Consider the following 230,686-nt stretch of genomic DNA (forward strand, 5'->3'; position numbering starts at 1 on the left):
ACGCGATCTTTATGACGTCGTCACGGAACTCTTTGGGGTAGCGAGGGGGCATAGGTTCATCCTTCCAGGCCAGCAGAAACTAGCCATGTTGAATGTCACCTAAACGTGCATCAGACCCCATGGATCGAGCGGACCTACCACCGCCGACGCCGGCAACGACGCCTCGGAAGACTCACGCCCATCGAGTTCGAGATAATCAACACAGAGGCCGCTCACGCGGCCTGAAACCCCAAACAAGACGAGTCAACCAAACCGTCAGCAGTCCCGGCCAACAGGTTGGTCCACGTTGGTTGGTGGATCCTGCACGGAGGAAAGAACCAGGTGAAACAGGACTGGAGAGGGAGCGCCGACTGCTCTTGAAAACAAGCACTGGGTAACCCCCAGTCAGGGGTTCAAATCCCCTACCCTCCGCCACCAGGGTCCGTCGCCGAGCGACGGGCCCTTCGTGTTTCTGCGCGCGACCGCGGCTCAGACGCGCGCCGTGTACGCCAGATCGGCGGCGCGCCGACTCTCGGCGAGCGCTTCCGCGAGGCTGCGGCGACCGCCCCGGCGCTCGAGCATCAGCGCAATCGCGTCGCGCAACTCGGGCACCGACGCCTCGTTCGGTGCGAGCGCCGAGCCGAGCCCGGCCTGCTCGAGCGCCTCGGCGCCGGCGAACTGGTCGGTGGAGAACGGCAGCACCACGAGCGGAACGCCGAACGAGAGTGCCTCGGTCACACTGTTGTTGCCGCCGTGCGTCACGGCAGCTGCCGCGCGTTCGAGCAGTGTCACCTGCGGCAAGAACTCCTGCACCAGCCAGTCGGTGGGCAGCTCGCCGAGCGACGCGATATCCGACGAACCGTGGGCGATCGCCGCGCGCACGCCCAGCAGGCGCAGCGCCTCGACAATCTTTCGCAGCACGTCGTCGCGCACCGACAGGAAGCTGCCGAAGCTCACGTACACGAACGGCTCGGCGCTCGCGTCGAGCCAGCGCTGCACGTCGGAGTCGGGCTGCTCAGGCCGCAGGGATGAGCCGATGAAGGTGTGCGGGGGCAGGATCTCCCGGCGCTCCTCGGGCACGAGCTCTGCCGGGTAGTTGAAGACCAAGAAGTCGCCGTGCTCCGCGAAGGCGTCGAGTGAGGGCGGCTGCGCGGGATCCAACTCGGTGAGCGCGTGGTTCCACTCCGCGGTGAACGACGCGCTCACCCGCGCGCAGAGCTCGCGAAGCGCTTCGAGTTCGTGCGCGCTCGGCGAGAACGCCCGAGGCCACGCAGCGGGGTATCCGTAGAGCTCGCCGGCCGCAGGCAGCGGCAGCGCAGTCGGGTGCCCCAGCACCATGTCGATGTGGTCGATGTCGGCCGACCGTAAAGCGAGTCGCGCGCTGAAGGCGAGGTGATCCACCACGATCTCGTCGGGCCGCACCTGCTCGATGATGTCGAGCACGCGGCGCGCCGTCTCGACGGGCTGCCACATGAGGTCGTGCAGTCGCGCCCGAGCCTGAAACGCCAGCGTCTCGATCATGCCCGCCCGGGTCGCGTCGAAGAATCCGCGCAGCACGTCGTCTTCACCCTTCGGCTGCTCCTCCGCGCGAATCGTACCCGGGTTCGACCCCTTGCCGAGGCTGAGCAGCGCGTGCTCGTAGCCGAATGACTGCACGATGGGCGCGGTCGCGGGCCCGGTCGCCACGACGACGCGGTGCCCGCGATCCCGCCATGCCTGACCGATAGCCGCCAGCGGGTAGAGATGGGAGGCGTAGTCGGGGCTGATGATGAGCAGCGTCATGCGTGCGAGTCCGAATCTGTGTGGGATGCCGAATCGCGGCGCTGATGAGCGGCCGCATAGATTCCGGCGAGCGTATTGGCCATGGTGTGGATCGAGAATCGTTCGGATACGAGTGCGCGCGACGCGATGGCGCGGTCGTTCGCGGCGCGCGGAGCCGCGGCGAGGCCCTCCACAATCGCTTCCCGCAGCCGTTCGGAGTTCGACGTGTCGACCAGCAGCCCCGTGCGCCCCTGCTCCACATAGGTGGCCGGGCCGCCGCGAAGCGGGGCGATGACGAAGAGCCCAGCTGCCATGGCCTCGAGGATCGCCAGGCCGAACTCCTCTTTCATGCTGCCGCAGACGTAGACGCCATGCGGGGCGGCCAGGCCGGGGATGCCGAAGCGCGCAGCGGCGATCCACCGGGCCGCGGTCTCGTTCGGGCGGTGGCCCACCAGAAGGAGCCCGTGCGCTGCGCGCTCGGTGGGATCCACCGTCGCGTCGATGTGCGCGAGCTGCTCGGCTTCATCCGCCGAGGGCCGAGCGAGGTTGCCGCCCACGATCAGCAGGTTGCAGCGGGCGTGCAGCGCGGGGTCTTCCCACGCCTCCACGATCGTCGACATGCCCTTGACCCGGTGCAGGCGCCCCACGCTGATGAGGAGCGGGAGGTCGCGGCGGTGGGGCGGCAGCTGTTGCAGCAGCTCGCGGAGCTCGTGCAGCTCGGGGCCGGCCGTTGCCCCCGAGGCGAGCCCGCGGGCGTCGGTGACGGCTTCGTCGATGACTGCAACGTCGATCCCCTCGGCCACCGCGGTGTACTGCGCGGGGTCGCCGACCTCGATGCCGACGAGACGGTGCAGGTCGTCGCGAAGGTTCTCGCGGGGCATGAGCACGGTGTGGTCGGCCGCGCGGGCGAGGTCGCGCACCAGTTGGGCCCTCAACCAGTATCGATCGCGCGCATCGTGATCTCCGAAGTTCTGCCGCGTCAGTGCGCCGGTGTGCTCCAGTGACTCGATGAGCGCGTGCGGGTCGGGCGCGGCGGTGAAGATCACCGGGATCCCCGCCGAGCGCGCAACATCCCATGCCGCGAGCGTGCCGACATCGGCCATGCGCAGGTGGATCGCATGAACAGGCCCATGGTCTGCAAGTGCGCGGGCGATGCCGCGTCGCGCGGCGACGAAGTTCGACCACGTGTCTTCCGCGCGGGTGGCGGTGATGGGCAGCCGGATCTGGGCGTACTCGTGTCGAGTACGGTCATCGCCCGCAATGGGTGCAGACGGCGCGTCGCCGCCGCGCGAGAGCGTGAGCACGCGGCCGACGGGGGCAGCAGGTTCACTCGCCGCGTGATCGTCTCGCCGGCCGCCGTTGACGAGTGCATCACCGAGTCGCACGAGCAGAGTGGCGATCCCGCCATTGTTGCCGCTGCCGACCGTGCGAAGGCCGGCATCGATGTCTGCGCCCAGAAAGAGCTGGGCGACGGTCAGTTCTTGGGGTGCTTTCGAAGCCCCGCGGGTGGCTGCGGCATGGGGGGAGTCGCGCCGTTGTGCGTCGTCGAGCGCTTCACGCGCGGCCTCTCGCACTTCGCCGGCTTCGCGCCCGTCACCTTCGATGCGGTTCAGCGCCGCCGTCGCCCGAGGGCCGACGATGAGTCCGAGGGTCTCGGTCACGCGCCGTCGTACCGAAGCGTCTGCGTGCTGTTCCAGCGCCAGCTCGAGACCTTCGATGAGTAACTCGCCGGCATCGTCGCCCCACGCCTCCAGTGTGCGCTGCGCCAGCATGCCGCCCATGCCACCTCCGACCAGCAGCGCGATGAGCGGGTCGATGGATGCCGCGTCGGGCCGGCGTCGCCCTGAGGCCCATGCTGCGTGCTCGCGTATGAACGGCCGAGGATCGCGCAGCGCGCCTACGAGCGCCGCGTCGGCCATGCTGCCCGCGCCGGTGGCGTCGTTCTCGATATGCGAGACGGCGTGCAACGCGGCGATGGCCACGATCTGATCCTCGCCGAAGATTGCCGCGGCGAGGGCTTCGACGGCCTCCGGTTCGAGGCGTGCCGCCTCCGAGAGTCGTTCGGACTGGATGAGCACCTGCGTGAGACTGCCCGCTTCGAGCAACTCCCGCAGCAGCGATTCAACTGCCATACGGCACCTACGATCTCATCGGTATTACTTACTTTTTAAGCATAGATGTGTTTTACACAAATTCTAAGCTATTGTCGCAGCAGGTCACCATCAGAAGTAGTCGTCATCGAGAGTTGAGTCATCGGCCGTGAATTCCAGAACCGCCCACAGCGCTCCTCGACCCGAAGACGAGCGCCTCCACTGGACCAAGAACCTCGCCCACGGCATGCAGCACGTGCTGAGCATGTACGGGGGCATCATCGCCCCACCGCTCATCATCGGCACCGCCGCGGGCCTGTCGAGCACGGAGATCGGTGTGCTCATCGCGAGTTGCCTCTTCGTCGGAGGGCTCGCGACGATCCTGCAGACCGTTGGGCTCCCGTTCTTCGGCAGCCAGCTTCCCCTCGTGCAGGGCACCTCCTTCGCCTCCGTTGCGACTCTCGTCGCCATCGTTGGCGGCGGTGGGGGCATGCCCGCCGTGTTCGGAGCGGTGCTCGGAGCAGCTCTGATCGGATTGCTCATCGCGCCCTTCTTCGCGAGAATCGTTCGGTTCTTCCCGCCAGTGGTCACCGGCGTCGTCATCACCACGATCGGCATCTCCCTCATCCCCGTTGCGGCCCGCTGGGCGATGGGCGGAACGGCGACCGCAGACGACTACGGCAGTGTGAGCAACATAGCGCTCGCCGGAGCGACCCTGCTCATCGCACTCGTGCTCTCGCGGGTGCACGTGTACGGCATCAACCGCATGGCGATCCTGCTCGCCCTCGTGCTGGGCACCGTCATCGCCTTCATCGCGGGCAAAACCGACTTCTCCTCGCTGGGTGATGGCGCCGTTTTCGCGATTCCACAGCCTTTCGCCTTCGGTCTGCCGGTCTTCGAGATCAGCGGAATCATCTCGATGGTCATCGTCGTGCTCGTCATTCTCACCGAGACGACAGCCGACATGCTCGCCGTCGGGCAGATCACCGGATCGAAGGTCGACTCGCGAAGGATCGCCGACGGTCTTCGAGCCGACATGCTGTCGAGCGTGGTCGCCCCGGTCTTCAACACCTTCACGCAGAGCGCATTCGCCCAGAACGTCGGGCTCGTCGCCATCTCGGGTGTGAAGAGTCGATTCGTCGTCGCGACCGGCGGGGCGATCCTCGTACTTCTCGGGCTGCTGCCCGTGCTCGGTCGCGTAATCGCCACCCTGCCCATGGCGGTGCTGGGCGGAGCCGGCATTCTGCTCTTCGGAACCGTGGCCGCGTCGGGCATTCGCACGCTCAGTAAAGTGCACTACGAGAACAACTTCAACTTCTTGATCGTCGCGGCATCGCTGGCCGTCGGGTGCATCCCGGTCGTCGCGCCCGACTTCTTCGATCGGTTTCCCACGTGGTTCAGTACCATCTTCCACTCGGGCATCAGCTCGGCCGCGATCACGGCGGTGCTGCTGAACCTGCTGTTCAATGAGATCGGGCGCAAGCGCAAGCGCCGGCCCGCCGAAGCCGACCCGGCGTCGGCGACCGTCTGAACCCCCCCCCCGCCGCGCCGGTGGCACTCGCACTCAGAAGTCGCCCTTCTTGTAGTACCTGCGGATCGTGAGGTCGTGATCGCGCACGCGCTCAAGGTGCGTGCTGAGTCGCTCGAGCACGGCGGCGAGCACGATCGGTGAGACGAGTGCCCGCACGCGTGGGCTGAGCCCGGCGAGTTCGAAATCGAGGGTGTCGATCACTCTGACGCGGTCGGTCACCGTGCGCGCGAAGCGTTCGACGCGGTCGGTGAGCGGTCGCTGCTCATCCTCTCCCTTGAAAATGAATACGCTCGTGTCGGGTTCCAAAAGCTCGAGGGTGCCGTGGAAGAAATCGGAGGCGTGCACGGGGCGGGTCCAGATCCACTGCATCTCTTCGAGAATGCACATGCCGTAGTACATCGCCTCGAACCATGAACCGCCGGCGCTCGTGACGATGTGGTGCTGCTCGTCGGCGATCTCGATCGCGAGCGATTCGGCGCGCGCCTCGAACGCCTGCTTCGCAGCGACCAGAAGATCGGGGAGTCGGCGCAGCTCTGAAATGACGGCATCGTAGTCGTCGATCTCGCCTCGGGCATCCATGACCGCGAGCGCGATCAGCAGCGACTGCAGGGTGAAGTTCTCGCTCGAGGTGGGATCGGCGCATTCGTTGGAGAGGGCGATGTCAGCGAGCTCCGCGATGGGGGTGGCAGGGTGCGCGGTGAGACTCAGAACCGTCGCGCCCCGCGACTTCGCGAAGCGGAGGGCTGCTACCGCCTCCTTCGTCGTGCCGGAGACCGAGGGGAAGACGGCGAGCGACCCCGGCCCGAGGTGCACACTGTCGGAGTGGATGATCTCGGCACTCATCTCGATGTGCACCGGGAGGGTGGATCGGGTCTGCAGCAGTCGCGCGGCCGGAAGCATGAGAAAGTTCACCCCTCCGGCGCCCATGAAGAAGAGGTTCTCGCCTCCCGTGGAGAGCCATTCTCGCACTGCCGACCGTATGGCGGGCTCCAGGTCGATAGCCCCGCGCTGCACGGCGAGGTAGGCCTCTGGTTCGAACTTGAGCATCATCGCTCCTGTCTGTTGATGTTCAATGTTGTCAGACAACAAGTCTAAATGTCACACAAGCCCGTATGCAAGGTGTACATGGGCACCGTGGCTGCGCCGTTGCGACACCGGGATGCCGCTTGGCTAAGCTGAACCTTGAGTCACCCGAAGAAAGGTTGAGCCTTGTCTGACGAACCTGCCCGTACCGCGACGCGGGAGAGCGCTGTCGACCGTGCCCGAGATCAGATCACGGCGCTCATCGCCCAGCTCGGCCTGCGTGCGGGTGACCGCTTTCCCACTGAGGCCGCATTGACCGACCGCTTGAGCACCTCCCGTTCAACGGTTCGCGAGGCATTTCGTCAGCTCGAGCAGAGCGGCCTCGTGGTCGCGGTGCAGGGTCAGGGGCGATTTCTCTCGGCCTCCGGCGGCCTCCGGGTCGAGCGGCCGGTGACGAAGTACGAGAGCATCACCGAGGTGCTCACCGCACGCGGGTACGCGGTGTCGAGCGCGGTGCTCAGTGTCTCAGAGGCGGCCGCTGATTCGGAAGAGGCGACCGCCCTCGAGATCGAGGTCGGCGCTCCGGTGATTCGACTCGTGAGAATCCGCTTCGGAGACGACCGCCCGCTTGTCGTGAGTCAGAACACCGTGCCGCGTGAGCTCCTCCCGGGGCCCGTCGAGTATCGGGACTGGGGCGGTTCGTTGACCGCCGCGCTCGCCGCGCACGGCGAATACGTGCAGACCGCTCTCGCCACCGTTTCAGCGGTTGACCTGCCCGCCGACTGGGAGCAGCAGTTCAATCTGACGGGAATGGGGCCGTGGCTGCTCGTGACCGAAGTCGGTCTCAGTGTGTCAGGGCGCCGTGTACTGCACGCGAAGGATTACCATCGCGGCAGCGAGATCTCGTTCACGGTGCTCCGCCAGCGATAGTCTGCGGCTCACCTCGCGATTGGTCAGTCGCGGACCGACGTGGCCGCCGCGACGGAGTCTCGTCGAAAGAATTCTGCCTCGAGCTCACGTTGCACCGGAGGCGAGGTGTCATCCGCGGGGGCATCGATGCGGCTGAGCAGCAGCTCGGCAGCCTGGCGACCGAGTTCGAGCATCGGTTGCCGAACCATGGTCAGCGGCGGATTCATCACGGCCGCCCATGAGCTGTCATCGAAGCCGATGATGGAGACCTGGCTCGGGATCGCGAGCCCCGCATCCCGGAGTGCGTGCAGCGTCCCGGTGAGCGCATCGGTCTCGGTGCAGAAGAATGCCGTGGGTGCCGAATCGAGCGAGAGCATCCGCGTGACTGCCTCATACGCTCGCGCCTCAGTCTTCTCGCCGAGCATGATGTGGTCAAGATCGAGGGGGATCGAGGCGTCGTCAAGCGCATCGAGATAGCCGGTGAGTCGCTCGCCGTCGGACCACAGATTGCGGCCCGCGGCCTCGACGAGTTCGCGTCGGTACTTGATGCGGCCGGGTACCGGCGGGCCCCAGATGAAGCCGATGCGGGAGTGGCCAGCGTTGATGAGCTCAGTGGTCGCGAGACGGGCGGCGGCGCGGTTGTTGATGACGACGGCGTCGACATCGAGTCCGGGGATCAAACGGTCGAGGAGCACGAGTGGGATGCCGTGCTCGTGCGGAAGTTGCAGGTGCGAGGTTGAGTCAGCGGCGCACGCGGCCGACGAGAGGATGATCCCGTCGACTCGCTTGTCAACGAGCACGTTGACCGCGTTGATCTCCTCGTCGAGGTGCTCCGCGGTGCTCAGCACCAATGCGTCGAATCCGCGCGCGCTTGCAACCTCCGATATGCCGAGCGCTACCCCGCCGAAGAACGGGTTCGAGATGTCGGCGACGACCACGCCGATCGTGTGGCTGACGCCGGTCGACACGCTGCGCGCGAGCTGGTTGGTGCGGTAGCCGAGCTCTTCGGCTGCAGCGAGTACGCGGTCTCGCATCTCGGCGCTGACGTAGCCGTACTCCCCGAGTGTGCGGGCAGCTGTGGCCCGCCCGACGCCGGCGGCCGCCGCGACCTCTGAGATGGTTGGCGCGGAAGGGCGAGGCTTGCCCACGGTCTACCTCCTCGATGCCGGAAGCTCCAGTTTAGAGCCCACCGTGCGCTGCGGCCCGAGCGGATTCGTACTGCTGCAGATCCTCGATCGGGATCGCACGCCCCCCACCGAATGCCGATTCGACGAAGCACTGCTCACGCGATGACGCGTTGCCCGCATCGAGGCCGGCGACCAGGTCATCCCGGCTCGGTGGGCGGTGGCGGTTCCAACCGCGTCGAAGCAGCTCAACCATGAATCCCGCCACAAAGGCATCGCCGCATCCCATGGTGTCTACGATGGTGGCGGGGTCGTCGATGACGGGCGTGGGGGCCGAGACGCGATGCGTTCCGTCAGTCACGATCGCCCCGTCGGTTCCTCTGGTGGCGAGGGCGATACCCGCTCCAGCACGGATCACCGTGTCGAGCAGTCGATGCGTCTGTTCAACGCTCTGATCGGAGCATGAGAGGAGTGCAAGATCGATGTGCGGTGCGACGCGCGAGATGTAGGCATCGCTGCGAAACTCCGGCTCCGAAGAGAAGTCGAAACTCACGAGCGCGCGCGTCTCGCGCAGTCGTGGAAGCTGGGGCTCGGTGCGCGAGTACACGCTGGAGTGCACGAGGTCGAAGCCTGCCGCGTACTCCGACCGGCCGTCATCCAGATCGATGGGCTCCCGCACGGTGACGCCGCCGTCGTTCCATTCGAGGAAGACGCGCTCGCCGTCGATCACATTCAAGGTGGAGATGCCGGTCTCGCCGTGACGCACGATGGAGCGGGAATGGTCTACGCCCGCGTTCGAGAGCGCGGACTGCAGAAAGCGTGCGAGGGGATCGTCGCCGAAGACTCCGAGGTACCCGGCGTCTGCGCCCAGGCGACGAGCGTACACGGCGACGTTGACGGCGTTGCCGCCGGGGTAATCGCGACGGCGATCGAGAAAGCGGTCGACGATGTTGTCGCCGAATCCGAGGATCTTCACTGAGCGTTCCTCTCAAGCGCGATAGTCGTGCGGAACGGGCGTCGCGCACGGAGGGGAGGGGTGACCCGGGCCCGCGTGGACGGCGAGGTCCGCGCGGGCCCGGGTCGGGGTCCGGGTCAGTAGTCCATGACGCGGTAGTAGCGGCGCAGATCGAGCGAGTGGTCGCGCACCCGCTCGAGGTGCTTGCTGAATCGTCCGACCGCGATGTCGAGCACGATCGGGGCGATGAGTGCACGGTTCTCCGGGCTGAAGCCGGCGAGCTCATAGTCGCGATTGTCGAGCACGGTGACGTCGTTCGAGATCCGCTTTGCGAAGGCTTCTGCACGATCGGTGAGGGGGCGTGTCTCGTCTTCTCCCTGGAAGATCAGCACGGGTGTGTCTGCTTCGAGCAGCTCGAGTGAGCCGTGGAAGAACTCGGCAGCGTTCACGCGGGTGGTGTGGAGCCACTGCATCTCTTCGAGTACGCACATGGAGTACAGGTAGGTCAGGCCCCACAGCGGGCCACCTCCGATGAGGAAGTAGTAGTCGGAGTCCTTGTGGGCTTCGGCGAATGCCTTGGCCTTGTCTTCGGTGGCCTTCGCCGCCTCGATCACGGCGTCGGGCAGGTGTACGAGTTCGTCTGCGAGCGACGGGTATCCGTCGAATTCGCCGCGCACGTTCATGATGCGCCCCACGAGCAGCAGCAGCTGCGGATCGAACGGCCAGGTCTTGGGCGCGCAGACGAGCGCGTGATCGACGTTCTGAGCGATCGGCGAATCGCCGATGCCGGTGAATGCGACGGTGGTCGCGCCTTTGCTCTTCACGTAATCGATTGCCAGCAGTACATCTTCGGTGGTTCCCGATGCCGAGGCGAAGACCGCGAGCGTGCCCGTGCCGAGCCAGGCGTCACCCGATTCGATGAGCTCACGGGAGATGGCTGCGCGAACGGGGAGCTTGGAGTGGCGGCGGGCCAGGTACTCGTAGGGCCACATCTGGGCGTAGGTGCCTCCGGAGCCGATGAGGAGCACGTTGTCGATGTTCTGCAGCTGATCGACGAGTGATTCGATCTGCGGGCGGAGGGCGACCGCACTGCTGAGCTGCTCACGCAGTTCTTCCTCGTTGAAACCGAGCATGGTGACGTTCCTTTCGTGACGCTTCCTTGACCCGGTCTGATACCGGTATCACGTTCGAGTATCGTGCCACGGCGAACCGATCTGCGTCAACACCGCATCGAGCGAAACATTTGCTCGCGCATGCGAATACGGAGAAGTAGACGGACAGGGCTTGCGGTGGCGCTGGCATTCGGTCACAATACTTTTCAGGCAGGTGGGACCGGTATCAGGTGCTCAGAGACAGACTTGCCGACGCCGTTGAACAAACCGGGCGGGCCGTCGCGTACCAGCGGCGCTCTCAAAGAGGAGGGCATGAATATGCATCGAAAGACAACCTCGGCCATCGTGATGGCCGCAGCGGCAACCATTGCGCTGAGCGGATGCGCGGGCGGCGGTGGTGTCGCAGAAGCCGTCGACGTCACTGCCGAACCCGAGTACGCGGGCACGCTCAGCATCCTCACCAAATTCGCCGGGGAACCGCTTGAACCCTACTTTCTCGACGTGGCGGAGGACTACCAGGAGCTGCACCCGGAAGTGGAGTTCGAGTTCATCCAAGAGACGGATCAGTCGGTCAAGGACAAGACGAAAACGCTCACAGCGTCAGGCGCGCTGCCCGACATCTACTTCACCTGGGCTGGCACCTGGGCTCAGAACTTCGTGGAAGGCGGGCTCGCCGCGGATCTCAGTGAGGTCATCGCTCCGGGCACCGAGTGGGGCGGGCAGTTCGGCGAAGCTTCGCTCGACGCCTTCAAGTTCGACGACAAATACTTCGGCGTCCCGCTGTACAACAACGGCAAGTTCATGGGCTACAACATTGCGGCCTTTGAGGAAGCCGGCGTCGAGGTGCCGACGACGTTCGAGGAGCTCATCGACACCTGCGCACCATTGCGAGAGGCCGGCTACGAGCCGATCGCCTTCGGCAACAAAGATGGGTGGCCCGCGCTGCACTACCTGCAGCAGCTCTTCGGATACAACGTGCCATCCGAAACGCTGCACGCCGATTTTGACCCAGCTACGGCGGAATGGAACGACCCGGGCTACGTCGAGTCGCTCGAACAGTTCGATGAGCTCGTGACGGAGTGCACGGACTCGGGCCGCGGAACCAATGGCGTGCTCTACACCACTGCCCAGGAGGCACTCTCCGGCGGGCGCGCCGCAATGTACTACCAGGAGATCCTCGAATTCGACACCGTTACCGCGGAGGGTGCGGAGCTCACTCCTGAGAACTTCGGCATCTTCAAGTTGCCGGTGCCCGAGGGCGCCCAGGGCGATGCCGACGCCATTCAGGGCTCGCCCGAGGGATACCTCATCAATGCGAAGTCTCCTCGCGCCCCGCTCGCCGTTGATTTCATGAAGTTCGCAACGGAGCAGGAGAATGCGCAGACGCTTTCATCTCCGCCCTACGGGCAGCCGAGCACGGTGGTCGGAGCGGTGACCGAAGACACCTCGAGTGCTGCGGTCTTCAGTGGAATCGAGCAGGTCAACGACGCATCGCAGCTGGTCGTCTGGCTCGACACGGTGACCGTTCCCGAAGTGGCCGATGCCTGGCTGGCGGGTGGTGAAGCGCTCATCAGCGGTGACACGTCGCCCGATGAGATCCTCGCGAGCGTGCAGAACGCGAATTCGATGGCGCAGTGATCCGAGGCGGGGGCGGCTGAGCGCCGTAGCTCGGCCGCCCCCGCCGATCCTGAACGAAAAAGGTACTGACATGCACTCGCGCCGCGCTTCGCTCACGGGGCTCCTCTGGTTGGCCCCCGCGATCGTCATTCTGATCGCATTCGTCTATCTCCCCCTCGTGCAGAACTTCGGGTTCGCCACGAGCGAGTGGGACATCTATTCGGGAACGCAGGAGTTCGTCGGAGCGAAGAACTTCGAGAAGCTGCTGCATGATCCGATCTTCTGGCGCTCGCTCGGCAACAATCTGCTCTATGCGGTGATGTCGATCGTCTTCCAGGTCGGAGGTGCGCTGGTCATCGCCTCCATGGTGGAGAGCGTCAGAAACGCCCGGGTGCGCAACTCGCTGCGCGTGATCTACTTCATCCCGTCAGCCATCTCGATCACCGTCTCGGGTCTGCTCTTCTACTTCATCTATGAGCCGAACATCGGCATGCTCAACAGCGCCCTCGGCTTCTTCGGGCTCGATGCCCTCGCACAGCCGTGGCTGGGGCAGGAGAGCACGGCAATGCTCGGGATCATCGCGATGAGTCAGTGGCAGGGGTTCGGCTACTCGGCGCTGCTCTTCACCGTTGCGATCCAACGCATTCCGACCGAGCTCTACGAGGCGGCGCAGCTCGACGGCGTCGGCCCGTTTCGCCGGTTCTTCACGATCACGCTTCCCCTCGTGCGAGAGATGTCTGGGCTCATGATGATCGTCACCATCTCGGGTGCCTTCCAGGTCTTCAACGAAGTGATGGTGATGACCAGCGGCGGCCCGAACAACTCCACTCAGGTGCTCGGCACGTGGCTCTACCGCAATGGCTTCGTGCGAAACGACTTCGGGTACGCGGCTGCGATCGCCGTCGTCATCTTCGTGCTCTCACTCGGCATCGGTCTCGCACAGCTGTGGTACACACGGAAACGGAGGGTCGAGGTATGAGTACCGAGACAGCAGTACTACTGACGGTGCGCCCCCAGCGGCCGCGCATCGGCAAGGTGACGTTCCTCGGGATCATCGGGCGCGTGTTCGCGTGGTCGTTCTTGATCGGGCTCGCTGTGATTGTGATCTATCCGCTGCTGTGGATGATCTTCAACGGCTTCAAGACGAACGCCGAGCTCTTCGGCAATCCGTTCGCGCTGCCGCAGCAGTGGAACTGGGAGAACTACTCGAACGCGTGGAATCGGGGAGTCAGCGACTTCCTCACGACGAGCCTGCTCGTCACGGTCGTGTCGACGATCACCACGGTGCTCGTGAGCGCCTGGGCGGCGTACGGGCTCACGCGCGTGAAGATTCCGTTCAGCGCGCTCTGGTCGTCCATCATTCTGGGTGGCCTGATGCTCGCCCCCGCGGTCGCACTGGTGCCTCTCGTCAGAATGTTTCAGGCCCTGGGTCTGTACAACACGTTCTGGGCGCTCATGGTGCTCTACACCGCCTTCCGCATTCCGTTCACGACCTTCTTGATCCGCTCGTACATGATCGACCTGCCCATGGAGGTCGACGAGGCTGCGCAGATCGACGGCGCGAGCCGCTGGACCACCTTCTGGCGCATAATCCTGCCCATGTGCAAGCCGATTCTCGTCTCGACGGTGCTGCTGCAGGTGCTGTTCGCCTGGAACGAATACCTCTTCGCGATGGTGTTCACGAGCAGTATCGGCGCGCAGACGCTTCCGGTCGGGTTGACGAGCCTGATGAGCAAGCACGGCACCGATTACCCCGTGGTGTTCGCAGGAATGGTCATCGCCGCTGTGCCGGTGGTCGTGCTGTTTCTCGCCTGCCAGCGGTACTTCGTCAAAGGCCTCGCCGACGGCGTCGGCAAGTAGGGAGGGGAAGCCATGTCGCTCACGCTCGCACACGTCAGCGGGTCCAACTTCTCCTATCAGCACCACCCGCTCGAGCGGTGCTTCGATGATCTCGCAGCACTCGGGCGCACTGCGGTGGAACTCTGGGGGATCGCTCCTCACTTGCATGTGCCGTGGTGCAGTGACGCTGACGCTCGGGGCGTGCGTCGAGCAGCGGAATCTCGCGGTCTTGACATCATCTGTTTCACTCCCGAGCAGGTGATGTATCCGGTGAACATCGCGTCGCCCGACCGGCGGCTGCGCGCCGAGAGCATTGCGATGTTCAGGCGCGCCGCCGAGCTGGCTGTCGCACTCGGGTCGCCGAAGCTCTTTCTCACCCCCGGCCGCGGCTTCGAGACCGAGTCGCAGGGCACGGCATGGCGGCGGTCGATCGACGCGCTGGGAGAGATCACCGCGTACGCTCAAACGCTCGGGGTCGAGTGCCTGCTCGAACCGCTGCAGCGGGTGGAATCGGATCTGGTGAACACCGCACGCCAGGTCGCTCATGCACTGGACGAGGTGGGCGCCCCGAATCTTGGGGTCGCGCTCGACACCGTGGCGATGGCGGCCGCGGGCGAAAGCGTGGCCGACTACTTCGAGATGCTCGGGGATCGGGTGCGTCATGTGCATCTCATCGATGGGACGCCGACCGGTCATCTCGCGTGGGGAGACGGCGAGCTGCCGCTCGAGCGCATCCTTACGACACTCGATCAGCACGACTACTCAGGTTGGATGACCGTCGAACTCTTCGGTGACGGAACCTATGCGCTCGACCCTCGAACCGCGCTCGCCCGCTCGTTGTCGGCGATCGAGGAGGCGCTGCCGGCGTCCATGCGCTGACACCGATCGTTCTGGTCGACTTTGAAAGTTCTTGTCGACTCCGAGGGTTCCAGCTGTGATCTTCGGTGCAGGGTCGACCGGAACACTCGGGGTCAAAGAAGGGGAGGGGTCACGCGAGCGGGTGCGCCACCATTCCGCCCGAGCCCGGGTGCTCATCCAAGTACTCGTCTTCTTCGGGCTTCGGGTCGCGGGCGTCTGCGTAGGCGAAGGCGAGCGACGCGATGGCGAGCGCGAAGGCCAGGATGCCGAGCGGATTGCAGAGCGCGAGCGACATCTCCACTGAAAGCGAGGAACCCGCGGCGAGGCTCAGAATGGAGACGAGGTCGTCGCCAACGCGATCCGGAACCGTCAACCCGAAGCCGATCGCGCAAAGCCAGGCGAGGATCAGCGTGACGATCGTGCTCCGAGTCGTGCGACGCCCGCGAGACGCGGTGACGCGCAGCCGCCGCGCCTGCCAAACCTGCAACCAGATGAACACCAACCCGATCGTCGGCAGGTACCACCAGGTCAGGCTGCCGCCGATGCCGAACAGCCAGCGGCCGACCGCCATCCACAGCGCCAGCACCACTCCGACGATGACGATCACCGAGCTCCGCACACCTGCTCCTCACCTGTTGTCAGCACTCTCGGCGGAAGACCCGCCCGGGTGCGCAGTACTAGCCAACCAGATTTCACTTTGGGCCGCGAACAGTGCTATTCTCTAACGGTTGTCATCGCAAGGTGGCCACGCCCCGATAGCTCAGTGGTAGAGCACTTCCATGGTAAGGAAGGGGTCCCGGGTTCAAATCCCGGTCGGGGCTCTGACTCTCTGGCTCGCACTTGTGCGGGCCAGTTTGGCTGAGTAGCTCAGCTGGTTAGAGCGCACGACTCATAATCGTGAGGTCGCGGGATCGAGCCCCGCCTCAGCTACAGAGAGTCTCTAAGAAACCCCCTCTTCGGAGGGGGTTTCTTGGTTTCCGGGCGAGTCGACCGGTGCTACTCCAGCTGTGCCGTGCATGCGCCATGTTGAGAGTCCGCGATGGGTCGCCGCGCTTTTACTCCGGAGTCGAAAAGAGCCCGCGAAAACAGGGCGATCCGGCCATTGCATCGAACGGCGTAGGGATCATTTGAGCTGTCTCGCCAAGTCGAAGTTCCCACCATCCACCTCGGCTGTTCGATTCGCGAAATTGAACGTAGATGTCTGCTCCAGCATTATCGTCCCTTGATGCGGGAATATTGACGCTGCGTTCATCCCCGGCTGCAATGGCATCGAGTTTTGTGACAACTTGGCCTGTCGCTTGGTCGGGACATGCTTCTATCGCCACGTTGGGGTCAAAGTGAAGCTGGGGTGAGTTTATGTCGGAGGTGTCAGTTTCGTTGAAAGAGGGTCCCGGACGTTCCACATAGCTATAGACGACTCGCGGTTCAACAAGTGGTGTATGTCCATGGTTCTGAATAACGAGCGACTGCAGGCCGTCTGTTAAGTTCCGCGACAATGTCAAGACTGTTGAATGCGCGTTTGCATCAATGGCTGCGTTCTTTGCGCGCTCCGCGGCCTAAAGTTCTTCCCTGCGTATCTTTTCGTCCTCGATTTCCGTGAGAAACACCGTGGCAGTCGTAGCGACTCCGAGCACGAGAGTAAGCGCCGCAAGAATGACCCCCGCTCTGGTCCACCACCTGTCAGGTGCGGGTTTCTTGGACACATTGACCTACTTCACATCGTGTGAAAAAGTGAGTTTCGTGAAACTCGACGGTGGCGATCACTTCGAATCGGCAGGCGCGGCCGACTCCATCTCAGCGAGTCGACTATCGACGTTTTCGAGACGGTAGAGCACGTGGTCGTTCGTGGCAGCGATCGACTTCACGACGTTCGAGAGCTCGGTGTTCTGCTTCGACAGCAGCTTGATGCCGGCGGTCACGCCGAACGCTACGGCGCCGAAGCATCCCAGCCACGGTACCCAGTACACGGCAGCGGCGATGACAGCAGTCAAGAATGTACTCCTCAAGAAAAAGCAAGACACGAGCAACCGAATGGGCGGGGAGCGTTTGCCCCGAGCCTCGGTGCGCGCGCCACTATGCGGTGGGAGTGGTGAAGCGGTCGAAGCCGGTGACGGCGATGCACTCTGGGCGAGAAGTGGCGACGCCGAGCATCGGAATCCCGGGGCGGCGGCTGTGCAGCAGCCGGTGCAGTGACGCATCGAACTCCGTGCAAAACGGAAGCATTACCGGCTCGAGGTCGACGAAAATGAAGCGACCACGTGCGTTCGAGTCGCGTCCGTCGGCAAGCGAATCCATTACCTCGAGAGCAGCTGAACCGTAGAGGGTTTCGTAGTAGTTCTCGTAATGGTCGAGCTGGATGTCGTCGGGCAGCAGCACCAGCGGCTCGAGGGCGCAGGCATCTACGACGGTTTCGAGAATTGATCGGCAACGCTGCTCCCACAAACGGTCGAACGCGCCGTTGAAAAGAATGCGTGTGCCCTTGGTCCACTCGGGCACGCACGTTTCATCCTCTGCGTTTGCGTTCGCATCGGCAGGAGGAACGGATTCCCGGTCGGGAGACTTCTTCAACAGCATTTGCGAACACACTCTCGATATGCACGTGGATGGTACGAATTCTGGGTGGGCGAGCGCCAGGTTCAGAACTCCCGGACACGTGGTGTCACAACGAGACTCGGGCTCGACTCGTCCGCCTAAAACGGCAGTTGGACGAATAGTGAGGGCGCCGACAAGTACACCAGTCGCGAATGCACAGGAAGACGTCGCGGCGCGCGGTTAGGTGCTGCCGAGCAGGAATGCCGTATCGGTGGGTGTCTCTTTGCGCGTCGAGAATGTCACAGTGCGCAATTTCATGCTGCGGGCTGGGAGAAAGACCCCGAAGCTCAGTTACGCGTCAACGTGCCGATCTCGGCGCCGGGATCGTCGAAGATGGTCAGCGTGGTGCCGCTGAGTGTTGCCGTGTCGAGTCGCGAGAGCCAGGGCGTGAAGTCGAGGCACGCCCTCTGCGTGAGTGCGACGTCTTCGAACTCGATCTCGACCTCGTCGGCTTCCCAACGTCCGGTGAGGGTGTTGCAGCCGTCGGTGCCTGAGAACGTGCCGTCGTCGACAAAGGTCAGTTCGGCGGGTTCGCCGCCCGAGACGTCACCAGAAGTGTCGCCGGTCCAGGTGCCGACGATTTCGGCAGCAAGGGCAGCCTCGGCAGCATCATCGCGGTCCTCCGGGGCGTTCATCATCGGCATGCATCCCGTGATGGCGAGCGCGACACCTGCGATTGCGGCTGCTCCACTCAACGATCGAACGGCGTGATTGCGTTGCGACATTTGGCCCCCTCGCTCATGCTGCATCCCTGTGCTGCACAGCGTAGGTCGAAAGCGTCGCTGACTCAAGAAGTGATCCCGGCTCCGGATCGCAGATCCCGTCAGATTTCTGCGATCCGGCCGGAGGTTCACAGTGCTCGGTCAGTCGTCGATCTCCACGACGTTGCCGGTGAGTGCATCAACGTCGACCTCTCGATCCGAGGTCGAAAAATCAAACTGAAACACGAGCCGACCGTCCGAGAAACCGAGTGTCCAACTGTCGACGGGTGCATCGACTTCAGCAGTTGCGCTCGACATCGCATCCGCAACGTCGATGACGTCCGACAATGAGATTGCCGGGTCGGAGGCGTCGTCGCGGTCCATGGGTTCGCTTCGCGTATCGAGCACCGAGCCGTCGGTAGCGTCCACGGTGATGTCGACTTCATCCTCGCTCGTGGCGAGTTCGATCCGGTAGACCAGGTCGCCGCGCATTTCCGTGAGTTCGACCGACCGCAGGTCGCCCGCCGATGACTTCTGGGCCGAAGCTACAGCCTCCTGCAGCGATATGCCGGGAGCTTCAGTTCGCAGGTCGATGCGCGAGGAGGAACCGCCCTGCGGCGCATCCGCCGAGGTCGAGGGTTTCGGCGGCGCGACTCCCTGATCGCCGGTGCTTGGGCCGCAGCCCGTGAGCAAGAGCGCCGCGACGAGAGCTGCGGGGGTGGCAAGAGAGATCAATCGATGTTGCATGTGTGTTCCTTTGTGGTGGTGTCGGTAAATGTTGGGGCAGCAGCGCACGTTCGTTCGATGAAATCGAACGGAGGGCACTGTCACATGAGATCAGGGTTCTTTTTGAAGTACTTCGCAGCATCTTCCTCAGTGATCGCCACGAGGCCGCGAGGGGTGTGAGAGAGGGCCTTCAGCGCGACCGCCCAAGGCTTGCTCAACGCGGGCTCTCGGCTCCCGGAGAAGCAGAAGGTCATCGGTATATGGGGCGAAAGCCAGATGGCGGTGTTGCCGGCGCCCTGGCCGCCAGGCGCCTCCCAGCTCAGAAAGAAGCACTCCTGCGTCTTCAGCTTTTGCCCGATGACGAATTTCAGGTGAGCCAACAACCGGTCTTCGAACTCGTATTCAGTTCCGCCGATTATCAGTTTTCCCATGGCATGAAGTCCTTTCGGTCCTTCCACCCCCAGTTTCGAGCATACAATCGCGGGTCGTCGGCGAGCCGCGGGCGGGCTGAGCGCCGCTCGCCTGCTCAGGATGCAAGGAGTGTCAGCGTCGCGAGCGACGGATGAGCCACCACAGGAGCAAGGTTCCTGCCAGCACGAGTGTGCCGAGTGCAGTGAAGAGGTACGCGGGCAGACCCGCATTCGCGCCGCCCTCGATGAGTTCGGGAGCTTCTTGGAGGTGGGTCGTGAGCGAATGCCACGCAGGAAGGTGAGTCATGACGTTTCTGGCTCCGTTTCGTTCGAGGAAGTGTTCATGGCGGGATGCCCTTCGCGTCTGGCGCGGCGTCGAGCGCGTATGCCGAAGGCCACGTACGTCACGCTGATGGCCGAGCTCGATCCGAGGATGACTGCCCACCATGGAAAGCCGGGCAGCTCCGGGCTTTTCGCGGGATCCGCTGCCACGGGAGCGGGGGTCATGCGTTCGGCGTGCACGAGCAGGCGGTGAGAGTTGATGCCGACGGGTGTGCACGTCACGAGGGTGACGAGATCCTTGCCCGGCTCGATTGCGAGCGACTCGGTCTCGGTGGGCAGCACTGACTCGACTTCTGCGACGCGATACGCCAGCGTCTCGCCATAGACGTCGATGTAGAACTGGTCACCCGTCTCCAGTTTGTGCAGGTCGGTGAAGAGCGCTGCCTTCGCGAGCCCAGAATGCCCGGTGAGCACGCTGTGGGTGCTGGGCCCGCCAACGGGCAGAGCCGTTCCGAACAGGTGACCGATGCCCTGCAGCAAGACACTGTCGGTGGTGCCATGCATGATGGGGAGATCTACATCGATTTCGGGAATGCGAATTCGCGCCATCACGCCTGTCGGCAGCCCTTCGAGCTGCTGCGCATAGGTGCGGTAGGCGTCTGATTCGATGTCATTGACCGACATCGTGAAGGGATCGTAGGCTCCGCTGTAGCCGAGGTGCTCGTTGTACTCGTGTGCGGATCGGAGCGATTCCTCGCGAGCCTGCTCGGTGAGCCCTTCGACGGTGTGGGAGTAGTCGGTACCGACCGCGGACTGATTTCCCTGCGAGAACCAGCCTGCAATCTGGGGATAGAGCAAGAGCAGCAATCCGAGATGCACGAGAACGACCAAGACCACGCGGGAGCCGGTCGGGATCGCCGCACGCTTGTTCTTCGTCGTGGTGGTGCGCTGCTTCTGCATGCTGAAAGGTCCATGTCTGGTGAGGGGTGTACACGCGTCAGTGGGCGATCAGAAGTCGTGCTTCCGATCGCCCACTGATGTGAATGAGGCTGCTACGCCGTTGCCTTGCGCTTCATACGAGTTGCGACGAAGACGGTGCCGCCGAGCACGAGCAGACCCGCGAGCGTCAGCATCGCAGTTCCGGCCCCACCGGTAATGGGAAGGTTCGGAAGAATTGTCTTCTGGTTCTCGACGACCTGGACAGTCGGAGTCGCGGTGCCCGAGGTCTGCACCGTGACTTCGATGGGGTCAGCAAGCAAGACGTAGCCCTGGGGCGCCTCGATCTCCGCGATCCAGTAGGTGCGCTCGTGCGTTGCCGAATCGGTGGCGAGGCTCGGGATGAGGGTCGAACCGTTGTCATCGGTGACGAAGACCGTATCGCCTGCATCGTTCGCGAGCGCGTTCGTCTTGTTGCGCGCGTCAGACTCGCTCGCGTAGACACTGAACTTGGCGCCGGCAAGTGCCTGGCCGTTTGCCCCATCGGCCTTGTCGATGCGGATGCTGCCGAACTCGCTCACTGCAGGATCGGAATCGATCAGATTCTCGATGTCGTTGAGGTTGGTGTAGTACTCGACATCGTTCGTGATGACGCCGTCGTCGCCGAGGTCGACGACCTTGGTGTGAATCGTGTAGGCGAGTGGCTGGCCCGAGTTGTCGGCTACGCGCGCAAGTCCAGCCGCGGTGAGCGACAGTGTGACCTTCTGACCCTGCGCCTCGACCGTGTAGTCGGTGCCTTCGATGAGCGCAGCGCCTGCGTAGGTCACGTCGGCGATCGACTCGAAGCTCAGTCGGGCGTCCAGCGTGTCAGAGAGTGCGAGTGCCTTGAGCACATCGCCCTGGCCGAGTTTCGGCGCCGTCGCAGTGATTCCCCACGCGCGGTGCGTCTTGGCGTAATCAGGCGTTCCGGGGTCGATGAGCTGCTTCTCAACGGCGTTGGTTGAGTTCTTCGGGTAGGTGTGCACGTCGTACACCCACTGATCGTTGATCACGGTGGGCAGGGCCACGAGGTAGGCAGCCGCGGGGGCGGTGATGTTCGCCGGTTCGCCATCGATCAGGCCGCCGGTGATGTCCGTCTCTTCGACGATGTAGAGGCCGACAGGGAGGCCCGCAAAGGTGTACGACCCGTCCGCCGCGGTGGTGGCGGACGTCGCGGATCCGGTGCCGAGCGCGCGAGCGGCGTCGACCGTGAGTTCGCCGATCCCTTCCCAGTTCGCGGGGACGCTGAGGTCGAGGCCGGTGACCGGCGTGACCGAGAATTCGACGCCCTCAATGGGGAGGGCACCTGCCGGAAGGATGTCGAGCTTGCTCCCGTCCCCAGGCACTGAGCCGGGGTTGTCGGGCTGCGTGAACTTGTTCACGGTGATGGAGCCGATGCGGTCGGGGTCGATGTTGCCCGGGGCTGCGTTCGCCGTGGCGGCGCCGAGACCCAGGGTCGAGACTGCGACCAGCGCAGCAGCGACGCCGAGGAGGCTTCGCTTGAGGTGTGATCCTCGCATGGTCATGTTACCTTTCCTTCTTCGTTGGGGCATATATAGGGGAGTGGGACAAATGGTCGAGAGGATCATTCGCTCCGTCTGCGCGCGCGGGTCATCCACCACGCTGCGCCGAACAGGGCGACCACGGCGGTAGCGCCGACGACGAGCACAGCCGTTTCTGCGCTCGCTCCGGTCAAGGGGAGCGTGGGCTGGAACGAGGAAGTGTTCGGCGGAACTTCGAGTTCGGCGGAGTCTTCGGGGGAAATGACCTCGGGCGGGCCCGAGGGGCTCGTCGAAGCGTTCGCGACCGCCGTATTCGTGACACTGCCTGCGAACGCGTCGTCCATCGTGATCTGATAGGTCGCTGTACAGCGCTGTGATTCTCCGGGCCAGAAACCACCTGACGGGCATGAAATCTTGCTCATTTCGCCGCTTCCGGTGAAGTCAGTTTCGGTGATTTGGGTGTTCCACAGTGGAACGTTTCCGGTGTTCGTCACAGTGAAGGTGTAATTGACGGTGTCGCCCACGGCGGCCTCTGGACGGTCGACCTGCTTGACGAGTTCAATCGCCGGTTGCGCGGCTTGCAACTGAGTTTCCGTGCTCGACTCGTTCGATGTGATGTTGTCAGGCACCCCCTGGGGCATGGCTATCGCCACTGCGGTATTGATGACGCGACCTACATCCTGATCCGCTTTGCTTACGGGGTACCCCTCAAATGCGATGCACCGTAGCTGCTCCCCCGGCTGAAGTACGTAATTGCTGCAGGACACCTCGATACCTGCCTCAGACAACATCGGGTCGTCGATGCGTACGTTCGAGAGCGGGATCTCACCGGTATTCGTGACGACGAACGAATACTCGATAAGATCGCCGGAGTCCTGGAGCCCATTCGTGTTCACGTCTCTGACACGGTCGGCTGACTTCTTGAGTGACATGCCCGTAGGTTTAGTCGTGTTCGTGATGGTGCATGACACCAGATCCCCGAGACCGACATGGATCGTTTGTTCATATCCAGCACCGGCGCCGGTCGGCAGCGTCGAATCTTCTAGTCCATTGCGGGTGCAAGCCCACGATGCGGTGTAGTTCTCGAGGCGACCCGTAGAAGTTTCGGAGAACTTCGACGGAGATCCGCCCAGCTGGACAGGGATGTTCTGGCGCCCGGTGGTCGCATAGCTCCCGCCGGGCTCCGTTGTCGCGGATGCGGGGACGCTGTTGCCGTCAGCATTGCTGACGTTGATGGTGAAGCTGTCGTCGGCGTAGACCGATGTGACCTGCTTCGTCAGTTCGACCTGCGAGATCAGGAAACCGAAGGCGCCGGCCTCGACGCCGCGCTCGGCGTACAGCGTCTGCGTCATGCGTTCGGAAGCGGCTGATGCCACGATGGCGGCGCCCGTGCGCGCCTCGACTTCCGTGTTCGCCCCGTCGCAAATCACCCGGTTCGTGCCGACGCCGATGAGGACCCCATTGCACGCATTGCCGAGCGCATCACCATCACCAGAGATGGCGTAGATGGGGTCGCTCGACTCCCACGTGATCATCTCCTTTTTCTGACTCATCGGTTCCCAGTCCGTGGTCTCTGCATCCGCGCTTACGAGGGAGTAGCCCTCAACTGGTTGGCCGGTCGCGTCTTTGACCACGACCCCTTCGATCGCGATGGCTGATTCGAGCGGCTTATTCGGGCCGGTGTCTTGCAGAAGCGCCGCGGAGCCGGCCACGCCCGTGTAATTCTCATTTCCGAAGTACGCGTTGATATCGGCCGGAAACGGGGTCGCGTGCAACGGGTGTCCCGTGGTCTTCAGAATGAACGACGCGCTCCACCCGCCGGGCAGGGGAAGCGTCATCGGCTGCCCCTCGGAACTGACGGCCTGGTAGTGGTCGTACCCGGAGAAGTCGATCCAGCACAGCGTTTCGGCGTACTTGCCAGAGCCGGGGTCTGCCGTCGAGCAGCTGGTCATCGTCTCTGCCGCATGCGCTGGGGGCGGAGGCAGCAGCACTGGGAGACTGAGTGCCGCGACCACGGCCGCTACCCCGAGCTGTAGGAGGCGCTTGCCGCGGCCGGCGAACGTCTTCATTGCGGGTCCACGCTTGGACAGCGGACGCCGCCTGATTGTCTGATCGCTGATTTGATGCACAATCAACAAGGATGCTGTGACGCATGGTCCACATCGACGCTTTGTGAGCGCACGTCGAGCTCTTCAGTGCGCCCCGCACTGAATTGCGTAGAGGTCTGGATGCTTTAGGTAGGCGGTGTCTCGTCTTGGCGCTGCGATCGAGCTCTCAGGACCGCTGATTCATCCGATGTTCAGTAGTTGAGTGAGTAGAACTGCGGTTGTCGAGATCGACCACTGCTGCGCCTCAGTGTCGAGCTCGGCCCCATTCAATGGCTACTGAATGAGGAGGGATCGACTACTTATTGCGCGTTGATTCGATGCTGAACGCAGGCAGGGACTCACCCAACACCGATTCACCTGCTTACTGTTACGGGGTGAAATTCGCCCTAGCAACGGGTGAGATCGCTATCTACACTGGGCGCCACACGGTGTCACGCAGCCTGAATCGCACGATGCGCTCACCAGCGTCCGCGTCAGTTCGGCTCGACACCCCCAGTTGAGATTGGGCGGTACTCCATGGTCGGACGCTTTGACGTCAGGGTTTTCGGTGCGCCCACACCGCAAACAGGCCAGATCTCACCCGTCTCACCGGCGATCGCCTCACGAGCGCGCATCAACGGTGACCCGACCTTCTCCCACGCAGGCCAGCGACCGAGAAGCGACACAGTAATCGCAGGATTGTCGCGCGTTTCTCATTGACGAACACCCATGGAAACGGAGCATCGAGACATGTCACAGCGGCCCACCCCTCAGAAGTTCTCACGCATCACCGCGTTGACTGCCGCGATAGCAACGGTAATGCTCGGACTCATCGGAATCGGCACCGCCCCGGCCGCCGCGCTCAACGTGCCCGAAGATCGGCCACGCGTCACCGAGACACCTCAACAGGCAGAACCCGACACGAGCGCACCTCAAGCTGAGCCCGAATCAATCGAACCGCAAGAGATGGCTCCGCTCGACGAGGTCGTGCCGTTCGCCAACGAGACCCTCGAGATCGCTCTGCAGAGCAAGACGGGCGTCGACGATGCCGTGAATGATCCCCTCGACGGGAGTACCACGAATGACCTCATTCGCACCAATGACATCTGGACGGTCACCGCAAAAGCCACGCAGCGCGGTACCGATGCGCAAACAAATGTGGTCGTCCGGATCGACGCACCGCAGGGTGCGGAGTTCGTCTCCCTGCCGCAGTACTGCGACGCGTCGGGCAGCTCGCTCGATCCTCAGACGCTCCCAGAGCCCGCGGCACCGATCACCTCGTCGTCATGGACATCGCTGCCGGCCCAGACCCTCACCTGCAAGCTCACTCCCGAGTTCGTCGGCCCCGAAACCACGTTCGACTTCCCCTTCGAAATCCGCGTGCGCCCCGAAGTGCCCGCCGGTACATCTCTCACGACCGTCGCCGCAATCCGTTCCGACCAGGTCGCCGAGGTCACGGCTGAGGCGACCGCGAGCGTCGTCACCGCACCTCGATACGACATTTCTAAGAACGCGTACCGTACGACTCCCAACACGAGCACCGTTTCCGCAGGGCGATATCCCTGCACCTGGGACCAGACCATCGGGTGCCGCCTGTTCGCCTTCCCCATCAACGTCTCCCTGCCCTTCGCGGGCGCGGGTGTCAGCCCTGCCACGCAGATCACGCTCGTCGACGACGTCTCCCCGGAGTCGCTCTACGGCGTCTCCGTCGACGACCTCGAGAAATACGGCGCGCGGCTGCGCGACTGCTATGCCCCCACCGTCGCGTACGACGACACTCCCTGGGCCAGAATCGGTACGGGCGACCGTGAAGGAGAACCCCACAACTCCGTGCGCAACAGCGGCACGATGAGCTGCACGCAGGCAGCCGGCCCGGGCACCGACATCGCCGTCACCTTCGACAACCCCGACACGACCGCTTGGACGTATCCGTCAGAAGGCATCCGAGGGATCGCCATCCCGGCAGACCGCGCCGCCGTGGCGTCTGGCATTCTGCGCTTCGAGGTGCCGAACTCCGTGATTCGGGACTACGGTACGCAGACCGGCGCCAGTGCTTGGAGGTTGAACGTCACCAACACGTTCACCGACTTCGACATCCGCGACATTGTCGGGAACCAAAACGATGCAGCGTGGGACGACCAGGCGAACAACACGCGCACGGTCGAGCTCAGCATTACGGCAGGGGTTGGGCAGGAGAAGTACTTCGCAGGAGTGCCGGGTGCCGCAGGCAACATGCCGGCTGCCGACTATCGACCCTATTTCTTCCAGGGCCCTCCGGGGACCACGGGTCGAGACAACGGTGACGGGCAGCTCTTCCCGGGGGCGACACCATCAGCATGAATTTCTACTCCCCGGCACCGATCGTTGACCAGGAGTCGGAGCGGCTCATGGCCGGCTGTGATTACTGGGACGGAACGAAGCTGCACCTCAAAGCGCGGAACTGGCCGGGGAGTCAGGCAACGCCCGAGGGCGGATACGCTCAGACCATTCCGTCGAACGGTGCAGCCGTATGGGTGAGCGGCGCCGATGCCGGCGATGGTTGGTTGCCCCCGGGCGCCAGCGCGATACCCGAGCTCACGGCGCAGTACTCAAACGGCTCCACGGGCACCGCCGGCGGCAACTGCGGTCAGGGCGAGTGGTTCGCCGATCCTGCGGATGTGCCTCGCAATGACCCCGAGAAGGCCGCCGAGGGCGTCTACACCGCCGTGAATCAGGTGCGGTGGATGGCGGTGATGCCGCTCGATCACGCCGTCACCACTCGGTATGGCGTATCCATCGGGCTGACCGCCGCTGACGATCTCGAACCCGGCGATATCGTTCCGAACTTCGTCGACTGGTACTCCACGACAAACGTCACCGGCAACGAAACGCTCGAGCAGATCTCTCAGCGCTCGTGGGCGACGAGCACCTACGATCCGGTGACGAACAGCGGGGATCGAGGCGACCGGCTCATCGTGTCGAGCCTGAATTCCTCGATCAACAAAGAGATTCTGGGCAACGACGGCAACTGGACCTCGGGCAACACCGAGACCACGGCGGGACAAGAACGACGGTTCCGGATCCAGCCCTACATTCTCGCGGGTGAAACCATCGGCAGCACCAGCAACCTCTGGGTGGAAGACTGCATGCCGGAATCGCAGATTCTGCTCGACTCGAATTACTCCTACACGACCACGCCCGTCGACGGGGCCCTGGAGTGCGCGCCCGAAGAGAACTACGTGCGCTGGGATCTCGGCCCCCGCAGCACCGACGAAACGATCGAGCCCGTCGAGTACACGGTTCGCATCAGCAGTCTCTCCGCATCCGGAGAGTACGTGAATCGGGCGCGAATCTCCGCCGTCGGCGACAATTCCGATGAGAGTCTGCGCACGGACAGCCAGACGATTCGCATCATCAACCCGGCCGGGGTGAAGATCGAGAAGACTCCCGCGACTCCCCAGGTGCAGGTCAACAACACCGGCGCCACGAATACGGAGGACATCTCGTGGACGATCGGCGGAGCCAACATCGGGCCCGAGGCGAACGTCTTCAACCTCGACCTCGTCGACATCCTTCCCGCCAGTGGCGTCGACACCGAGCCCGAAGACGGGCAGTCCGCATCTGACTTCTCCGGCACGCTCGACCTGCGATCCGTCGAGATCCCTGCCGGCGTGACGGTCTACTACTCGACCACCCCGGCGAATGAACTCTCCATTCACCCCGACCACGCGAGCAACACCGTCGGCGGCACGAACCCCGACGGCACACCGCACGTGGTGAACACCGACAACTGGACGGAGTGGGGCGACAGCGGACCCGCCGATCTGAGCGCCGTGACCGCACTCAGATGGAAGGTCGACGGCGAATTCACCGGCGCATCGAACTTCTCCTCGACCGTTGTCATGACCCCGATCGGCAACGCGCCTGGTGACCGTTACGTCAATGTGCTTCGCGGCGAAGCCGTGCTCAAGACCGATGCCGGGGCGGTGGGGTCGATTCGCGAGCTCGGCCCGATCTTCGCGACGACCAACGTCATCGGATCCACCATCGGAGATTACTTCTGGTTCGACGCCAACGGCAACGGTATCCAGGACGAGGATGAAACCGGTGTCCCGGACGCAGAGGTCTCGCTGACCGGTACCGATGACCTCGGAAATCCCGTCAGCGCGACGACATCGACCGACGCCGACGGGTGGTACGAGTTCGCGAGTCTCCGCTCGTCTGACGCCGAGGGGTACGCGGTCACCTTCGATATTCCCGACGCCCTCGAAGAGAACGGATATGAATTCACGGTCACCGAAGCCGGTGACGACCCCGCGCTCGATTCGAACGCCGACGGTGATGGCGTGACGGCGCCGGTGATCATCACTCCGGGGATGCCCGACGCGACGATCGACGCGGGCGTCTCCCGCTCGGACATCGAACTCGTCAAGACGGCGGACCCGCAGAACGATGTGGACGCTGACGAGATCGTCACGTACACCTTCACTGCAACGAACACGGGTGAGACCATGCTCGACGGAATCGCGCTGCAGGAGGATTCCTTCACGAACCCGCAGGGCGACGACATTACCCTCAACGGTCCTCCGGTGATCGATGAGGATCAGTCCACCGGCACCCCCGAGGCGCTCGAGCCCGGCCAGCGCGTGGTCTGGACCGCGCCATACACCGTCACTGCTGCAGACCTCAGCGATGACGGCGGCCTCCTCGCGAACACGGCGAGCGTCAGCGGTGAAAGCCCGCGGGGCAATACCGTCACCGATGAAGACTCGGAGAATGTGGCACCGGTCGGCGTCGGCGCCTTCACCTACGCGAAGACCTCCGACCCCGAGTCGGGTTCGAGTGTTCTGGTCGGAGACACCGTCACGTACACCCTCACGGTGCGGCACAACGGAGCCGGTGACGTGCGCAATGCCACGATCACCGACGATCTCTCCGACGTGCTCGACGACGCCGAGTACAACGACGACGTCGAACCCTCGGCAGGGAGCATCACGTACGTCGATGGGGTGCTGACGTGGGCTGGCAACCTCAGTGATGGGGCGGAAGTCACAATTACCTATTCTGTGACGGTCAAAGATGGTGGCGACGGCATCGTGCGCAATGCGGCGACTCCGGATAGTCGCGGGCAGTGCGACGACAGTGTCGGGTGCGAGTCCACGCTCGACATCCTCCCCGGCGCCTACACGTTCTCGAAGACCAGCGATCCCGAATCGGGGGTCGAGGTCGCGGTGGATGATCGCATCGCCTACACGCTGACGGTGCAGCACAACGGCGGCGCAGCGGTCGCGGGTGCCGGTATCGTCGACGACCTGGCTGCCGTGCTCGACGACGCCGAATACAACGAGGACGCAGTCGCAACCGCTGGTGACGTGAGCGTCGAAGACGGCGTGCTGAGATGGAACGGCGATCTCGCAAGCGGTGAACAGGTGGACATCACGTACTCCGTCACCGTCACGGGCGGGGGCGATGACGTCATACGGAACACCGTCGCCGCGACCGACGGCCGCGGCGCATGCGCAACGGACACCGGCTGCCAAACCGTACTCACGCTCGGGGCTGGAATGTTCGTCTACTCCAAGTCGTCGGACCCGGCCTCTGGTACGGAGGTTCGGCCGGGCTCGCCCGTCACCTATACCCTCGCCATCGAACATCGGGGAGAGGGGACGGTGCGCGACGCGACCGTGAGCGACGATCTGGCCGACGTGCTCGACGACGCGAGCTACAACGATGACGCGACCGCCAGCAGCGGAACGGTCGATGTTGCGGACGGCGTGCTGCACTGGACCGGAGATCTCGCACCCGAGGATCGCGTCACCGTGTCGTACAGCGTCACCCCTCACGAGCGAGGCAACGGCACACTTGCCAACTCGGTGACCAGTGTCGACGTGCGCGCAGCCTGCGATCCTGAGCAGGAGTGCGCGACCGAACACCCTGTCGCAGCGGAGGGTGCCGAAGATCCGGGCGATGGATCGTGGCTGTCCGCCACCGGCGGGCCCCTGCCCTGGGTCGGCGTCGCTCTTGCGGCGGTGCTCGTGATCGGAGGCGGCGTACTCCTCGCCGTTCGTCGAAGGCAGCAGCGCGTGGAATGAGCGGCAATTCGAGGCACGGTGCGATTACCCAACGCGCCGGGCCTCGACTGCTGTATCTCCGATGAGCCTGTGCGCGGAATCGCCTTCCACCTACCGCAATTCGTGTCGTGACCTGCGGGTTTGGCCTCGGATCACCCGGGTCGTCGTTCCTGACGAATTAGCGTGATTCCAGCGCGTGCGGGTTACTGTGCCCGTTTCTGATCGCGCAGAAGACTCTTTCGGAACTACGACAGGCCGTGACGATACTCGTGAACCCACCCCTCAACTCTGCGCCCGAGAACGACACCGCGCCCGAGCGCGCATCCGCGTGTGAAAACGCCTCTGCTCCTGAGAAAGCGAGCCGAACCCCGGGGCGGGTCACCCGGTTCGCGCCGTATCTGCTGCTTCTCGCGGTCTTCCTCTGCGCGCTCTACTCCGTGGTCGCGATGGTCATCGATGAGGAATCGGGATTCGAGCGAGCGTTCGATTCCGTGCTCGCGGTGGCGGTGTTCACCGGATTGGTCTGGATCGACACGCTGATCGGCAAGCGGCGCCCGCTGTGGTTCAGAACCATCTCCTACGGCAGCAGTGTCTTTCTGCTCGCGTTCTGGGTAACGGATATCTGGGCCGAAGACATCGGCGGCCCCCTCATTGTCTGGTTCGCCCACCCCGCAATCCTCATCTTCATCCGACTGGCGCTTCTGTATGTCGACCTCATTCGAGTGATGCTCCGCACATGGAACGTCCCGCTGACGGTCTTCACCGGAGCCCTCACCGGTGTCACAGGAGTCGCTGCCGCAGTGCTTCTGACGATTTCGCTGCACACGTGGGGGAAGCACTTGCTTGAGATTGAGATCTACGGGCGGATCTGGGCGGCAACCGCGCTGCTCTCAGCGTTCGGTATGGTCGCGCTGCTCCTCGCCGGAGTCATGATGAGGTCGCGCGCGCCCCGGATCGCGGTCCCGGAGACCCAACCAGTTTCGCCATACAGACCGCCACTCATGTGGCCCACGCTGCACGATGGGACGCCGTTGCGCGCGACGCCGAGCGGCGCCCCCGACTTCGCCTCACTCCCCGTAAACGCTGTGCTCGCCTGGCCGAGATATATCGACGGCACGCCCGTTCCTCCACGGCCAACTGGCGCCCGAGACCTGCAGCACACCGAAATCTCAGAACATCAGAAAGCATCGATATGACTTCCCCAGCCCCCAGTGACCCCGTCAATTCCCAGCCGCTGGGTGACGTCGCCGCATCAACTGATCAGCCGGGTTTCGCCCCGCAAGATCACAACACCCCCTTCAACACGCTAGCAATCGTCGCATTTGTCTCGTCGTTCTTCGTGTCGGTGGCCGGCATCGTATGCGGGCACATCGCCCTGGCGCAGCTGAAGCGACAGCCGGCACGCGGGCGTGGATTCGCCATCGCTGGCACGATCATCGGCTACGTCGGCTTCGTCTGCACCGTCGCTTGGCTCGTACTGGTGCTCGTCGTCGTCAACAACTCAGTACTTGGCAACGTCAATTCGAGCGAGCGGGATAACACTCCCTCGGTCGGCGAGTACTCAGAACAAGACGCGGTCGACACTCCCGATCCTGACGACCTCGACGACTTTGCCAGTGACGGCACCGGTGCCGGTGCGTCGAGTGGCGAAGCAGTGTGCGACGCCATCGACGAGCTTCTCGAAACCAGCTTCGAGGCGGAACATCTCGAACCAGAGGCGCTCGGGGCTTTACGGGTGCTCAGTCGATCCGAGAGCGCCAATGCCGCCACGTACGCAGCAGTCTTGGAGCTTCTCGATTCCGGGGACTCAGCTCAGAGCGATCGGCCAGAGCTCGCGGATGAATTCACGCTCGCACTGACGGACGACTACGTCATGTGTACCGCCTATGGCGATGACGTTCTCTGACCCAGCGGCATCTCCCCTGAAATTTCACCGAACTAAGGAACACGCATGAAGAAGCACACTCTCCGTCCCATCGCGCTCGCTGCGGCAAGCGTTGGACTCGCCCTCACGCTCGCCGCCTGCGCGCCTGCGCAGAACGCCGCGCCCGAGAAGAACGAAACGACGAAGTCAGAAGATACGAAGCAGAACAAGGTCGAGGCCGAACCGCCCGCACCCAGTGAAGCGGAGAACCCGGACTCTGCTGTGACGCCGGCGGGCTGGTCAAAGCCCATCAACACCGACGGTGAACTGATCACGACTTACGAGAACGAAAGTGTGCGAGTGGATCTCTACGCCACCGCATTTGGTGAGGCCCCGGAAGATGAGGGCGTCGAGGACCCCGACACCGGAGAATCGCTGGTGCCGGCAGGCTCCCCGGTCGTGGTGCTCAATGCAGTGATTACGAACATCACTGATGAAACCCTGCCGATCGGCGAATCATCGCACCGTTTCTCCATCGACAATGAGGGCTGGCCATTCATGGGTCTGCACGAGGTTGAAAGCGCAGTGGACTGGCGTGACAGCCTGGGGGCCTTCTACAGCTCCATCGATTGGAACTCCGGCTCCGATATCAGTGAGCTGGAGGCGGGTCATTCCTTCTCCAACGCACGCGTGGTGCCCTACCTGGAAACACCCTACGAGGTGGAAATCACTCTGACCCCGGAGACCGATGACGGCCTCGACCACGACAACCCGGTGCTCGAAGAAAGCCAGACGTTCACCATCAGCCGCTAATTCCGTCTGCGGAGGGGCGGAGGGGCGGAGGGCCGGGGCCGAATCGATTCCGGATCGGCTTCACTCCTCTGCGGCTCAGCTCAGCCCCATCTGCATCCGCCCAGGCGCCCACATGACGTACCCGGCCATCCCGCCGTATCCGCACGACCACGAGCAGCGCATCTACGCCCCGCCGCTCGATGCGACACACACTGATCCATCGCCGGGCACCCACAGTTTTATAGACACCTACGGAGATGATCCCGCGATCGACCGCCTATGGAACCAGTGCGACAGAGGCGACGAAGATCGAGCTGCGACACCGTGCCCTGCTGATCGATAGCGAGTGCAAGCGCAATGAGCATCGTTGGAAGCACCGAGACAGCTGTACAACAGGAGTTCACATGACATATCCCGCCCCGCCGCCGAACCAGTACGAGAATAACGAGCCGCACACGTATGCACCGCCACCGTCGCCCGGCTGCACCGCGCCACGCACGAATACGATGTCGATCATCGCGTTCGTCGGTTCCTTCCTGCTGTCCTTCAGCGGAATCATCCTCGGGGCAATCGCCCTGCATCAGATCAAGCGGACGCGAGAGCAGGGACGCGGTCTCGCCATTGCGGCCATCATCATCGGGTCCGTAGGCGCTGCGATCGCGGTCATCTGGAGCGCGTTCATGATGGTGCTGATGTTCTCAGATGTCCTGGCTCCCTCAAACGACCCGACATGGGATTCCCCGCCCAGCATCAGCAGCGATCCCTACAGCTACGGAGACGATGTACACCTCGACCGCTTATGGGACGAATGCGAAGCAGGCGATGACGACGCGTGCTGGGACCTGTTCATCGAGTCCCCGTGGGGGTCTGAATACGAGCAATTCGGTCGCAACGACGGGCGCCTCGACAGCACCGATTGAGCGAGCGTTCAGCCACTACTGCTCGATGATGCGCTTGAGCGCAGCGAGCGTCACCGGAATGTCTTCCCGCGCCGCCGCTGTTCGGGCTGCGATCTGCGCGGCAGCGTGCTCGCCGAAACGCTCGGCGAAGTACGCCTGCCCCTCCGGCGTGAACTCCCATGATTCGCTGAGCAGGGTCCCGTCCCCTGAGGGCTCCATGCGATACGTCCAGACGACGCGGCCGGGCCCCACGCTCCACCCGAAAGCCGCACCGGGATCGGCGACGACCACCTGACTGCGGGTTTTCCACTCGCGTTCAGCCGTCACGTTGCGCCCGGTGAACCAAGCACCGGCACGCGGGCCCTGGCCCTCGTCCCACCAGCACTCCTGGCACGTCGGCGACCACTCACCGGTGCGGGTCACGTCTGACACGACGGCGTAGACACTGGCGGGGTCAGCGTCGACGTGAATGGAATCGGCGAACGTCAGCGGTGCAGACATGCTGGCAAGTATAGAACTCACGGCATGCCCGGAGAGGGGTGCGGAAGCACGCTCGGCTACTGCGACTCCTCGCTGCTGGAGTGATGCGGCATGCCCACCGGCTTCGATTCGCTCGAACCCCGCTGACGCAAGTAGATAGAGAAGGCCACCATCGCGCCCACGGCCAAGAACTCCGACTGCCAGTTCTGCAGCGTTCGGTTCCAGAACTCGGCAGAGACCACGTAAGCGCCCCATGTCTCAGGAGGCATGCCGTGCTGCGCATTCTCCTCGTTGCTCACGATGTGACCGGCGAGTGACTGGGCGAACCAGGAGAGCAGGAATATGCCGCCCATGACGAGGAGCAGCGAGTTCGAGTAGATCCACAGCCGCATCCCTCGTACTCTCGCCCAGCGCGGGGAATCGGGCCGCGAGTGGGGCCCCACGAGCTGATCCTCGTCAGATCCCACTCCTTCGTCGCCGGGCTTCTTGGATTCGGGCGAACCTTTCTGAATGAACCAGATCGTGGCCAGGATGAAGAGGAAGAACTGCAGAAACTCCGACTGCCAGTTCTCGGCCACGTCGACGATGAAGGCCGAGGTCGTCACGAACTCGACGTAATCGATGCTGGGCTGCCCATGCTGCACCAGCTCTTCGTTGTTGTAGATGAAGCCCACGAACGACTGCCCGAGGAGCGTACCGACGAAGATGATGATGAAGACGAGGCTGAGCCTGGTGTTCCGCAAGAACTCGCGCACCGGTCATCACCGGCCCGTCAGCGGGAGGGCGATCATCACGCCGAGCCCCACGACGACGATGGTCATCCAGGCCCAGAACGGCAATGCCTGAGAGATCCTTCTGCTTCGATGCTGCTGCACGGGGCCTCCTCGCTCTTTCATCACAGCTTGGCGCAGTGATCCTCGGTTCGCAGGGGGATTGACGCGGTCGTTGCTTCAGTGGGAACGGAGACTCACGAGGCCTACGCAATCAAGGCGGCTGAGCACAAGCCGGTGGCTCAGGGGATGCGCGTTTCAGTACCCTCGTGGGATAGGCGGTGCAGTCTGAAGAGGGGAAGTCTGAACGATGGTGGTGATCGGGTACCACGCGTCCCACGAACAGCACGCTCCTCGTGAGCTTCTCACGGCAGTCAGACTCGCCGAGCAAGCGGGATTCAATGCCGCGATGTGCTCAGACCACCTCGCTCCCTGGACTCGGCAGCAGGGCGAATCGGGATTCGCATGGGCTTGGCTCGGCGCTGCGATGGCCACGACGAACATGAGCTTCGGTGTGGTGACTGCGCCCGGGCAGCGGTATCACCCGGTCATCGTCGCTCAAGCGATCGCAACGCTCGCTGAGATGTTCCCGAATCGTTTCTGGGCGGCGCTCGGCAGCGGGGAGGCGCTGAACGAACACGTCACGGGCGACGCGTGGCTCGAGAAGCCAGCGCGCCAGCAGCGGCTGGTCGAGTGCTACGACGTGATGCGCCGCCTGCTCGACGGCGAGCAGGTGAGCGCGCGAGGCACCCACACGCTCGTGCACAACGCGCGGCTCTGGAGTCGGCCAGCCGAGAGCGTGCCGTTGCTCGGTGCGGCCGCGAGCGCTGAGACCGCCGAGTGGATCGGCGATTGGGCCGAGGGGCTGATCACGGTCGCATCGACCGTGGCCGAGACCCAGGGCATCCTCGAGCGCTACCGTGCGGGAGCCGGCAGAGGAAGCGCGCGACTCCAGGTGCATGTCAGCCTCGGCGCGTCGGCTGAGCAGGCGCGTCGCGACGCCGAGGATCAGTGGGCGCACAGCACCGTTCCGAAGGATCTTATGTGGGAGCTCGAAGATCCAGAGGACTACGAAGCGGTCGCGCGCCTGTCGGAGGGGTCGCTCGAAGCAGCGGTCGTGATCTCGGACTCGGCGGGAGACATGGCCGATCGCATCGCGCAGCTCGCTGAGGGCTTCGATCATGTCTACCTGCATCACGTTGGACCCGACCAGGGAACGTTCTTGCGGCGGTGCGAAACCGAACTGCTGCCCGAGCTGCGGAGGATTCTATGACAGCACCCCGGTTCGAGGTGGACCCGTGGAGCCTGAGTACTGGTGCCTTCGATGCGCAGAGTCTCGCCCACGAAGAGTCGGTGTTCGGCCTGTCGAACGGTCACATCGGGTGGCGCGGCAATCTCGATGAGGGCGATCCGCGCGGCGTGGCGGGCAGCTATCTCAATGGCGTGTTCGAGGAGCACCCGATGCCGTACGCGGAAGACGGCTACGGGTACCCGGACTCGGGTCAGAGCGTCATCAACGTGCCGAACGGTCAAATCATTCGGCTTCTGGTGAACGATGAAGCGTTCGACGTGCGGCATGGGACGGTCGACGACCACGTGCGCCGCCTCGACTTCCGCCATGGCACCCTGAACCGCAGTCTCACGTGGACGACACCGACCGGAAGCGCCGTGGAGATACGATCCACCCGGCTCGTGTCGTTCGCGCATCGGTCCATCGCTGCCGTGCGCTACTCCGTTCGTGCGCTCGACGAGCCCGCCGAAATTACCGTGCTGTCTGAAGTGCTCGCGAACGAGCCGCTTCCGACTGAGCACGCCGATCCACGCGTGCGCGAAACCCTGGCCCAGCCGCTGGTCGGCTTAGCCAGCGAGGTCTCGGGCACAGCGGCGACGATGGTGCACCGCACCCGGGAGAGCGGACTGACCGTCGCGACCGGCATGGACCACGTGATCTGCGACGATGGATCGCCCGACGGCCCGTCCGCGAGCATTCAGACGCATGCCGAGGGCGATGTCGCCCGCTCGACGATTCGAGCGTCGCTGCGGGCAGGCGAAACGCTCGAGTTCGTGAAATTCGTGGGCCATGAGTGGTCCGCTCGTGCGTCGGACACCACGCTGCAGGAACAGGTGGCGCACGCCGTCGCCGATGCCGTGCAGGAGGGCTGGGAGGCGATCCTCGACAGTCAGCGACGTCGCCTCTCCGACTTCTGGAGCAGCGCAGACGTGCTGATCGACGGGGAGCCCCGGTTGCAGCAAGCGGTGCGCTTCGCACTGTTTCAGGTATTCCAGGCATCGGTGCGTCTCGAGATGCGCTCGGTACCGGGCAAAGCTCTCACCGGCTCGGGGTACGAAGGGCACACGTTCTGGGACTTCGAAGCATTCGTGCTGCCGGTGCTCAATTCAGCAATGCCCCACGCCGCAGAGCAGGCCCTGCGCTGGCGGCACTCGACGCTGGCTCACGCCCGAGACCGCGCGAAGCTGCTGCGGCTCGACGGTGCTTCATTTGCGTGGCGCACGATCGACGGGCGCGAGAGCTCGGGCTACTGGCCGGCGAGCACGGCGGCATTCCACATCAACGCCGATATTGCGGCAGCGATCGTGCAGTACGTTCGCACCACGGGTGACACCGCGTTCGAACGGGAATGCGGTGTCGAGATGCTCATGGAGACCGCGCGCTTCTGGCTGTCTCTCGGGCGCCGGGATGCGCAGGGCGTCTTTCACATCGATGGAGTGACCGGGCCAGACGAGTACTCCGCGATCATGAACGACAACGTCTACACGAACCTGATGGCGCAAATGAATCTGCGCGCCGCCGTGGCGGCCGCTCGCACACACCCAGACGTGGCGCGCACGCTCGGCATCGCCTCCGAAGAACTCGCCGACTGGGAGGCCGCGGCGGCGGCCGTGCACGTTCCGTACGATGCGGAACGCGAGGTGCACCCTCAAGCAGCGGGCTACACCGACCTCGAACGGTGGGATTTCGCGGCGACGCACCCCGAGCAGTATTCGCTGCACAGCCACTTCCCCTATTTCGATCTGTACCGGAAGCAAGTGGTGAAGCAGGCGGACCTCGTACTCGCGCTCTTCTTCGCGCATGAGGCGTTCACACCTGAGGCGAAGGATCGCGCCTTCGCGTATTACGAGGCTCTTACCGTGCGCGACTCCTCGCTTTCAGCCGCAGCGCAAGCAGTCATCGCCGCCGAAGTCGGCCATCTCGAGCTCGCCTACGACTATCTCGCGGAGGTCGCGACGCTCGACCTCGACGATCTGCACGGCAACACGCACGAGGGTGTGCACCTCGCCGCGCTCGCGGGAGTGTGGACGGCGCTCGTCTGCGGATTCGGGGGCTTGCGAGATTCAGCCTCCGGCCCGATCCTCCGGCCCCGCCTGCCCGCCCGCTTGAGTCGCGTGCGATTCGGAGTCCGCTTGCACGGTTCGGTGATCGACCTCGATATCGCGCCGACAGAGGCAACCTATCGTGTTCGTTCGGGCCCGCCACTGCGCATTCGACATTTCGATGAATCGGTGCTTCTCGAATCAGGCCGCGAGATCCGCCTGGCGATCCCCGCTGCGCCGGAGCCGGCAGCGCCCCCCGAGCAACCCCGCGGCCGAGCGCCGATTCCCGCGAGCCGTGCCTTTGGCGAGCACTGACGAGGCTACGCGAGGTCGGTTTCGGGGAGCACCTCCTGCCCGCCGGCCTCTTCGTCGTCATCCGAGCGATCGGAGTCCTGCTGGGCGGAGGTGTGCTCTTCGGCGTTCTCCAGATCGTCTTCGGCCTGATTCGCGCTCTCGCGGATCACTTCTGGGTTCTGATCTTCCATCGGTTTCCCTTTCTCTCGTTCAGGTGATCGAGTGTTCGGGTGATCGAGCACCGTATTCGCGAGTGTAGGTGGCTCACCGCGATGCTTCAAGGCCATCGCGAAGTCGCCACTCAGACCCCAGGTTAGAGGTGCAGCTCCGAAGCCGGAGCGCCCGAACGACTGAGGGGAGCGCACGCAATGACCGTAGGAAAAGATCTTCGCGAAGCAGTACAGACTCCGGGACCGTGGACCACGTTGTACACCGATGGCACGAGCGACGAGCCGCAAGCGGTAGAGGAGGCGCGAGAAGAGCGCACGCTCCGGCAGTTGGCTGATGCGGGTGCCCCAGCGGCCGACCTCGACGCCATCCGTGAGATCGTGCGGGATCGCACAGGCGCCGCAGATCCGTCCACCCTGTTCGTGCTGGTGCGCGACGGCGAGGTCGCCGTGCGAGAGCAGCTCGCCGGTCGGCGTCATGGGCCGGAAGTGTTCGCGCATGATCCGCTGCCCGTCGTCGTGCCGCTTCTGCGGCATCGAGGAACGATGCTGCGGTATCTCGTGGTTGAAACTGCGCGCGACGGCGCCGATGTGCGGCTCGAGACTGCCGGTCACGGCGGGGTGGAGACGGCGGAAAGCGTGGAAGGCCGTACCGATTCGCTTCCGAAGGTGCAGGCGGGCGGTTGGTCGCAGCCGCGCTGGCAGCGTCACTCGGAGGAGATCTGGAAGCAGACGCAATCGGAAGTGGCAGAGGTGGTCGAGCGGTTGACGCGACAGGCGTCTCCGGCCTTCATCGCGCTCGCCGGTGACGTTCGCGCGCGCCAGTTGCTGCGCGACCAGCTGTCTCCCGACAGCTCAGCGCTCGTGGTCGAAGTCGACGCGAACACCCGGGCCGACGGTGCCGACGACGGCGCACTCGTGCACGCCATCGAGTCGGCGCTCGACAGCACCATCCAACGGGAAATGGCGACGGCGATCGACGCTTCGCACGCGGAAGACGGCCGTCTCAGGGCGGACGGTGTCGAAGCGGTGGTTGCATCACTGCAGCAGGCGCAGGTCGCTCAGCTGTTCATCGATGCGCGCTTGCTCGAAGCACCGACGGGCGACGCGACCGATACCCTCAGCGCCCTGGACGCCGAGCCCTGGGTAGCGCACTCGACTGACGCCATCGAAGGGGCGAGCGAAATCGCGCGGCTCCCGCTCGCCGAGGCGCTCGCACGGGCGGCGCTGCTCACCGATGCGCAGGTTCGCATCATCGAAGAGGATTACGAGGCCGACGAATCAGTGCGGGAGGAGCGGGATCCTCGCCCGCCGTTCGCCCTCCTGCGCTGGTAGCAGCGCGAACTCGCCGTCGTCCACGTACACCGAATGAGGAGGTCACACCAGTGGCGCAATCACAGCAGCGAAGCACCGTGGCGGACGCGATCGTCGACCGCCTCTCCGCCTGGGGAATCGAGCGCTTGTACGGGTACTCGGGCGACGGCAATAACCCGTTGCTCGGGGCGCTCAACCGTGGCACGCGCGCGCCGCGCTTCATCCAGGCGAGACATGAGGAGAGCGCTGCGTTCATGGCGGTCGGTGACGCGAAGTACACCGGTGGTGTCGGCGTCGTCACCTCGACGCAGGGGCCGGGCGCGATCCATCTGCTCAACGGGCTCTACGACGCGAAGCTCGACAGCGTTCCGGTCGTCGCGCTGGTCGCGCAGCAGCACCGCAGTGTACTCGGCTCCGACTACCAGCAGGAGGTCGACCTGCAGACGCTGTTCCACGACGTCGCTGCACCCTTCGTGCAGCTCGTGAGTTCACCCGAGCAGATCTATCTGGCGCTCGATCGAGCCTTTCGATCCGCCCTGGCCCGGAAGCAGCCGACGGTCGTCATTCTTCCGCACGACGTGCAGGAGGCCGATGCGCCTGAACTCGGCCAGGAGCACGGCCACGTGGTCACCGCACCGCTCTCCACACGCGGAGTGCCACGGCCGCTCGCGGAGGATCTGGACGCCGCAGTGGACGTGCTCGCGGCGGGAGAGCGCATCACGATCCTCGCGGGTCGCGGGGTGGCGCATGCACGGCCCGAGGTGCAGCGTCTCGCAGACCATCTGGGTGCGGCCCTCACCACCAGCCTGCTCGGAAAGCCGTATATCGACGAACGGCTGCCGCTCGCAGCCGGAACCATGGGGCACCTCGGCACCGACGCGTCGGAGTTCGCGCTGCAGGAGTGCGACACCCTGCTGATCGTCGGCTCGAACGACCCGTGGACGGAGTTCTACCCCGCGCCCGGCCAGGCTCGCGCAGTGCAGATCGACATCGACGCCGCGGTGATCGCGAATCGGTACCCGGTCGAGGTCGGTCTCGTCGGCGATGCTCGAGACACGGTTGTCGCGCTGCTCTCACGACTGGAGCCGCGCGGAAGCACGCCGTGGCGCGAGAGCGTCGAACGCAGCGTGCAAGAGTGGCGGGAGACGGCGCGGCTGCGCTCCGAGGTCGCGGCGCCGCCCCTCAACCCCGAGTTCATGGTGCGCGAATTCGGAGCGAGACTCACGCCCGAGATGCGCCTCTCGAGCGATGTGGGCAGCTGCGTGTACCACTACGCGCGCCAGATTCGCCTGCCCGGCTCGATGCAGGCGCACCTCTCGAGCACCCTCGCGAGCATGGGCTGCGGCGTGCCGTACGGCATCGCCGCGAAGGAGACCGGTTCGGCACGCCCCGTCGTGGTGCTGGCCGGAGACGGCGCGATGCAGATGCTCGGCAACGCAGAGCTCATCACCGTTGCGCAGCGGTGGAGCAGCTGGGAGAACCCGCAGTTCGTGGTGCTGGTGCTGCAGAATCGCGATCTGGCCGAGGTGAGCTGGGAGCAGCGGGAGATGGGGGCGCAGCCGCGCTTCGTCCCCTCGCAGGAACTGCCCCAGTTCGCCTACGCCGACTACGCGAAGCTGCTCGGATTGCACGGGATCCGCGTCGACGCGCCTGACCAGGTGCCCGCGGCGTTGGACGAAGCTTTTCGCGCGGACCGGCCAGTCGTCATCGAGGCGATGGTCTCGCCGCATGTGCCGCTGCTTCCGCCCTTCGCCGCTGCGCGGGAGAAACTGCGGCCGATGCGTGAGGGCTTGCGCGCAGAAGGTGAACGAGGCGGCGAGGCGCTTCGGCTGTTGGAGGAGTACGAGCGGATCAGTACCGAGAGAAAGGGCGCACGTGCGCACGAGTGAGACCATTGCGACCACCACGGAAACACTGCACATCACGAACCCGAGCGACGGGTCGCACGTGGGGAGCATGACCACGAGCAGCGACGAAGAGATACGCGAGGCGATCCAGGAGGCTCGCGATGCCTTCGCCGCGTGGAGGAGCACGCCGGCCGCTCAGCGCGGTCAGGCGTTGCGGGCGGCGGCGCACGCCCTCGCAGAGCGTGAGGCTGAGGTCGCAGAATTGCACCACCGCGAGACGGGTCGTGACGTGGAGAGCGCGTTGGGAGGCGTGCGGGCAGCGGTCGATACGCTGCTGCAGTACTCGGAGCTCGCGCCGGTGCACCGTGGCCGGAGTCTGCTGGGGGCTGGCACGGCTCTCGACGCCATGCGTCCCGAACCTCGTGGGGTCGCCGCCATCGTGACGCCGTGGAACGATCCGATCGCGGTGAGCGCGGGCCTGCTCGGCGCGGCACTCGCCATGGGCAACACCGTCGTCCACAAACCGAGCGAGCGGTGCCCGCACCTCGGCGCGCTCCTCGGTGCGATTCTCAGCGAGCACCTGCCCTCTGGGGCGCTCGCGACCGTGACGGGTGGAGCTCGTGAGGGGGAGCTGCTGGTCGGGTCGCCGGAGGTCGACGTCGTTGCCCACGTCGGATCGACGCATGCAGGCGAGAGGATCGCGCGCAGCGTCGCGCTCACGGGAGCGCATCTGGTGCGCGAGAACGGCGGAAACGACGCGCTCATCGTCGACGCGGGCGTGCCGGTGCAGTGGGCTGCCGAGCAGGCCGCGATCGGTGCGTTCACCAACAGTGGTCAAATTTGCACGTCGGTTGAGCGCGTGTTCGTGCATCAGGAGATCGCAGACGCGTTTCTCGAAGCGCTCGTCGCCGAGACGGAGCGGTGGAACAGAGAGGGTCGCGTGGGGCCACTCGTCGACGACCGTATGCGCGACTCGGTGCACGAACAGGTGCAAGCGGCGGTGGATCGCGGCGCGCGCCTGCGCGTCGGGGGCGTCGTGCCCGACGGTGCCGGTAGTCGGTACCCGGCCTCCGTGCTCACCGACTGCACACCCGACATGATGGTGATGCGCGAGGAGACCTTCGGGCCGGTGGCGCCGGTGATGGTCGTCGCGGATTTTGCGGAAGCACTCGAGCGCGCGTCGGCTGACGAGTACGGGCTCTCTGGCTCGGTGCTGACTTCGCACATGGGTCACGCTCATGAGGCGATCGATCGTCTGCGGGTCGGAACCGTGAAGATCAACAACGTGTTCGGGGGTGCTCCGGGAGGGGCAGCTCAGCCCCGTGGCCGGAGCGGCGCGGGGTTCGGGTACGGCCCCGAGCTGCTCGACGAGATGTCGACCGTGAAGGTCGTGCACCTCGAGCCGGTGCCTGAGTAGTGCCGCTCGGGGGAGCCCGAGACGCGACAGAGGCGCGAAGCTCACGCTTCGCGCCTCTGTCGGTTCGGCACCACCTGCGTAACTCCAGGTGTGCGCTATCGCAGAACGGCGATTACTTCAGTGCGTCCTTTGCCTTCTCAGCAGCCTGCTTCACGTCGGCCTTCGCCTGATCCGCGCGTCCCTCTGCCTCGAGCTTTTCGTTGTTGGTCGCCTTGCCAGCCGCCTCTTTCGCCTTGCCGGCGAAGTCTTCGGCTGCGTTCTTGATCTTGTCGTCGAGTCCCATGCAAAGCACCTTTCGTCGGTTGGACCAGATCGGCACTGCGAGCGCCGCCTCACTGCGATGGGATCACCGCGAATCCAACGGTTACTTTCTAACACATAATCTTTGTAATTTACAGAATGTCGGAGATTCCCAGTTGCGATGCTGTCTCGGGCGGGAGGCTGGGAGGGGCGTTGATAGATCAGATCTATGCTGAATGGAGCAGGACTGACGGGAGGATCCGAAATGGACAGTAGTGACGCATTGTTGGGCGGGAGCGGGACTGAAAGCGAGAGTGCTGCGGGGCCTTCGGCGTACCGACCGACGGGTCGGCGAGAGACCAAGCCGCCCGCCGCGACGACGGTGCACCTCGCTCCGGGCGCCCGTGTACCGAGTGCCACTTCGGCCACGAAGGATGGGCCGGAGCACACCTCGGTGCCCTTCGCCTACGATGCGATCCTCCTCTCGGGGTTCGGCGGGCCGGAGGGTCAGGACGACGTGCTGCCCTTCCTGCGCAACGTGACGCGCGGGCGCGGGATCCCCGATGAGCGACTCGAAGAGGTGGCGCATCACTACCGGCACTTCGGCGGTGTGAGCCCGATCAACGATCACAATCGCGAGTTGCTTGCGTCGCTCCGCGTAGCGCTGGAGCGGGCGGGTCTCGATCTCCCGGTGTACTGGGGCAATCGCAACTGGGCTCCCTACCTCGACGAGGCGCTTGCAGAAGCGGCGAGCGACGGGGTGCGTACGATGCTTGCGATCCCTACGAGCGCCTACTCGTCGTACTCGTCGTGCCGTCAGTACCGCGAGGACTGGGCCGACGCGCTCGAGAGCACGGGTCTGCAAGAGTCGCTGAGCATCGACAAGGTGCGCCAGTTCTTCTCGCACCCGGGGTTCTTGCAGCCCTTCATCGAGGGTGTCCGTGCGGGCGTCGAGCAGGCGCTCTCGGCCGGCAACGACGCCGACAAGATCGAGATCATGTTCGCGACGCACAGCATACCGACCACCGACGCCGAACTCTCGGGCGCCGGTCTCTTCACGGACACCGACGGCGGAGGGTATGCGGCACAGCATTTGGCTGCCGCGGCAGAGATCATCAAGCGGGCCGCGCCAGAGAGCTCGTGGCAGCTGGTGTACCAGTCGCGGTCCGGCCCTCCGTCGCAGCCCTGGCTCGAGCCCGACATCAACGACGCGATCACCGAGCTCACCGGCCGCACCGCGGTGGTGATCGTGCCACTCGGATTCGTGAGCGACCACATGGAGGTGATGTGGGATCTCGACGAAGAGGCGACGGAGACCGCGACTGAGCGCGGCCTCTGGGTGACGCGCGTGCCCACGCCTGGCGTTCACCCCGCGTTCGTCGACGCACTGGTCGATCTCGTGCAGGAGCGCGTGGAGGGGCGGCCGGTGGAGCAGCGCGCAAGCGCGACCTCCATCGGGCCCTGGTTCGATGTCTGCCGGCCAGGATGCTGCGAGAACCCGCGACTCGGGTTCAAGCCCGCGATCGCGGGCTTGCAGCCCTAGGCTGCCGACCGACAAGCGCCGTCCTGCTCACGTTCGCGAGGCGGCGGCGCCTCTGTCTGTGCTCGAAACTTGGATGTGGTTTAAGAAAGAATTAAAGTCAACTTCTTACCTTTCACGGCGCGTCGCGTGACGTGGCGAAGAACTCCTGGCACGCTACCGGAGGAGTCGGTGACGGCGACTTTGATCCGCGGACCACTAGGGAGGTGCGCGGCGACCCATCAATGGCGCACCGGCAGGGCTTCACCTAACGGTGTGCCCGAAAGGAGACGTTCGTTGCAATACCCGATGAGTCCCAGTGAGCTTGCCGAAGAACTCGGCCACACCCCCGGCGTGCATCCCGGGCACCGAGTGCGCAAGTTTCTGCGCCTGCGGTATCCCGATCACCCGAGCCACCAGCCGTGGGTGCTCGATGAAGACATGGCGAACGCCGTGCGCGCGCACTTCGAAGTGCGCAATCACTTCGACCGACGTGCAGGTCGTCGCCCGCGATTGCTCGATCGCTAGTTCGACCGCGTCTCGTTCACGCTACGTCGTTCAGTGCTGCGGTGAGATCTGCGAGAACGCGAATCGTTGTCTGAGCATCTGCGGCAGTGATGCCGTTCGCGGCTGAGATCAATGCGGCGTGATGCTCTTCGAATGCGGCGTCGACCTCGTTGACCGCGACGCCCGTGGGCTTCAAGAAACGTGCGCGTCGATCGGTCGGGTGCGGGTCGCGTGTCACCAGCGACTTCTTCACGAGGCGATCGATCACGTTCGTGACGTTCGCGCTCGAGGTCTTCAGTATGGTGATGAGGTCTTTGGGGCTGATCGGCTGGTCGTTGCGGTCGGCCTGCACGATGTATCGCAGGGCTCGTAGATCCTGACTGTGCAATCCCGAGTGATCGAGCGACCGCGCCTCTTGTCGCTGCTGGGCCGCTCGGAGCTGCTGCATCGCGGTGATGAGCGCGCGCCCGGAGTCCGTGATGGGCTCAGAGGAGTAGAGATGCTCCGCTTCGCTGCTGACGATGCTCTTCACGACACTTCCTTACTGCACGTATTCTTGGTCCCTTGACCATTTTAAGACAGATTTTAATACAGAACACGACTAGTACAGGCGGAACGAACTTTCTGCGGTGCGAGCCGCACTGTCCCGTGTCAGCGAGCCGAGCGCACCTTGAACCAGAAGGCGAGCTCACGAGCGGCCTGCGCGGTGATCACGTCATCCGCGCCCTGCGCGAGATCGGTGAAGGTGTCACGGAAACCCTGGGGAGCCGGACCGTCGGGCGTGCGCATGCGGTGGTACCCCATGGTCCAGCTGGAGAACTGACGCTCGGAGATCTGCTCATCGATGAGGATGCGAATGTCTCGATGCCTCGGGTCGGCCTCGATGTCAGACATCAGCTCGGCGAGATGCGCCTCGCTGCCCTCGAGGAACTGGACGAAGCTGCCGTTGCGATACGACAGCATGCCGGTCACCCCCAGAGCGTCGTTGCGGGATCGCGCCTGCAGCAGCAGCGCGTCGAGCTCCGCGTCGCTGAACGGGTGCACGGCAACGCTCGAATACACCAGTGACTGCAACGTCTCGGTGCGGGTGGGGGAAGAAGCGACATCGCTCTGCATATCAGGCGGCTCCTGTCTGGTCGAGTGCGTCTGCGGACGCGGCGTTCAATGCCGTCATCGCGCCATCGAGTTCGTCGTACTGCCCGATCGGGCGGGAGAATTGGTCGCAGACAACATACCGCCCCGATTCTTCAACATCGATGAACCCGAGAAACTCCCCGTCGCGGCTGCCCACGAAGAAATCGTCTTCGATTCTCGCCCACGTGATCGCGTGCGCGGGGCGGTTCAACATGACACTCATTGCTTACCTTTCAAAATGCCATCGACATGAAGTCGCACAGAACACGATGGGTGACAGCGAGGGGACGGCGTGCAGCATCCGTTGTCATCTTAACGCCGCTGCTGCTCGCGCGGGCCTGTGTTTTCGCCACCTTGTGGACCCTGCCGAGAGCGCGCTACCGTCGCTCACAAGCAGGACAGCGTTGGCACGGGAAACGTCACAACATCGCGTGAAAGACACTTCGGAGGATGCGACGAACGCGAACGCGAATGCAGGGGCGCTGCGGCGCCTGGCCTGGTGGCTTGCCGATTACGCCTACGCCCTGCGGTGGCAGGCCCGTGCGCTCTGGGATCCTTCGGGTCCTCGTGACTTTCTGAGCGGCTCGGGATCGCCGGTCGTGGTGATTCCCGGCGTGTACGAGCCGTGGCGGTTCATGCTGCCGCTGATTCGGCAGTTGCATCGAGACGGTCACCCAGTGCACGTGCTGGATCCGCTGCGCAACAACCGGGTTCCGGTGAGCGACGGCGCGCAGATCGTTGACGACTACCTCGCGGCCGCCGGGCTGGCCGACGCGGTGCTCGTCGCCCACAGCAAGGGCGGGCTCATCGGCAAGCATGTGATGGCGTTCGGGCAGCACGCGGATCGCGTGCGCAAGATGGTGGCCATTGCTGCGCCGTTCGGCGGCTCCCGATACGCGCGATACCTGCTCGGCCGCACTCTGCGCGCCTTCTCGCCGGTCGACCCGACCATCGTGCTGCTCGCCGAGGCCCCGCAGGTGAACACGAGGATCGTTTCGGTCTACGCGCGTTTCGATCCGCATATTCCCGAGGGCAGCGGGCTCGCGGGTGCGCGCAACGTGCTCGTCGAGACGGGCGGGCACTTTCGCATTCTCGAAGCTGTCAAGACCGTCGCGGTGGTGCGCGCTGCCGCGGATGATGGTGACGAGGCCCGAGAGCGCGCAGCGTCGGGCAAGGAAGCGGGGGACCGGATGAAGGGGGATCAGTTGATCGAGGATCGGGTGAAGGGCAGTGCACAGCATGCGGGTGGCGACGAGAGCCTGAGTGCCCCGACCGGCCAGGAGGCGGCGCTTCGTGCGATTCCGCGACCCGACGGGGAAGCTCCGCGAGTACTCGTACTCGGCGCGACCGGCTACCTCGGTGGTCGGCTCATGCCGCGACTGCTGAATGCGGGGTATCGCGTGCGCACGCTCTCGCGCTCGGAACAGCGAATTCGGGCGTACCCGTGGGCGGAGGAGACCGAGATCGAGGTGGGGGACGCCGGCGACGCCGAGGCGATGACGCGTGCGGTGCGCGACATCGACATCATCGTGTACCTGGTGCATTCGATGTCGAGCGGTCCGAGATTCGCCGAGCAGGATCGCGAGATCGCCGAGAATGTGGCGGCCCGAGCGCGAGAGGCCGGGGTGTCGCGCATCGTGTATCTCGGAGGTCTGCACCCTGAAGGTGTGCGTCTGTCGCCGCATCTCGCCTCGCGGAAGGAGGTGGGGGAGATCCTGCTCGCCTCTGGGGTGCCGACGCTCGAACTGCAAGCGGGGGTGGTGATCGGCTCGGGTTCTGCGTCGTTCGAGATGGTGCGCCACCTCACCGAGGTGCTGCCGTACATGCCGGCCCCGAAGTGGGTGCGCAATTTCATCCAGCCGATCGCCGTGCGCGATGTGCTGCATTACCTGCTCGCCGCCGCACGCGTCGAGGGCGACGTGAACCGGGCGCTCGACATCGGCGGGCCCGATGTGCTGCGATACGGGCAGATGATGAACGGCTATGCCGTCGAAGCCGGGCTGCCCCAGCGCGGGATCGCCTCCCTGCCGGTGCTCACCCCGAGGCTCGCCTCCCACTGGGTGGGGCTCGTCACCCCCGTGCCGACATCGATCGCGCGCCCGCTCGTCGAATCGCTGCAGCACCGCTGCGTTATGCAGAATCACGACGTCGATGCGATTCTGCCCCAGCCTGAGCAGGGTCTGACGTCGTACCGAGAAGCCGTGCGGCTCGCGCTCGGGCGCATTGAAGTCGACGGCGTGGAGACGAGTTGGGTCGACGCCCGTGTCTCCGCCCCGAGTGAGCCGTTGCCGAGCGACCCCGAATGGGCGGGGCGAACCGTCTTCACCGATCGCCGCGAGCGCGAGTCCTCGGCCCGGCCCGGCGCCGTTTGGTCAGTGATCGCGCAGATCGGCGGCGAGACCGGATGGTACTCGTCGCCGCGGCTCTGGGCGTTGCGGGGCTGGTACGACCGCATCACCGGCGGCGTCGGGCTGCAGCGGGGGCGACGCTCGAAAACGCGGCTGGTCGTCGGTGACGCGGTCGACGTGTGGCGCGTCGAGACCGTCGATCCGGGTCGGCTGCTTCGGTTGCGCGCGGAGATGCGAGTGCCGGGACTCGCTTGGCTCGAGCTGGGAGTCGAGCCGACGGCGAGCGGCTCGATCTACCGGCAGCGCGCGGTGTTCTTTCCGCGAGGGCTCACGGGGCGGCTCTACTGGCTCGCCATGCTGCCGTTCCACGGGCTCATCTTCAGCGGAATGGTGGCGCGAATCGTCGGCCTTGCGGAGGAGGAACTGGCGCGCGACGAGGCGAGTTGATGCCACAGGAGTGCTTCAGCCGCTGAATTGCACATGGATTGTGTAATATATGGAGCATCGCCCGGCATGGCATGGCGTGACGAGGGAGGGAAGACGATGCCGCAGAACATCATGCGCAACGAATCCGAGCATCTGTACGCACCGGAACCGGCGTCGGAGCCGGGGAGGGAGCTCTCGGCCGCGCTGCTCCGCATGCGTCGAGCGGAGCAGCGGCAGGAGGCCCGAGCGCTCGGTCTCTCGGGTCTTTCCGGCATCGACCTCCGTGCGCTGCGGTACATCGTGCAGGCGTCGCGAGACGGCCGCAATCTCGGACCGAAAGACCTGATCGGCATGCTCGGTACCTCGAGTGCCAACGTGACGAACGTGGTCGATCGTCTCGTGAAGCGGCGGCTCGTCTCCCGCGTCGGGCATCCGACCGATCGCCGGGCGCATTATCTGCAGCCGACGGAAGCGGCGTTCGCTGAAGTCGACGCCATCTTCATGCATCATCATGCGGCGCTCGTCACCGAAATCGATGCCATCGATCCTGCAGACGCCGCCGCGGCAGCGCGGGTGCTCGAGCGACTCACGCGGGCGCTCGATACCCTCGGCTGATCTGTTTCGCAGCGCACCCGCTCCTCAGCCTGCTCCTCAACCCAAGACTCAGACCATCATTCACGGTCTCGCATTCGCCTTCGACAGATGCGAAATCCGAAGGAGGACCGAATGCCCACCGCTCCCGACTCGAACGGCGCCGGAGCCTTCTGGCGCGCCTGGCTCTCACGTTTCTCCCCGAAGCGCCGCGAACCCCGACGTCTCACGGTCGACGACGTGCATGTGGTCGACCGCCCCATGCTGAAACGCGCCATCGCAGGAACCGTCGTCGGCAACCTCATGGAGTGGTACGACATCGGCATCTACGGCTACCTCGCGGTCATCATCGGACGGGTATTTCTGCCCGACGCATCGGCCGGGGCGCAATCGATCTTCTCCCTCGGGGTCTTCGCGGTCACGTTCGTCGCGAGGCCACTCGGCGGCATCGTGCTCGGCCAGCTCGGCGACCGAATGGGGCGGCAGAAAGTGCTGGCCTTCACACTCATCATGATGGCGGCTGCGACCTTCTTGATCGGCGTGCTCCCCGACTTCTCCGTGATCGGAGTCTTCGCCCCGATTCTCCTCATTGTGCTGAAACTCGCACAGGGCTTCTCCACGGGCGGCGAATACGCGGGAGCCACGACGTTCATCACCGAGTACGCGCCCGACCGCAAGCGCGGGTTCTACGCCTCGCTCCTCGACATGGGGTCGTACCTGGGATTCGCCATCGGCGCCGCGTTCGTCTCGATTCTGCAGCTGACCGTGTCGGCCGAGACGATGGAGGGGTTCGCCTGGCGCATTCCGTTCTTGGTCGCGCTGCCCCTCGGGCTCATCGCGATCTACTTTCGACTCAAGATCGAAGACACCCCGGCCTTCCGCGAAGCGCGTGACGCGGCGGATCGCGCCGCTGACGCAGCAGAAGCCTCGGTCGAGGCGCCGAAGGGGGTGATCGCCCTGGTGCGTGCGTACTGGCGAGAACTGCTCACCGCCTTCGTGCTCGTCGCCGCCGCGAACACGGTCGGATACGCGCTCACCTCGTACATGCCGACGTACCTCACGCAGACGCTCGGGTACGACGACGTGCACGGCACGCTGCTGACGCTGCCGGTGCTCGTCGGCATGGCCCTCTGCATTCCGCTCACGGGCAGGCTCTCCGACCGCATCGGACGCCGCAAGGTGCTCTTCATCGGCGCGATCACCGCGATCGTCCTCGCCGTTCCGGCGTTCCTCGCCATGATGCACGGTGAGACCTGGTCGACACTGCTCGGGCTCGTACTGCTCGCCGTGCCGGTCGCGTTCTACGTCGCGAATCTCGCGTCCTCGCTCCCCGCCCTCTTCCCGACCTCGTCTCGATACGGCGGCATGGGAATCTCCTACAACCTCTCGGTCGCGCTGTTCGCGGGCACGGCTCCCGTGATCATGGAATCACTCGTGCAGCTCAGCGGATCGGCTCTCGCGCCGGCGTTCTACGTGATCGGCACTTCGATCGCCGGCTTCATCGCCATAGTCCTCCTGAAAGAATCGGCGCGACGGCCGCTGCCCGGAGCCATGCCGAGCGTTGAAACTCCGGCAGAGGCGGCCGCACTCGTCGAGGGTCAAGACACGAACCCCGATCTCGACCTCGACGAGCTGTTCCCCGAGCGCACTGCGGATCAGGCGTAGCCGTGCACACCGAACGCGATCCTGCACCGCCCTCATGACCGCACCTGAGCGTCCCGGCCCCGAGCGTCCCGGCCCCGAACGCACCTCAGATGGCCGCTACATCATCGTGGGCGGCCGTCGCTGGCGCGCTATGGACCCGGAACTTCCCGACCGTTTGGCCGAGCCGTTGAAGTCAGCGCTCGGGAGCGCCCGCTCTCGCATTCGCACTGCGCCGGACAATGCTGCACGTGAGACACTCAGGGATCGGGTGCAGCTCGCCAAGGAGGGGCTCGGTGAGCGCGGCACCGCATGGTGGGAGCTCGACCGCGATGCCCGCCTGGCGCGGGCGGAGGATCGGCTGCGGCGCCTCGATGACGTGTGATCGCAGTGCTCCGGTAGCACGTTCGGGAGGCTATCCCAAGGGCCTGTCTCGAAATCGCTTGGACCAGGCATTCTTTTTACGTGGTGAATGGTGAACAGGTCGAGACGTCACGCGTAGCGATCACGTTGCGGCGCGGGCTGAATATCGCCAAGCCGGTCTTCACGCGCTTTCGGCTCCTGCTCGCGCTCAAAGCCGCGATCGGCGTGACCGCGGCATGGCTGATCGGGCGGGTGCTTCCCGGCGAACTCAACGAGTACGCCTACTACGCGCCGCTGGGTGCCCTGCTCGGCGTCGCACCGACGATCGTGAGCTCCGTGCGTACGAGCGTCGAACTCATCACGGGCATCGTCATCGGCCTCGGGATCGGCTGGGTGCTCGTGGCGACCGGCACGCCCTGGTATGTTCGCGCGCCGGTCGCCGCAGGCACCGGCATGCTCATCGCTGGTGTGCGCAAGCTCGGCGAGGGCCGGGCCTACGTGCCCATCGCCGCGGTGTTCGTAGTGATCATCGGCGCGGGCGACCCGGATTCGTACGTCGCCGGGTATGTCGCACAGTTCGGCATCGGCCTGCTGGTCGGAACGCTCGTCAACCTTGTCTTCATCCCGCCGCTCACCTACCGATATGCCCGCGCGCGGATCGCCGATCTGAAAAGCGATTTCGCCGCCGCCACCGATGACCTCGCGACGGTCCTCACCACGGCTTGGCCGCCGGATCGCGCCGACTGGCTCGAGGACGCCCGCAAACGGCAGCGTTCGGTCGACGACGCCGAGGAGCTGGTGCGAGAGGCCAAGGAGAGCGGGCGCGGCAATCCTCGCGCACTCTGGCGTCGGTACGATGCGTCGAGCGATGACGCCGACATCGAGGCGCTGCGGTATATCGGGCTCAGGCTCGCCGACATCTCGGATGCGCTGGGCGGTGCCATCTGGCATGAGCCGGTTGCGGTGACGATTCCCGACGAGGCGATCGAGTCGCTCGGGCGGGCGCTCGGCGAACTGGCCGAGTACATTCGAGCCTGGAACACCGGGGTCGATCTCGATGAGGCACGAGAAGAGTGCGCTTCGGCGGTGCGCGATGTGGGCGAGGTCTTTGCAGAGGCCGAGACCGAATCGGGCTTCGGCACCATCGTGTTCGCGCTTCGGAGCATGCTCGGGCGCATCAACGAGCGGATCGCGAACGCGCGCGCCGAGGAGGAGTGACGGGGCGGCGGTGCGGGGCCGTTCGCTACCGCTGAGCCGATCCACCGCCGGTCGGCCCGACCGCTGCCTGATGGGCCCACCGCCAATCGACCCGACCGCCGCTTGATGGGCCCGCCCCAACTGCGAGCGGGGTCACTTTCGGAGGGTGTCGCTCCGCTGAGATGGCGCAACACCCTCCGAAAGTGACCCGGCTCGCAGTTGGGGCGGGCCAGGCGGGCGGAGGGGCCAGGCGGCGGTGAGCGGCGAGGCGGGGCTACCCGGCGGCGGCGATGCGCACCGACTCGAGCTGCTCGGCGCGCGTCGGCGCGATGTGCACGGTGACGAGTTCGTCGACATCGGCGAATTTCGCGAACGCCTCGAGCTCCTCGCGCACGCGCTTCGCTCCGCCGATGGCGGTGTACTGCATCATGCCGCGGATCTCGCGACCGGCCGGGGTGTCGATGAGCTGCGACGCCTCATCGGCGGTGAGCTCCTGCTCCCGACCACGTGACAAGAAGCGGCGCACCCGGTCGACTTCGGCGCGTGCGAACAGCGTCTCGGCTGCGGCGTCCGTGTCAGCGGCCACCACGTTGATTCCGGCGCTCGCGTAGGGCTCGGGGTGGGCCTCGCTCGGCACGTACTGGGAACGGTAGTGATCGATGGCCGCTTTCAGCGCCTGCGGCGCGAAGTGCGACGCGAACGAGTAGGGAAGGCCGTACTGGGCGGCAAGGCTCGCACCGAACAGACTCGAACCGAGGATCGTCAACGGTACGCGCGTGCCGCGCCCCGGGTACGCGTTCACCGCCGTGCGCGGCAGTTCGTCGGAGAGGTAGCGCTGCAGCTCGGCGACGTCGTTGGGGAAGCCCTCCGCCGCCTCGTATGTGCGGCGAAGTGCTCGGAAGGTCGCGCCATCGGTTCCGGGCGCGCGGCCCAGGCCGAGATGAATGCGCCCCGGGTGCAGTTCGGCGAGCGTGCCGAACTGCTCGGCGATGACGAGGGGAGCGTGATTCGGCAGCATGACGCCGCCCGCGCCGAGGCCGATCGACGCGGTCTGCGAGGCGATATGCGCGATGAGCACCGAAGTCGCGCTCGAAGCGATCGACGGCATGTTGTGGTGCTCGGCGTACCAGATGCGGCGATACCCGCTCGCCTCAGCCAACCGTGCGACGTCGACCGAGTGTTGAAACGCGTCGGCGATGGTGCCGTCCGCTTCGACGGTGGCCAGATCCAGAATCGAAAGCGGGGTTGCAGTCATGGTGAGTGCAACCCCGCGTATTCGGCCACTATTCCTCAGCGCACGGCACAGCCGTACGCCGACAGCTGAATCAGGCCGGGTCGATGATTCAGGCCGCGTCGATGATCGACAGCAGCAGGTGCCCGTTCGAGACCGTCTGGCCGACCGGCGCGTCGACGCCCGCGACGACGCCCGACCGGTGCGCGTAGATGGACTGCTCCATCTTCATGGCCTCGAGCACCAGCAGCAGATCGCCCTCTGCGACCTCCTGCCCGTCTGCGACCGACACCTTCACCACGGTGGCCTGCATCGGCGCCGCGACGCCGTCCCCGGCCGAAGCGGCGATGCCGGCTCCCTTGGCGCGGCGGGGTGCGGGCCCGCGCGTGACTTCCTGGTCGACGAGGGGCAGCAGCGTGGCGGGCATGGTGACCTCGACACGGCGGCCCTCGACCTCGACGGTGACGCTGCGGCGCTTCGGATCCTGCGCGATCGGCGGCACCTCGCCCTCCCAGGGCTCGATGTCGTTCTCGAACTCGCGCTCGATCCACAGCGTGTAGACGCCGAAGGTGCCGTCGGGCGCGGTGAACGCGGGATCGCGCACAATCTTGCGGTGGAACGGAAGCACCGTGGGCAGGCCCTGGATCTCGAACTCGTCGAGGGCGCGCCGTGAGCGCTCGAGCGCCTCCTCGCGCGTCGCACCCGTGACGATCAGCTTGCCGAGCATCGAATCGAACGCACCCGAGACGACATCGCCCGAGGCGACACCGGTGTCGATGCGCACGCCGGGCCCGGCGGCCGGCTTGAAGAGCGTGACCGGCCCGGGCGCGGGGAGGAAGCCGTGACCGGCATCCTCGCCGTTCAGACGGAACTCGAAGGAATGCCCGCGGGGCTCGGGGTCGGCGTAGTCGATGGTGCCGCCCTCGGCGATGCGGAACTGCTCGCGCACGAGGTCGATGCCCGTGACCTCCTCGGAAACCGGGTGCTCGACCTGCAGTCGTGTATTGACCTCGAGGAACGAGACCGTGCCGTCGTTCGCCACGAGAAATTCGCAGGTGCCTGCACCGACATAGCCGACCTCGGCGAGGATCGCCTTCGACGCGGAGTAGAGCTTCTCGTTCTGCTCATCGGTGAGGAAGGGGGCCGGAGCCTCTTCGACGAGCTTCTGATGCCGGCGCTGCAATGAGCAGTCGCGGGTTGAGACGACGACCACATTGCCGTGCTGGTCGGCGAGGCACTGCGTCTCGACGTGGCGCGGCTTCTCGAGGTACTTCTCGACGAAGCACTCGCCGCGGCCGAAGGCCGCCACCGCTTCGCGCGTCGCCGACTCGAAGAGTTCTGCGACCTCATCGCGTTCGTAGGCGACCTTGAGGCCGCGGCCGCCGCCGCCGAACGCCGCCTTGATCGCGATGGGCAGGCCGACCTCATCGGCAAACGCGAGCACCTCCTCGGCGTTCTGCACCGGGTCGCTCGTTCCCGCGGCGAGCGGAGCGCCTACCTTCTCGGCGACGTGCCGAGCCGAGACCTTGTCACCGAGGCGTTCGATCGCGTCGGGGCCCGGACCGATCCAGGTCATGCCCGCATCCATGACGGCGCGCGCGAAATCGGCGTTCTCGGCGAGGAACCCGTACCCGGGGTGCACTGCATCTGCGCCGGATCGCCGCGCAACGCCCAGCAGCTTCTCGATCACGAGGTAGGTCTCGCCGCTCGTGGTGCCGCCCAGGGCGTACGCCTCATCGGCGAGCTGCGCGTGCATCGCGTCTCGATCCTGGTCGGCGTAGACGGCCACCGAAGCGATTCCGCTGTCTGCAGCAGCTCGGATGATACGGACGGCGATCTCACCGCGGTTGGCGATGAGCACTTTACGGATGCGCGACATGAGGTACAGCCTATTCGAGCGCTGGGGTCGAGCCTTGGATATATCGCACAAACCTTTTGCCGAATCGTTACCGGTCTCGGCCATCATGCCGGTCGGAAGCGTGCTCGCTACACTGGCAGCGTGGTGAATCCAGAGATCCAAGGCCGGGTGTATCCGTCGACAGCTCCCTATCTCGTCGGGCGCGAGAAGGTGCGCGAGTTCGCGCGCGCCGTGTTCAGCGCGTCGCCGCTGCATCACGACGCAGAGGCGGCTCGCGCGGCGGGCTTCGCCGATGTCGTGGCGCCGCCGACGTTCGCTGTGGTCGTGCAGGAGGCGACGCTCGCGCAGTTGCTGGCCGACGACGACGCCGGCGTCGATTTCTCCCGCGTCGTCCACGGCGACCAGCGCTTCACCTACACGCGGCCGATCGTGGCTGGAGACGAGCTGACCGCGACTCTGACGATCACCGCCGTGAAACAGCTGGGCGGCCACTCGATGGTGACCGCGTCGAGCAGCGTCGTCGATGCACTGGGCGAGCACGTCGTCACAGCGGCCTCGACGCTCGTCGTTCGCGCTGCAGAGGAGGAGACCGCATGAGCACCCCTGATTTCGCATCCCTCACCACCGGTGACATCGTCGCCGAGCGCGAGTTCGAACTGACCCGGGATCGCCTGGTGCGCTATGCGGGCGCATCGGGAGACTTCAACCCCATCCACTACCGCGATGACATCGCCGCCTCGGTGGGGCTCCCCGGTGTACTCGCGCACGGCATGCTCACGATGGGAATCGCCGCGTCGGTCGCGACCGATTGGCTCGGCGTCGCCGGCAGTGTGCGCGACGTGCAGTCCCGTTTCACCCGACCCGTGCCCGTCGACGCCGTTGACGGCGCGCGCCTCACGGTGACCGCCACGGTGGGCGCGGTCGACACCGATGCCCGCACGGCGCGGATCGACCTGAAGGTGACCTTCGACGGGGCGACCGTGCTGGGCAAGGCGCAGCTCGTGGCGGCCTTCGCGTGATGCTTCCCGAGATCGGACCGGAGCCCGCGGGTGACGGCACCCCGTTCTCGGAGCTCACGACCATGCGCGTGGGCGGACCGGCGGAACGAGTGCTCGTGGCGCACGCCACGGACGAGCTCGTCGCGTATGCGCAGGGGCTCTGGGACACCGACGAACCGTGGATGCTGCTCGGCGGCGGCTCCAATACCGTCATGAATGACGAGGGGTTTCCGGGTACCGTGCTGCTCGTACGCACGAACGGCATCGCGCCGGTCGCCGACGATGCGCTGCCCGACGGCAAGATCAGATTGCGCGTGCAGGCCGGCCATGATTGGGATCACCTGGTCGCGACCTGCGTCGACAACGGCTGGTCGGGCGTCGAGGCGCTCTCGGGCATTCCGGGTCTCGCCGGTGCCGCTCCGGTGCAGAACATCGGGGCGTACGGTCAAGAGCTCTCGGATGTGCTCCACTCGATCGAATTCCTCGATCGCGAACGCGGGCACGCCCGTCGCATCCCGGCCGATGCGCTCGGGCTCGCCTACCGCGATTCGGCGATCAAGCAGGGTCTCGAAGGGGTGGTCCTCTCGATTGACATCGTGCTCAGCGTGGGCGAGGAATCTCCGGGTCGCCGTGCGCACGCAGCGCCCGAGGTGCTCTCCGAACCCATCGCCTACGCGCAGCTCGCGAACGCGCTCGGTGTCGAGCTCGGCGAGCGGGTGCCGATCCGGGATCTGCGCGATTCGGTGCTCAAGCTTCGCGCCTCGAAGGGGATGGTGCTCGACGCCGACGATCGGGACACGTGGAGCTGCGGATCCTTCTTCACGAATCCGATCGTCACGGAGCATTTCGCGCGCGATCTGCCCGAGAACGCCCCCACGTTCGCGGTCCCGGCCCCAGAGCCAGAGGACGCGATCACCACGTTCGCGGAGCTCGAGGCCGGATTCCCGGTGCGCGTTCCGCAAGCGCCGCCCGAGCGCATGGTGAAGCTCTCTGCGGCGTGGCTCATCGACCAAGCCGGGGTGCGGCGCGGCTTCGCCCTGCCGGGGTCGGGAGCCGCCATCTCGTCCAAGCACACGCTCGCCATCACCAATCAGGGCGGGGCGACGGCCGAAGACGTGGCCGAGCTCGCCCGTTTCGTCGTGCAGCGGGTGCAGCAGGAGTTCGGCGTGATTCTCGCCCCCGAACCGAACCTGTACGGTCTCGAGCTGTAGCGCGGGCAATGCGCATCCAGGTGGTGGGCCGTGGCCGCATGGGCAGCGCGATCGATGGTGCGCTGCGTGCCGCGGGTGCCGCACTGCTGCCGATCGCTGGGCGGGGCGCTGATGGGGCCGGGGCTGACTTCGTGCTCCTCGCGGTGCCAGACGCAGCGATCGCGGAAGCCGCCGAGAGGATCGCTCCCGGGCCGATCGTGGGACACCTCTCGGGCATCACCACGCTCGCGCCGTTGGCCGAGCATGAGGCGTGCAGCCTGCACCCGCTGCTCTCGGCTGCGGGCTCCCGCACGCAGTTCGATGGTGCGTGGGCGGCGATCGACGGTTCCACCGAGCGCGCCGTGAGCGCTGCGGGAGAGATCGCCGGGATCCTCGGCATGCGCACGTTCCGAGTGCGCGACGAGGATCGCGCGGCGTATCACGCGTCGGCGTCGATCGCAGCGAACTTTCTCGTGGTGCTCGCGGCCACTGCAGAGCGGCTCGCAGCGACGGCCGGGGTGCCGCGAGAAGCGCTTGTTCCGCTCGCGGAAGGGGCCCTGTCGAACTGGGTTCGCCTCGGCGCCGGGCAAGCGCTCACCGGCCCGGTCGTTCGCGGCGATACTGCGACGGTCGCGCTGCAGCGCGCAGCGGTCGCCGAGCGCGACCAGCAGAGCGTCGCGCTGTACGATGCGATGGTGGCGTCGAGCCTGGCGCTGATCGATGAGGGCGCCGCAGCGGCCGAGGGAGACGAATGAAGATCGTACGCACGGTGAGCGAGCTTCGCGGCATAGTGCGCCAGGCGCGCACCAACGGAAGCGCCCTCATCGGCCTCGTGCCGACGATGGGAGCGCTTCACGACGGCCACCTCTCGCTCGTGCACGCTGCTCGACGCGACTGCGGTTTCGTCATCATGTCGATTTTCGTGAACCCGAAACAGTTCACGGAGGCCGCCGACCTCGAGGGGTACCCCAGACAGGAGGCCGCTGACACGGCGCTCGCGGATGCCGCCGGTGTCGATGTCGTCTTCGCGCCGGATGCGTCTGAGTTGTACCCCGACGGCTTCGCGACGACCGTGCACGTGACCGGCCCGCTGACGCAGACGCTCGAAGCCGCGGGCCGGGGGCCAGAGCACTTCGACGGCGTTGCCACCGTGGTCTCCAAGCTGCTCATCGCCGCGGGGGCCGATGCCGCATTCTTCGGCCAGAAAGACGCTCAGCAGGTGCTGGTGGTGCGGCGTATGGTCGCCGATCTCGGTATCCCGACCGACATCGTCGCCTGCCCGACCGTGCGCGACAGCGACGGTTTGGCGAAGTCGAGCCGCAACGTGCGCCTCAGCGGTGCAGACCGGGCGCAGGCCGTCGCGATCCCGCGCGCTCTCGAGGCGGTCGAAGCCGCCCTCGCGCTGGGGGAGACCGGCACCGATGCCCTGCACTCGCGCGCGACGACCGTGCTCACCGCCGCGGGCATCACTCCCGAGTATGTGGCGTTCGTGGACGCGCGAACGCTGCTACCCGCGACGGACATCGCGGAGCCGGTGCTGTGCGCCATCGCGGCTCGGGTCGGATCGGTGCGGCTCATCGACAACACGCTGCTCACCCTGCCCGACACGATCGAGGAGAACTGACATGCCGCAGGTAACCATTCCCGTGCTCGCGCAGAAGCGCGCGAGCGGCGAGCCGATCGTCATGGTGACTGCGTACGACTTCCCGGGGGCCCGTGCCGCTGAGCGCGCCGGGGTCGACATGGTGCTGGTGGGCGACTCGGCTGCGCAGGTCGTGCTCGGATACGGCTCGACGGTGCCGGTGTCTCTCGATGAGATGCTCGTGCTCGCCCGCGCCGTGCGACGCGGCACCGAGACCGCCTTTCTCGTCTGCGATGTGCCGTTCGGCTCGACCGAGGCCTCGGATGCGCAGGCCATCGAGACGGCTGTGCGATTCGTGAAGGAGGCGGGCGCTGACGCGGTCAAGCTCGAGGGCGGATCAGCTCCTCGCTTGAGCCGCATACGCGCCATCGTCGACGCCGGCATTCCCGTGGTCGCCCATCTGGGGCTCACGCCGCAGACCGCGGTCGCGCTCGGCGGACTCCGCGCGCAGGGCCGCACCGGTGCTACCGCCGCCCGTCTCGTGAGAGAAGCGCGAGGCGTGGAGCAGGCCGGCGCGTTCTGCCTCGTCGTCGAGGCGGTGCCCGCGGAGATCACGGCGCTGCTGCGGCGAGAACTGAGCATTCCGATCATCGGCATCGGCGCGGGGGACGCCGACGGTCAGGTGCTCGTTGCGCACGATCTGCTCGGCATCACTGAGGGGCGCACGGCGAAGTTCGTGAAACGGTACGCGGGCATCGGCGACGACACGGTTGCGGCCCTCGCCGCCTACGCGGCAGAGGTGCGCTCCGGCACGTTCCCCGGGCCAGAGCATCGATACGCCGCGACCGATGAGGCCCTCGCCGCCGCCCGCGCAGAACTCGACAACTGACGTTCAGCCCGCGAAGGAGATCGCGGGCGAGGCTAGCGCGGCCACGCGATCGAGCCCCGCGCGGAGATCGCGCACGAGGTCGTCGACTGCTTCGAGACCGATGGAGAGGCGCAGCAGGCCGGGGGTGATCCCCAGCCCGTCGTTGATCTGCTGCGGGAATGTCGCGTGCGTCGACGTCAGGGGGTGGATCACCATCGAACGGGTGTCGCCGATGCCCGTCATGCGTGAGAAGACGCGCAGACCGTTGACGAATGCGCGAGCACCGTCGATGCCGCCGCGCACGGTCACGCCGAAGACGGATCCCGTGCGGCCGTCGTAATCGCGCAGGGCGAGGCGGTGCAGGTCACTCGACGGGAGCCCGGCGTAGTCGACCGACTCGACCTCCGGCTGCTGTTCGAGCCAGGCGGCGATCGTCAGCGACGAATCGACGTGGCGTTCCATGCGCAGCGACAGCGTCTCCATGCCCTGGTGCAGCAGGAACCCGTTGAACGGAGAGAGCGACGGGCCGATGTCGTTCACCACCGCCTCCCGCACGGTGCGCGCGTAGGCTGCCGATCCGAAGCGGTCGAGCAGGGACCCGAGCCCGGGTCGCGGCGCCGTGGTGATGAGCGGATAGGCTCGCCCCGCGCGCTCTGCAGCCTCCCAGTCGAATGTGCCTCCGTCGACTACGGCTCCTCCCACGGCTGCCCCGTGCCCCGTGAGAAATTTCGTGGTCGAGTGTACGACGATGCTGGCCCCGTGCTCGAACGGGCGGATCAGCGCCGGCGTGCCGACGGTGTTGTCGACGACCACCGGCAGGTGATACCGGGCGGCGACTTCCGCGATGCGCCGCAGATCGGTGACGTCGTTGCGGGGATTCGGAATCGTCTCGGTGAAGATCGCCTTGGTATTGGGTCGGATCGCGCGCTCCCACTCGGCGTCATCGTCCGCGTCCCACACGTAATCGAACTCGATGCCGAACCGCTTGAAGCTGCGCCCGAAAAGAATGCGCGTGCCGCCGTAGACGGATGCCGTCGAGACGATGTGGTCGCCCTGCTGCGCGAGCGTGAAGAGCGCTGAGGAGATCGCCGCCTGACCGCTCGACACGGCGACCGCCGCGGTGCCGCCCTCGAGTGAGGCGAGGCGTTCCTCGGCGACGGAGTTCGTCGGGTTGCCCTGACGCGAGTAGATCGGATCGATCGATCGCCCGGCGAAACGGTCGACCTGATCGTCGAAGTCGTCGAACACGTACCCGGCCGACATGGCGATCGGCGGCACGCGAAGCCCCGTGTTGAGATCGGGATACTCTCCGGCGTGCACCTGTCGCGTGTCGAATGCGAAGCCGTCCCAGTCGGTGACCGGCTGCGCGGCGTCGAGTGATGGATCGCTCATCGAGAGACCTCCAGATCGGGTGCGTTTGGGGACGATGCGGCGGTGCGCTCGCGATCGGGCGCCGGCAGGATCGACGCGATGCGATCCACCGCTGATCGGATCGTCTGCGGCGCGCACGCGATGTTGATGCGCGCGTGACCAGCGCCGCCGAGACCGAAGTCGGCGCCGTCGTTCAACGCAACGCGCGCATCGTGCAGGATCCGGCTGTGCGCATGCTCGCCGAGACCGGCTCCCCGAAAGTCGAGCCAGACGAGGTACCCGGCCCGAGGGCGCGTCAACCGAACTCCGGGAAGACGCGTGGCGACGAGGTCTGCGAGCAGTTCGATGTTCGCCTCGATCTGCGCGATCGCGCGGTCGAGCCAGTCCCGAGCCTCGGTGAAGGCCGCGACGTTGGCGTGCAGACCGAGAATGCTGACTCGCGTGACGGTCTCGGGGGGCAGCCCGAGCAGCAGATCATTGGCGCGCGCATCGGCCGCGACGAGCACCGCGCACTTGGCACCCGCGAGATTCCAGCCCTTGCTCGCCGAGAGCGTCGATACCGAGAGCGCGCCGGCGGCGGCGGCGATCGGTGCGAACGGCGTGAAGCTGACACCGGAGTGGATCAGAGGCGCATGGATCTCGTCGGAGACGACGAAGACGTCGTGCGCTGCGGCGAGTCGTGCGAGCTCGGCGAGATCTGCCGGGGAGTGCACAAGACCGTGCGGGTTGTGCGGATTGCAGAGGATGAACGCGTCGATGCCCGGCTCGCTCGCAAAGGCGCGTTCGATCGCCGCGAGATCGAGGTGCGCCTGGTAGGCGGGCTCCGAGAATGCGAGCGGCACCTCGACGACCTCGAACGGCACCTCTTCGAGCATCTCGAAGAATCCGGGATAGGTCGGGGTGGAGATCGCGAGGCGGACTCCGTCTGGTCGCCCGACGCGCAACGCCTCGACTACGGCCGTCGCCACATCGGTGGCGAGATGCACGTGATCATGGGGCACGGACCAGGCCCAGCGATCCTGTGCGAATGCGGCGAACGCGGGGGCGAGGCGGCCCGGACCGTCGACGTAGCCCAGATCTGAGGCCTGAACCCGCTCGATGATGGCCCGCTGGATCTCTGGGGCGATGGCGAAGTCCATCTCTGCGACGAACAGGGGCAGCACGTCTTCGGGATAGCGCGTCCACTTCAGACTTGTGCGCTCTTGACGCAACAGGCTCGGGTCGAGCGCCGCGAAGGGAACACCAGAGGGATCGACGGCAGTCGGGCTCGGTGCACAGTCTGCGTCGCTCATGCACCCATGCTCTCGCGGGGCCGTTGCCCGCGCGAACCGCGAGGTAACGGACTGTCATCTAGCCTCTCTCGCCGAGCACGAGCGCGGCATACGACAGCGGGCCCCGATCCGAAGATCGAGGCCCGCTGTGGTGTGCGACTGGGTCAGCCGGCGTGCGGATTACTCCGCAGCGGTGGCCTGCAGGCGACGCTGGGTGAAGACGATCGCGCCGCCACCAAGCACCAGCATGCCGAGTGCTGCGAGCCCGAAGGGCAGCATCGAGAAGCCGGTACCGGTGTTGACGAGCTCGGCTCCGCCGGTGCCGCCCTGTCCGCCCGGAGCTGCCGGGTTCGCGGGGTCAGCCGGAGCGCCCGGGTCGACCGGTGCGACGGGCGCGACAGGTGCTGCCTCGACCGCGAATACGATCGTGGTGACAACCGAGGTGACGCCGTTGACAGTCTGCGACACATCGACGGTGTGCGTGCCGGTGGGGAGCTGGCCACCGAAGTCGACGGTCCATGCGCCATCGACGACCTCTGCCAGTGCAGCTGGGGCGGCGGCGGGATCGGTGATGAGCGTGCCATTCAGGCTGAGGTTGATGGCTGCACCTTCGACGCCGGTGCCCGAGATCTCGGTCGGAGCGTCAGCAGCTGCGAAGCTGCTGCCGCCTGCGATCGAGAGGTCGCCGACCGCAGTGGGCCGCACGATCACGTTGCCCGTCGCGTCTGCCGAGGTGTCGCCCTCGAAGGTCTGGCTGGCGGTCACGGTGTACTCGCCGATGGCGAGGTCTGCGACCTCGACCGACCAGTTGCGGTCTTCGCCGACAGTGGCGGTGTACGAAGCGCCATCGAGCTCTACGGTCACCTCGGCGGTGGGAATACCGGTACCGGTGAGGGTGACGTCGTTCTCGGTGGTGTCGACGTCTGCGACGGTCGGTGCTGCAAGCACGACCTCGAAGTTGACCTCAACGGGCTCCGACTGGCTGAACCCGTTCTGGGCGAACAGCGTATAGGAGTAGTTGCCGGGAGCGTCGGGCGCCGTGAACGAGACCTCGGTGCCCTCGACGGGGATGGAGTCGCTCGGCTCGCCCTGGCCGAAGGAGAGCTCCTTGGCGTTGCTCGGAACGGTCACGACGATGTCGCTGCCGCTCGGTACTCCCTCGGAGACGTCGGTCTTGACGACCGGCTCGTCGATGTCGAGGGCGATCTCGTAGCCCGGGATGTGCGGAAGCGTGTGCTTTAGCGACGCCGTCCAGGTGAACTGGGGCAATGTTTCGGTGGCAGGCGAGCCGCCGCTGATCACGCCGATTGCGCTTTCACCCTGGAACACGGCTCCGCCGGAGTCGCCGGGAGCTGCGAGAACGTCGCTCTCGAATCCGCGAACCCAGCGTGGCTCACCTTCGGGAGTGGAAATGCGAGCCCATCCGTCGACGAGTGCGCCGACGGACCCCGAGGTGTAACCAGTGGTGCGTCCGCTCTTGGAAACAGTCGAGCCGGCGACCGGGTTGCCCAGATTTGCCGACTTCACCTTGATGGTGCTCGCGGCGAGGTCATCATCTTCCGCGGTCGTCCAGTCGGTGATTTCGGGAAGCAGATTGAAGTCTTCCCCAATGTCCTCGATGATCGAAATGTCGGTTCCCTCGGGGTCCGGCGTCTCGGGGTCGGCTTCGGTGTTTCCGACTCCGCCAAACTGCGAGAAGCCGAAGGCTCCCAGAATGCCGGTGCCGTTGCTGGTTCCGCCAGTGTTTGACGCACCGCCAGTGACGGCGGGCTGGACTGACGGGAGAACGAGCCCGGTGTCGCTGAGTTCGCCGTCACGCGTGCAGTGGCCTGCGCTCAGAAGCACGGGATCGCCCTCGGGGCTCCAAGCTGTGAAACCGACCGAGCAGAAGCTGATGGGGGTCTCGCCTTCGAACGCCAGGTACCCGGCGCCGCCGACAACATCATTCGCTGCATAAGCAACAGGAGCGGATGCAACAGTCTGCACGGTCGCATTGGGTGCGCCGAGATCGGCTGCATATGCGCTCACAGCTGCGTCGACGTCGGGGCCGCTTTCGCTGCCTTCGGTCTGAATGATGACGGGCAGCCCGTCTGCCCCGACACCTAACGCGACAACTTCGACGCCAGCCTTCTCGAGTGCTAGGGCAGCATCGTCGGGGGCTGTGTCAGGAACCTGAGTTTTCTGCTGCTGGTCGGTTGGAGCCTCTACTTCTTCCGCGAAGGCGGGAGAAGCGAAGAAGAGGCTTCCGAAACCGATCGTAATAGCCGCACCGAGTGCAACTGGACGACGTTTCGTCACGTGTGTTCCCCTATGTGTTCGAATGGTCAAATATGGGCCACTGGAGCAGGTGTAACGTGGAAGCCGGTCGGATGCACGCGCGTTACCCCTGCGCGAGCACCCTGGTCCGACACCAGGGGCCTCGGTAAACGTAACCTGATAATTAGCACCATGCAAGGGGCGAGACACCTGGGTGACGTACTGATTCGTTATAAACCCCAGATGCCCGTTCGAATCGACCAATTTGGATCGAGTCCGCATCTCGCGTCGTTACGATACGTCTATAAGTACGGAGTGATGCGTGATCGATGCGGGGGAGAGCGATGAAGCGACGCACGAGATTGACAGCGGGCTTTTTCACCATGATCGGCGCCGTTGCGATGCTGACGAGCTGTGCGGCGTTGAACGGCGGCGGATCCGGAACGGATGCAGGAGCGGGGGAAGCGGAGATGGTCGAACAAGCCGATGTGGTCGGAACATGGATGTCTGACGAGAAGGGCAATCCGAAGCTGACGTTCGAGGAAGACGGAAAGGTGTCGGGCACTGATGGGTGCAACGGCATCGGATCGACCTACACGATCGAGGGCGACCGGGTGGTCATCGAGAGCTTCGTCTCGACCATGATGGCGTGCCCCGGAGTCGACGATTGGCTGCGCGGGGTTCGCGAGGTGCAGCTCTCGAACGACGAACTGCAGGTATTCAACAGCGAGGGCGCTGAGATCGGCACTCTGCAGCGGGACGCCTAGGAGCGGTCGCGGAACGCGTCCCATGCGCGTTTGCACGCGTACGCAATAACCTCGACGCGCTCGTGACCCTCATCGATCCATGACTCACCAGGCTCGATCAACTGGTCTACGGCTTCAGGGCCGATCAGGTACTCGCGGGAGAATTCGACCTGTACGGCGCCGAGCGTCAGATCTGCGGGCGCGGTCTCACCTGCGACCCGGGCGAAACGAGCGGCGACATCGAGGATCTCGTGGCTGCCGAGATAGGGGTCGTTGAGTGAAATCGCCTCGGGTTCGGCGACCTCGAACTCGGTACGGTGTGCCTCGGCGAGCCTTCGCAAGTCGTCGGGATCCATCGTGAGCCGGTCTGAGAGGCTGCGCGGCTCGCCCGTTGTGTCACCGTAATTCGACAGCGTCGCAACCGTCGGCATGTCCACATGAGCTGCCGGGTCGAGGTTCAGAGCACCGTCGGCACGCATCGTCGTGTGCATGGAGTCGTGGAAAGACAGGCGCGTGAATGAGCCGCCCTGAGCGAGACCCTTCGCGAGGAAAAGCTCGGTGAGTTCCTCGCGCATCGCCTCGTACACCTCGAGTCCCTGCGCGGCCACCCGCGAGAACGCGTCGACGAGTCGGTCGAGGCCGGCTTCGGTTTCGGGGAGCTCGAGAATCGGGAAAGAGGAGTAGGTCACGGGCCGGATCGCATCGACGTCGGTGAGGTCGACCGTATCGCCAGGGCTCGCGGAGCGCACGCGCTCGATCGCCCGCTGCAGATCTGCACGCACGTCGACGGGCTTGGCCCGGTTCGCGTCGCGCACGAGCCGCGGATGCGGATTGATGACGGCAACCACGCGCGGGTCGATCTCCGCCCACCGCTTGACGACCGCCGCCGTAGCGACATCAGAGAAGTCGTGCTGCAGACGGGGCGTGAGGTCGGGAGAGAGGAACTCGACGAGTTCCTCTGGAATCGCTGCCGTCGAGTGGGGCGCGGTGATGAGCAGGTCGGCGTCGGAGATCGCCTGGGCGAGATCCCGCATGTCTGGGTCGGCGTAGTGGATGATCTCGGCCGGCGTGAATACCGTGCCGGCTGGGATCAGATCGAGATCATGCGCGCTCATGGCACCAGCGTACTGGGGTGAGTCCACGGCAAGAAGCTGATCACGCAGCCGTTTCAGGCGCGCCCGCGATTGCGGCGCCGCGTCTCGCGCGAGGGGCGCCCTCCGAGATACGACGCGGCCGAATCGACGACGAAACCCTGTCGCAGGGCCTCGCGGCCGATGAGCATGCGGAAGACCATCTCTTCGCGATCCGTCAGCGTGACTTCAGCCTCGATCTTGCGGCCCACGAGAGAGATCTTCATGAGCACGACCGGACGCAGCTGGGCATGACCAGACGAGCTGCGCACGGTGCGGCGATCATGCACCGGCAGTTCGACCTCAACTGCGTCGTCGTCGGTCACCTGCCACGGCTGCACCAGGAAGCGCACCCACGGCGCGCCCGAGCGTTCGAACTCGGTGATCTCGGTCGCGTGCATCGCCGACGTCTGTGCGCCCGTATCGATCTTCGCCTTGATCCACGGCACGCCGATGCCATTCAGCTTCACCCATTCACGCCACCCGGTGAGAGTGCTTGAATGGTCGGGTACGGTCACGCATCTATCTTGGCAGGAAATCACGATGAAACTCGCGATTCTTTCGCGCGCCCCGCAGGCGTACTCCACCCAGCGCCTGCAGTCGGCTGCGCTCGAACGCGGGCACACGGTGCGCGTGCTCAACACCCTGCGTTTTGCGATCGACCTCGCGGGCGAAGCGCCCGACCTGCTGTATCGGGGCAAGCAGCTCAGCGACTACGACGCCATTCTGCCGCGCATCGGCAGCTCGATCAGCTACTTCGGCACGGCCGTCGTGCGCCAGTTCGAGCAGATGGACGTATACACGCCGAACACCTCGAACGGTATTGCGAATGCGCGCGACAAGCTGCGCGCCAATCAGATTCTCTCCCGCCACAACATCGAGATGCCGGCCACCGCGTTCGTGCGCAATCGCGCCGACGTGCGACCCGCGATCGAGAGCGTCGGGGGTGCACCCGTCGTCATCAAGCTGCTCGAGGGCACCCAGGGGATCGGCGTGATCCTCGCCCCGCAGGTGAAGGTGGCCGAGGCGATCATCGAGACTCTGCACTCCACGCGTCAGAACGTGCTCATCCAGCGCTTCGTCTCAGAAAGCCGCGGTCGCGACGTGCGCGCCCTCGTGATCGGCGATCGCGTGGTCGCTGCCATGCGACGCACCGCGGGCGGCGACGAGTTTCGGTCGAATGTGCACCGTGGCGGCACGGTCGAGCCCGTGCAACTCGACTCGGTCTACGAGCAGACCGCAGTGCGCGCCGCGCAGATCATGGGACTGCGGGTCGCAGGTGTTGACATGCTCGAGGGCGAAGAGGGCCCGCTCGTGATGGAGGTCAACTCCTCACCGGGCCTGCAGGGCATCGAGAGCGCGACCGGGCTCGACATCGCGGGCGCGATCATCGACTTCATCGCCAACCAGGTGAACTTCCCCGAGATCGACCTGCGGCAGCGACTCAGCGTTTCGACCGCGTACGGCGTTGCCGAGCTGACCATGCACGGATCGGAATATGTCGGCAAGACGCTCGGTGAACTCGGTCTCTGGGATCGGGACGTCACTGTGCTGACGCTGCATCGAGGCGTGCAGGTGATCCCGAACCCGCGCAAGAGCATCGTGCTCGAAGCCGAGGACCGGCTGCTCTGTTTCGGAAAGCTCGAAGAGATGCGGTCGATGCTGCCCGAGCGCCGCCGACGCCGCACGCGTCTGCGCAAGCTCTCGAAGGCCGCGCGGGAACTCGCGGACGGCTGACTGCCGCTACGGCCGACCTGCGGTGAGCTGAAACTCGACCGCCCCACTGTCTTCGACCGATACGAATCCGAGACTCGGTGCCTCAACGCCGAAATCCGAGAAGGTGATCGGGATCGAGCCGGCGATCTCAGCAGTCTCGCCGTCGCTGCGCAGTTCGATCTCGGCGGTAACGGTCTGCGTCGTGCCGGCGATCGTGAGTTCACCGGTCGCCTCGGTCTGCACGACGTCGCCCGACGCCGGTGCGCTCTCGAGGGTCACCGGCTCGCTCAGCGCGAAGGTGGCCTTGGGGAACTCGTCCGTGCGCAATGCCTCGCTGCGGAAGTACTCGTCTCGATTGCTGCTGTCGGTCTCGATGGATGCGACGTCGACCACGAGTTCGGCGGACTCGAGCGTGAGCCCGCTCTCACCGATGGTGAAGGTGCCGGTGACATCGTCTGTGCGCCCGGTCACCGTAACATCAGTGCCGTTGAGCACCTCGTCGACGCGGTAGCCTGCCTCGGAGTCTTCCGCGACGGACCAGGTGCCGACGAGCGAGCCGGGGTCGATCTCGGCGCCGGCGGCGGCGTCACTCGTGCTCTCGTCTTCCTCGCCCGTCTCCTCCGACGTCAGCGACGGGGCGTCTGCGGCCGGTGCGGCGATCAGATCTCGATAGATCATCGGTCCGGCGATGGCGGCAGCCGCCGCGAGAGCCAGCGCCCCCGCTCCCACGCCGATGAGTATCTTCGATGACTTCTTCACGGTGACTCCCGGGGCTGTAGCGAAGGGGTGCACCCGAGCGCTGCGGTCGATGAACTTCAACCATGGCAGCGGCGGCCATGAGCGCCCCCGGGGAACCCGGTGAAGAAGCTGGGAAACATGGTGATCGCCGGGGATCAGCGCAGGCGCAACGCGCCGGGGATCAACGCAGGCGCAACGCGCCGGGCAAGATTTCCGCGGTGAAGGCGGTGACCTCGCCCACGTCATCGCCGTCGACCTCGAACGCAAGTGGCGCCGGCAGCTCGACCGAGAGCGACTTCGCCGTGAGGTGCTCGATCGCCTCGGTGCTCTCGGCCGACTCGGCGCGCGTGAGTATCCGCTTCAGCCCGTTCTGCCACACGAGATTGTGCATCGTCTCGAGCCACGCGGCCACGCCGTCGGCGCGAAGCACGAGCAGATCGAGCGATCCGTCGTCGGGCTGCGCGTCGGGCAGAAGCGTGATGCCGCCCTGAATGGACCCGCAGTTCGCGATGAGCAGCGTGTGCGCTTCGACCGTCTCGGGCGCAGCGTCATCGATGGTGAGCGAGAACTCGACGACCGCGGCCCCCGATGCCGCCCGGCCGAGCGACTCGACGTAGGCGAGCCAGCCCGCTTTCGCCTTGAGCTCGTCGTCGGTTTCGACGATCATTTGCGCGTCGATGCCGAAGCCGACCATGACGACGAAGCCGTGTCGCTCTTCGACGCCAGCAGCGTTCGTGAACGTCACTCGGCCGAGATCGAGCGGCGAGGCGTGCTGCGTCAGCACGCGAGCGAACGCCGCGCGCGGGTTGCCGAGCGGTATGCCGAGATTGCGGGCGAGGAGGTTGCCCGTACCCAGAGGCACGACACCGAGTTCGGCGAGGGGTGATCCGGAATCGCCGAGGGCCTCTGCCACCGCTCGCACCGTGCCGTCGCCGCCGGCGGCGATCACGACATCGCATCCCCGGCCCACCGCGGCCGCGGTGGCTTTGCGGCCCGCATCTTCTGGAGCCGACTCGAACCACAGGTCTTCGGGCAACGGGCCGCTGACGCTGGATGCGGCCGCATCCCACGCCGCGCGAATCTCGCGCTCCGCGACCTTTGAGGGGTTCCACACGATGCCGATGCGTTCAGCGGCCATACTGCTCTTCTCTCTTCCCAGAATGTTCCATCGACGTCAGAGCGCTGCGAGCAGCGACTTCCAGTGCGCTCGCCAGGCTTCGATGCCCTCGCCGTCGGCCAGGCCCTCCTGGCTGACCGCGAGCACCACCTTCTCACCCTTCGGCGTTGCCGACACCTCGACCTTGCCCGCGCCCTCGAGCCCGAACCGCCAGAAGCTGCGCTTCTCGGTGCGCGACGTTCGGGGTTCGGTCGGGGCGTGGCCGAGATGCTCGGATCGAGAGCCGTGCGCCGTCGCCCAGGCCTCGATGGCGGCGTCGCGATCGAGCGGCAAGGTGCGGCTCGCGCTGACGCGGTACGTGCCCGTGGACGACTGCCCGGGAACGCGCAGCCCGGCGTGCTGCTCGTAGGCGATCGCGATGGCCTGCGCCCACCACTCAGGATTGCGGAGGTCGTCGGTGAGCGCCGCGCGAGCGATCTTCGCGATCTCGGGGTGGGTCAGCGTCGGGGCGCCCTGCGCTTCGAACAACGACACCCAGGCGCTCCACTCGCGCCCCGAAGCTCGCTCAATCGCCGGGATGTTCTCGGCTCGGGTGCGATTTGTCGCGCTCACGTGCTCACTCGCCGACTCATCAGCCGATTCGGCGGAGGATCGACCGTCGCTCGAGGATCGCCGTGCGCCGCTCATGGATGACCCCTTTCGCCGTTGCGCTCAGTGTAGCGGCGCGGTGCGTGCTTGAATGAGTGTCATGCAGGGAACGGGGGCCGGACGAGAAGGCAGACGCTATGTGGAGCACGTATCTTCGCAGCACCGCCCGGCCGGCATCGCCGATTCGCAGTGGCCGGCCGATGTCGACGGAGCCGCGGCCGAGCCGCAGGAGTATCGCGTGGACCTCGAGCGCATCCGATTCTCGTCGTACTTCGCCCGACTCTCAGACGTGACGCAGGTCGTGCCGCAGACGGGCGTCGGGCCCGTGATGCACAACCGCCTCACCCACTCGCTGAAGGTGAGCGCTGTCGCCCGAGTGATCGCGGCTCAACTCGCGGGGCGGGCGGCCCAGCACGCGGAGTTCGTGCGCGGTGGTCGCAGCGAAGACGACGCGGTCGGGGCGATCATCGCGCGCCTCGGCGGCTGCGACACGATCGTCGCTCAGGCGGCAGCACACGCTCACGACCTCGGCCACCCGCCGTTCGGCCATCTCGGCGAGCGGGTGCTCGACCGAGTCGCCCGCGAACGATTGGGATTGGCCGAGGGCTTCGAGGGCAACGCGCAAAGCTTCCGCATCCTCACCCAGCTCGACACGCTCGGGCGCGACTTTCCCGGTCTCAACCTGACGGCGGCCACGCGTGCGGCGACGTTGAAGTATCCGTGGACCCGAGGTGCTTGGGTAGGCATCTCCACGAGTGAGCGGCCGGCGCCGGATCGCCCGCGCGGCGTCGGGGTCGACGTCGACGGCGGGGCCGAGAAGTTCTCGGTATATGCACTCGACGCTGTGGATATGGAGACGGCGCTCGCTCCGTTCACCCATATCGCGGACGGTGTGCAGACGGTCGAATGCGCGGTGATGGACCTCGCCGACGACATCGCCTACGCCGTGCACGACCTCGACGACTTTACTCGGGCAGGGGTGCTGCAGCAGTCCTCGATCGCCGGGGAGTTTCGCGCCTGGCTCGATCACGCCGGAGCGCTGGCGACCGAGAGCGACGACGCGGTCGCCTCGGCGTGGCGCACTCCGGGGCGCTCGCTCGAGCTGCTGTGGCGCAGGCTGCACGCCAAAGACGCCTGGATCGCGGATCGCGACGCGTTCCGCGCCGCCGTGCGCCGGGTGAGCGAAGAAGTGGGGGAATCCCTGCTCTCGGCCCCCTACGACGGCGGCATCGACAGCGAGCGATCGGTCTCCGACTTCACCCGGCGCTGGATCGACCACCTGCGCACCTCGATCGTGGTGGAGGAGCACCCGCACGTGCGCAGCGGTCACGTGCGGCTGAACACGCAGGCGTGGCACGAGGTGATGGTGCTCAAGTTCGTGCACGCGCACTTCGTGCTCGAGCGCCCGGAGCTCGGGCAGCCGCAGCGCGGACGAGCACGGATGGTCGAACAGCTCGCGCTCGGGTTCGATGCCTGGCTCGCCGACCCCGACGACGCCGGGCGCGCGCCGCGCAGACTGCTGGAATGGGCTGATGAGGCCACCGACGCGGGCTTCGCGGTGCGCCGGGACCGCCCCGAGCTGTTGATGGGCGACACGAGCGACGCGGGTATGCGCCGACAGGGGCGCAGTCGCGCGATCCTCGACTACGTCGCCTCGCTCAGCGACCAGCAGGCCGTCACCACCTATCGTGCATTGACCGGAGGAACGACCCATGAGTGAGCAGCTGCGCGATCGAGACCGCCTCGTCGCCGAATTGATCGACGTCGGCCGCGATGCGGTCGGCCGCGGGCTGGTGCTTGCGAGCGCCGGCAACCTCTCGGCCCGCATCTCGGATCGCGAGTTCGTGGTCACCGCGTCGGGCACCTGGCTCGACCGCCTCACCCCCGAAGATTTCGCGGTACTCTCGCTCGATGCCTCCGAGTCGGGGGACGCAGCGCTTGGTGGGCCGCGCCCCTCGAGCGAGTGGAAGCTGCACCATCGCGCCTACCTCGCGCGACCCGACGCGGAGTGCGTGCTGCATCTCCATCCGCGAACGGCCGTGGTGCTGGCGAGCGTCGGCACCCCGATTCGCAGGCTCACCCTCGACCACGCGTACTACCTCGGCGAGATCGCCGTCGTGCCGTTCTACCACAACGGCACGAATGAGCTCGCCGACACGGCCGCGGAGGCGCTGCGCGATCACAACTGCGTCGTCATGCAGCACCACGGATGCTCCGTGGTCGCCGACACCGTGCAGATGGCGTACCGGCGAGCACTCAACCTCGAAGACGCCGCGCAGGCGACGGCCCTGGCCGTGCAACTCGGCGACACCGCCACCGTCTTCCCCGAGGACGCGGCGACGCACGCCTAGGCCCGTCCACCCGACGGGCGGCCAGCCGCTACGGGGCGACCGGGAACTCCTGCCGGGGATTCCACGGCACCGACCAGCCGAGCTCGTCGAAGAGGCTCGCGAGGGTCATCCCGGTGAACCCCCACACGAGATGGCCTCCGAGGTGCGGGCCGAGCGCGAACGCCGCTCCACGATACGTCGTCGCCTCGTGTCGCAGCACGGACGTGCCGCGCGCGGCCGGGTCGAGCATCTCGGCGACGGGGGCGCGGAACACCTCGACCGACTCCGCGTGATCGGCGGCGACGGCGCTGGCGCGGCGCCACCAGCCCACCACCGGAGTCACGAGGTTGTTGCTCACCGGGATGTGCACGGGCTGGAGCGACCCGAGTACCTCGACACCTGCGGGGTCGACCCCCGTTTCCTCCGATGCTTCGCGCAGCGCCGTGTCGGCGGCATTGCGATCGCCCGGCTCCGCGCCGCCACCGGGGAAGGCGATCTGGCCCGCGTGATGCCGCATGCCGTCGGCCCGCCGCGTCAGCAGCACGTCGAGCTCGGGCGGCACCGTGCGAGCGCCGTGCTCGGCCGGGCGGCGGTCGAGCGCCCCGAACAGAATCAGCACGGCCGACCGCCGGAGCGGCCGATCGCTGGGGGGCGCCTGCGGCTCGTAGGTCACGGCGATGCTCCGGCTCAGGAGTGCACGGAGTTCGCCTTCGGCGTCGGCAACGGTTCGCGGCATACCCGCCACCCTACAACTGCCTGCGCGACTGGCGAGAGCTGTGTCGGGGCGTGCGTGTCAGGCTTCGGCGAGCAGATCGAAGATGCTGTCGGGAACACGCTGGGAGCGCGCCCACGGCTCTCGGTCGCGCCGGGCGACTCGTTTGACCTGATCCGATTCCTCGGCTCGTACCTGCGTGAGCACCGCGATGACTGCGGCGCGCTCGGCGCTGTCGACCTCTCGCGTGATGAAACGGATGTCGTCGCCGTGCAGCACGTCTTCGAGCGCGGTGTCGCGCTTCGCAGCGTCGCGCGCGGCTGCGTCGGGGGGCAGGATCGACCCATCGCCGTCGCTCTCGACGTCGGTGGGTCGTGCAGCGTGCTTGGCCACGGGGTGCTCGCTCTCGATGCTCGTGCTCTGGGACCGCGCGGTCACAGCGGAATGTTGCCGTGCTTCTTCGCGGGCTGCTCGGTGCGCTTGCCGCGCAGGCCGCGAAGTGCCTTGATCACGGCGAGGCGGCTGCCTGCGGGCTCGAGCACATTGTCGAGCTCGCCGCGCTCCGCAGCCAGGAAGGGAGAGGTCACATCGGCGGTGTACTTCGCCGTGAGCTCGGCGCGCAGGGCCTCGACGTCGTCGCCGCGCTCGGCCGCCGCGGCGAGCTCCTTGCGGTACAGGATGTTCACCGCTCCCGCGCCACCCATGACGGCGATCTCGGCGGTGGGCCACGCGATGTTGAAGTCGGCACCCATCTGCTTCGATCCCATCACGATGTACGCGCCGCCGTAGGCCTTGCGAGTGATGATGGTGACGAGCGGCACCGTCGCCTCTGCGTAGGCGTAGAGCAGCTTGGCGCCGCGACGAATGACGCCCTGGAACTCCTGGTCGGTGCCGGGCAGATACCCCGGCACATCGACGAGGGTGAGGATCGGGATGGAGAACGCGTCGCAGAACCGCACGAAGCGCGCGGCCTTCTCGCTCGCATCGATGTTGAGGGTGCCAGCCATCTGGTTCGGCTGGTTCGCGACGATGCCGACCGTGCGTCCCTCAACCCGACCGAATCCGATGAGCATGTTGGGTGCGAACAGCGGTTGCACTTCGAGGAAGTCGCCGCCGTCGAGAATCGCGCCGATGACGGTCTGCATGTCGTAGGGCTGGTTCGCGCTGTCGGGAATCAGGGTGTTCAGGCGACGATCCGCGTCGGTGATCTCGAGCGCGGTATCGGTGTCGTAGATCGGCGCTTCAGCCAGGTTGTTATCGGGGAGGTAGCTGATGAGCGCGCGTGCGTAATCGAGCGCGTCGTGCTCGTCGCTCGCCAGGTAGTGGGAGACGCCGCTCGTCTTATTGTGCGTGAGCGCGCCGCCGAGCTCTTCGAAGCCGACCTCTTCGCCGGTGACGGTCTTGATCACGTCGGGGCCGGTGACGAACATGTGGCTGGTCTTGTCGACCATGATCACGAAGTCGGTCAGTGCGGGGGAGTACACGGCGCCGCCGGCCGACGGGCCCATCACGATGGAGATCTGCGGGATCACTCCCGAGCACATGGTGTTGAGCCGGAAGATGCTCGCGTACTTGGAGAGCGCGACGACGCCTTCCTGGATGCGTGCTCCGCCGGAGTCGAGGATACCGAGCACGGGAGCGCCGGTCTTCAGCGCGAACTCCATTGCCTTGACGATCTTCTCGCCGGCGACCTCGCCGAGAGACCCACCGAATGTGGTGAAGTCCTGCGAGTACACGACGACCTGGCGGCCGTGGATCGTTCCCGCGCCGGTGACTACGGAGTCGCCGAACGGGTGAGACTGCTCCATGCCGAAGCCCTGCGAGCGGTGCTTCACGAACTTGTCGAACTCGACGAACGAGCCGGCATCGAGCAGCGCGGCGATGCGTTCGCGGGCGGTCATCTTGCCCCGCGCGTGCTGCTTCGCGGCGGCCGCGGCATCGCGATCACCCACGGCTTCCTGGTACTTGCGGCGATGATCCGCGATGCGGTCGGCGGTCGTCGCGGGTGCGATGTTCTCTGCAGTCACGCCTGCCAGCCTAGCGCGGCGCACATTCCGTCACCCTCCGAACCTCTCCAATGGAATCGAAACTCCTTGGTGTGATTCCTACGAATCAATCGAAGATGTCGCCCAACAGCCCGCCGAGCAATACGCCGCCGATCACGGGCCCCAGTACGCCGCCTCCGCCGCCACCGCCTCGTCCCCGGCCGCCGCCACCCCACGGGCCGCCGCCACCGCCTCCGTTGCCGCCGCCCCAGCCCCAGTCGTCGTTGTCAGGGCGGGAGGAATCGATATCCCGCTGCGCGAGCCGCAGCGACTCGTCGGCGAGGTCGGACGCGCGGCGTGCGAGCTGCAGCACCGACTCGCGCGTGTCTTCGGTTTCGGGCATCGCTGAGATCTCGCTGCGGTGGCGTCGCGCTTCGGCGAGACGCGTGCGCGCGTCAGCGCCGATCCAGCCCCGGTGTCCCTCGATGAGGCTCGCCGCAATGCCGATGGCGTGGTCGGCAGCGGACACCCCGTGTTGCACCTGCGCCGCCGAAGGGACGGGCTTCGCCGCGCGAGCGCGGGCGGCGTCGAGTGCGGAGTTCGCGGAAGAGACGAGTGCGAGGTCGGCGAACGGGTCGCGCTGTCGGCCGGCACTCACCTCGGCGAGCGCCTGTTCGAGGCGCTCGATCGCGGCGTCGACGGCCTCGTTGCGGGGCTCGGTGCGCGCAGAGGCGATGTCACCGCGCGAGTCGTCGATGACATCGGCGAGCGTGTTCTGCGCACGCAGGGCCTCGATCTCGAAGCTGTCGACGCCGTCGAGAATCGAGGCGGCGCGGCGCACGGTCTCGGTCGCGGTCTCGAGCGCGAGGTTCGCGTCGGCAAGGGCTCCGGCGGAGCGCCGACGATCTGAGAGGTCGGCAGAGTGCTCGGCGAAATCGAGCAGCTGCTCCACGTCTTCGGAGTGGAGGCGAACGCGTTGCAGCGCCGAGGGGCTGTAGCGCTCGGCCAGCCGCGCCGCGGCGCGCTGAGCGTCGGGAACGCGCGCCCGCAGAGCTGCGGCATCCGCGCGCACGCGCTGCACCATCTCGGGCGCGCGGCGGGCGCGCTCGACGCGTGACTGCAACGCCGCCGTGCGTTCGTCGAGCACGGACTCGGCCCACTCGCACAGTTGCAGGATGCGCGCGTTGCGGGTGCGCACCTCGTCGGGCGTGTCGGGGATGTGGTCGTGGTTGAGCTGATGCAGCTGGAAGGCCTCGCTCAGGTGCTCGCGCACCGAGTCGAGCCCGACCTTCAGCTCGGCCGTGGCGTCTTCGCCGAGTTCCGCCGTCGCGAACGCCAGCTCGTCGCCGGTCGCCCTGATGCGCTCGTCAGCGGCGACGATCGCGCTACGTGCACGTTGCGACTGCTGCGCGTCGGAGGCATCCTGTCGCTCCTGCGATTCACGGTCTCGGCGTCCCCAAAATGCCACGGTGTGTCCTGTCTGCTGCGTGCGATGGCTGCGTGCGATGGCTGCGTGCGATGGTTGCGGGCGATGGGAAGAGCGGAGCGTTCCCCCATGGGCCCGCTCCGCTCGTCACACCCGGGAGTGGTTACTGCTCGAGGGCCTGCGGGCTCCGCCCGGCCTTCAGCGCAGCGAGCCGCGCCTCGACCTCGGTGACCGCCTCGAAGTTCTCGAGCTCGTTGAACTGCGAGTCGAGCGTCGACGCCGCGATCTCCTGCTTGCCGCGGGCAAGAGCCTCCTGCCGACGAATCTTGTCTTCGAAGCGGCCCAGGTCGCTCGTCGGGTCGAGCACGTCGATCGACTTCACGGCATCGGCAACGCGGTTCTGCGCTTCAGCCGTCTTGGCGCGCGCGACGAGCTCGGAGCGCTTCGTCTGCAGCTGCTGCAGCTTCACGCGCATGCCGTTGAGGCCGTCCTTGAGCTTCGCGGTGACCTCGCGCTGCGCGGCGATGGTGGGCTCGGCGGCGCGTGCTTCGTTCTCCTCGGTGATCTGGCGCTGCAGCGCAACCTTCGCGAGGTTGTCGAACTTGTCGGCGTCCACGGAGTTGCCGGCGCCGCGCAGCTCGTCGGCCTTCGAGCTCGCCGCGATCGCCTTGCGCTCCCACTCTCGCGCGGTGCGCACGTCTTCGTCGTAATCCTGCTCGAGCAGACGCAGGTTGCCGATCGTCTCCGCGATGGCCGTCTCGGCGTCCGAGATGTTGGTGGAGAAATCGCGGATCAGCTGGTCGATCATCTTCTCGGGGTCTTCGGCCGAGTCGAGCATCGAATTGACGTTCGCGCGAACGAGGGTGGTGATGCGCCCGAGGATGGACTGCTTCGACATGTGAGTTCCTTTCAGCGGAGCGGTTTGGATTGAGTGTAGAGATCAGTACTGGGGAAGCGCCGAGTTAGAAGCGACCGCCGCCGCTGCGGCCCGACCGTCCACCACGGGAACGGCGAGACGAGCCGCCCGAGCGGCGCGAGGATCCGCCCGAGCGACGAGACGAGCCGCCCGAGCGGCGCGAGGAACCGCCGCCCCAGGAGCCTCCCGAGCCGCTGCTCCAGAAGCCGCCGCCCGAGCCACCGAAGCCTGAGCCTCCACCGCTGCTGCCGAGGATTCCGCCGAGCACGGCCGCGAGGTCGCCCGACGACGACGGACTTCTGCCTCCGTACCCGAAGCCGGAGACGTCGGATTGAGCGGCGGAGAGTGATTGGTGGGCGAGCTGGCTCGCGCGTTGCGCCTCTGACAGCCCAGCGGCGGGGTCGGTGCCACGCGCGGCCGCGGCACGGGAGAGCGCTGCCCGTGCTTCGGAGGCCCGAGTGCGCGCGGTCGAGCCGACTGCTCCGCGCCGTGCCTCGATGAAGGACTCGGCCTGGCGCACGTCGCCATCCGCCTGGGTGAGTTGCGCGTCGAGGAGTTGTCGCGCGCGCGCCGCCTGTTGAGCGGACTGCACGACACCGTCGATGTGTGCGTTCGCGGCTTCGAGGGCAGCGACGGCGCGCGACGGTCGGCGATCGGCACCTGAGAGATCGTGCCGTGCTTCGGCGATGCGCTCCCGTGTCGCGGCGATGGCCCCCACGACGGTGCCATTCGCATCCGGGACCGACTGGGCTGCCGCGACGTCGGCTTCCAACTCGCTGATCAGCTCGGCGCATCGTGCTTCGACGCCGGCGAGTTCCTGGCCGCGCGCAGCGATGGTCTGGTGGATCGTCTCGGCCTGGGCGATCGCCGCCTCTGCCTCGCGAATCGACACTGCGGCGGCGCCGGACTCCGGTGGCGTGGCGCCGAGCGCGGATGCCGCGGTGTTCTCCCGCTCCGCGGCGAAGTCGAGGAGGGCCTCCGCCTGCTGCGGGGCGCCTTCGAGGGCGGTGAGCTCTTCAGGCGCGAACGTCGCGGCGAGGCGGGCGATCTCCGCAGCGGTTTGCGCAGCCTGTGCGGCCACCTGCTCCCGGCGAGCGGCCGCCGAGGCGAGCGCACCCGGTGCGTTCTGCTCGATCGCCCGCAACCGCTCGAACGATTCCGATTGCGCGTCGAGCTCGTCGTCGACCGAGGCGCAGAGCTCAATGACGCGCTGCAGCCATTCCCGTCGCTGGGCATCAGTGTCGGGGGTCGCATCGTCGAGTTGCTGACGCAGCGCGAAGGCTTCGAGCAGTCGGGCGCGCGCCGACTCGATCGACGTGGCGTACGCCACGACCGCCGCGTCTCCGAATTGGGCGCGAGCGAACTCGAGCTCCTGTGCGCTGCTCTTCACCGCGTCATCCGCGGCGACGAGCGCCGAACCCGAGGTGCGCTCGAGCTGAGCGAGATCTTGCTCGACGGCCGCCGCGGTGCGTCGCTTGCGCACCGCGCGCGCGATGCCGAACGCGGCGCCGCCGAGACCCAGTACTCCGGCGCCGATGCCCGCAGCGACCGCGATGTTGCGGCCGGGCGCCGCTTCCTCCGCTTCGAGCTGCTCTGCAGCTGCCGTGATCGTTCCCGCCCAGTCCTCGTCACGGAGTTCGGGAACCAGCTCGGCTTCGATGCGATCGAGCGCATCGTTGCTCAGCGAACCATTCTCGGGGGACGAGATGTAGTACTGGCGCCCTTCGGTCGCGACCGCGAGCAGATACTGCGTATCTCCGAGACCATTGCGCTGTGCGGTCTCGTCGGCCCACGCGATCCGGTCAGCCGGATCGGTGAATTCGTCCACGTACACCACGAAGAGGTCGAGCCCCGTCGCGTCGAAGGCCTCGGCGAGGCGGTCGTTCGCCGCCTGCTCCTCGGCGGGGTCGAGCACGTCGACGGCGTCGGTCACGTACTCGGTGCCGAGGGAACCTGGACCGACCGCAGCAGCGCTCGACGCTCCGATGGCCAGGAGACCCGCGCCCATCACCGCTCCGAGCCACCAGCGCCCGAAGCGACGCGGGCGCCGGTGCTGCCGGGGATGCGGTCGGGAAGATACGCCTGAATGCTCCACAGTCGGAGTGTATTCGCCTGCGGGTGCCCGGGTCCAACGAATTCGAGGCGCTAACGTAAAGCTCATGGAGCTTCTTCGTACGCGCGCGACGCTGCCCGACGTCAGGTGGCGTGCGACGTCGCCGTCGACCAACGCTGAGCTTCGTGAACTGGTGACGGAGGAGGGGGGCCTCGGTGAGGGGTCCGTGCCGCACGGCACCCTGGTGGTGACGAGCGATCAGACCGCTGGTCGGGGACGCCTTGACCGCGGCTGGGTGATGCCGCCGAACACCTCGATCGCGGCGTCGCTGCTGGTGCGCGGGTTCGGCGCGGCCGGGCTGGGCGTCAGCTGGCTGCCTCTGCTCGCCGGCTCGGCTATCGCCACCGCTCTGCAGCCCTATTTCTCGGCCGCTGCCGCTCAGGCGGGTGGCGAGGCAAAGCGCGTCGGGGTGAAGTGGCCGAACGACGTGCACGTGCGCGATGAGCAGGACGCGGTCGCCGGGAGACCGGGCAGGAAGCTGTGCGGCATTCTGTGCGAACTGCTGCCGGGCGGGGCCCCGAGTGGCCAGACCGTCATCGTCGGCACCGGCATCAATCTGCTGATTCCCGAATGGGAGCTGCCGACCGATCGGGCGTCGTCGCTGCTCGCAGCGGGAGCGGATACCGGCGGCGCCGAGAGCCTCGCCGATGCCGCAGGGGCAGACCTCGCCGACCGAGTGCTCGCCGACTACGCGAGCGAGCTGCTGCGGCTCGTGCGTCTCGCCGCCGATAATCCCGGCGCCGTGCGAGCGCGGGTCGCCCGGCACTCGCTCACCCTCGGCACCGAGGTGCGTGTGCACCTGCCCGGCGGAGAGATCGTCGACGGGCGTGCTCGTGCGCTTGCGGACGACGGATCGCTCGTCGTCGACCTGCCCACCGGCGGTGAACTCATCGTCTCGGCCGGCGACGTCGAGCACCTCAGGTAAGACGCGGGCGCAGGATCACCCGGCGCGGTGCAGTTCCTCACCGAGCACGGTGGTGCTGCGCACGCGCGACTCGAGCAGGGCCTCGGGGCTCGCCTCGAGCGGGTTCACGTCGAGCACGATGAAGTCGGCGCTCAGGCCCGGTCGGATCCGGCCCGTCGTGCCGTCCATCTCGCCGGCGAACGCGCCGCCCGCGGTGATCGCCGTGAGCGCGTCGGCGGGAGTGAACGCCCGCTCCGGATGATACGGAGCGCGTTCGGGCGCGAGCACCGAGGCACCGGTGAGCGCGATGTAGAGGTTCGGGATCGCCTCGTGCGGCGCGGTCGGAGCGTCGGTGCCGAGCGTGATGTCGACGCCGGCTGCTCGGAACTTCTGCCAGGGGAAGCCGAGTTCTTGCCGCTCGTCGCCGAGCTGCGCCTTCCAATTGTCGAGCACCGCCGGATCGCAGTGCACGGGCTGCATCGACGCGATGACGCCGAGCTCGCCCATCCGGGTGATGGTGTCGTCGGCGACGCTCTCGAGGTGCTCGATGCGGTGGCGACGGGCGCGCGGCCCGTTGACGCGTACGCAGTGCTCGACGACGTCGAGGGCGATCTGGCTCGTGCGGTCGCCGATCGCGTGCATCGCAATCTGCAGGCCGGCCCGATCTGCGGCCTCGGCGACGGGGAGGATGCGCTCCGCGGTCCAGATCGGCTCGGCGTTGCTTCCGTTCGCGTAGGGCGCGAGCATCGTGGCGGTGCACGCGTCGATGACGCCGTCCATGATGAATTTCACCCCCGCGATGCGCAGCCAGTCGGCGGCCGGCCCCGAGGCGATCTCGTCGCGGAGGGCCGCGATGCGATCGGCACCGGCGACGTCGCGCGCGGTGTCTCCCGTCGGCTCGAGAATCCAGTGCGCGGTGATCGGGAAGGGGAGGCGCCCGTCTCGGGCGATGATCGCGTGCACACCGTCGACCTCGGCGGCGTTCAGCGACATCTCGGTGGCTCTGGTCACGCCGGCTTCGAGATAACTCGCGAATGCGCGGTCGAGAGCGGCGACGACATCCGCTTCGGTGGTCTGGGAGAGCAGGAAGGCGGAGGCGTACTGGGTGCCGGCGGTTTCGAGCAGCAGTCCGGTCGCGTCTCCGGCTGCATCGCGCACGATCTCGCCTCCGACGGGATTCGGGGTGTCGCGCGTGATGCCCATCTCTCGAAGCGCCGCGCTGTTCACCCAGACCGAATGGAAGTCATTGGCATCGAGGTACACGGGAACGTCGGGAAGCACCCGATCGAGCATCTCGGCGGTCGGGAGACCATCGGAGATCGCGTCGAACAGCCAGCCGCTACCGAGCACTCGCGCCGCGGACGGGTCGGCCGCTCGGGCGGCGAGGAGGCGCTCGTGCATCTCATCAAGCGTGGCGCAGTCGCGCAGCTGCACACGGGCGAGCGACTCGCCGAACCCGACGAGGTGCGTGTGCGAATCGATGAAGCCGGGAGCGACGAACCGCCCCTCGAGGTCGACCTCGACGACCTCGCGCGATCCGGCGCCGCCAGTGACGCCCCCCACTGCCGTGCGCACGTCGTCGATCGAGCCGACGGCGACGAAGCGCCCCTGCTCCACGGCGAAGGCCTCGGCGATCGGGGTGGGCTGCTCGGGGGTGGGATCGGCGGTGAAGACGACGGCGTTGCGGTACAGGATGGTCGACACGGGGGCCTCCGGAAAGTCGGGTGAGAAGAACGCGCGGACGGGGGTGCCGCGGTTGCTCAGCACCCCCGGGCATCGGTCAGCGCTCGGTACGGGCCTCTGCGGCGTCGAGCGGGTACTCGGCGGAGAGGGCGTCGATCGTTTGGGTCGACGGGATCTCCTCCGAGAAATTGAGCTTCGGCACCGGCTTGCGGAAGAAGCCGGTCTTCAGCGCGAGAATCGCGACGCCGATGAGCATCCAGATGCCGCCGATGATCCAGGTGAGGCCCTCGAGCGAGGTCCACAGCCAGATGGTGAGCCCAAAGCCGACGAGGGGAATGACGCCGTATCGGAACCAGCCCCACGCCGAGACGGGCTCGGTGCGGCCGCCCTTCGGGAAGAGGTACGTGCGGATCACCGAGAGGTTGACCATGGCGAATGCCGCGAGCGCACCGAAGCTGATCATGAATGCCGCCTGGTCGAGGCTCACGAAGAGGCTCGCGAGTGCGACGACGGAAACGGTGGTCGCAGCGACGATGGGGGTGCCGAAGCGCTTCGAGAGGATGCCGAGCGGCTTGGGGAGGATGCCGTCGCGGCCCATCGAGTAGAGGATGCGCGATACCGCGACCTGGCCCGCAAGGCCCGATCCGAAGCAGCCGGCGACGGTGATGATCACGAAGATCGCCGCGAGCAGGTCGCCGCCGACGTGGCCGAAGAGTACGGCGCCCGCCGCGTCGAGCAGTTCGGTCGACGCAGTGCTCCAGTCGTCGAGGTAGTACGCGCGTGCGCCGAGGTACGAGACGACGATGAAGATGAGACCGCCGATGATCGTCGTGAGCATGATGGCGCGGGGGATGTCGCGACGAGGGTTCTTCGCCTCTTCTGAGAGGGTCGATACGGCGTCGAAGCCGAGGAACGAGAGCGCGAGGATGGCGGCGCCCGTGAAGATCGGGCTGTAGCCGACGGAGCCTGGAATGAACGGCTCGAGCAACGAGGGCGCATTCGGGTCATTGATCGCGGTCTTGATGGCGAGGATCGCGAAGACGATGACCGCGGCGAGCGAGACGACGACGATCACGGTGTTGATCTTGCCGACGAGCGAGATGCCGAGCACGTTGAATACGAACACGGCGATGAGGGCCGCGAGCGTGAAGATCCACGTCGGGACGCTGGGGAACTGCGTGCTGACGTAGAGCCCGAGAATCAGGAAGTTGATCATCGGGATGAAGAGGTAGTCGAGCATGAGCACCCAGCCGGTGAGGAAGCCGGTGGTGCCGCCGAAGGCCTGCTGGGAATACGTGTAGGCCGATCCTGCGACGGGATAGCGGCGCACCATCGCTGCGTAGCTCGCCGCGGTGAAGAGCATGACGACGAGAGCGACGATGTACGAATCGACGAGGTGGCCCTCGGTGAGCTGGTTCACGATGCCGTAGGTGGTGAAGACGGTGCCGACCGCCATGTACGAAAGCCCGAACAGCGTGAGGGTGATGGGGCCGAGCGTGCGCTTCAAGTGCGCCCCGGTTGCTTCGCTCACTGAATCTCCTGTGATGTGGCGGCTGATGCCGGTGTCGTGCGCCGATTCCGTCTGCGGAACGGCGACCAAAATGAACGCGGTTCTTTTTGACCTGATTAGACTAGACGGAGATCGTCGGAAACGCGAGTCAGGTGCACTGGCCCGCGCCGCGAAGCGTCGACAAAGGAGTGATGCACGTGAGTGAACCGGTGCGCCGGCGCGTGGGTCGACCGAGCACGCAGGTGCTCTCGAGGGTCAGGATCGTCGAAACGGCGCTCGACCTGCTCGACGAGCACGGCGAGGGGTTCGGCATGCGAGACCTGGCGCGCGAACTCGGCGTGCGACCCTCAGCGCTCTACAACCACGTGGAGAACAAGGAAGACGTCTTCCGCGGCATCCGCGAGGTGATCGCGGGCCGGGTGTCGCAGCGGGAGTTGGAGTGCGAGCCCTGGGATATCGCCCTCGCGGCGTGGGCGCGTTCGTATCGGGACGCCTTCGCCGCTCATCCGCCGACGATCGCGCTGCTCGCCGTCATGCCGTTCGACCCGAGTTCCGAGGTGTTTCCGTCGTACGAGCGCATCCTGGCCCTGCTCATCGGGGAAGGCTGGAACCGCGCAGACGCTCTCAATATTCTCGTGGCACTCGAATCGTTCATTCTCGGGTCGGCGCTCGACGCCGCAGCCGCTCCAGACATGCTCCACGCGGGCGACCGAGACGATGTGCCCCAGTTCGCCGCCGCGTACGAGGAGCGGCAGCGGCGCACGGCCGACACGGGCAGCGGCCCCGCTGATCAGGCCTTCGCGACGGGGCTCGATCTGATGCTGCTCGGGCTCCGGGCGCAGCAGCGCGAACGGGCCGAGCAGCAGAGCGACGCGGCCGGGGCGGGCGTGTCGCGGGTCGTCGCCCCGTGAGCCCGTGCGCCCGCCGACTCCCTGCCTGCGCGCCGATTCCCTATCGAGACGGCGTGTACGTCAGTAGGAAGTCGGCGTGCAGGCAGGGAATCGGCGCATACGCGATTCCCTGGGACGTTTACCGCGGGTCGAGCGGGTAGTCCTCCGCCAACTGATCGATCTGCTCGGTGCTCGGATCGCTCTCCGAGAAGTCCATCTTCGGCACGGGCCGGCGGAAGCCGCCGGTGACGAGCGCGATGATGACAACGCCGACGGCCAGCCAGATCCCGCCGACGAGCCAGGTGAGGGCCTCGAGCGAGCTCCAGAGCCAGATCGTCAGCGCGAAGCCGATCAACGGCATGACTCCGAAGCGGATCCAGGCCCATGCTCCCTCCGGCCGCTTGCCGTTCTTCGGGAAGAGGTAGGTGCGGATGACCGAGAGGTTGACCATCGCGAACGCCGCGAGTGCACCGAAGCTGATCATGAACGCCACGGTGTCGAGCGAGAGGAAGAGGGCCGACAGCGCGAACACCGACACGACCACCGCGGCGATCACCGGAGTGCCGAAGCGGGAGTGCAGTCGCGAGAGCGGTTTCGGCAGCATGCCGTCGCGCCCCATCGCGTACAGGATTCGCGAAACCGAAACCTGACCGGTCATGCCCGAGCCGAATGCGCCGACGACGTAGATGGCGACGAAGAATGCCGTGAACCAGCTCGTGCCGAAGCTGTCCATCACGGTCGTGCCCGCGGCGTCGATCTGCTCGGGGCTGAGCGTCGTCCAATCGGGGTTGAACGCGAGCGCGCCCGCCCACGAGACGAGGATGAAGAAGAAGCCGCCGAGCATCGTTGCGAGCAGAATCGCGCGAGGAATGTCGCGACGGGGATTCTTCGCTTCCTCCGACAGCGTCGAGACCGCATCGAAGCCGAGGAAGGAGAGCGCGAGGATCGCCGCTCCCGATGCGATCGCTCCGATGCCTCCCTCGCCGAACGTGAAGGGATCGATCAGGCCGACCGACTGATCCCCGCCGAGGTACTGCTTGAACGCGAGCGCGACGAAGACGACGACGAGCACGACGGAGAGGGCGATGATGACGAAGTTGATCTTGTTCACCAGCGTGATGCCCAAGATGTTGAAGACGAGTACGACGACGAGAGCGGTGAGGGTGAACACCCAGATCGGGATCGCCGGGAACTGCGTGTTCAGGTAGATGCCGATGAGCATGAAGTTGATCATCGGGATGAAGAGATAGTCGAGCAGCATCACCCAACCGGTCAAGAAGCCGGCGGCGCCGCCGAAGGACTGCTGCGAATAGGTGTAGGCCGATCCGGCAACCGGATACTTGCGCACCATTGCGCCGTAGCTCGCCGCGGTGAACAGCATGGTGATCACTGCGATGACGTAGGCCGCCGGCAGGTGCCCGTCGGTGACCTGGTTCACGATGCCGTAGGTGGTGAAGACGGTGATGACCGTCATGTAGGTGACCCCGAAGAGGGTCAGGCCGGTGAGGCCGAGCGCCCGCTTGAGGCGGGGTTTGGCTTGCGTATCGCTCACGGTGGTCTCCTTTGAGTCGTGCGATGTCGTGAGAACGGCGTTAGGTGGTGCGGGTGGTGCTGGTTCGGGAAGCGCTCAAGTAGGTCACATCGCCCGCGAGCCACGTGCCGTGGACGACGAGGTCGGCGATGGACTCCGGGGCGATGGTCAGCGGGTTGGCCGAGAGCCATGCCGCATCGGCGACGCGGCCCACCTCGAGGGTGCCGCGATCGGTCGCGAGGGCCTGTCGGGCGATCCCGGAGGTGTAGGCGGCGAGTGCGGCGCCGGCGCTGATGCGTTCTTCAGGCAGCCAGGCGTCGGCGTCGGGTTCGGTATGGCTGTGGCGCGTGATCGCCGTCGAGAGTGCCGGGCGCCAGTCGCGCGTCGTCACCGGCCAGTCGCTGCCGAACGTGACGGTGGCGCCGCTGCGGTGCACCGAGCCGATGAGATACTGCCAGCCTTCACGGGAGTGGCCCAGGTGCGGGATCGTGAGATCGCGCATCACCGCATCGCACTGCGCCCAGTAGGGCTCGAAGTTCGCGATGACACCGAGCTCGGCGAAGCGCGCGACGTCTGCGGGATCGAGCACGGCGACGTGAGCGATGACATCGTGGCGTTCGCGGGGAGGGTTCGTTTCGCGCGCGTGCTCGAGGGCGTCGAGCGCGCTGCGATTCGCGGCGTCGCCGATGGCGTGCAGGTGCAGCTGGAATCCCTCGGCGTCGAAGGCGCGGACGGCGTCGGTGAGTTCGGCGTCGCTCCAATTCGGCAGGCCGCGATCGTCGGGGCGGTCGGCGTACGGCTCGATGAGCGCGGCCGTGTGGCTCTCGATGACGCCGTCGAGGAAGAGCTTGACCGTTTCACCGCTCAACCGCGGGTGGCCCAGCGATCTGACGCGGTTACGATTCGTGACGAACTCGGCGACCTGCTCGCGCCAGCGGGCCGGGTCGGCGCGGAAGGCCAAGTTGACGCGCGTGTGCAGGCGCTCCTGCTGCGCTGCCTCGAGGTAGAGCTCGAGGTCGGCCGGCTCCACCCAGGCGTCCTGGATCCAGGTGGTGCCCTGCTCGGCATACCCCCGCGTCGCCCGCTCGATCGCGTCGAGGCGCTGGTCGAGCGCGAACGCAGGAACGATCTCGGCGATGAAGTCATTCGCCGCGGCCTCCTGCAGCGTGCCGAGCGGGGTGCCGTCTGCGCGGCGCACGATGCGGCCGAGTTCTGGGTCGGGGGTGTCGGCCGTGATGCCGGCGGCCGCGAGGGCGGCGCTGTTCACCCAGGCGGTGTGGTAATCCCAGGCTCGCAGAATGGTGGGGGTATCGCCGGTCACGTCATCGAGCCATCGTGCATCGAAGACGCCGCCCTCAGAGAACGTGGCGTCATAACTCGCCCCGATGATCCATTCGGCATCGGGATTGGCGGCCTTCCAGTCGGCGACCGCCGAGAGGATGCCGTCGAGGTCGGTCGCTTGCCGCACCTGCGGTCCGAGCGCCTCGACGCCCCCGAGCACGGGGTGGGCGTGACCGTCACCGATACCGGGCACCAGCGCGCCGCCGGCGAGGTCGATCACCGTCGTCGCATCTGCGGCGAGCGCACGGGCGTCGTCATCGAGCGCGACGACAGCGCCCGATCGGAACGCGATCGCGTCGCTCGTCGCTGTCGAGTCATCTCGATCGGGATCGACGATCACCGCTCCGTTGACGAAGACGGTGACGTGCGAATCAACGCTCATGCTGCATCCTTGCTGCTCGGTGCCGGTGTGGCGGTGGGGCTACAGTGGTAAACGAACGAGGTTCGTTTACCGGCGGGACGAGACTAGTACGGATTTCCGGCGAGTGCGAGCAAACGAACCGATTCGTTGCGCAATTCGTATCGGAGAGCACGAAGGAGTGGCATGGCGACCGAGGCGGCCCCGAAGCGGCGGCGTGCAGGTCGACCGAAGCAGAATGTGCTCTCGGCCCGACTGATTCACGAGACCGCACTCCGGCTCATCGATCAGCACGGGGTCGAGGGCGCTGGCATGCGCGCGATCGCCGCGGAGCTCGGCGTGCGACCTTCCTCGCTCTACAACCACGTCGCCGGTCAAGCCGAGCTCATCGCGGGCGTGCGCGACCTGGTGAGCGAACGGATCCCCACAGCTCCGTTCGCCGAGCTGCCGTGGGATGCGGCGCTCGAGCAGTGGGCGCTCGGGTATCGGCTCGCCTTCGCTTCGCACCCGCCGACGATCGCGCTGCTCGCCGTGCAACCACTCGATCCCGATTCGGGCACGTCGTTCATGTACGACGCAGTAGCGGCCGGTCTGGTGCGCGCGGGGTGGCCGCAGGAGCGCGCACTCTCGGTGATCGTGGCCTTCGAGTGCTTTATCCTCGGGGCCGCGCTCGATCTCGCGGCGGACCCGGCGATGCTCGATCCAGGGCGCCGGGACGATGTTCCGGCTTTCTCCGGTGCCTATCGCGCTCGGGGCGCTGCGCTCGCCGCAGCGGGAATCAGCCCGGCCGACGACGCGTTCGGCATCGGCCTACGGGCGATGCTCACCGGTCTGCGCGCCGAGTATGCCGCACTCACAGCGCGGGAGGACGACGCTCGACGGCGCTCCTAGAAGATGATCGTGCGGTCGCCGTCGACGAGCACGCGGTTCTCGGCGTAGGAGCGCACGGCGTGGCGCAGCACCCGGGCCTCGACGTCCTGGCCCAGCTGCGTGAGTGAGCGCACCGTGTACCCGTGGTCCACGCGAATCGTGTCCTGCTCGATGATCGGCCCCTCGTCGAGGTCGGTGGTGACGAAATGCGCGGTGGCTCCGATGAGCTTCACGCCGCGCTGGTGCGCCTGCTTGTAGGGGTTCGCCCCCTTGAAGCCGGGCAGGAAGGAGTGGTGAATGTTGATCGCGCGTCCCTCGAGCGCGGCGCAGAGCTCGGGCGAGAGGATCTGCATGTAACGGGCGAGCACGACGAGTTCGATGTCGAGTTCTGCGACGGCGTCCAAGACGCGCGCTTCGAACGCCGCCTTGTCGTCGCTGCCAGCAATGGCGCGGTGCTCGAACGGCACGTCGTAGAACTCGGCGATGTCGCGCACCGTCTCATGGTTGGAGAGCACGAGCGGCACGTCGATGGCGAGCTGGCCCGCGCGACGACGGTAGAGCAGGTCGTTCACGCAGTGCGTCGCGGTCGAGGCGAGGATCAGCGTGCGGACCGGTCGGTCCGCACGATCCAGGCGCCAGGTCATGTGATAGCGCTCGGTCACCGGGGCGAGCGCGGAGGCGAACCGCTCGTCGAACGTCTCCGGCTGCGCGATGGCCTCCACCTGCAGGCGCATGAAGAAGCGCCCGGTGTCCGCCGATGCGAACTGCTGACTCTCCACGATGTTGCCGCCGGCTGCCACGATGGCGCCGCTGATCGCGTGCACGATCCCGGGTCCGTCGATGCAGGAGAGGGTGAGCACCCACTGGGTGTCGGGCGCGGCGGAAGGTGCGGAGAGCGTAGTCACGGTGTCCAGGGTAGTGCGTGCACTGCACCGGCCCAATTTTGCTACAGTGTGCGCCGGGGGGCGTTGCCCGTGCATTGCGCAGATCAGCACCCGGCGGCGAGCATCAGCGCAATGGAGTGAGTCGATGTCGCACCCCCGTAGTCCAGACGCACCAGACCCGGTTTTCGAACACAACCCGGTTTCCGAACAAGACCCAGTTTTCGAACACGACACTGGCCTCCCGCCGGTCGCGCTCACCGACGCAGAGCACGCCGAGGACGCGGGCAGGCACCGCGGTCTGAAGATCGCGATCTGGATCGCGGTCGGCGTCCTGGGAGCGGTGGGCTGGACCATGCTCGCCCTGGCGCGAGGCGAGACGGTGAACGCCATCTGGTTCGTGTTCGCGGCGTCTGCACCTATCTCATCGGCTACCGCTTCTACTCGAAGTTCATCGAGTGGAAGATCGCGAGACCGGACGACCGCCGTGCGACACCCGCGGAGTACCGGGCGAACGGCAGCGACTACGTCGTCACCGACCGGCGCGTGCTCTACGGCCACCACTTCGCCGCGATCGCCGGCGCCGGGCCGCTCGTCGGTCCCATCCTCGCGGCGCAGTGGGGCTTTCTTCCCGGAACGATCTGGATCGTCGTCGGCGTGATCGTGGCGGGCGCCGTGCAGGACTACCTGGTGCTGTACTTCTCCATGCGCCGCGGAGGCCGCTCCCTCGGGCAGATGGCCCGCGACCAGCTCGGCAGCGTCGGCGGGACGGCGGCGATTCTCGCCACCCTCGTCATCATGGTGATCATCGTCGCGATTCTCGCGCTCGTCGTCGTCAACGCGCTGGCCGAGAGCCCGTGGGGCGTCTTCTCCGTCGGGCTCACCATCCCCATCGCGCTCTTCATGGGGGTGTATCTGCGCTACCTGCGCCCGGGGCGCATCACGGAAGTGTCGATCATCGGGTTCGTGCTGCTGATGGCCGCCATCATCTCCGGCGGATGGGTGGCCGAGACCGAGTGGGGCGCGGCCCTGTTCACCCTGGACAAGACGACGCTCGCCTGGTGCATCATCATCTACGGCTTCATCGCGGCCGTGCTGCCGGTCTGGTTGCTGCTCGCGCCGCGCGACTATCTCTCGACCTTCATGAAGATCGGCGTGATCCTGCTGCTCGCCGCGGCGGTGATCCTCGTCATGCCGAACGTCGAGGCCCCGGCGCTCAGCCAGTTCGCCTTCACGGACACCGCTCCGGTCGTGACCGGCAGCATCTTCCCATTCCTCTTCGTCACGATCGCGTGCGGCGCCCTCTCCGGATTCCACGCGCTCATCGCGAGCGGCACGACCCCCAAGCTCGTGCAGAAGGAGCGGCAGACCCGCGTCATCGGCTACGGCGGCATGCTCATGGAATCGTTCGTGGCGCTGATGGCGCTGGTCGCCGCAGTGACGCTCGATCAGGGCATCTACTACGCCATGAACGGATCCGCCGCAGCAACGGGTGGCACCGTGCAGGGCGCGGTCGACTTCGTCATGGGTCTCGGCCTCACCGGAGCCGACGTCTCAGCGCAGCAGCTCACCGACATGGCCGCCGCTGTCGGCGAGGAGAGCATCGTCTCGCGCACCGGCGGCGCACCGACCCTCGCGCTCGGGCTGGCGAACATCATGAAAGATCTCATCGGCGGCACGGCCATGATGGGCTTCTGGTACCACTTCGCAATCATGTTCGAGGCCCTCTTCATCCTGACCGCCGTCGACGCCGGCACGCGAGTCGCCCGCTTCATGCTGCAGGATTCGATCGGCAACGTCGTGCCGAAGTTCGGCGACAACTCGTGGCGTCCCGGGGTGTGGATCGCGACCGCGATCATGGTTGCTGCGTGGGGATCGATCCTGATCATGGGAGTCACGGATCCGCTCGGAGGCATCAATACGCTCTTCCCGCTCTTCGGGATCGCCAACCAGCTGCTCGCGGCCATCGCCCTCGCCGTGGTCATGGCCATCGTCGCGGCGCAGAAGAACTTCAGGTACCTCTGGGTGGTCGTCGTGCCGCTCGCGCTCACCGCCGTGGTCACGATCACGGCCTCGGCATTCAAGATCTTCTCACCGAACCCGGCGATCGGCTACTGGGCGAATCATGTCGCATTCCGCGAGGCGCTCGCCGCAGGGGAGACGTCGCACGGCACGGCGGATGGAGTCGAGGCGATGAGCGCCGTCGTGCGCAACACCGCGATCCAGGGGACGCTCTCGATCCTGTTCGTCACGCTCGCGATCATCGTCATCATCGCTGCCGTGCTCGCGGTGCTCCGCTCGCACCGAAGCCCGGAGGCCGCGGATACGAGCGATCCGCCGGTCGCATCCCGCACTTATGCTCCTGCCGGTATATTGGCGACTCCGAACGAGCGCAGGCTCGAGCGCCGTTGGGTCGACGAACAGCTGCATACGGCGCGCGCGAGCGGGCACTGAGTGCGTTGCCTCGTGCGTGCGATCGGGGCGCGTCTGCGCTGGTTCTGCCGCGAGCTCTTCGGCGACACCAAGTACGAGCGCTACGTCGCGCATCTTCGCGCCGCGCACCCTGGCGTGCCGGTGCCCGACGTGCGCACCTTCTGGCGCGAGCACTACGCCGAGCAGGATCAGAACCCCGGCGCGCGCTGCTGCTGAAGGCGCAGACGTCGGCGATGGCGGCACGCACACCGCTCGCCGCCGTCGCTCCCGCTTGCTAAGCTGAGGCCGTCGTGACTGGCGTACAGATGGTCACCATCGGGAAACGACACACTGCTTGCATGGGACGGCCGCTCGCCTGGGTCGGATCCGGAAATGTTGCCGCGCTCGCGCGCGAATCACCACCGAGGAGCATTGCATGACCACCCAGTCAGCCTTTTTCAACGAGCCGCTCGAAGTCGTCGATCCCGAGATCGCCGAGGTTCTCAAGAACGAGCTCAATCGTCAGCGTTCCACGCTGGAGATGATCGCCAGCGAGAACTTCGTGCCGCGCGCGGTGCTCGAATCGCAGGGATCCGTGCTCACCAACAAGTACGCCGAGGGCTACCCGGGGCGCCGGTACTACGGCGGATGCGAGTTCGTCGACGTCGCTGAGGATCTCGCCCGCGAGCGGGCCAAGTCGCTCTTCGGCGCAGCGTACGCCAACGTGCAGCCCCACTCCGGCGCTTCGGCCAACGCCGCCGTGCTCTCGGCAATCGCCGAGCCGGGCGACACGATCCTCGGTCTCGAGCTGTCGCACGGCGGCCACCTCACGCACGGCATGAAGCTCAACTTCTCGGGCAAGCTCTACAAGGTCGCGTCCTACGGCGTCGATCCCGAGACCTTCCTCGTCGACATGGATGTCGTGCGCCAGCAGGCGCTCGAGCACCGCCCCAAGGTGATCATCGCCGGGTGGTCGGCCTACCCCCGCACGCTCGACTTCGCGAAGTTCCGCGAGATCGCCGACGAGGTGGGCGCGACCCTGTGGGTCGACATGGCGCACTTCGCGGGTCTCGTTGCCGCGGGCCTCTACCCGAACCCGGTGCCGCACGCGCACGTCGTCTCGTCGACCGTGCACAAGACCATCGGTGGGCCCCGTTCCGGCTTCATCCTCACCAACGATCTCGAGATGCACAAGAAGCTCAACTCGAACGTCTTCCCGGGCCAGCAGGGCGGGCCGCTCATGCACGTGATCGCCGCGAAGGCGACCGCGTTCAAGCTCGCCGCGACCGAAGAGTTCGCCGACCGTCAGGTGCGCACGCTCGCGGGTGCGAAACTCGTCGCCGATGCGCTGACGACCGAGGCCGCTCGCGGCGCCGGCGTCGATGTGCTGACGGGCGGTACCGACGTGCACCTGGTGCTCGCCGATCTGCGCAACTCCTCGCTTGACGGGCAGCAGGCGGAGGACGCGCTGCACGCCGTCGGCATCACGGTCAACCGCAACGCGGTGCCGTTCGATCCTCGCCCGCCGATGGTCACGTCGGGCCTGCGCATCGGCACGCCCGCGCTCGCGACGCGCGGGTTCGGCGACGCGGAGTTCGCCGAGGTGGCCGACATCATCGCGCTGACGCTGCAGCAGTCGGGCGACGTCGATGCGCTGTCGGCACGCGTCACGGCCCTCGCCGACGCGTTCCCGCTGTACCCCGGTCTCGAGGAGTGGTAACCGGTGGCCGCTGAACTTCTGGATGGGAAGGCAGCTGCTGCGGCGATCAAAGCGGAACTCGCGGCGCGTGTAGCGGCGCTGCTCGAGCGCGGCATCGTGCCCGGACTCGCGACCGTGCTCGTCGGCGACGATCCGGGCTCGCAGTGGTACGTGGCGGGCAAGCACCGCGACTGCGCCGAGGTCGGCATCGCGTCGATCAAGCGCGATCTCCCCGAGACGGTGTCGCAGGAGGAGCTCGAGGCCGTACTCGACGAGCTGAACGCCGATCCCGCGTGCACCGGCTACATCGTGCAGCTGCCGCTGCCGAAGCACATCGACACCGACCGGATCCTCGAGCGCATCGATCCCGATAAGGACGCTGACGGGCTGCACCCGACGAACCTCGGGCGACTCGTGCTCAACGCGAATCGGCCGATCGAGTCGCCGCTGCCGTGCACCCCGCGCGGCGTGATCGAACTCGTGGAGCGCAACGGCATCTCGTGGGCCGGCAAGCACGTCGTGGTCGTGGGCCGCGGCGTCACCGTGGGCCGTCCGATCGGTCCGCTGCTCACCCGACGAGAGTTCAACGCGACGGTGACGCTGACGCACACGGGAACGCAGAATCTCGGCGGCATCCTGCAGCAGGCCGACGTGATCGTCGCCGCAGCCGGGGTCGAAGGAATCGTGCGCGCGGAGCACGTGAAGCCGGGCGCGATCGTGCTCGACGTCGGGGTGTCGCGCAAGACGGATCCCGAGACCGGGAAGAGCCGTGTCGTCGGAGACGTCGACCCCTCGGTCGCTGAGGTCGCGGCGTGGGTGTCGCCGAATCCCGGCGGCGTCGGACCGATGACGCGTGCGCTTCTGCTGCAGAACGTCGTGGAGATGGCGGAGCGCGGCTGACGCCAGTGCGGCAAGCGCTGCGCCGCCCTATTGGGGGTGCCGAGCTTTCAGGCGGGCGCGACATACTGGTGTGCGTCGTGCCCGCCATCCACTTCGACGAAAGCTGAGCACCGTACGTGAGCTTGACGACCACCGCCCTCTCCGCGATCGCGACCGTCCCCGCGCTGTTCGGCATCGACTGGCTCGACCCCGAGACTCTGCTGGAAGCGGGCGGCTGGATCGCCCTCGTGCTGGCCTGCGCCTTCGTGTTCTTGGAAACGGGCGTGCTCGTGCTCGCCTTTCTCCCGGGCGACTCGCTGCTCTTCACTGTCGGCCTGTTCAGTGCCACGGGCATCATCGACGTGCCGATCTGGCTCACCTGCACCCTGCTCTTCGTGTTCGCGTTCGCCGGAGATCAGATGGGGTTCATGATCGGCCGCAAGCTCGGGCCGGCCATTTTCAATCGGGAGAAGAGCCGATTCTTCAATCCCGAGAACGTCGCGCGCACGCATCTGTTCTTCGAGAAGCACGGTCCGAAGGCGATCATCATCGCGCGCTTCCTTCCGATCTTCCGCGCGTTCGTGCCCGCGGCTGCCGGGGTCGGCAAGATGGAGTACCGCCACTTCGTGCTCTACAACGCGATCGGCGCCCTGCTCTGGGGTGTCGGGGTGACGCTCCTCGGGTTCTTCCTCGGGCAGATCCCCTTCGTGCGCGAGTACAGCGAGGTGTTCATCATCGTCCTCGTGCTGATACCCGGCATCCCGATCCTCATCGAGCTCGCGCGAGCGTTCACCCACTGGCGCACCCAGCGACGTGCGGCGGCCGCGGCTCCCGTATCGCCGGCCGGCGACGAGATCGTCTGAAGCGAGGGTCGGGAACATGCGCATGAACACGCATCCGAGTGGCGACTACGAGGGCCTCGTCGGGTGGATCCTGAACCTGATGGAGACCATCGGCGAGCTGGGCGTCGGCCTCGCGGTGTTCCTCGAGACGTTCATCCCGCCGATTCCCTCCGAGGCCCTGCTTCCCGGCGCGGGATTTCTCGCGTACGAGGGGCGTCTCGACTTCTGGCTGGCGTGGGCCATGGCGACGCTCGGCGCGCTGGTGGGCGCATGGGTCTGGTACGCCATCGGTGCGGCATTCGGTCGCGACCGTACTCGCATGGTCGTGGGCAAGATCCCGCTGATGGATCACGATGACTTCGATCGTGCAGAGGCGTTCTTCGCCCGGTGGGGCGGTACGGCGGTGCTCGTGGGCCGCTGCGTTCCTCTGGTCAGATCCTTCATCTCGATTCCCGCCGGAATCGAGCGGATGTCGATTGTGAAATTCAGTCTCTACACGCTGCTCGGATCAGGTGTGTGGAACGCGATCTGGATCGGGCTGGGGTACGGCTTCGGGCCGGCGATCAAGCCGATTCTCGAGCAGTGGAGCGGCGTGCTCTCCGACGCGGTCATCGCGATCGTCATCGCGCTGTTCCTGTGGTTCGTGATTGCCCGACTGGTGCGCAACGCGAGGCGAAAGCGCGCGTCGTAGCCTCTCTTCGGGCTCGTGTTGAGCGGAGCGGGTGACGGAGTGCTTGACGCGTCGCGTGGTGCGGCGTAACGTGCAACCAAATGGTTGCACGAATCTCGCCCCAGCCCGACGGAGTCACCCCCGTGGAGCACACCGCTGCGCTCTCTGAGGAGCAGGTGAACCGCATTTTCCGCGCGCTTGCCGATGAGACTCGGCGCGACATCGTGCGTCGCACGTTGACCGCGGAGGCGTCGATCTCCGAGCTGGCTGCCGACTACGACATGTCGTTCGCCGCGGTGCAGAAGCACGTCGCCGTGCTCGAAGCCGCAGACCTCGTTGCACGCACACCGAAAGGAAGGGAGCGCATCATTCACGGCAACCCCGAAACCATCCGCCTGGCTCAGCAGCTCCTGGGCCACTTCGAGCAGATCTGGCGTTCGCGCATCGATCGTCTCGACGCGTTCCTCGCCGAACGTCCCGAGTAGCTGCCCCGAGTCAACCCCGTGCCGCTGCACCGACGCAGCGTTCGCCCGCACCTCAGAAAGGTCGTCACCATGCCCATCACATCCGTTGCCACCGACACCGACGCCTACACACTCACCGTCGTCGCCGACTTCACCGTCCCGCTGCGCCGACTCTGGGATGCCTACGCCGATCCCCGGCAGATCGAGCGATTCTGGGGGCCGCCGGAGTACCCTTCGACATTCACCCGTCACGACGCCGTCGTCGGCGGGGTGAGCACCTACGTCATGATCGGCCCCGACGGCGAGCGCAGCGGAGGCTACTGGGAGTGGGAGGCGGTCGATGCGCCGCACTCCTTCGTGGTGCGCGACGGATTCACCAACGAAGACGGCACGCCGAACACCGATTTCCCCAGCGTGCGCATGGAGTTCGCATTCGCCGAGACGGCACTCGGTTCGCGTCTCACCACGACGTCCCACTTCGGTTCGCTCGAAGCGCTCGAACAGCTGAAAGCGATGGGAATGGAAGAGGGTATGCGCGCCGCGATGGCACAGATCGACGCGGTCGTCGAGGATCTCCAGGCGTTCGCCGCCGGGCGTGCGACCGAGGTGCAACTGCTGGGTGACACCCAGGCACGGGTCTCGCGCATCATTCGCGGATCGGTCGAGCAGGTGTGGCAGGCCCACGTCGATCCCTCACTGCTGGGGCGATGGCAGCTGGGACCCGATGGGTGGAGCATGCCGGTGTGCGAGTACGGCGCCGAGGTCGGTCAGCAATTGCGCACCGAGTGGCAGAACGACGAGAGCGGCGAGCGCTTCGGCTTCGCCGGTGTCGTGGTCGAGGCCGCTCCGCCGCGTCGCCTCGTCACGACGGAACGCATGATCTCGCCGCAGAATCCCGACGGAGCGGGAAGCCCCGAGACGCTGAACGAGATGACGCCCACCCCCGTCGACGGCGGTACGCTGCTCGCCTATGTGATCACGTATCCCGACGCCGAGGTGCGGGAAGCCGTGCTCGCCACGGGAATGGCCGAGGGTATGGAAACCGGCTACCAGCGTCTGGAGCAGGTGGTGCTCGCGGGGTAAACCGCGAGCACGGGCGGGCCGGCAGCGTGAGCGCCGGCCCGCCCGTGCCAGGGGCGTCAGTTCACAGCGGGAGCGGCTACTCTAGGGGACTGTGCTGCTGACGGAACTGGAAAACTATTCGACCATCGCCCTGTACTCGGCGATGATCGTCTACGCCATCGCCTTCGTGTTCTACGCGGTGGATCTCGCGAACCGCAGCGGCGACGCAGCCGCCGCGGCGCGCACGCCCGCTGCTGAGGCAGATTCGGCGAGCGCTGCAGGTGGGGTGGCGACGCTCGTGCGCACGGCGCCGCCGAGCCGTGCCACCGTGGCCGGCCCGAAGCCCCGGCGATCCCGATCGCTGCGCATCGGCTTCTCGCTCACCGTGCTCGGATTCCTGCTCCACCTCGGAGCGACCGTGCTGCGCGGCATCGGTGCGGAGCGCGTGCCGTGGGCCAATATGTACGAGTTCGCGCTGACCGCCACGTGCGCCATCGTGCTGATCTTCTTGGTCGTGCAATTCTTCGTCGACCTGCGCTTCCTCGGTGCGCTCATCACCGGAATGACGATCCTGTTCCTGGGCGTGACGAAGGTGAACTTCTACGTCGCCATCGTGCCGCTGCAGCCCGCGCTCGACTCGTACTGGCTCGTCATCCACATTCTCGTGGCCGTGCTGGCGGTCGCCTTCCTGACCCTGTCGTTCGGCCTGTCGGTGCTGCAGCTGCTGCAGGCACGACGCGAGGCCCGCGAAGCGCAGGGAGGCGTGCCGACCATGCGCTTCCTCACGACGTTCCCCGCAGCGGTTCGTCTGGAGGACCTGTCGTATCGTCTCGCGATCATCGGCTTCGTGTTCTGGACCTTCACGCTGATCGCCGGCTCGATCTGGGCGGAAGCGGCGTGGAGCCGGTACTGGGGCTGGGACACGAAGGAGGTCTGGACCTTCGTCATCTGGGTGCTCTACGCCGGGTACATCCATGCGCGTGCCACGCGCGGATGGCGGGGCACGCGCTCGGCATGGCTATCGGTCATCGCCTACACGGCGGTCATCTTCAACTTCACGATCGTCAACGTGTTCTTCAAAGGACTGCACGCCTACTCGGGCCTGTAGAAGCGAATGGTCCGTACCTCTCGAGGCCCGGACCGAACTCGAGCGCCTGCTCGTTACTGCAGCACCTCGACCATTTCAGCCGGGTCGATGAGACGCCCAGCGATCGTGCCACCGCGCGCACCCGATCCTCCAGCATCGCGCAGGTGGTCGACGATCCACGCGAGCTCGTCGGCCTCGTAGGTCACGATCCAATCGGCATCGCCGATGCCGCATGCCGCCGCCGACTGGATGGCGACCGCTCCCGGAGCGCCTGCCAATCCCGGGCGCTCTGACACGGCGCTCACGGAGAGCCACTGCTTGGGCGCCTCGTCGGATCCGGTCGCATCGACCACGATGCCGAGCGCGCTCCACGTGCGGATCAGCGGCTGCACAATGGCTGCGCGACGCAGCTGACGAAGAGACCACTGCAGGTCCTCAGGAGCGACTCCCTGCAGCCAGACGAGCACGTCGGCATCCGACCGCACCCCGCTCACGTCGTACCAGCCGCGAATCACCACGCCCTCGTCGTCGATCTCGCGGGAGACGTCTTCGAGCTCGCGCACGATGCCGGGCACGTCGCGGCCATCGAGCACGACCGGGTGCGACGAGCTGACGCGGAAGGCCGCGAAGAGCGAGAAAGTCGTGTCGGGCACGCCGCTCTGCAGTGCGTCGGACGGGATGGCTGCGGGATCGATTCCGGGTTCGCTCATGTCTCCATCGTGGTGGGCGGAGCTGAGCGATGCAAGGGGCTGCGGTTCAGCGTCCGCCGACCACCGGGAAGCTCCCAGCGGGCGCCTCGCCCTCGTCGTACACGGTCGCCGGGGAGTCGATGAGGCGCGAGTCGGGAATGCCGACCACCTGCTCGTCTTTGTCGGGATAGTCGAACCGCGAGAGCACCCACCGCATCGCCTCGAGGCGTGCGCGCTTCTTGTCGTTCGACTTCACCACCGTCCACGGAGCGTGCGGAGTGTCGGTGTAGAAGAACATCGCCTCCTTCGCCTCGGTGTAGTCGTCCCACTTGTCGAGACTCGCGAGGTCGGTGGGGGAGAGCTTCCACTGCTTGACCGGGTCCTCGGAGCGCGACATGAAGCGCTCGTGCTGCTCGGCCTTGCCGACCGAGAACCAGAACTTCACGAGGTGCACGCCCGAGTTCACGAGCATTTGCTCGAACTCGGGAGCCGACCGGGTGAACTCGAGGTACTGCTGGGGCGTGCAATAGCCCATGACACGCTCGACGCCGGCGCGGTTGTACCACGAGCGGTCGAACATGACGATCTCGTCCGCCGAGGGCAGATGCTGTGCGTAGCGCTGAAAGTACCACTGCGTGCGTTCGCGCTCGGTCGGCACCTCGAGGGCGACGACGCGTGCGCCGCGCGGGTTGAGGTGTTCGGTGAAGCGCTTGATCGCGCCACCTTTTCCGGCCGCGTCGCGTCCCTCGAACAGGATCACGATCTTCTCGCCGGATTCCTTGACCCACGCCTGCAGCTTCAGCAGCTCGATCTGCAGCAGACGTTTCTCGAGCTCGTACGCACGGCGTGAGAGCTTCGTTTCGTACGGGTAGCCTTGTCGCCACGCGGCATCGGGCCCATCGCGCTCCGGTCGGCCGACGGAGAGCAGCTCGCCGATCTCATCGATCTCGGGCGTGACGTCCACGTCACCGGGCGCGGCGCGCTGGAAGGCGTCGCCCGGTGTCTGGGGAAGCTCTGCATCCATTCGGAAGCCTTTCGAGTCTGGCGATCAGGGCCCCTCAAGTGTGGTCTGCATCGGTGAACGGTGAGCGTCGAGGGGCTGAATGCGGGGTGACGGTCAGCGCACGAGGCGAGCGATGGCCGCCGACGCCTCGTGCAGCTTCTCGGCGGCGACTTCACCGCCCTCGGCCGCGGCGGAGGCGACGCAGTGGCGGAGGTGATCGTCTAGCAGCTCGAGCGCGACGCGCTCGAGCGCCTTTGTCGCAGCCGAAACCTGCGTGAGAATGTCGATGCAGTACTCGTCCTCCTGGACCATTCGCTGCACGCCCCGCACCTGACCCTCCGCACGACGGAGCCGCTTCAGGAGTTCGTCTTTGTGCTCGATGTAGCCGTGCGTGTGCTCAGCGCACACCGGATCCATGACTTCGCTCATGCGAGAACTGTACCCGGAGTTACCCGCCCGTTCGCCGACGGCGCAGCAGGCCGGCGACCCCGCCGCCGATCAGCACCAGCACGGCCGCCCAGATGGCGATGTAGAGCGGGTATTCGGCCGGGTCGATGCGCTCCCCGTTGAGCATCGATGCGACGACGAGGAGTGCCGGCTCGAGGTAGCTGAGCAGCCCGAACACGCTGATCGTCAGCAAGCGGGAAGCGAGGATGTAGCAGACGAGCGCGACGCCCGTGCCGATGCCGAAGACCGGGCCCAGCCAGACGAGGGCAGGGTTCTCAGCGAGCGAGCTCCCCGTAACGAGCTCACGACCCAGGAGGACCGCCGCGACCGGTGTCATCGCGACGAACTCCCAGAACATGCCGCCGAGGTGAGCGAAGCCGAGCGCTCGTCTCAGTACGAAGTACACCGGATAACCGACCGCGACGAGCAGCGTCTCCCACGACACCCCGCCGGCGCGCACGAGTTCATACCCGACGCCGATTGCGGCGATGCCGGCGGCGCTCCACTGCCACCACTGCAGGCGGTCTTTGTAGACGAACTTTCCCACGAGCACGAGCATCAGGGGAAGCAGGAAGTAGCCCAGCGCGACCTGCAATCCGCGTCCGTGCAGTGGAGCCCAGGTGAAGACCCAGAGCTGAACCGCGATCAGCGCGCCGCACCCGATCACGCCGAGTACGAGGAGCGGCGTGCGTCGGAGCCTGCTGGCGAGCTCGGCGACGAGGTACCACTGGCGTGCGGCGAGCAGGGCAAGCGCGATGATGGGGATGGCGCACAGTGTGCGGAGCGCCCAGATCGCTTCGGCCGGAGCCGGCGCGAGGAGCGGAGTGACGAAGTAAATGCCCGCGAACAACACGGAAGAGGCGACCGAAACGATCGCCCCTCGTGATTCGCGGCTCGGTGAGCCGGTCAACCCTTACAGATCGATTGCGCCGATGACCTCGCCGTACGGCGTCTCGCCGATCGGAGCGAAGCCGATGTGCAGGAAGAACCCTTCGGGTCCCTCCTCACCGCGTTCCCACAGCACCGTGACGCGTTCGAATCCGCGGCGGCGAGCCTCATCGATGAGTGCCCTGACGGCGAAGGAGCCCACGCCGGAACCCTGCTCCTCAGCGTCGACGTTGATGCGCCAGAGAGCAGCTCTGAACTCCTCCTGCGAAGCCTCGGTGTCGAAATTGCCGTGAATGAAGCCGACGACCTCGTCATCCCGCAAGACGACCCGCTGCCAAGCGGTGTGCGCGGGCGTGACCGCCGCTGCCGCAGCGTAAGACACGGGCGTGATGAACTGCTCCTGGCCTCGCTTCAAGCCCAACGTATTCACCGCGACGATGGTCGCTGCGGAAAGCTCTTCGAGTCTCAGGTCGCTCATGAATCAAGGCTAGCGCTTCGCGGCGTTCGCGCAAGACCCCGGTCCCCTCCTGGATCGGGGGCGATTTCGGGGCGTCGCCGCAGGGGCGAGTGCCCCGAAATCGACCCCGAACGGGCGGTCGGAGGGGCGCCGTTAGGAGAGGCGGGCGCCCGACTCTGCGTCGAAGACGTGCACGCGGGCCGGGTTCGGGGCCAGCGTGACGGTGTCGCCGGCCTCGGGGTGCACGCGCCCGTCGACCCGCGACACCACATCGGTGCGCACGCCGTCGACATCGGCGTGACCGTACAGGTACCCGTCGGCGCCGAGCTCCTCGACGAGATCGACCTCCACCCGGATGCCGGGTTCGCCCTCGGAGACGACCGCCAGGTCTTCCGGTCGCATGCCGATGGTGACGGCGCCGCTCGACGCGGCACTGCGGACGGAGGTTTCGAGTGGAACCTCGAGCGATCCGGCACGCGCCCCCTCGCCCGCGATGGTCGCCGGCAGCAGGTTCATCGCGGGCGACCCGATGAAGCCCGCCACGAACACGTTGTTCGGCGTCTCGTACAGGTCGCGCGGGGTGCCGATCTGCTGCAGCACGCCCTCCTTGAGCACCGCGATGCGATCGCCCATGGTGAGCGCCTCGGTCTGATCATGCGTGACGTACACCGTCGTGACTCCGAGCCGACGTTGCAGCGACGCGATCTGCGTGCGGGTCTGCACCCGCAGCTTCGCGTCGAGGTTCGACAGCGGCTCGTCCATCAAGAAGACCTGCGGCTGACGCACGATCGCGCGCCCCATCGCCACGCGCTGCCGCTGACCGCCCGAGAGCGCCTTCGGCTTGCGGTCGAGGTACTCCTCAAGGTCGAGCATGCGAGCGGCCTCGCGCACACGCTCCTCGCGCTCCGCCTTCGAGACGCCGGCGATCTTGAGCGCGAAGCCCATGTTGTCGGCGACGGTCATGTGCGGGTACAGCGCGTAGTTCTGGAAGACCATCGCGATATCGCGATCCTTCGGGGGAACGTCGGTGACGTCGCGCTCGCCGATGAGGATGTGACCGCCGTCGATCTCCTCCAGCCCGGCGAGCATGCGCAGCGTCGTGGATTTGCCGCAGCCCGATGGGCCGACGAGCACGAGGAACTCCCCGTCTCCGATATCGAGATCGAGCGCGTCGACCGATGGTCGTGATGCACCCGGGTAGACCCGGGTGACATTGTCGAACGTAACTGTTGCCATGATGTACTCCTCTGCCGGCAGGCACGTGCCGGACGATCCGTTGCAGTGGAAGACGGCTGCGTCGCCGTCGGTACCCGGTTCGGGTGACACCTACATTAGGGGAGCAGTGGCTTCGAGCGCCATGACTGAATTGCGGGGGCGATCGGGCGGCTGAGGGACTGCAGCGCGGCGAATGTATCTCGATGTCGAGATACTCAAACGGACTCGGGTAGGATGATTCACGGCTCATACACGACGAGAAACGGGAGAAGCGTTGGCGAAGATCAAGGTTGAAGGTACGGTCGTCGAGCTCGACGGCGACGAGATGACCCGCATCATCTGGCAGTTCATCAAGGACCGCCTCATCCACCCGTACCTCGACGTCACGCTCGAGTACTACGACCTCGGCATGGAGCACCGCGACGCCACCGACGATCAGGTGACCATCGACGCTGCGAACGCCATCAAGAAGCACGGCGTCGGCGTCAAGTGCGCGACCATCACCCCCGACGAGGCTCGCGTCGAAGAATTCGGCCTCAAGAAGATGTGGCGCAGCCCGAACGGCACCATCCGCAACATTCTCGGCGGCGTGATCTTCCGCGAGCCGATCATCATCTCGAACATCCCCCGCCTCGTTCCGGGCTGGAACAAGCCGATCATCATCGGCCGTCACGCATTCGGCGATCAGTACCGCGCGACCGATTTCCGGTTCCAGGGCGAGGGCACGCTGACCGTCGAGTTCACGCCGAACGACGGCTCGGAGCCGCAGAAGTTCGAGGTCTTCCAGTCGCCCGGCGACGGCATCGCGCAGGTGCAGTACAACCTCGATGCCTCGATCCGCGACTTCGCCCGTGCCTCGCTGAACTACGGCCTGAACCGCAACTACCCGGTGTACCTCTCCACCAAGAACACCATCTTGAAGGCCTACGACGGCCGCTTCAAGGATGTCTTCCAGGAGATCTACGACACCGAGTTCAAAGATCAGTTCGAGGCAGCCGGCCTGACCTACGAGCACCGCCTCATCGACGACATGGTCGCCTCGGCCATGAAGTGGGAGGGCGGCTACGTCTGGGCCTGCAAGAACTACGACGGTGACGTGCAGTCGGACACGGTGGCGCAGGGCTTCGGCTCGCTCGGCCTCATGACCTCAGTGCTCGCGACGCCCGACGGCAAGGTCGTCGAGGCGGAAGCGGCTCACGGAACGGTCACCCGCCACTACCGCCAGCACCAGCAGGGCAAGCCCACTTCGACCAACCCGATCGCGTCGATCTTCGCGTGGACCCGTGGTCTTGCGCACCGCGGCAAGCTCGATCAGAACCAGGAGCTGATCGACTTCTCACACACGCTCGAGGACGTGGTCATCAAGACCGTCGAGTCGGGCAAGATGACGAAGGACCTGGCGCTGCTGGTCGGCGCGGATCAGGGCTACCAGACGACCGAGGAGTTCCTCGCGTCGATCGACGAGAACCTGGCTGCGCGTCTGGCGTGATGGCTGTGCGCCCGCGCGTGAGCGCTGGTTGAGGCGGGGATCGGTGCTTCGGCGCCGGTCCCCGTTTTCGTGCGCCCGGGGGTGAGCGGGTGTGGCTTCGGCGGTCGACACGGCTTCGGTGACAGACGGGGCTTTGGTGAGCGACGAGCCACGGCTGCGCGTCTCACCGAAGCCGAATCTCACACGGCGCTGCCGCGATGGGCGGCGACATGACGGGCAGCGCCCTCAGCCCCGCATCGTCGACTCGCGCACGTCGAGCGTGGCTCGCGGCACTTCGAGCGGCACCGTGAGCGGCGTACCCTCGGCGAGGTGCACGGCGACTTCGACGGCTCGCGCCGCGATCCCCTCCGGGTGGAGGTCGAGGGTGGTGACGCTGGGCTGTGAGATGCGGTTCTGCAGCGCTCCGGAGCCCGCGGCGAGCAGCAGGTCTTCCGGTACGCGGATCCCGTGGCGGTGCGCAGCGGCATTCAGCCCGGCGGCGTGGCGGCCGGTCAGGCAGAAGAGTCCGTCGGGGCGGGTTCCGGTCGCTGCGCCGAAGAACCGTTCGATGGCGGCCTCTCCGATGCGCTCGCCCTCCGCTTCGGGGAACGCTGCGATGTCGGGTGTCTGGCCCCGACGCTCGCACCAGGCGAGGTAGGCCTCTTCCGACTCCCGGTTCCAGGCGTTCTGGTCGGTGCCGGTGAGCAGTGCGACGCGTTCGGCGCCCGCCTCAGCGAGGTGGTCGAGCGCGAGCTCCGTCTCCTCCCAGTCGCGCGTCGCGAGCTCGATGAACTGGCCGCGCCGCGCGGGGTCGGAGCCGACGGAGACGAACGGGATGTGGCGTTCGGAGAGCATCGTGAGCACCGGGTCGTTCGCGAAGGGCTCCGACACGATGTACGCGTCTGCTGCGGTGGCGCTCAGCGGCGCCCCGGGGCGGGTGGGATCGTCGACGAGCATCATGCTGTAGCCGCGCTCCATCGCCGCGAGTGAGGCCGCGCCGGCCATCCTGAGGAAGTAGTCGACGCCTTCCGGAAGGAAGGTGTCGAGCGATCGCAGCGGACGGATCACGAGTGCGAGCAGCCCGAGGCGGGAGTTCTGCAGCCCTCGGGCGATCGGACTCGGCCGATATCCGATCTTGCCCGCGACGAGGGCGATGCGGTCGGCCGTCTCCTGCCGCACGACGCCCTTGCCGTTGAGGGCGTGCGAGACGGTGGTGGGCGAGACGCCGGCGGCTTTCGCCACGTCTTTGATGGTTGGTCGCTCGCTCGCTTGCACCTCGTCAGAATAGCCGGTCAGCTGCGGGTGAGCGGAACGATTCCCAGGCGGCCCCCGGCTGATCCGTCATCAAAACGTGATAACCAAACCGTTTTTCACAAACCGTTTTGGGTGCTAGCATCGCCGGTGGGTCTTCGCTCGGCAGGTGTCGGGATGAGGAGCTTCAACGATGAAACTTCGAATGGAGAACAACGTGAAATTCGCACCGATTCGGGCGTCTATCGCCCTGCTTGCCGTCGGGGGCCTCGCCCTCGCGGGCTGCGCGACCGGAAGCCGCGGAGGTGACGCCGCGACCCCGTCGGAAGACACGGAGCTGCTGCAGACCACGCCCGAGGCCACCGCGGAGGCCGACACCGTCGCTTGGAACTCGACATACGGCGAGCTCGCCAGCCTCGATCCGGTCAAGGCCTTCAACTATCCCGAGAACACGATCGTGTCGAACCTCTGCGAGCCGCTCTTCGAGATGCAGCCGGACTTCTCGGTGCAGCCGAACCTCGCGACCGAGTCCAACACCGATGACGGGAAGACCTGGGTCTTCGGCATCCGCGACGACGTGACGTTCTGGGACGGCACGCCGATGACGGTCGACGACGTCGTGTACTCGATCAAGCGCCACCTCGATCCCGCCGAGGGCAGCTACTGGGGCGGTGGCGTCGTCGCCAATATCGTCGAGGTCGCTGCCACGGGTGAGAACGAGGTCACGATCACGCTCCAGACCCCCGACTACACGCTGCCGTCGTCGCTCAGCACGATCATCGGCGTCGTCGTGCAGCAGGCGCAGCGCGAGGCCGCGGGTGAGAACTACGGAAACCCCGAAGCCGGCGTGATGTGCACCGGCCCCCTGAAGTTCACGCCGGGCAACTGGAAGCAGGGGCAGTCGATCACGCTCGAGCGCTACGACGACTACTGGGATGCCGACGGAAAGGCGATGGCGAAAGAGGTCAGCATCGGCTTCGTCGTCGACCCGACCGCCATCGCGAACGGCCTGAGCACCGGTGAGATCCAGGGCTCCTACGACGTGCCGCTGCCCGCCCTGAATCAGCTGGGATCGAGCGAGACCGGCGAGCTGTACGCCGGCCAGGGCATGCAGAACATGGCGATCATCTCCACCGGCGAGGGCGTCTTCGGCGACCCAGCGGTGCGTCGGGCGCTGACTCGTGCCACGGATCGTCAGGCGATCGCCGACACCGTTTACGAGGGCACGGGAACACCGGCGCGCTCGGTCGTGCCGCAGTCGCCGTGGGACGCCGTCGAGGAGACGTCGCCCGGCATCGCCGACCTGCGCGACGAGCAGCTCCCGGATCTGAGCTTCGACATCGAGGCCGCGAAGGCCGAGCTGGAGGACGCGGAGGTCGACCTGACCCAGCCGATCAAGATCGCCTACCCGAGCGAGCGCAGCTTCTACGCCGACATTCTGAACGAGATGGCGAACGGCGCGAAAGAACTCGGCATCACGCTGGAACCGACCGGAGTTCCCAGCGCCCAGTTCGGCGCCTTCTTCTCCGATCCGGAGGCGCGTGCGGGGTACGACGGGTTCGTCACCACCAACTACCTGAGCGCACCCGATCCGCTGCTGCATCTCATCAGCGTCGCCAAGACCGGCAGCGATCAGAACTACTCCGGCTTCTCCGATCCCGCCGTCGATGCGGCGCTCGACGCGGCCATCGGCGAGAGCGACGATGCCGAGCGGGCGAAGCTGACGGTCGAAGCGGAGGCTCTGATCATGCAGGAGCAGCCGTGGGTGCCGATCAACGACCTCGCAGTGCGCATGTACATGGACGAGAGCATCACCGGTGCTCCTGCGTCGTTCGTGTACCTCTACTACCCGTGGGCCGCTGACCTCGGCGCCACCGCCTGAGCCGAGTACCAGCAGGAAGGGATCGTCCATGGTCTACGTGTTCAAACGGCTCGGCGCGCTGCTCGCCGTGCTGATCGTCTCGAGCTTCATCGTGTTCTCAGGCATGTACCTGGCTCCGGGAAGCCCTGAGCAGTTCCTCGTGCAGGGGCGAACGGTGAGCCCTGAGGTGCTCGCCTCGATCCGTGCGCAGTACGGCCTGGACGATCCCTTCCTTCTCAGGTACTGGCATTGGCTGATCGATGTGCTCCAGGGCAACCTGGGGCGCTCGCTGGTCACTCAGCAAGACGTCACGACGCTCGTCGCGACCCGCATCCCGACGACGCTGTACCTCGCCGGTTTCGCGGCCCTGCTCATCATCGTGTTCGGGATCGGCCTCGGCGTGCTCGCCGCGACCCGTTCAGGCGTGTTCGAGAAGATCGTCGTGTTCGGATCGAACCTCGGGTTCGCCGTCCCCACGTTCTTCGCCGCACTGGTGCTCATGTTCATCTTCGGATCCAATCTCGGCTGGTTCCCCGTCTCGGGCTCCGGCGAGGGATTCCTCGATCGGCTCTGGCACCTGACGCTCCCCGCAATCGCGCTCGCGTTCCCCGGCATCGCCGTGGTCGCGCGGATCACGCGAACCGCTGTGCGCGAGGAGCAGGGATCCGAGCACGTGATCATGGCGATCGCGCGCGGAGTGCCGAAGCAGCTGGTGCTGTGGCGGCACACGATCCGGAACTCGATGCTGCCGGTGACGACCGTCATCGGCACGCAGGTCGCGGGGCTGCTCGCCAGCGCCTTCGTGATCGAGTACGCGTTCACGCTCGACGGCATCGGATCGCTGCTCGTGAACTCCGTTCAGAAGAAGGATTTCGCGGTGGTGCAGGCGATCGCGCTGGTCATGGTGCTCGCATTCGGCATCGTCAACCTCATCGTCGATCTGCTGTACTCCGTGATCGATCCCCGAGTCCGTCTCAGCAAGGGAGTGACGACACGATGACATCCCAGAAGCCCGCGAGCGAGCCCGGCACCGGCACTCGCTCGCAGAACACCATCGCGGTGCAGCTGCTCCGCAAGCACCGGGGCGACGTGCCCGTGTCAGGCTGGCGTCTGCTCAGGCGCCGCCTCGGGCCGGTCGGCGTCGGCAGCCTCATCGTCATCGCGCTGGTGGTGCTCATGGCGATCCTCGCGCCGATCATCGCCCCCTACGATCCGTACGCCGGCGCCGTCACGGCCCGCCATGAGGCGTGGAGTCTCGCGCACCCGCTGGGTACCGATCAGTCGGGCCGCGACATCCTCTCCCGGATCATCTGGGGCGCCCGTACGAGCCTCATCGGCCCGACCATCGTCATGATCGTCACCGCGGTGCTCGCGACGCTGCTCGCACTCACGGCGGTCTGGTTCGGCGGAAAAGTGGACGCCTTCATCAGCCGCATCCTCGACATCCTGTTCGCGTTCCCCAACATGCTGCTCGCGATCCTCGCCGTCGCGATCTTCGGGCCGTCGATCCTCACCGCCTCCCTGGCGCTCGCGATCGGGTTCGTCCCGTACTCGGCGCGCGTGATCCGCTCGGTGGCGCTTCGCGAGCGCAATCTGCCCTACGTCGCCTCGGCGCGTCTGCAGGGGATCTCGGGCTTTCTCATCACCGTGCGCCACATCCTGCCCAACGTGCGCACGCAGATTCTGACGGGCATGACCATCAACTTCGGGTACGCGATGATCGAACTCGCGGCGCTCTCCTTCCTCGGGCTCGGCGTGCAACCTCCGACTCCCGACTGGGGGCTCATGGTCTCCAACGGTCAGGCTTCGCTGCAGCAGGGGTTCTGGGAGCAGAGCATCTTCGCCGGCCTCGCCATCGTCATCACCGTGGCGGCGTTCGGCTACGTCGGTGAGCAACTCGGCGGACGTCGCGCCGCAGGAAGGATCCGCTGATGCTGCAGGTCGATTCACTCGTACTCACGGTCACCGACCCGGATTCGGGTCAGGCCACCGAGATTCTGCACGGCAACTCCTTCACCCTCGGCTCGGGCGAAGCGCTCGGCCTCGTCGGTGAATCGGGCTCGGGCAAGTCGATGACCCTGAAGTGCATTCTCGGCATCGAACCCTCGAGCGCGCGCGTCGAAGGCTCCATCGAGCTCGACGGCACCGACCTGCTCGGCTCGGGCGGAGAAGAACTCCGCCGGATCCGCGCCAATGATCTCGCCCTGATCTCGCAGAATCCGCACGGATCGCTGAACCCCGTGCTGCCGGTCGGCCGCTTCCTGATCGAGGGCATGAGCGACGCCCGTTCGCTTCCCGCCGCACAGGCGCGAACGCGTGCGGCGGAGCTCCTGCGCCAGGTCGGCATCGATGACGCGGAGCGCGTGCTGCGGTCCTATCCGCACCAGCTCTCGGGCGGCATGCTGCAGCGCGTCGTGATCGCGGGAGCCATGTCGGGCGACCCGAAGCTGCTGCTCGCCGATGAGCCGACCACCGCTCTCGACGTCACCACCCAGGCCGAGGTCGTCGCGATCCTCGATGAGAAGCGCCGCGAGCACGGGCTCTCGATGATCTACGTCACCCACGATCTCGATCTCGCGGCGGCGATCTGCGACCGGCTCGCGGTGATGAAGGACGGCGAGATTCTCGAGATCGGCACTCCTGAGGAGATCCGGGATCGGCCGAAGACGGAGTACACGAGGGCGCTCATGTCGGCGCGGCCGCAGCTGTACCCCGACGGGGTTCCGCAGCAGGCTCCCGGCACCGGCCCACTGACGAACACGGAGGATCGCGCATGACCGAGACGTCCCCTGCCCAGTCGGCGACGCGGGGCGATGCAGCCTCCATCATCGAGGTCGAGCACCTCGAGCGCACGTTCCACCTCAGCCGCACCGCGAGCGTCACCGCGCTCGACGATGTCTCGTGCGCGCTGCGAGCCGGCACCTGCCTCGCGGTCGTCGGCGAATCGGGTTCCGGGAAGTCGACCCTGGCGCGCGTGATCGTCGGGCTCGAGACGGCGGACGCCGGGGAGGTGCGGATCGCAGGGACGCCCGTGCGGCCCACCACCTCGCGGCGGGCGCTGCACGAGCGCGCCAAACTCGTGCAGATGGTCTTCCAGGACCCGCAGGGGTCGCTCAACCGCTCCCTGCCCGTTGCGGCGACGATCAACGAGATGCTGCAGGCGCACCGCCCTGATCTCGACCGGGCCGGGCGCCGCGCACGTCTGCTCGAGCTCTTCGCGGAGGTCGGTCTCACCGAGCGTCACGCCGACGCCAAGCCGGAAGCACTCTCCGGCGGGCAGAAGCAGCGCGTCGCGATCGCGCGAGCCCTCGCGGCCGAGCCGGAGGTGCTCGTGCTCGACGAAGCCGTCTCCGCGCTCGACGTGTCGGTGCAGGCGCAAGTGCTGGATCTGCTGAAACGGCTGCGGAGCGAGCACGGCCTGTCGTACCTGTTCATCACCCACGATCTCTCGGTCGTGCGCGACATCGCCGACGACGTCGTGGTGATGCGCACCGGGCGCATCATCGAGCGCGGCACGGTCTCCGACATTCTCGACCGCCCCACGGATCCGTACACCCGCCTCCTCCTCGCCTCGGCGCCCCGCCCCGGCTGGAAGCCGCGTCGTGGGCTTCGCGACGCCCTCAGCGGCGGGGCTGATCGTAAGTCGTGATACCGGCGACGACGTCGCCCTCCGCACCGCGGGCGCTCGCCCGACCCTCCACAGAAAGCACTGCTGCATGACTACACAGACCGATCGCCTGCACCTCGACGTCACGGGTGCGACCGCCCATGAACTCGGAGTGAGCCGCGGCTCAGCACTCCGCGGCTCGCTGCCAACGGCATACGCGAAGTACGCCGAACTCTTCCGCATCCTGGGCGTCTCCGTGGAGATGGAACGCGATGGCGTCTCTCGTGTGGTGGCGGCGGTGGATTCGTGGCGCCCCGAGCTGCTCGAGCAGCTCAGGGGTGTCGCTTACGGAGCCGGTGTGCCGTTCGAGCACGTCGTCGCACTGAACGCGCGCACCGAGCTCATCGCACTCGGCGTCCGAGGCGCGAGCGAGTGCTCGACGGTCACGGCCCACCTCGGGGGTCACCGGCTCGGCGTGCAGACCTGGGACTGGCACGTCGAGCTTGACGCGTACTGGCACACGCACACCGTGACGGGGCATGGGCTGCGGTATGCCGGTCTCACCGAACAGGGGATCCTGTCGAAGATCGGCGTGAACGAGGCCGGGCTGGCGCTGCACTTCAACATCCTCGGTCACGCGAGCGACGGACCGGATGGCATCCCCATGCATCTGCTGTCGAGCACGGTGCTGTCGGAGTGCGCCTCGGTCGATGAGGCGGTCGCGCTGGTGCGCTCGGCGCCGATCGGATCGTCGTCGGCGTTCACCATGCTCGACGCCTCGCGCGCGGTCTCGCTCGAGATCAGCCCGGTCGGGATCTTCGAGATCCCGGAAGTCGAGGGGTCGGTGCAGCGAACGAACCACTTCCAGCACGCTGAGCCGCTGATGGCGCAGAAGAGCGAGATCTACGAACCGGATTCGACCGAGCGGCTCGACCTCGTGCGCGAGCGGCTGGCCGCTGGCGTACCGGAGTCGTCGACCGAGCTCGTGCGCCTGCTGCGCTCCGATCCCGGTCAGCCGCCGCTCACCTGCATTCCCGACATGTCGAAGGAATACGGCGATCGGTGGGGCACGCTCGCGACGATCGTCACCGACCCCGACGTCCGGACGATTCGGATCTTTGACGGGATGCCCGAGGCCAGTGAAGCCGGGGAATGGCGCGTGCTGACCGTCTGAGGGGTGTGCGACGGAGCGGGCGACGCCCTGGCTCCTGCGGGATGTTCGGCCTCTGTGCGAGATCGGCCTCGGTGAGACGCTTCGTGAACCGAGCGTTTCACCGAGGCCGATTCTCGCACCGGCGAGCGCCGTGCCAAGCAGTGCCGGTCAGCGCGACACCGGCTCCCCGTCCACGTACGTCGCGACGACGTCGATGGTGGCGAGCTCCTGCGCCGACATCGTCAGCGGATCGGCGGCGAACACCGTGAACGCCGCCCGTGCCCCGGGTCGCACCGCGCCCTCGTCATCGACGCCGATCGCTCGAGCGGCGTGCGAGGTGTACCCCTCGAGCGCCTGCTGCACGGTGAGCGCCTGCTTTGGCTGAACGGGCGCGAGCTCTGGGCGCGCCACGGGGTAGCGCAGGATCGACTCCGCCATCATCACCCGAGGGTCGTACGGGGTCACCGGCCAGTCGCTGCCGAGTGCGAGTACGGCGCCCGACTCGCGGATGTCGCGGCAGCGCCAGCCGTGGGAGGCTCGCTCCTCGCCCAGACGCACCGACCAGTTATCGGTGCGGTCTGCGCGGGTGTGGCGCGTGCCGTGGATCGGCTGCATGCTCGCCGCGACGCTCAGTTCGGCGAAGCGGGGCACCGTGCTGTCGGGAATCGTCTCGATGTGCTCGATGCGGTGCGCGGAGCGCTGCGCGACCTCGCCGAGCGACTCGATCGCGTCGAGCACGAATGCGACGCCCTGATCCCCGATCGCGTGCGTTGCGGTGGCGATCCCGCGCTCAGCGAAGAAGCGGAGGGCGCCGCGGTAGGCCTCGGTGTCGGTCCAGATGGAGCGGCGCCCCTGCCCGTAGCAGTCGGGCTCGCGCAGCCAGGCCGAGCCGTTGTCGACGGTGCCGTCGATCATGAACTTGACGCCTTCCACGCGCCACCTGCGGCCGTGCAGGCCCTGCAACGCCGCGGTCTGCTCCAGCGTCTCGTCGGTCGCACCGGGCAGCACCATGGGCGAGAAACGAAGTCGGATCGGCAGGTCGCCGCGCGACTCGAGGATCTCGAGCACCTCTCGGCTGCCTGCGTGGAAGTCCATGACGTGCGTTCCGGTGATGCCGCTCGCCGCCATCCCGTTGAGCACGACCGCGAGGCGATCGGCGAGCTCCTCGTGGCTCTCGGCTGGGACCTGCCCCAGAGCCAAGTCCATCGCCGAGAGCTCGAGCAGGTAGCCCGTCGGCTGGCCCTGCTCGTCGACGCCCACGGCGGACTCGTCGGGGAACGTCTCGCGCCCTGTGAGGCCGATCGCTTCGATGCCGGCGCTGTTGATCACCGCCGAATGCGCATCGCGCAGGCGCAGAAACACGGGGTGGCCAGCAGCGGCCTCATCGAAGAGCTTTCCCGTGAAACCCGATTCGGTGAAGATGTTCGGATCCGTGCCCCACCCGAAGAGCCACGTGCCGGGGGCGGCCTCGGCAGCGGCGGCGGCGATGCGATCCTGCGCCTCATCGAGAGTGAGGTCGGTGAGCTGCACGCCGCGCGTCAGCTCGAGCCCGAAGACGATGTGCGTGTGGCCGTCGACGAGTCCGGGCACCAGCGTCGCTCCCGGGTGCTCGTCGATCACGGTGTCGTCGCCGACATGGATCGCCAGTTCATCTCGCGAGCCCGCGGCGATGACGCGGCCGTCTCGGATCGCCACGGTATCGAGACCCGCCGGTTGGGGGCTCGCGCCATCGGTGAAGGGGTGGACGCGATCCACGACGACGAGGCGGTCTGCGATCTCGACGGGTCGGGCCGTTGGCGCCTGGGAAGTGGTGGTGTGAGTCATGCTGGCCTCCGGGTCAGTGCTGCTGCGCGGGCGCGGTGTCGGAATGTGCGGCGGCTGCCTGGGCGACGGGCACCGCGGCGGTGTTGCCCTGCTCGAACTTGCGGCTGCGGCGCGCGATGACGAAGAGCGCGGCTGCGAAGATCACACTGGGAATCGATACGGTAATCGCGTACTGCAACGGGGTGAGGATGCCGACGAGCTGGCCTCCCACGAGCGGGCCGAACGCCACTCCCGCGAGGTAGAAGCCCGACACGAGTACTCCGGTGCGGCCGGTGACGTCCATGATCGCGGCGAGGCCGGTGAAGAGCACGAGGATCGCGCCGTACATGACGCCCCAGATGAGGATCGCGACGGTGTACGCGAGCGGGGTGGTGCTCGTGACCATGATGAACTTGGTGATGGTGCTGATGGCGATGATGATCGCGAACGACCAGCTGCGGCCGAGCCAGCGCAGTGCCAGGGGTGCGAGCAGCGCGCCCACGAGACCGCCGAGCACCTTGCCGGCGAGCAGCGAGCTATTCGTCTCCGGGCTGATTTCGGACTGCTGTGCAAGCACACTCGTCATGGAGTAGACCATGTCTTCGGTCAGCGACCAGAGCAGGATCGAGATCGCGAAGACGAGTGCGGCGGCCCCGATCGTGGAGCGCACGCGGCCGTCGCTGGTATCGATCGCCCCGGTTGCGTCGAGAGCGTTTGCGGGGAGGTTCGGCAGGCCGCCGGCGAGCAGGAGCCCGACGACGCCGAGCGCCGCGATGACGATGAGCACGGTGCGCAGGTCGTTGTGGAAGATAGGGGCGATGGCGAGGAGCGCGGCAGCGCCGAGGCGGTTGATCACCATGATCGTGGTGACGGTGCGATCGGGGTTGCGCGTCGACGAGGCGGCCGCGGTGCCGGTGGCGATCATGATGCCGGCGCCGATGCCGCCGACGATGAGACCGATCATCACCGCTGGGGTGGTGAGCACCGCTGCGGGGAAGCCGTATCCGATGACCATGAGCACGAGGCCGATGCGCCCGAGCTTCGGACGGTCGGCGCGAGCGATGAATCGGTTCGTGACGAACATCGCGAGCGCCGATCCTGCGGTCATCCCGGTCGCGAGGGCGCCTGCGGCTGCGATGTCGACGCCGAGATCCTGCACCATCGCTGCGATGAGCACGGGCACCAGATTCGCTGCCATGAGCGCGAACACCCAGGTGCCGACGAACCCGAAGATGACCCGACCGGTGAGCGCCGTGAGGCCGCTCGCGACGGTCTGCGGGGGAGAGGTGGATGACATGGGACTCCTTCGTCACGTGATGCTGGGCGGGCGGATCGGGGAAGCGATCCGCGCAGGCAAGTGCGGGAACGTTCCCGCAGCGGGTGCAAATATACGTGCCCCGGCGGCTTCGTGCAACTCGCCGGTGTCCCCGGCGCGAGACCGGGGACCCTACACTGAGGCTATGGCGGGTGCTGGCGCGGGTGTGACGATCATCGATATCGCAGACGCGTTGGGCATCTCGAAAACTGCCGTCTCGGCCGCACTGCACGGCAGTGGGCGGGTGTCAGAGGCCACGCGAGCGCGCGTGCTGGCTCAGGCCTCCGCGATGGGCTACGTCTCGAACCGCGCTGCCCAGCGATTGCGCGGCGGCCGGCACGGCGCCATTGGTCTCAGCGTTCCCCACGACGTACGGGAACTGTCGTTCTACATGGAGCTCGCCTTCGGCGCCGCCGATGCTGCGTCTGAGGCGGGAAGCGACCTGCTGCTGCTCGCGGACGCCGCACCCGGCCGTGCTCGACGACCCAGCATTGACGGCGCGATCGTCGTCGATCCGACTCCTTCGGCGTTCCCCTGTCTGCTCGAGCGCATCGGCGACGCCCCGCTGATCTCCGTTGGCGAGTACGTCGGAGCGGAGCGGGAGCGGGTCTCGGCGTGGATCGCGGCCGATCACCGATCGCTCATCGCCGAAGTGCTCGACGCGTTGGCCGAGGAGGGGGCGTCGGCTCCGGCTCTGGTCGCACTGCCCGCCGACCGCGAGCCGGCCTGGGCGCACGATGTCGCCGAGGGGTACGGCGCGTGGTGCGCGGAGCACCGCCAGCGGCCGGTGCTCATGCGTTCGGCGCTCGACCCCACTGAGGCAGAGCTCATCGCCACGATGCGAGACGCTGCCGCTGCAGGCTGCGACGCCATCGTGTGGGTCGCCCAGGGGCTCGTGCTCCGTGCGATCGCGGTGCAGTCAGCGCGCGCTGAATTCGGTGCTTCGGGTGCGCCAGAAGCGCCGCACGGCGCGCGACTCCTCATGGCGACGATGGCCGCAGAGCCCGGCGCGCTCGGCGCGACCGGGGTCGATCTGCGCGCGCGCGAGTACGGCCGATCGGCGGTGCGACTGCTGTTCGGCGTGCTCGATGCGAAGGTCGCACCCGGAACGCACGAGGTGCACGAGGCCCGGGTGATCCGACCCGCCTAGTTCACGATGCGGCGAGCAGCTCTCGCACGCGGGGCATCACCTCGGTCGCGTAGAGCTCGATGCTCCGCATGAGCAGCGCGTGCGGCATCGTGCCGTTGGCGTACTTCAGGTCGAACCGGTCGGCCGCCAGCGTGCGCACCGTGGACGCGATGCGCTGAGCCACGGTCTCGGGAGACCCGACGTAGAGCGAGCCGCTGTCGGCTTCGCGCTCGAATTCGGCGCGGGTGGTGTTCGGCCAGCCGCGCTCGGCTCCGATGCGATTGCGGTTCACCTCGAAGTGTGGCCACAACTGGTCTCGCGCCTCTGCGTCCGTGTCGGCGACGTGCCCCGGCGAGTGCACGCCGAGCGGCATGGCTTCGCGGCCGAGTTCGCGCTGGGCCTTGCGATACAGATTCGCGAACGGGGCGAAGCGAGACGGGTCGCCTCCGATGATCGCGAGCATCATCGGAATGCCCATCTGCACCGAGCGCACCACCGATTCGGGGCTGCCGCCCACCCCGATCCACGCCCGCACACCCTCGGGCTGCTCGGTCTTCGGGTAGACGTGCTGGTCGACGAGCGCTGCGCGATGCTGCCCCGACCAGGTCACCGGGCCCTCCTCGCGGAGCCGCGCGAAGAGGTCGAGCTTCTCGGAGAAGAGCGCATCGTAATCGTTCAGGTCGTAGCCGAAGAGCGCGAATGACTCGATGAAGGATCCCCGGCCGAGCACCGCCTCAGCGCGACCCGAGCTCACAGCGTCGAGGGTGGCGAATCGTTCGTACACGCGCACCGGGTCGTCGCTCGAGAGCACGGTCACTCCCGTGCCCAACAGGATTCGCTCGGTGCGACCCGCGATGGCGGCGAGCACGATCTCGGGCGACGTGAGTGCGAAGTCGTCGCGGTGGTGCTCGCCGAGCGTGATCGCGTCGACGCCGAGTCGGTCTGCGAGCACCGCCTGCTCAACGACGTCGCGCAGCACCTGCGCGTGCGTCTTGCGCGCACCCGCATCGTCGAGTGTGACGTCGCCGAAGGTGTCGAGGCCGAGGATGAGCTGGTCTGGGGTGGCGCCGGCGACGGCGCGGAGTGCGTTCATGTCGGTGAGAACACCGTCAGCGCGCTGGCTATTCCGGATGCCGCATCCGTAAGTGCGACTACGCGTGACTCAGGGTGACTGCGCGTGGCCCAGCGCTGCTACGCGCGGCGGCTCGACACGATGAAGCCCACGGTCGCAGCGGCGACGCCGAACGCGGCCGGCCACACCCAGAACACGCCGAGCGCGAGCAGAGCGGCGACGGCCGCGGCGATGAGGCAGAGCTCGAACAGCGCCTGCGCGAAGCGATCGACGCGCAGCACCGGCTTCGGCGAGAGGAACAGTGCCCAGAGCAGCACGGAGAGCACCAGTAGCCCAATCCCGGTGAATACGCCGGGGAACGGCAGCGGCCATGCGAGGAATCCCCATACCGTGACGGTGACGATCGCTGCGAGGTGGAAGAGCCCGCGAGCGAGCAGAAGCGCGGGGCTCGCAGCGTGCGGTGCGGTTGCGGAAGAACTACTGGTCACCGAAACAGTCTACCCGCCCGCCGCCGCACCCTCCCTCCACCGTCCCCACCCACCCACCTCGCCTCCCCACCCCACCCCACTCACCCCACCTCAATCTGCGAGCGGGGTCACTTTCAGTGCGTGTCGCACTCGCAACACGCACGAAGAGTGACCCCGCTCGCAGAGAGTGAGGCGACGGAGGCAGCGGAGCGGTGTGCGAGGCGTGGTTCAGCCGATGCGACGCAAAGTGGTCCATAGTGAAGGGCTTCAATAGGGTGATGGTGTAGACCACGACGCGGCTGACCCGCGCGCACCACTATTGACGACGAGGGGCTTTGCATGACCACAGCGACGCTGCGCGTCATGGATGCACACGGCGGCTTCTCGGCCCCGCAGCGCGTGTGCTGGCACGAGGGGCGGTTTACGGCGGTGAGCGACGCCGCCCACGCGGCACGCTCCGAGGACCTCGGATCCGCGGCAGAAGCCTCGGGTACGGTCGCCGCCGCGCAGATCCCCACTGACGCGGGCTGGATCATGCCCGGCCTGGTCGACGCGCATCTGCATGCCGGGTGGCACGCCTTCGACGCCGCCGATCGCGCGCGAGTCAGCGACGAAGACACGCATCGGGCGACGACAGACGCCCTCGCCCGCACGCTGCGAGCCGGCGTTACGAGCGTGCGCGACGCCGGCGGCCTGACAATCGCCGCGCTCCAACGCATCCCGCCCGCACTGCGCCCCAGGGTCGCCTGCTCGGTCGCCCTGATCGACCGCGCACGAGCAGACGCCGCCGGCGGGCTTGATCGCGCCGTGGACGAAGTGCTGCATGCCGGGGCGACCTGGGTGAAGCTGGTCGCCACGGACGGCGTCGCGTCGTCTTCGCGAGCGACGCTCGACTCGCACTTCTCGGCGGCCGAGTTCGCGAGTGCCGCGCGACGCGCCGCATCGGCCGGGGCAGGCGTCATGGTGCACGCGTGGGGCGGCAATGCCATCGATCACGCAATCGAGTCTGGGGCGGCGAGCATCGAGCACGGCATCTTCTTGACGGCAGAGCAGGCGAGACGCGCTGCCGAGGCGGGCACGACCTTCGTGCCGACCCTGCGCATCTACCGCCTCGTGCAGCACATGATCGCCGAAGGCGGCCTCCCGGCCGCATTCTCCGCCCGCGTCGACGAAGCCGTGGCTCGGCACCCGCACGCCGTGCGCCTCGCCCGCGACCATGGCGTCGTAATCGCGCTCGGCACCGATTACGGCACCACCGCCCAGCACGGCACCAACCGACTCGAGTTCGACGCCCTCGTCGACGCTGGGCTCAGCGCGGCAGAGGCGCTGGTGGCGGCGACGATCTCGGGAGCGGCACTGCTCGCGAAAGCGAAGGATCCCGGTGCGCCGACCCACGCAGCGGCACCCGGTGCGATCGAGCCCGGTGCGATCGCCGACGCGGTGCTGCTGCGTCGTGACCCTCGCGAGCCCGGTGCGCTCTCAGACCCTGCATCCATCGTCGGCGTGCTGCTCAACGGGCGCCTGATCGATCCGCATCCCAGCGAACCCCGCCCCACTTCCTGAAAGGATCACCTGTGACCCCCACCCATCGTCACTTCCAGCTCGACGGCCATCGACGCCCCGGTCGTCGCATCGGGGCCGTAGCGATCGCGCTTTCCGCCGCACTGCTGCTGAGCGCGTGCGCGGGAGGATCGTCCACGAGCGGCGCCGGACCCGCTGATGCGGGCGATCCGGTGAGCGGCGGCACACTCGAGTTCGGCCGCGTCGCCGCAGTGACCGGCCTCGACCTGAACCAGCAGATCACCGCGAACAACGCGTTCGCGATCGACAAGATCTTCGAACCGCTCGTCAGCTTCGACGCAGACGGGAAGATCGTCGCGTGGCTGGCGGACTATGAGGAATCCGACGACGGACTCACGTACACGTTCACACTGCGCGAGGGTCTCTCGTTCTCGGATGGCACCGAGGTGGCGCCCGCCGACGTGATCTCCTCGCTCGAACGGCACCTCGAGGTGGGCGGGCCGCTCCCGCTCGAAGCTCCGATCGAGGCCATTACGGAGACGGGTGACCGTGAAGTGACCATTACGCTGAGCGAACGCTACACCCCATTCCTCTCGGAACTCGCGAGCTTCTCGAACGGCATCTTCCCGAAAGACTTCGGGGGCGCGAGCGAGGAAGAGTTCTTCGAGGATCCCGTCGGCACCGGCCCATTCGTGGTCGAGTCGTGGGACCCGAACGGAGATCTCACCTTCGTGAAGAACGAGCACTACTGGCAGGAGGGCAAGCCGTACGTCGATTCGCTCGTCTACAAGCTGGTGGCCGATGACACGCAGCTGCAGCAACAGCTCTCGGCCGGTCAGCTCGACGCGATCGACGACGTGCCTGCGGCGAACGCGGCGCAGATCGAGAGCGGCAACGGCACGGTGCTGTCGCAGACGAGCGGCTGGTCGACGGAGCAGGTCTTCTTCAACACGCAGCGGGAGCAGTTCGCCGACGAGCATGTGCGCCGCGCCGTCGCTCTCGCGCTCGACCGGGAGGGCATCACGCAGGCGACCACGTTCGGCACGGCCGAGGTCGCCAACGCGCTGCTGCCCCCGACCATCACCGACTCCGCAAACCAGACGGTGCAGCCGCTCGACTTTGACCTCGACGCCGCGCGGGCCGAGCTGGCGAAGTCGGCGTACCCCGACGGGTTCTCGGTCACGCTGCTGCTCGCGAGCGGCGACTCGCAGCGCGCGCAGATCGCCCAGATCGTGCAGGAATCCCTTGCGCAGATCGATGTCGACGTCGAGATCGAGCAGATCGACATCGCCGCATTCCGCGAGCGCTTCTTCGCGTACGACTTCGACTTCATGCTGAACAGCGGGCAGTCCGATGCCCCTGATCCCAACGGGTTCATCACGTTCCAGGCCGATCCTGACGGGTTCAGCAAGTCGTACTGGACGCACTACTCGAACGAGCGGGTCACCGAACTCATGCTGCAGGGGCGCTCGACCCCCGAGGGTGAGGAGCGCACGCAGATCTACCAGGAGATCCAGCAGACCCTCGCCGATGAGGTGCCCTACATTCCCCTGTTCTTCCCGGCGAATCTGAAGGCGACGCGCGACGACGTGCACGGCTTCTCCGTGCTCCCGAACGGCAGCGTCCGCTTCGAAGACGCGTGGCTCGCCGGCGGCGCGCAGTAGCCGAAGGCGACGCCATACAGTGGGATCGTGGTGAAACGGGGAGTGCAGGCCGCGGGGCGCGTCGTCGCCCGCGCCGTGCCGGTGATGCTGGGGGTCGTCGTGGCGGTCTTCTTCCTGCTGCGCCTCGTACCCGGCGACCCGGCCGCCATGATCCTGGGGGAGCGGGCAACCCCCGAGTCCGTTGCCGCACTGCGCGCGCAGCTCGGCCTCGATCAGCCGTTGTGGCGCCAGTTCACCGACTTCGTCGGGCAAGTCGTGTTTCACTTCGATACCGGTGCGTCACTGGTCACCGGCGTCTCGACCCGCGAGCTCATCCTGGAGACGGCCCCGGTGAGCGCCGGCATCGTCGCGCTCGCCCTGGTGCTCGCGGTGGTCATTGCGGTGCCGTTGGCGCTCGCCGCCGCGCTGCGTCGTGACGGGTGGGTGGATCACCTCGTGCGGATCCTACCCGCTGTCGGTATGGGCATGCCGCTGTTCTGGCTCGGTCTCCTCCTCATCATCGTGTTCGCGGTGCATCTCGGATGGTTTCCCGTCGGGGGCGTGGGATCGGGGCCGGGCGAGCCCCTCCGCAGCCTGTTCCTGCCCGCACTCGCCGTCGCGCTCGGCATGGCCCCACCGCTGATCCGATCGCTCAGAGCTCAGCTCATCGACACGCTCGACGCCGACTTCGTCACGACGCTTCGGGCGGCCCGTGTCTCAGAACGCCGGATCCTGTGGGGCCACGTGATGCGCAACGCATCGCTCCCCGCCCTCACCCTGCTCAGCGTGAACACGGCCTACTTGATCGGCGGAACGCTCGTCATCGAGCGCGTCTTCGGCATCAACGGGCTCGGATCGCTCCTGTTCCAATCGATCAGCACCCGAGATTTTCCGGTGGTGCAGGGCGTCGCGCTCTACTGCGCCATCGCCGTGGTGCTGGTCACCACCCTCGCGGGAGTGCTGGGAAGCGCGCTCGATCCGCGATTGCGCGTGGGCGAGACTCCGCGCTCGGAGCGGGGTCCCGAAGCCGGCGAGGCGCCCGTTCCTGTCGACCGGGCGCCGGAGGCACGATGACCGCTCAGCGCGACGCACGCGGTCTGCGCCGGTCGCCGGCGTTCATCGCCGGCGCGATCCTGACCGCCCTGCTGCTCACCGTGGCGCTCGCGGCACCGGTGCTCGCACCGTTCTCGCCCACAGAGCAACATCTCACGCAGGGTCTGCTGCCGCCATCGGCCGAGCACTGGTTCGGCACCGACCAGCTCGGTCGGGATGTGCTCTCTCGCATGCTCTACGCCGCGCGTATCGACCTCGGCATCGCCGTTCTCGCCTCGCTCGCCCCGTTCGTGATCGGCGTCGCCGTGGGCCTCACCGCAGGGTATTTCGGGGGCGCGACCGACTGGGTCGCGTCGCGCGTGACCGACACCGTCATCGCGTTTCCGTTCTACATCATCGTGATCGCACTCGTCTTCGCGCTGGGAGCCGGGGCGGGCGGCATCGTGGCTGCGTTCGCCCTCGTCGGCTGGGTCGGGTACGCCCGCGTGCTGCGGGCCATGACCGCCGCTCTGCGAAATGCGGGGTGGGTCACGAGCGCCCGGGGCAGTGGACTCTCGCATGCTCGGGTGCTGATGCGCCACGTGCTGCCGAACGTGCTGCCGCAGGCGATCGTGCTGCTCGCAACGGAGATCGTGCTCATCATGGTCGCGATCGTGACCCTCGGCTATCTCGGATTGGGCATTCGCCCGCCGACGCCCGACTGGGGCACCATGATCGCCGACGCTCAGCAGTTCGTCACGACCCACTGGTGGCTCGCCGCCGCGCCCGGTCTTGCCGTGGTGCTGACCGGCATCGCGCTGTCGCTGCTGGGCGACGGGATCGGCGACCTGATGCGGGTGGGCGGCGCGCGCGGCCCGCAGCGTTCGAGAGCCTCGAGAGCCTCGAGAGCCTCGAGAGCTTCGAGAGCCTCGAGATCCTCGCGCCGCGTGCCTAGCGACGGCGCGGTCGATCCCGGAGTCGTCAGCATCAGCGGTCTGCGCATCGACACCGCGAGCGGCGCGCCGCTCATCGGCACGACGGGCGGTATCGATCTCGAGCTGCAGGCAGGCGAGTCGCTCGGCATCGTGGGCGAATCGGGGTCGGGAAAGAGTCTGACCCTCCGCGCGATGCTCGGCCTCATGCCGCGCGGCGCGCGCGCAGCCGCCGGGCGCGTCGCAGTCGGTGGCACGGTCGGAATGGTGTTCCAGGAGCCGCTGACCGCGCTCGATCCGTTGACTCGCATCGGCAGCCACGTGCGCGCCGCTGTGCGAGCCGCAGATCCGGGTCTCAGCGCGCGAGCCGCAGACAAGAGTGTGCACGAGCTCCTCGCTCAGGTACGTCTGCCCGACCCGGAACGCATCTCGCGCTCGTATCCGCACGAGCTCTCCGGCGGTCAGCGCCAGCGGGTGGTGATCGCGCTCGCGCTCGCCGGCTCGCCCGACGTGCTGCTCTGCGACGAGCCGACGACGGCGCTCGACGTGACCGTGCAGCGCGAGGTACTGCTTCTGCTGCGCGAGCTGCGTGCGGAGCGCGGGCTCACGCTCGTGTTCGTCTCGCACGATCTCGCGGTGGTGGCAGAGATGTGCGATCGCGTCGTTGTCATGTCAGCGGGTGAGATCGTCGAAGCGGGCGCCGTTGATGCCGTCATTGCCGCGCCACGAGCCCCGGAAACGCGCGCGCTGCTCGCGGCTGTGCCGGCGCTCCCCGAGCTCGACGGCCCGGCTGCTGTCAGTGAGATCCGTGAGCGGCCGACGCACGATACCCGCCCACGCAACACGCTGCTCGATGTGCGCGACGCGCATGTCAGGTACGGCGGGTTCAGTGCGCTCTCCGGGGTTTCCCTGCGACTCGACGCGGGCGAGGTGCTCGGAATCGTGGGGGAGTCGGGATCGGGCAAGACCACACTCGCCAGCGTCATCGCCGGCCGGGTGCTGCTCACGGAGGGTTCGGTGCGGCTCGAGGGGTCCGAGCTCGGACGGCGCCGTGCTCGCGCGGAGCTCCGCCGGATTCAGCTCGTGCCGCAGGATCCCTATTCCTCGTTGACGCCTCGCCGCACCGTCGGTAGCGCACTCGACGAAGTACTCAGATTCGGCCGCGAGGCGGCGAGCGGAACCGAGGGGTGGGGAGTGCGAACAGCTGACCGTGCGCACCGAGTGGGCGAGTTGCTGCACCGGGTCGGGCTCGATCCGGATCTCGCCGCGGTCACGCCCGACCGATTGTCGGGGGGCCAGCGCCAACGGGTCGCGATCGCCCGCGCACTCGCCGCAGACCCCCAAGTGCTCGTCGCAGACGAACCGACCTCAGCGCTCGACGTGACGGCTCAAGCACGCGTGGTCGAGCTGCTGCAGCACCTGCAAGCCGAGCTGGGGCTCTCGATCATCTTCGTCTCGCACGATCTGGGGGTCGTGCACGAGCTCTGCGATCGGGTGCTCCTCATGCGCGACGGGCAGGTGGTGGAATCGGGCGATCGGCGCTTCTTCAGCGCGCCCCGCACCGCCTATGGACGTGCGTTGCTCGCCTCCGTCGCCCGGCTCTGAGCGCCTCGGACCCGCCCGCATCCGGCAGTGCGGCTTGCGATCGTTGCGCGCGAGCCGTGCGCGCTTGGTACTCTCCCAGTGACAGCCATCGAGGGAGCGGCCATGGACGGCATCATGAACTGGATCGAGCGTTTGCTCGACGGCTCGCTGTTCGATGGCGGAATCTTCTTGATCATCGGCGTCGTGGGTGGCGTGCTGCTCTTGATCTCGCTGCTGCTCGACGGCATCTTCGACGCATTCGACTTCGGCGACGGCCCGCTCAGTCTCACGACGATCGCGGCGTTCACCGCGATCTTCGGATTCGCGTCGTTCGCGAGTGTGGGCGCTGGCATGTCGACGCCGGTGGCGACGATCGTCGGCGCGCTCTCGGGGTTGCTCGGGGCCGCTGCCGCGTGGTGGCTCTCCCGCGCCATCAGAGGAGCGGAATCCAACACCGCGGTGAGCGGGTCCGATCTCGTCGGATCGACCGGCGCCGTCGTACTCGCCATTCCCGCGAACGGCCTGGGTGAGGTCGCCATCACTCGGCACGGCGAGCGGATCTCGCTCTCCGCCGCTGCCGACGCTCCCGTGCCTCGCGGTGCTCTCGTGCGCATCGTGCAGGTCGTGACCTCGACTTCGGTGCGCGTCGAACCCGTACTTCCTGAATCCCACGCCCAACCGTTACATCGAACGGAGACGTAATGTTCCTCGCAAGCCCGGCGATCATCGGCATATTCGGCGCAGTAATCGCGCTCGTGCTGATCGCGCTCGTCATCATCAAGCGATACCGGATCGCGAAGCCGGATGAGGCGATCATCGTGACCGGCGGCAAAGGCAAGGAGGTGGTCGACGCCGCTGGGAATCGCGGCCGCGACCTTTCGGGCCAGAAGGTCGTGACGGGTGGCGGCGTCTTCGTCGTCCCGTTCGTGCAGAAGTCGTTCACGATCTCGCTGCGTTCGCGTCGGCTCTCGATCACCACTGAGGCGCAGACCACCGACGGCATCACGATGCAGGCGCAGGCCGTCGCCGTCGTCAAGGTCGGCGGCACCCAGGAGATGATTCGGGCAGCGGCCCAGCGCTTCCTTTCGAACTCGGACGAGATCGACGAATCGACGCAGGAGGTGCTTTCGGGCTCGCTCCGTTCGATCATCGGCGGCCTCACCGTGTTGCAGATCATTCGCGACCGCGCCGTTGTCGCGCAGAGCGTGCTCGAAGCCGCCGAGGAGGCCCTCACCAAGCAGGGTCTGGTCGTCGACACGCTGCAGATCCAAGAGATCCGCGACGGCGCCGACTACATCTCGAACATCGGCCGTCCCGAGGCGGCCAAGGTGCGCCAGGCCGCAGACATCGCCGAGACGATCGCCTACCAGGCGTCGCAGGAAGCGAAGATCGGCGCCGAACGCGTGCTGCTCGATCGCAACCGCGAGCTGAAGCTGCGCCAGGCCGAGATCCAGGTCGAGACCGATAAGGCCACCGCGCAGGCGTCGGCAGCTGAGCCGCTCGAGCAGGCGATCCAGCAGCAGGGCATCGTCGAGCAGCAGCAGATCACCGCGCAGAAGGAGGTCGCGCTGAAGACCGAGCGACTGAACGCCGATGTGCGTGCGGTCGCCGAGGCAGAGGCGTACCGCGTCGAGGCGCTCGCGAAGGCGGAGGCGGCGGCGTCGGTGTCGGCTGCTGAAGGTCGAGCGAAGGCCGTCGAACGCGAAGGTATGGCGAGCCGCGTGGCGCGTATCGCCGCCGCAGAAGCGCTCGAAGCCGAGGGTCGGGCCGAGGCGGCTGCGCTTGAAGCAAAGGGTACTGCCGAGGCGACGGCGATCGACGCACGCGCACGCGCACTCGAGACGCAGTCGCAGGCGGTGCTCGCGCAAGAGCTCATCCATCTGCTCCCCGAGATCGCGGCGGAGTACGCGCGCGCCATCGGCGCCATCGAGCACATGACCGTGGTTTCGGCCGACGGCACGTCGAAGGTCGCGGGAGAGGCCATGGGCAACATCAAGGGCCTCCTCGAGATGGCGAAGGACACGGTGGGCATCGACCTCGCGGGCATGCTCAACGGAGCGGTATCGGGCGGTGCGGCCGGAGCCGCCGCTGGCCGTGCTTCACGTGAAACCACGGAGCGCGGGCGCGGTGATCGCCGTGCTGGGCGCGAAGCGAATGACGCCAGCGATCGCTCAGCCGGTGACCACGGGGCCGACCATGGTGATCGCGCGTCAACCGATCGCTTCGACGCCGCAACGGGCGACGAGCGGTACCGAGACGCGCTCTCCGAGAGCTCGCGCCGACTCGCAGGAAGTGCGTCCACGGTCGCCGCTTCCGCCGCCGATGCCGCGGATGAGGCCGCGAACGCAGCGAACGATGCCGCTCGAGCGGCTGCGGTTGCGGCGGAGAGCGCGGGATCGGCGCTGGGCGATCAGGCTCGCGCCTTCGGTGCGGGCTCGCAGTAGCTCCTGCTCAGGGCTCAGAGCTGAACGGTGCACAATAGGGGCATGCCCACACGCAACCCGCAGTCGCTGACATCGGAGGTCGAGTCGGTGCTCGGCCCCGCGCCAGCCGACTACGGTCAGCAAGAGGTGGTGGTGCTCCGCTTCCGGCGGCACGGGCGCAGGCTCGTGCTGCCGGTGCTCGTGCTCATCGGAGTGGCGGCTGCGGCAGGATACTGGGTGGGTGCCCTGCCCCAGGGCTGGATGAATCTTGCGGCGGCAGGCGGAGCGATCGCCGTCGCGCTGCTCCTCGGGCTGTTTCCCGTGCTGGGCTGGCTGACGTATCGCACGACCGTGACCACGCGCCGCGTGATCCAGCACCAGGGAGTCTTCTCGCGACACCGCAGCGAAGTCTCGTTCGTGCGTATCCGTGAGGTGCGCACGCGCCGCACCGTGATGCAACGCATGTTCAGAGCCGGGGACGTGGATCTGTTCGTCGGCGCGGAACGAACGACCATTCCCGATGTGCCCGGGGTCCTTGCCGCCGCGGACGCTCTGCAAGAACTCGTCGAACGCAACTACGCGCACGCCAGCCGCGTCGAACGGCGATTCGGCCAGCGACCCGATTCGAACGTGACCTTCACCCACCAGGACGCGTGAGGGAGAGCGCCCCCAGCGCACGTCAGGTGGTGCGGGCGATCAGCACATCGATGAGTTCGCCGGCGAGCTTCACGAGCCGCTCGATCTCGTGCTCGTCACGATCTATCCAGCGGCATTCGGGGTCGCCCACGGGAACGAAGTTCTCGTGTCGTTCCCACACCATGAGCGTGCGCTCGGCGCCGAGCACGTACTGCTGCCACCACACCTGGCGCAGGTACTGGCGCGGGATTGAGCGCCACTCCTTGTTCGTCGTCTTGATCTCGGCGAGCTCAATGGCACCGGTGCCTCGAAAGGCGAGCCCGTCGGGAGTCGCCAGGTGCCTGAGATCCATCTCGGCGTGAAACAGGGCCTGGCTCGGTTCGATCTCGTACTCGCGCAGCACCCAAGAAGCGATCTCGGGTTCCCGCAGCTTGCCGTGCTCGGTGTACACATTGCCGGTGAAGCGACTGCCGTGCAGCTTCTCGTGCGCGGCAGCGGTGATCGATCGCGAGGTTGAGAGCTTAGCGACGTCGGTTGCGGTGATGCCCCGGGCGCGGGCCCGCATCCACGCCATGCGATCGGTTCCGTCGGTCACGATGCGCTGGAGATGAACTGGGGCGGGGGCGAACACCCCTCCAGTTTCTCACGGCTCCGCGTCGCCGAAGCGCAACGCGCTGGAGCGCGGTGATGCGGCTCGCTTGCCGTCGGAAAACCTTGTGAGTTGCTGATCGTCGGCACAGCGCTTCCCCACAGCTGACCCGGGAAAACCACTGGTTGTATATGTATGGGAACTGGGGAAAACGCAGGCGAGAGAGGTACTCTGAAGGCCGAGGTACGCTGCCGCATCACCCGGACGAGGTGCGGCAGAGTTGGGGAGTCAGAAGTCGATCGCATCGCGACGCACGTTCGTTCGGGGAGCGCGACGTGTGATCGGCTGAGAGGAGCATTCCGAGGGAATGGAATCACAATCATTGCAGCGTGCTGATGGGGGAAAAATCCGCGCGCTGGTCGTCGACGACGAGGAGTCGATCACGCAGCTCGTCGCCATGGCGCTGCGCTACGAGGGGTGGGAAGTCGAGACCGCTGCCACGGGTCAAGACGCCCTCGACAAGATCAAGTCGTTCAACCCGGATGTCGCGGTGTTCGACATCATGCTGCCCGACCTCGACGGCATGCAGTTGCTCGCTCGCCTGCGCTCGGCGGGCGAGATGTTCCCGGTGCTCTTCTTGACGGCGCTCGATTCGGTCGAGGATCGCGTGAACGGGCTCACTGCCGGGGGCGACGATTACGTCGTCAAGCCGTTCAGTCTGGAAGAGCTCATCGCTCGCCTGCGCGGGCTCGTGCGCCGCTCTCAACTCACGCTGTCGCAGCACCCCGATCCGGTGCTGCGCGTCGGTGATCTGACCCTCAATGAGGACAGCTACGAGGTGGAACGTGCCGGCGAGCCGATCACGGTGACCAACACGGAGTTCGAGCTGCTGCGCTATCTCATGCGCAATCCGAATCGCGTGCTGTCGAAAGCGCAGATTCTGGATCGCGTCTGGGCGTACGACTTCACGGGTAAGTCAACCGTCGTCGAGCTCTACATCTCATACCTTCGGAAGAAGATCGACGCGGGTCGGGTCCCGATGCTCCACACGGTGCGTGGCGCGGGCTACATGCTCAAGCCCGTGGCTTGAGCATTGCTCTTGCGCGCTTGACGTTGTCGGAGAACTTCTCTGCTGCCACGGCGAAGCGAAAGCGGAAGTGAGGTACGCGGTGTGCTGGTTGGGTCTGGCAAGCACCCGCGGCGAAGCCGCAGGTGCCGGATGCACATCGCGTACCTCACTCCCGCCTTTTGTGTTCCCTGCTACGTGGTGGTAGAGTCTCCCTTGGCCCAAGACCGCCGGTAGAATCCGTAAGGATTTCGGAACGTCCGCGAAAGCGGAGACCTGCGCAGGTGCAGAACTCCTTGAGTACGGGATCTCGATCCCGATCTTATGAAGCTCCGTGCATGCGCGCCGGAGCTTCTTTTCGTTTCCAGGGATTCCCTGAGCGAACTGCTCCGAGCGGCGCGGCCCCCGAGCGGCATCCGCCGCGCGGGTACGACAAGCTAGGGAGCGCCATGGCTACGAAGGACGCTACGGTTACCGATCTTCAGCAGAAGTTTGAAGAGTCGAACGCCGTTCTGCTGACTGAGTACCGCGGTCTTTCGGTTGCTGAACTGCGGGAACTCCGCGACAGCATCCGCGAGCACGCGACGTACGCTGTGGCGAAGAATACGCTGACGAAGATTGCGGCCAACAACGCCGGGATCACCGCTTTCGATGACGAGCTCGCCGGTCCTTCGGCTCTCGCCTTCGTGCACGGTGACACCGTCGCGGTCGCAAAGTCGCTGCGTGACTTCGCCAAGGCACACCCTCTTTTGGTGGTGAAGGCGGGCTACTTCGATGGCAACGCCATGACCGCCGCTGAGGTAGGCAAGCTTGCCGATCTCGAGAGCCGCGAGGTGCTGCTGGCCAAGGCTGCCGGCGCCATGCAGGCTGCTCTGGTCGGTGCTGCACAGCTGTTCGCCGCCCTGCCCGCCAAGGCCGCTCGCGGCTTCGGTGCGTTGCAGGAGAAGCAGGACGCGTAAGACTCGGCTCACGCCGGATCGGTTATACAACCCCGCCCGCACGCTTCGCGTGAGGGCACACATCAAGGAGAAACATTATGGCTAAGCTTTCCACCGAAGAGCTGCTCGAGCAGTTCAAGGAGCTCACCCTCATCGAGCTCTCCGAGTTCGTCAAGGCATTCGAGGAGACCTTCGACGTCTCCGCTGCAGCTCCGGTTGCTGTTGCTGCTGCTCCGGCTGCCGCTGCTGAGGCCGTCGAGGAGAAGGACGAGTTCGACGTCGTCCTCGAGTCGGCTGGCGACAAGAAGATCCAGGTCATCAAGGTCGTGCGCGAGCTGACCGGCCTGGGTCTCGGCGAGGCGAAGTCGCTCGTTGAAGAGGCTCCCAAGAACGTGCTCGAGGGCGCGAAGAAGGAAGCCGCTGAAGAAGCGAAGGCAAAGCTCGAAGAGGCAGGCGCGGGCGTCAAGCTCGTCTAAGTTGCTTCGATGAGACTCATGCACTGAGTCTCGTTTCCTGTGAGGGCAGGTTCACCGTGAGGTGAACCTGCCCTTGCTGTATGCGCGGAAGGGGACAGTGGCGTTCTCCCGCCGGAAGTGATACCTTGTTCCGGCCGCGCCGGTCGGGTGAAACGCTTGAGCGCCCCGATTTCCGGTGCAGCCCGCAGAAAGGAACCCCCGTGGCTCTCATCGCCCTGACGCTCCGCCACGCGAGGCAGTACTGGCCGTTCATCGTCGCCGTGCTCGTACTCCAGTTGCTGTCGACCATTGCAGCGCTCTGGCTCCCGAGCCTCAACGCGCAAATCATTGACCAGGGCATCGCCCGCGGCGATACCGGCTTCATCTGGAATACCGGCGGCACGATGCTGCTCGTCTCCCTGGCCCAGGTCGCCACGGCGGTCACCGCCGTGTACTTCGGGGCGCGTACCTCGATGGGCGTGGGGCGCGATCTGCGCCGCGAGGTCTACCGCAAGGTGGACTCATTGAGCACGCTTGAGGCCACGAAGTTCGGCGCCGGCACGCTCATCACTCGCGGCACGAATGACGTGCAGCAGATCCAGATGCTGGTGCTCATGACGCTGAACTTCATGATCACGGCTCCCATCATGGCCATCGGCGGCATCATCATGGCGCTCCGCGAGGACGCGGGTATGGCTTGGCTCGTCTGGGCCTCGGTCGCGATCCTCGCAGTCATCGTCAGCTTCCTCGTCTGGATCCTGCTTCCCCTCTTCCGCACGATGCAGACCCGCGTCGACTCGATCAACGGAGTGCTCCGCGAGCAGATCATGGGCATCCGCGTGGTGCGCGCCTTCGTGCGGGAGAACTTCGAGGCCGATCGCTACGAGGTCGCGAACCGCAACATCACCGAGGTGTCGGTCAAGGTCGGCAACGTCTTCGTGCTCATGTTCCCGGTCATCATGATGGTGCTGCACTTCGCGACAGCCGCAGTGCTGTGGTTCGGCGGGCATCGCGTCGACGACGGCCTCGTGCAGGTCGGCTCGTTGACGGCATTCCTGCAGTACCTGCTGCAGATCTTGATGGCGGTGATGATGGGCGTCTTCATGACGATGATGATTCCGCGCGCTGTCGTGTGCGCAGAGCGAATTCGAGAGCTGCTCGAGACCCGCTCGACGCTGTCGTTTCCCGATGATCAGACCGTGGCCACGCCCGAGGCCGGTCGCATCGAGTTCGACCGGGTCACCTTCGGATTTCCCGGCGCTGAGAAGCCGGTCATCAGGGACGCGAGCTTCGTCGCCGAAGCGGGGAAGACGACCGCGATCATCGGTTCGACCGGAGCGGGGAAGACGGTGCTACTTAACCTGCTGCTCCGCCTCTACGACCCGCAGGAGGGGTCGATCACCATCGACGGCGCGCCGATCGACGCGCTCACTCGCGCGCAGCTGGCGCGCACGGTGAGCCTCGTGCCGCAGCGCCCATACCTGTTCTCGGGCACGATCGCGTCGAATCTCCGCTTCGGAAAAGCTGACGCGAGCAACGATGAACTCTGGGAGGCCTTGCGCATTGCGCAGGGCGACGACTTCGTGCGCGAGAAAGAGCTCGGCCTCGACGAGCCGGTGTCTCAGGGAGGAACGAGTGTCTCGGGCGGGCAGCGGCAGCGGCTGTCAATCGCTCGAGCGCTGGTCGCGAAACCACAGGTGTATCTGTTCGACGACTCATTCTCGGCGCTCGACGTCGCCACCGACGCGAGACTGCGCGCAGCGCTTCCCGACGCGACGGCGGGCGCCACGACCATCATCGTGGCCCAGCGCGTCTCCACGATCACCGAAGCCGACCAGATCCTCGTGGTCGAGGCCGGCGAAATCGTCGACCGGGGCACACACGCGCAGCTGCTCGACAGCAGCGAGGTCTATCGCGAGATCGTGCGCTCTCAACTCGAATCGGCGGAGGCGGCGTAATGGCTCGAAAGCAATCCTCGGCCCAGGCAGCGAACGACGACCTGGAGCTGCCCGACGACTACCAGCCGGACAACGATGATTGGACGGGCGGGCAGCCGGTCAAGAAGGCGAAGCACTTCTGGCCGTCGGCGAAGCGCCTCGTCGGGCTGCTTGCGCCGCACAAATGGCAGTTCTCGCTCGTCGTGCTGCTCGTGATCGGCTCCGTCGTGCTCACCGTGATCGCGCCGAAGATTCTCGGTCAGGCGATGGACGTCATTTTCAATGGCATTCTCGGCAAGCAGCTGCCGGCCGACATCACGCTGGAGCAGGCTGTCGACACGGCTCGTGCCACGGGCAACGACCAGTTCGCCGATGTGCTGGCCGGTGCGCAGATCGTGCCGGGCGAAGGTATCGATTTCGCTCTGCTGGGGCGGTTGATCCTGATCGTGCTCGGCATGTATCTCGTCGCGTCAGTGCTGATGTGGCTGCAGGGATTCATCTTGAATCGCCTCGTGATGAAGGTCGTCTACCAGTTGCGCGCCGACATCGAGGCGAAGATCAACCGCCTGCCGCTCAGCTACTTCGACGGCCGCCAGCGGGGCGACGTGCTCTCGCGCGTCACCAACGACGTCGACAACATCCAGCAGGCGCTGCAGCAGGCGCTGTCGCAGCTGGTGCAATCGCTGCTCATGGTGATCGGGATCGCGGCGATGATGTTCATCGTCTCGTGGCAGCTGGCGCTGATCGCGCTGATCGCACTGCCGCTCTCTGGCATCATCGCGGGTGTCGTCGGCGTGCGGGCGCAGAAGCTCTTCGTGGCGCAGTGGAAGCACACGGGCGACCTCAACGGTCACATCGAGGAGTCGTTCACCGGCCACGAGCTGGTGCGCATCTTCAACCGCGACGCAGAGATGCTCGACGAATTCGACCGCCGTAACGAGGGCCTCTTCGGCGCCGCGTACCGTGCGCAGGCGCTCTCGGGCACCATCATGCCGGCGATGCAGTTCGTGCAGTACCTGAGCTACGTGCTGATCGCCGTCGTGGGAGCGCTCCGCGTGACGGGCGGCCAGATGACGCTCGGCGATGTGACGGCGTTCATCCAGTACTCGCGCGAGTTCTCGCAGCCGATCGCCGAGATGGCGGGAATGGCCAACATGCTGCAGTCGGGCGTCGCCTCGGCCGAACGCACGTTCGACCTGCTCGACGCTGATGAGCAGGATGCGGACACCGCATCTGAGCGGCTGCCCGAGCGGACGAGCGGCCACGTGCAGTTCGAAGAGGTGTCGTTCAGCTACGATCCGGATCAGCCGCTGATCGAGGGACTGTCGCTCGAGGCTCGCCCCGGGCACACCGTCGCCATCGTCGGGCCCACTGGCGCGGGCAAGACGACGCTCGTGAACCTGGTCATGCGCTTCTACGAGCTGGATCGCGGCCGCATCGTGCTCGACGGCGTGGACATCACGCATCTGTCGCGCGCCGAGCTGCGCAGCCAGGTCGGCATGGTGCTGCAGGATGCGTGGCTCTTCGAGGGAACGATCCGCGAGAACATCCGATACGGGCGCCTCGATGCGACGGATGACGAGGTGATCGCAGCCGCCGAGGCGACGATGGTCGACCGCTTCGTGCGGCAGCTGCCCGAGGGGTACGACACGGTCATCACCGAGAACGCGTCCGCGCTCTCCGCGGGGGAGCGCCAGCTACTCACGATCGCTCGCGCCTTCATCGCAAACCCGTCGCTGCTGATCCTCGACGAAGCCACGTCGTCGGTCGATACGCGCACGGAGGTGCTCGTGCAGCAGGCCATGAGCGCACTGCGCGCCGATCGCACCTCGTTCGTGATCGCCCACCGACTGTCCACCATTCGCGACGCCGACACCATTCTCATGATGGAGCGCGGCAGCATCGTCGAGCAGGGCTCGCACGACGAACTGCTCGCGCGGCGCGGGGCGTACTACACGCTCTATCAGGCCCAGTTCGCGGGCCAAGACGCCGAGGCGCATGCCGAGGAGATCTTCGCTCTCGAGGGGCACCCTGCTGCGGACGCCCCGCAGTAGCGCGTACCCGCTTCGAACCGGGCGTGCCGGTGTCGCGCGTGATGCCGCCGCGTACCGAAGGAGGCGCAACGTCGGGTAGACTGGTCGGGCTCCCCACGTGGCGCTATCTCAGGGAACTCCCCCAGGTCGGAAACGAAGCAAGGGTACCTGGGCTCTAGCGGGTGCGTGGGGAGTCTTTTCGTTCCCGGATGCGAGAGCGCGGGGATTGCGGGCGAAGAGTACGATCGGACCATGCAGACTTCTGGGGGAGCGGCCGTCGTCGGTGCGGGCCCGAACGGTCTTGCCGCAGCGGTGACGCTGGCGCGCGCGGGTGTTCCGGTCACGGTGTTCGAGGCGGCCGAGACCATCGGTGGCGGCACGCGCACCACTGAGTTCGTCGAACCCGGCGTGCTGCACGACGTGTGCTCGGCGATTCACCCGATGGCACTCGCGACGGGGTTCTTTCGCGCGTTCGAGATCGAACGCCGCATGGAGTTCGCGATCCCCACGGCCTCGTATGCGAATCCGCTCGACGGCCGGGCCGGGGGCGGGGCGGATCGCGCGGCGATCGCTTACCACGACCTCGAACGCACGGTCGCGGAACTGGGGCGAGACGGTGCCGCATACGGCCGTTTCTACCGGCCATTGCTCGACAACATCTCGGACGTACTCGATTTCACCCTGGGGGGTGGGATGCTGCGGTGGCCCGCGCATCCGATCGCCGCACTGATCACCGGGCTCCGCGCCCTCGAACAGGGCACCCCGCTGTGGAACCTGCGATTTCGGGAGGCCGCGGCTCCGGCTCTGCTCTCGGGCGTTGCCGCCCACAGCATCGGAAGGCTGCCGAACCTCGCGACGGCCGGGGTCGGGCTGGTGCTCGGCACGCTCGCCCACACGGTGGGGTGGCCAGTGCCGATCGGGGGATCCCGATCTATCACCGACGCGCTCGCGGCGGATCTGCTCGCGCACGGAGGACGCATCGAGACGGCGCATCCGATCGATGACGCTCGCGAGCTCTCGTCGTACCGCGTTCGACTCTTCGACACCTCGGCCCGCGGGCTCGAGCGCATCGCCGGATCGGAGCTGCCCGCTCGATACCGACGCGCACTGCGGCGATTCTCGTACGGCGATGCCGCGACGAAGGTCGATTTCGTGCTCGACGGGCCGATTCCGTGGAGCGATCCTCGCGTGGCTGAGGCGCCGACGGTGCACGTCGGCGGAAGCCGGCCTGAGCTCGCGGCCTCCGAGCGCATCGTGGCGTCGGGCGGGCACCCCGCTCGCCCCTACGTGCTGCTCGCGCAGACCGCTGAGTTCGATCCTCAGCGCAACGCGCCGGGGGTGAACGCCGTGTGGACGTACACGCATGTTCCCAGCGGTTCGACCGTCGACATGGCGGAACCCGTGATCAGGCAGATCGACCGCTTCGCGCCGGGATTCCGGGATCGGATCCGTGCCGTGCGGGTGACCACCGCCGATGAGATGTCGCACTACAACCGCAACTATCACGGCGGCGACTTCAGCGCCGGCGCCATCACACTTCCTCAGTTGGTGGCGCGCCCCACCCTGTCGACCGACCCCTGGCGCACCCCCGGTCGAGGCATCTACCTCGCGTCGTCGTCGACGCCGCCCGGTCCCGGTGTGCACGGGTTGTGCGGCTGGTACGCGGCGAAATCGGCGCTGCATCACGAGTACGGGCTCGCCGCGCCCGACCTGAGCCTCCGGTAGCCCTCGGCCCCGGCGAGAATGTCGGCGGCCGCCGGTAGCATGGTGTCGTGGTTGCCGCACTCTATCGCCGATACCGGCCAGAAGCTTTCTCCGAGATGATCGGGCAGTCGCAGGTCACCGAACCGTTGATGACGGCCCTGCGCACCGGTCGCATCGGGCACGCCTACTTGTTCAGCGGCCCGCGGGGTTGCGGCAAGACGACCTCGGCCCGCATTCTTGCACGGTGCCTGAACTGCGCCGAGGGCCCCACTGATACGCCGTGCGGGGTCTGCCCGAGCTGCGTCGAACTCAGCCGCGATGGCGGCGGTTCGCTCGACGTCGTCGAGATCGATGCCGCAAGCCACGGCGGCGTAGATGATGCCAGGGACCTGCGCGAACGTGCGGTCTTCGCCCCGGCGCGCGATCGGTTCAAGATCTTCATCATCGATGAGGCGCACATGGTGACGCCCGGCGGGTTCAATGCGCTGCTCAAGATCGTCGAAGAGCCGCCGCCGCACGTGAAGTTCGTGTTCGCGACGACCGAGCCAGACAAGGTCATCGGCACGATTCGCTCGCGCACTCATCACTATCCGTTCCGCCTCATCGCGCCCGGCACCCTCATCGACTACGTGCAGTCGCTCTGCGACAGCGAAGGCGTGCAGGTTGAGCCCGGCGTGCTTCCGCTCGTCGTGCGAGCGGGCGGGGGATCGGTGCGCGATACGCTGTCCATTCTCGACCAGCTCATCGCCGGGTCTGACACGCCGCTCGTCACCGCAGAGCGCGCAGCGGGGCTGCTCGGGTTCACGCACGCGGAGCTGCTCGACGACGCGGTCGCGGCCTTCGGTGCGCACGATGCCGCGGCGGCGTTTCGCGCGACCGATCGAGTCGTGCAGACGGGGCAGGATCCGCGTCGCTTCGTCGAGGACCTGCTCGAGCGGTTGCGCGACCTCATCGTGGTCAATGCCACCTCTGTCGATGGTGCGGCGGCGATCTTCCGCGGAGTGCCGCAGGATCAGCTCACACGCATGTTTGAGCAGGCTCGGGCCTTCGGGCCGGGCGAGCTGTCGCGCATCGCCGACGTCGTGAGCGGCGCTCTCGACAAAATGGCAGGAGCAACTGCGCCGCGCCTGCAGCTCGAGCTCATGATCGCTCGAGCCCTCGTGCACGCAGCCCAGTCGCCTACTCCGGCTCCCTCTGGTTCGGCCTCAGCGGGCTCTGCGGGCTCCGCGGGCTCCACCACACCTTCCCAGCCCGCACCCGACCCGATGGCAGCGCTCGCCGCGGCTCGCAGTGCTGCTGTTGATCAGACGGTGACCGCTCCGGCGGCCCCGACTCCAGACGTGCCAGCACCCCCGAATGCCGCGCAAACGGCCGCGTCGATACGGGAGTTCCTGTCGCAGGAATCGCAGGGCGCCGAAGAACCGCGGCCAGCGCATCCCTCCGCGGCACCCGCAACGGATCGCTCAGGGGCACCTGCAGCGGGGCCCACGGCGGGTCCGGCAGCGGGCTCCGCCCAGGCCTCCGAGCCGGCGCAGGGCGGCGAAGGCAATGACCGCGCGCAGACTTCGGCACCGGGTCGTCCCGAGACGCCGAGCACCGGAGGGCCGCACCCGAACGAGGGCGCGGCGAAGTTCGGTCGCCCCATTTCGGCGGTGTTGAGCTCGGCGCAGATCGAGAGCATCGGCGCCGACGCACCTGCGCCGTCGCTCACGACGCCGAACGCAGCGGTCGACTCGGGCGAGACGCCTCCTGCGTCAGCTGCCGCCACCGCCCCTGCTTCCACCACGGCTGCTGCTCCCACCACGGCTGCTGCTCCCACCACGGCTGCTGCTCCCGATTCGGGCGAAGACCCGGCCGAGTCCGAACCGGAATCGGATCACGCCAGCGGCTACGAGGACCTCATGGAGGTATGGCCCGATCTGCTCGAAGAGCTGCTCGAGCTCGATCGCGACGCCTGGAATGCCGTCCGTGTCGTGGCGCCATTGGAGCTCGAGGGCGACGTGCTCACCATTGGGCTCGCCTCGGAATCCGACCTCGCTGCATTCAAGACCACCGGCGCAGGGCCACTTCGGGAGACGATCATGTCGGCGGTCGGCATCAGCGTGAAGTACAAGCCGAAGCGTATGCCTGCGGGCGACACTGCAGCGGGCCACGGGTCTGCTCGCGAACCCGGTACGGCCGCTGACGCAGAGGAGCCTCATCAAGCGGGGCGACTTCATGGCGACGAAACGAATGAACGGTCGACCGGCTCAGCGTCGGCCGTAGAGACCGAGCCCCAGCCCGAGCCCGCACCAGCGCCCGACCCGAACGACCCGATGGTCCGTGCGGCGGCGCGCCTGAGCGGGTTGGGTCCAGCGCTCGCGGCACCCGCATGGGCGGACCCGCTGCCTGACGCTGTCGCGGCATCCCCGTCGAACTCATCCGCTCCCGCTTCTGCGGCCGCTCCCGCACCGTCACCCTCAGCGTCGTTGTCAGCGGCACCGTCAGGTGCGGGTGCGGCGGATGGTGCGTCCGATGCGATGCCAGATGCCGTAGCGCAGCCCACGGGTGCGGTGGGCGAAGTCGACGGTCTCGACGAACGATTCGCCGATCCTGCATCGTTTGGCGACCCGTATGCCGGTGACCCAGGCGAAGCCCCCGACGATTCGGCGGAGGGCGACCCGTACGCGACGGTGGCGAGCGCTGCAGCGCCGGAGCGTGAACGACCCGCGCCTGCGCCGTCACCCGAACCGCCTGCCGCATCTGCTCCCGGACCCGCGGCGTCGGCATCCGCCCATGAGCGAGACGCGGCCCCGACCCCGGCTGCGGACCAGGCAGCTCGACCGGCGTTCACCCGCTACGGCGAGTCGGTGGTGCGCGAGGTGCTCGGTGCTCGGTTCGTTGAGGAGCGCCCGCTCCCGCCGCGGTGAGCGGCATCAGCAACGTCGCGACTGCACCGTCGCGACGCCACCGTTGCGACTAAGGTGTGTGCTGAACGGCGCATGTCACGTCGTCCATTCGAGGAGGCTCCACCGTGTACGACGGCATCGTCCAAGACCTGATCGACGAGTTCGGTCGGTTGCCGGGCATTGGTCCGAAATCGGCGCAGCGCATCGCGTTCCATATTCTGCAGACTCAGAATTTCGACGTGTCGAAACTCGCCGAACTGCTCAGCGAGGTCCGAGATAAGGTGCGGTTCTGCGACGTATGCGGCAACATCACCGAACATGAGCGGTGCTCGATCTGTCGAGACCCGCGACGGGACGAGAGCCTCATCTGCGTCGTCGAAGAGCCGAAAGACGTGGTGGCGATCGAGCGCACGCGCCAGTTCCGCGGGCTGTACCACGTGCTCGGCGGCGCCATCAGCCCCATCGACGGCATCGGACCCGACGACCTCAGCATTCCGGCGCTGATGCGTCGGGTCGGCGAGACCCACGTGCAAGAGGTGATCATCGCGACCGATCCGAACCTTGAAGGTGAGGCGACCGCCGCGTACCTCTCCCGGCTGCTGACGACTATCGAGGTGCCGGTGTCGCGCTTGGCTTCGGGCCTGCCCGTGGGCGGGGACCTGGAGTTCGCCGATGAAGTGACGCTCGGTCGCGCCTTCGAGGGCCGGCGTAAGGTCGAGTAACCGGAGACATCACTCGAAGTTCTGGTCCGATAGACTGAGCTTTCGGCTCGGATATTCAGGAGGAACCCGCGTGGCGTTGATCGTGCAGAAATTCGGGGGCTCGTCCGTAGCCGACGCTGAGAGCATCAAACGGGTCGCGAAGCGCATCGTCGAGGCCCGCCGCGGGGGCAACGAGGTCGTTGTCGCCGTCAGCGCGATGGGCGATACCACCGATGAATTGCTCGAACTCGCCGACGCGTGCACGCCGATCCCGGCTCCGCGAGAACTCGACATGCTGCTCACCGCAGGCGAGCGCATCTCCATGGCGCTGCTCGCGATGACGATCAAGGGCATGGGAATCGAAGCGCTCTCGTTCACCGGGAGCCAGGCCGGCATGATCACCACGGCCGAGCACGGCTCGGCGAAAATCGTCGATGTGACGCCTGGCCGAGTGCGCGAGGCTCTCGATCAGGGCGCCGTCGCCATCGTCGCGGGATTCCAGGGATTCAGCCGCGATTCGCGTGACATCACCACGCTGGGGCGCGGGGGATCCGACACGACCGCCGTTGCGCTCGCCGCCGCGCTCGGGGCGGACGTGTGCGAGATCTACACCGACGTCGACGGCATCTTCACGACCGATCCCCGCGTCGTTCCGCTCGCGCGAAAGATCGACGCGATCACCGCGGAGGAGATGCTCGAACTCGCGGCTTCCGGCGCGAAGGTGCTGCACCTGCGAGCCGTCGAGTACGCGCGCCGTCACGGCGTCGTGCTGCATGTTCGCTCGTCGTTCTCCGACGAGCAGGGAACCATCGTTTACGACCCCGCCAAGGGGCATCCGAAGGGAGATCAGGTGGAAGAGCCGATCATCACCGGTATCGCTGCAGAGAAGAGCGAAGCCAAGGTTACTGTCGGCGGCGTGCCCGATATCCCGGGCAAGGCCGCACAGATCTTCGAGATCGTCGCGAAGACGCACGCGAACATCGACATGATCGTCCAGAACGTCTCGGCAGCGCAGACGAACCGCACCGATATCTCGTTCACCGTGCCGCTCGGAGACGGTCGCAAGGTGATCGAAGCGCTCGAGGCCGAACGCGAGTCGCTCGGGTTCGAAAGCCTGCAGTATGACGATCAGATCGCGAAGCTCGCCGTCGTCGGCGCCGGCATGCGCACGAGCACGGGCGTCTCGGCTCAGCTCTTCCGTGCGCTGTACGAGGCCGACATCAACATCGAGATGATCTCGACGTCGGAGATCAGGATCTCGGTGGTCACTCGCGCCGACCTGCTCGACAAAGCGGTCCGCGTGCTCCACACCGCATTCGGCCTCGACGCCGAAACCGAAGCCACGGTCTACGCCGGCACCGGTCGGTAACTTCTTCTCGACGACACACAGAACAGGATTTCGAAACACATGGCTGCACAGCAGGGACTCTCGGTCGCCGTCGTCGGCGCAACCGGTCAGGTGGGCGCGGTCATGCGCCGATTGCTCGACGAGCGAGATTTTCCGATCTCGCGCATCCGATTCTTCTCGAGCGCGCGTTCAGCAGGGTCGACGCTTGAATTCCGCGGCGAGGGCATCGTCGTCGAGGACGTCGCCACCGCTGATAAGAGCGGCATCGACATCGCGCTCTTCTCAGCCGGGGGCGCCGCTTCGAAGCAGTACTCTCCCGAGTTCGCAGCGGCCGGCGCGATCGTCATCGACAACTCGAGCGCGTGGCGGCTCGATCCCGAGGTGCCGCTCGTCGTGAGCGAGGTCAACCCGCACGCGATCGCCGAGGCGCGCAAGGGCATCATCGCGAACCCCAATTGCACCACGATGGCAGCGATGCCGGTGATGAAGGCGCTCGACGCCGAAGCCGGGCTCGAACGGCTCATCGTCACCACCTTCCAGGCCGTATCCGGGTCAGGCCTCGCCGGGGCGCGCGAGCTGGCCCGTCAGGCCGTCGCGGCCGTGCAGTCGGGCGAGCTCGAGCAGCTCGTGCACGACGGAAGCTCGATCGAGTTCCCGGCACCTGAGGTCTACACGAAGCCGATCGCCTTCAACGTACTGCCGCTCGCCGGCTCCATCGTCGAAGACGGCGAGGGCGAGACCGACGAAGAGAAGAAGCTGCGCAACGAGAGCCGCAAGATCCTCGAGCTCCCTGAGCTGCGCGTCGCGGGAACGTGCGTGCGAGTGCCGGTGTTCTCCGGGCACTCGTTGTCGATCAGCGCCGAGTTCGCTCGGGAGATCTCGGCCGATCGGGCCCGCGAGGTGCTCGCAGCGGCTCCGGGCGTCGAGTTGAGTGACGTTCCGACCCCGCTCGAGGCCGCCGGCAGTGATCCGTCGTTCGTGGGCCGCATTCGTGAAGATCAGTCTGCACCCGCCGGCCGTGGGCTCTCGCTCTTCATCTCCAATGACAACCTCCGCAAGGGAGCCGCTCTGAACGCGGTTCAGATCGCGGAGCTCATCGCGGAGCAGCGAGCGCTCTAAGGTTCGCATCAGGCATGGAGGTGGCTCGCTCGTGAAGCTGCTCCTCATCACGGCCGGATCGCGGGGCGACGTCGAACCTTTCGTGGAACTCGCGCGTGCGGCGGCAGCGGCAGGGCATGACGTGCGCGTCGCCGCTCCCGACCGTTCCGGCGTGTCTGCGGGCGACGTCGATGTCGTCAGCCTCAGGGTGGACTACACCTCCACGATCGAGGACCAGGGAGTTGCGCTGGGTGCGGCGATGCGCAATTTTCGCACCGTCGTGAAACCGACTATGCGGAGCGTGATCGTTGGGGCTGCCCGTGCTGCGCTCACGTTTCGGCCCGACGTGATCATCGCCCACCCGAAGGTGCTCTCGGCACCGTTGATTGCAGAGGCCCTCGATATTCCCCACGTGCTCGTGGAGCTCGTGCCGGCCGTTACTCCGACGCGGGCCTTTGCTGCCGCGGGCACCGTGGCCGCCGATCTCGGGGTGCTCAACCGCCTCACCTACTTCGCCGCGGCAAGCGCGTCTGCGATGTTCAGCGCCGCTCTTGACGAGGCTGCGCAGCTGCTCGGCGTGCGTCGAGGCCGGCCGATGCCATCGCCCGCCGCCACGCTCCTGCCCATCAGTCCGTCACTGCTGCAGCGGCCCGGTGATTGGCCGCTCAATGTACATCTCACCGGACCCTGGACCGGCGCGGGCGTCGCCGAAGATCTCGCTCCCGAAGTCGCAGCTTTCGTGGCGGATGGTTCGTACGTGTACGTCGGATTCGGGTCGATGGCAGCGGGGGATGCCGCCGCGCGCGGCCGCGCACTGGTTGCAGCTGTGCGGGGCCGCGGGCAACGTCTTCTCGTAGCGACGGGTCTCGGAGGCATTGAGATCGCCCCCAGTGCGCGCAGTGACGACGTGCTCGTGGTGCGCTCGGTGCCGCACAGCCGGGTGCTTCCGAATGCCGCCACGGCCGTGCATCACGGGGGGATCGGGACCGTGCAAGCGGCGACGCGGGCGGGCACGGTTTCAGTCGTCGTTCCGTTCATCGCCGATCAACCGTTCTGGGGTGCGATGCTGCACCGACGCGGTCTGGCGCCCGAAGCAATCAGGTATAACCGGGTCACAGCGGAGCGCATCGGGAACGCCCTCGATGCGACACCGCAGTATCGTCACTCGGTCGAGGCCGCGGCGCAGCAGATGTCGACGGAGAACGGCACGGCTGCAGCGCTCGCAATCATTACCGCGATTCGAGGGTGAGAAGCGAGGCTTCCGGGCGGCAGGCGAACCTGACCGGGGCGTAGATCGAGTTGCCCAGGCCCGCGCTCACGTTCAGGTACGCGGCGCGATGCGCATCGAACCAGACACTCAGACCGCGCGCCTGCTCGGTCGGCAGGTCGCAGTTCGCTGTCAGTGCTCCGACGCCCGGTACGCGCACCTGACCGCCGTGCGTGTGCCCGGCGAGGATCAGGTCGGATCCCGCAGTCAACAGCGCCCCCAGGGCCTCCTGGTACGGCGCGTGCACCACTCCGAGGCGCACCATGCCCCCATCCTCATCCGACCCAGCGGGGGAGGGCGCGAGCGCCTCTGCCGCCGCGCGCATCCGATCGGCATCGTCGTATCGGATATGCGGGTCGTTCAGACCCAGGAGCTCGACGCCGGTTCTGCGAATCGTGATCCGCGTGGCGCCATTGTTCAGATCGATGGCGCCCAGGTCGGTGAGAGCTCGAGTGATCGCCGCGTTGTCGAGATCGGGCGTACGCGTGCTGCGTCGGCTCGGTTCAAGCAGGTACTTGATCGGGTTCTTGAAGAGCGGACCGTAGTAGTCGTTCGAACCGTGCACGAACACCGTCGGCGTCTGTTCGACAAGCGGGCGCAGTGCGTGCAGCAGAGCGGGGAGCGCCTCGCGATGGCCCATCAGGTCACCAGTCAGTACCACGAGGTCGGGCCGCAGCTCGGCGAGCGAACGCACCCAATCGATCTTCTGGGCCTGCCACGGCGCCAGGTGCAGATCGGAGAGCTGCAGTACGCGCATCGGGGTGTGCTCGTCGGGCAGCACCGGCAGCGTGTGCCGGCGCACCGTGAACAGCCGGCGCTCGATGAGTGTGGACCAGGTCAGTACGCCGACGGCGGCCGCTCCGAGAGCGACCGCCGTCGAACGCGCGGGATGCAACGCCAAGATCAATCCTTCTTGCTGCAGGCCAGTGCGAGCGTCACGGTGTCGCTCCGGTTGACCTCGCTGCCGCTCTCGGGGCTCACGGAGAGCACCTTGTTCGACTTGGGCTTTGACTCGCTGCCCGATCCGCAGGTGAAGTCCACGCTGCCGAACCCGGCGCTGTTCAACGCCGACTTCGCGTCGTTGCCCGTCTGGCCGACGAGGCCGTCCGGAATCTTCGAGGCCTTGCCATTGCTGCGGTAGAGCGTGATGCCCGAGCCGAGTCCGACCGACGAGCCCGCTGCGGGGTCAGTGCGGGCCGAGAGGCCCTCCGCCTCGGTCGAGTCGACCTCGCCCCCGTCAGCCACCGCGAAGCCGAGCTGCTCGAGCATGCTCGTGGCCTCCTCGATGGACTTGCCCTTCACGTCGGGCACGGAGACCATCGTCTGGCGAATGGCGGCCGCGGATGGTTCGGGGAATGCTTGCCCGCCGTAGCGGGCGTCAGCAGCATTCATAATGGCCGGCCAGATCGTCTGATCCGCGCGCATGAGGTTACCGAACCCCATGGTAGACACTCGATCCCAGCTTCCATCGGCCAACTGCACTGGGCCGGCGTTGCCGACCCAGGTCGCCGTCGCCACTTCCGTGCTCGCGCCCACGGTCCAGTTGTCCTTGACCTCGTCGGTCGTACCGGTCTTCGCGAGGTGCGGCACGCCCGTCGACGAGCGTGCGTGGCCCGCGAGGCCAGCGGTAACGGCGTTCTCCAATGCGAACGCGACGCCTGCGGCGACCTCGGGAGCGATCGCCTGGGAGCACTCGCTCTTCGTGAAGGGGATCTGATTGCCCTCGTCGTCGAGAATCTGTTCGATGGGCACGGGCGTGCAGACCGTGCCGTCACCGGCGAATGCGCCATAAGCAGCAGCCATCGTAATCGGGGCGATCTCGTCGACGCCCGCGTAGACGTTCGACGGCACCATCGAGAGATCGCGAGAGCTATTGCTGATCGTCGGCACCATGAAGTTGCCGTTCTCATCCGTGGGGAGGTCAGACGCCCGATGGATGCCGAGTGCTTTCGCGGTCTGGAACGTGCCGCACAGATCCATCTTCTGCTGCATCGAGACGATTCCGCCGTTGATGGAGTTGGCGATGGTCGTGAGTACGGACTGGTTGCCCTTGATGCCCTCGTTATCGTTCGAGAAATCAAAGGTGCCGTAGCTGTACACACCCTCGGGCATGCATGAAGCCTGGAACGACTGCAGCGGCACATTGTCGCGGCTATTGACGTTGACCATGTCTCGCACGGAGTGGCCCGTCCTGATCCACTCGGCGAGCGTGATCGGCTTGAACGTCGACCCGACTTGGAACCCGCTCGACCCGCCGAGTTCCTGATCGGTGTTGTAGTTCACCGTCGTGAAGCCGGGATTCGAATCGAGGAAGTCTTGCGCGTTGTTGAACGGTTTGTTCTGCACCATCGAGCGCACTTTGCCGGTGCCGACCTCCACGCTGCTCGAGGCCGCGCCGACATCGATGCCATCCATGAGCGCGGGAACGGTCGCCTGCGTCGCTGCGGTTCCCGCCGCCTGCATGTCGAGGTCGATCGTCGTGTAGATGTGATAGCCGCCGCGGCTGAAGTTGAACTCGCGCTCAACGGGGGTGTCTCCGAAGTTCGGGTCTGCCTTGATGTACCGCTGCACGTAATCGCAGAAGTGGCCCAGCCCGAATTTCTCCTCGGCTACGTTGCACCCCGCGACACGCGGCGTGATTTTCGGAGTGACCTCCGTTGCGATGGCCTCGTCGTACTGAGCCTGCGTGATCTTGCCGTGGCTGAGCATGCTGCCCAGAATCTTGTCGCGGCGCTCGGTGTTCGCCGGAATGTTCTCTTCGACGTCGATCTGCAACTCTGACGGGTTGTTCACGATCGCCACGAGACTCGCTGCTTCTGCGAGCGACAGGTCGGCTGAAGACTTGCCGTAGTAGTACTTCGCCGCCGACTCGATGCCGTAGATCTGGCGACCGAAGAGCGCGATGTTGAGGTACCCGAGCAGGATCTCGTCCTTCGGGTACTTCTTCTCGATGGAGATCGCGTACTTCATCTCCTTGAGCTTGCGGTCGACATCCTGTCGCATCGCGTCTTCGTACGCCTGCTTCTGCGCTTCCTTGTCGGGAATCGCAATGGCCTCCTGAATGAGCACGTTGCGCACATACTGCATCGTGATGGTCGAGGCGCCCGAGAGGTTCTGGCCCGCGGCGTTCTGCAGCACCGCACGCGCGGTCGCGAGCACGTCGACTCCGCCGTGCGTGTAGAAGCGAGGGTCCTCTTCGGCAACCGCCGCGTCCTTCACGAACTGCGAGATCTGATCCCACTTGACCGTCTCGCGATCCTGGTCGTAGAACGTGGCGATCTCGTACACCGTGGTGTCCGCGCCCGTCGCATAGATGGCCGAGGGCTCGGCGAGCTTGCCCGGGTCGAGATGATCGGGGAGGCTCTCGAAAATGCCGACCGCAGATTTCGTGGCGGTGCCGCTCAGAGCGACGACCGGGGTCACCGCTGCGGTGAGGAGCACGCCGGCGATAACGCTCATGGCGAGCGCGCCAAGGAGTCCCGCGAGGGCCCCTCCTGCGGTGCGGGGCTTCTGCGAGCGCACGCGCGAAGACTGAGATGTCTGACGGGTCATAGAATCAAGGGTAAGCGACGTAGCTGACAAAACAGCAACGCGCCCGACCATGCCGCCGCAATTCGAGTCGCCGGCACGCGTCGAAGACCGTCAACCGAGGGAGATCCGCACGTGAGTGAATCCGCCGAAGCCGCCCCGACCTGGGAGTACTTCGTGACGCCGCTGCTGCTGCACAACGAGGCGCAAATTCTGAACAACTGGGGCGCCCAGGGCTGGGAGCTCGTGCAGATCATCGACGGCCCCGCCGGCGGCAACGTCGCCTACATGAAGAAGAGGAAGGCCTGACATGGCATCTGTGATCGAGGATCGGCTGCGCGAACTGGGATACGAGATCCCCGAGGTCGCGGCAGCGGTCGCAGCCTATGTTCCGGCGCTGCGCGATGGCAACTACGTCTACACGGCTGGTCAGCTCCCGTTCGTGAACGGCGCCCTTCCAGAGACCGGCAAGGTGGGGGTCGGAGCGGGGCTCGTTGCGCCCGAGCGCGCTGAAGAGCTCGCTCAGCTGTGCGCACTGAACGCCCTGGCAGCAGCCCGCGGCGTCATCGGTTCGCTCGACAAGATCTCGCAGGTCGTGAAGGTTACGGCCTTCATCGCTTCCGATCCGTCGTTCACCGGCCAGCCCGCGGTCGCGAACGGCGCCTCCATGTTCCTCGGCCGGGTCTTCGGAGATCTCGGCATCCACGTGCGCTCAGCCGTCGGGGTTGCCGTGCTGCCGCTCGACGCCCCCGTCGAGATCGAGTTCGTGTTCAAGATTCAAGACTGACACTGGGGCGCGCGTCGACCGCGCGCACCGAAACATGGCAGAGGCCGGGCACCCGCATCGGGTACCCGGCCTCTGGCGTATGGGCGCGTCGCCGCGCAGACTCAGTTGCCGCGCTCGCTGCGCACGCGATCCGAAATGGTCTGCATCACTGATGTGTCGGCGAGCGTGGTCGTGTCACCGATCTCGCGGCCCTCCGCAGCATCCTTCAGTAGGCGGCGCATGATCTTGCCCGACCGGGTCTTCGGCAGCTCCGAGACGATGAAGATCTGGCGCGGCCGCGCGATCGCACCGATCTGCGCTGCCACGTGCTTCTTCAGCTCGGGTTCTGCGTCGTCGAGTGACAGGATGCTCTGCTGCGATTTCAGAATGACGAAGGCGACCACGGCCTGACCCGTCGTCTCGTCATCCGCCCCGACGACCGCCGATTCCGCGACGGCATGATGCTCCACGAGCGCCGACTCGATCTCCGCGGTGGAGAGCCGGTGGCCCGAGACGTTCATCACATCGTCGACGCGGCCGAGCAGCCACACGTCGCCGTCCTCGTCGAGGCGGGCACCGTCGCCGGCGAAGTAACGATCGCCGAACTTGGCCCAGTAGGTGTCGACGAAGCGCTGGTCGTCGCCCCAGATCGTGCGCACCATCGATGGCCAGGGGCGCTGCACGACGAGCAGGCCACCCTGTCCGTTCTCGACGGGCTCGCCGTCTTCGCCGAGGACTGCGATCGAGATTCCCGGCTGCGGCACTTGCGCGCTGCCCGGCTTCAGATGAGTCAGGCCTGGCAGCGGCGAGATCATGATCGCGCCGGTCTCCGTCTGCCACCAGGTATCGACGATGGGGGCGGTACCGGCGCCGATGACCTCGCGATACCAGCGCCAGGCCTCGGGGTTGATGGGCTCGCCGACGGAGCCGAGCACGCGGATCGACGAGAGGTCGTACTGCTCGGGAACCTGGCGACCGACCTTCATGCAGGCTCGAATGGCCGTAGGTGCGGTGTAGAAGATCGTCACGCCGTACTTCTGGATGATGGACCACCAGCGGCCCCAGTCGGGCGTCTCGGGGGTGCCCTCGTAGATCACCTGCGTCGCACCGTTCGCGAGCGGCCCGTAGACCACATAGCTGTGGCCGGTGACCCAGCCGATGTCGGCCGTGCACCAGTAGACATCGGTGTCCGGCTTCAGATCGAACACGTCGCGATGCGTCGTGGAGACCTGGGTGAGGTAGCCGCCGGACGTGTGCAGAATGCCCTTCGGCTTGCCCGTCGTCCCCGAGGTGTAGAGGATGAAGAGCGGGTTCTCGGCCGGGAAGCCCTGCGCCTCGTGTTCGCCGTCGAAGGCGGTGATCTCCCGGTGCCACCACAGGTCGCGATCCTCATCGAAGGCGACCTCGTTGCCCGCGCGTTCGACCACGAGCACGTGAGACACCGTGCTGCCGCCGCCGTTGAGTGCGAGCGCGTCGTCGACGGTCGGCTTCAGCGCTGACACGCGGCCCTTGCGGTACCCGCCATCCGCGGTGATGACGACGCGGGCCTCCGCATCATCGATGCGTGCGCGCAGGCTCTCGGCGCTGAACCCTCCGAACACCACGGAGTGCGCGGCGCCCAGGCGCGCAACCGCGAGCATGGCGATGACCGTTTCTGGAATCATCGGCATGTAGATCGCCACTCGGTCGCCCGCTTCGACGCCGAGGCTCGTGAGCATGTTCGCGGCGCGCTTCACCTCGTAAGTGAGTTCCGCGTACGTCAGCGTCCGCGTGTCGCCGGGCTCTCCTTCGAAGTGGATTGCCACGCGCTCGCCGTTTCCTGCAGTGACGTGGCGATCGAGGCAGTTGGCCGCAACGTTCAGCTCTCCGTCGTGAAACCACTTCGCGAACGGCGGGTTCGTCCAGTCGAGTACCTCGGTGAACGGCTTCGTCCACTCGAGATTCTGGGCCTGATCCGCCCAGTACGCTTCCGGATCCTCGGCCGCCTTCCAGTAGACGGACGAGTCGGTGACATTTGCCTGAGCCCGGAAATCGGGGCTCGGAGCATACGTCTCCGCGGTTTCTCCCTCGGGGAGGTGATGGCTTTCAATACTGCCGGTCTGATCGCTCATTGACGCCCTTATCTTCGATCGATTCCCGGGACGATCGTTCCGCCCCGGCCCCCTGAGCGCGTCCGCGGGCACGTAACATCCCGGAAACGCAGAACCAGGCTATACCTTCCAATCTTCTCCGCTCACATCAGCTCACTTTCGATAACCCCTCGACATTGCACACAGATGCTCCGGGCGCCGATCACCGCGATGGCGAAGCCTGCTGATATGGGCTCATGCCGACTGCCGAGATTCCGGATCACCCGCCATCGGCCGCTGCACCGTGCCCGGTGGCCACGCGATCTGCGGCGCTGAGCCGCGCTGCGCGCCGTTCGTTCGGCGGCCTGCTTTCCCTGCTCGATGATCCCGAGCTCCGGGACCTCGTCGTGCAGGTGCGCGACGGTACGGCTCGCCTGTGGCTGGACCGCACCGGTGCGCTCCGGGAAGTGCCCGACTGGCAGGCGCACCCGGACGCGGTGCACCGCTTGGCGACGGGGCTGATCGCCGCCGGAGGGCGGCACATCGACGAACTGCATCCCTGTGCTGACGTACGACTGGGCGACGGAATCCGCGTGCACGCGGTGCTGCCGCCGATCGCTGTGGGAGGCGCTGCGGTCTCGATCCGGCTGCCGCGCATTTCGCCTCCGCGGTTCAGCGAACTGGTCGACGGCGGACTCTGCGGGCGGAGCACTGCGATGCTGCTTCGCGAGGTCATCGCGGAGCGCCGCAATGTGCTCATCACCGGCGGCACCGGGAGCGGGAAGACGACGGTGCTCGCCGCGCTGCTCGATCTCTCACCGCCGCATGAGCGAATTCTCACGATCGAGGACGTCGCGGAGCTGCGGTTGAGACACCCGCACGCGGTGTCGCTGGAGACGCGTCAGGCGAGCGCCGAGGGCATCGGCGAAGTCTCGATCGATCGGTTGCTGCGCGAGGCGCTGCGCATGAGACCCGATCGCATCGTGCTCGGAGAATGCCGCGGCGCCGAGATATCGACGCTGCTGGCCGCTTTGAACACGGGACACGATGGCGGAGCGGGCACACTGCATGCGAGCCGGTTGGAGGAGGTGCCTGCACGACTTGAATCGCTCGGCGCGCTTGCCGGGTGGACACCGGAGGCGCTTGCCCGCCAGGCGGTCTCCGCGCTCCACGCGATCGTGCATGTAGAGCGCGGAGACCGCGGACCTCGCGTGCGCGCGATCGGCGCGTTGGAACTGACGAGCGACCGGTTGCTCGGGATTCGAAGGGTGGTGGCGTAGATCATGTGGAAGCGCTTGTGGAGGGCAGCTCGCGCGCGAACGGCGTCTGCTTCGGATACGGCGGGCGCGACGCCCGCATCCAAGTCGCCCCGGAATGAGGCGACCGTCGTCGCGGAGCGTGCCGCTGCACTGCTGCGCGGAGGAGTGCCGCCTCGTCGGGCCTTCGCCGTGCTCGGGGCGGATGCCGCCCCGTCGTCGCCCACGGCCGTGATCGCGGCGCGCGTCGCAGATGGGGTGCCCGTCGCCTCCGCGCTCGCAGCGACCGACGCTCCCGAATGGCGCGTGCTCGCGGTCGCTTGGAGACTCGCCGAAGACAGCGGAGCCCCACTTGCGCCCGCGCTCCAGCGGATCGGGTATGCGCTGCGCGAACTCGACCAGTTGCGCGAACGGCGTTCGGTGCTCCTGGCCGGCCCGCGGGCGACCGTTCGCATGGTGGCGGCGCTGCCGATCCTCGCCCTGCTGCTCGGGCTGCTACTCGGGTTCGACCCGATACCGGTGCTGTTCAGCTCGACCGGGGTGCTCATCGCCGCGGTCGGCATCGGATTGCTCGGCGTCGGAGTGCACTGGTCCCGTGCCATGCAGCGCCGGTCGGCGAACGACGACCGCATCGCCGGCCTTGCCCTCGAGCTGACGTGGGTGGCGCTCGGGGGTGGCGCGCCTCCTTCCGCCGCACTGAAGGACGTGGTGAACCGGGTGGATCACTACGGGGCCGAGTGGGTCGCGTTCGACGGATTTCGCTCCGGAAGCGCGCTGGTGACGACGATCGCCGCCGCCGAATCTGCCGGTGTGCCGATCCGACCGTTGCTGCTCGAGCAGGCAGATGCCGAGCGTGTGGGGTCGTCGGCGGAGCAGGAGCGCGACGCTGAGCGTCTCGGAGTGCGCGTACTGCTGCCCCTGGGCGTCTGCGTGCTGCCGTCCTTCATCGTGCTCGGCGTGCTCCCAGTGGTGCTGTCGATGTTCGGGGCTCTGTAGTGCATCGGTTGGCCGAGCATTGATTCTCCACAAGCGGTGAGGATCGCGGCGAGTTCTCGCTTCTCCACAGATTGACGGCGGGGGCAGGTCGCATCGGCTCCACCCCGTGAGGATTGATGCACCGGCAACCGCCGGGGCCGTGCGAGGCCAAGGAGATACCCGATGCACCCCACACTTCAGCTTGTATCAGACCAAGGTTCACCGCTCGAGGATCGTGAGCAGCGACGGCGTCGCGCGCACGAACCGCGTGAGCAGCGACGGCGTCGCGCGCACGAACCGCGTGAGCGTGGTGCCGCCCGACGCAGCGCGCGCAGCACCCTGGCTCAGGAGGCCCGCGCACTTGCAGCAGACGAACGGGGCGCCGTGACCGCCGAGTACGCCATCGTCATCATGGCCGCCGTGGCGTTCGCCGGTCTGCTGGTCGCAATCATGCGTTCGAGCGAGATCCGTGCGATGCTCGTGCAGCTCGTCGAGAACGCGCTCGGCGCAGGATCCTGATGTTCGCGGCGCTGCGGCACGACGAACGCGGCACGGTCACGGCTGAGTTCGCGATCGTCGTGCCGGCAGTGCTCGCCGTGCTCGGTCTCGTCGTCGGCGGCATCTCGCTGGCGGCCCACCGCATCACCCTCGTGTCGGTTTCTGCGGAGGTTGCGCGGTTTGAAGCCCGGGGCGACGCGGATCTCGCGGAGGAGCAACTGGCCGTGCTCGGCGACCGCGTGATGGTCGATCGAGAGGACGTCGGAGCGCTGCTCTGCGTGACGCTCCGCTCCCGACCAGCCGGGGGTCCGCTCGCGCACTTGGCAGTCGAATCTCGCTCGTGCGCCGCGCGCACGGATGCAGGAGCGACGCGGTGAGCGCGCCGGCGACGCTCGTCTGCGCGGCTGCTGCCGTATGCCTCGGCATTCCCATCATCGCTGCGTCGTCGCATCTCGAGGCGGCGCACCGAGCTGCCGCCGCCGCCGACGCTGCTGCGCTCGCCGCAGCCGATGCTGCAGCGGGGTTCGTCGCCGACGAGCCGTGTGAGTTGGCGGAGGCAGTAGTGCAGGCGACCGATACCGCTCTCGTCTCATGTGTACTCGATGCGGAGCTTGCAGATGCACGTGTGGAGGTGGCCGTCGGAGGAGCGCTGGGCACCGTCACGGCTTCGGCGCACGCGGGGCCACCACCCATGGCCGCGGTGCCGGGGGGAACCGTCGGCGCCAACGGGTGGGCCTGGCCGAGTGCCGAGCCAGGCATTACTCAGGGATTCCATGACGGCTACTCCATCGATCTGCGCGCGGCAGAAGGCGCACCGCTCTTTGCGCCGTACGACGGCGTCGTGGTCGCTGCCGGAGCCGATGGCAACGGGCCGCCCGCCAAGTGCGTTGCAGAGCCTTCCTGGTGGCACGGGCCGAATCACACGGTGATGATTCGGCACGAGTATCGGGGTCTCGTGCTCTTCAGCTCGCACAATCATGTCGCACCGGGTTCGCCGACGGCGTTCGGGATGAAGCCGGGCACCGTGGTGCGATCCGGGCAGGTCGTGGCGCTCGCCGGAATGAGCGGTTGCACCTCTGGCCCGCACACCCACTTCACCTTGTCGACTACTCAGTCGAACGCGTTTCCCGATGTGAACCCCTACCTCTATATCGGCGGCGGAGAGGGTGCATGATCTGCGGTGCAAACGCTCGGATGCGCCAACTTCGGGTGACGACGGACATAATGAAGGGAGAACATGCGTGGTATCCCTCAGGTGGATTCTCACGCCAGAATGTGTATCGTGTCGGAGCAGAACCCTCAGCCGGTCCTGGCGGAGCAGCCCTACACTGCGTAAAGCAACGAAGGAGACCCGTGAAGGGTACGAAGAAACTCGTCATCGTCGAGTCGCCGACCAAGGCGAAGACGATCGGTGGCTACCTCGGAGACGACTACGAGGTCATCGCATCGGTGGGTCATGTGCGCGACCTGGCCGAGCCGTCAGCCCTGCCCGCAGAGCTCAAGAAGGGCGCCTTCGGCAAGTTCGCGGTCGACGTCGAGAACGACTTCGCGCCCTACTACGTTGTCAACGACAATAAACGCAAGACGGTTTCCGAGTTGAAGCGCGCGCTGAAGGGCGCCGACGAGCTCTGGCTCGCAACTGATGAGGACCGCGAGGGCGAGGCCATCGCGTGGCACCTTCTCGAGGTGCTTCAGCCCAAGGTGCCGGTGCACCGCATGGTCTTCCACGAGATCACGCAGGATGCGATCGAGCAGGCCAAGCAGAACACGCGTGATCTCGACACGGCGCTCGTCGACGCGCAGGAAACGCGACGCATTCTCGATCGTCTCTACGGATACGACATCTCTCCGGTGCTCTGGCGCAAGGTCGCGCCCAAGCTCTCCGCGGGTCGTGTGCAGTCGGCGGCGACGCGACTCGTGGTCGACCGGGAGCGCGAGCGCCAGGCCTTCCGCGCTGCCGAGTACTGGGATCTCACTGCGACGTTCCGCCCAGAAGACGGCGCTGACGACCTCACGGCGTTCGAAGCACGGCTGGTGCGACTCGATGCGCAGCGCGTGGCCACCGGCGGCGACTTCGGCGACGATGGGAAGCTGACGTCGCGCGCGTCGAAGGCGGGCGTGATCCCCCTGGAACAGGAACGGGCGGAGCGCCTGGCATCGCTGCTCGCCGCCGACGCGAGCGGCGAAGTGGTCTCGGTTGAGACGAAGCCGCACACCCGTCGTCCAGCGGCGCCGTTCACCACGTCGACGCTGCAGCAGGAGGCCTCTCGCAAGCTTCGCTACAGCTCGCGGCAGACGATGTCGTTCGCGCAGTCGCTGTACGAGAACGGCTACATCACCTATATGCGTACCGATTCGCCGTCGCTCTCGAAGCAGGCGGTTCAGGCCGCGCGATCGCAGGCAGCCGAGCTCTACGGCGCGCAAACGCTGCCCGAGAAGCCGCGTGTGTACACGGGGAAGGCGAAGGGCGCACAGGAGGCGCACGAGGCGATTCGACCCGCCGGCGATGTGTTCCAGCGGCCGAGCACGCTCAAGGGGAAGCTCACCCAGGGCGAATTCGCGTTGTACGAGCTGATCTGGAAGCGAACTGTGGCGAGCCAGATGGCCGACGCCAAGGGATCCACCGACACGGTGACGCTCGCAGTACAGGTCGCCGAGAATGCCAGCGCTACACCGACCTCCGCGGAGTTCACGACGAGTGGCACGGTCATCACGTTCCCCGGCTTCCTCCTCGCCTACGAGGAAGGTCGCGACGAGAAGCGCGGCGAGAAGAGCGGTGACCAGAACGCGAAGCTCCCGCAGCTCACTTCAGGCCAGCCTCTCGGCATCGAAGAGCCGATGGCGAAGGGGCACGAGACGAGCCCGCCGCCGCGCTACACCGAGGCCAGCCTCACCAAGCGACTCGAAGAGCTCGGCATCGGTCGCCCGTCGACCTACGCGGCGATCATCAGCACCATCATGGACCGCGGGTATGTGACGAAGAAGGGCCAGGCGCTCGTTCCCAGCTGGATCGCCTTCTCCGTGGTGCGGCTCCTCGAGGAGCACTTCAGCCAGCTTGTCGACTACGACTTCACCGCCGAAATGGAGAACGACCTCGACCGCATCGCTTCCGGTGAAGCGGATCGCGGCAAGTGGCTCGGCGAATTCTACTTCGGCACCGACGCTCACCCGGGTCTGCGCGGCGTCGTGGACAATCTGGGGGAGATCGACGCACGCGCGATCAACACCATCAAGATCGATGACGAGATCTCGCTCCGCAACGGCAAGTACGGTCCGTATCTCGAAGTCTTCGACGACAAGTGCGAGGTCGACGAAGCAGGCGTGGTGAAGCCGCGCAGCGTCAACATTCCCGATGGCCTCGCGCCTGATGAGTTGACGCCCGTCAAGGCGCATGAACTCGCCGATGCCGAGCCGGCTGAGGATCGGGTCGTCGGCCTCCATCCGCAGACCTCCAAGCGCATCGTCGCGAAGAACGGGCGCTTCGGCCCGTACGTCACCGAACTTCCTGATGAGGGCGAAGAGTTGCCGAAGGGGCAGAAGCCTCGCACCGCCTCCCTGTTCAAGAGCATGGACCCGGCAACGATCGAGCTCGATACTGCGGTGGCACTGCTCGACCTGCCCCGCACCGTCGGAGTGGATGCCGAATCGGAAGCCGAGATCACTGCTCAGAACGGGCGCTACGGTCCCTACCTCAAGAAGGGAACGGACACCCGTTCGCTCCCCAGCGAGGACGCGATCTTCTCGATCGACCTCGCCGGCGCCCAGGAGCTGTTTGCGCAGCCCAAGTACGGTGCCAAGCGAGCGTCGAGCGCTTTGAAGGAGTTCGAGGCCGATCCCGTGAGTGGCAAGCCGATCAAGGTGAAAGACGGTCGCTTCGGACCGTACGTCACCGATGGCGAGACGAACGCGACGATTCCCCGTGGTGACAGCGTTGACGATGTCGATTTCGCGCGGGCAGTCGAGCTGCTCGCGATCAAGCGGGCGAAGGGCCCGGCGAAGAAGAAGGCGCCGGCGCGCAAGCCTGCGGCGAAGAAGACCGCAGCGAAGAAGCCGGCAGCGAAGAAGCCGGCAGCGAAGAAGTCCGCATCGGGCGCGCAGACGGTCGACCCGGCGCGATCGGCAGCCGCAAAGAAGGCCGCCGCGACGCGCGCTGCGAACCGCGCGGCTGCCGAAGCGCAGGCGTAACCACGAGTGCGGCCGCGAGCGGTCGCTGAGGAGCACATGAGCGGGATCTTCATCACCCTTGAGGGCGGCGACGGCGCCGGCAAGAGCACGCAGGCTGAGCTGCTCGGCCAGTGGCTCGAAGGTCGCGGGCTCGAAGTCGTGCGCACGCGTGAGCCGGGCGGAACGCGCCTCGGCGCTGAACTGCGCCGGGTGCTGCTGCACGGTGGCGATGAGATCGGCGCCGTCGACGCTCGCGCCGAAGCGTTGCTCTACGCGGCCGATCGTGCACAGCACGTCGCGAATGTCGTGCGCCCCGCGCTCGAGCGCGATGCCGTCGTGGTGCAGGATCGCTACATCGACTCCTCCCTGGCCTATCAGGGCGCGGGCCGCGTGCTCGACGTGGCCGAGGTGCGACGCATCAGCGAGTGGGCAGCGGGGGGGCTCTGGCCGCACGTCACGATTCTGCTCGATCTCGACCCGAAGACGGGTGCGGGGCGACGCCGCGCTCGTGGTGGCTCCGCCGACCGGCTCGAGTCGGAGGCCGACGAGTTCCACGCAGCGGTCCGAGATGGTTTCCGCGCGCTCGCCAAGGCTGACCCGCATCGATACTTCACAGTCGACGCCGCGCTGCCCATCGACGAGATCCACACGCGCATCGTGGGCCGCGTCTCCGGGTTCCTCACGCGCTGAACCACTTCACCGGTAAGAGAATCCGCTTCGGTGAGAGGTTCTCCGCGGCGGTTTCATGTGGTCGTTGCAACACCCAGCGTGTGTGGTGTCTCTGAGAGTAACGCTTCTAACGCTTGAGCTGGGGTACTCCACCCCATTGTCTGTCGCGGGCGCTGGTTCAACTCATCAGCAACCCCGTCCAGGTGTGCCTGAGAGTGCCCGCTCAATGTGCTCCCTTTCGGGAAATATTGGCGCAGCAGCCCGTTCGTGTTCTCGTTCGTGCCCCGCTGCCAAGGCGAGTGTGGATCGCAGAAAAACACCCCATCGCGCAGCCCTACCCCGGCCGCGATCCGCTGATGCAGTGCGAGTTCCTTACCTTGATCCCACGTCACGCTCAGGCGTAAGCGCTCGGGCAGATCACGCATACGCGCGATCATCTGCTCAGACACAGTCCACGCGTCACGCTTTCTGGGAGATGGAGCAACATCACGAACCGGGTCGAGCGCTCGACCAGCGTCCCGATCTGGCTCGTGCCGTCTTTCCCGATGATGAGATCGCCCTCCCAATGTCCGGGGACCGCACGATCGGCAACCTCTGCAGGTCGGTCAGAGATCATCACCATTTCCTTGATGCGTCCCTGGTTCGAGGTCGCATGCCGGCGTCCGCGCTGCCTGGGCATGCGTGCTGCTTTTCCGCTGCGCAAACACTTAGCCAGCTCACGCCGGAGCTCGCCTTTTCCTTGCACAAAGATCGACCGGTAAATCGCTTCGTGTGAGACCTGCATCGCCGGGTCGTCAGGGAAGTCCATACGCAATCGTTGCATGATCTGCGTCGGGGAAAACTTCAACAGCAGCAACCGTTCAACTTCCCCAGCAAGAGCCTGATTGTGGGCGATCTTTGAACATTTCGGGCGGCGCCGACGCTGCTCCGCGCGGGCTTGTGCTGCGAGCGCGGAGTACCACTGGGCCCCTCGAGGCGGACGAGTGGTGTGGCGTTGGCGATACATCGGGAGCATGCCTCGGTTGCGGCGTTGCTCTCGCAGCACGGTTGATGGGGATCGTCCCAAAGTTCTTGCGATGTGCCGGATCGAGTCTCCTTGGGTGATTCCGATCAGGATCTGTTCACGCTCAAGCTGTGAGAGGTATCGGCCAGATGGAGCCGGGCGTGGGGGTGGGGTCATTCCTCCAGCATTGCGGAACATTCCTTCGCCCCAGCCGCGACTGCAATCAGCCTGGGCAGCCGCGTCCTCGGTAGACAGGCCGTGAGCGATACCCGACCAGAACGTGTCGATGTGTTGTTGCAGGATTCTGCTGATACGAGGCATAGCGGGTACATCCCTTCGAATGAAGGGTGTTGCAACGACCACATGAAACCGCCCTCGGCGCAGACCCCACCGAAGCCGAATGTCTTACCGAACCAGCGCCCCGCGCTGCGCTCCGTGGGCTGGCGCTGTAGCGTCACCGCGGTCGGCGCCTGAACGCGATGCGTTCAGCCGATGATCGCCACCCCGCGCTTCGCTCCGTGGGCTGGCGCTGTAGCGCCACCGCGGTCGGCGCCTGAACGCGATGCGTTCAGCCGATGACCGCGCCAAAGCGGGCGGGGAGGGTGGCGCGTGACGCGGCGCCGAGCTCGGAAAGCGGCAGGGTGAAGCGATCCTGCACCTCGATTGCGGCCTCCGCCCCCGCGCCGTCCGTGACACCGATGCGCAGCACTGGGAAGTCGCGGCCCGAGCAGAGCCCGCGGAACTTCACCTCTTCCTCGTGCGGCACGGCGACGAGCACGCGCGCCTGCGACTCCGAGAACAGCGCGGCGGTCGCATCGACGCCGTCGCGCGAGATGATCTCCTCGATCCACACGCGCGCACCGACGCCGAAGCGCAGCGCGCCATCGGTCAGCGCCTGAGCCAGGCCGCCTTCTGAGAGGTCGACCGCGCCCGAGATGAGCCCGCCCTGGGCGCCGGCGTGCAGCAGCTCGGCGAGCGCGCGCTCATCGGCCAGGGAGGCGATCGGCGGGTGCCCGCCGAGGTGGTCGTGCACGGTCTCGGCCCAAGCCGATCCGTCGAGTTCGTCGCGGGTGGTGCCGAGCAGGTAGAGGTGCTCGCCCTGATCCTGCCAGCCGCTGGGCACGCGGCGCGCGACGTCGTCGATGATGCCGAGCACGCCGACGACGGGCGTCGGGTAGATCGGGGTATCGCCGGTCTGGTTGTAGAGCGACACGTTGCCGCCGGTGACGGGCACCTCAAGAGCGAGGCACGCATCCGAAAGCCCCTCGACCGAGCGCGAGAACTGCCACATGACCTCGGGGTTCTCGGGGCTGCCGAAGTTCAGGCAGTCGGTGACAGCGGTGGGCACGGCGCCTGACGTGGCGACGTTGCGGTAAGCCTCGGCGAGCGCGAGCTGGGAGCCGACGTAGGGGTCGAGCTGGCAATAGCGTCCGTTCGCATCGGTGGCGATGGCTACGCCGAGACCGCTTTCCTCGTCGACGCGGATCATGCCGGCGCCGTCGGGGAACGCCAGCGCCGTATTGCCGAGCACGTACTTGTCGTACTGGTTCGTGACCCACGAGACGTCGGCCTGGTTCGGCGATGCGGCGACGGCGATCATCTGCGAGCGCAGCTCGTCGCCGGAGTCCGAGCGCGTTAGACCCGACGCGTTGACCCCGGAAGCCTGCAGCTCGTCGATCCACGACGGGTACTCGACGGGACGTTCGTAGACGGGGCCGTCGACGGCCACGGTCGAGGGATCGACGTTGACGATCTCCTCGCCGTGCCAGTTGATGACGAGGCGGCCGGTGTCGGTGACCTCGCCGAGCACGCTCGTCTCGACGTCCCACTTCGCGGTCACGGCGAGGAACGCGTCGAGCTTGTCGGGATGCACGACCGCCATCATGCGCTCCTGGCTCTCCGACATGAGGATCTCCTCGGCCGTAAGCGACGGATCGCGCAGCAGCACACTGTCGAGCTCGACGAACATGCCGCCGTCGCCGTTCGCCGCGAGCTCGGAGGTCGCGCACGAGATGCCCGCAGCGCCGAGATCCTGAATGCCCTCGACGAGCTCATCGCGGAAGAGCTCGAGGCAGCACTCGATGAGCACCTTCTCGGCGAATGGATCGCCGACCTGCACGGCCGGGCGCTTCGTCGGCCCGCCCTCGCTGAAGCTGTCGGAAGCGAGGATCGACGCCCCGCCGATGCCGTCGCCACCCGTGCGAGCGCCGAAGAGCACGACCTTGTTGCCGGCGCCGGAGGCGTTCGCGAGGTGCAGATCCTCGTGGCGCAGTACGCCAACACCGAGCGCGTTGACGAGCGGGTTCGCCTGGTAAACGCTGTCGAAGACCGTCTCGCCGCCGAGGTTCGGAAGGCCGAGGCAGTTGGCATACGACGAGATGCCCGAGACGACGCCGTGCACGACGCGTGCCGTATCCGGGTCATCGATCGCGCCGAAGCGCAGCTGATCCATGACCGCGACGGGGCGAGCCCCCATCGAGATGATGTCGCGGATGATACCGCCGACACCGGTCGCGGCTCCCTGGAACGGCTCGATGTATGAGGGGTGGTTGTGGCTCTCGACCTTGAAGGTCACCGCCCAGCCCTCGCCGATGTCGATGACGCCGGCGTTCTCGCCCATGCCGACGAGCAGCCGCTCGCGCATCTTGTCGTTGACCTTGTTGCCGAACTGCCGCAGGTAGATCTTCGACGACTTGTACGAGCAGTGCTCCGACCACATCACCGAGTACATCGCCAGCTCGCCCGATGTGGGGCGTCGCCCAAGGATCTCGCGGATCTGCGCGTACTCATCGGGCTTCAGCCCGAGCGCACCGTACGGCTGCTCCTTCTCGGGCGTCGCGATCGCATCGGCGACCGTGTCGGGGCGGGGGCCGCTCTGGGTGGCGTCGATGTCTGTCACGCTCGATGTGCTCCGTGGATCGGGGGCGGTTTCGGCGCACGGGAGCGCCGAACGTACGGGGTTCAGTCTACGTGGTCGCGTCACCCGGCTCGTCCCGTGCTGCTTCCTCGTCGCGGGAGCATCCCCGAGCCCGCAGGGCTGACAGTCTAGGGTGGAGTTTGTCAGCAGATCAGGGGAGACTGAACGCCATGAGCGATCCGAATACTCACGCAGCAGGCCAGACGCCCGTTCCGCAGTCGAACGAACAGTCGCAGGCCCCGTCGTACACGCCGGACGGGGCGCGCGAAGCGTCGCGCCAGTCCCCACGGCCGACGGCACGGCCGGCCTCGAGCTCGGCGAATCAGCAGCGCAAGCTGTCGACCTTCTTGAAGGTCAGCATCATCTTGCTCGCCGGCCTGACCATCGCATCGATTTCGCTGCTGTTCATCGGCGATTTCGAAGGCAAGTTCGAGCGCGTGTTCTCGACGTTCGCACTGTTCGCGGTGTTCGTCATCTTCACGGCGCTCGACACACGTCGCGAGCAGAAGTCGGAATGGTACGCGCCGGTCGCACTGATCGCCAACGCGTACATTCTCGGCCTGCTGATGATCGTCATCTGGATGACGCCGTACAACCCCTACTCCCTGCTCTGGGAGATCTTCTGGAAATCGTTCTTCGTGATTCTCGTCACCCGACTCGTCATCCTCTGCGCGGAGCTCCTGCTGCGGGTCGGCGCCGAGCGATCCGAGACGATCACGCGGTTCGCGTTCGTGACGAGCGTGCTGGCTGTGCTCTCGGGCATCCTCTTCACGGCGCCGGTCGGGATCGAGGCGTTCGAGCTGAACGTGCCGGACATGTACTGGAAGATCGCAACCGCGATCCTGATCCTGACCGCACTCGGCCTGTCGATTACGCTGCTGCTCCGTTGGTTCTTCGGTGCCGACGAGCGCGAGGCGGCTCGGGCTGCACGAGGTGTTCGTGGAGGGGCGCGCCCGGGAAGCCCGGCGCCGTATGTCGCACAGCAGTCGCATGGACGCGCGCAGCAGCTGCAGCACCAGGCGCAGCAGCAGCAAGCGCAGCAGCAGCGAGCTCAGCTGCAGCACCAGACCCAGCCGCAGCAGCCGCAGCAGCCCCAGCAGCAGGCGCAGTCGCAGTCGCAGCCGACCGCTCCCCAGCCGCAGCCCAGCGGTCAGCCGGAGTTGCTGCCCTGGCCGACCTTCGCCGATGGACGTCCGATTCCGGCGGGCCACGACGGCCAGCCCGATTTCTCCGTGCCGGGCGCACCGCGCCCGCCTCAGGGGCGGTAACCGGCCGCGCGACAAGGTCGGACGCGATCCGGAGCCCGCGAGCGGGCATCTGCTGACTGCCCCTTGCTGACTGCCCCTAGCCATGTGGCGCTCGATGAAATCGAGCGCCAACTGCGCAGGGCGAGTCAGCAGGGGGCTGTTGCATGTAACTCGTGCACCCGACGCACACGGCACACGACAGAGCTGGACGCAGGTGAAGGTGAAAGACCCTGCGATCAGGGATGATGTCTCTTCAGGAGTTGAGGTGAACCTCCTCGGCTTGAACATCAGATGAAACATTGGCTAGGCTAACTCGAGGTCGCGACACCGTACGCGCCCGCTGCGATCCGAGTGAGTGTTCGGCGCAGATCGATGAGACCCGAGATGAAAAGAGCAGCCATCGTGTCACCCAAGACCCTGCGCGGCGCCACCCTCGCAGCCCTCGCCGCGACCGCCGCCCTCAGCCTGTCGGCGTGCGCGCCCGCCGCAGACGCTGATGTCGAGACCGCCGCTCCCAACGCGACCACGGTGACCGTCACCGACAATCACGGCGAGGTCGAGGTGCCGGTCAACCCCGAGCGGGTCGTGGCACTCGACAATCACGTCTTCGAGACGCTCGACGAGTGGGATGTTCCGCTCGTCGCAGCGCCCAAGGGCATCATGGGAACAGCCTGGCCCGACTACACCGAAGACGCCGAGATCGCGGACGTGGGCACGCACCGCGAGCCGAACCTCGAGGCGATCATCGCCGCGCAGCCCGACCTCATCATCGGCGGCTACCGATTCTCGGAGTCGTACGACACGATCGTCGAGCAGAACCCCGATGCCGCCGTGATCGAGATCGCCCCGCGCGACGGCGAGGATCCGATGGAGGAGCTCAAGCGCGAGACCGAGATTCTCGGGCAGATCTTCGATCGCGACTCTGAAGCGGCTGAGATCACCGCTGAGTTCGATCAGGCAGTCGCTGATGCCAAAGAGGCGTACAACGGCACCGACACGGTCATCGGACTCATCACCTCCGGCGGCAAGATCGAGTTCGCCGCTCCCGTGACCGGCCGCAGCGTCGGGCCCGTGTTCTCGGCGCTCGACCTGGTGCCCGCGATCGAGCAGGAGGCAGAGGATACCTCGCACGGCGACGACATCAGCGTCGAGGCGATCGCAGCCGCGAACCCCGATTGGATCGTCGTGCTGGATCGCGATGCGTCGTTCGCCGAGCCCGAGCCGGGCGCAGTGCCGGCTGATGAGCTCATCGCCGGCTCCGAAGCCTTGCAGGGCGTGACGGCCGTGCAAGAGGACCGGATCGTGTACCTCGACTCCGACTTCTACCTGACGGAAGACATTCAGGCGTACACGGAGCTGTACGAGCAGCTGCAGGAGGCGTTCGCCGGCGCATGAGCGTGAGTCAGCAGGCCGCCACGGCGCCCAGAAGCGGGGTCCGCACCGACGGTGCGGGCCCCGCTCGTCGTTCGCGCTGGAACGGATCGGTCGCGCTAATCGTCGCGATCGTCGTGGTCGCCGCACTGCTCGCCGCGTCGCTGCTGATCGGCATGTACGACATCGCGGGAGGCGAGCGCGGAGCTGAAATGTTTTGGATCACGCGCGTGCCGCGCACGCTCGCACTGGTGCTGGCAGGGGCGGCAATGGCGACGAGCGGCCTCGTCATGCAGATGCTTACGCAGAACCGCTTCGTCGACGCAACGACGTCAGGCACTACGGAATGGGCAGCGCTCGGCCTCCTGCTCACCGTGCTGATCGCACCGCAGGTCGGCCTGGTGGGTCGGATGGTGATCGCCAGCCTCTCGGCGTTCGTGGGAACCCTGGTGTTTATGGCGATCCTGCGCCGCATCGTGATTCGCACGACGCTGGTCGTGCCGCTCATCGGCATCATGCTGGGAGCCGTGGTGAGTGCGCTGACCACATTCCTCGCGGCGCAGTTCAACCTGCTGCAGATGATCGGCACCTGGTTCATGGGCAGTTTCACGGCGGTGGTGCGCGGCCGCTACGAGGTGCTCTGGATCGTCGGCATCGTCACGCTGCTGGTCTTCATCCTCGCCGATCGCATCACCGTGGCGGGGCTCGGCAAGGACGTCGCGACCAGCGTCGGCGTGCGGTACGAGGTCGTGCTGGTGGCCGGCACAGCGCTCGTGGCCGTGGCCGCCGGCGTGACAACGGTGGTCGTCGGGTTTCTGCCGTTCCTCGGCCTCGTGGTGCCCAACGTCGTCGCCATGATTCGCGGCGATCACGTGCGCAGCAACCTGCCCTGGGTGTGTTTGGGCGGCATCGCGCTCGTCACGATCTGCGATCTGATCGGGCGCACCGTGCGCATGCCGTTCGAGGTGCCCGTCTCCATGGTGCTCGGCATCGTCGGATCGGCGGCCTTCATCACGATTCTGCTGAGGCAGCGCAGTGCGTAGCGCGGTAGCGACGCAGCCGACGGCGCGAGTGCGCACCCGCGACGGTTCGCGGTTCGGCTGGTGGCATGAGCATCGGGCGCTGCTCGTGGTGGGCGGCGCGGCGCTCGCACTCGCCATCGCGATCCTGGTCTACGGCAACCCGGCCACTCCGGGCACGGACCCGTTCTGGATCATCGTGCGATCGCGGCTCGCATCGCTCGGCACGATCGTGCTCGTCTCGGTGTGCCAGGCGGTCGCGACCGTGCTCTTCCATACGGCGACGGCGAATCGGATCCTCACCCCGTCGATCCTCGGGTTCGATGCGCTCTATGTGCTCTCGCAGACGGCGCTCATGTTCGTCTTCGGCATGGCAGCGGTGGGCATGGAAGGCATTCCGAAGATCATCGCGCAGAGCCTGCTCATGATCGCGTTCGCGACGCTGCTGTACGGCTGGTTGTTCTCGGGGAAGCGCGCGAACCTGCACCTGCTCCTGCTTGTCGGTGTGGTGCTCGGCATCGGGTTCGGATCGCTGTCGACGTTCATGCAGCGCCTGCTGACTCCGAGCGAGTTCGACGTGCTGAGCGCGCGCCTCTTCGGCAGCATCGGCAAGGGCAACCCCGACTACCTGCCGATCGCCGGCGTCATCGTCGCCGTGCTGCTCGTGGTGATCTGGCGCCGCCGCCGCGTCTTCGACGTCATCGCGCTGGGCCGCGACGTCGCCACGGGGCTCGGCGTCGCGTACCGTCGCGAGGTCGTGCTGATCCTGGTGACCGTTGCGGTGCTGATCTCGGTGTCTGCGACGATGGTGGGTCCGATGACCTTCTTCGGGTTTCTCGTCGCCACGATCGCATATCAGTTCACGCGGGAGGATCGCCACACCGAGACGCTGCCGCTCGCTATCGGCGTCGCGCTCGTCACGCTGCTCGGCGCCACATTCGTGTTGAAGCACGTGTTCGCGGCAGCGGGTCTCGTGACGGTGATCATCGAGTTCGCCGGCGGCCTGCTGTTCCTCGCCATACTGTTGAGAAAGGGGCTCAGATGACGAGCCGTCGCACTGTCCGCCTGCCGCACGGGGGCATCGCGTGATCGCGCTCACCGGCGTCGAGAAGCACTACGCCGGGCACCGGGTGCTCGGCCCGATCGACCTCACCATCGAGCGCGGGGGAGTCACGGCGCTGATCGGGCCGAACGGTGCGGGCAAGTCGACCATGCTCACGATCATCGGTCGTCTGCTCGACGCCGACTCGGGGCGCGTGACGATCGGCGATCTCGACGTGCGGGCTGCGAAGCCTCGGGAGTTCGCACGCGCGGTCTCGATTCTGCGCCAGGAGAATCACTTCATGTCGCGACTCACCGTGCGGCAGCTCGTCACGTTCGGGCGCTTCCCGCATTCAGCCGGCCGATTGACCGAGGCCGACGTGCACGCCATCACCGCCGCGATCGAGTTTCTGGATCTCAGCACGATGGAGCATCGCTTCATCGATGAACTCTCGGGCGGGCAGCGGCAACGGGCGTTCGTTGCGATGGTGCTCGCGCAGGATACGGATTACGTGCTGCTCGACGAGCCGCTCACGGGACTCGACATGCGCCATGCGGTCTCGATGATGGGGCAGGTGCGCGCCGCAGCCGACGCCCTCGGCAAAACGGTGGTGCTGGTCATTCACGACGTCAACTTCGCGGCGGCGTACGCCGATCGCATCGTGGCACTCGCCGAGGGCCGGGTCGTCGCATCGGGGGCGCCCGACGAGATCTTCACACCAGAGGTGCTGCAGCGCGTCTTCGACACGCCCGTGGAGGTGCTCGAGCACGGCGGGGCGCGCGTCGCGGTCTACTACCGCCCGTAGGGCGCGAGCACAGCACGCGCAATCCGAGTCAGCCCGCGGGCGCTCGGAAGCCCCCGGTCCCGAGCGCTCAGGCGCGATCCACCGATTCCAGCCCGAAGAGTGCCGAGAGCGCCTCGGAGGCCTCCGAGGCTCGCCCTTCGCGGCCGAGCGACCGGATGCGCGTGGTGGGTGCGTGCAGGAGGCGTCCGGTGAGGCGCCGCAGCGCCGTTTCGACGTCGGCCGCGGTTGCCGCGTCGTCGTCGTCGCCGGTGCCTCTGGCGCGGCACAACTCGTCTTCCAGGATCGCGTTCACATGGCCGCGCAACGCGAGCAGCACCGGCAGGGTGTCGCGCTCCGCTTGAGAGGCGCCGAACTCGACCGCCGCATCGTGGACGATTTCGAGGGCCTCGTGCTCGGTGCCGAGCTCGGTCACCGGAGCGTGCCGTGCGACCGTATCGAGGTCGAGCAGTTCGATGCCGTCGATGCGAGTGACGGCCGGGTCGATATTGCGAGGCATGCCGAGATCGATGAGGAGGCGCGGCGAGACCGGCGTCGGGATCCCGGCCGTCGCCGTCGTGCTCGGTTCCAGAGGCGCGAGATCGGCCTCGGTGAGCAGCGGCTCCTCAGTGCGGCTGCAGGCGATGATGACGTCGGCGGCGTCGAGCGCGCTGCGCAGCGCGAGCGGATCGACGGCGGAGAGATCGTGGCTCTCGGCGTAGGCTGCGGCACGGCCCGAGGGGGAGTGCACGCTGATGCGCTCGGCGCCCCGCGAACGCAGTGCGGCGATCGTCGCGCCGGCGTACGCACCTGTGCCGATGAGCAGTACACGAGCGTCTTTCCACACGGGCACGCGGCTCTCCGCGAGCCGCAGCGCGAGGCGTACGAGCGAGCGACCCTGCGAATGGATCTCCGTGCGGTGCTTGACCGTGCGCGATGTGCGCGTCGCCGTCTGGAAGAGGCGCTCGAGGTGGTGGGTTACCGTACCGCGCTCGCGCGCATCGACATGGGCGCGGCGCACCTGCCCGGCAATCTCCTCCTCGCCCACGACTGCTGACTTGAGACCCGACGCAACGGCGAAGAGGTGCTCGGCGGCGCGGTGATCCAGCTCGACATCGACCGCCATGGAGAGCGACGACACCGGCACACCGGCGATCTGCGAGATCAGCTCCACGATCGCCTCACTCGTGTCTCGCGCCGCCTGCACGTAGACCTCGAGCCGGTTGCACGTCGACAGCACGACGACGCCGTCGAGGTCACTCGAAGCGGTCAGCGCCTCGGTGATCTCCGGGGTGCGTGCAGTGAGGCGCTCGAGCAGTGGAAAGGAGCACCCGCGGTGGTCAAAGGAGAGGCACAGCAGCATAGATTTTCGATACGTTTTCTGATCAGGGATTCGTGGATGTCTCGAGCGGCATTTCTCGCGAAACTGAACACATCAGATGTGGCACATCAGATCTATAAGCTAGCATCTCGACCGATGAACTTCCTCCCAGCTTCGCACCCGCTCGTCGACGGCCGAACGGGCGACGCGCCATTGATCCGAGCCCTGAGGGGCGACCGGCCCGAGTCTACGCCGGTCTGGTTCATGCGTCAGGCCGGCCGCTCCCTGCCCGAGTACCGAGAAATCCGCGCCGACCACCGAATGCTCGATGCGTGCCTCACACCCGAGCTCGCCAGCGAGATCACGCTCCAGCCTGTGCGACGCCACGGCGTCGACGCCGCGGTGTTCTTCAGCGACATCGTGGTGCCGATGAAACTGGTCGGCATCGATGTCGATCTGGTCGCGGGGCGCGGGCCCGTGTTCGCGAATCCGGTGCGCACCGCTGCCGACGTCGCGCGGGTGCGCGACGAGTTCACCGTCGAGCGGCTGCGCGCCGCGCTCGACCCGGTGCGCGACGCGGTGCGTCTGACCGCCGATGCACTCGGCAGCACGCCGCTCATCGGCTTCACGGGGGCACCGTTCACCCTGGCCGCCTACCTCGTCGAGGGCGGGCCCTCGCGCGACCACCTGCGGGCCCGCACCCTCATGCACGCCGACCCCGAGACCTGGGCGTCGTTGCTCGACTGGGTCGCCGACCTCTGCGGTGTGTTCCTCGAAGCGCAGGTCGAGGCGGGCGCGAGCGCCGTGCAGCTGTTCGATTCGTGGGCCGGATCGCTGTCGCCTGCCGACTACCGCGATCGGGTCGCGCCCGCGTCGCGTCGCACGCTCGAGCCCGTGCGCCGGCTCGGTTACGCCGCAGGTGAGGGGTACGCGGCCGAGGCGCGCGCCGTTCCGATCATCCACTTCGCCGTCGGTTCCGGCCACCTGCTCGAAGAGCTGGCCGAGGTCGGAGTGGACGCGCTGGGCGTCGACTGGCGCACGCCGCTCGACGAGGCGAGCCGCAGACTCGGCGATACGGTGCCATTGCAGGGCAACATCGATCCCGCTTTTCTCGGCGCCGCGCCCGAGGTGCTCGAGGCGCACGTCGCCGACGTGCTGCGTCGAGGCCGGAGCGCTCCAGCCCACGTGCTGAATCTCGGGCACGGAGTGCCGCCCGAGACCGATCCCGACGTGCTCACCCGCATCGTCTCACTCGCGCATGGAGCCTGACTCTCCCCGACCACGCATCGCCGTCGTCGGCGGTGGCGTCTCCGGCTTGACTGCGGCGCGCGAGCTCGCCGTAGCGGGCGCCGACGTGGTCGTCGTCGAGGGCGCCGACCGGCTGGGCGGCCGCATTCGCGGCGCTGAGATCGCGGGCACCACCATCGACATCGGCGCTGAGTCATTCGCGACCCGCGGAGGCACGGTGGCCGCGCTGATCGAAGATCTCGGGATGTCCGACCAGATCGTGCGGCCCGCGCCGCTCGGCTCCTGGGTGATCGACGGGAATCGGTCGATCCCGCTTCCGGCTGCGGGAACGCTCGGCATCCCCGCAACACCGCTGTCTGCTGCGACGATCCGCGCGCTGGGGGTCTCCGGTGCGCTGCGGGCCGCCGTCGAGCCGCTGCTGCCGCATCGCATCGGAAGCGATGCCGCGTCGTTCGCCGCGCTCGTGCGCGCCAGGCTCGGCTCGCGTGCACTCGACCGGCTGGTGCGCCCCGTCGCGCTCGGTGTGTACTCGGCAGACCCGGAGCGACTCGGAGTGACCACAGTGCCCGGGCTGGCCGCTGCTTTTGCGGAGCGGGGATCGCTGATCGCCGCCGCACGAGACCTGCGCGACGGGCAGGCGGCAGCCGGCGGCGCGGTTGCGGGACTGCGCGAGGGAATGACGCAGGTGATCGCCGGTCTCGAGACCGAGGTGACGCGCCTCGGCGTTCGCGTGCTTCGCGGCAGCAAGGTGCAGCGGCTCGAAGAGCGCGGAATGTCCGCTGCACCCGCCGGCGCTTGGCGCGTGCTGGGTGGCGACGGTGCGGTGCTCGCCGAGGCCGACGGAATTGTGCTCGCGGTGCCCGAGAACGTCGCCCGACGGCTGCTCGGCGAGCGCGGTGCCACGGGGCAGGCGACCGACCGCATCGAAGTGGTCGCTCTCGCGGTCGACGATCCACGGCTCGATCGTGCGCCGCGCGGCACCGGCGCACTCGTCGCGCGTGACGCGGTCGGCGCCGGAGCACGCCGCGATGGCGGGGCCGCGCCGATCCTCGCGAAGGCGCTCACCCACGTGACCGCGAAGTGGCCCGAGCGCGCGCGAGAAGCGGGGCCCGGTCGCCACATCCTGCGGCTCTCCTACGGCCGGGCGGGATCCGCGCCGGAGACGGTGGGTCTCGACGACGCCGAGGTGCGCAGCATCGCGCGCTACGACGCCTCGCGCATTCTCGGCATCGACCTCCGCGCAGATACCGTCGTCGACCTGGTGCGCTGCACCTGGCGCATGGGCCGCCCGCCCGGGTCGCGCGACGCCCGCCCGCTCGTCGCCCCTGCTGGCGTGACGCTCGCCGGCGACTGGGTCAGCGGCACCGGCCTCGCCGCGATCGTGCAGGGGGCCCGCACCGCGGCTGCCACCGCCCTCGCCTCCGCCTCCCTCCGCCTCCCACTGACGAATCGAATTGAAAGTCCTCTGAAATGAACGCATCGCTTCCCGCCTCGTCTGGCCGTGTCTTCCGCTCCGACGTGCCGCTTGCCGCGGCACCGGGACTGCTCCGCGTCGGAACGCGGGGCAGTGCCCTCGCCGTGTCGCAGACCACGATGGTCGCCGAGCAGATGGCGACGGCGACCGGCCTCGATGTCGCTCTGGTGATCATCACGACGCACGGCGATGTCACGCGCGCACCGCTCTCGCAACTTGGAGGCACCGGCGTCTTCGTGAGCGCGCTCCGAGACGCCCTCCTCGCCGGTGAGTGCGACCTCGCCGTGCACTCGCTCAAAGACCTTCCGACCGGGGCGTGCACGGGCATCTCGCTCGGCGCCGTTCCCGTTCGCGCCGATGCGCGCGACGCCCTGTGCGCGCGCGACGGTCTCACCCTCGCCGACCTGCCCTCCGGGGCGCGCGTCGGCACCGGTTCGCCGCGCCGCGCCGCGCAGATTCGCGCCCGCCGCTCCGACATCGACGTGCACGACCTGCGCGGCAACGTCGACACCCGACTCGGCCGCGTGGGGGTCGACCTCGACGCCGTCGTGCTGGCAGCAGCGGGACTCGATCGCCTCGGCCGCGCCGCCGCCATTACCGAACGGTTCCCCCTCGCCGACGTTCCGGCAGCCCCCGGACAAGGTGCGCTGGCGATCGAGGTGCGCGCGGCCGACGCGACGACCGAGCCGTACATCGCTGCCCTCTCGGCTGTCGACGACGCCGAGGCCCGGGCGACGGCGCTCGCCGAGCGGTCCTTGCTCGCAACGCTCGAGGCCGGCTGCGCCGCACCGATCGGGGCGTGCGCCGAAGTGACGGGAGACGAGCTGCGTCTGCGCGCTGTCGTGTATCGCGTCGACGGATCGGAGCAGTTGACCGCCGAGGCCTCGCTCCCATGGAGCACGACCGCGCCGGACTCCGAGGTGCCGGTGTCTCAGGTGCCGGCCGAACTCGGACGGCGGGTCGCGGCCGAGTTGCTCGAAGCAGGAGCGGCCGATCTGGCGTCGCTCGGGGGCCGTGCATGACCGACGCCGGCCGCGACAACCGCACCGGACTCGCCGACGTCCGTGTGCTCATTACGCGCGGCGGCGCCGCGGGTGAGCGCGACGCTGCAGAAGTGCGGGGCCTGGGCGGAGAGCCGCTGCTCGGCCCGCTCACCGACATCGCACCCCCTGCAGACTCCGGTCCGCTCCGCGACGCCGCGGCCGCATGGAATCGCGGCGACTACGACTGGTTGCTGATTACGAGTGCGAACGCGGCCGACGCGTTCGCAGCTGCCGGAGCGCGTCCGCCGCTGGGCTCGGAGTCGGGCCCGCCGCGCGTCGCAGCTGTCGGCACCGCGACGGCTGACGCGCTTCAGGCGCACGGGTTCGAGCCCGACCTCGTGCCCGATGCCGACTTCTCGGCGACCGGCCTCGCTGCCGCGCTGCTCGAGCGGCTGACGGGAAGCGGGCTCACGTTTCTGTTCCCCGTGTCGGAGCTCGCCGACCGCACCCTCGAAACGGCGCTCTCGCGCGCGGGACATCGCGTTGAGCGCGTCACCGCGTACCGCACGCTGCCCGCTCCACGCGACGCCGCGGTCGAGTCGCGCGTCTCCGCCGGCGAGGTCGACGTGATCCTCATCCTCAGCGCATCGGCCGCCCGAGAAACGGCCCGCCGTTTCGCCCCGCTGCCGCCCAGCGTGAAACTCGCGGCGATCGGAGGGCCCTCTGCGCGGGCTCTCGCCGCAGACGGCTTGGCCGCAGATGTCGTCGCTGATCCGCACACCGTCTCGAACCTGCTCGACCGTGTAGCGCAATTATCGTTCCCGAGTGCACCCGGAGGTCACCCAGCATGATTCCCACCGTTCGCCCGCGTCGACTGCGCTCTAACCGTGCGATGCGCCGCCTCACAGCCGAGACTCGACTCCACGCAGCCGACCTCGTGCTGCCGCTCTTCGTGCGCGAAGGCATCAGCGAGCCCCAGGAGATCTCGTCGATGCCCGGCGTCTTTCAGCACACCGTTGATTCGCTCCGTCGCGCCGTTGCCGAGGCGGCAGAGGCGGGGATCGGAGGGGTGATGCTCTTCGGCGTGCCAGAGGTGCGCGACGCCGTGGGCAGCGCGGCCGATGACCCGAACGGCATTCTGAACGTGGCGACGCGCGCCGTGGCTGCGGAAGTGGGGGATGCCCTCGTCGTGCAGACCGATCTCTGCCTCGACGAGTTCACCGACCACGGCCATTGCGGGGTGCTGCGCGTAACGTCGAGCGACAGCGACGAGATCGTCGTCGACAACGACGCGACGCTCGAGCGCTACCGGGCCATGGCGCTCGCTCAGGCCACCGCGGGCTCGGCACTGCTCGGGCTGTCGGGCATGATGGACGGCCAGGTCGCGTCGGTGCGCGACGCCCTCGACGCGAGCGGGTTTCACGACACGGCGATCCTCGCCTATTCGGCCAAGTACGCATCCGCGTTCTACGGGCCGTTCCGCGAAGCCGTCGACTCTCAGCTCGTCGGTGACCGGCGCACGTACCAGCAGGATCCGGCCAACCGCCGCGAGGGGCTGCGCGAGGCCGAGCTCGATCTCGCCGAGGGGGCAGACGTCGTGATGGTGAAGCCCGCGATGAGCTACCTCGACGTGCTCGCCGACGTCGCGGCCGTAAGCCCCGTGCCCGTCTGGGCCTACCAAGTGTCGGGGGAGGCTGCGATGATCGAAGCGGCCGCCGCGAACGGCTGGATCGATCGCGAACGAGCCATCGAGGAATCGGTCGTGAGCATCAAGCGCGCCGGCGCCGACACCGTGCTGACCTACTTCGCAACCGAGATCGCAGGATGGAACCGATGAACGCGCACCTCATTCCCCACCCCGAAGCCGCCGGCAGTGCGGCCCTCTCCGAGCGCGCCGCTCGCGTGATTCCCGGCGGCGTGAACTCGCCGGTGCGCGCTTACGGCTCAGTCGGTGGTACGCCCCGCTTCCTCGTCTCGGGCAGCGGCCCCTACGTCACCGATGTCGACGGCAATGAATACGTCGACCTCGTGGCCTCGTGGGGGCCGGCGCTTCTCGGGCACGCCCACCCCGCTGTGGTCGACGCCGTGCAGCAGGCCGCAGCGCGCGGGCTCGGTTTCGGAGCCTCGGTGCCGCAAGAGGCCGAGCTCGCCGAGGAGATCATCTCCCGAATGCCCGTGATCGAGCGCGTGCGGCTCGTCTCGACCGGTACCGAGGCGACGATGACGGCGATCCGCATCGCCCGAGGTGCAACCCGACGACCGCTCATCATCAAGTTCGCCGGTCATTACCACGGCCACTCCGACGGGCTGCTCGCGGAGGCGGGCTCCGGGCTCGCGACCCTCGCGATGCCGGGGTCGGCGGGCGTCACAGCCGAGACCGCCGGGCAGACGCTGGTGCTGCCGTACAACGATCTCACCGCGCTCGAGGCGGCGTTCACCGAGCACGGCGACCGCATTGCCGCGATCATCGCCGAGTCGGCCGCCGCGAACATGGGTGTGCTGCCGCCGCTGCCGGGCTTCACCGAAGCGATGATCCGTCTCGCGCACGCCCACGGTGCGCTCGTGATTCTCGACGAGGTGCTCACCGGGTTCCGCGCCGGGCCCTCGGGGTTCTGGGGCATCGAGCAGGATCGCGTCGCCGCCGGCGTCGCGCCCGACCTCCTGACCTTCGGCAAAGTCGTCGGTGGAGGTCTGCCGCTCGCCGCGCTGGGCGGCCGCGCCGATCTGATGGATCTGCTCGCGCCGCTCGGGCCGGTGTACCAGGCCGGCACGCTCTCGGGCAATCCGCTCGCGGTCGCTGCCGGTCTGACCACGCTGCAGCACGCCGACAACGCCGCATACCTGCGGCTGTCGCACGCAGCGGACGTGCTCACCGGCGCCGCGACCGCGGCGCTCGACGACGCGGGGGTGCCGCATCGCGTGCAACGCGCCGGCACCCTGTTCAGCGTGCTGTTCGGCGACTTTCCGTCGGCGCCGCGCGGCTACGCGGAGGTGCAGCGTCAAGACGTCGCCGCGCACCGGGCGTTCTTCCACGCGATGCTCGAGCGCGGCGTCAACCTGCCCCCGAGCGCGTTCGAGGCGTGGTTCGTGACGGCTGCGCACGACGACGTCGCTCTCGCCCGCATCATCGAGGCGCTGCCCGACGCGGCCCGCGCCGCCGCAGCCGGGGGCGCCCCCGGCGAAGGGGAGTAAGCTTCCGGGGTGCAAGAAACGATCACGATCCGCCGCGTGCGCCCCGACGAGTACGCCTCGGTGGGCGCGATGGTACGGGCGGCCTACGAGGGCGATTACCCCCTGAATGACGAGTACCTCTCAGAGATCGAGGATGTTGCGGAGCGCGATGCGACGTCCGAGGTGCTCGTCGCCGTTGATCGGACGAGCGGCGAACTGCTGGGAACGATCACAATCCCTCGACCGGGCGAATGGCTCATCGACGACACCGCCGAGAACGAATTCGATGTGCGCCTGCTCGGCGTCGCGCGTCCGGCCCGCGGTCGGGGTGTGGGCGCAACGATCATGCGGCACGCTGCCGATGTCGCGCGCTCGCGCGGGCTCGACCGGGTCGTACTGCACACCGGCGAGCAGATGATCGCCGCCCAGCGCCTCTACGAGCGCCTGGGATTCGTGCAGATTCCGGAGCGCGAGTTCACCATCGAGCGCGAGATCGGCCCCCTGCGCATCCTCTCGTACGGCCTCGACGTCGAACGCTCGGCCGAGCCGGTCGACGGCACCGTTACGGCCGTCGCCTAGCCGCTCGCCCGAAGCCCGGGCGACGTGGGCGCGGCGCGAGCTGAGCCCGGCGCGAGGGCGGCCTCAGGCTCAGGCCGCGCGAGCGACCAGTGCTTCGACGGCGCTCTCGAAGAAGCGCAGGCCGTCGATGCCGGATCGCATGGCGTCTGGCGTATCGGGGCCGAAGCCCGCCTCCACCGCGTGCTCGGGGTGCGGCATGAGGCCGACCACGTTGCCCCGCTCGTTGGTCAACCCCGCGATGTCGTTGAGCGAACCGTTGGGGTTCACGCCCGCGTAGCGGAACGCGACAAGCCCTTCGCCCTCGAGGTACTTAAGCGTCTCATCGTTCGCGATGTACCCGCCGTCGCCGTTCTTCAACGGGATGACGATCTCCTCGCCCGGCTGGAAGCGATGCGTCCACGCCGTGTCGGCGTTCTCCACGATGAGCTTCTGGTCGCGGCGGATGAACTGCTGGTGGGCGTTGCGAATGAGCCCCCCGGGCAGCAGGTGCGACTCGACGAGCACCTGGAAGCCGTTGCAGATGCCCAGTACGGGCAGACCGCGGTTCGCGGCGGCGACCACCTCGGTCATGATCGGCGAGACCGCGGCGATCGCGCCGGGGCGCAGGTAATCCCCGTAGCTGAAGCCGCCGGGAAGCACGATCGCTTCGACGTCTTGCAGATCGTGATCGGCGTGCCAGAGCGCGACGGGCTCCCCGTCTGCGCGGCGGATCGCGCGCTGCGCGTCACGGTCGTCGAGGGAACCGGGGAAGGTGACGACCCCGATCCGCGGCATCAGCGAGCCTCGCCCGCGAGCGCGTCGGCGGCGGGTGCGTCGGCGGCGGGTGCGTCGGCGGCGGGTGCGTCGGCGGCGGGTGCGTCGGCAGAGACCTGCACGCCGTCGACACTGATCGCGACGACGTCTTCGATGACTCCGTTCGACAGGATGTCGTCGGCGACCTGGCGCACCTCGGCCAGCACGGCGTCGGTGACTTCGCCGGCTACCTGAAACTCGAACCGCTTCCCGATGCGCACGTTCTCGAACTTCGCGTGGCCGAGACGAGCGAGCGCCCCCGTGGTGGCCTTACCCTGCGGGTCGAGCAGCTCGGCCTTGGGCATGACATCAACGACAATCGTGGGCACCCGGGATCTCCATTTCTCGTGGTGAAGCTACTGCATATTCTCGCATGGATCACGCTCGGCCCCGCGCGGACGGCGGTACGCGGTGCGGGATCGCGAGGCCGCTCACACGGCGACGGGCGTGTACGGCGGTTCGCCGCCGGTCAACCGAACGTACAGCTCGCGGTACCGGTCGTAGGTCTGGGCGACGATCTCCTCGGGCAGTACGGGCGGCTCGCCCGTCTTGTCCCAGTGCTCAGCGAGCCAGTTGCGTACGATTTGCTTGTCGAAGGAGGCGAGGCGATCCCGATGGGAGAGCGTCGTGTCGTGGTACACCGAGGCGTCCCAGTACCGCGATGAATCGCTCGTGAGCACCTCGTCGGCGAGCACGAGCTCGCCCGAGATCGGATCGCGCCCGAACTCGAACTTCGTATCAGCGAGCACCACCCCGCGCGCAGCCGCGAGATCGCGCGCGGCTGTGAAGATCTGCAGCGAGGCGTCGCGCAGCGCCGTCGCGGCTTCGGCTCCCACCAGCTCCGCACTGCGCTCGAACGTGATGTTCTCGTCGTGCTCCCCGAGCGGCGCCTTGTACGCGGGCGTGTAGATCGGCTCATCGAGCAGGTCGCCGTCGTTCAGGCCGGTCGGCAGCTCGATGCCGCAGACCGCTCCGGTGCGCTGGTACTCGACGAACCCCGACCCCGTGAGCGCGCCGCGAACGACGCACTCGATGGGATACATCTCGAGCTTGCGCGACAGCATCGCGCGGTCGACGACCTCGGCGGGCACGGCCGGGGCATCGGGGTCGTTCGCGGCGAGATGGTTCGGAAGGTCGATGCGCGCGAACCACCAGTTCGACAGCGCCGTCAGCAGCGCGCCCTTGCCCGGGATGGGCGGCTCGAGCACGTGGTCGAACGCGCTCACGCGATTGCTCGCAACGACGAGCAGGTGCGCGTCAGCCCCATTCTCCGGGGTGTAGAGGTCGCGGACTTTGCCCGAGTAGATGTGGCGCCAACCGGCGAGCTGCGTGGGTGCGGGGAGAGGGGTCACCCGTTCATTCTCGCACTGCGCGCGCGACTCGTGGTCGTCTGGGGCGCAGGATCGCTCGGCGTGCGTCGAACATCTCGATTTCGGCAGCAATACGCCGAAAGGCAGCCGATTGCAACCTGGATGTCAGGGGGTGCGGTTACGCTCAGTAGGAAGCCGAAAACGCGCGCGTGCGCGACGCTTTCGGCCGCCGGTCGGAACGGTCGGCGCGAGAGACCTGAGGAGAACTATGATCCCGCTGGGGCCGGTAGTGGCGCGGAGTCGAGTGGGCGTCGCGCGAGCTGCCGCCTGGACCTACCTCGTCGAGCAGGATCGCCGCGCCGAGTGGTGGCCCGAGCTGCACCTCGAGGCTCGCGTGGGCGGCGCCGTGTCCGAGCGCTGGTCAGAGGGTGAGGGCGACGAGGCGGTCAGTCGCGACGCTTCGGGCGCCGTGGATGTCTGGGTCGAGGGCCATGCCGTCGGATTCACCTGGCGCGAGGCCGGGGATGAGCGGGACACGGCGGTGCTGATCACGCTGCGCGCGCAGGGGCTCGATACGGGCATCACCGTTACCGAGACGGGCTTCGATGCGCTGCCCGCTGCGGGTGAACGTGCAGCTGCCTCTCAAGAGGGGTGGCAGGTGCTGCTGCGCGACCTCGTGACCGCGCTCGAGGCAGCGCAGGCCGCAGGGGCATTCGGTGAGCGAGAGACGCATCCTGCTGGCGCAGGCGCCGCTGATGCTGGTGCTGACGATGCTGCTGGCGCTGGCGAGCTCGAGGTGGCGGCGCCCGAGGTCGACGGCGAAATCGATGACACGGCAGCGTCGGCAGAGGCGAGCGCAGCTGATGCCGACGAGATCGAGTTGGACGCCGAGCCGACGGTGGGCGACCACCCAGAGCTCGAGACCGGTCCCGTTGCGGTAGTCGCCGCCGACGATGCCGAGGGAGAGCCGGTCGCCGAATCAGCGGACTCGGGTGAGGAGCAGGATCTCGACGAGACGATTCAGATCGACCGTGCTGAGCTTCCCGACGCGAAGCGCTCCGACCGTTCGGCGGATCCGACTGAGTCGACCGAGCCGGGCGCGCCCGACGAGCCCGATTTCGACACGCTGATCCGCGGCAATTAGCGGAACTCGTCAGGCGACGCGGGCGGCGATGTCCGTGCGCGACTGGCCGCCCTCGAGCGCGATGCGCGAGACGCCGGCGTAGGCGCGATCGCGGGCCTCGGCGAAGTCGGTGCCGCGCGCGACGACGCCGAGTACGCGACCGCCCGTCGCGATCCACCCGCCGTCTTCCGTTCGCGCGGTCGCGGCGTGCACCACGTGCACGCTCTCGAGTGCGGCAGCCTCATCGATGCCGGTGATCGCCCGGCCGGTCGTCACGTCGCCCGGGTAGCCCTCGCTCGCGAGCACCACGATGACCGCGGGGTCGGGGGAGAAGGCCGGCTCGGGCTCGGACGCCAGTGTTCCGTTCGCCGCTGCGAGCAGGTACCGGCTGAGCGGCGACTCGAGCCGAGCGAGCACGACCTGCGTCTCGGGATCGCCGAAGCGCGCATTGAACTCGATCACGCGCACGCCCTTGGGCGTGACGATGAGCCCGCAGTAGAGCAGCCCGACGAACGGGGTTCCCTCGGATTCGAGCTGGCGCACCGTGGGCAGCGCGACGGTTCGGGTGATCTCCGCGACGAAGTCGTCGGCGACCCAGGGGAGCGGCGAGTAGGCGCCCATGCCGCCCGTGTTCGGCCCCGCGTCACCGTCGAAGATGCGCTTGTAGTCCTGCGCCGGGCTGAGCGGCAGCACGTCGTGGCCGTCGGCGAAGAAGAAGAGCGACACCTCCTGCCCGTCGAGGAACTCCTCGATGAGCACCTCTCCGTGGGGCGCCCAGGTCTCGACGTGCGCCAGTGCCGCATCTCGGTCCTCGGTCACGAGTACGCCCTTGCCAGCGGCGAGCCCGTCGGCCTTCACCACGTAGGGAGCGCCGTACTCGTCGAGCACCGCTCCGGCCTCATCGACCGACGTCACGCGCGAGGCGCGACCGGTGGGCACCTGCGCCTCGTCCATCACGCGTTTCGCGAAGGCTTTCGATCCCTCGAGCTGCGCCGCGGCCTGGTCTGGCCCGAAGACCGCGACCCCCGCGGCGCGCAGCGGATCAGCCACTCCGGCGACGAGCGGCGCCTCGGGGCCGATCACCACGAGATCGAATGCGCGATCCTGCACGAACGAGGCCACCGCCTGCGGATCGGTGTACGCGAGCTCAGGCGTCTCGACACCGCTCGCCGCAATGCCCGCGTTGCCGGGTGCGCAGACGATCTCGTGATCGGCGCCCTCGGCGAGGAGGGCGAGGACGATGGCGTGTTCACGGGCACCCGGGCCCAGGACGAGGATCTTCACGCCGTCCAGACTACCGAAGCGCGGATAGGCTTGACTCGTGGCCAAGCGGAGAATTTCGATCGACGACGGGCGTGCGGCCCTCGCTGCGGCGCGAGCCGGAAGCTCTGCGCGCAGCGACGTCGCGACGGCTGTGCGCTACCTGCTCGAGGAGCTCGCCGAGCGCGCGCCGGGCAACACCGTCGAGGTGCGCGTGCCGCCCTACGGGGCGACGCAGTGCGTGAGCGGCCCTCGGCACACTCGCGGCACCCCGCCCAACGTGATCGAGACCGATGCGCAGACGTGGATCGCCCTCGCGTGCGGCGAGCTCGACTGGAACACCGCAGTCGGCGATGCTCGAGTCGTCGCTTCGGGATCGCGCGCCGCGCTCGTCGGGCTGCTTCCTCTGGTGCGCGAGCACCCAGTCGAAGCTGAGACACTAGACGTATGAGTCAGTCTGATCTTCCGACGGGCCTCCCTGCGCGGGAGCCCGCCGATGCTGCACCAGCGGGGAGCGCGCCCGCACCGCAATCCTCCGACGCGCCGCTGGGCACCGACCCCGGCGAGCGGGAGCCCGTCGTCGAGGTCACGGAGCGGGAGGTGACGCTCGAGCGTTCGGTTCGGGTCGGTCGCATCGTGATCACCGGCATCATCGCAGGCGCGTTCATCGCGATGCTCGCCTGCCTGTTCTTCCCGATCGAAGAGGGGGCCGAGTACACGCTCGGTCAGGTCGTCGGGTTCATGGCGCTCATCGGCGCCGCGATCGGTGCGGGCCTCAGTGGCCTCTTCGCGATCCTGCTCGGAGCGGTCGCGCGGCGTCAGCGCGGTACCGGTGTCGCCATCCAGTCCGACGTGCGATAATCCACTCAACTACGATTCGGAGATTCAGCCATGCTCGGAAACCTCACAGGCGTGCACCTCATTGCTATCCTCTTCATCATCCTGCTGATGTTCGGCGCTCCGAAGCTTCCGGCACTGGCACGGAGCCTCGGCCAGTCGATGAAGATTCTCCGCAAGGAGGTCGGCGGCGACGCTGAGAAGACCGCGGAGGCGAAGCCCTCCAACACCCAGACGGACGCCTCGTAAGCGTCTCGCCGTAACGATCGGAGCCTGCTTTCCATGATCGGTAACCTTTCGGGGCCGACGTTGATCGTCATCCTGTTTATCGTCCTGCTGTTGTTCGGCGCACCGAAGCTTCCTGCGCTGGCGAAGAGCCTCGGCCAGTCGATGAAGATTCTGCGCAAGGAAGTCAGCTCGGATCGCGATGGGTCGGGCAACGACGCCGCCCCCGCCGAGCCGACCTCGCCGGCCGTGCCGAAGAGCCCGGTGGAGCCGGATCGCCCCGCCACGCCGCCGACCGCGCCCGCGGTGCCCCAGAGCCCCGCGAACCCGGCGGGTACGGCAGAGCCGCTCGCCTCACCCGCGGTTCCGCAGAGCCCGGCGAACTCCGAGGGGCCGGCGACGCCGCAGGCGCCTCCTGCCGTGCCGCAGAGCCCGGTCGATCCCGACGAGCCGAAGCGCTGAGCTCCCGCTGAAGCGCGAAGAACCCCCTGCCCGATCGCGCAGGGGGTTCTTCATGTGTGCGGGACGCGCCGCTCAGTTACATCGCGGGAGTTCGGTGAACGCCGACGCCTGCGCCGCCTGGCTCGCGGTCGCGCGCTCGTTCAACTCCTCGCACCACGCGGGGTACACGCGGAACCCGCGCTTGCCCGGTCGGCGTGCGCTCTCCGTGACCCCCAGTCCGCGCAGGTGCTCGGCCGTGAAACGGAACACCCCGCGCCGCGGCCCGTCGGAGACGAACACGAGGAGGCCGCGCGCCGGGTCGTTGTTCGGCAGCGGCACGGTGTTGCCCTCGGCGTCGCGCGCCCAGACCGCCACGAAGGCGCCGGGCTTCTTCGGGGTGTTCCGCGCAGTACGAATGTGCCAGGTCTCACCGTCAATCACGGCCAGGCCTGACTCGTAATCGCTGTTCTGCTCTTCCGGCACGACCGAGCGCACGCAGTCGGCAGAACCGAATGCGTGCGCGACGTACTGCTCGAACGCGGTGAACGCCATGATGAGGGAGCGGGCCGAGGTCTGCGGATCCTCAGCTCTCCTGCGTCGCCTCGACCCAGGCGAGGTACTCCTCGTCGACACTGCCCGTGATGTACTCGCCGGTGAAGCAGCTCTGCTCGAGCTCGGTCACGCGATCCTGCCCCGCGAGAATTGCGCGGTTCATGCCCTCGACGCTCATGTAGACGAGGTGATCGGCGTTCAGCTCAGTGGCGATCTCGGCGGGGGTACGGCCGTGCGCGATCAGCTCGTTGCGCGAGGGCATGTTGATGCCGTAGACGTGCGGGAAGATCACGGGTGGCGCGGCCGAGGCGAAGATGACCGACTTGGCGCCCGCGGCGCGAGCCATCTCGACGATCTCGCGCGACGTGGTGCCGCGCACGATCGAGTCGTCGACGAGCAGCACGTTCTTGCCCGCGAACTCCGAGCTCATGGCGTTGAGCTTCTGCCGCACGCTGCGCTTGCGCACCGCCTGGCCGGGCATGATGAACGTGCGGCCGATGTAGTGGTTCTTGAAGAACCCCTCGCGGTACGGAACGCCCAGTCGCTGCGCAAGCTGCATCGCGCTCGGTCGACCCGAGTCGGGAATCGGCATCACGACATCGATCTCGACGCCCGGCAGCTCGGCCTGCACCTGCTCGGCGAGCACATCGCCCAGGCGCAGACGCGCCTCGTAGACCGAGATGCCGCTGAGCACGGAGTCGGGGCGGGCGAGGTAGATGTACTCGAACGCGCAGGGAACGAGCTGCGTTTCCGTGCTGCACTGCTGCGACTTCATGGTGCCGTCTGGGGAGATGAGGATCGCTTCACCGGGTTCGACGTCGCGCACGCGCTCGTAGCCGCCCGATTCGAGCACCAGCGACTCAGAGGCGACGACCCACTCATCGCTGCCATTCGCGCCGGTGCGGCGCCCGAGCACGAGCGGGCGGATGCCGAACGGGTCGCGGAAGGCGAGGAGGCCGTAGCCCGCGATCAGAGCGATGGCCGCGTACGACCCCTCGACGCGCTCGTGCACGCGGGAGACGGCCGCGAAGACTTGCTCGGCGTCGAGCGAGAGCCCGCTGATGGTCGACTGCAGCTCATTGGCCAGCACGTTGAGCAGCAGCTCCGTGTCGGAGTGCGTGTTGAGGTGACGGCGGTCGACGTTGTAGAGGTCGGCCGTGAGCTCGCGGGTGTTCGTCAGGTTGCCGTTGTGCACGAGGATGATGCCGTAGGGGGCGCCGACGTAGAACGGCTGCGCCTCGTCCTCGGCGGCCGCCGAGCCGCGGGTCGCGTACCGCACGTGGCCGAGACCGACGTTGCCGGTGAGGCTGCGCATATCGCGGGTGCGGTAGGCCTCGCGCACCTGGCCCTTGGCCTTCACCATGTGGAAGAAGTCGCCGTCGAGCGTGGCGATGCCCGTCGAATCCTGCCCGCGGTGCTGCAGCAGCAGGAGGCTGTCGTAGATCTGCTGGTTGACGGGTTCGGGCGAGACGATACCGACGATGCCGCACATGCTGTTGTGAATGCTCCCTGCGAAGTGGGTGGTGCGTCGAGTCGAGGTGACGCACCGCCTAGTCTCCCACACGCAGCAGGGCGATCGATCGGCGCGACCAATCCCGGTGCGCTGCACCGCAGGGTACGCTGGTCGAGTGAGCGAAAACGCGTCGATCTATGCCCAGTCCGGAGTCGATACCGCTGCCGGTGATCTGGCCGTCGAGCTGATGAAGTCGGCGGTGGCGCGCACCCACGGGCCCGAGGTGATCGGGGGCGTCGGCGGCTTCGCGGGGCTGTTCGACGCCTCTGCGCTCAAGGAGTACCGTCGCCCGCTGCTCGCGAGCGCCACCGACGGGGTGGGCACGAAGGTCGCCATTGCTCAGGCCATGGACATCCACGACACCATCGGGCAGGATCTCGTCGCCATGATCGTCGACGACATCGTCGTAGTGGGCGCAAAGCCGCTCGCCATGACCGACTACATCGCCTGCGGCAAGGTGGTGCCGCAGCGCATCGCCGACATCGTGCGCGGGATCGCCGAGGCCTGCGAGGCCACGGGCACTGCGCTCGTCGGCGGTGAGACCGCTGAGCACCCCGGCCTGCTCGGAGTCGACGACTACGACGTGGCCGGCGCAGCGGTCGGCGTGGTCGAGGCCGACCGCGTGCTCGGGCCGGAGCGCGTCGCCGACGGCGACGTGATCCTCGCCCTCGGCGCCTCCGGTCTCCACTCGAACGGATTCTCGCTCGTGCGCCACATTCTCGCGTCGAAGGGCGTCTCGTACACGGACCAGAGCGCCGATCTCGGTGCGAGCTACGGCGAGGCGCTGCTCGTGCCGACCGCGCTCTACACCTCGCCGCTGCTGCGCGTGCTCGGCGACCCGGCGCTCGACGGTGCGATCCACGCGCTCTCGCACGTGACCGGTGGCGGCATCGCGGCGAACCTCGCCCGCGTGCTGCCCGTCGGCACCTGGACCGAGCTGGATCGCGGCGCCTGGTCGCCGCTTCCCGTCTTCCGGCATCTCGCCGATCTCGGCGGGCACTCGCTCGAGTCGGTCGAAGGCGCGTGGAACCTCGGCATCGGCATGTTCGCCGTGGTCGACGCGGCGTCGGCGCAGCACGTCGCCGCCGCACTCACCGCCGAAGGGCTCGACGTGTGGGTCGCGGGTTCGGTCTCTGCGTCGTCCCGCGATCTCGCCGGGTTCGAGCAGGGAGCCAAGGGCGTGCAGGGCGGCGCGGTGCGCCTCGTGGGGTCGTACGCGGCGTAGTTCGCGGGCCGACTCCCGGTTCGCACGCCACGCAGGGCCCCGCGCCCACCAGGGTCCGCGCTCAGGCGTCGGCGCGCTCGATGAGCGCCGTCGCGATCACGGCGAGTCCCTCGCCGCGGCCGGTGAAGCCGAGATGGTCGGTGGTGGTCGCGGCGAGCGACACGGGCGCACCGACGAGCTCAGACATCACCCGCTGAGCCTCATCCCGGCGCGCTGCGAAGCGCGGGCGGTTGCCCACGATCTGCACGGACACGTTCACCGGCGACCACCCGTGCGACGCGAGGCGTTCGAGGGCCGCGCGCACGAACCCCGTGCTCGGCGCTCCCGCGGTGCCGGGCTCGTCGATGCCGACCAGCTCGCCGATGTCGCCGAGGCCGGCAGCCGAGAGCAGCGCATCGACCACCGCGTGGCAGACCGCATCGCCATCGCTGTGCCCCGCGAGCGCACGCTCACCCGGCCAGTCGAGGCCCGCCAAGCGCAGGGGTGCGGCAGACACGTCGTCGGCGTACGCGTGCACGTCGAACCCGGTGCCCACGCGAATCACTGCTCAGACTCCAGCCCGGCGGCGTTGACCGCGAGAAAGTGCTCGAGGATCGGGATGTCGTCTGGCGTCGTCAGCTTGTGGGCGCGCAGCTCGCCCGGCACCGTGCGCACACGACCGCCACCGCGCTGCACCACTTCGGCGTCATCGGTCGGGGGAGCGCTCTGCAGCTCGGCATCGGCGTAGGCCGCGGCGAGGGCTTCACGGGGAAAACCCTGCGGGGTCTGCACCCCGACGAGCGCCTGGCGATCCACCGTTTCATGGACGAACCCGTCGGCGTCGACCCGCTTCAACGTGTCGGTCATGCCGAGTGCGGGCACGACCCCGTCACCCGTCGCTCGCACCTCGGCAATCACTCGCTCGAAGAGACCCGCGCTCGCGAAGGGTCGAGCGGCGTCGTGCACGAGCACCGTGTCGATCGAGTCGGGCAGCGCGTCGAGGCCGAACCGCACGGACTCGTAGCGCTCGCGGCCACCGGGTACGACCGACACCTCCCACCGTGTGCGGTCGGGCAACACTCGCTCGATCAACTCCAGTGTCTGGGCGGCGTGCGATTCGGGAACCACCACCACGAGGTGCCCGGCGTGCGGAAGCGATGTGACGACGCCGATGCCGAACTCGATCAGCGGGCGACCGTGCAGCTCGAAGAACGCCTTCGGTTGATCGGCGCCGAGGCGCTGCCCGCTGCCGGCGCCGACGAGCACGACGCCGAGCGTCGCGAGCGGGTGCGGAACGGCGTCGTCGGCTTCAGTGAGAAAGGCTGAGCTGCTCATGCGCCCAGGCTACCCGGGTGCTGCGGGTCAGCGGGGGCGGGATCGGCGAGGCGCGATCCACCTCGACTTACGAGGCCAGCACCTCGTCGACGAGCGAACCGGCCTGCAGCTCATCGGTCTTCTCGGCGAGCGCGATCTCTGAGACGAGAATCTGCCGCGCCTTGGCCAGCATGCGCTTCTCGCCCGCGGAGAGCGCGCGGATGTCGCGGTCGCGCCGCCAGAGGTCGCGCACCACTTCTGAGACTTTGAGCACGTCGCCCGACGCGAGCTTCTCGAGGTTCGCCTTGTAGCGCCTCGACCAGTTCGACGGTTCTTCCGTGAAGGGCGCGCGCAGCACGTCGAACACCCGCTCAAGGCCATCGCGATCGATGACATCGCGCACGCCGACAAGCTCGCAGTTCTCGGCGGGAACTTCGATGGTGAGCTTGTCTTCGGCGACTTGCAGTGTGAGGAACGTCTGCTCTCGGCCGCCGAGCTTGCGCTGCTTCACCTCGATGATTCTCGCCGCACCATGATGCGGGTAGACCACGGTCTCGCCGACCTCAAATTGCATCGAATGGCTCCTTCACAATTCGCCCTCAGGGTACCACAGCGACTCGAAGAAGTTAGGTGAGCCTAAGCTGCAGCTGTGCGACGGCGCCGATAAGATAAAGCCAACTGTGCGCGCGTGTTCTGGGCGCACGCTTCGCGGATCACCATACGGCTCGGAGGACAACCTTGAAGACTCGGATCGCCTCGACCGTCGCAGTTGCGGCGGCCATCGCGCTCGGCGCTACCGGCTGCAGCCTCGTCGCTCCGATCGCCACCGCCACGCCCTACGCGCCGAGCGACGGCGTGAACGTCGACGTCGGCGCGGTCGACGTGCGCAACATCATGCTCGTCGCCGACGAGTCGGGCGAGAACTTCAACGTGGTGTTCGGCGCGGTCAATCGATCGGGCGAGCCGCAGGACCTCACGATCACCTTCATGGGGTCGGGGTCACAGCAGGCGAGCGCCGATTTCGAGGTTCCCACGGGCAACACGCTGTTCGGTGATCCCGAGGGCGAGCAGACGCCGGTACTCGTGACCATCGACGGCCTCGAGGTCGGGTCGACGATCGAGGCGTACTTCCAGGTCACCGGCGCCGCCGAAGTGCCGTACAAGGTTCCCGTGCTCGACGGCACGCTCGAGGAGTACCGCGACTACGTGCTTCCCGAGAACTTCAGCTCGAGCGAGAGCGGCGACGACAGCACGGTTGGCGACAAGATCACCGAGGCCGACGAGATCGCCGATCAGTCGAAGATCGGCGACGACTTGACCGATGAGGAAGCCGCCACCGAGGAGACTGACTCCGAGTAGACCGACTCCGAGTAGACCGACTCCGAGTCGTCGTTTGAAGAAGCCCCCGGATCCGTCAGGATCACGGGGGCTTTTCTCTCACTGAAGTCACCGCACCAGCGCAGCCACGCCGCGCACCCCTACCCGAAGCGGTAGCCGACCCCGCGCACGGTGGAGATGAGCTTCGGCTTCGACGGCTCCTCCTCGATGCGCGCCCGGATGCGCTTGATGTGGACGTCGAGGGTCTTCGTGTCGCCGTAGTAGTTGCTGCCCCAGACGCGGTCGATGAGCTGACCGCGGGTGAGCACGCGTCCCGCATGGCGCATGAGCATCTCCAGCAGCTCGAACTCGCGCAGCGGCATGGAGATCTCGTCGCCGCGCACGGCGACCGCGTGCCGCTCGGAGTCGAGGCGGATCCCGAGCTCGTCGAGCACGAGGGCGTCGAAATCGTCGACCCGTTCCTCTTCCACCGAGCCCGAACGCCGCAGGGCCGCGCGCACGCGGGCGAGCAGTTCGCGGGTCGAGTACGGCTTCGTGATGTAGTCGTCGGCGCCGAGTTCGAGGCCCACCACGATGTCGATCTCGCTGTCTTTCGCGGTGAGCATGATCACCGGCACCTGCGAGGTCTGTCGGATCGCCCGGCAGACCTCTGTGCCGGGCAGGCTCGGCAGCATCAGATCGAGCAGTACCAGGTCGGGCTGCGCAGCCGCGAATGTCGTGACCGCCTCTGCGCCGTCGTCGACCACGGTGACCCGGTAGCCTTCGCGCTCGAGCAGGAAGGACAGCGGTCGGGAGATCGACTCCTCGTCTTCGACGAGCAGGATGTGCTGTGCCACTACTGTGGTCCCTTCTCATGGACCGGCTCTGATGGAACCGGAGAAATCGTGTCCGTCTGGCTCGCTCGCAGCGCGGTTTTCACGGCGCGCTTCGCCTTCTTCACGCGCTTCGCACTCTTGGCCGGGTCGTTCGAGACCTGCACGGGGAAGGTCAACGTGAAACTCGATCCCACGCCCTGCTGCGACCACACATCGACGTCGCCGCCGTGCGCGCGCATGGTGTGCCGAGCGATGCTGAGCCCGAGGCCGGTGCCGCCCTCGACGCGGGTGCGCGCTCCGTCGACCCGGTAGAAGCGCTCGAAGATGCGGGGGAGGTGCTCGGAGGGAATGCCCTCGCCCTGATCGGTCACCGTCACGACGAAGCGGTTCTTCTCGCGCGCCATGCCCACGCCCACGCGCCCGCCCTCCGGAGAGTGCCGAATGGCGTTGCTGAGCAGGTTCGCGACGGCCGAGCTCAGCGAAGTGGGGCGGCCGAGGATCACCGCATCGCGCGCTTTCGAATCGTCGGCGGTGATGACGAGATCGACGTGGTGCTGCTCGGCGAACGCGCGGTGCGTTTCGACCTCGGCGCGCACGAGGTCGAGCAACGAGACGGACTCGCGATCCTCGGGCCGCAAGGTCGACTGAGCCTCTGAGAGCTGGATGATGTCGCGCGAGAGCTCGCCGAGGCGGCGTGACTCCTTGACGAGGCTCTTCGCGAAGTCGCGCACGAGTGTCGGCTCATCGGCCGCCTCCTGCACCGCTTCGGAGAGGAGACCGATCGCCGCGATCGGCGTCTTCAGCTCGTGACTCACATTTGCGATGAAGTCGCGGCGCATGGCGTTGACGCGCTGCTCCTCGCCCATGTCCTCGGCGAGGATCACCACGAACCGCTGCTGCAGGCGCACGATGTGAATACGCACCGTGTCAGACGGGTCGCTCGGGTCGGGATCGTGCGTATCGGGAATGCCCGACGACATCACGCGGCGCACGCGACTGAGGAACTCGGTGTCCAACAGTTCTTCGTCACTCAGGTGCCGCTCCTGGCGGGCGACCGGGTTGACGTAGACGGGGGCGAGGGCCGAGTCGAGCACGACGGCGAACGTGTCGACCTCGTCGAGGATCGCGGTGGCCACCTCGGGCAGCTCGGGTCGCATCTCTTTCGACCGCCGAACCCCTGCAGCACGGGCGCCCACGATTGCTATGGTGGTGCCTACGCCGATGAGTATGCCGAGTGCCGTCGCCGCGAGTACGAGCAGGGTCGGATCCATGTCTCTCATCGTAGATGGGCGCACAGACCTCGGACCCCAGAGTTCAACTGTTGTTTACCTGCTGGTGCGCCGTGGTTCATTGGTTCCGCCCAAACTGGTTGAGGTTGCGCGTCTGCGCATACAGAGAGGAAACCCCATGCGTGAGGTCTTTCAGCAGTCGCTTCGCGATGTGCAAGATCGCCTGGTACTGATCGCCGAACTGGTCGAGCAGGCCATCACGGAGGCGACCACCGCCTTCGGTAGTTCTGACGTCGCGATCGCCGAGAAGGTCATCGACCGCGTCGACGAGATCGAGATCCTGGCCGCCGAGCTTGATCAGCTGACCATCGACATCCTGGCGCGGCAGCAGCCGGTCGCCTCCGACCTGCGTCTCATGGTCGGGTCGCTGCGCATGAGCGCATCGCTCGAGCGGATGGCCGACCTGGCGCAGCACATCGCTCAGCTCGCCCGCTACCGGTACCCCGAGAGCGCGATTCCGGCTGGCCTCACGAAGACGTTCGCCCGGATGGGCGCGCTCGACGTGGAGATGGCGCGCAAGATCGTCGACCTGCTGCGTACGCAGGAGCCCCGCATCATCGCCGAGGTGCGCGACCTCGATGACGACCTCGACGAGTTGCACGCCAAGGTGTTCGAGAAGGTGCTCAGCGACAACCTCGCCGAGACCCCGGCGAACGTGGTCGATTCGACGCTCGCGAGCCGCTACCACGAGCGCTTCGGCGACCACGCGGTCGGCATCGCCCGCCAGATCCAGTACTTCATCAGCGGCTCGCTCGACTGAGCGCTCGTTGCGGTGCACCAGCGCCCCGTCCGGCTTCGCGCCGTGCGGGGCGCTGGTGCACCTGCCGTGAGCCCGCCGGTCGCGAGCCGTGAGCCGCCGGTCGCGTGCCGTGAGCCGCCGGTCGTGTGCCGTGAGCTACCGGGAAGCACCGGCGGTAGGCTGATACCCGTGAATCAACGCATCTACGACTCGCGCGCGCAAGCGGTCGTCGACTTCATCCCCCTCGAGGCCGGCAAGGTCGGGCTCTACGTCTGCGGCCCGACGGTGCAGTCGGCCCCCCATATCGGGCACCTCCGCAGCGCGCTCGTCTACGACCAGATGCGCCGGTGGTTCGCAGCGACCGGGCACGACGTCACCTTGATTCGCAACGTCACCGACATCGACGACAAGATTCTCGACAACGCGCGCGTCGCGCAGGCGGAGCAGGGCTCGAGCGAAGAGTGGTGGGCGCTGGCCTACCGCGTCGAGCGCGTCTTCTCCGCGGCGTACGACGCGATCGGCGTGCAGGCCCCCACGTACGAGCCGCGCGCCACGGCAAACATTCGCGAGATGGTCGAACTCATCGAGCTGCTGATCGACCGCGGGCACGCGTATGCGGCGAACGACGGATCGGCGAGCGTCTACTTCGACACGGCGAGCTGGCCCGAGTACGGCGCTCTCACCCGGCAGCAGCGCGACCAGATGGAAGACGCCGCCGACTCCGAGCCGGTCGGCAAGCGCGACCCCCGCGACTTCGCGCTGTGGAAGGCGCACCGCGACGGGGAGCCCGTGACCGCCGCGTGGCCGTCGCCGTGGGGTCTGGGCCGGCCCGGCTGGCACATCGAGTGCTCGGCGATGGCGACGCGCTACCTCGGCGAGGAGTTCGACATTCACGGCGGCGGGCTCGACCTGCGCTTTCCGCATCACGAGAACGAACTCGCGCAGTCGCAGGCGGCGGGCCACCCGTTCGCGCGGCACTGGATTCACAACGGGCTCGTGAACACCGGTGGCCAGAAGATGTCGAAGTCGCTCGGCAATTCGCTCTTCGCCGAGGATCTGCTCGCACAGGCCCGCCCGATCGTGCTGCGGTATTTTCTGGGCTCCGCGCACTACCGCTCGGTGCTCGAGTTCTCCGAGAGCTCGCTCTCCGAAGCCGAAGCGGCGTTCTCGCGCATCGAGGGGTTTCTCGAGCGGGTGGGAGAGCTGCAAGGCTCCGACGCATCCAGCGCTGAGGCCACCTCCGATTCCGGGAACACAGCCGACCGCCTTCCCGCTGCGTTCGTCGCCGCGATGCTCGACGACTTCGCGATCCCGCAGGCGCTCGCCGCAGTGCACGAGGCGGTGCGCGCCGGCAACTCGGCATTGGCCGATGGGGATGCACAGCTCGCGAACCAGCACGGCCGCGACGTGTCGCGTATGCTTGACGTTCTCGGCTTGCACCCGCACGACCCGCAGTGGTCCGCGAGCAGCACCGACACGAGCACCGCCGAGTCCGCACTCGGCACCCTGGTCGATGACCTCCTCGCACAGCGCACCCGGGCGCGCGCCGATACAGACTTCGCTACGAGCGACGCGATCCGCGACCGGCTGCTGGCAGCCGGCATCGCGCTCGAAGACACCCCGAACGGACCCCGCTGGAGCCTGACATGACGAATAAGAAGAGCCGCACTGGCGCTGTACGCAAGAAGGGCCTCGGCAAGGCCGTCGGTTCGGGTGGCCAGGGGCGCCAGGCGCTCGAGGGTCGTGGCCCCACGCCGCGCGCCGAAGACCGCGAGTACCACGCCAAGTACAAAGAGAAGAAGGCCCGCGAGCGCTACGACGCCGCAAAGGCCCGGTACACCGAGCGCACCGGTCGCCCGGCCGAGCGCGGTGGCCGCAACAAGAAGGACGAGAGCGAGCTCGTCACCGGCCGCAACGCGGTGCTCGAGGCGCTGCGGGCGAAGATTCCCGCCACCACGCTGTACATCGCGGCGCGCGTCGAGATGGATGACCGTATGCGCGAGATCCTGCGCAATGCGACGAACCGCGGCCTCGCCGTGCTCGAGATCATGCGCCCCGAGATGGACCGCATGGTCGAGCGCGACACCGTGCATCAGGGCGTCGTGCTCAAGGTGCCGCCGCTGGAGCACGCGCACCCGATGGAGGTGCTCGACGAGGTGATCGATCGCGGCGAGACCCCGCTGTTCGTCGCGCTCGACGGCGTGACGGACCCGCGAAACCTCGGTGCGATCATCCGCTCCGTCGCCGCGTTCGGCGGACACGCGGTCATCGTGCCGCAGCGTCGTTCGGCGAGTCTGAACTCGGCTGCGTGGAAGACGTCTGCGGGTGCCGCAGCCCGCGTGCCCGTCGCGATGGCGTCGAACCTGACGCAGACGCTCAAGGAGTTCAAGAAGCAGGGCGTCTTCGTGGTTGGCCTTGACGGCGACGGCGAGGTGTCGCTGCCCGGTCTCGAGCTGGCGGATCGCCCGGTCGTCGTGGTGGTCGGCAGCGAGGGCAAGGGGCTCTCCCGTCTGGTGACTGAAACGTGCGACGCGGTCGTGTCGATCCCGATCTCCTCGGCTACCGAATCGCTGAACGCCGGTATCGCGGCGAGCGTCTCGCTCTACGAGATCGCCCGCCTCCGCGCCGAGCGCGCTGGGGCGTAAGCCGCGTCGGACGAACCGCCAATTCTGTGCGTTAAAGCCTGCTATTACGCACAGAATTGGCGGTTCGTCATGGCTTCGGGGCCCAGCCCCGCTGTCGCAGCGCCGTCTCGACCCGAGAGCGGAGCTCGCGAGTGCGTGTGTACTGGAGCGACGCCGTGACGCGGATGACTCGCCAGCCTGCTGCCTCGTACGCGTGGTACTTGTCGATATCGCGGTTCCACTGACGCGTCTGCACCCGGTGATGCGCGCCCTCGTACTCGAGCGCCAATCGATACTGCGGAAACGCGAGTTCGCTCGCGCCGAGAAGTCTGCCCTGGTCGTCGTAGACGTCGTAATCGAGGGCGGGTTCGGGCAATCCCCATTTCATGAGCAGCAGACGGAAGTGGCTCTCCGGTGCTGATGCGCTTCCGGTTTCGAGGAGTGGGAGCGCCGTGCGCAGCGCGGCGTTGCCGCGTCGCTGCACCACTTCGACGATGGCGGCCAAGTCGTCCACCGTTGCGAGCGGCGGGCGTTCGAGCCGACGCGTACCCGGAATGCGCGGGCGGCGGATCACCGCATCGCCGAGTGCCACGAGATCGGGGAGCGAAAGCTCGCAGCCGAGCATCGCCCACACGTCAGCGGGGGAGGGGACGGGAAGCCTGGCGACCACTGTCAGCTTGATGTGCGCGGCCGAAAGGTAACGCCCCCGAACGCCTGTCATGCGGGGAGGGTGGTTCCCTTCGAGGGACGCGATGTCTATGCGATCGTCGTTGCGTGCGGGTACTGGAAGCCCATGAATCACTGCCGCCGTCGCGTGACTGAAGCAGTGCCGGGTGTGCAGCGTATGCGCGGCCGCGCGAGCGCGAACGAGCTGGCGGTTGCGCCACGACGCGGCCGGATGATCGGGCGACACCGATTCTCGGACCGGAACGACGCGGCGATAGACGCCGTGGAGCACGCGTTCGACATCGGGCGCTGCGAGCCTGCGCGACGAAACGCCGGCTCGGAGGGCTTCCGCCCTTGTGAAGGTGGTGCCGAGGCATTCGGGTAAGGGGAGGGATCCGCGCGGCATGATGCCAGCGTCGCACCGGTGCCGCGCCGCCCGTTGGCCCCGCTCGGAATCTGTGGAGAACTGCGACCGAGGGCTGTGTTGGTGCCAGGGTGAGCGGCGAGGCGCCCTCCGCCAGCGCTAGGCTGGAAGCGTGCCCACCGCCGACTTCTCCCTGCTGCTGCCGGTGTACGCCGCCGACGACGCCGCGTTCGTGCGGGCCGCGTTCGAGAGCTCGGTCGACGGGCAAACGCTCAGCCCGGCAGAAGCCGTGATCGTGCAAGACGGCCCGGTACCCGACGCGCTCGCCGCCGAACTCGCACGCATCGTCGCCGAGAGCCCCATTCCGGTGCAGCTCGTGCGCCTCCCCGAAAACCTCGGGCTCGCGGAAGCGCTGAATTGCGGGCTCGACGCCGTATCCCACCCGATCGTCGCGCGCATGGACGCCGACGACGTCTCCGTGCCCGAGCGCTTCGCCCGGCAGTGGGAGTTGATCGAGGCGGGCTTCGACCTCGTGGGCACGGGGATGGCAGAGTTCGAGTCGGATCCGGATCGCCCGGCCTCCGTGCGCACCCCGCCCGTCGGGGCCGCCCGCATTCGGGAGCACGCGCGCACGCACAACCCGTTCAACCATCCGACGATGATGTACCGGGTTGCAGCGATCGACCGGATCGGGCGCTACGAGCCCTTCGGCAAGATGGAAGACTATTGGCTCGGCGTGCGGCTCATCGACTCGGGCGCTCGCATCGAGAACATCGCGGAGCCGCTGCTGCGGTACCGCGTGGGGTCTGGCTCGTTCGCGAGGCGCGGCGGGTGGCGTGAGGCCCGCACCGAGTGGAAGCTGCAGCGCGAGCTGCTGCGCATGGGGTTCGTGACGGTGCCCCAGTACGCGCGCAACGTGGTGATGAAGGGCGCGTACCGCCTGCTGCCGGCCGGCGTGAAGCGGGTGCTCTTCAGAGGCTTGATCAGCGGAGGGCTTCCCGGGGATCGGTCGTAGCGCACTGAGGGTGACGCCCTGCATGCACTGGGTGTTACATTTATCTCCTGCCGGGTGGGGTCCCGGCTCTGAGACGGCCTTCTCCGGCGCGTCTCTCGTCAGGAGGCGACCATGGGGAGTGCCGTTCAGTCTGCACGGGGTGCGACACGATTGGCGCGACTGCGCCGTGCCTCGGCATTGGTGCTCGCGACGGCCGTGATGCTCTCGCTGCCCGCGGTGACGCCGGCGACGTCTGCCGAGGCGGTCGGGGCTGCTCCCGTGCGCGCGGAAGCCGAAGTGTCGGCAGACGTCGACCCGACCACGCAGACCCCGTCCGAGGGTGAGACCGCAGCTGATGCTGCCGGTGATGCCGCTGCAGCCGATGGCAGCGCTGCGGGGGGCTCCGACGGCGGGCCCGATGCGGCAGCTGGCGCGACGAACGACGCCGATGCTGCCGCGACGGGTGACGCGGACACGGGCGTGGGCGCGGCCGCCGATGCAAGCGGGAGCGGCGGAACGAACGCCGACGCGACGGCATCGGGAACCGCATCGGGCACCGGCGCGGACGCAAGCAGCACAGCGGGCGCTGACGGCGCCGATGAGGCAGCGGGCGCGCAAGCGGATGCAGCGGGCCCCCGAGGCACGAACGGCGGCATCGCCTCCGACTCTCCATGGCCCGAGGATCACCCGGCCCCCGAACGCGAAACATCGCTCGATGCGCACAGCCTGACGGCGCGTGCGCTGATCGGCGACAACTACCCGGCGAAGTACCGCAATATGCCGTGGCCGAACGATCCGCGCTACATCTGGGACGAGTGGAACTTCGCCTATCGCCAGTGCACGTCGTTCGTCGCGTGGCGCTTGAACTCAGCGAACGGCGTGCCGTTCTCGAATCAGTACATGGGCCTGTGGGCCTGGGGCAACGCGGGCGAGTGGGGAGACTCGGCGCGGAGCGTCGGCATCAGGGTCGACACGACCCCCGAAGTGGGCGCTGTGGCCTGGAGCGGAGCGTACTACCGCGATGCGTCTCAGTTCGGGCACGTGGCCTGGGTGGCCGACGTGCTGAGCAACGGCAACATCGTCATCGAGGAGTACAACTACGGCTGGGGCGGCTCGTACAACATGCGCGTCGTGCATCCGAGCCAGTTCCAGGGGTACATCCATATCAAGGACATTCGCAAGCGCTTCTCGACCACGCGCCCCACGGTGAGCGGCACACCGATGGTCGGCGGCACCCTGCGTGCGACGGCGACCGGATGGTCGCCGAGCCCGACCACGAAGCAGTACCAGTGGATGCGTGATGGAGCTGCGATCTCCGGAGCGACGAAGAGTACGTACCAGCCGACGCTCCGCGATCTGGATTCCGAACTGCGCGTCGAGGTGACAGGTCATCGCACCGGGTACGAATCCGCCGTCAAGAACTCCGTCTCGGTCGGGACGATCCTCATGACCGATTCCACGGGAAGCGGCGTGAGCGACATTCAGGAACTGCTACCGTGGAACTCGGACGTGAACGGAGACGGACGCCCCGATGCCGTGGGGTTCAGCAGCCGGGGCGTCCAGGTCTCTCTGAGCACGTCGTCCGGGATGTCCGCGCCGCAGACATGGATCGCCGGTTTCGGCAGCGCCGATGGCTGGTCGTCGCGCCATCACCCGCGCACGCTCGCCGATGTGAACGGTGACGGGCGTGCCGATGTGGTCGGGTTCGCCAGGGACGGGGTGTACGTATCGACGAGCACCGGATCGGGGTTCTCGGCGCCATCCCGGTGGGTGCCCGGCTTCGGGTCCGCGAACGGATGGGTCGTCGAGGGGCACCCTCGAACGCTCGCCGATGTGAACGGTGATGGAATCCCGGACATCGTGGGATTCGCGAGCGACGGCGTGTTCGTGGCGCTCGGCACGGGCCGAAGCTTCGCACCGGCTGCTCGGTGGTCGACGGCGTTCGGCGCGAACGCCGGATGGCGCACGGACCGGCATGAGCGCTGGTTACAAGACATGAACGGCGACGGTCTTGCCGATGTCGTCGGCATCAGCAACGCCGGCGTGCGCGTGGCGCTGAGCACCGGCACCGGCTTCAGTGCGTCCCAGGCTTGGAGCGACGGCTTCGGACGGAACGCGGGTTGGAGGCCTGAGAGCCATCCTCGCATGCTCGCCGATGTCACCGGCGACGGGCGCCCGGATCTCGTCGGGTTTGCTTCGGATGGCGTGTACGTCGCGACCAATACCGGAAGCGGACTCAACTCTGCGAAACGCTGGTCGTCGCGTTTCGGCACTGCAACGGGTTGGCTCGTGGGGGACCACCCGCGCACCCTCGCGGATGTCGATGGTGACGGACGCGCAGATGTGGTCGGCTTCGCGGAGGACGGAACTTACGTCGCACGGAGCTCTGGAAGCAGCTACGGTTCATGGTCGCGATGGACGACCGAATTCAACGCGAAAGACTGGAAGACGCCTCGGCACGCGCGCGTCGTCACAGATGTCACAGGCAACGGCAAGGCCGACCTCGTCGGATTCGGCGAGGAGGGCGTGGTCATCGCCGCGAGCACCGGAAGCCGGTTCGGCGCGGCGCGGTTGCAGGTCGCGAAAATGGGGCGGGGCGCGACCGCCGGGGGATGGAGCATCGCGTCCCATCCGCGACACCTGGGCGTGCAGCGACTCTCGCGGCCGTCGACGCCGACCATCTCAGGACAGGCGCAGGTGGGGTCGACGTTGACGGCATCGGTAGCCCCGCTCCAACCGGCTCCAGTGCGGGTCACCTATCAATGGCGTCGAGACGGCGTGTCGATTCCCGGTGCGACCTCGCGCACGTTCCGTCCGACGCGAACCGACGCCGGGTCGACGATCGCCGTCGTCGTGACCGGCACGAAGTTCGGTTATGCGCGCAGCGCGAAACGCTCCGCGAGTACCGCCAAAGTGATCATCGGAACGTTAACGTCGAGCGCTCCGCGCATCACCGGAACGGCGAAGGTGGGTCAGAGACTGTCAGCAACGCCTCGGAACTGGAACGTCACCCCGGACAGAGTGACGTATCAGTGGATGCGCGATGGGAAAGCGATCGCCGGTGCAACTGAATCGATGTATACGCTGAAAGTCCCGGATCGGCAGACGCGGATCACCGTCGTCGTCACAGGCACGAAGACGAACTACGCGAGTGCGCCGCGCAGTTCTGCGGCGACTGCGCGCGTCGGCAGCGGTTCCCTCGTCTCCGTGCCGCCGACGATCACTGGTGACGCGGCGATCGGGCGCAAGCTCACCGCTCAACGAGGCGATTGGAGCCCCAGCGTGACATTCTCGTACCAGTGGTACCGGGATGGAAAGGCGATCTCCGGTGCGACGAAGCGCAGCTACACCACCGCCTCGAAGGACTGGAAGCATCGTCTGACGGTGAGAGTCAGAGGCGCGAAGACCGGATACTTCACCGCGACCGAGATGTCGGAGCCCACGGCGAGAATACGCAAGTCGTGATTTGGCGGACGCCGGCGCGTCAGGGTCAGTCGTCGAACTCGACGAGCGCGGCCTCGAGACGCTCGCCCAGCACCGGTGCGAGCGACGACGCGTACACGAGGCTGAGATGATTGTCGTCGGTGTACACGTTCACATTGCCGATGACCGGGGGGCATACGTGATCGGGGCAGTAGTACTCGGTGAGGTCGATCGTCGCCACGCGTTCGTCGACGAATGAGGCGGCGGGATTCACGGGGGCGACCGCCTGACTTCGGGTGATCGCGCAGTCCGCGGCCAGCTGCTCCGTCTGCTCGGAGCACTGGTACGAGTCAAAGGTGAATCTTGGGTTGTCGCGGATCAATACGACGGGGATGTCCGATTCGGCGAGCCGGTCGAGCGAGTGCTCCACTCCGTCGAGCGTGCGCTCCCGCTCGCCCGCATCTATCGGACTGTCCGCGTCGGCAGGAGCGGTCTCCGTTCCGATCGTCACGACGGCATCCGGGTCGATGTCTTCGATGAGATCGAGCACGTCCTCATTCCAGTCCCGGCACTCCTGACTGAAGAAGATCCCGCGATCCTTGTCGACCTCTCGGATGCCGAACGCGCACGCGGCGTAGAGGAACGAGACGACCCGCCAGTTGCGCTCGTCGGCGATCTCGGCGATCGGAGCCAGCATCTGCTGCGCGTGGGAGTTGCCGACCAGGACGAGGGTGCGTTCGGCGTCGACTGCATCGATCCCGTTGTCGAAGCAGATCTCGACGCTCTTGGGGAGCGGTAGGAGGCTGCCGTCCGAGCAGTCGATCTCGAGCGACCCCCATTGATGCTTCAGTTCAAAGGGGAACGGCCGGCGAGGGGCAGTGAAGGCCACAGTGCTGGCGTCCCCGGCGCGCTGCGGGCCCGCGCCGTCGCCCGCCTCGACGACTTCCGCGGCTCCCGACACCTCCGCCCAAGTATCGAACAATACGGCAGCGCCTGGATTGCGCATGAGTTGCGCTCGCTCCGTCGCCCGCTCGAGGGCAATCAGCTCTGCGGCCGCAGCGCGGTCCGCGCGTACGTGCAGGGCGGTGACGGGCACGAGGACCAGTGCGATCGAGACCGTGATCACCCCGAACCCCCGCCAGCTCGAACGATCCAACCAGACGATCCGCCGGAGCGGAGCGTCGACGAGCTGTGTGAGCAGCTTCGCAAGCGTGATGGAGAGGCTGATGATGATCAGCCCCTCGACGAAATTCAGGGACTCGCCCCGCCGAGCGACGAGCACGAACACGAGCACCGGCCAATGCACGAGGTACAGCGCGTATGAGCTCTTGCCGAGAGCGAGCACCGGCCGGGTTTCGAGCAGCATCGCCGGGCCGTATCGCCGATCCTCCCCGTGACCGGAGATGATGACGGCGGCGACGCTGAGAACCGGCCACAGCGCGAGGTAGCCCGGGAACCCGGTTTGCACGTCGAAGATCATGCCGCACGCGACCAGGGCGGCGAGCCCCGTCCAGCCGAGGATTGCACGGACTACGACTCCGAACTGCAGACGATGCAGCACCAGCGCGAGCATGGAACCGAGAGCGAACTCCCACAGCCGCGCTCCCGTGTTGAAGTACGCGAACGACTGCGCCGTCGCGGTGATGCTGACCGAGTAGGCGAGCGAAACGGCGAACACGAGGCCGAACACCGAGCACGCGATGAGGCGAGGCCGCATCAGGCCCCGGAAAGCTCGCGCGATCGCCGCGATGACGAGGAACAGCACCGGCCAGAGAATGAACACCTGACCCTGCACGGACAATGACCAGAAGTGCTGCATCGGGCTCGCGAGCGCGGTGTCGGCGTAGTAGTCGATCGATTCGGCGGCGAGCAGCCAGTTCTCGTAGTAGAGGATGGAGGCGCGCGCGTGCGGCCAGAGCGCGTCCCTGGCTGATGCCGGCAGCACGAAGATGCCGACGAGCACGGTGGCGACGACGGTGATCGCAGCGGCTGGGAGCATGCGCTTGAAATTGCGCACCCACTGCGTCGCGGCCTTCACTCGACCGGTCGTCTCGAGACGTCGCATGAGGGAGCCGCTGAGCAGGAAAGCCGAGATCATCAGGAACGCATCGACGCCTCCGGAGACGCGGCCGAACCAGACGTGATAGATGACCACGAGCAACACCGCGATGGCGCGGAGACCGTCGATGTCGTTGCGATAGCCGCCCGTCGACGTTCTGAGCGCATCGTCGGTCTCGCGATTCGGGGAATTCATGGCGGAGGCACCGTTCGAGGGTGGTCTGAGGGCGTACGTTTCGCTTTCTGAACTGTACTCGACGATTGCTCTGATGAGCGCGAGTGGAGCAACGGCGTCGCTGCGCTTTCACTCCTTCCCGCCAGTATCTCGTGTCTCGCGCAGAAGCTCCGTTAGGCTGTACGGAGTCTGCAGCGGTAACGGGGGTACGATGTCACGTCAGAACGAAACGGCCGTTGCCATTTCAGCGCGACCGCAGCCGCGCAGGGTGTTTCGCGCAGTGGCCACGAGAATGCTCGCGCTGCTCGTCGGCGGGGCGGTGGGTGCCGTTGCCCTTGTAGGTGTGCCCGCGCAGGCGCAAGCCGCGACGAATCCATCTGCAGGCTTCCAACCCGGGAACATCATCTCGGACGCGAACTTCTACAACCCTGACGCGATGACATCGGGGGCGATTCAACGATTCCTCAATGCTCGCGTTGCGCGTTGCACGATCGGCGATCCCGGAAGGCTTCCCTGGACGAAGTGGAACGGCACGTTGATCGCTTCAGCGTGTCTGAAGAACGCGAAGTTCACGACGACGACGCGACCCGCGAACTCGTATTGTAAGGCGTACACCGGAAAGAAGGACGAATCCGCGGCGATGATCCTGCGCAAGGTGAGTCGCGCATGCGGAATCAGCCCGCGGGTGCTGCTGATCATGCTCGAGAAGGAGCAGAGCCTCGTCACCGACACTTGGCCGACGACTCGGCAGTTCGACTTCGCCATGGGATTCGACTGCCCGGATAGCGGTCCGGGGAACTCGGCGAACTGCAGTAGCAGCGCCGGCGGTTTCGCATACCAGCTGTACCGCGGCGCGATGCAACTCCAGGTGTATCGGGCGAACCCCAACGCTTACAACTACCGACCATTCCAGACGAACACGATTCAGTGGCACCCGAATCGGTCATGCGGCACCTCGCAGGTTTACATCGAGAACTGGGCCACGGCGGCTCTCTACATCTATACGCCGTATCGTCCGAATGCGGCATCACTCGCGGCGGGCTGGGGAACCGGCGACGGATGCTCGAGCTACGGCAACCGAAACTTCTACAACTTCTACAAGACCTGGTTCGGAAGTGCGACGTCGGGCTACGCAGTGCACGCCAAATTGAAGAGCCTGTACAACTCGCAGAAGAGTACGACGGGCAAGCCAACGGGCGCGGCGAAATCGATTTCGGGGGGCATCTATCAGAACTTCGCGAAGGCCCGCATGTATTGGACTTCTAAGGGCGGAGCGGCCGTTGTTCGCGGGCACATTCTTCCCGTCTACAAAGATCTCGGCCAGGTCTCGAGCCAGTTGGGTGCGCCGATCGGTGTACAGCGCACCGTGGAGAAGGCGCACAATCAGCGCTTCACGAATGGTGAGGTCTTCTGGAAGAAGAGCACTGGCGCGTTGTTGGTGAGAGGAACGACGTATCGGGCTTACAAATCGTTGGGCGGCGCTGCGAAACTCGGCGGCCCGACGAACGACCAGATCGGATCGACCACGCGAGGAGTCATGCAGGACTTCACCCGAGGATCCACTCGTCAGATCATCACCTGGTCCGCCAAGTCGAACCCCAAGATCGTATCGGGCGATATTCGTCAGCGCTTCCTGAGAGACGGGGGCCTCGACCAGCTCGGGTACGCGGTGGCCAGAGCGAACGACATTCCCGGCGGGAAGCAGCAGCGATTCAGCAAGGCCGACATCTACTGGACCGACTCCGTCTCGAAGGCTCGCAGCGTCAAGGGCGAGATCCTGAAGACGCTCAGGGCGAATGGTGGGTACGCAAAGGTGGGACTGCCCACCAGCTACGAGTTCACGGTCGACGGCGGCGTTCGTCAGAACTTCGAGAAGAAGGCGATCGTGTGGACCCGGAACGGCGGCGGGAAGGTCGTCAGCCTGAAGACCGTCGGCGCGGGTAAATCGACTTCGGGCCAGATGGGCCGCTCCGGGGAGGGAGCTGATTCGCCCGAGACGGATTCGCCAGAAACCGAGTCACCGGATACCGAATCTCCAGAGACCGAGTCGCCCGAGACCGAATCACCTGGCCCCGAAGATCAGGCGAGCGGTGACGAGGACGCCTCGGACTCCGCGACCGGGTCTGCCGATGCATCGGGAGCCGACGACGCAGAAGGCGGTGATGTCGCCGCTGGAGCTTCGGACGCGTCGGGCCCGTCGGGGAGCAGCGCCGCCGCTGATGGCGCGACCGAGGACGGGTCCGCGGATGCTGAGGATGCTGCAGGCCCCTCTGCCCCGGTTCCAGGACGCAGGGAGACGCCTGCTCCGGTGGAGCCGTAACCGCTCATGGAGGGAAACAAGACTCGAGTGATGGAGGGCGTGCGCGAGTGGGTGATCATTCCGGCGCGCGGTGGTTCCGTCGGCGTGCCTCGGAAGAACTTGCGAATCATCGCTGGGAAGCCCTTGATCTGCCATGTCATCGATACAGCACTCCAGGTGCTGCCGCGCGAGCGCGTCGTGGTGGTGACCGATGACACTGAGATCCGATCGGTCGCCGAATCCCGGGGAGTCGTCGTGGTGCTCGAGAGCTTTCGCACCCCGCCCGAGGAAACGCTCGATGAAAAAGTGCGGCGGAATCTGCCTGAGCTCCGGCGACTCGGCGCGGAGGACGGCGACTTGGTGCTCACGGTGCAGCCGACGTCGCCGCTGCTCGCAGCCGATACCGTACGTGGAGCGATCGGCATGTTCGACGATCCTGGCGTGAAGTCCGTGTTGACCGTGGCGAAGGATCAGCATCTTCGGTGGCGTCGCGAGAACGACGGCGCGGTGCGGCCTGCGTTCGCCGAGCGTGTCAATCGCCAGCAGCTGCCGCTCGAGTACCGTGAAACAGGCGGGGTGATCGCTGCGAGGCTTCTCGACATCGAACGCGCCGGGACCCGTGTGATCGAGCCGGTCCGCGTCCTGGAACTTGATGCTGACGAGGCCGTCGATATCGACAGCCACGCCGACCTGCTCGTTGCAACGCACCTGCTCAGCCGCATGGAAGTCGCGATTCGCGTCGATGCATCGACCGAGCTGGGTATGGGGCACGTGTATCGCATGCTCGCGCTCGCCGCTGAACTGGCGCGGCATCGAGTGACCATTTACGTCAGCGAGGATGCTCCTCTCGGGCGGCGCTTCTTCGCCCAGTATCCGTACCGCACGGTGCGAGTCGCCGACCAGCGCGAATTCCTGGCACGCGTGCGGGATTCCAGGGCTCAGCTCGTCGTGCTCGATGTGCTCGACACCACCGTGGAGCAGATCCGCGGCATCCGGAGCATGGCCCCCGAGGCGAAGATCGTCTCGTTCGAGGACCGCGGCGCCGGCGCAGAAGAGGTTGACCTGCTCGTCACCGAGTTCATCGATACCCCCGAGGTGCCCGAGGAGCGGAAGGTATCCGGGATCGACTTCGCATTGCTCGCTCCGAGTTTCGAGATCGAGCAGCATGGACGCGAGCGCGGGGAGCTGGTGGAGAACGTGCTGGTCCTGTTCGGGGGCACCGATCCCGCCGGATTGGCCGACCGTGCACTGCGATCGCTCGCCCGGGTCGGTTATTCGGGTGCAGTCACCGTGGCGCGCGGTCTCGGGGCGCGAGCGGTGGAAGTCACACTGGCTGAAGTGCCGTACGAACTCGACGTGCTCGAGAACGTGGCCAATATGCCCGCGCTCATGGCTGGAGCCGATGTTGCGTTCACGTCGGCGGGTCGCACGATTATCGAGCTCGCCAGTCAGGGCACGCCGTCGATCTGCCTTGCGCAGAACGACAAGGAATTGACGCACACGCACGCCGTTGCCGAGAACGGGGTGCTCGCTCTCGGGCTCGGCACGGAGGTCGACGACGCGGCGCTCGATGCGGCGACGAGACTGATGCTGGAAGACCCGGGAGTGCGGGCGCGGTACGCTGAGAGTGCTCGGCGAGCAGGAGCTGCTCGGAGGAATAGCCGCACGCTCGCCGAGTTGCTGACCAGGATCGGGTTCGAGGCCATCTCCGTATTCTGATTCCGGTCGCTGCAAATCGAAGACGAAAGGTGGTCGCGTCCGATGTTCGATCGCGCCTTTGCAGACCCGTACATCATCGCCGAGATCGGCGTCAATCACGAGGGCTCGCTCTCACGTGCCCGGGACATGATCGCCGCAGTCGCCCGTGCCGGTGGTCACGCCGCGAAGTTTCAGACGTACAAAGCCGTCACTCTCGCGAGCGCGAAGAGTAGCCCCGCGTACTGGGACATTACGAAGGAGTGCACGCCGTCGCAGTACGAGCTGTTTCAGAAGTACGACTCCTTCGGTCCCTCCGAGTATGCCGAGCTCGCCGCCACCTGCGCCGACGTGGGCATCGACTTCCTGTCCACTCCCTTCGACCTCGATGCGGTGGGCATGCTGGCACCGCTCATGCCCGCGGTGAAGATCGCCTCGGCCGACCTTACGAACGTGCCGCTCGTGCGCGCCGTCGCGGCGACCGGCAAGCCCGTGATCATGTCGGTAGGAGCATCCACGCACGACGAAATCGCGTGGGCGCTCGACAGCCTTGAATTGGCCGGCGCACGGGAGATCGCATTGCTCCATTGCGTCCTGCGCTACCCGACGCCGCATGAGCAGGCGAACCTGCTCGGTATCGAGGAGTTGCGCTCGCGTTTCGGCGACCGTGCGATCATCGGATACTCCGACCATGTGGCCCCCTCCTCCGACGGGTCCACCCCGGCGATCGACATGGCGGCGGTGATGGGTGCTCGTGTGATCGAGAAGCATTTCACCGACGACCGCGCCGGTGTCGGAAACGACCACTATCATGCGTTCGACGAGTCGCTCCTGGCCGAGTATGTAGCGACGCTGGCGACGTATCGGTCGCTGGCCGGCAGCGGAACCCCGGACATCGAGGCGCAGAGCGCTGCAGTGCAAAATGCGCGTCGTCGGGTGTTCACCGCGCGCGCGATCCCCGCGGGTGAAACGTTGACGAGCGATGACCTGATCGCACTCCGGGCGAACGTCGGGCTTGAGATCGCAGAATGGGATGCCGTCGTCGGCGCCCGTCTGTTGGTCGCCAAAGCCGAGGGCGAAGCCATCGTGCGCGAAGATCTTGTGCGCGACTGACGCACGGCCCCGCGCACGGGCCGACGCACCTTCCGAGAGGCTCCCGTTCACCGGATTCCGGCCCGACATCCAGGGGCTGCGAGCGGTAGCCGTCGGCGTCGTGCTGCTCTACCACGCCGACGCGCCGTTCCTGTCGGGAGGCTTCGTCGGCGTCGATGTCTTCTTCGTCATCTCCGGGTACCTCATCACGGGACTCCTTCTGCGCGAGGCTCTCTCGACGGGACGCATCGACCTTGCGGAGTTCTACGCCAGGCGCGCGCGACGCATTCTGCCGGCTGCGACGATCGTGGTGATCGCCACGCTCGTGCTCACAGTGATGCTCCTCCCCGGGATCCGCTGGCAGCAGGTGGGGACCGACGCCATCGGCGCCGCTCTCTACGTCGTGAACTGGATGTACGCGGGGGGCACCGACTACCTGAATGCCACTGTGGCCGCGAGCCCGCTGCAGCACTTCTGGACACTATCGGTAGAAGAACAATTCTACATCGTCTGGCCGCTCGTCCTCCTCCTTCTCCTCCTCGTGATCCGCGGCGGCGCTGCGCGCGCGGGCGGCGCCGAGGCGGGAGGCGATCGCGGTCCCGATCGCGCCAGGGTGCAGCGATACGCCGGTATCGGCGTGCTCGCGATCCTCATCCCGTCTCTGGTCTGGTCGATCGTGTTCACCGCCTCGAACCCGGCTCCTGCCTACTTCGTGACGACAACGCGGCTCTGGGAGCTCGCGATCGGCGCCGCGATCGCGGTGTTCGCTCGGTACGCCGCTCGAATCCCGTCGCGCATCGCACTCGCGCTCGGTTGGGTGGGGCTCGCGGGCATCCTCATCGCGTCGTTCGCATATTCAGCCGAGGCACCCGCCTTCCCCGGCTCGGCGGCGCTGCTGCCGACGCTCTCGGCCACGGCGATCATCGTCGGCGGAATGAACGGGCGGGCGGAGAATGGTGTCGGACGCGTGCTCGGCACCCGCCCCATGCGCTGGATCGGCGACATATCGTACTCGCTGTACCTGTGGCATTGGCCGCTCATCGTCGTCGGCACGTACCTTCTCGGTGGCGAACTGCGCTTCCGCTGGGGTCTCCTCATCATCGCTCTCGCGATCGGGCTGTCGTGGTTGAGCTTTCGATTCGTCGAGGGTCCGTTCCGTGATTGGCCCTGGCTCAAGCACTCGGTTCGTCGCTCGCTCGCTGCCGGGGCGACTCTGATGGCGGCCACTGTGATCATCGCCGTTGTGGTCACCGTGGCTCCGCGTTTCGGCGATCAGCAGTTCGAAGCCGCTGACGCGACGCGCATGGGTGCTGAAGCCCTCACGGACGACATCTCCAAGGGAACGCTCGCGACATTCTCCGATGCCGGCGCTCCGGTCGACGTCATCTCGGGGGGATTCACGCCATCCGCTGTCGACGCACGGCAGGACAACTCGGTGATCTACGACAACGGGTGCCAGCTCGACGTGGCGACGGTCACTCCCAACGGGTGCGTGTTCGGGGATCCGGGGAGCGACGTGACCGTGGTGCTTGCAGGGGACTCTCATGCGGCGAACTGGGCTCCGACAATGATCGGCCTCGCCGAGGCGCGCGGATGGCGACTCGTCACCCACACGAAATCGGCGTGCTCCCTCGCCGCAGTCGAACAGGGTGGGAACTCGAGGCCGTACACCGAGTGCAATGCTTGGAATCCGCTTGTGCAGCAGGAGATCATCGAACTGCATCCCGATCTCGTGGTGACGGTGAACGCTGGGCGTCGCGGGGTGTGGCAGGATGGCGAGCCACTCGCCGGCGACGCTCGACTCGACGCATTCGCGGGCGGGCTCGCCGAGACCTGGCGCAGCTTCACCAGCGCCGGTATTCCGGTCGCCGTCATCGCAGACACCCCGGATATGGGCATCGACGTGCCGGAATGCGTGTCAGCGAATCCGGATCGGCTCACCCGGTGCGCGGTACCGCGGAGCGAAGCGATCGGAACGCAGCCGAAGGCGGAGCCCATCGCCGTGGAGGGACTCACCGATGTCTCGTTGATCGATATGAACGACTGGATCTGCCCTGATGCCGCGTCGTGCCCGGCCATCGTCGGGAATGTCCTGGTCTGGCGGGACAATCAGCACCTGACAGCTACCTACGCGGAGACGCTGGTGCAGCCGCTCGATGCCGCACTTTCGGGGTACGAGCTGTGATCGGGCCGCGTGCGGACCAGGAAGAAGATGCATGCGGCACACCTGTTTGAGGGGGTGCTGTCGGCGACGCAGCCGCCAGGTGAATTGCGGGTAGTGTGTCGGTGGAGTCGAAATGCGCTGGCGCGTGCGATGCCTCGTTGCACGAACGCCGCGTTACGAGGTGACCCTCTCGACACCGACCCGTCTGGGAGGACTGATGCCACCGAACGTTCCGCTCTTCACGCTCGTGATGCACGTGCAGGTCGACTCACCCCGCGTAGCTCGCGCCATTTCGCAGATCTTCGACCAGCACATCGGCTTCGACACTTATGCGGAACTGATCCTGTTCAGCAGTGCGGCGCAGCAAGCGCTGACGCGAGAGAGCACCTTCCCACATAGCGCTGATCTCCTCGCACGTCATGCGGATCGGGTCCGCGTCGTGCCCCTCGACAGTCGTCTCGAAGACCCGTTCATCAGGGGAGCGGAGATCGCTCGGGGGCGCTTCCTCTCAGTCCTCGGTGCGACCGATCAGTTCGACCTCGGCACGCTGGGTGCTGTGCGCGACCGTATCGACGCACGTCGGGGAACGCCCGAACCGGTTCTGGCCGTGCCGCTCGTCAGAGGGCTCCGCGATGGGACGCCGCATGTCGGGTATGCGGAGCTCGCAGCCCTCGATGCCCACGTCGACGTCAGTGATCTTCCTGCGAGCGTTCCGACCGTGCTGGCGGGGTTGTTCATCGATGTGGCGTACTTGCGCGCCAGGCCCGAACTGCTGGTGCCGATGATCCCCTACGACGAGCCTCGGCACGCCCTCGAGCTTCTCGAAGCGGTGCGTTTCCGATTCGGGTTCGTGCGCCACGACGCAGCGCGACTGGCGAGCGGCGGGCGCATCGATCCGAAGCTCGATCCACCGGACGAGTATCGGAGACTCGTCGGCCTCATCGAGTACTTCGAACGACTCGCCGCTCGGACTGAAGGGCTCAACCCGGCCGAACGCTCGGTGCTCATCGCGCTGCTGAAGATGAGGCTCTCCCGCATGAGTGCGGAGTGGTTCGCCGACGATCCGGGGCTGCCGACGGTCGGGCGGAGCGATGGGATCCGGTCACAGACGGATCTGCAGACGCGGGTGCGCGCGCTGCTGCAGCACGTGCCGCCGAAGGAGCTGCACGAATCCCGCTGGGTCCGGGGCTTGCTGCAGCACCAGTATCTGCTGGCTTCGTACGCTTACGCGGAGCACCCGTGGTCGCTGGGCGCGGACGGGAACGTCCGGTATCGAGGCGTCGACGTCTTCTCCGTATCCGAGTTTCCCGTGCAGGTGATGCGGGTGAACACGAGCCCCGGACAGATTGAGATCGAGGCGATCTTCCTCGATTACCACGTCGGCGATCTCGATCTGCGGCTCGTCGCCGATGACGGGGAGTCGGCGGTCGCGGTCGAGGCGGCGTCGGGCGACGACGGGCCCGCTCCCCGGGTCGCCGGTCGCTACCCGACGCGGGTGCACGCCCGGAGATTCGTCATTCCGACGAAGGCTCGATCCTGGCGCTTCGCGTTCGCCTCGCCCGCTTTCGACACGGTCGTTCGAGCCGAGCGCGTCGCGCACCATGCGAAGACCGCGTTCTCGAGGAACCCGGAGAGCCGGTGCATCATCGCCAAGGGTTACCACGTCTCGTACCGTCCGCAGCGCGGGTTCGTGGTCGAACGCGGCTCACGGAATCCGATCATCTACAGACTGCGCCGCGCACTGGAGCACGCCCGCGAATTCGGCAGTGTGCCCTGGTCTGTTCTCGCGTCGCGTCACCGCAAGACCGTGATCCTCATCAATGATCGCGCAGCGTACGGCAACGACAACGGGGAGGCGTTGTTCCGGTACATCCAAGAGCACCGACCCGATCTGCGCAGGCGCACCTGGTTCGTGCTCGACGCTGCGGCCCCGGGGTACGCCGAATTGGCCCGCTCCGGCCGGGTGGTGCAGCCGCTCACCTTCAAGCACCGCGTGCTCTATCTCAATGCGCGCCTGCACTTCAGCTCGCACGTACCCGCGACATACAATTCGCCGTGGCGGGGTGAGGAAACGAGTATTCTCTCGGACATCGCCGACCCGACATTCATCTGGCTCAGACACGGCGTTACGATGAATAGCGTCGACAACATCTACAACCGCTTCAACGCGAATCTGGACGGCATCGTCGCCAGTGCCCGGTATGAACTCGAGTATCTCTCGCGCCCAGGTTCCTTCTTCAACGAGCGTTCACTGATTCCGAGCGGCCTTCCGCGGTTCGACCGCTTGTGCGATGCGGGAAGCGATCAGTCGCCCCGCGTGCTGCTCTACATGCCCACCTGGCGCAAATGGTTGGCCGGACGGGTGCAGCCGAATGGCTCCCGTGAAGAAGTGCCCGGATTCCTCGAGAGCGAGTACTTCCGTCAGCAGCAGCGCCTGCTCACCGACTCGCGGGTGCTCGACGCTCTGCGGACGGCGAACGCGCGAATCGAATTCCTCATCCACCCGGTGATGGGCGCATATCAGGAGCACTATCGAGCGCTCGCCTCCGATCAGGTCGCGATACTCGACCCGGCGCGGACCTCGTACGCCGATCTCCTCGCGCGTGGGGCGGGGCTCGTCACCGACTACTCGAGCGTGTTCGTGGATTTCTCGTACATGCGCAAACCCGTGCTGTTCGATCAGAGTGACGTCGAGCAGTTCCGCGGAGGGCATTACCAGCAGGGGCTCTTCGATTACGCCACGCAGGCGCCCGGCCTCGTGCTCGCATCGTTCGAGCATCTCCGCGACGCGGTGATACTCATGATCGAGTCCGACTTCGCCGTACCCGACGCTTACGCGAACCGCCTCGACGAGCTCTTCCTGCACGCAGACCACGCGAACAGTGAACGGGCGCTCGAGGGCGGTATTCGCATCGACGAGCGGCGGCGCGGAATCCCGTTCAGCGCACGATGAACTCTGACGCGAGAGTGGCAGAAACGCGCGCTCGTTGAATCGCACGTGTGGCGACGCCCGGCTCGCCGCTCAGTTCGAGCAGCGTGGAGGCGAGCTCCGTAGTCGATGCGAAGGGCACGATCAAGTCGCCGAGCTCAGCGAGGTAGCTCGCTGGGGCGACCACGACCGCGCCCCGGGTCAGAGCCGACCAGAGGCGGTCGAGCGGCTCCTCGCGACGATCGAGCGGATCGAACAGGAGGACGTCTGCTCGCTCCACGAGGTCGATCACGGTACGAGGAGTTCGCGTGTCGGGGCCATCGTTCGCAGCGCCGACCGATGGGACGTCGATGTCCAAAATGCGAACGTTCGGGGGGAGCTGCTCGCGTTCATAGGCGCCGATGAGCGTGAACTCGTCGAGAATCACCACGCTCGCTCGATCGGGAGCCGGAACCCAATCGCGAATGAGCTCGGCAGGAGCAGCGACGCGCAGCGGAGTGACTCCGACGAGAATACGCGGCGAATTGCCGAGAGGGCCCGCGGAGCCCGGGGCCGGGCCTGAGAAGCGAGGGGATCCGATGATCGTGCGACCGGACTGCGCAGAGGGATCGCTGAGCGCGGCGAGGATGCCGCGAGAGCCCGCATGCCATTCGGGGCGCACGCCGAGGGCCTGTTCGCACCGACTTGCGAGCATGACCGGATCGGGCACACCCGTTGCTCCTGCAGCACCTCGTGCGTCACCGATCCCATGCTCGACGGCGACGACAACTCGACGCACGCGCAGCCCGACGGCGGCAGCGGTCGGAAGCAGAACGAGGTACTCGGGATCGGTGACCACCAGCGTGTCGATCGTCGACTCCTGAGCCCAGCTGATCCACTCGGCCTCGCCCGATTCGACGCACTGCCAGACCTGCTGCGAGAGTCGCACACTGCGATAGCGCGAACTCAGGCGGGGGTGCACACCTCGCAGCAGCCCCACCGCCGCACCCGTCGCCAGGCGGCGATCAACGATGGCGGAGACCCAGCTCCCGGTGTCGGCCACGCCCTCCTGCCAGTCGCCGAGATAGGCGACGTCGAAGTGCGCTCGGAGCGCCCTGCCACGGAGCGGAGCGGGGGCCACGCAGGCGGGTGCGCCATCGGCGAGCGGCAGTTCCCGCTCGGGGTGCTGCACGATGCGTCGATGCCAGCCTCGGTATTGGTCGCGATAGGCGATGCGCACTCCGGCGAACCAGTCGGAATCGACGCGGAAATCACCGCGCGAGAGCGAGCCCGTCGTCAACTGCACGAGGCTGAGCGCTGCCGGAACCTGGTAGACGCTCTCCCGGCCGCGCCACGCCTCGATGCGCTCGCGGAATTCTGAGTCGGCTGCCTTGCGCACTTCGTCGTACGGGCCGATCGCTGCGAGCACCTCAGCTCGCCGAAATAGGATCGAGGAGAGGTTCAGGCGAGTGGGCGGGGTTCCGAACTGCGTGACGGCGCCGTCCGCGGTGAGACGCAGGGAGCGGCTGAGCGTCGCCATGAGCGAAGGGTCGTCGAGCAGCGGCAGCATTTGGAACTCGACACGGCGCGAGTGCGAGAGATCGTCGGCGTCGAGAAAGGTGACGAACGCGCCGCGGGCTTCGCGAAGACCAGTGTTGCGGGCGACATACGCGCCGCCGTTCTCACGGAGGCGGATGACGCGCACGCGGTCATCGCTCATCTCAGCCGCGGCGAGATGCTCAGCGCCGTCCGGCGATGCGTCGTCGACGATGAGTACCTCGATATTCGCCCAGGACTGTCGGGTGAGCGATTCGATGGTGTTGGCGAACGAACTCGTCGGGCGGTAGCAGGGAACGATCACGGTGACGAGCGGTTGCTGATCGCGGGGGATCGCGCACCCCGGCGCGTGCGGTGCGCGAATCCGCGTGAAGATCGACTCCTCGCCGAGGGGTTGAGCGCCGTCGAGACCCCAGGGCTCCAACCCGAGATCGGAGAACGGCTCGTTGAGGGCATGCCACCAGGGCGAGACGCGCTCCTCATCCCACTCCGTTCGAAGCTCAGGGCGTGCGTGATCAGTGCGTCCGGCCCAGGCGATGTTGCGATCGGGCGCGTGAACGCGGTAGAGATCGTCGAGCAATGCGGAGTCCTCGGTGAGAATCGCCGAGCCGAGGCACATCATCCACAGCCGGTACTCGCGCAACGATTCGCCGATCTCATGATGTCTGGCTGCCAGACGTGTCGCTCGAGCCGTGATCCTCAGGGACTCCTCGCCCGGGTGGATCACCATGTTGAGCAGTGCCGCATACAGCAGCGGTCGCAGATGCCAGTTTCCCGGGAACAGAGCGGAGCGCGAGGTGCGCAGGAATTCGCTGAGCGCATTCCAGTCGAGGCGGCCGTTCGTGCCCCCGCGAGCGAGGAGGTCGACGGCGTCGGGCGACTGCATTCGGCCCCCGAGGAGATAGAGGTGCTCGGGCTCGATCCGCAGCAGTGCGCGGTAGTCGGTCTCGCCGAGCAGGGTGAATTCCGCGCTGACGGTGCGGCTCTCTGACTCGGCGACGGGAGCCGGAAGGTCCCGGCGCACAGCCTCGGCGTTCGAGAGTCGACGCAGTCGATTCGCGATTTTTCGTCGGAGCTTCGCGGGCGTCATGCATCGGCTCCGGAACTCCGGCGCAGAACCCTCGGGAGCGTGCTCGGCTGCACCCACTCCGGAGCCACGCCGAAGGCTCTCTGCACGCGATTCGACAGCCACGGGTCGACGGGTCGTCGCTCCGCGAGCACGATGACCCGCTTCACGATCAGCGCCGACGCTTCTCTGCTCGGAAGCAGGACGAGTGCGTCTGGGGCCATCACCACGAGCGTGTCGACGCGCACTGGCTGGTCCCAGCTGATCCAGCTCGCCCTGCCGTCCTCGACCGTCTGCCAGAGCTCGCGCGAAACGATGAAGTCGCGGTTGGCAGCGGAGCGCCGCTGATCGACGCCGTGGAGCAGTCCGATCGGGCCGGGGCCGATGAGGCTCTCGTCCGCGGCGTTCCGCAATTGCTGCGTCCATTCCTCGGGCTGCTCCACCCGACGCGACCAGTCCGCGAGCATGGCGACGCCGAGGCGCTCGAGCTCGGGTTGCTTGAGGAAAGTGCGCGGAGCCGCGAACCGGCGACGCGTCGTGCCTCCCGACGCACCGGGCTCGGTGACGGAGAAATCTGCATCAGCTGACCCGAGCGCCAGCCGATGCCACGTGAAGTACTGATGGCGATACGCCACTCGTCGCCCGCTCCACCAGCCGTTTCGGAAATCACCGCGCGAGAGCGAGTTCTCAGTGAGCTGGATAAGTCCGAGCGCGTCCGTCATGTGCTTCACAGCGGACTTGCCGAATCGGAGCTGCATGCGCAGGATGTACTCCGTGTCGGCGGCCTTGTACACGCGATCGTAGAGCCCGAGAGCGTCGAGCACGGGGCCGCGTCGGAAGAGGAGCGATGAGGCGTTCCGGCGGAGCGCCGTCGCGCCGTAGGTGAGCAGACGCCCATCGCCATGCACTCGGATGGCGTGCGAGGCGGTGGCCATGAGCTCGGGATCTGCGAGCAGCGGCGCGATCTGCCGCTCGATGCGGCGCGGGTGCGCTTGGTCGTCGGCGTCGAGAACCGTCACGAACTCGCCGGCCGCCTCCTGCAATCCGGTGTTGCGGGCGTGGTACGCGCCGCTGTTCTGATCGAGGCGGATGAGTCGGACGCGCGGGTCGAGCGCCGCAGCGCGCTCGATGACATCACCACCTTCCGGGGAGGCGTCGTCGATGAGCAGCACCTCGAGGTTTCGCCAGCTCTGACGGGAGAGAGATTCGATGGTGTTGATGAGACTCCGGCCCGGGTTGTAGGCCGGCACGATCACCGTGACGAGGGGCTGCTTATCGGGCGCGATGTCGCACTCCGTCACGACGGGGGCGTGGATGCGGTCGAACCACGATGCGTGATCGTATTCGATTTCAGTATCGAACCGCCAGGGCTCGACGCCGCTCTCCACGAAGGGCTCCGAAAAGCCACGCCACCACGCCGAGTCGGGGGTCGGCAGCGCTCCAGGCGCGAATTCGCTTCGGAGCCGGTCGACGCGAGCCACCCAGGCCACGTCCTCTGGTGCGTCGAGGGTGCTCGAGAGACGATCGAACAGGTCGAAGTCGTCGAGGAACAGCGGCACTTGGAACGCGAAGAGTCGCAGGCGCGTGTCGGCGAGTGCCTCTGCGGCCCGAGGGTGATCGAGAGCGCGTCGCAGGGCATTCGCTGCAGTGCCGAGCGACGCCTCGGAGAAATCGATGACCGTGAACAGGAGCGCTGCTGCCCAGATGTGCGCCAAATCCCAGTGTTCGGGGATGTCACCCGGCTGCGGATCTCCGAACCAAGCTTCGAGCTCCGCCCATCCGAGCTCCTCGCGCGTGCCGTACCGCGCGAGCTGCTCGAGGGCGTCGAACGAGAACATGCGGGTGCCGAGCTTAAAGAGGTCGAGCGCCGGGCGCTGAGCGGTCGACCGGTACGCGCGTTCGGTCAGCGACGCGATATCGGCGATCGGTTCAGAGTGCTCGACAGGGCGCGTCGATCGGGTGAGCAGTCGATGCAGTGTGCGCCGCAGGGAGGAAATGACCACCTCCACATCGTAGCCGACTCGCGCTGTGACGCCGTGGAGCGGCTATCCGCCGACGGCTTCGACGAGCGGGGCCAGTCGTTCCTCGAGCGGCTTCGCGAGCGTCTGGACGTAGGTGTCGGTGAGGTGCGAACCCTGGCGGTACACGAGCACATCGCCGATGACCGCCGGGCAGCGTTTGGCGACGGGGCAGACCATGTCGGAGAGATCGATGAACTCGGTGACGCCGGCCAGCTCCATCGCGAGTCGTTGATAGCTCGCACCCGAACGAGCGAGAGCCTCCTCGCGCTCGAATGAGCAGGCTGAGAGCTCGTCCGGGTGCTCGGCGACGCACTCGTACACCTCCTGACCGGGATCCGGGTTGTCGAGAAGCGGAACCACGGCGATGCCCGATTCCAGGAAGCGCTGCCAGGCTCCCGCGATCATCTGCGCACCGGGGGTCTCATCGCCGTTCTCGGTCCGGCCATCTCGAACGGTTCGCCCCGTGGTCAGCACGACTGCGGGGTCGAGCTCGATGATCCGCTCGATCGCTGCCCGATTCCACTCGGCGCAATTCCGATCCACTGATTCGCTCTCATCGAAGGCGGGCTCGACGAGCGCACAGGCCGATTTGAACACGGTGACGAGGTGCCAGCCCTGCGATTCGGCGGTCGCGATGAGCGCCGATTCCATCTGCTGGATCTTCGAGTCACCGGTCGCCACGATGGTGACGTCGCTCTCGGTGTCCCCGTACTCGCAGAGGATCACCTCTGCGCTGTCCTGCTCCGTCTTGCACTCCTCGTTGAAGGGCGGCATATCGTTCGTGGCGTCGGTGGGTGCCGGGATGATTTGCTCCGATGCGTCGACCGACGCGAGATCGGCCTTCCCCTCGGGCGACGTCGCGAGAGACGCGGCCCCGAGCTTAGTGAGATCGACCGGGGTGTTCGTGCTCGCCCCGGGGGTCGCGAGGATCAGGGCGAGTCCGGTGATGATGCCCAGGAACGTGAGGTTGAGTCCCGACACGAACGCAAGGGTGTGATTCTTGGCGAGGGTAGCCGAACGGCGCACGGGGTTCTCGATCAGGCGCAGGCTGATCCAAGCGACGACGCCCGAGAGCAACACCGCTAGCACGCTCCAGCGCAGCCGGAGCTCGCCGAACTGCGCTTCGGCAAGCACGAGGAACGGCCAGTGCCAGAGGTACCAGGAGTAGGAGATGCCACCGATCCAGACGATCGGCTTCCACGACAGCAGACGCTCGACGCCGAACGACTCGGCGTCGCGTCCGGTCGTCGCGATGATCACCGCGCCGGTGCCGAGCACGGGCAGCAGTGCGAGGGCCCCCGGCCATGCGGTCGGGCCGTCGAAGAGGAACACGGAGATCACGATCGCCGAGGTGCCGAGCCATCCGAGCAGCAACGCGAACGAGCGGGGGAGCCGACCGAGTTGCGGCGCGATGATGGCGATCGCGGCTCCGACCCCGAGTTCCCAGAGTCGCGTGGTGGTGATGAAGAACGCGCCGCTCGGATTCTCCGAGGTGTAGGAGACGGACCAGATGAAGCTCGGAATCACGATGATCGCGAGCGCGATTCCGATCCAGAGCCGGATGCGGGTGCGAGCAACGCGCTTGAGCACCACCGCGGAGAGCAGCACGAGCAGGAGCGGCCAAACGACGTAGAACTGCTCCTCGACCGCGAGCGACCAGAAGTGTTTGACGGGGGAGACGCCGGTCCCCTCAGCGTTGTAGTCGACGGCCTGCTGCGCGAAGCGCCAGTTGACGACGTAGCCGGCGGCGGCGGCGATGTCGGCGCCGATGCTCCGCCATTGCGTACTCGGGATGATGAGCCAGGTACCGATCGCGGAGAACAGCAGCACAACGGAGCTGGCGGGAAGCAGGCGTTTCGCTCGGCGTCCCCAGAATGCGATCAGATCGATGCGCCCGGTCGTCTCGAGCTCGCGGATGAGAATGCCGGTGATGAGAAATCCGGAGATGACGAAGAAGATGTCGACGCCGACGAAACCGCCCCGGATGAAGGGGACGCCGGCGTGGTAGAGCAGGACGAGGCCGATCGCGAGGGCGCGAAGCCCCTCGATCTCGGGCCGGTAGCTGCTCTTCTTAGCGATGGGAGCGGGGGCCGTCACCGGACGGCACTTCCCGGGTCGGCAGCGAACGCGATGGATCTGGAATCGGCGTACGGCATCACAGAGGGTATCTTAGGCTACGCCGATGGGTGCAGAATCCGCCTGAGCCCATCAGCGGATGCGAGGGCGCTCACGCTTCGCCGCATCGTGTCGCGCTGGCGGGTCTGGAACTCGGGATCCGAGGACAGCTCGGCAAGGGTGCGCGCCAGCTCGGCCGGGGGGAACGCGATCACCAAGTCTCCGTAATCGGCGGCGAACTTCTGCGGTACGACTGGGATCACTCCCTGCGCCGCGGCGTTCCACACCTGAGCGGGGTTTGGGCATTCGTCGACTTCCATCGAATCGAAGATCAGCGCGTCGACCGATGCGGCGAACTGTCGTGCGTTGAGCGCGCCGCGGGGCACGACGACCGACGAGTCGGCTCCGAGCTCGTCGATGCGCTCGTCCAGCTTGACCGAGGTGTTGAGGTAGCGCAGGTCGAAGGAGCGAAGCGGATCTCGGAGCTGATCGAAGTGCTGCAGCAGGCGTTCGGGTGTGCGGAGCGTAGGAATGGGAAGCACGCCGACGGTCATCCGATCTGTCGCGACTCGGTTCCGCTGCGTCGGAGCCGCGACGAGGAACTGGGAGGGTGGAAGGACGCGCTTCGTTCCCCGAGCAAGAGCCTCGGCGAAGGCCGGGGTGCCGGGAAGCCACTCCGGTGTGACGCCGAACGTTTCCCGGCACCGGCGTTCGATCCACGCGGGGGAGAGGAGTCGCGGGTCGTTGTCCGCGCTCCGTACCGAGTTGTCGACCGCGATAACGACCCGAGTGCAGCGGATGCGGCGCTTCTCGGGCGTCGGCACGTAGATCAGATAGGACGGGTCCGTGATGACCAGCGTGCCGATCCGCGCCTCCTGGTTCCAGTCGGCCCACGTCGCGTCTCCGCGTTCGACCGCCTTCCAGAGCTCCGTGGAGATGCGAAAGCTGCGGTGCTGCGGACTCGTCTTCGGGTGAACGCCGTTGAGCAGTGCGACCGGTTCGCCCGAACCGAACTGAGCAAGCGACGTGAGGGCCGCCACGCGTTCTGGGAACTCGCCCTCGGATGAATCCCAGCCGGACAGCACACCGAAGGGAAACCGGGCTGGCTCGGGAAGGCCGAGCAGGGCACGCGGAGCGGTGAAAGCGCGTTCTTCGGAAGGATCGAGCCTGAGCGCATGTTCTCCCGCCGAGGATCCGAGACGCTGCCACGTAAGATACTGACGGCGGTAGGCAAGTCGCCGCCCGCTCCACCACCCCATGACAAAGTCGCCGCGTGAGAGCGAGCCAGTCGTCAACTGGATGAGACCGAGCGGCTCGCGCACGGTAGAGATGGCGTCGCGCCCGAATCGGTGCTCGATACGGCCGATGTATTCGGAATCCGCAGCCTTGCGCACCGGGTCGTAGAGTCCGAGCTCGGCGGTCATCGCTCGCCGGAAGAGGAGCGACGATGCGTTCTGGCGGAGCGCGGTCGAGCTGAAGTTGGTGAGCAGCCCGTCGTCGTGGGTTCGGATGGCGAGCGAGTCCGTCGCGAGAAGGTCGGGATCGGCGAGGAGCGGGCGCATCTGCCGCTCGATGCGTCGCGGGTGCGAGAGGTCGTCCGAGTCGAGCACCGTCACGAACTCGCCCTTCGCTGAGAGTATGCCGGCGTTGCGCGCGCGATACGCTCCCCCGTTTTCGGGCATGCGAATCACACGCAGGCGCGGATCGCTTTCCGCCGCCAGTTCGAGCAGTTCGCCGCCGGTCGACGAGGCGTCATCGACGATCAGGATCTCGAGATTCTGCCACGTCTGGCGGGCGAGCGACTCGACCGTCGCGCTGAAGGTCGTCGTCGGATTGAACGTCGGCACGATGACGGTGACGAGCGGTCCGTCGACGGTCTCGGCAGAGGCGAGCCGTGCCGCACGGATGCGATCGAAGAGGCTGGCCACACACGGAGCCGACGAACTCGCGGGGTCGAGTTCCCACGGTTCCAGCCCCGCCTGCGTGAACGGGGCGTTGTAGCGCTCCCACCAACGCGAGTGGGACTCTGGCGCGTCAGTGATGCTGTGCTTGAGCAGGTCGGTCTCCGCGGTCCAGCGAATCGACTCGGTGACGTCGGTCAGCTCGAGCAGGCGATCGAGCAACCCACGGTTCTCGCGGAGCGTCGCGGTCTGCACGCCGAACAGTGCGAACTTCTCTTCTCCGACCACCGAAGCGAAGCGATAGTGGTCGACGGAGAGCTCATATGCGCGCTCGATGAGGCGGAGATGCTCCTCGGTCGGGTCGGTGATGTAGTTGAGGATCACGGCCGCCCACACGTGACGGATCCGCCAATGCGCGGGAAGCACGGCAGCGTCCGTACTACCGAGGTAGACGCGGAGCGCGGACCAGTCGTGCTCGCCCTTCGTGCCGTGCAGTGCGAGCGGCTCCATCGGATCTCGCGAGAACATCCGCTCACCGAGGGCTCGAGTGGTCGACGCTTTGCGATCGACCGTCGCGGAGTACTCGTACGCTTCCAAAAAAGCACGCTGCTGCTGTGCGGGCTTCCGCTGAAACAACTTGACTGCCATGAAACCAGCTTAGAGGGAGGGTCTGTCACGCACTCTCGCGCCCGGCAGGCGTTCACCCGCCGGACACCCGACTCGATCGGATCCGCTCCCCGCTGCGCGCTGAAGAAGCAAAATCGAGCGCTGAGAAACGATCACAGAACCGTGACGTTCTCTCCCGTCAACTTGTTGCGCGTATCGAACACCGGAGTGTCGACGCCCTCCAGCAATGTCACATCGATGTCGGAGTGATCCGTCACCACGATCGCGAGATCGGCAGCAGCGACGAGGTCAGCCGACAGCTCGGCGCGGGTCGCGCCTTCCGGCCAGTACCGATCTTCGACATGGCTGTCGATGCCGTAGACATCCGCTCCGAACTCGTTCAGCAGTCGGATCACGCCGACCGCGGGCGATTCGCGCGCGTCACTCGAATCCTTCTTGTACGCGACTCCGATGACGAGGATCTTGGATCCGCGCAGCGCCTTGCTGTGCTCATTGAGCAGATGCATGGCCCGATTGACGACATGCTCGGGCATGTGGTCGTTCACATCGTTTGCGAGCTCGACGAAGCGGAAGTTGCGTCCGAGATCCGTCTTGACCTTCCAGGAGAGGTAGCTCGGGTCGATGGGAAGGCAATGGCCGCCCACACCCGGCCCGGGGGTGAACTTCATGAACCCGAAGGGCTTCGTGGACGCGGCCTCGATCGTCTCCCAGACATTGACGCCGAGTTCGTGGGCGTACACGGCGAGCTCGTTGACGAGCGCGACGTTGACGTGACGGAAGGTGTTCTCGAGGAGCTTCGCCATCTCCGCCTCGCGCGGCGTGCTCACAGGCACCGTGGTGTCGACGAGGTCGGAGAACAGGCTGGTGACTCGTTCCAGTGACGCGGGGTTGATCCCTGAGACGATCTTCGGCGTCGTCTTGAAGGAGAACTTCTGGTTCCCCGGATCAATACGCTCCGGGCTGTACCCCGCGAAGAAGTCGACGCCGGCGGTGAGTCCGCTGAGCTCCTCAAGGATCGGCACCATGAGTTCCTGGGTCGTGCCGGGGTACGTGGTCGATTCGAGGATGACCGTCGCACCTCGAGTGACCAGGGGACCGAGCGAGCGGCTCGCGCTCTCGATGTAGCTGAGATCGGGCGTGGCATTGCGGAGGGGGGTCGGAACCGTGATCACGGCGAAATCGAAGCCCTCGGCGGGCGCGTACTCCGTGACCGCGTGGTATCGACCCGAGTCGATCGCTGCGCGGAGCACCTGATCGCTGATGTCGTCGACGTACGACTCACCGTTCGACAGCATGCCGATGCGCTGGGCATCGAAGTCGATGCCCACTACGTCGTAGCCTGCTTCGACCGCGCGCATTGCGAGCGGCAGGCCCACATACCCCTGGCCGATGACTGCGAGCTTTAATAGGTTTGCGGTGTCATTCACCCACACAGTATATAAGCGGCTGCTGCGGGGAGCTTTACGCCGGGGCGACGGGGGTCGAGGCGATCCAGGAACGCGCGAGTGCGGCGCCGCCCGCCGACCAGCCATCGTGCAGGCACCGTGTTTGCGATTCGGCCGACTCGCCCGGGTTTCGTCTGAGGAGCACCCGCAATCGTTCCTTCGCCTCGACTCCATCGAAGCTGCACCAGCGCCGCGCGTGAGCGAGCAGCGCCGATCGGTCGATGACGCCCCCGCGCGCGCGGGCGACGAACGACGCCGCCTCCGATGACGTGAAAATCGACGGGTACACCGACTCGTCGACGAGGAACGGATAGTTCACCGGAGTCTGATCGAGTCGGATCGTAGCGGTGGGAATGCCCAGTGCCGCGCTCTCCCACGCGACGCCGCTGGAGAGGTGCAGGAGGAATGCGGGCCCCTCCGTCAAGAGATCCATCGTTCGCCAGCCTTCGGCGAGTTGCCACCCCGGTCGCATGAGTGGGCGCACATCCTTGAGCTGAGTCGCGGGATGCGGCGCGACGATGAGCTCCCCGATGGACGCATCGGAGACGAGGGAGAACATCCGCTCGAGCGTCTCGGAAGGGTGGGGAGAGAGCGCGAGAATACCAGGGGCGCCCGGTCGTATCGCGGGCGCCGGAGTCTCGAGGAGGTCGCTGCCGAGGTTGCCGATGACGTCGAGGGAGGCCGCTGGGATTCCGAGCTCGCGAGAATAGTAGTCGGACTCGCCCACTCCGCGAAGACCCGCGGTCGATGCGGGGAGATCCAGATACACGGGGTTGCCTGCGACCGGCGCGTGGGGAATGTAAGTGACCGGCGTGCCCTGCTCCTCCGCGGCGAGAATTGCAGCTCGCACGCTCGACGAGTGCTGCGTCGCCACTACGAGCCCGCGATAGGCGGAGAGATCGAGCCTGCGAAACTGCATGTGCGCGCGGGCGGCTTTGTAGAGGCGGTGCTCGAGTGCGGCCACGAGCAGGGGCTCTTCGTTCGAAAGTGCGCGTCTCAGACGCGAGCGCACCTCTCGCACGACTTCGGACTCCACCGCCTCGGTACCTTCCCCCGCGGAAAGCGGCGGAAGGCTTCGGGGTCCGCCCTCGAACACCGGGGCGAGGCTGCGCTCCTGGTTGACCGTCTCCGTGACAACGAGATGGTGCTCAGCGGTGCGCAGCGATGCTTCGCGGTACGGCCAGGCGGTGGGATGCTGCTGCACCATCTTCTCGGGGAGCGGCGCGTGGAGGTGCGTGATGTCGACCGCCGGCCGAATGCACCAGAGCAGACGTTCGACGTCATCGGTGGGGTTTGGCATGCAGGCTCCTTCACACTCTGGGCACGCACCGGCGGGCAGGCACTTCGGTCTGACGCAGCTCGCTACGGTCGGCGTCAGCGAAGACGCAAATCCGCCTGCCGCTGAATCATCTCTCGCATGACCGGATACGACGCTTCGATCGTCTCGACGGCGCGGCTGAGCGACGGCCACTGCTTCTCGTGCTCGTTGCTCAGACGTCGATCGAGCTTGTCGACGAGAATCGGATGCCCTGCCCAGAGAATCTTCCGCCCTCCGTGCAGCGCGGCCGTTTGCCCAGAACCGCGTCCGTCTTCGCTGATGAGCACGCTCGGCCGACGTCGGCTCACGAAGTCGAGGTGCGCGTGCACGCGATAACCGACGTGCAGGTCGACCGCGTGGTAGAAATCGATAAGTTCGAGACCATACGCGACGTCGCGCACGTCGAAACCGAGCTCGCGCGCGGCTTCGGCCTGTGCGACCAGTGGCGCGCTCTGCTCGGGCGACGTGTGCTCGTCGGGTAGAATGCCCCGGTGGAAGGCCGCGACGAGCGTGGCGCGCGGATACTTGGCTCGGAGCATGCGCATCACCGCAATCGACTCCTTCGCGTTCTCCGCGAGAGCTGGAGTCGTGAACACCACACTGCGGGGCTCCTCGGGTCCGGGGTCGGCGGCCGCCCCCAGGTGCGGAATCGAGTACCACGCGCTGCATCCCGTCCGGATCGCGTCGATGCCGAACATCCCTGCGATCTCGGCGGTGACGTCGTCGCGCACCGAGAGAGGCGTGCCGTGTGCGGTGATCTTCCGAAGTGCGGCGACGCTCCGAGCCGTCATCGAGAATCCTTCAGGTTTCCGGGCGGGGAGCCCCTGCCACCCGAGAGCGAAGCCCGCGACCGGAGTGCCTTGCCGGAGCGGCTCCTGTGCGACGGGAAAGACGGACTCGATCATGCGCGGCGTGAAACCCGGACCACCGCACAGCACGAGCAACTGCGAGTCCTCAGGCGCGACATGGCTCTCCCATCGGGGAACTGACACGAGGTCCAGGTCTGGTGCGACGTGATGCCACAGCTTGCGCGCGCGCGAATGAATCAGCGCATCTCCGACATTCTTCTTAATCCCATGCGTCAGGTGTACCGCCATGCTGTCCGCCTTCCTGCGGGGGAGAGTTCCTTCCGGATGCGCAGTGAGCGCTGGATTCAGACGGTGGGTGCGCTGGTCGACGTGACGGCACCGAGCTTCGCGGGTGAGAATTCCACGGGCGATTCTGACCCACCCGTGCGAGAAGCTATGCCGTTCTGAAAACGGATGCGCACGGTTTCGTCGATGCTGCCCGCACCCTCGACCCGTCCGACGATGAACCCCCACTTGCCCTGCGGGCCTCCCGCGGCGATGTACGCGTCGAGAAAAACGCCGGGTCGCGTGAACTGGGTGATGCTCAGAGCATGGGAACGCGTCGCGGTACCGCGCTCGAATCGCTGCAGAATACCGCCACCGTTCTCGGCTATCTCCACGGGGTCGTCGACCGGCTGCCCCAGTTGAGTTTCTTTGCTCAGGAAAAGGTACATGAATTCCGGTGCAATCGTGAAACGGGTTTCGTTGACGGGTGCTTCGGGTTTTGGCCGAGGCTCGGGTTTCTGGGCGGAAGCGGCGCGGGGCGCCCGAGGCTTGTCGACCTTTGGCGGTCGCACGTACTCGACCGCCTCATCGATGGGGCCGTCGAAGATCAGCTCGCCCTGGTTGAGGACGATGCCGCGCTGGCAGAGTTTGCGCACTGTGCCGATGCTGTGGCTGACGACGAACATGGTCTTGCCCTGCTCGCGCATCTCCAGGATCTTGTCGTTGCACTTCGCCTTGAACGCCGCGTCGCCGACGGAGAGCACCTCGTCGACGAGGAGCACGTCCACTTCGGTGTGCACCGCAACGGAGAAACCGAGTCGGGACTTCATCCCCGAGCTGTACCGCTTCACCTCCGAGTCGAGGAATTCCTCGCTGATACCCGAGAATTCGACGATCTCGTCGTACCGTGCGTCCGTCTCATCCTTCGACATGCCGAGGATGGCGGCGTTGAGGTAGATGTTGTCGTTGCCGGTGAGATCGGGGTGGAACCCGGCGCCGACTTCGAGCAGACCTCCAATGCGGCCGCGCGTGCGCACCCATCCCGAATCCGGCTGCTGCACACCCGAGATGAGTTTCAGCGTCGTCGATTTCCCGGAGCCGTTGTGGCCGAGAACCGCAAGCGCTTCGCCTTCACCGACTTCGAAGCTCACACCGTTCAGCGCCCGGAAATCGGTCGTGCGGTCTTCCTTCGAGAACATCGAAACGAACGACTCTTTGAAGGACTGCGTGTGCTTCAGGGAGAAGGTCTTCACGAGATCGTGCACGACGATCGTCGGTTTCGAGCTGTGCATGAAATTTGACGGGTCAGAGATTCTGGGCAAACTGCCCCTCCTTCTTGCGGAATACGAGCTGACCGATGAGCAGCGCGACGATCGCGAGTCCAATGCCGATGGCGCTGTTCATCATCAAGCCACCGGGTCGGGCGGCATCGCTTGCGATCGGCGCCCAGAAGGTCGAGTGCGAGAGTTCGACGGCGGTGGTGACCGGGTTCGCCATGTACAGGTGGTAGAGCCAGTCCGGCGCCCGATCACGCACTTTCTCGAAGGTATAGAGCACCGGTGACGACCAGGTTGCGAACATGAGGATCAAGTCGACGAAGTTCTTCGAATCGCGGTACAGCACATTGAGAGCGCCGAAGAAGAGCCCGAGACCCAGCGCGAAGAGCACCACGATGATCATCGAGAGCACGAACGCCAGCGGCTGCATCCATGTGAAGTGCCATCCGTTGAACAAGCAGACGATGAAAAGCACTACAGCCTGCGGGAGGAAGTGGATGATGGCTCCGCCGGCTGCGGCGACCGGGAAGAGCTCGCGCGGCAGATAGACCTTGCGTATTAGCGCTTTATTGCCCAGTACCGCGTCGGTCGTCGCTCTGAAGGTCTCGCTGAACAGGTTGATCACGATGATCCCCGAGAACAGGTAGATCGGGAAGTACTCGACGCCACGGCTCACGCCGAGCAGGATGCCGATGACCACGTAGTACATGAAGAACTGCGCGAGGGGACGAATGTACGACCATGCCCAACCCAGTACCGACCCGTAATACCGGGTCACCACGCCCTTCTTGAGCAGGAGTCCGAGCAGATAGTGGTAACGGAATACGCTGATGAGCCCGAGGCTGGTGCCGGGGGTGGAATACTCAGGGTCTCTGAGTGCGGGGTGTTCAGTCACGCGACGATACTACCCGCTCGCAGTTGGGTGATCCCGGGACGGACGTCCGGTCTGTGAGAATGGGTCGGGGTCAATGGGGCTTGCGGAAAGGCGGACGATGTCAGTGGTTACGGACGAGGTGAATCGGGCGCCGGCGTCATGGCGATCAGCAGTGCCGCACACGTCACTGCTGATCGCCTGTTACGGAGTCGAGCAGTATCTGCCCGATTTTCTCGCATCACTCGAAGCGCAGTCCGCGTGGCATGCTGGCTACGAGTTGATCTTCGTCATCGACGGTTCCCCGGACGCATCAGAGTCGATCGTCCGTGCGTGGATGATGACGACCGACTATCACGTGCGCGTGATCGTGCAGGCCAATGGGGGTGTCGCAGCTGCTCGCAATGCCGCTCTCGCTCAGGCGCGTGGTGAATGGATCAGTGCGCCGGATCCGGACGACGTGCTCGCGCCCGACTATCTCGCTGAGGTGGAGCGCGCCCGCGTCGCATTCCGGGCTGAGCGCATGTTCGTCGCGAGAATCCAGGTCAAGGCCCCCGATGGGAGAGACCTTCCCCACGCGCTCGATTTCAAGTTCGCCGGGCCGCGGCCGCGCGTGATCGACCTCGCGCAGGAACCGGAGGCGATCCAGACGCCCGGCGGCAACGTCTTTCTCAAGCGCGCGGAGATCACCGCGCTGGGCCTCCGCTACGATGAACGGTTGCGACAAGCGTCCGACTCGATGTTCCTCGCGCACTTCCTTTTGCGCGCCGGTGCGCGGCACGTGGTCGTGCCGGATGCGGTGTACCAGTACCGGAGACGGGCCGACGGCTCCTCGATCGTCGCGCAGCAGCAGCGGCTCATCCAGAATTTCGACGCGGTCTTCTCGGGCCCGCACCGGGAACTGCTCGATATCGCGCCTTCACCCACGCCGCAGTGGCTCGCGAATGTCATCCTGCATCTCAGCTACATCGTCTTTCAGCGGAACTTCTCTGAGCACTCGCCGACCTACCGGATGCCTCCTTCTGAGCTCAGGAGCCTTCGCGAGGCTTTCGTCGCGAACCTGCGGCTCATCGGCGATGCCGGTGTTCGAGATTTCTGCGCGGGGTTCCCGCTCCCCGTCGAGGTGCGCGTCGCGTGGCTCGCAGCACTCGGCGCGGTCGATGCATCTCCGGTGCTCGTGCGGGAAGTCGACGAGGTGCGAGGCGTGCAGCTGCTCAGCCTGTTCAGCTCGTCGCCGCATCCGCCGGAGGGCTTGCGAATCGCCGGAGAATGGATCTCGAACGGGGCGTTGGAGCGTACCGACCGTCGGTGCGGAGAGGCCGCGAAATCCGAGTCCGCTGGAGCTTCGGGCGTGGACTCGGGCATTCTCGCGGTGAAGACTCGACGTATCGAGTTCGTCGGCAGCACCTGGGGGTACGAGCACTTGGTGCGCGTGCGCGGAACAACACCTGTTCGACTCGCCTGCGACCCCGGGTTCTCGCTGGAACTCGACGGAGAAGCGCTCGGGGAGGACGCAGCGCGGATCGAGCTCGGGCACATCGTGCCGCCTGCGACCGTCACTCGTGAGCCCCGCCTCGGGGTGCGGGCTCGCCTCGCCCGCGTCATGAAGATGCCGTTGGGTGATGGCGCCCGTGCCGTATCGAGGAAGCTGCGGAGCGCGCGCGTGCAGCATCTCATATGGGCTCTCGTCTGGCGGGCCTCCGGCATTCTCGGTTTTCGAGCTCGCGCTGCCGGCGCCTGGTTGTTCATGGACGGGGCGGAGCAGCGCGGCAATGCGCGGGCGGTCTTCGATGTGATAGCCGTCGCACATCCGTCCGTGAACGCGTGGTTCGTCGCGGACTCCGCGGATCGGGTGCGTAGTCGCGGCGCCCGGGTCGTCGTCGCGGGTTCCTGGCGCCACTTCGTTCTCGCGAAGCAGTCGCGCGTCGTGGTGTCATCGGTACTCGATC

General features: G+C 66.7%; 193 protein-coding genes, 2 tRNA genes, 1 other RNA gene and 2 pseudogenes (1 of these 198 cut by a window edge). 114 read left to right on the plus strand and 84 right to left on the minus strand.

Going from position 1 to position 230,686, the window contains the following annotated elements; all coding sequences use genetic code 11:
- Window positions 1-468: 468 nt before the first annotated feature.
- Window positions 469-1,761, minus strand: coding sequence for a nucleotide disphospho-sugar-binding domain-containing protein (locus tag AB0O71_RS03730; protein ID WP_363742169.1), 1,293 nt, complete (start codon window positions 1,759-1,761; stop codon window positions 469-471).
- Complete coding sequence (locus tag AB0O71_RS03735; protein ID WP_363742172.1) at window positions 1,758-3,872, minus strand: glycosyltransferase; 2,115 nt, start codon at window positions 3,870-3,872, stop codon at window positions 1,758-1,760. Before AB0O71_RS03735 ends, AB0O71_RS03730 begins: the two co-directional genes overlap by 4 nt.
- Window positions 3,873-3,999: 127 nt before the next feature.
- On the opposite strand from AB0O71_RS03735, the gene AB0O71_RS03740 reads away from it, so the two are divergent.
- Complete coding sequence (locus tag AB0O71_RS03740) at window positions 4,000-5,361, plus strand: nucleobase:cation symporter-2 family protein (protein WP_363742174.1); 1,362 nt, start codon at window positions 4,000-4,002, stop codon at window positions 5,359-5,361.
- 33 nt (window positions 5,362-5,394) lie between these two features.
- Here AB0O71_RS03740 and AB0O71_RS03745 read toward each other — a convergent pair whose 3' ends face one another.
- Entirely contained in the window at window positions 5,395-6,411 is a 1,017-nt protein-coding gene (locus AB0O71_RS03745) for an SIS domain-containing protein (protein WP_363742176.1), read from the minus strand.
- Between the two features lie 159 nt (window positions 6,412-6,570).
- Here AB0O71_RS03745 and AB0O71_RS03750 point away from each other — a divergent pair, with 159 nt between their 5' ends.
- Window positions 6,571-7,314: a GntR family transcriptional regulator gene (locus tag AB0O71_RS03750; RefSeq protein ID WP_363742179.1), complete on the plus strand. Its 744-nt coding sequence runs from the start codon at window positions 6,571-6,573 to the stop codon at window positions 7,312-7,314.
- A 23-nt stretch (window positions 7,315-7,337) separates the two neighbouring features.
- On the opposite strand, the gene AB0O71_RS03755 is transcribed toward AB0O71_RS03750, so the two are convergent.
- The 3 genes from AB0O71_RS03755 to AB0O71_RS03765 form a co-directional block, all read right to left on the minus strand.
- Window positions 7,338-8,441: a LacI family DNA-binding transcriptional regulator gene (locus AB0O71_RS03755; protein WP_363742182.1), complete on the minus strand. Its 1,104-nt coding sequence runs from the start codon at window positions 8,439-8,441 to the stop codon at window positions 7,338-7,340.
- Window positions 8,442-8,472: 31 nt separating this feature from the next.
- The gene (locus tag AB0O71_RS03760) at window positions 8,473-9,393 is read right to left on the minus strand and encodes a PfkB family carbohydrate kinase (RefSeq protein ID WP_363742185.1); all 921 of its coding nucleotides are present in this window, start codon (window positions 9,391-9,393) and stop codon (window positions 8,473-8,475) included.
- Window positions 9,394-9,509: 116 nt separating this feature from the next.
- The gene (locus tag AB0O71_RS03765) at window positions 9,510-10,505 is read right to left on the minus strand and encodes an SIS domain-containing protein (protein ID WP_363742188.1); all 996 of its coding nucleotides are present in this window, start codon (window positions 10,503-10,505) and stop codon (window positions 9,510-9,512) included.
- Between the two features lie 297 nt (window positions 10,506-10,802).
- Between AB0O71_RS03765 and AB0O71_RS03770 the strand changes: the two genes are divergently transcribed.
- The 4 genes from AB0O71_RS03770 to AB0O71_RS03785 all read left to right on the plus strand — a co-directional run bounded on the left by AB0O71_RS03770 (window position 10,803) and on the right by AB0O71_RS03785 (window position 14,819).
- Window positions 10,803-12,122, plus strand: a complete 1,320-nt coding sequence (locus AB0O71_RS03770) for an ABC transporter substrate-binding protein (protein ID WP_363742191.1) — start codon at window positions 10,803-10,805, stop codon at window positions 12,120-12,122.
- Window positions 12,123-12,192: 70 nt separating this feature from the next.
- A complete protein-coding gene (locus tag AB0O71_RS03775) occupies window positions 12,193-13,080 on the plus strand; it encodes a sugar ABC transporter permease (protein WP_363742194.1) in 888 nt (295 codons plus the stop codon).
- Complete coding sequence (locus AB0O71_RS03780) at window positions 13,077-13,961, plus strand: carbohydrate ABC transporter permease (RefSeq protein ID WP_363742197.1); 885 nt, start codon at window positions 13,077-13,079, stop codon at window positions 13,959-13,961. Before AB0O71_RS03775 ends, AB0O71_RS03780 begins: the two co-directional genes overlap by 4 nt.
- A gap of 12 nt (window positions 13,962-13,973) precedes the next feature.
- Window positions 13,974-14,819, plus strand: coding sequence for a TIM barrel protein (locus tag AB0O71_RS03785; protein WP_363742199.1), 846 nt, complete (start codon window positions 13,974-13,976; stop codon window positions 14,817-14,819).
- A gap of 109 nt (window positions 14,820-14,928) precedes the next feature.
- Here AB0O71_RS03785 and AB0O71_RS03790 read toward each other — a convergent pair whose 3' ends face one another.
- Entirely contained in the window at window positions 14,929-15,417 is a 489-nt protein-coding gene (locus AB0O71_RS03790) for a hypothetical protein (protein WP_363742202.1), read from the minus strand.
- 130 nt (window positions 15,418-15,547) lie between these two features.
- On the opposite strand from AB0O71_RS03790, the gene AB0O71_RS03795 reads away from it, so the two are divergent.
- Window positions 15,548-15,619 (plus strand) — tRNA-Thr (locus tag AB0O71_RS03795).
- 35 nt (window positions 15,620-15,654) lie between these two features.
- Window positions 15,655-15,728: transfer RNA gene (locus AB0O71_RS03800), tRNA-Met, on the plus strand.
- Between the two features lie 830 nt (window positions 15,729-16,558).
- On the opposite strand, the gene AB0O71_RS03805 is transcribed toward AB0O71_RS03800, so the two are convergent.
- The 9 genes from AB0O71_RS03805 to AB0O71_RS03845 form a co-directional block, all read right to left on the minus strand.
- On the minus strand, window positions 16,559-16,789 hold the full coding sequence (locus tag AB0O71_RS03805) for a hypothetical protein (RefSeq protein WP_363742205.1): 231 nt from the start codon (window positions 16,787-16,789) through the stop codon (window positions 16,559-16,561).
- Window positions 16,790-16,871: 82 nt separating this feature from the next.
- The gene (locus AB0O71_RS03810) at window positions 16,872-17,294 is read right to left on the minus strand and encodes a hypothetical protein (protein ID WP_363742208.1); all 423 of its coding nucleotides are present in this window, start codon (window positions 17,292-17,294) and stop codon (window positions 16,872-16,874) included.
- A gap of 383 nt (window positions 17,295-17,677) precedes the next feature.
- Complete coding sequence (locus tag AB0O71_RS03815) at window positions 17,678-18,115, minus strand: META domain-containing protein (RefSeq protein WP_363742211.1); 438 nt, start codon at window positions 18,113-18,115, stop codon at window positions 17,678-17,680.
- A 138-nt stretch (window positions 18,116-18,253) separates the two neighbouring features.
- The gene (locus AB0O71_RS03820) at window positions 18,254-18,838 is read right to left on the minus strand and encodes a PepSY domain-containing protein (protein WP_363742214.1); all 585 of its coding nucleotides are present in this window, start codon (window positions 18,836-18,838) and stop codon (window positions 18,254-18,256) included.
- 80 nt (window positions 18,839-18,918) lie between these two features.
- Window positions 18,919-19,248, minus strand: coding sequence for a hypothetical protein (locus tag AB0O71_RS03825; protein ID WP_363742216.1), 330 nt, complete (start codon window positions 19,246-19,248; stop codon window positions 18,919-18,921).
- 112 nt (window positions 19,249-19,360) lie between these two features.
- Window positions 19,361-19,534 carry a hypothetical protein gene (locus AB0O71_RS03830; RefSeq protein ID WP_363742219.1) on the minus strand — a complete coding sequence of 58 codons (174 nt, stop codon included), beginning with the start codon at window positions 19,532-19,534 and terminating at the stop codon, window positions 19,361-19,363.
- Window positions 19,531-20,469: a class C sortase gene (locus AB0O71_RS03835; RefSeq protein ID WP_363742222.1), complete on the minus strand. Its 939-nt coding sequence runs from the start codon at window positions 20,467-20,469 to the stop codon at window positions 19,531-19,533. The genes AB0O71_RS03830 and AB0O71_RS03835 overlap by 4 nt, the downstream gene beginning before the upstream one ends.
- A gap of 92 nt (window positions 20,470-20,561) precedes the next feature.
- Window positions 20,562-22,010: a SpaH/EbpB family LPXTG-anchored major pilin gene (locus tag AB0O71_RS03840; RefSeq protein WP_363742225.1), complete on the minus strand. Its 1,449-nt coding sequence runs from the start codon at window positions 22,008-22,010 to the stop codon at window positions 20,562-20,564.
- A 59-nt stretch (window positions 22,011-22,069) separates the two neighbouring features.
- Complete coding sequence (locus tag AB0O71_RS03845; RefSeq protein WP_363742227.1) at window positions 22,070-24,055, minus strand: hypothetical protein; 1,986 nt, start codon at window positions 24,053-24,055, stop codon at window positions 22,070-22,072.
- Window positions 24,056-24,823: 768 nt separating this feature from the next.
- Here AB0O71_RS03845 and AB0O71_RS03850 point away from each other — a divergent pair.
- From AB0O71_RS03850 to AB0O71_RS03875, 6 genes are all read left to right on the plus strand, one after another.
- A complete protein-coding gene (locus tag AB0O71_RS03850; protein WP_363742230.1) occupies window positions 24,824-26,413 on the plus strand; it encodes a hypothetical protein in 1,590 nt (529 codons plus the stop codon).
- Window positions 26,410-30,144, plus strand: coding sequence for an SdrD B-like domain-containing protein (locus tag AB0O71_RS03855; RefSeq protein WP_363742232.1), 3,735 nt, complete (start codon window positions 26,410-26,412; stop codon window positions 30,142-30,144). Before AB0O71_RS03850 ends, AB0O71_RS03855 begins: the two co-directional genes overlap by 4 nt.
- 248 nt (window positions 30,145-30,392) lie before the next feature.
- Window positions 30,393-31,319 carry a hypothetical protein gene (locus AB0O71_RS03860; RefSeq protein ID WP_363742235.1) on the plus strand — a complete coding sequence of 309 codons (927 nt, stop codon included), beginning with the start codon at window positions 30,393-30,395 and terminating at the stop codon, window positions 31,317-31,319.
- On the plus strand, window positions 31,316-32,029 hold the full coding sequence (locus AB0O71_RS03865) for a DUF4190 domain-containing protein (RefSeq protein WP_363742237.1): 714 nt from the start codon (window positions 31,316-31,318) through the stop codon (window positions 32,027-32,029). Before AB0O71_RS03860 ends, AB0O71_RS03865 begins: the two co-directional genes overlap by 4 nt.
- A gap of 45 nt (window positions 32,030-32,074) precedes the next feature.
- Window positions 32,075-32,800: a hypothetical protein gene (locus AB0O71_RS03870; RefSeq protein ID WP_363742239.1), complete on the plus strand. Its 726-nt coding sequence runs from the start codon at window positions 32,075-32,077 to the stop codon at window positions 32,798-32,800.
- A 383-nt stretch (window positions 32,801-33,183) separates the two neighbouring features.
- Window positions 33,184-33,699, plus strand: coding sequence for a DUF4190 domain-containing protein (locus tag AB0O71_RS03875; RefSeq protein WP_363742241.1), 516 nt, complete (start codon window positions 33,184-33,186; stop codon window positions 33,697-33,699).
- 15 nt (window positions 33,700-33,714) lie between these two features.
- Here AB0O71_RS03875 and AB0O71_RS03880 read toward each other — a convergent pair whose 3' ends face one another.
- Together AB0O71_RS03880 and AB0O71_RS03885 are read right to left on the minus strand one after the other, a co-directional pair.
- Entirely contained in the window at window positions 33,715-34,179 is a 465-nt protein-coding gene (locus AB0O71_RS03880) for an SRPBCC family protein (protein WP_363742243.1), read from the minus strand.
- 56 nt (window positions 34,180-34,235) lie between these two features.
- Window positions 34,236-34,913: a DUF6766 family protein gene (locus AB0O71_RS03885; RefSeq protein ID WP_363742246.1), complete on the minus strand. Its 678-nt coding sequence runs from the start codon at window positions 34,911-34,913 to the stop codon at window positions 34,236-34,238.
- Window positions 34,914-35,238: 325 nt separating this feature from the next.
- On the opposite strand from AB0O71_RS03885, the gene AB0O71_RS03890 reads away from it, so the two are divergent.
- Both AB0O71_RS03890 and AB0O71_RS03895 read left to right on the plus strand, forming a co-directional pair.
- Window positions 35,239-36,201, plus strand: coding sequence for a TIGR03885 family FMN-dependent LLM class oxidoreductase (locus AB0O71_RS03890; RefSeq protein ID WP_363742248.1), 963 nt, complete (start codon window positions 35,239-35,241; stop codon window positions 36,199-36,201).
- Window positions 36,198-38,576: a glycosyl hydrolase family 65 protein gene (locus AB0O71_RS03895; RefSeq protein ID WP_363742251.1), complete on the plus strand. Its 2,379-nt coding sequence runs from the start codon at window positions 36,198-36,200 to the stop codon at window positions 38,574-38,576. Before AB0O71_RS03890 ends, AB0O71_RS03895 begins: the two co-directional genes overlap by 4 nt.
- Before the next feature lie 5 nt (window positions 38,577-38,581).
- Here AB0O71_RS03895 and AB0O71_RS03900 read toward each other — a convergent pair whose 3' ends face one another.
- Window positions 38,582-38,746, minus strand: a complete 165-nt coding sequence (locus tag AB0O71_RS03900) for a hypothetical protein (protein WP_363742254.1) — start codon at window positions 38,744-38,746, stop codon at window positions 38,582-38,584.
- A gap of 177 nt (window positions 38,747-38,923) precedes the next feature.
- On the opposite strand from AB0O71_RS03900, the gene AB0O71_RS03905 reads away from it, so the two are divergent.
- The 3 genes from AB0O71_RS03905 to AB0O71_RS03915 are packed head-to-tail and all read left to right on the plus strand — an operon-like array spanning window position 38,924 to window position 43,300.
- A complete protein-coding gene (locus AB0O71_RS03905; RefSeq protein ID WP_363742257.1) occupies window positions 38,924-40,057 on the plus strand; it encodes a Vms1/Ankzf1 family peptidyl-tRNA hydrolase in 1,134 nt (377 codons plus the stop codon).
- A gap of 50 nt (window positions 40,058-40,107) precedes the next feature.
- Window positions 40,108-41,925 carry a thiamine pyrophosphate-requiring protein gene (locus AB0O71_RS03910; protein WP_363742260.1) on the plus strand — a complete coding sequence of 606 codons (1,818 nt, stop codon included), beginning with the start codon at window positions 40,108-40,110 and terminating at the stop codon, window positions 41,923-41,925.
- Complete coding sequence (locus AB0O71_RS03915) at window positions 41,912-43,300, plus strand: aldehyde dehydrogenase family protein (RefSeq protein ID WP_363742263.1); 1,389 nt, start codon at window positions 41,912-41,914, stop codon at window positions 43,298-43,300. Before AB0O71_RS03910 ends, AB0O71_RS03915 begins: the two co-directional genes overlap by 14 nt.
- A gap of 112 nt (window positions 43,301-43,412) precedes the next feature.
- Here AB0O71_RS03915 and AB0O71_RS03920 read toward each other — a convergent pair whose 3' ends face one another.
- Window positions 43,413-43,583 (minus strand): CsbD family protein, encoded by a 171-nt coding sequence (locus AB0O71_RS03920; RefSeq protein ID WP_363742266.1) that lies wholly within the window; start codon window positions 43,581-43,583, stop codon window positions 43,413-43,415.
- Between the two features lie 222 nt (window positions 43,584-43,805).
- On the opposite strand from AB0O71_RS03920, the gene AB0O71_RS03925 reads away from it, so the two are divergent.
- Entirely contained in the window at window positions 43,806-45,083 is a 1,278-nt protein-coding gene (locus AB0O71_RS03925; protein ID WP_363742269.1) for a ferrochelatase, read from the plus strand.
- Window positions 45,084-45,368: 285 nt separating this feature from the next.
- Window positions 45,369-45,587 carry a hypothetical protein gene (locus AB0O71_RS03930; RefSeq protein ID WP_363742272.1) on the plus strand — a complete coding sequence of 73 codons (219 nt, stop codon included), beginning with the start codon at window positions 45,369-45,371 and terminating at the stop codon, window positions 45,585-45,587.
- A gap of 16 nt (window positions 45,588-45,603) precedes the next feature.
- On the opposite strand, the gene AB0O71_RS03935 is transcribed toward AB0O71_RS03930, so the two are convergent.
- From AB0O71_RS03935 to AB0O71_RS03945, 3 genes are all read right to left on the minus strand, one after another.
- Entirely contained in the window at window positions 45,604-46,098 is a 495-nt protein-coding gene (locus AB0O71_RS03935; protein ID WP_363742276.1) for a MarR family transcriptional regulator, read from the minus strand.
- Window positions 46,099-46,217: 119 nt separating this feature from the next.
- Complete coding sequence (locus AB0O71_RS03940; protein ID WP_363742279.1) at window positions 46,218-46,682, minus strand: BLUF domain-containing protein; 465 nt, start codon at window positions 46,680-46,682, stop codon at window positions 46,218-46,220.
- 1 nt (window position 46,683) lies between these two features.
- On the minus strand, window positions 46,684-46,923 hold the full coding sequence (locus AB0O71_RS03945) for a hypothetical protein (protein WP_363742282.1): 240 nt from the start codon (window positions 46,921-46,923) through the stop codon (window positions 46,684-46,686).
- A 1,036-nt stretch (window positions 46,924-47,959) separates the two neighbouring features.
- On the opposite strand from AB0O71_RS03945, the gene AB0O71_RS03950 reads away from it, so the two are divergent.
- From AB0O71_RS03950 to AB0O71_RS03970, 5 genes are all read left to right on the plus strand, one after another.
- The gene (locus AB0O71_RS03950) at window positions 47,960-49,495 is read left to right on the plus strand and encodes an SDR family oxidoreductase (RefSeq protein WP_363742711.1); all 1,536 of its coding nucleotides are present in this window, start codon (window positions 47,960-47,962) and stop codon (window positions 49,493-49,495) included.
- Window positions 49,496-49,561: 66 nt separating this feature from the next.
- Window positions 49,562-50,089 (plus strand): MarR family transcriptional regulator, encoded by a 528-nt coding sequence (locus tag AB0O71_RS03955; RefSeq protein WP_363742285.1) that lies wholly within the window; start codon window positions 49,562-49,564, stop codon window positions 50,087-50,089.
- 111 nt (window positions 50,090-50,200) lie between these two features.
- A complete protein-coding gene (locus tag AB0O71_RS03960) occupies window positions 50,201-51,730 on the plus strand; it encodes an MFS transporter (protein ID WP_363742287.1) in 1,530 nt (509 codons plus the stop codon).
- A gap of 34 nt (window positions 51,731-51,764) precedes the next feature.
- Window positions 51,765-52,091: a biopolymer transporter Tol gene (locus AB0O71_RS03965; protein ID WP_363742290.1), complete on the plus strand. Its 327-nt coding sequence runs from the start codon at window positions 51,765-51,767 to the stop codon at window positions 52,089-52,091.
- An 80-nt stretch (window positions 52,092-52,171) separates the two neighbouring features.
- Entirely contained in the window at window positions 52,172-53,287 is a 1,116-nt protein-coding gene (locus AB0O71_RS03970) for an FUSC family protein (RefSeq protein WP_363742293.1), read from the plus strand.
- Window positions 53,288-53,540: 253 nt separating this feature from the next.
- Here AB0O71_RS03970 and AB0O71_RS03975 read toward each other — a convergent pair whose 3' ends face one another.
- Together AB0O71_RS03975 and AB0O71_RS03980 are read right to left on the minus strand one after the other, a co-directional pair.
- Window positions 53,541-54,521, minus strand: coding sequence for an LLM class flavin-dependent oxidoreductase (locus AB0O71_RS03975; RefSeq protein WP_363742296.1), 981 nt, complete (start codon window positions 54,519-54,521; stop codon window positions 53,541-53,543).
- Between the two features lie 88 nt (window positions 54,522-54,609).
- Window positions 54,610-56,376 carry a biotin carboxylase N-terminal domain-containing protein gene (locus AB0O71_RS03980; RefSeq protein WP_363742299.1) on the minus strand — a complete coding sequence of 589 codons (1,767 nt, stop codon included), beginning with the start codon at window positions 56,374-56,376 and terminating at the stop codon, window positions 54,610-54,612.
- A gap of 120 nt (window positions 56,377-56,496) precedes the next feature.
- Between AB0O71_RS03980 and AB0O71_RS03985 the strand changes: the two genes are divergently transcribed.
- The 6 genes from AB0O71_RS03985 to panB are packed head-to-tail and all read left to right on the plus strand — an operon-like array spanning window position 56,497 to window position 61,014.
- Window positions 56,497-56,952 carry a MaoC family dehydratase N-terminal domain-containing protein gene (locus tag AB0O71_RS03985; protein WP_363742302.1) on the plus strand — a complete coding sequence of 152 codons (456 nt, stop codon included), beginning with the start codon at window positions 56,497-56,499 and terminating at the stop codon, window positions 56,950-56,952.
- Window positions 56,949-57,374 (plus strand): MaoC/PaaZ C-terminal domain-containing protein, encoded by a 426-nt coding sequence (locus AB0O71_RS03990; protein ID WP_363742305.1) that lies wholly within the window; start codon window positions 56,949-56,951, stop codon window positions 57,372-57,374. The genes AB0O71_RS03985 and AB0O71_RS03990 overlap by 4 nt, the downstream gene beginning before the upstream one ends.
- Window positions 57,374-58,564 (plus strand): UDP-N-acetylmuramate dehydrogenase, encoded by a 1,191-nt coding sequence (locus AB0O71_RS03995; protein ID WP_363742713.1) that lies wholly within the window; start codon window positions 57,374-57,376, stop codon window positions 58,562-58,564. The genes AB0O71_RS03990 and AB0O71_RS03995 overlap by 1 nt, the downstream gene beginning before the upstream one ends.
- A gap of 8 nt (window positions 58,565-58,572) precedes the next feature.
- On the plus strand, window positions 58,573-59,298 hold the full coding sequence (locus AB0O71_RS04000; protein WP_363742308.1) for a DUF2520 domain-containing protein: 726 nt from the start codon (window positions 58,573-58,575) through the stop codon (window positions 59,296-59,298).
- Window positions 59,295-60,167 carry a pantoate--beta-alanine ligase gene (gene panC, locus AB0O71_RS04005; RefSeq protein ID WP_363742311.1) on the plus strand — a complete coding sequence of 291 codons (873 nt, stop codon included), beginning with the start codon at window positions 59,295-59,297 and terminating at the stop codon, window positions 60,165-60,167. Before AB0O71_RS04000 ends, panC begins: the two co-directional genes overlap by 4 nt.
- 1 nt (window position 60,168) lies before the next feature.
- On the plus strand, window positions 60,169-61,014 hold the full coding sequence (gene panB / locus AB0O71_RS04010) for a 3-methyl-2-oxobutanoate hydroxymethyltransferase (protein ID WP_363742314.1): 846 nt from the start codon (window positions 60,169-60,171) through the stop codon (window positions 61,012-61,014).
- 3 nt (window positions 61,015-61,017) lie between these two features.
- Here the strand turns inward: panB and AB0O71_RS04015 are convergent, their stop codons facing one another.
- The 3 genes from AB0O71_RS04015 to AB0O71_RS04025 form a co-directional block, all read right to left on the minus strand.
- Entirely contained in the window at window positions 61,018-62,385 is a 1,368-nt protein-coding gene (locus AB0O71_RS04015; RefSeq protein WP_363742317.1) for an aminotransferase class I/II-fold pyridoxal phosphate-dependent enzyme, read from the minus strand.
- A complete protein-coding gene (locus AB0O71_RS04020; protein WP_363742320.1) occupies window positions 62,382-63,656 on the minus strand; it encodes an aminotransferase class I/II-fold pyridoxal phosphate-dependent enzyme in 1,275 nt (424 codons plus the stop codon). Before AB0O71_RS04020 ends, AB0O71_RS04015 begins: the two co-directional genes overlap by 4 nt.
- 159 nt (window positions 63,657-63,815) lie before the next feature.
- A complete protein-coding gene (locus AB0O71_RS04025; RefSeq protein WP_363742323.1) occupies window positions 63,816-65,933 on the minus strand; it encodes a hypothetical protein in 2,118 nt (705 codons plus the stop codon).
- 302 nt (window positions 65,934-66,235) lie between these two features.
- On the opposite strand from AB0O71_RS04025, the gene AB0O71_RS04030 reads away from it, so the two are divergent.
- Window positions 66,236-66,658 (plus strand): META domain-containing protein, encoded by a 423-nt coding sequence (locus AB0O71_RS04030; RefSeq protein WP_363742325.1) that lies wholly within the window; start codon window positions 66,236-66,238, stop codon window positions 66,656-66,658.
- Here the strand turns inward: AB0O71_RS04030 and AB0O71_RS04035 are convergent.
- A complete protein-coding gene (locus tag AB0O71_RS04035) occupies window positions 66,655-67,752 on the minus strand; it encodes an N-formylglutamate amidohydrolase (RefSeq protein WP_363742327.1) in 1,098 nt (365 codons plus the stop codon). The genes AB0O71_RS04030 and AB0O71_RS04035 overlap by 4 nt on opposite strands.
- A gap of 53 nt (window positions 67,753-67,805) precedes the next feature.
- Window positions 67,806-68,285, minus strand: coding sequence for a RimK/LysX family protein (locus AB0O71_RS04040; RefSeq protein WP_363742329.1), 480 nt, complete (start codon window positions 68,283-68,285; stop codon window positions 67,806-67,808).
- A gap of 25 nt (window positions 68,286-68,310) precedes the next feature.
- Here AB0O71_RS04040 and AB0O71_RS04045 point away from each other — a divergent pair, with 25 nt between their 5' ends.
- The gene (locus AB0O71_RS04045; RefSeq protein ID WP_363742332.1) at window positions 68,311-69,504 is read left to right on the plus strand and encodes a RimK family alpha-L-glutamate ligase; all 1,194 of its coding nucleotides are present in this window, start codon (window positions 68,311-68,313) and stop codon (window positions 69,502-69,504) included.
- A 6-nt stretch (window positions 69,505-69,510) separates the two neighbouring features.
- Here AB0O71_RS04045 and AB0O71_RS04050 read toward each other — a convergent pair whose 3' ends face one another.
- The 3 genes from AB0O71_RS04050 to AB0O71_RS04060 all read right to left on the minus strand — a co-directional run bounded on the left by AB0O71_RS04050 (window position 69,511) and on the right by AB0O71_RS04060 (window position 72,025).
- Window positions 69,511-70,242 carry a YceI family protein gene (locus AB0O71_RS04050; protein ID WP_363742334.1) on the minus strand — a complete coding sequence of 244 codons (732 nt, stop codon included), beginning with the start codon at window positions 70,240-70,242 and terminating at the stop codon, window positions 69,511-69,513.
- Window positions 70,243-70,402: 160 nt separating this feature from the next.
- The gene (locus tag AB0O71_RS04055) at window positions 70,403-71,359 is read right to left on the minus strand and encodes a diacylglycerol kinase family protein (RefSeq protein ID WP_363742336.1); all 957 of its coding nucleotides are present in this window, start codon (window positions 71,357-71,359) and stop codon (window positions 70,403-70,405) included.
- 36 nt (window positions 71,360-71,395) lie between these two features.
- Window positions 71,396-72,025, minus strand: a complete 630-nt coding sequence (locus AB0O71_RS04060; RefSeq protein WP_363742338.1) for a hypothetical protein — start codon at window positions 72,023-72,025, stop codon at window positions 71,396-71,398.
- A 100-nt stretch (window positions 72,026-72,125) separates the two neighbouring features.
- Here AB0O71_RS04060 and dgt point away from each other — a divergent pair, with 100 nt between their 5' ends.
- Both dgt and AB0O71_RS04070 read left to right on the plus strand, forming a co-directional pair.
- Entirely contained in the window at window positions 72,126-73,706 is a 1,581-nt protein-coding gene (dgt, locus tag AB0O71_RS04065; RefSeq protein WP_363742340.1) for a dGTP triphosphohydrolase, read from the plus strand.
- Entirely contained in the window at window positions 73,699-74,337 is a 639-nt protein-coding gene (locus AB0O71_RS04070; RefSeq protein WP_363742342.1) for a class II aldolase/adducin family protein, read from the plus strand. The genes dgt and AB0O71_RS04070 overlap by 8 nt, the downstream gene beginning before the upstream one ends.
- Window positions 74,338-74,365: 28 nt before the next feature.
- On the opposite strand, the gene AB0O71_RS04075 is transcribed toward AB0O71_RS04070, so the two are convergent.
- The 6 genes from AB0O71_RS04075 to AB0O71_RS04100 all read right to left on the minus strand — a co-directional run bounded on the left by AB0O71_RS04075 (window position 74,366) and on the right by AB0O71_RS04100 (window position 81,450).
- Window positions 74,366-75,052: a CoA pyrophosphatase gene (locus AB0O71_RS04075; protein WP_363742345.1), complete on the minus strand. Its 687-nt coding sequence runs from the start codon at window positions 75,050-75,052 to the stop codon at window positions 74,366-74,368.
- Window positions 75,053-75,109: 57 nt separating this feature from the next.
- Window positions 75,110-75,466: a hypothetical protein gene (locus tag AB0O71_RS04080; protein WP_363742348.1), complete on the minus strand. Its 357-nt coding sequence runs from the start codon at window positions 75,464-75,466 to the stop codon at window positions 75,110-75,112.
- The gene (locus AB0O71_RS04085; RefSeq protein ID WP_363742351.1) at window positions 75,463-77,055 is read right to left on the minus strand and encodes an acyl-CoA carboxylase subunit beta; all 1,593 of its coding nucleotides are present in this window, start codon (window positions 77,053-77,055) and stop codon (window positions 75,463-75,465) included. Before AB0O71_RS04085 ends, AB0O71_RS04080 begins: the two co-directional genes overlap by 4 nt.
- An 85-nt stretch (window positions 77,056-77,140) precedes the next feature.
- A complete protein-coding gene (locus AB0O71_RS04090) occupies window positions 77,141-78,481 on the minus strand; it encodes a hypothetical protein (protein WP_363742353.1) in 1,341 nt (446 codons plus the stop codon).
- Window positions 78,482-78,602: 121 nt separating this feature from the next.
- Entirely contained in the window at window positions 78,603-79,337 is a 735-nt protein-coding gene (locus tag AB0O71_RS04095) for a PspA/IM30 family protein (protein ID WP_363742356.1), read from the minus strand.
- A gap of 64 nt (window positions 79,338-79,401) precedes the next feature.
- Entirely contained in the window at window positions 79,402-81,450 is a 2,049-nt protein-coding gene (locus AB0O71_RS04100; protein WP_363742359.1) for a TPM domain-containing protein, read from the minus strand.
- 64 nt (window positions 81,451-81,514) lie between these two features.
- Between AB0O71_RS04100 and AB0O71_RS04105 the strand changes: the two genes are divergently transcribed.
- Window positions 81,515-82,393, plus strand: a complete 879-nt coding sequence (locus AB0O71_RS04105) for a biotin--[acetyl-CoA-carboxylase] ligase (RefSeq protein WP_363742362.1) — start codon at window positions 81,515-81,517, stop codon at window positions 82,391-82,393.
- A gap of 15 nt (window positions 82,394-82,408) precedes the next feature.
- Here AB0O71_RS04105 and AB0O71_RS04110 read toward each other — a convergent pair whose 3' ends face one another.
- Together AB0O71_RS04110 and AB0O71_RS04115 are read right to left on the minus strand one after the other, a co-directional pair.
- Window positions 82,409-84,076 carry an amidohydrolase gene (locus tag AB0O71_RS04110; protein ID WP_363742364.1) on the minus strand — a complete coding sequence of 556 codons (1,668 nt, stop codon included), beginning with the start codon at window positions 84,074-84,076 and terminating at the stop codon, window positions 82,409-82,411.
- Window positions 84,077-84,152: 76 nt separating this feature from the next.
- Window positions 84,153-85,586, minus strand: coding sequence for an APC family permease (locus AB0O71_RS04115; RefSeq protein WP_363742367.1), 1,434 nt, complete (start codon window positions 85,584-85,586; stop codon window positions 84,153-84,155).
- A gap of 176 nt (window positions 85,587-85,762) precedes the next feature.
- Between AB0O71_RS04115 and AB0O71_RS04120 the strand changes: the two genes are divergently transcribed.
- Window positions 85,763-86,476 (plus strand): TetR/AcrR family transcriptional regulator C-terminal domain-containing protein, encoded by a 714-nt coding sequence (locus AB0O71_RS04120; RefSeq protein ID WP_363742369.1) that lies wholly within the window; start codon window positions 85,763-85,765, stop codon window positions 86,474-86,476.
- A 118-nt stretch (window positions 86,477-86,594) separates the two neighbouring features.
- Here AB0O71_RS04120 and AB0O71_RS04125 read toward each other — a convergent pair whose 3' ends face one another.
- Complete coding sequence (locus tag AB0O71_RS04125) at window positions 86,595-88,007, minus strand: APC family permease (protein ID WP_363742371.1); 1,413 nt, start codon at window positions 88,005-88,007, stop codon at window positions 86,595-86,597.
- A gap of 40 nt (window positions 88,008-88,047) precedes the next feature.
- The gene (locus AB0O71_RS04130) at window positions 88,048-89,709 is read right to left on the minus strand and encodes an amidohydrolase (protein WP_363742374.1); all 1,662 of its coding nucleotides are present in this window, start codon (window positions 89,707-89,709) and stop codon (window positions 88,048-88,050) included.
- 162 nt (window positions 89,710-89,871) lie between these two features.
- Between AB0O71_RS04130 and AB0O71_RS04135 the strand changes: the two genes are divergently transcribed.
- The gene (locus AB0O71_RS04135; protein ID WP_363742378.1) at window positions 89,872-90,576 is read left to right on the plus strand and encodes a helix-turn-helix domain-containing protein; all 705 of its coding nucleotides are present in this window, start codon (window positions 89,872-89,874) and stop codon (window positions 90,574-90,576) included.
- On the opposite strand, the gene purU is transcribed toward AB0O71_RS04135, so the two are convergent.
- A complete protein-coding gene (gene purU / locus AB0O71_RS04140) occupies window positions 90,573-91,460 on the minus strand; it encodes a formyltetrahydrofolate deformylase (protein WP_363742381.1) in 888 nt (295 codons plus the stop codon). The genes AB0O71_RS04135 and purU overlap by 4 nt on opposite strands.
- Before the next feature lie 124 nt (window positions 91,461-91,584).
- On the opposite strand from purU, the pseudogene AB0O71_RS04145 reads away from it, so the two are divergent.
- The 9 genes and pseudogenes from AB0O71_RS04145 to ccsB all read left to right on the plus strand — a co-directional run bounded on the left by AB0O71_RS04145 (window position 91,585) and on the right by ccsB (window position 100,572).
- A pseudogene (locus AB0O71_RS04145) lies at window positions 91,585-93,890 on the plus strand (carbon starvation CstA family protein).
- Between the two features lie 12 nt (window positions 93,891-93,902).
- Entirely contained in the window at window positions 93,903-94,085 is a 183-nt protein-coding gene (locus tag AB0O71_RS04150) for a YbdD/YjiX family protein (RefSeq protein WP_363742384.1), read from the plus strand.
- 199 nt (window positions 94,086-94,284) lie between these two features.
- Window positions 94,285-95,568, plus strand: coding sequence for a serine hydroxymethyltransferase (gene glyA, locus AB0O71_RS04155; protein ID WP_363742388.1), 1,284 nt, complete (start codon window positions 94,285-94,287; stop codon window positions 95,566-95,568).
- Between the two features lie 3 nt (window positions 95,569-95,571).
- Window positions 95,572-96,447 (plus strand): bifunctional methylenetetrahydrofolate dehydrogenase/methenyltetrahydrofolate cyclohydrolase, encoded by an 876-nt coding sequence (locus AB0O71_RS04160; protein ID WP_363742391.1) that lies wholly within the window; start codon window positions 95,572-95,574, stop codon window positions 96,445-96,447.
- A gap of 116 nt (window positions 96,448-96,563) precedes the next feature.
- Window positions 96,564-97,289 carry a VTT domain-containing protein gene (locus AB0O71_RS04165; protein WP_363742394.1) on the plus strand — a complete coding sequence of 242 codons (726 nt, stop codon included), beginning with the start codon at window positions 96,564-96,566 and terminating at the stop codon, window positions 97,287-97,289.
- A 16-nt stretch (window positions 97,290-97,305) separates the two neighbouring features.
- The gene (locus AB0O71_RS04170; protein ID WP_363742397.1) at window positions 97,306-97,959 is read left to right on the plus strand and encodes a DedA family protein; all 654 of its coding nucleotides are present in this window, start codon (window positions 97,306-97,308) and stop codon (window positions 97,957-97,959) included.
- A gap of 80 nt (window positions 97,960-98,039) precedes the next feature.
- Window positions 98,040-98,423, plus strand: coding sequence for a metalloregulator ArsR/SmtB family transcription factor (locus tag AB0O71_RS04175; RefSeq protein ID WP_363742400.1), 384 nt, complete (start codon window positions 98,040-98,042; stop codon window positions 98,421-98,423).
- A gap of 69 nt (window positions 98,424-98,492) precedes the next feature.
- Window positions 98,493-99,485: an SRPBCC family protein gene (locus AB0O71_RS04180; RefSeq protein WP_363742403.1), complete on the plus strand. Its 993-nt coding sequence runs from the start codon at window positions 98,493-98,495 to the stop codon at window positions 99,483-99,485.
- A 142-nt stretch (window positions 99,486-99,627) separates the two neighbouring features.
- Complete coding sequence (gene ccsB, locus AB0O71_RS04185) at window positions 99,628-100,572, plus strand: c-type cytochrome biogenesis protein CcsB (protein ID WP_363742715.1); 945 nt, start codon at window positions 99,628-99,630, stop codon at window positions 100,570-100,572.
- Window positions 100,573-100,625: 53 nt separating this feature from the next.
- Here ccsB and AB0O71_RS04190 read toward each other — a convergent pair whose 3' ends face one another.
- The 6 genes from AB0O71_RS04190 to ugpC all read right to left on the minus strand — a co-directional run bounded on the left by AB0O71_RS04190 (window position 100,626) and on the right by ugpC (window position 105,271).
- A complete protein-coding gene (locus AB0O71_RS04190) occupies window positions 100,626-101,261 on the minus strand; it encodes a chlorite dismutase family protein (protein WP_363742406.1) in 636 nt (211 codons plus the stop codon).
- A 46-nt stretch (window positions 101,262-101,307) separates the two neighbouring features.
- Window positions 101,308-102,264, minus strand: coding sequence for a polyphosphate kinase 2 (gene ppk2 / locus AB0O71_RS04195; protein ID WP_363742408.1), 957 nt, complete (start codon window positions 102,262-102,264; stop codon window positions 101,308-101,310).
- Between the two features lie 93 nt (window positions 102,265-102,357).
- On the minus strand, window positions 102,358-102,672 hold the full coding sequence (locus AB0O71_RS04200) for a metal-sensitive transcriptional regulator (protein ID WP_363742411.1): 315 nt from the start codon (window positions 102,670-102,672) through the stop codon (window positions 102,358-102,360).
- A gap of 19 nt (window positions 102,673-102,691) precedes the next feature.
- Complete coding sequence (gene rarD, locus AB0O71_RS04205; protein WP_363742413.1) at window positions 102,692-103,600, minus strand: EamA family transporter RarD; 909 nt, start codon at window positions 103,598-103,600, stop codon at window positions 102,692-102,694.
- Between the two features lie 3 nt (window positions 103,601-103,603).
- Window positions 103,604-104,056, minus strand: coding sequence for a GNAT family N-acetyltransferase (locus AB0O71_RS04210; RefSeq protein WP_363742415.1), 453 nt, complete (start codon window positions 104,054-104,056; stop codon window positions 103,604-103,606).
- 132 nt (window positions 104,057-104,188) lie between these two features.
- Window positions 104,189-105,271 (minus strand): sn-glycerol-3-phosphate ABC transporter ATP-binding protein UgpC, encoded by a 1,083-nt coding sequence (ugpC, locus tag AB0O71_RS04215; RefSeq protein ID WP_363742417.1) that lies wholly within the window; start codon window positions 105,269-105,271, stop codon window positions 104,189-104,191.
- Window positions 105,272-105,524: 253 nt separating this feature from the next.
- On the opposite strand from ugpC, the gene AB0O71_RS04220 reads away from it, so the two are divergent.
- Window positions 105,525-106,739: an NADP-dependent isocitrate dehydrogenase gene (locus tag AB0O71_RS04220; protein WP_363742419.1), complete on the plus strand. Its 1,215-nt coding sequence runs from the start codon at window positions 105,525-105,527 to the stop codon at window positions 106,737-106,739.
- Between the two features lie 225 nt (window positions 106,740-106,964).
- On the opposite strand, the gene AB0O71_RS04225 is transcribed toward AB0O71_RS04220, so the two are convergent.
- Complete coding sequence (locus tag AB0O71_RS04225; protein ID WP_363742421.1) at window positions 106,965-107,960, minus strand: LacI family DNA-binding transcriptional regulator; 996 nt, start codon at window positions 107,958-107,960, stop codon at window positions 106,965-106,967.
- A 202-nt stretch (window positions 107,961-108,162) separates the two neighbouring features.
- Here AB0O71_RS04225 and AB0O71_RS04230 point away from each other — a divergent pair, with 202 nt between their 5' ends.
- The 6 genes from AB0O71_RS04230 (at window position 108,163) to AB0O71_RS04255 (ending at window position 114,611) form a co-directional block, all read left to right on the plus strand.
- Entirely contained in the window at window positions 108,163-109,851 is a 1,689-nt protein-coding gene (locus AB0O71_RS04230; RefSeq protein WP_363742423.1) for an ABC transporter substrate-binding protein, read from the plus strand.
- Window positions 109,852-109,879: 28 nt separating this feature from the next.
- Entirely contained in the window at window positions 109,880-110,830 is a 951-nt protein-coding gene (locus tag AB0O71_RS04235) for an ABC transporter permease (RefSeq protein WP_090152134.1), read from the plus strand.
- Window positions 110,827-111,762, plus strand: a complete 936-nt coding sequence (locus tag AB0O71_RS04240) for an ABC transporter permease (protein WP_363742426.1) — start codon at window positions 110,827-110,829, stop codon at window positions 111,760-111,762. The genes AB0O71_RS04235 and AB0O71_RS04240 overlap by 4 nt, the downstream gene beginning before the upstream one ends.
- Window positions 111,762-112,607: an ABC transporter ATP-binding protein gene (locus tag AB0O71_RS04245; RefSeq protein ID WP_363742428.1), complete on the plus strand. Its 846-nt coding sequence runs from the start codon at window positions 111,762-111,764 to the stop codon at window positions 112,605-112,607. Before AB0O71_RS04240 ends, AB0O71_RS04245 begins: the two co-directional genes overlap by 1 nt.
- Window positions 112,604-113,479 carry an ABC transporter ATP-binding protein gene (locus AB0O71_RS04250; RefSeq protein WP_363742432.1) on the plus strand — a complete coding sequence of 292 codons (876 nt, stop codon included), beginning with the start codon at window positions 112,604-112,606 and terminating at the stop codon, window positions 113,477-113,479. The genes AB0O71_RS04245 and AB0O71_RS04250 overlap by 4 nt, the downstream gene beginning before the upstream one ends.
- Window positions 113,480-113,546: 67 nt before the next feature.
- Window positions 113,547-114,611 carry a C45 family peptidase gene (locus AB0O71_RS04255; protein WP_363742434.1) on the plus strand — a complete coding sequence of 355 codons (1,065 nt, stop codon included), beginning with the start codon at window positions 113,547-113,549 and terminating at the stop codon, window positions 114,609-114,611.
- Between the two features lie 147 nt (window positions 114,612-114,758).
- Here the strand turns inward: AB0O71_RS04255 and AB0O71_RS04260 are convergent, their stop codons facing one another.
- Together AB0O71_RS04260 and AB0O71_RS04265 are read right to left on the minus strand one after the other, a co-directional pair.
- Window positions 114,759-116,414 carry an amidohydrolase gene (locus tag AB0O71_RS04260; protein WP_363742436.1) on the minus strand — a complete coding sequence of 552 codons (1,656 nt, stop codon included), beginning with the start codon at window positions 116,412-116,414 and terminating at the stop codon, window positions 114,759-114,761.
- Window positions 116,415-116,427: 13 nt separating this feature from the next.
- On the minus strand, window positions 116,428-117,690 hold the full coding sequence (locus tag AB0O71_RS04265; RefSeq protein WP_363742438.1) for an MFS transporter: 1,263 nt from the start codon (window positions 117,688-117,690) through the stop codon (window positions 116,428-116,430).
- A gap of 163 nt (window positions 117,691-117,853) precedes the next feature.
- On the opposite strand from AB0O71_RS04265, the gene AB0O71_RS04270 reads away from it, so the two are divergent.
- Complete coding sequence (locus tag AB0O71_RS04270) at window positions 117,854-118,858, plus strand: LacI family DNA-binding transcriptional regulator (RefSeq protein WP_363742440.1); 1,005 nt, start codon at window positions 117,854-117,856, stop codon at window positions 118,856-118,858.
- Window position 118,859: 1 nt separating this feature from the next.
- Here AB0O71_RS04270 and AB0O71_RS04275 read toward each other — a convergent pair whose 3' ends face one another.
- Window positions 118,860-119,930 (minus strand): LLM class flavin-dependent oxidoreductase, encoded by a 1,071-nt coding sequence (locus AB0O71_RS04275; RefSeq protein ID WP_363742443.1) that lies wholly within the window; start codon window positions 119,928-119,930, stop codon window positions 118,860-118,862.
- A gap of 98 nt (window positions 119,931-120,028) precedes the next feature.
- The gene (locus AB0O71_RS04280; RefSeq protein WP_363742445.1) at window positions 120,029-120,397 is read right to left on the minus strand and encodes a DUF2568 domain-containing protein; all 369 of its coding nucleotides are present in this window, start codon (window positions 120,395-120,397) and stop codon (window positions 120,029-120,031) included.
- Between the two features lie 318 nt (window positions 120,398-120,715).
- On the opposite strand from AB0O71_RS04280, the gene AB0O71_RS04285 reads away from it, so the two are divergent.
- The 7 genes from AB0O71_RS04285 (at window position 120,716) to AB0O71_RS04315 (ending at window position 130,168) form a co-directional block, all read left to right on the plus strand.
- Window positions 120,716-121,939, plus strand: coding sequence for an amidohydrolase family protein (locus AB0O71_RS04285; RefSeq protein ID WP_363742447.1), 1,224 nt, complete (start codon window positions 120,716-120,718; stop codon window positions 121,937-121,939).
- An 11-nt stretch (window positions 121,940-121,950) separates the two neighbouring features.
- Complete coding sequence (locus tag AB0O71_RS04290) at window positions 121,951-123,561, plus strand: ABC transporter substrate-binding protein (protein ID WP_363742449.1); 1,611 nt, start codon at window positions 121,951-121,953, stop codon at window positions 123,559-123,561.
- A gap of 27 nt (window positions 123,562-123,588) precedes the next feature.
- Window positions 123,589-124,614 carry an ABC transporter permease gene (locus AB0O71_RS04295; RefSeq protein ID WP_363742452.1) on the plus strand — a complete coding sequence of 342 codons (1,026 nt, stop codon included), beginning with the start codon at window positions 123,589-123,591 and terminating at the stop codon, window positions 124,612-124,614.
- Window positions 124,611-127,109, plus strand: a complete 2,499-nt coding sequence (locus tag AB0O71_RS04300) for an ATP-binding cassette domain-containing protein (protein ID WP_363742454.1) — start codon at window positions 124,611-124,613, stop codon at window positions 127,107-127,109. The genes AB0O71_RS04295 and AB0O71_RS04300 overlap by 4 nt, the downstream gene beginning before the upstream one ends.
- Window positions 127,110-127,187: 78 nt before the next feature.
- A complete protein-coding gene (locus tag AB0O71_RS04305; protein ID WP_363742459.1) occupies window positions 127,188-127,790 on the plus strand; it encodes a hypothetical protein in 603 nt (200 codons plus the stop codon).
- Entirely contained in the window at window positions 127,790-129,532 is a 1,743-nt protein-coding gene (locus AB0O71_RS04310) for an SPFH domain-containing protein (protein ID WP_363742462.1), read from the plus strand. Before AB0O71_RS04305 ends, AB0O71_RS04310 begins: the two co-directional genes overlap by 1 nt.
- Window positions 129,533-129,574: 42 nt before the next feature.
- Window positions 129,575-130,168, plus strand: coding sequence for a PH domain-containing protein (locus tag AB0O71_RS04315; protein WP_363742465.1), 594 nt, complete (start codon window positions 129,575-129,577; stop codon window positions 130,166-130,168).
- Window positions 130,169-130,190: 22 nt separating this feature from the next.
- Here the strand turns inward: AB0O71_RS04315 and AB0O71_RS04320 are convergent, their stop codons facing one another.
- Window positions 130,191-130,721, minus strand: a complete 531-nt coding sequence (locus tag AB0O71_RS04320) for a YqaJ viral recombinase family protein (RefSeq protein WP_363742717.1) — start codon at window positions 130,719-130,721, stop codon at window positions 130,191-130,193.
- A gap of 382 nt (window positions 130,722-131,103) precedes the next feature.
- Here AB0O71_RS04320 and AB0O71_RS04325 point away from each other — a divergent pair, with 382 nt between their 5' ends.
- The 12 genes from AB0O71_RS04325 to AB0O71_RS04380 all read left to right on the plus strand — a co-directional run bounded on the left by AB0O71_RS04325 (window position 131,104) and on the right by AB0O71_RS04380 (window position 146,153).
- Window positions 131,104-131,826 (plus strand): response regulator transcription factor, encoded by a 723-nt coding sequence (locus tag AB0O71_RS04325; protein WP_363742468.1) that lies wholly within the window; start codon window positions 131,104-131,106, stop codon window positions 131,824-131,826.
- Window positions 131,827-132,251: 425 nt separating this feature from the next.
- Window positions 132,252-132,761 carry a 50S ribosomal protein L10 gene (rplJ, locus tag AB0O71_RS04330; RefSeq protein ID WP_058593907.1) on the plus strand — a complete coding sequence of 170 codons (510 nt, stop codon included), beginning with the start codon at window positions 132,252-132,254 and terminating at the stop codon, window positions 132,759-132,761.
- A 77-nt stretch (window positions 132,762-132,838) separates the two neighbouring features.
- Window positions 132,839-133,216 (plus strand): 50S ribosomal protein L7/L12, encoded by a 378-nt coding sequence (gene rplL, locus AB0O71_RS04335; protein ID WP_010154996.1) that lies wholly within the window; start codon window positions 132,839-132,841, stop codon window positions 133,214-133,216.
- 200 nt (window positions 133,217-133,416) lie between these two features.
- Window positions 133,417-135,153, plus strand: coding sequence for an ABC transporter ATP-binding protein (locus tag AB0O71_RS04340; protein WP_363742471.1), 1,737 nt, complete (start codon window positions 133,417-133,419; stop codon window positions 135,151-135,153).
- The gene (locus AB0O71_RS04345) at window positions 135,153-137,186 is read left to right on the plus strand and encodes an ABC transporter ATP-binding protein (protein ID WP_363742473.1); all 2,034 of its coding nucleotides are present in this window, start codon (window positions 135,153-135,155) and stop codon (window positions 137,184-137,186) included. Before AB0O71_RS04340 ends, AB0O71_RS04345 begins: the two co-directional genes overlap by 1 nt.
- Before the next feature lie 84 nt (window positions 137,187-137,270).
- Window positions 137,271-137,367, plus strand: an RNA gene (gene ffs / locus AB0O71_RS04350) — signal recognition particle sRNA small type.
- A 50-nt stretch (window positions 137,368-137,417) separates the two neighbouring features.
- On the plus strand, window positions 137,418-138,890 hold the full coding sequence (locus tag AB0O71_RS04355; RefSeq protein WP_363742475.1) for an NAD(P)/FAD-dependent oxidoreductase: 1,473 nt from the start codon (window positions 137,418-137,420) through the stop codon (window positions 138,888-138,890).
- Window positions 138,891-138,937: 47 nt separating this feature from the next.
- Complete coding sequence (locus AB0O71_RS04360) at window positions 138,938-141,778, plus strand: DNA polymerase III subunit gamma and tau (protein WP_363742477.1); 2,841 nt, start codon at window positions 138,938-138,940, stop codon at window positions 141,776-141,778.
- A gap of 104 nt (window positions 141,779-141,882) precedes the next feature.
- A complete protein-coding gene (gene recR / locus AB0O71_RS04365; RefSeq protein ID WP_363742480.1) occupies window positions 141,883-142,479 on the plus strand; it encodes a recombination mediator RecR in 597 nt (198 codons plus the stop codon).
- 70 nt (window positions 142,480-142,549) lie between these two features.
- Window positions 142,550-143,827 (plus strand): aspartate kinase, encoded by a 1,278-nt coding sequence (locus tag AB0O71_RS04370; protein ID WP_363742482.1) that lies wholly within the window; start codon window positions 142,550-142,552, stop codon window positions 143,825-143,827.
- A 39-nt stretch (window positions 143,828-143,866) separates the two neighbouring features.
- Window positions 143,867-144,925 (plus strand): aspartate-semialdehyde dehydrogenase, encoded by a 1,059-nt coding sequence (locus AB0O71_RS04375; protein ID WP_363742484.1) that lies wholly within the window; start codon window positions 143,867-143,869, stop codon window positions 144,923-144,925.
- A gap of 31 nt (window positions 144,926-144,956) precedes the next feature.
- Window positions 144,957-146,153: a glycosyltransferase gene (locus AB0O71_RS04380; RefSeq protein ID WP_363742488.1), complete on the plus strand. Its 1,197-nt coding sequence runs from the start codon at window positions 144,957-144,959 to the stop codon at window positions 146,151-146,153.
- Here AB0O71_RS04380 and AB0O71_RS04385 read toward each other — a convergent pair.
- Window positions 146,134-147,072: a metallophosphoesterase gene (locus AB0O71_RS04385; protein WP_363742490.1), complete on the minus strand. Its 939-nt coding sequence runs from the start codon at window positions 147,070-147,072 to the stop codon at window positions 146,134-146,136. The genes AB0O71_RS04380 and AB0O71_RS04385 overlap by 20 nt on opposite strands.
- Before the next feature lie 2 nt (window positions 147,073-147,074).
- Complete coding sequence (locus AB0O71_RS04390; protein ID WP_363742492.1) at window positions 147,075-149,723, minus strand: transglycosylase domain-containing protein; 2,649 nt, start codon at window positions 149,721-149,723, stop codon at window positions 147,075-147,077.
- A 111-nt stretch (window positions 149,724-149,834) separates the two neighbouring features.
- On the opposite strand from AB0O71_RS04390, the gene AB0O71_RS04395 reads away from it, so the two are divergent.
- On the plus strand, window positions 149,835-150,008 hold the full coding sequence (locus AB0O71_RS04395) for a DUF4177 domain-containing protein (RefSeq protein WP_363742494.1): 174 nt from the start codon (window positions 149,835-149,837) through the stop codon (window positions 150,006-150,008).
- A 1-nt stretch (window position 150,009) separates the two neighbouring features.
- Window positions 150,010-150,486, plus strand: coding sequence for a RidA family protein (locus AB0O71_RS04400; RefSeq protein WP_363742496.1), 477 nt, complete (start codon window positions 150,010-150,012; stop codon window positions 150,484-150,486).
- 101 nt (window positions 150,487-150,587) lie between these two features.
- Here AB0O71_RS04400 and acs read toward each other — a convergent pair whose 3' ends face one another.
- Window positions 150,588-152,576 carry an acetate--CoA ligase gene (gene acs / locus AB0O71_RS04405; protein ID WP_363742498.1) on the minus strand — a complete coding sequence of 663 codons (1,989 nt, stop codon included), beginning with the start codon at window positions 152,574-152,576 and terminating at the stop codon, window positions 150,588-150,590.
- Window positions 152,577-152,791: 215 nt separating this feature from the next.
- Here acs and AB0O71_RS04410 point away from each other — a divergent pair, with 215 nt between their 5' ends.
- From AB0O71_RS04410 to tmk, 7 genes are all read left to right on the plus strand, one after another.
- Entirely contained in the window at window positions 152,792-153,814 is a 1,023-nt protein-coding gene (locus AB0O71_RS04410) for an ATPase, T2SS/T4P/T4SS family (RefSeq protein ID WP_363742500.1), read from the plus strand.
- A 3-nt stretch (window positions 153,815-153,817) separates the two neighbouring features.
- Window positions 153,818-154,786 carry a type II secretion system F family protein gene (locus AB0O71_RS04415; RefSeq protein WP_363742502.1) on the plus strand — a complete coding sequence of 323 codons (969 nt, stop codon included), beginning with the start codon at window positions 153,818-153,820 and terminating at the stop codon, window positions 154,784-154,786.
- Between the two features lie 162 nt (window positions 154,787-154,948).
- Window positions 154,949-155,284, plus strand: coding sequence for a DUF4244 domain-containing protein (locus AB0O71_RS04420; protein WP_363742504.1), 336 nt, complete (start codon window positions 154,949-154,951; stop codon window positions 155,282-155,284).
- Complete coding sequence (locus tag AB0O71_RS04425) at window positions 155,284-155,640, plus strand: pilus assembly protein (RefSeq protein WP_363742506.1); 357 nt, start codon at window positions 155,284-155,286, stop codon at window positions 155,638-155,640. Before AB0O71_RS04420 ends, AB0O71_RS04425 begins: the two co-directional genes overlap by 1 nt.
- Window positions 155,637-156,437: a peptidoglycan DD-metalloendopeptidase family protein gene (locus AB0O71_RS04430; protein WP_363742509.1), complete on the plus strand. Its 801-nt coding sequence runs from the start codon at window positions 155,637-155,639 to the stop codon at window positions 156,435-156,437. Before AB0O71_RS04425 ends, AB0O71_RS04430 begins: the two co-directional genes overlap by 4 nt.
- A gap of 179 nt (window positions 156,438-156,616) precedes the next feature.
- A complete protein-coding gene (gene topA / locus AB0O71_RS04435; RefSeq protein ID WP_363742511.1) occupies window positions 156,617-159,448 on the plus strand; it encodes a type I DNA topoisomerase in 2,832 nt (943 codons plus the stop codon).
- A gap of 36 nt (window positions 159,449-159,484) precedes the next feature.
- Window positions 159,485-160,117, plus strand: a complete 633-nt coding sequence (tmk, locus tag AB0O71_RS04440; RefSeq protein ID WP_363742513.1) for a dTMP kinase — start codon at window positions 159,485-159,487, stop codon at window positions 160,115-160,117.
- Window positions 160,118-160,170: 53 nt separating this feature from the next.
- Here tmk and AB0O71_RS04445 read toward each other — a convergent pair.
- Both AB0O71_RS04445 and purL read right to left on the minus strand, forming a co-directional pair.
- Window positions 160,171-161,276 (minus strand): annotated as a pseudogene (locus AB0O71_RS04445) (IS30 family transposase).
- 391 nt (window positions 161,277-161,667) lie between these two features.
- Window positions 161,668-163,998, minus strand: a complete 2,331-nt coding sequence (purL, locus tag AB0O71_RS04450; protein WP_363742515.1) for a phosphoribosylformylglycinamidine synthase subunit PurL — start codon at window positions 163,996-163,998, stop codon at window positions 161,668-161,670.
- A 188-nt stretch (window positions 163,999-164,186) separates the two neighbouring features.
- Here purL and AB0O71_RS04455 point away from each other — a divergent pair, with 188 nt between their 5' ends.
- The 5 genes from AB0O71_RS04455 (at window position 164,187) to AB0O71_RS04475 (ending at window position 169,500) form a co-directional block, all read left to right on the plus strand.
- Window positions 164,187-165,284 carry a hypothetical protein gene (locus AB0O71_RS04455; RefSeq protein WP_363742517.1) on the plus strand — a complete coding sequence of 366 codons (1,098 nt, stop codon included), beginning with the start codon at window positions 164,187-164,189 and terminating at the stop codon, window positions 165,282-165,284.
- A gap of 381 nt (window positions 165,285-165,665) precedes the next feature.
- Window positions 165,666-166,658, plus strand: coding sequence for an ABC transporter substrate-binding protein (locus AB0O71_RS04460; RefSeq protein ID WP_363742519.1), 993 nt, complete (start codon window positions 165,666-165,668; stop codon window positions 166,656-166,658).
- On the plus strand, window positions 166,655-167,677 hold the full coding sequence (locus tag AB0O71_RS04465; RefSeq protein WP_363742521.1) for an iron chelate uptake ABC transporter family permease subunit: 1,023 nt from the start codon (window positions 166,655-166,657) through the stop codon (window positions 167,675-167,677). Before AB0O71_RS04460 ends, AB0O71_RS04465 begins: the two co-directional genes overlap by 4 nt.
- Window positions 167,670-168,698, plus strand: a complete 1,029-nt coding sequence (locus AB0O71_RS04470) for an iron chelate uptake ABC transporter family permease subunit (protein WP_363742523.1) — start codon at window positions 167,670-167,672, stop codon at window positions 168,696-168,698. Before AB0O71_RS04465 ends, AB0O71_RS04470 begins: the two co-directional genes overlap by 8 nt.
- Window positions 168,699-168,738: 40 nt before the next feature.
- Window positions 168,739-169,500: an ATP-binding cassette domain-containing protein gene (locus tag AB0O71_RS04475; RefSeq protein ID WP_363742526.1), complete on the plus strand. Its 762-nt coding sequence runs from the start codon at window positions 168,739-168,741 to the stop codon at window positions 169,498-169,500.
- A gap of 67 nt (window positions 169,501-169,567) precedes the next feature.
- Here AB0O71_RS04475 and AB0O71_RS04480 read toward each other — a convergent pair whose 3' ends face one another.
- A complete protein-coding gene (locus AB0O71_RS04480; protein ID WP_363742528.1) occupies window positions 169,568-170,839 on the minus strand; it encodes a glutamyl-tRNA reductase in 1,272 nt (423 codons plus the stop codon).
- Between the two features lie 114 nt (window positions 170,840-170,953).
- Here AB0O71_RS04480 and hemE point away from each other — a divergent pair, with 114 nt between their 5' ends.
- Genes hemE through AB0O71_RS04515 form a run of 7 tightly spaced genes read left to right on the plus strand, consistent with a single transcriptional unit; the run spans window position 170,954 to window position 178,252 of the window.
- On the plus strand, window positions 170,954-172,066 hold the full coding sequence (gene hemE / locus AB0O71_RS04485) for a uroporphyrinogen decarboxylase (RefSeq protein WP_363742530.1): 1,113 nt from the start codon (window positions 170,954-170,956) through the stop codon (window positions 172,064-172,066).
- Window positions 172,056-173,519: a protoporphyrinogen oxidase gene (hemG, locus tag AB0O71_RS04490; protein WP_363742532.1), complete on the plus strand. Its 1,464-nt coding sequence runs from the start codon at window positions 172,056-172,058 to the stop codon at window positions 173,517-173,519. The genes hemE and hemG overlap by 11 nt, the downstream gene beginning before the upstream one ends.
- Window positions 173,516-174,541, plus strand: a complete 1,026-nt coding sequence (hemC, locus tag AB0O71_RS04495; protein WP_363742534.1) for a hydroxymethylbilane synthase — start codon at window positions 173,516-173,518, stop codon at window positions 174,539-174,541. The genes hemG and hemC overlap by 4 nt, the downstream gene beginning before the upstream one ends.
- Window positions 174,538-175,353, plus strand: a complete 816-nt coding sequence (locus AB0O71_RS04500; RefSeq protein WP_363742537.1) for a uroporphyrinogen-III synthase — start codon at window positions 174,538-174,540, stop codon at window positions 175,351-175,353. The genes hemC and AB0O71_RS04500 overlap by 4 nt, the downstream gene beginning before the upstream one ends.
- Window positions 175,350-176,339 (plus strand): porphobilinogen synthase, encoded by a 990-nt coding sequence (gene hemB / locus AB0O71_RS04505; protein ID WP_363742539.1) that lies wholly within the window; start codon window positions 175,350-175,352, stop codon window positions 176,337-176,339. Before AB0O71_RS04500 ends, hemB begins: the two co-directional genes overlap by 4 nt.
- Window positions 176,336-177,694 carry a glutamate-1-semialdehyde 2,1-aminomutase gene (locus AB0O71_RS04510; protein WP_363742542.1) on the plus strand — a complete coding sequence of 453 codons (1,359 nt, stop codon included), beginning with the start codon at window positions 176,336-176,338 and terminating at the stop codon, window positions 177,692-177,694. Before hemB ends, AB0O71_RS04510 begins: the two co-directional genes overlap by 4 nt.
- Window positions 177,695-177,703: 9 nt before the next feature.
- Window positions 177,704-178,252, plus strand: a complete 549-nt coding sequence (locus AB0O71_RS04515; RefSeq protein WP_363742544.1) for a GNAT family N-acetyltransferase — start codon at window positions 177,704-177,706, stop codon at window positions 178,250-178,252.
- 69 nt (window positions 178,253-178,321) lie between these two features.
- Here AB0O71_RS04515 and purQ read toward each other — a convergent pair whose 3' ends face one another.
- From purQ to AB0O71_RS04530, 3 genes are all read right to left on the minus strand, one after another.
- Window positions 178,322-179,029: a phosphoribosylformylglycinamidine synthase subunit PurQ gene (gene purQ / locus AB0O71_RS04520; protein ID WP_363742719.1), complete on the minus strand. Its 708-nt coding sequence runs from the start codon at window positions 179,027-179,029 to the stop codon at window positions 178,322-178,324.
- Window positions 179,026-179,373 carry a phosphoribosylformylglycinamidine synthase subunit PurS gene (purS, locus tag AB0O71_RS04525; protein WP_363742546.1) on the minus strand — a complete coding sequence of 116 codons (348 nt, stop codon included), beginning with the start codon at window positions 179,371-179,373 and terminating at the stop codon, window positions 179,026-179,028. The genes purQ and purS overlap by 4 nt, the downstream gene beginning before the upstream one ends.
- Window positions 179,374-179,475: 102 nt before the next feature.
- Window positions 179,476-180,396 (minus strand): phosphoribosylaminoimidazolesuccinocarboxamide synthase, encoded by a 921-nt coding sequence (locus AB0O71_RS04530; RefSeq protein WP_363742548.1) that lies wholly within the window; start codon window positions 180,394-180,396, stop codon window positions 179,476-179,478.
- A gap of 226 nt (window positions 180,397-180,622) precedes the next feature.
- On the opposite strand from AB0O71_RS04530, the gene AB0O71_RS04535 reads away from it, so the two are divergent.
- Window positions 180,623-181,498 (plus strand): SRPBCC domain-containing protein, encoded by an 876-nt coding sequence (locus tag AB0O71_RS04535; RefSeq protein WP_363742550.1) that lies wholly within the window; start codon window positions 180,623-180,625, stop codon window positions 181,496-181,498.
- 9 nt (window positions 181,499-181,507) lie between these two features.
- On the opposite strand, the gene purD is transcribed toward AB0O71_RS04535, so the two are convergent.
- Window positions 181,508-182,761 (minus strand): phosphoribosylamine--glycine ligase, encoded by a 1,254-nt coding sequence (gene purD, locus AB0O71_RS04540; RefSeq protein WP_363742552.1) that lies wholly within the window; start codon window positions 182,759-182,761, stop codon window positions 181,508-181,510.
- A 37-nt stretch (window positions 182,762-182,798) separates the two neighbouring features.
- On the opposite strand from purD, the gene AB0O71_RS04545 reads away from it, so the two are divergent.
- Genes AB0O71_RS04545 through AB0O71_RS04560 form a run of 4 tightly spaced genes read left to right on the plus strand, consistent with a single transcriptional unit; the run spans window position 182,799 to window position 184,261 of the window.
- Complete coding sequence (locus tag AB0O71_RS04545; protein ID WP_363742555.1) at window positions 182,799-183,188, plus strand: sterol carrier family protein; 390 nt, start codon at window positions 182,799-182,801, stop codon at window positions 183,186-183,188.
- Window positions 183,185-183,598: a hypothetical protein gene (locus AB0O71_RS04550; RefSeq protein WP_363742557.1), complete on the plus strand. Its 414-nt coding sequence runs from the start codon at window positions 183,185-183,187 to the stop codon at window positions 183,596-183,598. Before AB0O71_RS04545 ends, AB0O71_RS04550 begins: the two co-directional genes overlap by 4 nt.
- 51 nt (window positions 183,599-183,649) lie before the next feature.
- Window positions 183,650-183,823 (plus strand): twin-arginine translocase TatA/TatE family subunit, encoded by a 174-nt coding sequence (locus AB0O71_RS04555; protein ID WP_363742559.1) that lies wholly within the window; start codon window positions 183,650-183,652, stop codon window positions 183,821-183,823.
- Between the two features lie 33 nt (window positions 183,824-183,856).
- On the plus strand, window positions 183,857-184,261 hold the full coding sequence (locus AB0O71_RS04560) for a twin-arginine translocase TatA/TatE family subunit (protein WP_363742561.1): 405 nt from the start codon (window positions 183,857-183,859) through the stop codon (window positions 184,259-184,261).
- Window positions 184,262-184,333: 72 nt separating this feature from the next.
- Here the strand turns inward: AB0O71_RS04560 and AB0O71_RS04565 are convergent, their stop codons facing one another.
- Both AB0O71_RS04565 and purF read right to left on the minus strand, forming a co-directional pair.
- Window positions 184,334-184,792, minus strand: coding sequence for a MepB family protein (locus AB0O71_RS04565; RefSeq protein ID WP_363742564.1), 459 nt, complete (start codon window positions 184,790-184,792; stop codon window positions 184,334-184,336).
- A gap of 31 nt (window positions 184,793-184,823) precedes the next feature.
- Window positions 184,824-186,284, minus strand: a complete 1,461-nt coding sequence (gene purF, locus AB0O71_RS04570; RefSeq protein ID WP_363742566.1) for an amidophosphoribosyltransferase — start codon at window positions 186,282-186,284, stop codon at window positions 184,824-184,826.
- Window positions 186,285-186,420: 136 nt separating this feature from the next.
- Between purF and purM the strand changes: the two genes are divergently transcribed.
- Window positions 186,421-187,530, plus strand: a complete 1,110-nt coding sequence (gene purM / locus AB0O71_RS04575; protein ID WP_363742568.1) for a phosphoribosylformylglycinamidine cyclo-ligase — start codon at window positions 186,421-186,423, stop codon at window positions 187,528-187,530.
- Window positions 187,531-187,591: 61 nt separating this feature from the next.
- Here purM and ispF read toward each other — a convergent pair whose 3' ends face one another.
- The 3 genes from ispF to AB0O71_RS04590 all read right to left on the minus strand — a co-directional run bounded on the left by ispF (window position 187,592) and on the right by AB0O71_RS04590 (window position 189,397).
- On the minus strand, window positions 187,592-188,065 hold the full coding sequence (gene ispF, locus AB0O71_RS04580) for a 2-C-methyl-D-erythritol 2,4-cyclodiphosphate synthase (RefSeq protein WP_363742570.1): 474 nt from the start codon (window positions 188,063-188,065) through the stop codon (window positions 187,592-187,594).
- Window positions 188,066-188,070: 5 nt separating this feature from the next.
- Window positions 188,071-188,844 (minus strand): 2-C-methyl-D-erythritol 4-phosphate cytidylyltransferase, encoded by a 774-nt coding sequence (gene ispD / locus AB0O71_RS04585; RefSeq protein ID WP_363742572.1) that lies wholly within the window; start codon window positions 188,842-188,844, stop codon window positions 188,071-188,073.
- A gap of 67 nt (window positions 188,845-188,911) precedes the next feature.
- Window positions 188,912-189,397 carry a CarD family transcriptional regulator gene (locus AB0O71_RS04590; protein ID WP_363742574.1) on the minus strand — a complete coding sequence of 162 codons (486 nt, stop codon included), beginning with the start codon at window positions 189,395-189,397 and terminating at the stop codon, window positions 188,912-188,914.
- Between the two features lie 164 nt (window positions 189,398-189,561).
- Here AB0O71_RS04590 and AB0O71_RS04595 point away from each other — a divergent pair, with 164 nt between their 5' ends.
- Complete coding sequence (locus AB0O71_RS04595; RefSeq protein WP_363742576.1) at window positions 189,562-190,182, plus strand: DNA modification methylase; 621 nt, start codon at window positions 189,562-189,564, stop codon at window positions 190,180-190,182.
- Between the two features lie 119 nt (window positions 190,183-190,301).
- Here AB0O71_RS04595 and AB0O71_RS04600 read toward each other — a convergent pair whose 3' ends face one another.
- Window positions 190,302-190,997 (minus strand): response regulator transcription factor, encoded by a 696-nt coding sequence (locus AB0O71_RS04600; RefSeq protein ID WP_363742578.1) that lies wholly within the window; start codon window positions 190,995-190,997, stop codon window positions 190,302-190,304.
- The gene (locus AB0O71_RS04605) at window positions 190,997-192,247 is read right to left on the minus strand and encodes an ATP-binding protein (protein WP_363742580.1); all 1,251 of its coding nucleotides are present in this window, start codon (window positions 192,245-192,247) and stop codon (window positions 190,997-190,999) included. The genes AB0O71_RS04600 and AB0O71_RS04605 overlap by 1 nt, the downstream gene beginning before the upstream one ends.
- Window positions 192,248-192,383: 136 nt before the next feature.
- Between AB0O71_RS04605 and phoU the strand changes: the two genes are divergently transcribed.
- The 3 genes from phoU (at window position 192,384) to rlmB (ending at window position 195,649) form a co-directional block, all read left to right on the plus strand.
- A complete protein-coding gene (gene phoU / locus AB0O71_RS04610) occupies window positions 192,384-193,025 on the plus strand; it encodes a phosphate signaling complex protein PhoU (protein ID WP_090151867.1) in 642 nt (213 codons plus the stop codon).
- 168 nt (window positions 193,026-193,193) lie between these two features.
- Window positions 193,194-194,654, plus strand: coding sequence for a cysteine--tRNA ligase (cysS, locus tag AB0O71_RS04615; protein ID WP_363742583.1), 1,461 nt, complete (start codon window positions 193,194-193,196; stop codon window positions 194,652-194,654).
- On the plus strand, window positions 194,651-195,649 hold the full coding sequence (rlmB, locus tag AB0O71_RS04620) for a 23S rRNA (guanosine(2251)-2'-O)-methyltransferase RlmB (RefSeq protein ID WP_090151861.1): 999 nt from the start codon (window positions 194,651-194,653) through the stop codon (window positions 195,647-195,649). The genes cysS and rlmB overlap by 4 nt, the downstream gene beginning before the upstream one ends.
- Window positions 195,650-195,716: 67 nt before the next feature.
- Here rlmB and AB0O71_RS04625 read toward each other — a convergent pair whose 3' ends face one another.
- Entirely contained in the window at window positions 195,717-196,700 is a 984-nt protein-coding gene (locus tag AB0O71_RS04625; RefSeq protein WP_363742586.1) for a hypothetical protein, read from the minus strand.
- Window positions 196,701-196,830: 130 nt separating this feature from the next.
- Here AB0O71_RS04625 and AB0O71_RS04630 point away from each other — a divergent pair, with 130 nt between their 5' ends.
- Together AB0O71_RS04630 and AB0O71_RS04635 are read left to right on the plus strand one after the other, a co-directional pair.
- Window positions 196,831-197,673, plus strand: coding sequence for a glycosyltransferase (locus tag AB0O71_RS04630; protein WP_363742588.1), 843 nt, complete (start codon window positions 196,831-196,833; stop codon window positions 197,671-197,673).
- A 111-nt stretch (window positions 197,674-197,784) separates the two neighbouring features.
- Window positions 197,785-201,117 carry an FG-GAP-like repeat-containing protein gene (locus AB0O71_RS04635; RefSeq protein ID WP_363742590.1) on the plus strand — a complete coding sequence of 1,111 codons (3,333 nt, stop codon included), beginning with the start codon at window positions 197,785-197,787 and terminating at the stop codon, window positions 201,115-201,117.
- Between the two features lie 25 nt (window positions 201,118-201,142).
- On the opposite strand, the gene AB0O71_RS04640 is transcribed toward AB0O71_RS04635, so the two are convergent.
- Complete coding sequence (locus AB0O71_RS04640) at window positions 201,143-203,329, minus strand: acyltransferase family protein (protein WP_363742592.1); 2,187 nt, start codon at window positions 203,327-203,329, stop codon at window positions 201,143-201,145.
- 259 nt (window positions 203,330-203,588) lie between these two features.
- On the opposite strand from AB0O71_RS04640, the gene AB0O71_RS04645 reads away from it, so the two are divergent.
- From AB0O71_RS04645 to AB0O71_RS04665, 5 genes are all read left to right on the plus strand, one after another.
- Entirely contained in the window at window positions 203,589-205,628 is a 2,040-nt protein-coding gene (locus AB0O71_RS04645) for a hypothetical protein (protein ID WP_363742595.1), read from the plus strand.
- A 30-nt stretch (window positions 205,629-205,658) separates the two neighbouring features.
- Window positions 205,659-207,326: a hypothetical protein gene (locus AB0O71_RS04650; protein WP_363742598.1), complete on the plus strand. Its 1,668-nt coding sequence runs from the start codon at window positions 205,659-205,661 to the stop codon at window positions 207,324-207,326.
- Window positions 207,327-207,368: 42 nt separating this feature from the next.
- The gene (locus AB0O71_RS04655) at window positions 207,369-208,415 is read left to right on the plus strand and encodes an N-acetylneuraminate synthase family protein (RefSeq protein WP_363742601.1); all 1,047 of its coding nucleotides are present in this window, start codon (window positions 207,369-207,371) and stop codon (window positions 208,413-208,415) included.
- Complete coding sequence (locus AB0O71_RS04660) at window positions 208,402-210,579, plus strand: acyltransferase family protein (protein ID WP_363742604.1); 2,178 nt, start codon at window positions 208,402-208,404, stop codon at window positions 210,577-210,579. The genes AB0O71_RS04655 and AB0O71_RS04660 overlap by 14 nt, the downstream gene beginning before the upstream one ends.
- 196 nt (window positions 210,580-210,775) lie before the next feature.
- Complete coding sequence (locus tag AB0O71_RS04665) at window positions 210,776-213,511, plus strand: CDP-glycerol glycerophosphotransferase family protein (RefSeq protein ID WP_363742607.1); 2,736 nt, start codon at window positions 210,776-210,778, stop codon at window positions 213,509-213,511.
- Here AB0O71_RS04665 and AB0O71_RS04670 read toward each other — a convergent pair.
- The 9 genes from AB0O71_RS04670 to AB0O71_RS04710 all read right to left on the minus strand — a co-directional run bounded on the left by AB0O71_RS04670 (window position 213,498) and on the right by AB0O71_RS04710 (window position 228,761).
- Entirely contained in the window at window positions 213,498-216,113 is a 2,616-nt protein-coding gene (locus tag AB0O71_RS04670; protein WP_363742610.1) for a glycosyltransferase family A protein, read from the minus strand. The genes AB0O71_RS04665 and AB0O71_RS04670 overlap by 14 nt on opposite strands.
- Window positions 216,110-218,092 carry a glycosyltransferase family A protein gene (locus AB0O71_RS04675; RefSeq protein WP_363742613.1) on the minus strand — a complete coding sequence of 661 codons (1,983 nt, stop codon included), beginning with the start codon at window positions 218,090-218,092 and terminating at the stop codon, window positions 216,110-216,112. The genes AB0O71_RS04670 and AB0O71_RS04675 overlap by 4 nt, the downstream gene beginning before the upstream one ends.
- 42 nt (window positions 218,093-218,134) lie before the next feature.
- Complete coding sequence (locus AB0O71_RS04680; protein WP_363742616.1) at window positions 218,135-220,207, minus strand: acyltransferase family protein; 2,073 nt, start codon at window positions 220,205-220,207, stop codon at window positions 218,135-218,137.
- Window positions 220,208-220,284: 77 nt separating this feature from the next.
- On the minus strand, window positions 220,285-222,774 hold the full coding sequence (locus AB0O71_RS04685; protein WP_363742619.1) for a glycosyltransferase family 2 protein: 2,490 nt from the start codon (window positions 222,772-222,774) through the stop codon (window positions 220,285-220,287).
- Between the two features lie 131 nt (window positions 222,775-222,905).
- Complete coding sequence (locus tag AB0O71_RS04690; protein WP_363742622.1) at window positions 222,906-224,180, minus strand: nucleotide sugar dehydrogenase; 1,275 nt, start codon at window positions 224,178-224,180, stop codon at window positions 222,906-222,908.
- Between the two features lie 34 nt (window positions 224,181-224,214).
- The gene (locus tag AB0O71_RS04695; protein ID WP_363742625.1) at window positions 224,215-225,498 is read right to left on the minus strand and encodes a hypothetical protein; all 1,284 of its coding nucleotides are present in this window, start codon (window positions 225,496-225,498) and stop codon (window positions 224,215-224,217) included.
- 74 nt (window positions 225,499-225,572) lie between these two features.
- Window positions 225,573-226,613, minus strand: coding sequence for a polysaccharide pyruvyl transferase family protein (locus AB0O71_RS04700; RefSeq protein WP_363742628.1), 1,041 nt, complete (start codon window positions 226,611-226,613; stop codon window positions 225,573-225,575).
- 56 nt (window positions 226,614-226,669) lie between these two features.
- Window positions 226,670-227,881 (minus strand): ATP-binding cassette domain-containing protein, encoded by a 1,212-nt coding sequence (locus tag AB0O71_RS04705; protein ID WP_363742631.1) that lies wholly within the window; start codon window positions 227,879-227,881, stop codon window positions 226,670-226,672.
- 13 nt (window positions 227,882-227,894) lie between these two features.
- Window positions 227,895-228,761, minus strand: coding sequence for an ABC transporter permease (locus AB0O71_RS04710; RefSeq protein WP_363742634.1), 867 nt, complete (start codon window positions 228,759-228,761; stop codon window positions 227,895-227,897).
- Window positions 228,762-228,858: 97 nt separating this feature from the next.
- Here AB0O71_RS04710 and AB0O71_RS04715 point away from each other — a divergent pair, with 97 nt between their 5' ends.
- Window positions 228,859-230,686, plus strand: partial view of a glycosyltransferase gene (locus AB0O71_RS04715; RefSeq protein ID WP_363742636.1) — the 5' portion only. The gene runs 809 nt beyond the window's last position; the window shows 1,828 of its 2,637 coding nt (coding positions 1-1,828); the start codon lies at window positions 228,859-228,861; the stop codon falls past the right edge of the window.

Origin of the sequence: Leucobacter sp. NPDC077196 (assembly GCF_040687075.1) — a bacterium.
Classification (GTDB): Bacteria; Actinomycetota; Actinomycetes; order Actinomycetales; family Microbacteriaceae; genus Leucobacter.

Coding starts and splice junctions, on each gene's coding strand:
- AB0O71_RS04275 (WP_363742443.1), bottom strand. CDS start 119,930: ATGAACGCACTCCGCGCCGTCGCCGGCGCCACCCCAGACCAGCTCATC.
- AB0O71_RS04315 (WP_363742465.1), top strand. CDS start 129,575: ATGCCCACACGCAACCCGCAGTCGCTGACATCGGAGGTCGAGTCGGTG.
- AB0O71_RS04070 (WP_363742342.1), top strand. CDS start 73,699: ATGAGTGAGCAGCTGCGCGATCGAGACCGCCTCGTCGCCGAATTGATC.
- AB0O71_RS04260 (WP_363742436.1), bottom strand. CDS start 116,414: ATGACTCACACCACCACTTCCCAGGCGCCAACGGCCCGACCCGTCGAG.
- AB0O71_RS04240 (WP_363742426.1), top strand. CDS start 110,827: ATGACATCCCAGAAGCCCGCGAGCGAGCCCGGCACCGGCACTCGCTCG.
- AB0O71_RS04465 (WP_363742521.1), top strand. CDS start 166,655: ATGAGCGTGAGTCAGCAGGCCGCCACGGCGCCCAGAAGCGGGGTCCGC.
- AB0O71_RS04170 (WP_363742397.1), top strand. CDS start 97,306: ATGCGCATGAACACGCATCCGAGTGGCGACTACGAGGGCCTCGTCGGG.
- AB0O71_RS03945 (WP_363742282.1), bottom strand. CDS start 46,923: ATGAGTGTCATGTTGAACCGCCCCGCGCACGCGATCACGTGGGCGAGA.
- AB0O71_RS03730 (WP_363742169.1), bottom strand. CDS start 1,761: ATGACGCTGCTCATCATCAGCCCCGACTACGCCTCCCATCTCTACCCG.
- hemE (WP_363742530.1), top strand. CDS start 170,954: ATGAACTTCCTCCCAGCTTCGCACCCGCTCGTCGACGGCCGAACGGGC.
- AB0O71_RS04190 (WP_363742406.1), bottom strand. CDS start 101,261: ATGAGCGAACCCGGAATCGATCCCGCAGCCATCCCGTCCGACGCACTG.
- AB0O71_RS04670 (WP_363742610.1), bottom strand. CDS start 216,113: ATGACGCCCGCGAAGCTCCGACGAAAAATCGCGAATCGACTGCGTCGA.
- AB0O71_RS04245 (WP_363742428.1), top strand. CDS start 111,762: ATGCTGCAGGTCGATTCACTCGTACTCACGGTCACCGACCCGGATTCG.
- AB0O71_RS04300 (WP_363742454.1), top strand. CDS start 124,611: ATGACCGCTCAGCGCGACGCACGCGGTCTGCGCCGGTCGCCGGCGTTC.
- rplJ (WP_058593907.1), top strand. CDS start 132,252: ATGGCTACGAAGGACGCTACGGTTACCGATCTTCAGCAGAAGTTTGAA.
- AB0O71_RS04425 (WP_363742506.1), top strand. CDS start 155,284: ATGTTCGCGGCGCTGCGGCACGACGAACGCGGCACGGTCACGGCTGAG.
- AB0O71_RS04400 (WP_363742496.1), top strand. CDS start 150,010: ATGGCATCTGTGATCGAGGATCGGCTGCGCGAACTGGGATACGAGATC.
- AB0O71_RS03765 (WP_363742188.1), bottom strand. CDS start 10,505: ATGCTCGGTTTCAACGAGGAAGAACTGCGTGAGCAGCTCAGCAGTGCG.
- AB0O71_RS03955 (WP_363742285.1), top strand. CDS start 49,562: ATGGCATGGCGTGACGAGGGAGGGAAGACGATGCCGCAGAACATCATG.
- tmk (WP_363742513.1), top strand. CDS start 159,485: ATGAGCGGGATCTTCATCACCCTTGAGGGCGGCGACGGCGCCGGCAAG.
- AB0O71_RS04030 (WP_363742325.1), top strand. CDS start 66,236: ATGAAGCGACGCACGAGATTGACAGCGGGCTTTTTCACCATGATCGGC.
- AB0O71_RS04695 (WP_363742625.1), bottom strand. CDS start 225,498: ATGCCAAACCCCACCGATGACGTCGAACGTCTGCTCTGGTGCATTCGG.
- AB0O71_RS04320 (WP_363742717.1), bottom strand. CDS start 130,721: ATGGCGTGGATGCGGGCCCGCGCCCGGGGCATCACCGCAACCGACGTC.
- AB0O71_RS04590 (WP_363742574.1), bottom strand. CDS start 189,397: ATGCAATTTGAGGTCGGCGAGACCGTGGTCTACCCGCATCATGGTGCG.
- AB0O71_RS03925 (WP_363742269.1), top strand. CDS start 43,806: ATGGACAGTAGTGACGCATTGTTGGGCGGGAGCGGGACTGAAAGCGAG.
- AB0O71_RS03980 (WP_363742299.1), bottom strand. CDS start 56,376: ATGTCGCGCATCCGTAAAGTGCTCATCGCCAACCGCGGTGAGATCGCC.
- AB0O71_RS04310 (WP_363742462.1), top strand. CDS start 127,790: ATGTTCCTCGCAAGCCCGGCGATCATCGGCATATTCGGCGCAGTAATC.
- AB0O71_RS04135 (WP_363742378.1), top strand. CDS start 89,872: ATGGCGACCGAGGCGGCCCCGAAGCGGCGGCGTGCAGGTCGACCGAAG.
- AB0O71_RS03870 (WP_363742239.1), top strand. CDS start 32,075: ATGAAGAAGCACACTCTCCGTCCCATCGCGCTCGCTGCGGCAAGCGTT.
- AB0O71_RS04210 (WP_363742415.1), bottom strand. CDS start 104,056: ATGAGCGACCTGAGACTCGAAGAGCTTTCCGCAGCGACCATCGTCGCG.
- AB0O71_RS03825 (WP_363742216.1), bottom strand. CDS start 19,248: ATGGGAAAACTGATAATCGGCGGAACTGAATACGAGTTCGAAGACCGG.
- AB0O71_RS04605 (WP_363742580.1), bottom strand. CDS start 192,247: ATGGATCCGACCCTGCTCGTACTCGCGGCGACGGCACTCGGCATACTC.
- AB0O71_RS03850 (WP_363742230.1), top strand. CDS start 24,824: ATGTCACAGCGGCCCACCCCTCAGAAGTTCTCACGCATCACCGCGTTG.
- AB0O71_RS03995 (WP_363742713.1), top strand. CDS start 57,374: ATGCTTCCCGAGATCGGACCGGAGCCCGCGGGTGACGGCACCCCGTTC.
- AB0O71_RS04045 (WP_363742332.1), top strand. CDS start 68,311: ATGAAACTCGCGATTCTTTCGCGCGCCCCGCAGGCGTACTCCACCCAG.
- AB0O71_RS04685 (WP_363742619.1), bottom strand. CDS start 222,774: ATGGCAGTCAAGTTGTTTCAGCGGAAGCCCGCACAGCAGCAGCGTGCT.
- hemC (WP_363742534.1), top strand. CDS start 173,516: ATGAACGCATCGCTTCCCGCCTCGTCTGGCCGTGTCTTCCGCTCCGAC.
- AB0O71_RS03880 (WP_363742243.1), bottom strand. CDS start 34,179: ATGTCTGCACCGCTGACGTTCGCCGATTCCATTCACGTCGACGCTGAC.
- AB0O71_RS04060 (WP_363742338.1), bottom strand. CDS start 72,025: ATGAGCGGCGCACGGCGATCCTCGAGCGACGGTCGATCCTCCGCCGAA.
- AB0O71_RS03745 (WP_363742176.1), bottom strand. CDS start 6,411: ATGATGCTCAAGTTCGAACCAGAGGCCTACCTCGCCGTGCAGCGCGGG.
- AB0O71_RS03845 (WP_363742227.1), bottom strand. CDS start 24,055: ATGAAGACGTTCGCCGGCCGCGGCAAGCGCCTCCTACAGCTCGGGGTA.
- AB0O71_RS03990 (WP_363742305.1), top strand. CDS start 56,949: ATGAGCACCCCTGATTTCGCATCCCTCACCACCGGTGACATCGTCGCC.
- AB0O71_RS03905 (WP_363742257.1), top strand. CDS start 38,924: ATGACCGTAGGAAAAGATCTTCGCGAAGCAGTACAGACTCCGGGACCG.
- phoU (WP_090151867.1), top strand. CDS start 192,384: ATGCGTGAGGTCTTTCAGCAGTCGCTTCGCGATGTGCAAGATCGCCTG.
- rlmB (WP_090151861.1), top strand. CDS start 194,651: ATGACGAATAAGAAGAGCCGCACTGGCGCTGTACGCAAGAAGGGCCTC.
- AB0O71_RS03855 (WP_363742232.1), top strand. CDS start 26,410: ATGAATTTCTACTCCCCGGCACCGATCGTTGACCAGGAGTCGGAGCGG.
- AB0O71_RS03930 (WP_363742272.1), top strand. CDS start 45,369: ATGAGTCCCAGTGAGCTTGCCGAAGAACTCGGCCACACCCCCGGCGTG.
- AB0O71_RS04655 (WP_363742601.1), top strand. CDS start 207,369: ATGTTCGATCGCGCCTTTGCAGACCCGTACATCATCGCCGAGATCGGC.
- AB0O71_RS03890 (WP_363742248.1), top strand. CDS start 35,239: ATGGTGGTGATCGGGTACCACGCGTCCCACGAACAGCACGCTCCTCGT.
- purF (WP_363742566.1), bottom strand. CDS start 186,284: ATGTGCGGCATCGTCGGTATCGTCTCGCCCGAACCCGTCAACCAGCAG.
- ppk2 (WP_363742408.1), bottom strand. CDS start 102,264: ATGGATGCAGAGCTTCCCCAGACACCGGGCGACGCCTTCCAGCGCGCC.
- AB0O71_RS04665 (WP_363742607.1), top strand. CDS start 210,776: ATGCCACCGAACGTTCCGCTCTTCACGCTCGTGATGCACGTGCAGGTC.
- AB0O71_RS04705 (WP_363742631.1), bottom strand. CDS start 227,881: ATGCACAGCTCGAAACCGACGATCGTCGTGCACGATCTCGTGAAGACC.
- AB0O71_RS03785 (WP_363742199.1), top strand. CDS start 13,974: ATGTCGCTCACGCTCGCACACGTCAGCGGGTCCAACTTCTCCTATCAG.
- AB0O71_RS04635 (WP_363742590.1), top strand. CDS start 197,785: ATGGGGAGTGCCGTTCAGTCTGCACGGGGTGCGACACGATTGGCGCGA.
- AB0O71_RS03815 (WP_363742211.1), bottom strand. CDS start 18,115: ATGTCGCAACGCAATCACGCCGTTCGATCGTTGAGTGGAGCAGCCGCA.
- AB0O71_RS03940 (WP_363742279.1), bottom strand. CDS start 46,682: ATGCAGAGCGATGTCGCTTCTTCCCCCACCCGCACCGAGACGTTGCAG.
- AB0O71_RS04235 (WP_090152134.1), top strand. CDS start 109,880: ATGGTCTACGTGTTCAAACGGCTCGGCGCGCTGCTCGCCGTGCTGATC.
- acs (WP_363742498.1), bottom strand. CDS start 152,576: ATGAGCGATCAGACCGGCAGTATTGAAAGCCATCACCTCCCCGAGGGA.
- AB0O71_RS04035 (WP_363742327.1), bottom strand. CDS start 67,752: ATGAGCGCGCATGATCTCGATCTGATCCCAGCCGGCACGGTATTCACG.
- AB0O71_RS04255 (WP_363742434.1), top strand. CDS start 113,547: ATGACTACACAGACCGATCGCCTGCACCTCGACGTCACGGGTGCGACC.
- AB0O71_RS03820 (WP_363742214.1), bottom strand. CDS start 18,838: ATGCAACATCGATTGATCTCTCTTGCCACCCCCGCAGCTCTCGTCGCG.
- AB0O71_RS04015 (WP_363742317.1), bottom strand. CDS start 62,385: ATGAGCGATCCATCACTCGACGCCGCGCAGCCGGTCACCGACTGGGAC.
- ispD (WP_363742572.1), bottom strand. CDS start 188,844: ATGAGCAGCTCAGCCTTTCTCACTGAAGCCGACGACGCCGTTCCGCAC.
- AB0O71_RS03975 (WP_363742296.1), bottom strand. CDS start 54,521: ATGACTGCAACCCCGCTTTCGATTCTGGATCTGGCCACCGTCGAAGCG.
- AB0O71_RS03780 (WP_363742197.1), top strand. CDS start 13,077: ATGAGTACCGAGACAGCAGTACTACTGACGGTGCGCCCCCAGCGGCCG.
- AB0O71_RS04375 (WP_363742484.1), top strand. CDS start 143,867: ATGGCTGCACAGCAGGGACTCTCGGTCGCCGTCGTCGGCGCAACCGGT.
- AB0O71_RS04455 (WP_363742517.1), top strand. CDS start 164,187: ATGAGCGATCCGAATACTCACGCAGCAGGCCAGACGCCCGTTCCGCAG.
- AB0O71_RS04500 (WP_363742537.1), top strand. CDS start 174,538: ATGACCGACGCCGGCCGCGACAACCGCACCGGACTCGCCGACGTCCGT.
- hemG (WP_363742532.1), top strand. CDS start 172,056: ATGGAGCCTGACTCTCCCCGACCACGCATCGCCGTCGTCGGCGGTGGC.
- AB0O71_RS04480 (WP_363742528.1), bottom strand. CDS start 170,839: ATGCTGCTGTGCCTCTCCTTTGACCACCGCGGGTGCTCCTTTCCACTG.
- AB0O71_RS03895 (WP_363742251.1), top strand. CDS start 36,198: ATGACAGCACCCCGGTTCGAGGTGGACCCGTGGAGCCTGAGTACTGGT.
- AB0O71_RS04355 (WP_363742475.1), top strand. CDS start 137,418: ATGCAGACTTCTGGGGGAGCGGCCGTCGTCGGTGCGGGCCCGAACGGT.
- AB0O71_RS04700 (WP_363742628.1), bottom strand. CDS start 226,613: ATGGCGGTACACCTGACGCATGGGATTAAGAAGAATGTCGGAGATGCG.
- AB0O71_RS03840 (WP_363742225.1), bottom strand. CDS start 22,010: ATGACCATGCGAGGATCACACCTCAAGCGAAGCCTCCTCGGCGTCGCT.
- AB0O71_RS04640 (WP_363742592.1), bottom strand. CDS start 203,329: ATGAATTCCCCGAATCGCGAGACCGACGATGCGCTCAGAACGTCGACG.
- panB (WP_363742314.1), top strand. CDS start 60,169: ATGCCGCAGGTAACCATTCCCGTGCTCGCGCAGAAGCGCGCGAGCGGC.
- AB0O71_RS03770 (WP_363742191.1), top strand. CDS start 10,803: ATGCATCGAAAGACAACCTCGGCCATCGTGATGGCCGCAGCGGCAACC.
- hemB (WP_363742539.1), top strand. CDS start 175,350: ATGATTCCCACCGTTCGCCCGCGTCGACTGCGCTCTAACCGTGCGATG.
- AB0O71_RS04565 (WP_363742564.1), bottom strand. CDS start 184,792: ATGGCGTTCACCGCGTTCGAGCAGTACGTCGCGCACGCATTCGGTTCT.
- ccsB (WP_363742715.1), top strand. CDS start 99,628: ATGATCGTCTACGCCATCGCCTTCGTGTTCTACGCGGTGGATCTCGCG.
- AB0O71_RS03900 (WP_363742254.1), bottom strand. CDS start 38,746: ATGGAAGATCAGAACCCAGAAGTGATCCGCGAGAGCGCGAATCAGGCC.
- AB0O71_RS04230 (WP_363742423.1), top strand. CDS start 108,163: ATGAAACTTCGAATGGAGAACAACGTGAAATTCGCACCGATTCGGGCG.
- AB0O71_RS03920 (WP_363742266.1), bottom strand. CDS start 43,583: ATGGGACTCGACGACAAGATCAAGAACGCAGCCGAAGACTTCGCCGGC.
- AB0O71_RS04550 (WP_363742557.1), top strand. CDS start 183,185: ATGAGTCAGTCTGATCTTCCGACGGGCCTCCCTGCGCGGGAGCCCGCC.
- AB0O71_RS04075 (WP_363742345.1), bottom strand. CDS start 75,052: ATGCCGCGAACCGTTGCCGACGCCGAAGGCGAACTCCGTGCACTCCTG.
- AB0O71_RS04200 (WP_363742411.1), bottom strand. CDS start 102,672: ATGAGCGAAGTCATGGATCCGGTGTGCGCTGAGCACACGCACGGCTAC.
- AB0O71_RS04105 (WP_363742362.1), top strand. CDS start 81,515: ATGGAGCTTCTTCGTACGCGCGCGACGCTGCCCGACGTCAGGTGGCGT.
- AB0O71_RS04055 (WP_363742336.1), bottom strand. CDS start 71,359: ATGGCCGCTGAACGCATCGGCATCGTGTGGAACCCCTCAAAGGTCGCG.
- AB0O71_RS03960 (WP_363742287.1), top strand. CDS start 50,201: ATGCCCACCGCTCCCGACTCGAACGGCGCCGGAGCCTTCTGGCGCGCC.
- AB0O71_RS03865 (WP_363742237.1), top strand. CDS start 31,316: ATGACTTCCCCAGCCCCCAGTGACCCCGTCAATTCCCAGCCGCTGGGT.
- AB0O71_RS04410 (WP_363742500.1), top strand. CDS start 152,792: ATGCCGACTGCCGAGATTCCGGATCACCCGCCATCGGCCGCTGCACCG.
- AB0O71_RS04650 (WP_363742598.1), top strand. CDS start 205,659: ATGGAGGGCGTGCGCGAGTGGGTGATCATTCCGGCGCGCGGTGGTTCC.
- AB0O71_RS03875 (WP_363742241.1), top strand. CDS start 33,184: ATGACATATCCCGCCCCGCCGCCGAACCAGTACGAGAATAACGAGCCG.
- AB0O71_RS04345 (WP_363742473.1), top strand. CDS start 135,153: ATGGCTCGAAAGCAATCCTCGGCCCAGGCAGCGAACGACGACCTGGAG.
- AB0O71_RS04270 (WP_363742440.1), top strand. CDS start 117,854: ATGGCGGGTGCTGGCGCGGGTGTGACGATCATCGATATCGCAGACGCG.
- AB0O71_RS04250 (WP_363742432.1), top strand. CDS start 112,604: ATGACCGAGACGTCCCCTGCCCAGTCGGCGACGCGGGGCGATGCAGCC.
- AB0O71_RS04095 (WP_363742356.1), bottom strand. CDS start 79,337: ATGTCGAAGCAGTCCATCCTCGGGCGCATCACCACCCTCGTTCGCGCG.
- rplL (WP_010154996.1), top strand. CDS start 132,839: ATGGCTAAGCTTTCCACCGAAGAGCTGCTCGAGCAGTTCAAGGAGCTC.
- AB0O71_RS04020 (WP_363742320.1), bottom strand. CDS start 63,656: ATGAGCGACGCAGACTGTGCACCGAGCCCGACTGCCGTCGATCCCTCT.
- AB0O71_RS04325 (WP_363742468.1), top strand. CDS start 131,104: ATGGAATCACAATCATTGCAGCGTGCTGATGGGGGAAAAATCCGCGCG.
- AB0O71_RS04510 (WP_363742542.1), top strand. CDS start 176,336: ATGAACGCGCACCTCATTCCCCACCCCGAAGCCGCCGGCAGTGCGGCC.
- AB0O71_RS04180 (WP_363742403.1), top strand. CDS start 98,493: ATGCCCATCACATCCGTTGCCACCGACACCGACGCCTACACACTCACC.
- AB0O71_RS03835 (WP_363742222.1), bottom strand. CDS start 20,469: ATGCAGAAGCAGCGCACCACCACGACGAAGAACAAGCGTGCGGCGATC.
- AB0O71_RS04535 (WP_363742550.1), top strand. CDS start 180,623: ATGATCCCGCTGGGGCCGGTAGTGGCGCGGAGTCGAGTGGGCGTCGCG.
- panC (WP_363742311.1), top strand. CDS start 59,295: ATGAAGATCGTACGCACGGTGAGCGAGCTTCGCGGCATAGTGCGCCAG.
- AB0O71_RS04390 (WP_363742492.1), bottom strand. CDS start 149,723: ATGACCCGTCAGACATCTCAGTCTTCGCGCGTGCGCTCGCAGAAGCCC.
- AB0O71_RS03775 (WP_363742194.1), top strand. CDS start 12,193: ATGCACTCGCGCCGCGCTTCGCTCACGGGGCTCCTCTGGTTGGCCCCC.
- AB0O71_RS03735 (WP_363742172.1), bottom strand. CDS start 3,872: ATGGCAGTTGAATCGCTGCTGCGGGAGTTGCTCGAAGCGGGCAGTCTC.
- AB0O71_RS04130 (WP_363742374.1), bottom strand. CDS start 89,709: ATGAGCGTTGATTCGCACGTCACCGTCTTCGTCAACGGAGCGGTGATC.
- glyA (WP_363742388.1), top strand. CDS start 94,285: ATGACCACCCAGTCAGCCTTTTTCAACGAGCCGCTCGAAGTCGTCGAT.
- AB0O71_RS04560 (WP_363742561.1), top strand. CDS start 183,857: ATGATCGGTAACCTTTCGGGGCCGACGTTGATCGTCATCCTGTTTATC.
- AB0O71_RS03965 (WP_363742290.1), top strand. CDS start 51,765: ATGACCGCACCTGAGCGTCCCGGCCCCGAGCGTCCCGGCCCCGAACGC.
- ugpC (WP_363742417.1), bottom strand. CDS start 105,271: ATGGCAACAGTTACGTTCGACAATGTCACCCGGGTCTACCCGGGTGCA.
- AB0O71_RS04000 (WP_363742308.1), top strand. CDS start 58,573: ATGCGCATCCAGGTGGTGGGCCGTGGCCGCATGGGCAGCGCGATCGAT.
- AB0O71_RS04285 (WP_363742447.1), top strand. CDS start 120,716: ATGACCACAGCGACGCTGCGCGTCATGGATGCACACGGCGGCTTCTCG.
- AB0O71_RS04415 (WP_363742502.1), top strand. CDS start 153,818: ATGTGGAAGCGCTTGTGGAGGGCAGCTCGCGCGCGAACGGCGTCTGCT.
- AB0O71_RS04420 (WP_363742504.1), top strand. CDS start 154,949: ATGCACCCCACACTTCAGCTTGTATCAGACCAAGGTTCACCGCTCGAG.
- AB0O71_RS04625 (WP_363742586.1), bottom strand. CDS start 196,700: ATGCCGCGCGGATCCCTCCCCTTACCCGAATGCCTCGGCACCACCTTC.
- AB0O71_RS04265 (WP_363742438.1), bottom strand. CDS start 117,690: ATGTCATCCACCTCTCCCCCGCAGACCGTCGCGAGCGGCCTCACGGCG.
- AB0O71_RS04175 (WP_363742400.1), top strand. CDS start 98,040: ATGGTTGCACGAATCTCGCCCCAGCCCGACGGAGTCACCCCCGTGGAG.
- AB0O71_RS03830 (WP_363742219.1), bottom strand. CDS start 19,534: ATGACTCACCTTCCTGCGTGGCATTCGCTCACGACCCACCTCCAAGAA.